Annotated in this window: 213 protein-coding genes, 3 tRNA genes and 6 pseudogenes (1 of these 222 running past the window's edge); 120 read left to right on the forward strand and 102 right to left on the reverse strand. The window is 68.3% G+C overall.

Annotated features, from left to right (window positions below; genetic code table 11):
• The 3 genes in view from VHD82_RS20060 to VHD82_RS20070 are tightly spaced (at most 10 nt apart) and all read left to right on the forward strand, a layout consistent with a single transcriptional unit that may run on beyond the window.
• Nucleotides 1–751, forward strand: the 3' portion of a protein-coding gene (locus VHD82_RS20060) for an NAD-dependent malic enzyme (protein WP_325705828.1). 644 nt of this gene lie to the left of the window's left edge; 751 of the gene's 1,395 nt are visible here — the last part of the coding sequence; the start codon falls outside the window, past its left edge; the stop codon is at nt 749–751.
• A 10-nt stretch (nt 752–761) separates the two neighbouring features.
• A complete protein-coding gene (gene moaC / locus VHD82_RS20065; RefSeq protein WP_325705831.1) occupies nt 762–1,232 on the forward strand; it encodes a cyclic pyranopterin monophosphate synthase MoaC in 471 nt (156 codons plus the stop codon).
• Nucleotides 1,229–2,179, forward strand: a complete 951-nt coding sequence (locus tag VHD82_RS20070; protein WP_325705835.1) for a molybdenum cofactor biosynthesis protein MoaE — start codon at nt 1,229–1,231, stop codon at nt 2,177–2,179. The genes moaC and VHD82_RS20070 overlap by 4 nt, the downstream gene beginning before the upstream one ends.
• Before the next feature lie 226 nt (nt 2,180–2,405).
• Here the strand turns inward: VHD82_RS20070 and VHD82_RS20075 are convergent, their stop codons facing one another.
• The 3 genes from VHD82_RS20075 to moaA all read right to left on the reverse strand — a co-directional run bounded on the left by VHD82_RS20075 (nt 2,406) and on the right by moaA (nt 4,853).
• Nucleotides 2,406–3,050: a transglycosylase family protein gene (locus VHD82_RS20075; protein ID WP_325705837.1), complete on the reverse strand. Its 645-nt coding sequence runs from the start codon at nt 3,048–3,050 to the stop codon at nt 2,406–2,408.
• A 480-nt stretch (nt 3,051–3,530) separates the two neighbouring features.
• Nucleotides 3,531–3,785 (reverse strand): MoaD/ThiS family protein, encoded by a 255-nt coding sequence (locus VHD82_RS20080; RefSeq protein WP_325705840.1) that lies wholly within the window; start codon nt 3,783–3,785, stop codon nt 3,531–3,533.
• Between the two features lie 6 nt (nt 3,786–3,791).
• Complete coding sequence (gene moaA, locus VHD82_RS20085) at nt 3,792–4,853, reverse strand: GTP 3',8-cyclase MoaA (RefSeq protein ID WP_325705843.1); 1,062 nt, start codon at nt 4,851–4,853, stop codon at nt 3,792–3,794.
• 199 nt (nt 4,854–5,052) lie between these two features.
• Here moaA and VHD82_RS20090 point away from each other — a divergent pair, with 199 nt between their 5' ends.
• From VHD82_RS20090 to VHD82_RS20120, 7 genes are read left to right on the forward strand one after another with little or no spacing between them, the layout of a single operon-like run.
• Nucleotides 5,053–5,532 (forward strand): MarR family transcriptional regulator, encoded by a 480-nt coding sequence (locus VHD82_RS20090; protein WP_325705845.1) that lies wholly within the window; start codon nt 5,053–5,055, stop codon nt 5,530–5,532.
• A gap of 33 nt (nt 5,533–5,565) precedes the next feature.
• Complete coding sequence (locus VHD82_RS20095) at nt 5,566–5,970, forward strand: TOBE domain-containing protein (RefSeq protein WP_325705848.1); 405 nt, start codon at nt 5,566–5,568, stop codon at nt 5,968–5,970.
• Nucleotides 5,967–6,755: a molybdate ABC transporter substrate-binding protein gene (gene modA / locus VHD82_RS20100; RefSeq protein WP_325705851.1), complete on the forward strand. Its 789-nt coding sequence runs from the start codon at nt 5,967–5,969 to the stop codon at nt 6,753–6,755. Before VHD82_RS20095 ends, modA begins: the two co-directional genes overlap by 4 nt.
• 31 nt (nt 6,756–6,786) lie before the next feature.
• Nucleotides 6,787–7,554 (forward strand): ABC transporter permease, encoded by a 768-nt coding sequence (locus tag VHD82_RS20105; protein WP_325705854.1) that lies wholly within the window; start codon nt 6,787–6,789, stop codon nt 7,552–7,554.
• Nucleotides 7,551–8,606 carry a sulfate/molybdate ABC transporter ATP-binding protein gene (locus VHD82_RS20110; protein WP_325705857.1) on the forward strand — a complete coding sequence of 352 codons (1,056 nt, stop codon included), beginning with the start codon at nt 7,551–7,553 and terminating at the stop codon, nt 8,604–8,606. Before VHD82_RS20105 ends, VHD82_RS20110 begins: the two co-directional genes overlap by 4 nt.
• Before the next feature lie 9 nt (nt 8,607–8,615).
• The gene (locus VHD82_RS20115) at nt 8,616–9,422 is read left to right on the forward strand and encodes an HAD-IIA family hydrolase (RefSeq protein ID WP_325705860.1); all 807 of its coding nucleotides are present in this window, start codon (nt 8,616–8,618) and stop codon (nt 9,420–9,422) included.
• A 20-nt stretch (nt 9,423–9,442) separates the two neighbouring features.
• Nucleotides 9,443–10,243 carry a metallophosphoesterase family protein gene (locus tag VHD82_RS20120; RefSeq protein WP_325705863.1) on the forward strand — a complete coding sequence of 267 codons (801 nt, stop codon included), beginning with the start codon at nt 9,443–9,445 and terminating at the stop codon, nt 10,241–10,243.
• 386 nt (nt 10,244–10,629) lie between these two features.
• Here the strand turns inward: VHD82_RS20120 and VHD82_RS20125 are convergent, their stop codons facing one another.
• Entirely contained in the window at nt 10,630–11,004 is a 375-nt protein-coding gene (locus tag VHD82_RS20125; RefSeq protein WP_325705866.1) for a YccF domain-containing protein, read from the reverse strand.
• Entirely contained in the window at nt 11,004–11,762 is a 759-nt protein-coding gene (locus tag VHD82_RS20130) for a PhzF family phenazine biosynthesis protein (protein WP_325705869.1), read from the reverse strand. The genes VHD82_RS20125 and VHD82_RS20130 overlap by 1 nt, the downstream gene beginning before the upstream one ends.
• Nucleotides 11,763–11,814: 52 nt before the next feature.
• Between VHD82_RS20130 and VHD82_RS20135 the strand changes: the two are divergent.
• Nucleotides 11,815–12,528, forward strand: a pseudogene (locus VHD82_RS20135) (AMP-binding protein); the annotation flags it as partial.
• Nucleotides 12,529–12,542: 14 nt separating this feature from the next.
• Complete coding sequence (locus tag VHD82_RS20140) at nt 12,543–14,066, forward strand: recombinase family protein (RefSeq protein WP_414637550.1); 1,524 nt, start codon at nt 12,543–12,545, stop codon at nt 14,064–14,066.
• A 65-nt stretch (nt 14,067–14,131) separates the two neighbouring features.
• Here VHD82_RS20140 and VHD82_RS20145 read toward each other — a convergent pair whose 3' ends face one another.
• The 25 genes from VHD82_RS20145 to VHD82_RS20265 form a co-directional block, all read right to left on the reverse strand.
• Nucleotides 14,132–14,419 carry a hypothetical protein gene (locus tag VHD82_RS20145; RefSeq protein WP_325705875.1) on the reverse strand — a complete coding sequence of 96 codons (288 nt, stop codon included), beginning with the start codon at nt 14,417–14,419 and terminating at the stop codon, nt 14,132–14,134.
• 20 nt (nt 14,420–14,439) lie between these two features.
• Nucleotides 14,440–15,372: a glycoside hydrolase family 25 protein gene (locus VHD82_RS20150; protein ID WP_325705878.1), complete on the reverse strand. Its 933-nt coding sequence runs from the start codon at nt 15,370–15,372 to the stop codon at nt 14,440–14,442.
• Between the two features lie 16 nt (nt 15,373–15,388).
• Nucleotides 15,389–15,685, reverse strand: a complete 297-nt coding sequence (locus tag VHD82_RS20155) for a hypothetical protein (protein WP_325705881.1) — start codon at nt 15,683–15,685, stop codon at nt 15,389–15,391.
• 64 nt (nt 15,686–15,749) lie between these two features.
• Nucleotides 15,750–16,391: a hypothetical protein gene (locus VHD82_RS20160; protein ID WP_325705884.1), complete on the reverse strand. Its 642-nt coding sequence runs from the start codon at nt 16,389–16,391 to the stop codon at nt 15,750–15,752.
• Nucleotides 16,392–16,394: 3 nt separating this feature from the next.
• Nucleotides 16,395–18,818 (reverse strand): hypothetical protein, encoded by a 2,424-nt coding sequence (locus VHD82_RS20165; RefSeq protein ID WP_325705887.1) that lies wholly within the window; start codon nt 18,816–18,818, stop codon nt 16,395–16,397.
• On the reverse strand, nt 18,818–19,663 hold the full coding sequence (locus tag VHD82_RS20170; RefSeq protein ID WP_325705890.1) for a hypothetical protein: 846 nt from the start codon (nt 19,661–19,663) through the stop codon (nt 18,818–18,820). Before VHD82_RS20170 ends, VHD82_RS20165 begins: the two co-directional genes overlap by 1 nt.
• Complete coding sequence (locus VHD82_RS20175; RefSeq protein WP_325705892.1) at nt 19,660–22,674, reverse strand: hypothetical protein; 3,015 nt, start codon at nt 22,672–22,674, stop codon at nt 19,660–19,662. Before VHD82_RS20175 ends, VHD82_RS20170 begins: the two co-directional genes overlap by 4 nt.
• A gap of 393 nt (nt 22,675–23,067) precedes the next feature.
• Nucleotides 23,068–23,439 (reverse strand): phage tail assembly protein, encoded by a 372-nt coding sequence (locus VHD82_RS20180; protein WP_325705895.1) that lies wholly within the window; start codon nt 23,437–23,439, stop codon nt 23,068–23,070.
• A 101-nt stretch (nt 23,440–23,540) separates the two neighbouring features.
• Nucleotides 23,541–24,098, reverse strand: coding sequence for a hypothetical protein (locus tag VHD82_RS20185; RefSeq protein ID WP_325705898.1), 558 nt, complete (start codon nt 24,096–24,098; stop codon nt 23,541–23,543).
• A gap of 36 nt (nt 24,099–24,134) precedes the next feature.
• A complete protein-coding gene (locus tag VHD82_RS20190) occupies nt 24,135–24,473 on the reverse strand; it encodes a hypothetical protein (protein WP_325705900.1) in 339 nt (112 codons plus the stop codon).
• 83 nt (nt 24,474–24,556) lie between these two features.
• Nucleotides 24,557–24,883, reverse strand: a complete 327-nt coding sequence (locus VHD82_RS20195; protein WP_325705903.1) for a DUF5403 family protein — start codon at nt 24,881–24,883, stop codon at nt 24,557–24,559.
• Nucleotides 24,883–25,239: a hypothetical protein gene (locus VHD82_RS20200; protein WP_325705906.1), complete on the reverse strand. Its 357-nt coding sequence runs from the start codon at nt 25,237–25,239 to the stop codon at nt 24,883–24,885. The genes VHD82_RS20195 and VHD82_RS20200 overlap by 1 nt, the downstream gene beginning before the upstream one ends.
• The gene (locus VHD82_RS20205; protein WP_325705908.1) at nt 25,236–25,646 is read right to left on the reverse strand and encodes a Gp19/Gp15/Gp42 family protein; all 411 of its coding nucleotides are present in this window, start codon (nt 25,644–25,646) and stop codon (nt 25,236–25,238) included. The genes VHD82_RS20200 and VHD82_RS20205 overlap by 4 nt, the downstream gene beginning before the upstream one ends.
• A gap of 201 nt (nt 25,647–25,847) precedes the next feature.
• Nucleotides 25,848–26,813: a phage major capsid protein gene (locus tag VHD82_RS20210; protein WP_325705911.1), complete on the reverse strand. Its 966-nt coding sequence runs from the start codon at nt 26,811–26,813 to the stop codon at nt 25,848–25,850.
• Nucleotides 26,814–26,828: 15 nt separating this feature from the next.
• The gene (locus tag VHD82_RS20215) at nt 26,829–27,359 is read right to left on the reverse strand and encodes a hypothetical protein (protein ID WP_325705914.1); all 531 of its coding nucleotides are present in this window, start codon (nt 27,357–27,359) and stop codon (nt 26,829–26,831) included.
• Between the two features lie 60 nt (nt 27,360–27,419).
• Nucleotides 27,420–28,232: a hypothetical protein gene (locus VHD82_RS20220; protein WP_325705917.1), complete on the reverse strand. Its 813-nt coding sequence runs from the start codon at nt 28,230–28,232 to the stop codon at nt 27,420–27,422.
• On the reverse strand, nt 28,229–29,662 hold the full coding sequence (locus VHD82_RS20225; protein WP_325705920.1) for a phage portal protein: 1,434 nt from the start codon (nt 29,660–29,662) through the stop codon (nt 28,229–28,231). Before VHD82_RS20225 ends, VHD82_RS20220 begins: the two co-directional genes overlap by 4 nt.
• Nucleotides 29,662–31,353: a hypothetical protein gene (locus VHD82_RS20230; RefSeq protein WP_325705923.1), complete on the reverse strand. Its 1,692-nt coding sequence runs from the start codon at nt 31,351–31,353 to the stop codon at nt 29,662–29,664. Before VHD82_RS20230 ends, VHD82_RS20225 begins: the two co-directional genes overlap by 1 nt.
• 13 nt (nt 31,354–31,366) lie before the next feature.
• The gene (locus VHD82_RS20235; protein WP_325705926.1) at nt 31,367–31,522 is read right to left on the reverse strand and encodes a hypothetical protein; all 156 of its coding nucleotides are present in this window, start codon (nt 31,520–31,522) and stop codon (nt 31,367–31,369) included.
• A 76-nt stretch (nt 31,523–31,598) separates the two neighbouring features.
• A tRNA-Trp gene (locus tag VHD82_RS20240) sits at nt 31,599–31,670 on the reverse strand.
• A gap of 25 nt (nt 31,671–31,695) precedes the next feature.
• Nucleotides 31,696–31,767: transfer RNA gene (locus VHD82_RS20245), tRNA-Asn, on the reverse strand.
• Nucleotides 31,768–31,880: 113 nt separating this feature from the next.
• Nucleotides 31,881–31,953: transfer RNA gene (locus VHD82_RS20250), tRNA-Pro, on the reverse strand.
• A gap of 178 nt (nt 31,954–32,131) precedes the next feature.
• The gene (locus VHD82_RS20255) at nt 32,132–32,386 is read right to left on the reverse strand and encodes a hypothetical protein (protein ID WP_325705928.1); all 255 of its coding nucleotides are present in this window, start codon (nt 32,384–32,386) and stop codon (nt 32,132–32,134) included.
• Nucleotides 32,386–32,769 carry a hypothetical protein gene (locus tag VHD82_RS20260; protein ID WP_325705931.1) on the reverse strand — a complete coding sequence of 128 codons (384 nt, stop codon included), beginning with the start codon at nt 32,767–32,769 and terminating at the stop codon, nt 32,386–32,388. The genes VHD82_RS20255 and VHD82_RS20260 overlap by 1 nt, the downstream gene beginning before the upstream one ends.
• Nucleotides 32,770–33,058: 289 nt before the next feature.
• The gene (locus VHD82_RS20265) at nt 33,059–33,352 is read right to left on the reverse strand and encodes an HNH endonuclease signature motif containing protein (protein ID WP_325705933.1); all 294 of its coding nucleotides are present in this window, start codon (nt 33,350–33,352) and stop codon (nt 33,059–33,061) included.
• A gap of 712 nt (nt 33,353–34,064) precedes the next feature.
• Here VHD82_RS20265 and VHD82_RS20270 point away from each other — a divergent pair.
• From VHD82_RS20270 to VHD82_RS20340, 17 genes are all read left to right on the forward strand, one after another.
• Nucleotides 34,065–34,295 (forward strand): hypothetical protein, encoded by a 231-nt coding sequence (locus tag VHD82_RS20270; protein WP_325705936.1) that lies wholly within the window; start codon nt 34,065–34,067, stop codon nt 34,293–34,295.
• Between the two features lie 2 nt (nt 34,296–34,297).
• Nucleotides 34,298–34,462, forward strand: coding sequence for a hypothetical protein (locus VHD82_RS20275; protein WP_325705939.1), 165 nt, complete (start codon nt 34,298–34,300; stop codon nt 34,460–34,462).
• A gap of 140 nt (nt 34,463–34,602) precedes the next feature.
• On the forward strand, nt 34,603–34,986 hold the full coding sequence (locus tag VHD82_RS20280) for a hypothetical protein (protein WP_325705942.1): 384 nt from the start codon (nt 34,603–34,605) through the stop codon (nt 34,984–34,986).
• 272 nt (nt 34,987–35,258) lie between these two features.
• Nucleotides 35,259–36,014, forward strand: coding sequence for a hypothetical protein (locus VHD82_RS20285; RefSeq protein WP_325705946.1), 756 nt, complete (start codon nt 35,259–35,261; stop codon nt 36,012–36,014).
• A 72-nt stretch (nt 36,015–36,086) separates the two neighbouring features.
• Nucleotides 36,087–36,692: a hypothetical protein gene (locus tag VHD82_RS20290; RefSeq protein WP_325705949.1), complete on the forward strand. Its 606-nt coding sequence runs from the start codon at nt 36,087–36,089 to the stop codon at nt 36,690–36,692.
• A 148-nt stretch (nt 36,693–36,840) separates the two neighbouring features.
• Entirely contained in the window at nt 36,841–37,197 is a 357-nt protein-coding gene (locus VHD82_RS20295) for a hypothetical protein (RefSeq protein WP_325705952.1), read from the forward strand.
• Between the two features lie 14 nt (nt 37,198–37,211).
• The gene (locus tag VHD82_RS20300) at nt 37,212–37,520 is read left to right on the forward strand and encodes a hypothetical protein (protein ID WP_325705955.1); all 309 of its coding nucleotides are present in this window, start codon (nt 37,212–37,214) and stop codon (nt 37,518–37,520) included.
• On the forward strand, nt 37,463–37,804 hold the full coding sequence (locus tag VHD82_RS36850; RefSeq protein ID WP_414637551.1) for an HNH endonuclease: 342 nt from the start codon (nt 37,463–37,465) through the stop codon (nt 37,802–37,804). The genes VHD82_RS20300 and VHD82_RS36850 overlap by 58 nt, the downstream gene beginning before the upstream one ends.
• Nucleotides 37,805–37,822: 18 nt before the next feature.
• Nucleotides 37,823–38,203, forward strand: coding sequence for a hypothetical protein (locus VHD82_RS20305; protein ID WP_325705957.1), 381 nt, complete (start codon nt 37,823–37,825; stop codon nt 38,201–38,203).
• A gap of 13 nt (nt 38,204–38,216) precedes the next feature.
• On the forward strand, nt 38,217–38,447 hold the full coding sequence (locus VHD82_RS20310; RefSeq protein ID WP_325705960.1) for a hypothetical protein: 231 nt from the start codon (nt 38,217–38,219) through the stop codon (nt 38,445–38,447).
• Between the two features lie 113 nt (nt 38,448–38,560).
• Nucleotides 38,561–38,725: a hypothetical protein gene (locus VHD82_RS20315; protein WP_325705962.1), complete on the forward strand. Its 165-nt coding sequence runs from the start codon at nt 38,561–38,563 to the stop codon at nt 38,723–38,725.
• Nucleotides 38,726–39,106: 381 nt separating this feature from the next.
• The gene (locus tag VHD82_RS20320) at nt 39,107–39,625 is read left to right on the forward strand and encodes a hypothetical protein (RefSeq protein WP_325705965.1); all 519 of its coding nucleotides are present in this window, start codon (nt 39,107–39,109) and stop codon (nt 39,623–39,625) included.
• Nucleotides 39,626–39,717: 92 nt separating this feature from the next.
• Nucleotides 39,718–39,987 carry a hypothetical protein gene (locus tag VHD82_RS36855; RefSeq protein ID WP_414637553.1) on the forward strand — a complete coding sequence of 90 codons (270 nt, stop codon included), beginning with the start codon at nt 39,718–39,720 and terminating at the stop codon, nt 39,985–39,987.
• Nucleotides 39,959–40,855, forward strand: a complete 897-nt coding sequence (locus VHD82_RS20325; RefSeq protein WP_325705968.1) for a RecB family exonuclease — start codon at nt 39,959–39,961, stop codon at nt 40,853–40,855. Before VHD82_RS36855 ends, VHD82_RS20325 begins: the two co-directional genes overlap by 29 nt.
• Before the next feature lie 84 nt (nt 40,856–40,939).
• The gene (locus VHD82_RS20330) at nt 40,940–41,311 is read left to right on the forward strand and encodes a hypothetical protein (RefSeq protein ID WP_325705971.1); all 372 of its coding nucleotides are present in this window, start codon (nt 40,940–40,942) and stop codon (nt 41,309–41,311) included.
• Nucleotides 41,308–41,724, forward strand: a complete 417-nt coding sequence (locus VHD82_RS20335) for a hypothetical protein (RefSeq protein WP_325705973.1) — start codon at nt 41,308–41,310, stop codon at nt 41,722–41,724. Before VHD82_RS20330 ends, VHD82_RS20335 begins: the two co-directional genes overlap by 4 nt.
• The gene (locus VHD82_RS20340) at nt 41,714–42,022 is read left to right on the forward strand and encodes a hypothetical protein (protein ID WP_325705976.1); all 309 of its coding nucleotides are present in this window, start codon (nt 41,714–41,716) and stop codon (nt 42,020–42,022) included. Before VHD82_RS20335 ends, VHD82_RS20340 begins: the two co-directional genes overlap by 11 nt.
• Here VHD82_RS20340 and VHD82_RS20345 read toward each other — a convergent pair.
• A complete protein-coding gene (locus VHD82_RS20345; protein WP_325705978.1) occupies nt 42,006–42,206 on the reverse strand; it encodes a hypothetical protein in 201 nt (66 codons plus the stop codon). The two genes, VHD82_RS20340 and VHD82_RS20345, sit on opposite strands and share 17 nt — an antisense overlap.
• A 160-nt stretch (nt 42,207–42,366) precedes the next feature.
• Between VHD82_RS20345 and VHD82_RS20350 the strand changes: the two genes are divergently transcribed.
• From VHD82_RS20350 to VHD82_RS20470, 26 genes and pseudogenes are all read left to right on the forward strand, one after another.
• Complete coding sequence (locus VHD82_RS20350) at nt 42,367–43,197, forward strand: AAA family ATPase (RefSeq protein WP_325705980.1); 831 nt, start codon at nt 42,367–42,369, stop codon at nt 43,195–43,197.
• Nucleotides 43,198–43,207: 10 nt separating this feature from the next.
• Nucleotides 43,208–43,342 carry a hypothetical protein gene (locus VHD82_RS20355; protein WP_325705988.1) on the forward strand — a complete coding sequence of 45 codons (135 nt, stop codon included), beginning with the start codon at nt 43,208–43,210 and terminating at the stop codon, nt 43,340–43,342.
• A gap of 43 nt (nt 43,343–43,385) precedes the next feature.
• Nucleotides 43,386–43,730 carry a hypothetical protein gene (locus VHD82_RS20360; RefSeq protein ID WP_325705991.1) on the forward strand — a complete coding sequence of 115 codons (345 nt, stop codon included), beginning with the start codon at nt 43,386–43,388 and terminating at the stop codon, nt 43,728–43,730.
• Nucleotides 43,727–44,230, forward strand: coding sequence for an endonuclease VII domain-containing protein (locus VHD82_RS20365; protein WP_325705993.1), 504 nt, complete (start codon nt 43,727–43,729; stop codon nt 44,228–44,230). The genes VHD82_RS20360 and VHD82_RS20365 overlap by 4 nt, the downstream gene beginning before the upstream one ends.
• A gap of 32 nt (nt 44,231–44,262) precedes the next feature.
• Nucleotides 44,263–44,454: pseudogene (locus tag VHD82_RS36860) on the forward strand (CHC2 zinc finger domain-containing protein); the annotation flags it as partial.
• 34 nt (nt 44,455–44,488) lie between these two features.
• A complete protein-coding gene (locus VHD82_RS20370; RefSeq protein ID WP_325705995.1) occupies nt 44,489–45,154 on the forward strand; it encodes a toprim domain-containing protein in 666 nt (221 codons plus the stop codon).
• Nucleotides 45,155–45,164: 10 nt separating this feature from the next.
• Nucleotides 45,165–45,941 carry a metallophosphoesterase gene (locus VHD82_RS20375; protein ID WP_325705998.1) on the forward strand — a complete coding sequence of 259 codons (777 nt, stop codon included), beginning with the start codon at nt 45,165–45,167 and terminating at the stop codon, nt 45,939–45,941.
• 31 nt (nt 45,942–45,972) lie between these two features.
• Nucleotides 45,973–46,614, forward strand: coding sequence for a hypothetical protein (locus tag VHD82_RS20380; protein ID WP_325706001.1), 642 nt, complete (start codon nt 45,973–45,975; stop codon nt 46,612–46,614).
• Nucleotides 46,615–46,718: 104 nt separating this feature from the next.
• Nucleotides 46,719–47,351 carry a hypothetical protein gene (locus tag VHD82_RS20385; protein WP_325706004.1) on the forward strand — a complete coding sequence of 211 codons (633 nt, stop codon included), beginning with the start codon at nt 46,719–46,721 and terminating at the stop codon, nt 47,349–47,351.
• A gap of 84 nt (nt 47,352–47,435) precedes the next feature.
• The gene (locus VHD82_RS20390) at nt 47,436–47,654 is read left to right on the forward strand and encodes a hypothetical protein (RefSeq protein WP_325706007.1); all 219 of its coding nucleotides are present in this window, start codon (nt 47,436–47,438) and stop codon (nt 47,652–47,654) included.
• The gene (locus tag VHD82_RS20395) at nt 47,642–47,809 is read left to right on the forward strand and encodes a hypothetical protein (protein WP_325706010.1); all 168 of its coding nucleotides are present in this window, start codon (nt 47,642–47,644) and stop codon (nt 47,807–47,809) included. The genes VHD82_RS20390 and VHD82_RS20395 overlap by 13 nt, the downstream gene beginning before the upstream one ends.
• Nucleotides 47,806–48,072, forward strand: a complete 267-nt coding sequence (locus VHD82_RS20400) for a hypothetical protein (RefSeq protein ID WP_325706013.1) — start codon at nt 47,806–47,808, stop codon at nt 48,070–48,072. Before VHD82_RS20395 ends, VHD82_RS20400 begins: the two co-directional genes overlap by 4 nt.
• An 11-nt stretch (nt 48,073–48,083) precedes the next feature.
• Entirely contained in the window at nt 48,084–50,117 is a 2,034-nt protein-coding gene (locus VHD82_RS20405; RefSeq protein ID WP_325706015.1) for a DNA polymerase, read from the forward strand.
• A 13-nt stretch (nt 50,118–50,130) separates the two neighbouring features.
• Entirely contained in the window at nt 50,131–50,367 is a 237-nt protein-coding gene (locus VHD82_RS20410; RefSeq protein ID WP_325706017.1) for a hypothetical protein, read from the forward strand.
• A complete protein-coding gene (locus tag VHD82_RS20415) occupies nt 50,368–50,775 on the forward strand; it encodes a dATP/dGTP diphosphohydrolase domain-containing protein (RefSeq protein ID WP_325706019.1) in 408 nt (135 codons plus the stop codon).
• Entirely contained in the window at nt 50,772–51,182 is a 411-nt protein-coding gene (locus VHD82_RS20420) for a hypothetical protein (protein WP_325706022.1), read from the forward strand. Before VHD82_RS20415 ends, VHD82_RS20420 begins: the two co-directional genes overlap by 4 nt.
• A complete protein-coding gene (locus VHD82_RS20425; protein WP_325706025.1) occupies nt 51,179–51,316 on the forward strand; it encodes a hypothetical protein in 138 nt (45 codons plus the stop codon). Before VHD82_RS20420 ends, VHD82_RS20425 begins: the two co-directional genes overlap by 4 nt.
• Nucleotides 51,316–51,450 carry a hypothetical protein gene (locus VHD82_RS20430; RefSeq protein ID WP_325706028.1) on the forward strand — a complete coding sequence of 45 codons (135 nt, stop codon included), beginning with the start codon at nt 51,316–51,318 and terminating at the stop codon, nt 51,448–51,450. Before VHD82_RS20425 ends, VHD82_RS20430 begins: the two co-directional genes overlap by 1 nt.
• 78 nt (nt 51,451–51,528) lie before the next feature.
• On the forward strand, nt 51,529–52,614 hold the full coding sequence (locus VHD82_RS20435; protein ID WP_325706031.1) for an RNA ligase: 1,086 nt from the start codon (nt 51,529–51,531) through the stop codon (nt 52,612–52,614).
• Nucleotides 52,611–52,922 (forward strand): hypothetical protein, encoded by a 312-nt coding sequence (locus tag VHD82_RS20440; protein WP_325706034.1) that lies wholly within the window; start codon nt 52,611–52,613, stop codon nt 52,920–52,922. Before VHD82_RS20435 ends, VHD82_RS20440 begins: the two co-directional genes overlap by 4 nt.
• Nucleotides 52,919–53,623, forward strand: coding sequence for a nucleotidyltransferase domain-containing protein (locus tag VHD82_RS20445; RefSeq protein ID WP_325706037.1), 705 nt, complete (start codon nt 52,919–52,921; stop codon nt 53,621–53,623). Before VHD82_RS20440 ends, VHD82_RS20445 begins: the two co-directional genes overlap by 4 nt.
• Nucleotides 53,623–53,766: a hypothetical protein gene (locus VHD82_RS20450; RefSeq protein WP_325706040.1), complete on the forward strand. Its 144-nt coding sequence runs from the start codon at nt 53,623–53,625 to the stop codon at nt 53,764–53,766. The genes VHD82_RS20445 and VHD82_RS20450 overlap by 1 nt, the downstream gene beginning before the upstream one ends.
• Nucleotides 53,766–53,987: a hypothetical protein gene (locus tag VHD82_RS20455; RefSeq protein ID WP_325706043.1), complete on the forward strand. Its 222-nt coding sequence runs from the start codon at nt 53,766–53,768 to the stop codon at nt 53,985–53,987. Before VHD82_RS20450 ends, VHD82_RS20455 begins: the two co-directional genes overlap by 1 nt.
• On the forward strand, nt 53,987–54,193 hold the full coding sequence (locus tag VHD82_RS20460; protein ID WP_325706046.1) for a hypothetical protein: 207 nt from the start codon (nt 53,987–53,989) through the stop codon (nt 54,191–54,193). Before VHD82_RS20455 ends, VHD82_RS20460 begins: the two co-directional genes overlap by 1 nt.
• Nucleotides 54,193–55,104, forward strand: coding sequence for an AAA family ATPase (locus VHD82_RS20465; protein ID WP_325706049.1), 912 nt, complete (start codon nt 54,193–54,195; stop codon nt 55,102–55,104). Before VHD82_RS20460 ends, VHD82_RS20465 begins: the two co-directional genes overlap by 1 nt.
• 36 nt (nt 55,105–55,140) lie before the next feature.
• Nucleotides 55,141–55,368 (forward strand): hypothetical protein, encoded by a 228-nt coding sequence (locus VHD82_RS20470; RefSeq protein ID WP_325706052.1) that lies wholly within the window; start codon nt 55,141–55,143, stop codon nt 55,366–55,368.
• Nucleotides 55,369–56,006: 638 nt separating this feature from the next.
• On the opposite strand, the gene VHD82_RS20475 is transcribed toward VHD82_RS20470, so the two are convergent.
• The gene (locus tag VHD82_RS20475; protein ID WP_325706444.1) at nt 56,007–56,225 is read right to left on the reverse strand and encodes a hypothetical protein; all 219 of its coding nucleotides are present in this window, start codon (nt 56,223–56,225) and stop codon (nt 56,007–56,009) included.
• 30 nt (nt 56,226–56,255) lie between these two features.
• On the opposite strand from VHD82_RS20475, the pseudogene VHD82_RS20480 reads away from it, so the two are divergent.
• A pseudogene (locus VHD82_RS20480) lies at nt 56,256–57,212 on the forward strand (AMP-binding protein); the annotation flags it as partial.
• Nucleotides 57,213–57,248: 36 nt separating this feature from the next.
• Here VHD82_RS20480 and VHD82_RS20485 read toward each other — a convergent pair.
• Together VHD82_RS20485 and VHD82_RS20490 are read right to left on the reverse strand one after the other, a co-directional pair.
• On the reverse strand, nt 57,249–58,217 hold the full coding sequence (locus tag VHD82_RS20485; RefSeq protein WP_325706055.1) for a R2-like ligand-binding oxidase: 969 nt from the start codon (nt 58,215–58,217) through the stop codon (nt 57,249–57,251).
• Nucleotides 58,214–58,828 (reverse strand): TetR/AcrR family transcriptional regulator, encoded by a 615-nt coding sequence (locus VHD82_RS20490; RefSeq protein WP_325706057.1) that lies wholly within the window; start codon nt 58,826–58,828, stop codon nt 58,214–58,216. Before VHD82_RS20490 ends, VHD82_RS20485 begins: the two co-directional genes overlap by 4 nt.
• 83 nt (nt 58,829–58,911) lie before the next feature.
• On the opposite strand from VHD82_RS20490, the gene VHD82_RS20495 reads away from it, so the two are divergent.
• Nucleotides 58,912–59,535, forward strand: coding sequence for an HAD family hydrolase (locus VHD82_RS20495; RefSeq protein WP_325706061.1), 624 nt, complete (start codon nt 58,912–58,914; stop codon nt 59,533–59,535).
• Here VHD82_RS20495 and VHD82_RS20500 read toward each other — a convergent pair.
• A complete protein-coding gene (locus VHD82_RS20500) occupies nt 59,501–59,722 on the reverse strand; it encodes a hypothetical protein (protein WP_325706063.1) in 222 nt (73 codons plus the stop codon). The genes VHD82_RS20495 and VHD82_RS20500 overlap by 35 nt on opposite strands.
• A gap of 147 nt (nt 59,723–59,869) precedes the next feature.
• Between VHD82_RS20500 and VHD82_RS20505 the strand changes: the two genes are divergently transcribed.
• Nucleotides 59,870–60,256, forward strand: a complete 387-nt coding sequence (locus VHD82_RS20505; protein WP_144747009.1) for a cold-shock protein — start codon at nt 59,870–59,872, stop codon at nt 60,254–60,256.
• 20 nt (nt 60,257–60,276) lie between these two features.
• On the opposite strand, the gene VHD82_RS20510 is transcribed toward VHD82_RS20505, so the two are convergent.
• From VHD82_RS20510 to VHD82_RS20520, 3 genes are read right to left on the reverse strand one after another with little or no spacing between them, the layout of a single operon-like run.
• On the reverse strand, nt 60,277–60,774 hold the full coding sequence (locus VHD82_RS20510; RefSeq protein ID WP_325706066.1) for a DUF2771 family protein: 498 nt from the start codon (nt 60,772–60,774) through the stop codon (nt 60,277–60,279).
• 13 nt (nt 60,775–60,787) lie between these two features.
• Nucleotides 60,788–62,482 carry an MFS transporter gene (locus VHD82_RS20515; RefSeq protein ID WP_325706068.1) on the reverse strand — a complete coding sequence of 565 codons (1,695 nt, stop codon included), beginning with the start codon at nt 62,480–62,482 and terminating at the stop codon, nt 60,788–60,790.
• 41 nt (nt 62,483–62,523) lie between these two features.
• A complete protein-coding gene (locus tag VHD82_RS20520) occupies nt 62,524–63,300 on the reverse strand; it encodes a glutaminyl-peptide cyclotransferase (RefSeq protein ID WP_325706071.1) in 777 nt (258 codons plus the stop codon).
• A gap of 51 nt (nt 63,301–63,351) precedes the next feature.
• Between VHD82_RS20520 and VHD82_RS20525 the strand changes: the two genes are divergently transcribed.
• Nucleotides 63,352–64,128, forward strand: coding sequence for a DUF3027 domain-containing protein (locus tag VHD82_RS20525; protein WP_325706074.1), 777 nt, complete (start codon nt 63,352–63,354; stop codon nt 64,126–64,128).
• Nucleotides 64,109–66,817 (forward strand): sacsin N-terminal ATP-binding-like domain-containing protein, encoded by a 2,709-nt coding sequence (locus VHD82_RS20530; RefSeq protein WP_325706077.1) that lies wholly within the window; start codon nt 64,109–64,111, stop codon nt 66,815–66,817. The genes VHD82_RS20525 and VHD82_RS20530 overlap by 20 nt, the downstream gene beginning before the upstream one ends.
• On the opposite strand, the gene VHD82_RS20535 is transcribed toward VHD82_RS20530, so the two are convergent.
• Nucleotides 66,814–67,101 (reverse strand): DUF2530 domain-containing protein, encoded by a 288-nt coding sequence (locus VHD82_RS20535; RefSeq protein WP_325706079.1) that lies wholly within the window; start codon nt 67,099–67,101, stop codon nt 66,814–66,816. The two genes, VHD82_RS20530 and VHD82_RS20535, sit on opposite strands and share 4 nt — an antisense overlap.
• 51 nt (nt 67,102–67,152) lie before the next feature.
• Here VHD82_RS20535 and VHD82_RS20540 point away from each other — a divergent pair, with 51 nt between their 5' ends.
• The 3 genes from VHD82_RS20540 (at nt 67,153) to VHD82_RS20550 (ending at nt 70,486) form a co-directional block, all read left to right on the forward strand.
• Nucleotides 67,153–68,625 (forward strand): NCS2 family permease, encoded by a 1,473-nt coding sequence (locus VHD82_RS20540; RefSeq protein WP_325706081.1) that lies wholly within the window; start codon nt 67,153–67,155, stop codon nt 68,623–68,625.
• Nucleotides 68,626–68,654: 29 nt separating this feature from the next.
• Nucleotides 68,655–69,077 (forward strand): MarR family transcriptional regulator, encoded by a 423-nt coding sequence (locus VHD82_RS20545; RefSeq protein ID WP_325706432.1) that lies wholly within the window; start codon nt 68,655–68,657, stop codon nt 69,075–69,077.
• Nucleotides 69,078–69,199: 122 nt separating this feature from the next.
• Nucleotides 69,200–70,486, forward strand: a complete 1,287-nt coding sequence (locus VHD82_RS20550; RefSeq protein WP_325706084.1) for an MFS transporter — start codon at nt 69,200–69,202, stop codon at nt 70,484–70,486.
• Here the strand turns inward: VHD82_RS20550 and VHD82_RS20555 are convergent.
• The 5 genes from VHD82_RS20555 to VHD82_RS20575 form a co-directional block, all read right to left on the reverse strand.
• Entirely contained in the window at nt 70,440–71,435 is a 996-nt protein-coding gene (locus VHD82_RS20555) for a hypothetical protein (protein ID WP_325706087.1), read from the reverse strand. The two genes, VHD82_RS20550 and VHD82_RS20555, sit on opposite strands and share 47 nt — an antisense overlap.
• A gap of 683 nt (nt 71,436–72,118) precedes the next feature.
• Nucleotides 72,119–72,898: an arylamine N-acetyltransferase family protein gene (locus tag VHD82_RS20560; protein ID WP_325706090.1), complete on the reverse strand. Its 780-nt coding sequence runs from the start codon at nt 72,896–72,898 to the stop codon at nt 72,119–72,121.
• A gap of 97 nt (nt 72,899–72,995) precedes the next feature.
• Entirely contained in the window at nt 72,996–73,616 is a 621-nt protein-coding gene (locus VHD82_RS20565; RefSeq protein ID WP_325706093.1) for a superoxide dismutase, read from the reverse strand.
• 163 nt (nt 73,617–73,779) lie between these two features.
• On the reverse strand, nt 73,780–74,436 hold the full coding sequence (locus tag VHD82_RS20570; protein WP_325706096.1) for a biliverdin-producing heme oxygenase: 657 nt from the start codon (nt 74,434–74,436) through the stop codon (nt 73,780–73,782).
• Nucleotides 74,437–74,496: 60 nt separating this feature from the next.
• Nucleotides 74,497–75,996: a glutamate--cysteine ligase gene (locus tag VHD82_RS20575; protein ID WP_325706099.1), complete on the reverse strand. Its 1,500-nt coding sequence runs from the start codon at nt 75,994–75,996 to the stop codon at nt 74,497–74,499.
• A 207-nt stretch (nt 75,997–76,203) separates the two neighbouring features.
• Between VHD82_RS20575 and VHD82_RS20580 the strand changes: the two genes are divergently transcribed.
• Genes VHD82_RS20580 through VHD82_RS20590 form a run of 3 tightly spaced genes read left to right on the forward strand, consistent with a single transcriptional unit; the run spans nt 76,204 to nt 78,032 of the window.
• The gene (locus tag VHD82_RS20580) at nt 76,204–77,001 is read left to right on the forward strand and encodes an RNA methyltransferase (protein WP_325706101.1); all 798 of its coding nucleotides are present in this window, start codon (nt 76,204–76,206) and stop codon (nt 76,999–77,001) included.
• Between the two features lie 34 nt (nt 77,002–77,035).
• Nucleotides 77,036–77,656 (forward strand): DUF2537 domain-containing protein, encoded by a 621-nt coding sequence (locus VHD82_RS20585; protein WP_325706105.1) that lies wholly within the window; start codon nt 77,036–77,038, stop codon nt 77,654–77,656.
• Nucleotides 77,657–77,675: 19 nt separating this feature from the next.
• Nucleotides 77,676–78,032 (forward strand): MmcQ/YjbR family DNA-binding protein, encoded by a 357-nt coding sequence (locus VHD82_RS20590; RefSeq protein ID WP_325706108.1) that lies wholly within the window; start codon nt 77,676–77,678, stop codon nt 78,030–78,032.
• Here VHD82_RS20590 and sepH read toward each other — a convergent pair.
• Nucleotides 78,029–78,883: a septation protein SepH gene (gene sepH, locus VHD82_RS20595; protein WP_325706111.1), complete on the reverse strand. Its 855-nt coding sequence runs from the start codon at nt 78,881–78,883 to the stop codon at nt 78,029–78,031. The genes VHD82_RS20590 and sepH overlap by 4 nt on opposite strands.
• A gap of 186 nt (nt 78,884–79,069) precedes the next feature.
• Here sepH and VHD82_RS20600 point away from each other — a divergent pair, with 186 nt between their 5' ends.
• A complete protein-coding gene (locus tag VHD82_RS20600; protein ID WP_325706114.1) occupies nt 79,070–80,257 on the forward strand; it encodes a glycosyltransferase 87 family protein in 1,188 nt (395 codons plus the stop codon).
• Here the strand turns inward: VHD82_RS20600 and serC are convergent.
• The 7 genes from serC to VHD82_RS20635 form a co-directional block, all read right to left on the reverse strand.
• Nucleotides 80,162–81,286 (reverse strand): phosphoserine transaminase, encoded by a 1,125-nt coding sequence (gene serC / locus VHD82_RS20605; RefSeq protein WP_325706117.1) that lies wholly within the window; start codon nt 81,284–81,286, stop codon nt 80,162–80,164. The genes VHD82_RS20600 and serC overlap by 96 nt on opposite strands.
• Nucleotides 81,287–81,298: 12 nt before the next feature.
• Nucleotides 81,299–82,648, reverse strand: a complete 1,350-nt coding sequence (locus VHD82_RS20610) for a serine hydrolase domain-containing protein (protein WP_325706120.1) — start codon at nt 82,646–82,648, stop codon at nt 81,299–81,301.
• 38 nt (nt 82,649–82,686) lie between these two features.
• Complete coding sequence (locus tag VHD82_RS20615; RefSeq protein WP_325706123.1) at nt 82,687–83,304, reverse strand: response regulator transcription factor; 618 nt, start codon at nt 83,302–83,304, stop codon at nt 82,687–82,689.
• Nucleotides 83,301–84,470 carry a sensor histidine kinase gene (locus VHD82_RS20620; protein ID WP_325706126.1) on the reverse strand — a complete coding sequence of 390 codons (1,170 nt, stop codon included), beginning with the start codon at nt 84,468–84,470 and terminating at the stop codon, nt 83,301–83,303. The genes VHD82_RS20615 and VHD82_RS20620 overlap by 4 nt, the downstream gene beginning before the upstream one ends.
• On the reverse strand, nt 84,434–85,243 hold the full coding sequence (locus VHD82_RS20625; RefSeq protein WP_325706129.1) for an ABC transporter permease: 810 nt from the start codon (nt 85,241–85,243) through the stop codon (nt 84,434–84,436). Before VHD82_RS20625 ends, VHD82_RS20620 begins: the two co-directional genes overlap by 37 nt.
• Before the next feature lie 72 nt (nt 85,244–85,315).
• Complete coding sequence (locus tag VHD82_RS20630; protein WP_325706132.1) at nt 85,316–86,155, reverse strand: ABC transporter ATP-binding protein; 840 nt, start codon at nt 86,153–86,155, stop codon at nt 85,316–85,318.
• 85 nt (nt 86,156–86,240) lie between these two features.
• Nucleotides 86,241–87,386: a citrate synthase 2 gene (locus VHD82_RS20635; RefSeq protein WP_325706135.1), complete on the reverse strand. Its 1,146-nt coding sequence runs from the start codon at nt 87,384–87,386 to the stop codon at nt 86,241–86,243.
• Nucleotides 87,387–87,640: 254 nt separating this feature from the next.
• Here VHD82_RS20635 and VHD82_RS20640 point away from each other — a divergent pair, with 254 nt between their 5' ends.
• The 13 genes from VHD82_RS20640 (at nt 87,641) to VHD82_RS20700 (ending at nt 97,959) form a co-directional block, all read left to right on the forward strand.
• Nucleotides 87,641–87,943 (forward strand): urease subunit gamma, encoded by a 303-nt coding sequence (locus VHD82_RS20640; protein ID WP_325706138.1) that lies wholly within the window; start codon nt 87,641–87,643, stop codon nt 87,941–87,943.
• A 79-nt stretch (nt 87,944–88,022) separates the two neighbouring features.
• Complete coding sequence (locus VHD82_RS20645; RefSeq protein ID WP_325706141.1) at nt 88,023–88,319, forward strand: urease subunit beta; 297 nt, start codon at nt 88,023–88,025, stop codon at nt 88,317–88,319.
• Nucleotides 88,316–90,034 (forward strand): urease subunit alpha, encoded by a 1,719-nt coding sequence (locus VHD82_RS20650; RefSeq protein WP_325706144.1) that lies wholly within the window; start codon nt 88,316–88,318, stop codon nt 90,032–90,034. Before VHD82_RS20645 ends, VHD82_RS20650 begins: the two co-directional genes overlap by 4 nt.
• Nucleotides 90,034–90,714 (forward strand): urease accessory protein UreF, encoded by a 681-nt coding sequence (locus VHD82_RS20655; protein ID WP_325706147.1) that lies wholly within the window; start codon nt 90,034–90,036, stop codon nt 90,712–90,714. The genes VHD82_RS20650 and VHD82_RS20655 overlap by 1 nt, the downstream gene beginning before the upstream one ends.
• Nucleotides 90,704–91,399 carry an urease accessory protein UreG gene (ureG, locus tag VHD82_RS20660; RefSeq protein ID WP_325706149.1) on the forward strand — a complete coding sequence of 232 codons (696 nt, stop codon included), beginning with the start codon at nt 90,704–90,706 and terminating at the stop codon, nt 91,397–91,399. Before VHD82_RS20655 ends, ureG begins: the two co-directional genes overlap by 11 nt.
• Nucleotides 91,396–92,115 carry an urease accessory protein UreD gene (locus tag VHD82_RS20665; protein ID WP_325706152.1) on the forward strand — a complete coding sequence of 240 codons (720 nt, stop codon included), beginning with the start codon at nt 91,396–91,398 and terminating at the stop codon, nt 92,113–92,115. The genes ureG and VHD82_RS20665 overlap by 4 nt, the downstream gene beginning before the upstream one ends.
• 97 nt (nt 92,116–92,212) lie before the next feature.
• A complete protein-coding gene (pdxH, locus tag VHD82_RS20670; protein ID WP_325706155.1) occupies nt 92,213–92,884 on the forward strand; it encodes a pyridoxamine 5'-phosphate oxidase in 672 nt (223 codons plus the stop codon).
• Between the two features lie 213 nt (nt 92,885–93,097).
• On the forward strand, nt 93,098–94,378 hold the full coding sequence (locus VHD82_RS20675; protein ID WP_325706157.1) for an MFS transporter: 1,281 nt from the start codon (nt 93,098–93,100) through the stop codon (nt 94,376–94,378).
• Between the two features lie 46 nt (nt 94,379–94,424).
• Nucleotides 94,425–94,745 carry a hypothetical protein gene (locus tag VHD82_RS20680; protein ID WP_325706159.1) on the forward strand — a complete coding sequence of 107 codons (321 nt, stop codon included), beginning with the start codon at nt 94,425–94,427 and terminating at the stop codon, nt 94,743–94,745.
• Nucleotides 94,746–94,755: 10 nt separating this feature from the next.
• Nucleotides 94,756–95,823, forward strand: coding sequence for a C40 family peptidase (locus tag VHD82_RS20685; protein WP_325706162.1), 1,068 nt, complete (start codon nt 94,756–94,758; stop codon nt 95,821–95,823).
• Nucleotides 95,820–96,125, forward strand: a complete 306-nt coding sequence (locus VHD82_RS20690) for a hypothetical protein (protein WP_325706165.1) — start codon at nt 95,820–95,822, stop codon at nt 96,123–96,125. The genes VHD82_RS20685 and VHD82_RS20690 overlap by 4 nt, the downstream gene beginning before the upstream one ends.
• Nucleotides 96,122–96,532: a YbaB/EbfC family nucleoid-associated protein gene (locus VHD82_RS20695; protein ID WP_325706168.1), complete on the forward strand. Its 411-nt coding sequence runs from the start codon at nt 96,122–96,124 to the stop codon at nt 96,530–96,532. The genes VHD82_RS20690 and VHD82_RS20695 overlap by 4 nt, the downstream gene beginning before the upstream one ends.
• A 41-nt stretch (nt 96,533–96,573) precedes the next feature.
• Nucleotides 96,574–97,959 carry an MFS transporter gene (locus VHD82_RS20700; protein ID WP_325706171.1) on the forward strand — a complete coding sequence of 462 codons (1,386 nt, stop codon included), beginning with the start codon at nt 96,574–96,576 and terminating at the stop codon, nt 97,957–97,959.
• On the opposite strand, the gene VHD82_RS20705 is transcribed toward VHD82_RS20700, so the two are convergent.
• Both VHD82_RS20705 and VHD82_RS20710 read right to left on the reverse strand, forming a co-directional pair.
• Complete coding sequence (locus VHD82_RS20705; RefSeq protein ID WP_325706174.1) at nt 97,940–98,560, reverse strand: TetR/AcrR family transcriptional regulator; 621 nt, start codon at nt 98,558–98,560, stop codon at nt 97,940–97,942. The genes VHD82_RS20700 and VHD82_RS20705 overlap by 20 nt on opposite strands.
• A gap of 386 nt (nt 98,561–98,946) precedes the next feature.
• Entirely contained in the window at nt 98,947–100,293 is a 1,347-nt protein-coding gene (locus VHD82_RS20710) for a DHA2 family efflux MFS transporter permease subunit (RefSeq protein ID WP_325706176.1), read from the reverse strand.
• Nucleotides 100,294–100,371: 78 nt separating this feature from the next.
• On the opposite strand from VHD82_RS20710, the gene VHD82_RS20715 reads away from it, so the two are divergent.
• Entirely contained in the window at nt 100,372–100,983 is a 612-nt protein-coding gene (locus VHD82_RS20715; RefSeq protein WP_325706178.1) for a TetR/AcrR family transcriptional regulator, read from the forward strand.
• Here the strand turns inward: VHD82_RS20715 and VHD82_RS20720 are convergent.
• The 3 genes from VHD82_RS20720 to VHD82_RS20730 are packed head-to-tail and all read right to left on the reverse strand — an operon-like array spanning nt 100,980 to nt 102,940.
• On the reverse strand, nt 100,980–101,537 hold the full coding sequence (locus VHD82_RS20720; protein WP_325706181.1) for a dienelactone hydrolase family protein: 558 nt from the start codon (nt 101,535–101,537) through the stop codon (nt 100,980–100,982). The genes VHD82_RS20715 and VHD82_RS20720 overlap by 4 nt on opposite strands.
• Nucleotides 101,538–101,546: 9 nt before the next feature.
• Nucleotides 101,547–102,365 carry an MBL fold metallo-hydrolase gene (locus tag VHD82_RS20725; RefSeq protein WP_325706184.1) on the reverse strand — a complete coding sequence of 273 codons (819 nt, stop codon included), beginning with the start codon at nt 102,363–102,365 and terminating at the stop codon, nt 101,547–101,549.
• On the reverse strand, nt 102,365–102,940 hold the full coding sequence (locus VHD82_RS20730) for a TetR/AcrR family transcriptional regulator (RefSeq protein WP_325706187.1): 576 nt from the start codon (nt 102,938–102,940) through the stop codon (nt 102,365–102,367). Before VHD82_RS20730 ends, VHD82_RS20725 begins: the two co-directional genes overlap by 1 nt.
• Before the next feature lie 129 nt (nt 102,941–103,069).
• Here VHD82_RS20730 and VHD82_RS20735 point away from each other — a divergent pair, with 129 nt between their 5' ends.
• The 4 genes from VHD82_RS20735 to VHD82_RS20750 all read left to right on the forward strand — a co-directional run bounded on the left by VHD82_RS20735 (nt 103,070) and on the right by VHD82_RS20750 (nt 107,253).
• The gene (locus tag VHD82_RS20735; RefSeq protein WP_325706190.1) at nt 103,070–104,515 is read left to right on the forward strand and encodes a S53 family peptidase; all 1,446 of its coding nucleotides are present in this window, start codon (nt 103,070–103,072) and stop codon (nt 104,513–104,515) included.
• Nucleotides 104,516–104,621: 106 nt separating this feature from the next.
• Nucleotides 104,622–105,530 carry an aldose 1-epimerase family protein gene (locus VHD82_RS20740; protein ID WP_325706193.1) on the forward strand — a complete coding sequence of 303 codons (909 nt, stop codon included), beginning with the start codon at nt 104,622–104,624 and terminating at the stop codon, nt 105,528–105,530.
• Nucleotides 105,523–105,990 carry a GNAT family N-acetyltransferase gene (locus VHD82_RS20745; protein WP_325706196.1) on the forward strand — a complete coding sequence of 156 codons (468 nt, stop codon included), beginning with the start codon at nt 105,523–105,525 and terminating at the stop codon, nt 105,988–105,990. The genes VHD82_RS20740 and VHD82_RS20745 overlap by 8 nt, the downstream gene beginning before the upstream one ends.
• Nucleotides 105,991–106,041: 51 nt before the next feature.
• Nucleotides 106,042–107,253, forward strand: a complete 1,212-nt coding sequence (locus tag VHD82_RS20750; RefSeq protein ID WP_325706199.1) for an amidohydrolase — start codon at nt 106,042–106,044, stop codon at nt 107,251–107,253.
• 354 nt (nt 107,254–107,607) lie between these two features.
• Here the strand turns inward: VHD82_RS20750 and VHD82_RS20755 are convergent, their stop codons facing one another.
• Entirely contained in the window at nt 107,608–108,744 is a 1,137-nt protein-coding gene (locus VHD82_RS20755) for an acyl-CoA dehydrogenase family protein (RefSeq protein WP_325706202.1), read from the reverse strand.
• Between the two features lie 70 nt (nt 108,745–108,814).
• On the opposite strand from VHD82_RS20755, the gene VHD82_RS20760 reads away from it, so the two are divergent.
• From VHD82_RS20760 to VHD82_RS20770, 3 genes are all read left to right on the forward strand, one after another.
• Nucleotides 108,815–109,414, forward strand: coding sequence for a TetR/AcrR family transcriptional regulator (locus VHD82_RS20760; RefSeq protein WP_325706205.1), 600 nt, complete (start codon nt 108,815–108,817; stop codon nt 109,412–109,414).
• Between the two features lie 10 nt (nt 109,415–109,424).
• A complete protein-coding gene (locus VHD82_RS20765) occupies nt 109,425–110,345 on the forward strand; it encodes a carbohydrate kinase (protein WP_325706208.1) in 921 nt (306 codons plus the stop codon).
• A gap of 195 nt (nt 110,346–110,540) precedes the next feature.
• Entirely contained in the window at nt 110,541–111,851 is a 1,311-nt protein-coding gene (locus tag VHD82_RS20770; protein ID WP_325706211.1) for a citrate synthase, read from the forward strand.
• Nucleotides 111,852–112,136: 285 nt separating this feature from the next.
• Here the strand turns inward: VHD82_RS20770 and VHD82_RS20775 are convergent, their stop codons facing one another.
• Nucleotides 112,137–112,682, reverse strand: coding sequence for a TetR/AcrR family transcriptional regulator (locus VHD82_RS20775; protein ID WP_325706214.1), 546 nt, complete (start codon nt 112,680–112,682; stop codon nt 112,137–112,139).
• Between the two features lie 270 nt (nt 112,683–112,952).
• The gene (locus VHD82_RS20780; RefSeq protein ID WP_325706217.1) at nt 112,953–114,053 is read right to left on the reverse strand and encodes an S-(hydroxymethyl)mycothiol dehydrogenase; all 1,101 of its coding nucleotides are present in this window, start codon (nt 114,051–114,053) and stop codon (nt 112,953–112,955) included.
• A gap of 164 nt (nt 114,054–114,217) precedes the next feature.
• Here VHD82_RS20780 and VHD82_RS20785 point away from each other — a divergent pair, with 164 nt between their 5' ends.
• Nucleotides 114,218–116,173 (forward strand): phosphocholine-specific phospholipase C, encoded by a 1,956-nt coding sequence (locus VHD82_RS20785; RefSeq protein WP_325706220.1) that lies wholly within the window; start codon nt 114,218–114,220, stop codon nt 116,171–116,173.
• On the opposite strand, the gene VHD82_RS20790 is transcribed toward VHD82_RS20785, so the two are convergent.
• The 3 genes from VHD82_RS20790 to VHD82_RS20800 form a co-directional block, all read right to left on the reverse strand.
• Nucleotides 116,163–117,398, reverse strand: coding sequence for a peptidase C39 family protein (locus VHD82_RS20790; protein WP_325706223.1), 1,236 nt, complete (start codon nt 117,396–117,398; stop codon nt 116,163–116,165). The two genes, VHD82_RS20785 and VHD82_RS20790, sit on opposite strands and share 11 nt — an antisense overlap.
• A 55-nt stretch (nt 117,399–117,453) precedes the next feature.
• The gene (locus tag VHD82_RS20795; RefSeq protein ID WP_325706226.1) at nt 117,454–117,861 is read right to left on the reverse strand and encodes a PaaI family thioesterase; all 408 of its coding nucleotides are present in this window, start codon (nt 117,859–117,861) and stop codon (nt 117,454–117,456) included.
• Between the two features lie 107 nt (nt 117,862–117,968).
• The gene (locus VHD82_RS20800; protein ID WP_325706229.1) at nt 117,969–119,597 is read right to left on the reverse strand and encodes a long-chain fatty acid--CoA ligase; all 1,629 of its coding nucleotides are present in this window, start codon (nt 119,595–119,597) and stop codon (nt 117,969–117,971) included.
• A 261-nt stretch (nt 119,598–119,858) separates the two neighbouring features.
• On the opposite strand from VHD82_RS20800, the gene mihF reads away from it, so the two are divergent.
• Entirely contained in the window at nt 119,859–120,170 is a 312-nt protein-coding gene (gene mihF / locus VHD82_RS20805) for an integration host factor, actinobacterial type (RefSeq protein ID WP_325706232.1), read from the forward strand.
• A 226-nt stretch (nt 120,171–120,396) separates the two neighbouring features.
• Nucleotides 120,397–121,521, forward strand: coding sequence for an isochorismate synthase (locus VHD82_RS20810; RefSeq protein ID WP_325706235.1), 1,125 nt, complete (start codon nt 120,397–120,399; stop codon nt 121,519–121,521).
• Between the two features lie 51 nt (nt 121,522–121,572).
• Here VHD82_RS20810 and VHD82_RS20815 read toward each other — a convergent pair whose 3' ends face one another.
• The gene (locus VHD82_RS20815; RefSeq protein WP_325706238.1) at nt 121,573–122,241 is read right to left on the reverse strand and encodes a 4'-phosphopantetheinyl transferase family protein; all 669 of its coding nucleotides are present in this window, start codon (nt 122,239–122,241) and stop codon (nt 121,573–121,575) included.
• Nucleotides 122,242–122,371: 130 nt separating this feature from the next.
• Here VHD82_RS20815 and VHD82_RS20820 point away from each other — a divergent pair, with 130 nt between their 5' ends.
• Entirely contained in the window at nt 122,372–123,541 is a 1,170-nt protein-coding gene (locus tag VHD82_RS20820) for an acyl-CoA dehydrogenase family protein (RefSeq protein ID WP_325706241.1), read from the forward strand.
• On the opposite strand, the gene VHD82_RS20825 is transcribed toward VHD82_RS20820, so the two are convergent.
• The 5 genes from VHD82_RS20825 to VHD82_RS20845 form a co-directional block, all read right to left on the reverse strand.
• Nucleotides 123,538–125,748 carry a hypothetical protein gene (locus VHD82_RS20825; protein ID WP_325706244.1) on the reverse strand — a complete coding sequence of 737 codons (2,211 nt, stop codon included), beginning with the start codon at nt 125,746–125,748 and terminating at the stop codon, nt 123,538–123,540. The two genes, VHD82_RS20820 and VHD82_RS20825, sit on opposite strands and share 4 nt — an antisense overlap.
• Before the next feature lie 141 nt (nt 125,749–125,889).
• Nucleotides 125,890–126,213 (reverse strand): hypothetical protein, encoded by a 324-nt coding sequence (locus tag VHD82_RS20830; protein ID WP_325706247.1) that lies wholly within the window; start codon nt 126,211–126,213, stop codon nt 125,890–125,892.
• Between the two features lie 57 nt (nt 126,214–126,270).
• Nucleotides 126,271–126,912, reverse strand: coding sequence for a TetR/AcrR family transcriptional regulator (locus VHD82_RS20835; protein WP_325706250.1), 642 nt, complete (start codon nt 126,910–126,912; stop codon nt 126,271–126,273).
• The gene (locus tag VHD82_RS20840; protein ID WP_325706253.1) at nt 126,903–128,429 is read right to left on the reverse strand and encodes an AMP-binding protein; all 1,527 of its coding nucleotides are present in this window, start codon (nt 128,427–128,429) and stop codon (nt 126,903–126,905) included. The genes VHD82_RS20835 and VHD82_RS20840 overlap by 10 nt, the downstream gene beginning before the upstream one ends.
• Nucleotides 128,426–129,148, reverse strand: a complete 723-nt coding sequence (locus VHD82_RS20845; protein WP_325706256.1) for an enoyl-CoA hydratase/isomerase family protein — start codon at nt 129,146–129,148, stop codon at nt 128,426–128,428. The genes VHD82_RS20840 and VHD82_RS20845 overlap by 4 nt, the downstream gene beginning before the upstream one ends.
• A 48-nt stretch (nt 129,149–129,196) precedes the next feature.
• Here VHD82_RS20845 and VHD82_RS20850 point away from each other — a divergent pair, with 48 nt between their 5' ends.
• The 6 genes from VHD82_RS20850 to VHD82_RS20875 all read left to right on the forward strand — a co-directional run bounded on the left by VHD82_RS20850 (nt 129,197) and on the right by VHD82_RS20875 (nt 134,805).
• Nucleotides 129,197–130,780 (forward strand): amidohydrolase, encoded by a 1,584-nt coding sequence (locus VHD82_RS20850; RefSeq protein WP_325706259.1) that lies wholly within the window; start codon nt 129,197–129,199, stop codon nt 130,778–130,780.
• Nucleotides 130,781–130,784: 4 nt separating this feature from the next.
• Nucleotides 130,785–131,234, forward strand: a complete 450-nt coding sequence (locus tag VHD82_RS20855) for a GNAT family N-acetyltransferase (RefSeq protein ID WP_325706263.1) — start codon at nt 130,785–130,787, stop codon at nt 131,232–131,234.
• A gap of 28 nt (nt 131,235–131,262) precedes the next feature.
• On the forward strand, nt 131,263–131,949 hold the full coding sequence (locus VHD82_RS20860) for a metal-dependent transcriptional regulator (protein WP_325706267.1): 687 nt from the start codon (nt 131,263–131,265) through the stop codon (nt 131,947–131,949).
• Nucleotides 131,950–132,016: 67 nt separating this feature from the next.
• On the forward strand, nt 132,017–132,823 hold the full coding sequence (locus VHD82_RS20865) for an LLM class flavin-dependent oxidoreductase (protein WP_325706270.1): 807 nt from the start codon (nt 132,017–132,019) through the stop codon (nt 132,821–132,823).
• 24 nt (nt 132,824–132,847) lie between these two features.
• Entirely contained in the window at nt 132,848–133,987 is a 1,140-nt protein-coding gene (locus tag VHD82_RS20870) for a zinc-binding dehydrogenase (RefSeq protein WP_325706272.1), read from the forward strand.
• Nucleotides 133,984–134,805 (forward strand): MurR/RpiR family transcriptional regulator, encoded by an 822-nt coding sequence (locus VHD82_RS20875; protein ID WP_325706275.1) that lies wholly within the window; start codon nt 133,984–133,986, stop codon nt 134,803–134,805. Before VHD82_RS20870 ends, VHD82_RS20875 begins: the two co-directional genes overlap by 4 nt.
• Before the next feature lies 1 nt (nt 134,806).
• On the opposite strand, the gene VHD82_RS20880 is transcribed toward VHD82_RS20875, so the two are convergent.
• From VHD82_RS20880 to VHD82_RS20895, 4 genes are all read right to left on the reverse strand, one after another.
• Nucleotides 134,807–137,626: a PQQ-dependent sugar dehydrogenase gene (locus VHD82_RS20880; RefSeq protein ID WP_325706278.1), complete on the reverse strand. Its 2,820-nt coding sequence runs from the start codon at nt 137,624–137,626 to the stop codon at nt 134,807–134,809.
• Between the two features lie 132 nt (nt 137,627–137,758).
• Nucleotides 137,759–138,274: a hypothetical protein gene (locus VHD82_RS20885; RefSeq protein ID WP_325706281.1), complete on the reverse strand. Its 516-nt coding sequence runs from the start codon at nt 138,272–138,274 to the stop codon at nt 137,759–137,761.
• Nucleotides 138,275–138,468: 194 nt separating this feature from the next.
• The gene (locus tag VHD82_RS20890) at nt 138,469–139,032 is read right to left on the reverse strand and encodes a TetR/AcrR family transcriptional regulator (protein ID WP_325706284.1); all 564 of its coding nucleotides are present in this window, start codon (nt 139,030–139,032) and stop codon (nt 138,469–138,471) included.
• Between the two features lie 13 nt (nt 139,033–139,045).
• A complete protein-coding gene (locus tag VHD82_RS20895) occupies nt 139,046–139,333 on the reverse strand; it encodes a glutaredoxin domain-containing protein (protein ID WP_325706288.1) in 288 nt (95 codons plus the stop codon).
• A 168-nt stretch (nt 139,334–139,501) separates the two neighbouring features.
• Here VHD82_RS20895 and VHD82_RS20900 point away from each other — a divergent pair, with 168 nt between their 5' ends.
• A complete protein-coding gene (locus VHD82_RS20900) occupies nt 139,502–142,777 on the forward strand; it encodes a choice-of-anchor D domain-containing protein (protein WP_325706291.1) in 3,276 nt (1,091 codons plus the stop codon).
• Nucleotides 142,778–142,866: 89 nt separating this feature from the next.
• Nucleotides 142,867–144,000 carry a hypothetical protein gene (locus VHD82_RS20905; RefSeq protein WP_325706294.1) on the forward strand — a complete coding sequence of 378 codons (1,134 nt, stop codon included), beginning with the start codon at nt 142,867–142,869 and terminating at the stop codon, nt 143,998–144,000.
• 9 nt (nt 144,001–144,009) lie between these two features.
• On the opposite strand, the gene VHD82_RS20910 is transcribed toward VHD82_RS20905, so the two are convergent.
• Together VHD82_RS20910 and VHD82_RS20915 are read right to left on the reverse strand one after the other, a co-directional pair.
• Nucleotides 144,010–144,273, reverse strand: coding sequence for an ester cyclase (locus tag VHD82_RS20910; protein ID WP_325706297.1), 264 nt, complete (start codon nt 144,271–144,273; stop codon nt 144,010–144,012).
• A gap of 383 nt (nt 144,274–144,656) precedes the next feature.
• Nucleotides 144,657–145,496 carry a phosphoribosylaminoimidazolesuccinocarboxamide synthase gene (locus tag VHD82_RS20915; protein WP_325706300.1) on the reverse strand — a complete coding sequence of 280 codons (840 nt, stop codon included), beginning with the start codon at nt 145,494–145,496 and terminating at the stop codon, nt 144,657–144,659.
• A gap of 92 nt (nt 145,497–145,588) precedes the next feature.
• On the opposite strand from VHD82_RS20915, the gene VHD82_RS20920 reads away from it, so the two are divergent.
• The 4 genes from VHD82_RS20920 (at nt 145,589) to VHD82_RS20935 (ending at nt 148,491) form a co-directional block, all read left to right on the forward strand.
• Nucleotides 145,589–146,143, forward strand: a complete 555-nt coding sequence (locus VHD82_RS20920) for an alcohol dehydrogenase catalytic domain-containing protein (RefSeq protein ID WP_325706303.1) — start codon at nt 145,589–145,591, stop codon at nt 146,141–146,143.
• Nucleotides 146,067–146,549 (forward strand): zinc-binding dehydrogenase, encoded by a 483-nt coding sequence (locus VHD82_RS20925; RefSeq protein ID WP_325706306.1) that lies wholly within the window; start codon nt 146,067–146,069, stop codon nt 146,547–146,549. The genes VHD82_RS20920 and VHD82_RS20925 overlap by 77 nt, the downstream gene beginning before the upstream one ends.
• Complete coding sequence (locus tag VHD82_RS20930; protein WP_325706309.1) at nt 146,546–147,940, forward strand: MDR family MFS transporter; 1,395 nt, start codon at nt 146,546–146,548, stop codon at nt 147,938–147,940. Before VHD82_RS20925 ends, VHD82_RS20930 begins: the two co-directional genes overlap by 4 nt.
• Nucleotides 147,941–148,044: 104 nt before the next feature.
• The gene (locus tag VHD82_RS20935; protein ID WP_325706312.1) at nt 148,045–148,491 is read left to right on the forward strand and encodes a MarR family winged helix-turn-helix transcriptional regulator; all 447 of its coding nucleotides are present in this window, start codon (nt 148,045–148,047) and stop codon (nt 148,489–148,491) included.
• Between the two features lie 4 nt (nt 148,492–148,495).
• On the opposite strand, the gene VHD82_RS20940 is transcribed toward VHD82_RS20935, so the two are convergent.
• The 6 genes from VHD82_RS20940 to VHD82_RS20965 form a co-directional block, all read right to left on the reverse strand.
• Nucleotides 148,496–148,933 (reverse strand): DoxX family protein, encoded by a 438-nt coding sequence (locus VHD82_RS20940; protein ID WP_325706315.1) that lies wholly within the window; start codon nt 148,931–148,933, stop codon nt 148,496–148,498.
• A 30-nt stretch (nt 148,934–148,963) separates the two neighbouring features.
• Nucleotides 148,964–150,322, reverse strand: coding sequence for a carotenoid oxygenase family protein (locus VHD82_RS20945; RefSeq protein WP_325706317.1), 1,359 nt, complete (start codon nt 150,320–150,322; stop codon nt 148,964–148,966).
• 348 nt (nt 150,323–150,670) lie between these two features.
• Nucleotides 150,671–152,347: an SDR family oxidoreductase gene (locus VHD82_RS20950; protein ID WP_325706320.1), complete on the reverse strand. Its 1,677-nt coding sequence runs from the start codon at nt 152,345–152,347 to the stop codon at nt 150,671–150,673.
• Between the two features lie 14 nt (nt 152,348–152,361).
• Nucleotides 152,362–153,345, reverse strand: coding sequence for a PDR/VanB family oxidoreductase (locus VHD82_RS20955; protein WP_325706322.1), 984 nt, complete (start codon nt 153,343–153,345; stop codon nt 152,362–152,364).
• Nucleotides 153,342–154,205: a metal-dependent hydrolase gene (locus VHD82_RS20960; RefSeq protein WP_325706325.1), complete on the reverse strand. Its 864-nt coding sequence runs from the start codon at nt 154,203–154,205 to the stop codon at nt 153,342–153,344. The genes VHD82_RS20955 and VHD82_RS20960 overlap by 4 nt, the downstream gene beginning before the upstream one ends.
• Nucleotides 154,206–154,272: 67 nt before the next feature.
• Entirely contained in the window at nt 154,273–155,193 is a 921-nt protein-coding gene (locus VHD82_RS20965) for an NADP-dependent oxidoreductase (RefSeq protein WP_325706328.1), read from the reverse strand.
• A 118-nt stretch (nt 155,194–155,311) separates the two neighbouring features.
• On the opposite strand from VHD82_RS20965, the gene VHD82_RS20970 reads away from it, so the two are divergent.
• Together VHD82_RS20970 and VHD82_RS20975 are read left to right on the forward strand one after the other, a co-directional pair.
• Nucleotides 155,312–155,713 (forward strand): helix-turn-helix domain-containing protein, encoded by a 402-nt coding sequence (locus VHD82_RS20970; protein ID WP_325706331.1) that lies wholly within the window; start codon nt 155,312–155,314, stop codon nt 155,711–155,713.
• A 61-nt stretch (nt 155,714–155,774) separates the two neighbouring features.
• Nucleotides 155,775–156,626, forward strand: a complete 852-nt coding sequence (locus VHD82_RS20975) for an SAM-dependent methyltransferase (RefSeq protein ID WP_325706334.1) — start codon at nt 155,775–155,777, stop codon at nt 156,624–156,626.
• Here VHD82_RS20975 and VHD82_RS20980 read toward each other — a convergent pair.
• A complete protein-coding gene (locus VHD82_RS20980; protein WP_325706337.1) occupies nt 156,616–157,392 on the reverse strand; it encodes an alpha/beta fold hydrolase in 777 nt (258 codons plus the stop codon). The two genes, VHD82_RS20975 and VHD82_RS20980, sit on opposite strands and share 11 nt — an antisense overlap.
• A gap of 70 nt (nt 157,393–157,462) precedes the next feature.
• Between VHD82_RS20980 and VHD82_RS20985 the strand changes: the two genes are divergently transcribed.
• From VHD82_RS20985 to VHD82_RS20995, 3 genes are read left to right on the forward strand one after another with little or no spacing between them, the layout of a single operon-like run.
• The gene (locus VHD82_RS20985) at nt 157,463–158,764 is read left to right on the forward strand and encodes a PLP-dependent aminotransferase family protein (RefSeq protein ID WP_325706435.1); all 1,302 of its coding nucleotides are present in this window, start codon (nt 157,463–157,465) and stop codon (nt 158,762–158,764) included.
• A 42-nt stretch (nt 158,765–158,806) separates the two neighbouring features.
• A complete protein-coding gene (locus VHD82_RS20990) occupies nt 158,807–159,835 on the forward strand; it encodes a DUF3533 domain-containing protein (protein WP_325706341.1) in 1,029 nt (342 codons plus the stop codon).
• A gap of 57 nt (nt 159,836–159,892) precedes the next feature.
• The gene (locus VHD82_RS20995) at nt 159,893–160,549 is read left to right on the forward strand and encodes a rhomboid family intramembrane serine protease (RefSeq protein WP_325706344.1); all 657 of its coding nucleotides are present in this window, start codon (nt 159,893–159,895) and stop codon (nt 160,547–160,549) included.
• A 185-nt stretch (nt 160,550–160,734) separates the two neighbouring features.
• Here VHD82_RS20995 and VHD82_RS21000 read toward each other — a convergent pair whose 3' ends face one another.
• The 3 genes and pseudogenes from VHD82_RS21000 to VHD82_RS36865 all read right to left on the reverse strand — a co-directional run.
• Entirely contained in the window at nt 160,735–160,998 is a 264-nt protein-coding gene (locus tag VHD82_RS21000; protein WP_325706448.1) for a hypothetical protein, read from the reverse strand.
• Nucleotides 160,995–161,120, reverse strand: coding sequence for a hypothetical protein (locus VHD82_RS21005; protein WP_325706451.1), 126 nt, complete (start codon nt 161,118–161,120; stop codon nt 160,995–160,997). Before VHD82_RS21005 ends, VHD82_RS21000 begins: the two co-directional genes overlap by 4 nt.
• A 109-nt stretch (nt 161,121–161,229) precedes the next feature.
• Nucleotides 161,230–161,331 (reverse strand): annotated as a pseudogene (locus VHD82_RS36865) (hypothetical protein); the annotation flags it as partial.
• A 55-nt stretch (nt 161,332–161,386) separates the two neighbouring features.
• On the opposite strand from VHD82_RS36865, the gene VHD82_RS21015 reads away from it, so the two are divergent.
• Complete coding sequence (locus VHD82_RS21015) at nt 161,387–162,301, forward strand: ribonuclease Z (RefSeq protein ID WP_325706347.1); 915 nt, start codon at nt 161,387–161,389, stop codon at nt 162,299–162,301.
• 275 nt (nt 162,302–162,576) lie between these two features.
• Here VHD82_RS21015 and VHD82_RS21020 read toward each other — a convergent pair whose 3' ends face one another.
• Complete coding sequence (locus VHD82_RS21020) at nt 162,577–163,587, reverse strand: hypothetical protein (RefSeq protein WP_325706350.1); 1,011 nt, start codon at nt 163,585–163,587, stop codon at nt 162,577–162,579.
• A gap of 140 nt (nt 163,588–163,727) precedes the next feature.
• Here VHD82_RS21020 and VHD82_RS21025 point away from each other — a divergent pair, with 140 nt between their 5' ends.
• The 3 genes from VHD82_RS21025 to VHD82_RS21035 all read left to right on the forward strand — a co-directional run bounded on the left by VHD82_RS21025 (nt 163,728) and on the right by VHD82_RS21035 (nt 166,163).
• Nucleotides 163,728–165,023 (forward strand): MFS transporter, encoded by a 1,296-nt coding sequence (locus VHD82_RS21025; RefSeq protein ID WP_325706354.1) that lies wholly within the window; start codon nt 163,728–163,730, stop codon nt 165,021–165,023.
• Between the two features lie 14 nt (nt 165,024–165,037).
• Nucleotides 165,038–165,664, forward strand: a complete 627-nt coding sequence (locus tag VHD82_RS21030; RefSeq protein WP_325706438.1) for an HNH endonuclease family protein — start codon at nt 165,038–165,040, stop codon at nt 165,662–165,664.
• Between the two features lie 97 nt (nt 165,665–165,761).
• Nucleotides 165,762–166,163, forward strand: coding sequence for a VOC family protein (locus VHD82_RS21035; RefSeq protein ID WP_325706357.1), 402 nt, complete (start codon nt 165,762–165,764; stop codon nt 166,161–166,163).
• A gap of 88 nt (nt 166,164–166,251) precedes the next feature.
• Here VHD82_RS21035 and VHD82_RS21040 read toward each other — a convergent pair whose 3' ends face one another.
• The 4 genes from VHD82_RS21040 to VHD82_RS21055 all read right to left on the reverse strand — a co-directional run bounded on the left by VHD82_RS21040 (nt 166,252) and on the right by VHD82_RS21055 (nt 169,739).
• A complete protein-coding gene (locus tag VHD82_RS21040; RefSeq protein WP_325706360.1) occupies nt 166,252–167,793 on the reverse strand; it encodes an alpha/beta hydrolase in 1,542 nt (513 codons plus the stop codon).
• A 39-nt stretch (nt 167,794–167,832) separates the two neighbouring features.
• A complete protein-coding gene (locus VHD82_RS21045) occupies nt 167,833–168,768 on the reverse strand; it encodes an alpha/beta hydrolase (protein WP_325706363.1) in 936 nt (311 codons plus the stop codon).
• Nucleotides 168,769–168,833: 65 nt separating this feature from the next.
• Nucleotides 168,834–169,340 (reverse strand): OsmC family protein, encoded by a 507-nt coding sequence (locus tag VHD82_RS21050; RefSeq protein ID WP_325706366.1) that lies wholly within the window; start codon nt 169,338–169,340, stop codon nt 168,834–168,836.
• Between the two features lie 39 nt (nt 169,341–169,379).
• Complete coding sequence (locus VHD82_RS21055; protein WP_325706368.1) at nt 169,380–169,739, reverse strand: nuclear transport factor 2 family protein; 360 nt, start codon at nt 169,737–169,739, stop codon at nt 169,380–169,382.
• A gap of 93 nt (nt 169,740–169,832) precedes the next feature.
• Here VHD82_RS21055 and VHD82_RS21060 point away from each other — a divergent pair.
• Nucleotides 169,833–171,230, forward strand: a pseudogene (locus VHD82_RS21060) (diaminopimelate decarboxylase family protein).
• On the opposite strand, the gene hisC reads toward VHD82_RS21060, so the two are convergent.
• From hisC to VHD82_RS21085, 5 genes are read right to left on the reverse strand one after another with little or no spacing between them, the layout of a single operon-like run.
• Nucleotides 171,210–172,277 (reverse strand): histidinol-phosphate transaminase, encoded by a 1,068-nt coding sequence (gene hisC, locus VHD82_RS21065; protein ID WP_325706371.1) that lies wholly within the window; start codon nt 172,275–172,277, stop codon nt 171,210–171,212. The pseudogene VHD82_RS21060 and the gene hisC overlap by 21 nt on opposite strands.
• A gap of 3 nt (nt 172,278–172,280) precedes the next feature.
• Nucleotides 172,281–172,910, reverse strand: coding sequence for an alpha/beta hydrolase (locus VHD82_RS21070; protein ID WP_325706373.1), 630 nt, complete (start codon nt 172,908–172,910; stop codon nt 172,281–172,283).
• A gap of 2 nt (nt 172,911–172,912) precedes the next feature.
• Nucleotides 172,913–173,236, reverse strand: a complete 324-nt coding sequence (locus VHD82_RS21075; RefSeq protein WP_325706375.1) for a biotin/lipoyl-containing protein — start codon at nt 173,234–173,236, stop codon at nt 172,913–172,915.
• Entirely contained in the window at nt 173,229–174,218 is a 990-nt protein-coding gene (locus VHD82_RS21080; RefSeq protein ID WP_325706377.1) for an alpha-ketoacid dehydrogenase subunit beta, read from the reverse strand. The genes VHD82_RS21075 and VHD82_RS21080 overlap by 8 nt, the downstream gene beginning before the upstream one ends.
• Entirely contained in the window at nt 174,211–175,173 is a 963-nt protein-coding gene (locus VHD82_RS21085) for a thiamine pyrophosphate-dependent enzyme (protein ID WP_325706380.1), read from the reverse strand. Before VHD82_RS21085 ends, VHD82_RS21080 begins: the two co-directional genes overlap by 8 nt.
• 231 nt (nt 175,174–175,404) lie before the next feature.
• On the opposite strand from VHD82_RS21085, the gene valS reads away from it, so the two are divergent.
• On the forward strand, nt 175,405–177,945 hold the full coding sequence (gene valS / locus VHD82_RS21090; RefSeq protein WP_325706383.1) for a valine--tRNA ligase: 2,541 nt from the start codon (nt 175,405–175,407) through the stop codon (nt 177,943–177,945).
• A gap of 45 nt (nt 177,946–177,990) precedes the next feature.
• On the opposite strand, the pseudogene VHD82_RS21095 reads toward valS, so the two are convergent.
• The 6 genes and pseudogenes from VHD82_RS21095 to VHD82_RS21120 form a co-directional block, all read right to left on the reverse strand.
• Nucleotides 177,991–178,800 (reverse strand): annotated as a pseudogene (locus VHD82_RS21095) (SAM-dependent methyltransferase).
• A gap of 39 nt (nt 178,801–178,839) precedes the next feature.
• Nucleotides 178,840–179,268, reverse strand: coding sequence for a hypothetical protein (locus VHD82_RS21100; protein ID WP_325706386.1), 429 nt, complete (start codon nt 179,266–179,268; stop codon nt 178,840–178,842).
• A gap of 108 nt (nt 179,269–179,376) precedes the next feature.
• Nucleotides 179,377–179,886, reverse strand: coding sequence for a nitroreductase family protein (locus VHD82_RS21105; protein ID WP_325706389.1), 510 nt, complete (start codon nt 179,884–179,886; stop codon nt 179,377–179,379).
• A gap of 51 nt (nt 179,887–179,937) precedes the next feature.
• On the reverse strand, nt 179,938–181,377 hold the full coding sequence (locus VHD82_RS21110) for a glycosyltransferase family 39 protein (protein WP_325706392.1): 1,440 nt from the start codon (nt 181,375–181,377) through the stop codon (nt 179,938–179,940).
• Between the two features lie 148 nt (nt 181,378–181,525).
• Nucleotides 181,526–183,661, reverse strand: coding sequence for a hypothetical protein (locus VHD82_RS21115; protein WP_325706394.1), 2,136 nt, complete (start codon nt 183,659–183,661; stop codon nt 181,526–181,528).
• 6 nt (nt 183,662–183,667) lie between these two features.
• Complete coding sequence (locus VHD82_RS21120) at nt 183,668–184,741, reverse strand: hypothetical protein (RefSeq protein ID WP_325706397.1); 1,074 nt, start codon at nt 184,739–184,741, stop codon at nt 183,668–183,670.
• 267 nt (nt 184,742–185,008) lie between these two features.
• Between VHD82_RS21120 and VHD82_RS21125 the strand changes: the two genes are divergently transcribed.
• Nucleotides 185,009–185,359 (forward strand): hypothetical protein, encoded by a 351-nt coding sequence (locus tag VHD82_RS21125; RefSeq protein WP_325706401.1) that lies wholly within the window; start codon nt 185,009–185,011, stop codon nt 185,357–185,359.
• A 33-nt stretch (nt 185,360–185,392) separates the two neighbouring features.
• Nucleotides 185,393–185,689, forward strand: a complete 297-nt coding sequence (locus VHD82_RS21130; RefSeq protein WP_325706404.1) for a WXG100 family type VII secretion target — start codon at nt 185,393–185,395, stop codon at nt 185,687–185,689.
• A gap of 114 nt (nt 185,690–185,803) precedes the next feature.
• Here VHD82_RS21130 and VHD82_RS21135 read toward each other — a convergent pair whose 3' ends face one another.
• On the reverse strand, nt 185,804–187,072 hold the full coding sequence (locus VHD82_RS21135; protein WP_325706407.1) for a S8 family serine peptidase: 1,269 nt from the start codon (nt 187,070–187,072) through the stop codon (nt 185,804–185,806).
• A gap of 80 nt (nt 187,073–187,152) precedes the next feature.
• Between VHD82_RS21135 and VHD82_RS21140 the strand changes: the two genes are divergently transcribed.
• The 3 genes from VHD82_RS21140 to VHD82_RS21150 form a co-directional block, all read left to right on the forward strand.
• Nucleotides 187,153–187,575, forward strand: coding sequence for a YbaB/EbfC family nucleoid-associated protein (locus VHD82_RS21140; protein ID WP_325706410.1), 423 nt, complete (start codon nt 187,153–187,155; stop codon nt 187,573–187,575).
• Nucleotides 187,572–187,922 (forward strand): hypothetical protein, encoded by a 351-nt coding sequence (locus tag VHD82_RS21145; RefSeq protein WP_325706413.1) that lies wholly within the window; start codon nt 187,572–187,574, stop codon nt 187,920–187,922. Before VHD82_RS21140 ends, VHD82_RS21145 begins: the two co-directional genes overlap by 4 nt.
• A gap of 53 nt (nt 187,923–187,975) precedes the next feature.
• Nucleotides 187,976–204,705: hypothetical protein (locus VHD82_RS21150; RefSeq protein ID WP_325706416.1), on the forward strand; the 16,730-nt coding region annotated here is incomplete at its 3' end.

The following is a 204,705-nucleotide window of genomic DNA, read 5'->3' on the forward strand; positions in this document are numbered from 1 at the left end:
GCGCTGCTTCGAGATCGAGGCGCGGCTGCGTGAGCAGCTGGACATCCCGGTGTTCCACGACGACCAGCACGGCACCGCGATCGTGGTGGTCGCCGCGCTGCGCAACGCCCTGCGCGTGGTCGGCAAGAACATCGAGGACTGCAAAATCGTGGTCAGCGGCGCCGGCGCGGCCGGTTCGGCCATCGTCCGCCTGCTGCTGCACAAGAAGCCCGGCGACGTGATCGCCGCCGACATCAACGGCATCGTGCATGCCGGGCGCGGCGACACCGACGAGAACCTGCGCTGGCTCGCGGAGAAGACCAACAAGGACAACGTGTCGGGCAGCCTGCACGACGCGCTCGTCGGGGCCGACGTGTTCATCGGGGTGTCGGCGCCGAACCTGTTCGGCGCCGAGCAGGTCGCCACCATGGCCGACAAGGCGGTGGTGTTCGCGCTGGCCAATCCGGACCCGGAAATCGATCCGCTGGAGGCGCAGAAGCACGCCGCGGTCGTGGCCACCGGGCGCAGCGACTACCCGAACCAGATCAACAACGTGCTCGCCTTCCCCGGGGTCTTCCGCGGGCTGCTCGACGCGCAGGCGCACGACATCGACGACGAGATGCTGCTCGCCGCCGCGAACGCGATCGCGGACGTGGTCGACGACCGGCTCAACGCCTCGTTCATCGTGCCCAGCGTGTTCGACTCCGCCGTCGCGCCGGCCGTCGCCGACGCTGTGAAGGCAGCCGCGAAACGAACGGGAGCCAGAAGCTAGTGTCGCGGATGTGAGTGAACTCAGCCACGTCGACCGGACCGGGGCGGCCCGGATGGTCGATGTCTCCGGCAAGGAGGCCACGGCCCGCACGGCGGTCGCGACCGGCGTCGTGCGGACCACGGCCGAGGTGGTCGGGCTGCTCTCGTCCAACGGTCTGCCCAAGGGCGACGCGCTGGCGACCGCGCGGATAGCCGGGATCATGGGCGCGAAGAAGGTGCCCGACCTGATCCCGCTCTGTCACCAGATCGCGCTGTCCGGGGTCAAGGTCGAGTTCGAACTCGGCGCGGCCGAAGTCCGGATCACGGCCACCGCCAAGACGAAGGACGTCACCGGCGTGGAGATGGAGGCGCTCACCGCCGTCGCCGTCGCCGGGCTCACGGTGCACGACATGATCAAAGCCGTCGATCCGGCCGCCACGCTGGACGAAGTCCGGCTGGAGCGCAAGGACGGCGGCAAAACCGGAGTCTGGGAGCGGCCATGAAGCGCACCGCACGGGTGATCGTCGCGTCGAACCGCGCGTCCGCCGGGGTCTATGCCGACCACACCGGGCCGGTGATCGCGCAGTGGTTGACCGAGCACGCCTACGAAGTGCCCGAGCCGCTGGTGGTGCCGGACGGCGAAGAGGTGGGCAAGGCGTTGCGTGAGTGCCTGCGTGACGACGTGGAAGTCATCATCACCACCGGCGGCACCGGCATCTCGCCGACCGACCGCACCCCGGACGAGACGGCGGCGGTGCTGGACCACCAGCTGCCGGGGCTCGCCGAGGCGATTCGTGGCGCCGGCCTGCCCAAGGTGCCGACAGCCGTGCTGTCGCGCGGGCTGGCCGGGGTCGCGGGCAAGACGCTCGTGGTGAACCTGCCCGGCTCGCGAGGTGGGGTGAAGGACGGCCTCGGCGTACTGGAGGGCGTGCTGGACCACGCCGTCGACCAGCTCGCCGGCGTCGACCACCCGCGCCCGGCCGCGGCTGCGGGCCCACAGCCGGTGCCGACCACTCCGGTGACCCCGCCGCGGATCGCGCTCGCGCAGGTGACCGAGCAGCCGTTGTCCGTCGAGGCGCATGCCGCGCTGGTCGAGGACCAGGGCGCCGGCGCCGTGGTCAGTTTCGGTGGCGTGGTCCGAAACCACGACGGCGGCAAATCCGTTTCGACGCTGTACTACGAAGGGCACCCGAGCGCGGGCGACGTGCTGGCCCGCGTGGTGGCCGAGGTGGTCGCCCGCCGGGAAGGCGTGCGGGTGGTGGCCATCAGTCACCGGCTGGGCGCGCTCGCTATCGGGGATGTGGCGCTGGCCTGTGCCGTCGCCGCCGACCACCGCGCCGAAGCTTTCGCCGTCTGTGCGGAGCTCGTGGACGAGGTCAAGTCCCGGCTGCCGGTCTGGAAGCACCAGCGCTTCGCGGACGGCACGGACGAATGGGTCAACTCGCCCTGACGGGACTCATTGCGGCTTCTGGGAAGCTCTCCGCTGCCCTCGCTCGACCGAGAGTCACCCTGACGCGCCGAAAGGCCCCACCGCCCGGGGGATCGGCGGTGGGGCCTTCGGTCTGTCACAGGGTTTCGTGGAGCTCCTGAACCCGCGGGACTCAGGGCGTCACGTTTCCCGCGATCGCACGACGGGTGGCCTTCGACAGGTCACCTCGCCAGTGGCCTTCAACAGGTCACTTGGTGGCGATCTTCTGGCCGACCAGGATCAGGTTGGCGTTGGGGATGTACTGGGCGTTCAGCGACTGCAGCTTCTGGTACCCGCCCTGAACGCCGGCCTTCTGGGCGATCTTGGACAGCGTGTCGCCGGCCACGACGGTGTAGTCACCGTTGGGGTTGGAGCTCGGCACGCTGGTCGCCGCGGGCGCGGTGACCTTCTTCGGAGTCGAAGACGTGGACTTCTTCGGGGTGGTGGCCTTCGGAGCGGCGGTCTTCTTCGAGCTGGTGCTCTTGCTCGAGCTCGAAGCCGAGCCACCCTTCTTGCCACACACCGGCCAGGCACCCAGGCCCTGGCCCTGCAGAACCCGCTCGGCGACCGCGATCTGCTGCTCGCGCGAAGCGCCCTGCGGGCTGCCGGTGCCGCCGTAGGCCTTCCAGGTGCTCTGCGTGAACTGCAGACCACCGTAGTAGCCGTTGCCGGTGTTCGTGTTCCAGTTGCCACCGCTCTCGCACTGCGCGATCGCGTCCCAGTTCACGCTGGCTGCCTGCGCGGGGGTCGCAGCGATGGCCAGCGGGGTGCCGACTGCGATACCGGCCACGGCGACGCGGGCGATGTTGCGGGCGGCGGGGGACAGCTTGCGGTGCTTGCCTCGGTAGGACATTCGAAATATCTCGGGCTTCCACGCCGTCGAGCCGGACCACAGGCCCAGGCTTGCAGGCGCGCCCTTTCGGGGCGCGGGGTCACCCGGCGGGATCCGGGCTTACCGACTGGTCCGCGCTTCGGGGGCGAGGACCGGTCCCTTCCGTCCCTGTCCGGAAGCTACTTTCGCTCGGGGTTTGGTTCCGGGATTCCGCCGGACAGGGTTTGGCGCTTTCGGAATCCCGGTCTTGCTCGGCCGGTCGGGGCCAGCCGAAAAGCGACGGTACGTAACTGCGAGCGTGATCGGAAATTATCCGGTACGTGACCTACATCACAGTAACGGCACGCAACCTACAACGATTTGGGTGTTTCTCCTGGTCAGCTCGCCGTTACCGGGCCGTTTCCTTCTCGAGATATTTCACTGATCGTGAGGTCTGGGTCACGTCGTTTCGGCGCGACTGGTCCGTTGGTGCCAGGCTCTGAACGGACCGGGAACCGTCGATCAACCACCGGCAAACGGCGGGAGAACGTCGAGTTCCGAACCATCCGGAAGGAGCCGGGAATGATCGCGGACCGCGATTCCGTCGATCAGAAAACTCGCCGCTTCGAGCACGCGGGGCAGGTCGCTGGGATGGCGCTCACGCAACACGCCGAGGGCCTCGTGCACCGACACGCCGGCGGGGAGCTGGACGGTCTCCTGCTCGACACCCGCGGCGGCCCGTGCGGAGGCGAAATAACGCACCAGCACCGTCGTCACGCGGCCTCAGCCCCCGATCGCGCTCATCGGCCGGATCGGCTGCGCGAACCCGGCGTCGTTGATCTCGTGCCCGGCAAGTTTGCCCCACATGGTCAGCCGCCACGCGCGCGCCACCTCTTCGTCGTCCGCTCCGCCGCGGAGTAGGGCGCGCAGGTCCGTCTCGTCGTTGCTGAACAGGCAGGACCGCACCGCGCCGTCGGCGGTGAGCCGGGTGCGCTCACAGGCCGCGCAGAACGGCCGGGTGACCGACGCGATGATGCCCACGTCGGCGGGCCCGCCGTTCACCAGCCAGCGTTCGGCCGGCGCGCCGCCGCGCTCGGCGGGGCTGGGCGACAAGGAAAACTCCGCCTGCAGCCGCGACATGATCTCGGCCGCGGTGATCATGTTCGACCTGTCCCAGCCGTGCTGGGCGTCCAGCGGCATCTGCTCGATGAACCGAAGGTGATAGCCGTGTTCGAGGCAGAAGCGCAGCAGATCCGGCGCCTCGTTCTCGTTCACACCGCGCAGCAGCACCGCGTTCACCTTCACCGGGCCAAGGCCGGCGTCGCGCGCGGCAGCCAGCCCGTCCAAGACGTGCGAGAGCCTGTCGCGGCGGGCGATCTCGCGGAAGGTCTCCGGGTTGACGGTGTCGAGCGAGACGTTGATCCGGTTCAGCCCGGCCTCGGCCAGCGCCGGTGCCCGCTTCGCGAGCCCGATGCCGTTGGTGGTCATGGAAAGTCGTGGCCGCGGGCGCAGCGCGGAGATCTGTGCGATCAGCTCTTCCAGCCCTGCCCGCAGCATCGGCTCGCCGCCGGTGAGCCGGATGTCGGTGACCCCGAGCCGCTCCACCGCCACCCGCATCAGGCGCAGCAGTTCCGCGTCGGTCAGTACCTCTTCTTTGGGTAGCCACGGCAGGCCCTCGGCGGGCATGCAGTAGGTACAGCGCAGGTTGCACCGATCGGTCAGCGACACCCGCAGATCGGTGGCGACCCGGCCGAACGTATCGACGAGCACGGGCGTGTCCGGTCGGGGCGCGGACACGTCATGGGTACCCGGGACACGGGGAAGACCGAGATTTACCGCACTCATTGGCACCAGCCTAACCCGCGTGACCGCCCCGCGACGATCACTAGACTATTTACCGATCCGATCCAAAGTAGGCCGACTCGGCCACCGGCGGCCGACCTACGTTTCGCTGGTAGCCGTGGCTGCCGATCGGATCGGTAACGATCGGCGCAGTAGGACGGTGAGTGTTTCGAATGCAGAGAGGTCCGGGGGAGGAAGCGGGATGACGGAGCGGCCGAAGTACCCGGTGCCGCCCGAGGTACTCGAGCGCTTTTCCGAACTCGGGCGGGAAACCAGCACTCTCGCGGTGCTCCGGCACGCACGGATCGCCGAGCGGATGGGGCTCTCCGGCACCGACCACAAGGCGCTCGATCTCGCCTCACGCGAGGAAGGACCGTTGACAGCGGGCCGGATCGCGCAGCTCACGGGCCTGTCCACCGGTGCGGTCACCGGAGTGATCGACCGGTTGGAGCGCGCGGGTTTCGTCCGCCGGGTGCGCGACACGCAGGACCGGCGCAAGGTGCTGGTCGAGATCCTGCCGCTGGACGAAGAGAAATACCTCCCGTTGTTCGCATCGGCGATGGTCGCGATGGAACAGGTACTCGAGCGTTTCAGTCCGGAGGAACGTGACGTGGTGGAACGGTACGAGCGCGAGATCATCGCCGCGGTTCGCGCGGACATCTTCGACGGCCAGGACTCATAGCTTTTCCGCAGGCACGGAGATAATCTCGCCCGCATGCCGCAATTTCGGTTTTCGGAAGCAGCCGGGTTGCTCGGGGTCAGCGACGACACGGTTCGTCGCTGGGTTCGCGCGGGCCAGCTGACCGCCGGCGTGGATTCGGCCGGCCGCAAAGTGGTCGACGGAGCCGAGCTGGCCGCCTTCGCACGTGACCAGGCAGCCCAGCCCGACGATCCATCGGACGTCGGGCGTTCGGCGCGCAACCGGTTCGTCGGGCTGGTCACCGAGGTGACCGCGGACAAGGTGATGGCGCAGGTGGAGATCCAGTCCGGTCCGCACCGGGTGGTCTCGCTGATGAGCACCGAAGCGGTCCGCGAGCTCGGACTGCGGCCCGGGGTACTCGCGGTGGCTGTGGTGAAGGCGACGACGGTCGTCGTCGAGACTCCTGGAGGAGAGCGTTGAAGAAAGTACTGGCGGGACTCGCCGGCCTGGCACTGGTGCTCACCGGCTGCGGTTCCTCGAACGACAACGCCGGCAGCAGCAGCGGCACCAGCAGTGCCCCGGAAGCTCGGACGCTGACCGTGTACGCGGCCGCGTCGCTCACCGAATCGTTCAACGTGCTCAAGACCGAGTTCGAGGCGGCGCACCCCGGCGTCACCGTGACCTACAACTTCGGCGGCTCCTCGACGTTGGTCCAGCAGCTGACCAACGGCGCGAAGGCCGACGTGTTCGCCTCCGCGGACGAAGCCAACATGACCAAGGCCGTGCAGGGCGGGGTGGTGAACGGTGCGCCGACGATCTTCGCGACGAACAAGCTGACCATCGCGACGGCGCCGGGCAACCCGAAGAGCATCAAGACCTTCGGCGACCTGTCGAACGGAAGCCTCAAGGTCGTGGTCTGCGCGTCCCAGGTGCCGTGCGGTTCGGCGACCGCGAAGGTGGAGAAGAACACCGGGGTCACGCTGAAACCGGTCAGTGAGGAACAGGACGTCAAGCAGGTGCTGACGAAGGTCGAGTCCGGGGACGCCGACGCCGGGCTGGTCTACGTCACCGACGCCAACACCGCGCAGGGCAAGGTCGCGCAGGTGGACTTCCCCGAGTCGGCGCAGGCGATCAACAACTACCCGATCGCGGTGCTCAAGGACGCCCCGCAGGCCGATCTTGCCCAGCAGTTCGAGCAGTTCGTGCTCGGCGCACAGGGCAAGGCGGAGCTGACCAAGGTGGGCTTTGGCTCGCCGGCCCAGTAGCCGGTCCGTTCCCAGGGCGAAGGTCCCGTGGGTGCTGTGGGTGCCGGCGGGACTCGCACTGTTGCTGGTCGTGCTGCCGGTGGTCGGGCTGCTCGTGCGGTCCGACCTGCGGCGGCTGCCGTCGCTGATCGTCTCGCAGTCGGCGCTGGAGTCCCTGCGGCTCTCGCTGGAGACGGCCGCGTTTTCGACCATCGGCTGCGTGGTGCTCGGGGTGCCGTTGGCTGTCGTACTCGCGCGGTCGCCGCTGCCCGGGATCCGGGTGCTGCGGGCGATCGTGCTGCTGCCACTCGTGCTGCCGCCTGTCGTTGGTGGGCTGGCGTTGCTGTATCTGTTGGGGCGCAAGGGTTTCCTCGGCTACCTGCTGGACGTGACGCTGGGCGTGACGGTGCCGTTCACCACCACCGCCGTGGTGATCGCGCAGATCTTCGTCGCGATGCCGTTCCTGGTGGTGAGCCTCGAAGGGGCGCTGCGCAACGCCGGCGACTCCTACGAACAGGTGGGTGCGACGCTCGGCGCGAAGCCGTGGACGGTGTTCCGGCGGGTCACCCTGCCACTGCTGCTGCCCGCGCTCGGGTCCGGTGCGGTGCTCAGTTTCGCGCGGGCGCTGGGCGAGTTCGGGGCGACGATCACGTTCGCCGGTAGCCTCGAAGGCGTGACGCGGACGCTCCCGCTGGAGGTCTACACGCAGGCCGAGTCCGATATAGACAGTGCGGTCGCGGTGGCGTTGCTGATGATCGTGGTCGCCATCGTGGTGATCGCCGTGGCCAGGCCGCGGGCGCTGGAGGGCAACGCGTCGTGATGCTGCGAGCCGAGATAGCGCTGACGCGGGGCACGTTCGACCTCGCGGTGGAGTTCGAGGTACCCGCCGGAACGGTGCTGGCGATACTCGGGCCCAATGGTTCGGGCAAGTCCAGCCTGCTCGGCAGCCTCTCCGGGCTGTTCCGGCCGCAGCGAGCGACGATCCGGCTCGGCGACCGGGACCTGCACGGGCTGCCGCCGCATGACCGTTCGGTCGGTCTGCTCTCGCAGGATCCGTTGCTGTTCCCGCATCTGTCCGTTGTGGACAATGTCGCGTTCTCGCCGCGGTCGAAGGGGGCGTCGCGTGGCAAATCGCGGCGGATCGCGCGGCGCTGGCTGACCGAGGTCGACGCGGCCGAGTTCGCCGACCGCAAGCCCCGGCAGCTTTCCGGCGGGCAGGCGCAGCGGGTTGCGGTGGCTCGCGCGCTGGCAGGCGAGCCCGACCTGCTGCTGCTCGACGAGCCGCTCGCGGCGCTCGACGTGGATTCGGCGCCCGCGATCCGCGGCCTGCTGCGCCGGGTGCTGAGCAACAACGACAACCGCGCGACCGTGCTGGTCACCCACGATCCGCTCGACGCACTCGCGCTGGCCGATCGCGTGCTCGTTCTCGCCGAGGGCCGGGCTGTCGAACGCGGGCCGACGCGGGAGGTGCTCGCCGCGCCGAGAACGGCGTTCACCGCGCGGATCGCGGGCCTCAACCTGATCCCGGGAATCGCCGTGGCGGAAGGATTGCAGACCGAAGAACGTCTGGTCGCCGGCCTGCTCGCCGACGACACGGCGCTCGGCGAGCCCGCGGTGGCCGTGTTCGCGCCGAGCGCGGTGGCCGTGTACCCGGCCGAGGACGGTCACCCGGGCAGCCCGCGGAACACCATCGCCACCGTGGTGACGACGATCGAGCCACACGGTCCGGTGATCCGGCTGCGCACGGAGGCCGGCTTGTCCGCCGATCTGACCCCCGCCGCCGTCGCCGACCTGCGGCTGGAGCCGGGCACGCCGGTCCGGCTGTCGATCAAAGCCACGACAGTGACGGTGCATCCGGCTTCGGGCCAATAGGGTGTGGGTATGACGGACTGGACGTACCTGACCGACATGGACGGGGTGCTGGTGCACGAGGAGCACCTCGTCCCTGGCGCCGACGAGTTCCTTGCCGAGCTGCGTGCCAACGACACGTCCTTCCTGGTGTTGACCAACAACTCGATCTACACCCCGCGTGACCTGCGGGCGCGGTTGCAGCGCAGTGGTCTGGACGTGCCCGAGGAGCGCATCTGGACCTCCGCGCTGGCCACCGCGAAGTTCCTCGACAGCCAGCGCCCGAACGGTTCGGCGTTCGTCATCGGCGAGGCCGGGCTGACCACGGCGCTGCACGAGGCCGGGTATGTGCTCACCGATCGCGACCCGGACTACGTCGTGCTGGGCGAGACCCGGACGTACAGCTTCACCGCGATCACGCGGGCGATCCGGCTGATCGAGGCCGGCGCGAAGTTCATCGCCACCAACCCGGACGCGACCGGGCCGAGCCTGGAAGGGCTGCTGCCGGCGACGGGTTCCATCGCGGCGCTGATCGAGCGCGCCACCGGACGTTCCCCGTACTACGTCGGCAAACCGAACCCGCTGATGATGCGCTCCGCGCTGCGTTCACTCGGCGCGCATTCGGAGAGCACCATCATGATCGGGGACAGAATGGACACCGACGTGCATTCCGGGATCGAGGCCGGCCTGCAGACCGTGCTCGTGCTGACCGGGATCTCGACGAGGGAATCGGCGGAACGCTATCCGTACCGGCCGACACTGGTGATCGATTCGATCGCCGACCTGGTCGGTCACACCCAGGACCCGTTCCGCGCCGGGCTGGTCTCCGAGAAGTACTGAGCAGGGCTTATGGTCAAACCGTGGATGTCCCGACTTACGCCGTAGGTGACGTGCACGGGCATCGGGAAGAGCTCACCGACGCCCTGCGCGCGAAGAAGCTGGTCGACGACGACGATGACTGGTGCGGTGGTGACGCGCGCCTGTGGTTTCTCGGCGACTTCGTGGACCGCGGCCCGGACGGCGTCGGCGTCATCGAGCTGGTGATGCGGCTGCAGGAACAGGCCGAGGACGCCGGTGGCGCCGTGGAGATGTTGCTGGGCAACCACGAAATCCTGCTGCTGGGGATGTACCACTTCGGGGACGGCGAGGTGCCGTCCGATTTCGGGCCGCGGAGTTTCGCGCGCAGCTGGGAGATCAACGGCGGGCAGCTCTCGGACCAGGACGCGCTGACCGACGACCATATCGAATGGCTGAGCACGAGGTCGCTCATCGCGCACGCCGACGAGCACCTGCTGATGCACTCGGACACCCTGGAGTATCTGGACTGGGGCGACACCGCGGAAGAGATCAACGAGACGGTGCAGGAAATACTGGCCGGGAACGATCTCGCCGCGTGGTGGGATGTCTGGCGCCGGATGACCACCCGCTACGCCTTCCGCGGCCCGGACGGCCCCGAGGTCGCCGACCGTGTGCTGCAGCAGCTCGGCGGGGAGCGGATCGTGCACGGGCACAGCGTGATCGCCGACCAGCTGGGCATCCACCCGACGCAGATCGAGGCGCCGTTCCTCTACGCGAGCGGCAAGGTCCTGGGCATCGACGGCGGTTTGTTCGCGGGTGGCCCGTGCTTGATCGTGCCGCTGCCGTGGGAACCAGAGGACTAGGCAGGACCCCGGCACCCGGCAACGCAAGGCGAGCCACCCCACGACCGCACCCCGCCATCGCCCCGATCCCTGCCGCACTTGCGGTTCCGGGTTCGGGTCAAGGCATCTTTCCCGCTCCGAGGCGGGCCCGGAACCGCGAACACTCACGGATCGGGGCGGTGGTGGGGTGCACAAAGCGCGCTCTGCGCGCGTCCGTTGCTGCCGCAACGCAGCGAGACGCACGCTTCAAGGGTGGGGGTCATCCCGTCGCATACTCCCAAGGGAATCATTTCGAGCCAGGCCCGCGATCTTGCGTGGTCGGGGCCGGAACCCGCGCGGGTGCGGACCTGATTCAAAGTGATCCCGGGGATCGCAGGCGACGGGATGACCCACCCGTGAGGCGCAAGCTACGGCGCCGGAACGATCTCCCGCCCCAACGGCAGCAGGCTCACCGGAACCATCTTGAAGTTCCCCAGCGCCAAGGGAATCCCGATAATCGTCACGCACAGCGCGATGCCGGTGAGGATGTGCCCCAGCGCCAGCCACCACCCGGCGAACACGATCCAGATGACGTTGCCCAGCACCGAGGCCGCGCCCGCGTCACGCCGGTCGACGAGGGTGCGGCCGAACGGCCAGAGTGCGTAGTTCGCGATCCGGAACGAAGCGATGCCGAACGGGATCGTGACGATCAGGATGCAGCAGACGATCCCCGCCACCAGGTAGCCCACCGCCATCCAGAACCCGCACAACACCAGCCAGACGACGTTCAACACCAAGCGCATCAGACCATCAGCTCCCCACTCGACACGGTGACGGCCTGGCCGGCGAGCCCGACCCGTTCGCCCCGCAGCTGTGTCCGGACGACCCCGCCGCGCTCCGACGCCTGTTCGCCGACGAGTTCGTCCCGGCCCAGCAGTTGCGACCAGTACGGCGAAAGAGTGCAGTGCGCGGAGCCCGTCACCGGATCCTCGGGCACGCCGACCGCGGGACCGAAGACGCGGCTGACGAAGTCGATGCCCGGCTTGTCCCCTGGGGCCGTGACGATGACGCAACGGGCGGGCCAGCCGGCGACGACGTCCAGATTTGGCTTCACCGCACGGACTTCCGCGGCTGTCGCGGCGCGGACCAGGATGTCGGTCTTGCCACGGAACACGCCCGCCACGGTCACGCCGGGCAGCGCACTGGTCACGTCCTCGCTCGCTTCCGCCGGCGGGTCCACCGGGAAGTCCATGTGAACCCAACCATTCTCGGCGTGGGTGCGAAGCTCACCGCTTCGGGTGAGGAACACCTGATCACCGCCGAGGATGTGCCCGGTGGCCAGCGTCGCGTGCCCACACAGGTCGACCTCGACCGCCGGGGTGAACCACCGCAGCGGCCGCGGACCCTCGCCGAGCTCGACGAACGCCGTCTCCGCGTGCTTGAGCTCAGCAGCGACGGACTGCATCCATGACGCGTCGGCGGGCTCGTCGAGCAGCACGACTCCGGCCGGGTTGCCGGTGAACGGGGTGTCGGTGAAGGCGTCCACGATGTACAGGCGCATATCGCCACCATAGACTCGAACCCGTCAATGTTGACGATCTCCAGGAGGCATCATGCCTGGCGTACCCGCGGTGCCGAGTTACTCCTCCGGCACGTCCGACGTCCCGCTGCTCGGTGACACGATCGGTGACAATTTCGACCGTACTGTGCAGGCTTTCGGTGATCGTGAGGCGTTGGTCGACTGCGCGGCCGGGCGGCGCTGGACCTACGCCGAGCTGGCGGCCGAGGTGGACGCGCTCGCGCTGGGCCTGCTGGAGCTGGGAATCGGCAAGGGCGACCGGGTGGGCGTCTGGGCGCCGAACTGTGCAGAGTGGACATTCACCCAGTACGCGACGGCGAAGATCGGCGCGATCCTGGTCAACATCAACCCGTCGTACCGTTCGCACGAGCTGGAGTTCGTGCTCAACCAGGCCGGGATCCGCCTGCTGGTGGCGGCGGAGCGGTTCAAGACCTCGGACTACGCCGGCATGATCGAAGAGGTGCGGCCGCGGTGCGCGCGCCTGGAGCAGGTCGCGCTGATCGGCGGCCCGGTGTGGAATTCGTTGCTGGAGAACGGAAAAGCCGCCGAACGCAGCACGCTGAGCGGGATCGGGCTTTCCGCCGACGACGCGATCAACATCCAGTACACCTCCGGCACGACCGGGTTCCCGAAGGGCGCGACCCTGTCGCACCACAACATCCTCAACAACGGGTTCTTCGTCGGGGAGCTGTGTAATTACACCGAGGCGGACCGGATCTGCATCCCGGTGCCGTTCTATCACTACTTTGATACACTCCGTACATGGAGAACATCGAGGTCAGAGCCATCGGGGGCGCCCGCGTCTCCCATGTGCAGGGTGCAGAGAAGACGAGCCACCTCGACCAGCACAGCGTGGTCGGGAAGTACATCGCCAGCCGGGGCTGGACGGTAGCCGGATCGTTCGAGGATCTCGACGTCTCCGCTATCAGCACGTCGCCGTGGGACCGGCCGGACCTCGGTCCGTGGCTCAAGGATAAGGCGCACGAGTGGGACGCGCTGGTGGTCGCCAAGACGGACCGACTGTTCCGGTCGGCCAAGGATTCTGTCGACCTGGCCGACTGGGCAGAGAAGAACCGGAAGATCCTCGTACTCGCGGAGGACGGGATCGTACTGGACTTCTTCCACCCGCAGGACGAACAGGACCCGTGGTCTCAGATGATGGCCAAGATCTTCCTACTCCTGTCGTCGATCTTCGCGGAGATGGAGGGGCGCCGGTTCATACAGCGCGCCAAGGGGCGCGTCCGGGCTCTCCGAGGGACCGATCGGTGGGGCTGGGGCATCGCCCCGTACACGCACCGCGTGGTCAGCCACCCCAGCGGCAAGGGCAAGGCCCTGGAGTTGAATCCGGATACACAGCCGGTGATCCATGACATCGTGGAACGACGTCTGTTCGCCGAGGACCAGTCCCTGACGAACATCGCGACGTCCCTCAACGCCGAGGGGGTTCTGCCCCCGCGCGACCAGCGCCGTGTAGAGCGCGGCGAGGAGCCGGAGGGCGATAGGTGGACCGTGAACCAGATCCGGCGGGTTCTGACGTCCCCGGCCACTCAGGGAATCAAGCTGTCGAAAGGCAAGCCCGTGCTCGACGAGCAAGGGCGACCGATCCGGGTCGGCCCGCCGACGTTCGAGCCGGAGGTCTGGGACCGGCTACAGCGGCTGCTCCAGGAACGGGCCGGTGAGCCCCGTAAGCGACGCCACAGCATCAACCCCCTTCTGGGCGTGGGGAAATGCGGCCGGTGCGGGAAGAACCTCCGGCAGCACTCGAATACCACCCCGGCGAAGGTCACGCACCGGTACTACGTCTGCGGGGCGAGCCCCAAGTCTTGCCCGGGGATCTCGTTCCGCGCCGACGACGCGGACGAGCTGATCGAGGAGCGCTTCCTCCGGGAGTGCGGACATCTGCCGGTTCTCCGGCGTGTGTTCCAGCCGGGAGAAGACCACTCCTACGAGCTGGCCGACGTCGAGCGCACGATCGAAGCGCTCCGGACGGACCGCGCGCTGGGGTTGTTCTCGGGCGAGGAGGACGAGGCCCGGTTCCGAGACCAGATGAAGGCGCTCATCGCCCGGCGTGGTGAGCTTCAGGCCCTGCCCTCCCGGGCCGCTGGTTGGGTCTACGAGGCGACGGAGAGCACCTACGCGGAGGTCTGGGCCGAGGCTGACGCCGAAGGGCGTAGGAAGCTCCTGACGGACGCCGGAGTCACGATCACGGTGGAATCCCTGTCCGAGGCAGAGATCTTCATCCCCGAGGACATCGTCGACCGCATGAAGGCAGCCGCCGCGCGGTAGCCCAGAAACGAAAAAAGGCCCCCTCTTCCCGGCCGTGTGGCTAGGAGGAGGGGGCTTTTCGTGTATCAGGCTGCGATCGGGGCAGTCGGCAGGTCGACCCGACCGGGGCGTTCGGTCTCGGCGACAGTCGGCTCCGGGTGGACGTAGACCGGCACAGTCTGGATCGTGTCGGTGCCTGCGTTCTTGGGCGCCACGTAGACGCCCGCCGCGCCGCAGATCCACGTGGCCACAACCAGGACGGCCGCAGCGACGTTCTCCGGCAGGGACACGCCGAACATGGTCAGGAATCCGATCAGCGACGCGGGCGTCGCCCCGCCGACCAGACCACCGATTAGCTTGCTGATCTTGTTCATGGGGGTGGGGTCCTTTCGGGTCAGGAGACGAACGCTTCGATGGAGTCGGACGTGGTCGAGTACCGGAGGGAGACGTAGACCGTCCCCGGTGGCACAGGGATGTAGCCCGGCCGGTCCGCCTGCCAGCGCCACGGCTGCCCGTTGCCCTGGTTCCAGCCCTGGCCCAGGTAGTTGCCGCCATCGCGGCCTGCGGGCGTCTGCCCGATGAAGTCGATCTGGTGTACGTCGACAAAGTCGCCGTAGCCACCGCAGATGTACAGGTACGGCGGACGCCCGGCCGCCGGGATGGGGGCGTGCCGATTCTGGCCCGGCTTCAGGTTCACGATTCCGTCCTCCAGGACTTCGATGGTGGATGTTGCGGGGGCCGCCGAGTGGGCGGGGGGAGGTGCGGCGAGGTTGTACGGGATCAAGCCCTGGTTCAGGTCCACAGAGGACGCTGAGACGCCGGGCACGGAGCCCTTGTCGTTCCACTGCCAGACGTCGTACCCGTTCACCGGATTCCGGCCGTACCGCGCGACCCAGACGATGACGTTGGGGACCGCCGCCCGGACCGCCGGGAGAACCGCCGACATCATGGAGTCGTTGGCGTACAAGGCAGGACGGAAGCCGCGAGCGGCTACCTGTCGGCAGAACGCGACGGCGAATGCCGCCGCAGCGGGGCCGGGAACGAACGGGGACTCGATGTCGAGCGCTGGCGCCAGGTCGGCCAGACCTTCGCCAAGGGCGCGGTCACACAGCATGTTCGCCTGTTGCACCGCGTTCCCGGGCTGGGCGTACCAGTAGGCACCCATCGCCACGCCAGCGGATCGGCCCAGCGGCCCGTAGCCGTTGGTGGCGCGGGTACTCGTGCCGTCGCCCGCTTTGACGTAGCAGAAGTCGTAACCGGCACGCTTCACGGCCCCCCAGTCGCGGACGTTCTGATACGCCACGTACACGTCGATGCCGTTGGCCATCGAGTGTCCTTTCTGGTCAGGGGATGAGGATTTGCGCGATGACGCCGACGATCGCGATGAGAGTGGTGATCGCGAACGTGACGTTGGCTCGGCGGACTGCCCGGCCCGACCTGTCGTCGGCCTGGCGCGCGGCCTTCTCGGCGTGGTCGTCCGCCTTGATCTCGTCGACCTCCTTGCGGAGCTGCGCGTGCCCGCCTTCAAGGGCAACGAGCTTCTCGGCGTGGCCGTCGATCTTTTTGTCGATGCCGTCTACGGCCTCGAACAACCGACGAAGCCAGTAGTTCGGCTCGTCGGGAAACTGCGGGGTGGTCATTTCACGGACTTCCTTGGGGCATAGAAAAAGCCGCCTCTCGGGCGGCATCGGGGCGAGGTCCGACCTACTGGCCGTTGAAAATCGAGAGGGTGAATCCGGTGTGCGTTCCGTAGACGCGGTACGACGGGTTCGAGGATGGATTCGTAGCGAGCGCGGCCCGCATCTCGATCGTGTGGTTACCGGCTGCCAGGTTGGACCAGTCCCAGGACTGACCGGCCGTCAGTCGCAGGACCGTCGTGGTTCCGAAGACGATCTGGGCTGTCTGGACGGTTCCGTCCAGATAACACTTCACGATCATGCAGCCCTCGCCGGTCGGTTGAACCCCGGACAGACCGGTGTTCCCCGACACGTCGAAGTTGGCGATGCAGCTCACCTTGTTCGTCCCACTCGCGACCGAGAAGGTGTACGAGAAGAGCGAAACCTCGGTGGTGGAGTCGACCGTGGTCGAGTTCGTGGACAGTGCCTGCTTGGTGACCGAGACCGTTTTGGACTCCAGCGCAGAAACCCTCGACCCGAGCTGAGTATTGCCGGTGCTCGCGTCGGTGGTCCGACTCTCCAATGTGTTCAGTCGCGCGTGCGCGGTGTTGCTCGACACGACGGCGCCGAGGCGCGCGTCCAGGTCGTTGATGTTGTCGATCAACTTGTTGTACTCAGCCGACGACGCCGTACCGCCTGCGGCGGCGTCTGTCATCGAGACGATTGCCATGCGTTAGCTCCAAATGAATGTCTCGTCCCACCGTCCGTACTGCTGGCTGTCCCAGATGCCGACTCGCGGCGGGCGCAGCATTTCGACGGTGAGCGTGTCGGTCAGGCCGGAGTCGAGGCTCCATTCACGACGGATGCCGTAGATCTGGAGCTTGGTCTGCTCCCCGACCCCATCGGGGTCGCGGACCTCGATGCAGTCCCCGAGCTGAAGCCGGGGGTCACCTGCGATCGTCACGGCGTCTGTGGTGGGGATCGGTACGGTGGTGCGTGGCCCGAGAACCCCGAGCATGTTGTTGCTCTGGAACTGGTCCTGGTACCAATCGCCTTCGAGCTTCAGGTTCCGAGTGCCGTACTTCTGGACCGATGTCTGATCGGACCACGTGTAGCTGCCCGATCCACGGTCCACAATGGTCGTTCCCGGAATCCGCAACGCGGCCTGGCCGTTGGTAGAGAACCGGATCGGAAGAGTCGTGCCATTGCTTACCTGGATGGTGAGCTGCCCGGAGAAGTTCAGGTACGCCACCACGGAGACGTTGACCCCGTACCAGACCTCGTACCAGCGAGTGCCCTGGCCGTCGCCCAGGTCGCCGTACTGGGCGACGATGAAGCCCCCGGTCACGTCCTGGTTCCAGATGGGTACGCCGTTGCCGTTGGACTGCGTCGTGTACTGCGTGAGGAACCAGGGCTCGACGCTGACGGCGTCCACGTTGACGACGAAGCTCTTGCTGGTGTTGGCCGGGAGGTAGAACTCTTCGACCGACTGCGACGAGTAGATCGTTCCGGCGACGGCCTTCCGCGTCTTCGTCGCAACGGTCCAAGTGTTCCGTACGGAGTCCAGGGTGTTCGTGATCTGGAGCCCGGAAACCTCGTCCAGGGTCAGCGACCGAACTAGGTTGGACTGCTTCCCCTTCATGGTGTTGTAGTTCCAGAAGTGGAACTTGCCCTGCTCGTCCCAGAACACCGAGCCGTACTCGGCCGCCGCTACCCCTGTCACGATCTCCCACGCGTCGTCGCCGTGGACGACAGGCGTGTACGTGAACCGGTTGAGCCCGCTGTCCAGCGACGCCGGTAGCCACGCGTTCGCGCGGTCCCACGTCGTCAGCGTCGGGTCCGGCCGGTATCCGCTCGATCCGTCGTAGAAGAAGACGCCGTACGAGTAGTCGTTGATCGAGCAGCCGTGGCGGGTCTCGATGAGCCCCTCAAGCTGGTCGTCGGCGCGCCCGCTGTTGTCCAGCGCATTGGCCGCTGTAGTGGCCCAGGCGCCCGTGGACAGGGTCCCGCAGGACACTGACACCCGGGGCTTGGAATTCCACGGCGTGTTGTCCCACAGGGCCCAGATCCGCTGGCTCGTGCCGTTGGTCGGGATCGTCAGCTTCGCCGACGCGCCGAGCACGTTGCCGTTGGTGAGGTCGACCAGTTCGGTCCAGACCTGTCCGGTGCCGATGACGAGCTGGACGGCCCAGTTGTAGCCGATCCAGACCTTGAGTGCGGCGTGGGCGGCGATGGTCTGGTATCCGGTGCTCCGGGTGTTCAGCGTGAGCCCGAGGACGTGCACCGAGTCGTAGGAGCCCTGCGCTCGGTTTGCCTTCCAGTACCGGTTAACCCGGCCGTCTTCTCCGCCCATCGCGGAGAAGGCGAGAGGCCGCTTCGTCGGCTCGGGCGCCGCCGGGTGCGGGTCGCCGTCGAAGGAGTACATCTCCGTGCCCGTGGATTCCGTGTACGGGAACTGCTGGGCCGGGGAGTTGTCCAGGATGCCGAGCGTGGGCATGTGGCCGCCCGTCGCCGGGAGCCAAAACGCCGTGTACGGGCCCGGCATGTACGGCGTAGCCGAAGCGCCCGCGTCCAGTAGGCAGGCCTGGAGCATCCACTGTGTGTCGCAGAGCTGGCCGCGCCAGCGGCCCCGGGTCGCCCAGTACTCCGAGATAGCCCAGGGGGTGAAGGTGATGGGCTGGCGCATCTTCTCGACGAAGTCCAGCGCGGTTAGCTGCACCGTGTTTTCGCCACGGTCCGGGGTGATGGTCCGGACGTTCCCGATGAATTGCTGGTACCAGACGGTTCCGAGCACCGTCTCCACGCCGAGGGCGTAGGTGATCTCGGCGCCCATCGGGTCGTTGTTGTAGAGCGGGCTGTTTCCGTTGTACGGGCTGAAGACCCCCGTCAGCGGGAGCCCGGCGAACTCGCCGGACATCGTGAGGTCCAGCTCGGCCGCGCTAGCGCCCTCGATCAGCATGATCTCCTCGGGAGCTGAGCCCTTGAGGGAGCGGTCCGTGGCGACGCTTTCCACATAGGGGGTCAGGTCCGAGAGCACGTGACCGTAGCTCCCGTCCTGGTCCCAGTCGACCCACACCGACGCCACGAAGTGGCGCTCCTGGCTCTTGATGACCTTGTCGGCAGCGGACTCCAGGGTCGAGTCGCTGTTCGTCTGCATCAGGCCTCCAGAAGCGTCATCGAGCAGTCAGTGAGTGGGAAGAGCGGGGAGCTGGTCTCGAGCTGGTCGATGTGGACGGTCGGCGCGGAGCCGCCCTGCTCCCAATCCGTTGGGGCAGAGCCAGATTCGAGCTGCGCCGCAGCGATCCGCACCGGCCCGACGAAGTCTCCGGTGATGAGCGCGAACACCACGGACGCGGTCCCCTCCGGGACCGTCGTGGTCACGTTGAACCGCTGCCAGTCCGTCGTCGGCGTGCACGAAACCCAAGGGGCGGAAGACGTCTGCGCCCCGGTGCGGTCGTAGTAGTCGACCGTCAGGGAGAACGTCTGCCCAGCCGTCTCGGTCTTGGCGTACAGCGACGCCGTGATCGTTTCTCCGGGGAACACCGGGGTCTGTCCGGAGAAGTCCCACCGGAGGATCTGGGACGCCGCGAAGCTCGACAGCCGGAGGCTGCGGTAGCCGGGATCCGCGTCAGCGGGCCAGTCCAGCGCCCACTCGACGTTGCTCACGGTGTTGTAGACACCGAGCCCATTCGTCGTCGGCAGCGGGTAGCAGCTCGAAGCCTGGAGGCTCAGGCGGTTCACGCCGGTCGGCTTGATCAGCCGGAAGGGGCCGGGGATGTGACGCGTGTGTAGCGCCTTGAGCCACTTCCACTCGGCCTTCTCCATGTACTTCCAGTCGAACGAAAGCTCGGACCGGTGGCCTGTAACGTCCACCGTCCGGGCCCCGCTCAACCCCTGGTGGACACCGCCGAAGCGAACGACGGTGTCCTTGATGCCCGGCTCCGGGCAGGTGAGCGCACGGAGATCCCCCAGGGGTCCGAGATACCACGTTGCTTTACTCACCCTCGACGCGCCTTTCGTACGTTTGCCTTGTTGACCAATTTCGCGAGACCGTTGGCGTCGATCTGGACGCCCCAGCCCGCAAGGGCTTCCGCCACACGGTCCTCAATGGACCCGAAGTCGTCGGCCTCGACGGAGCCACGGAATTCGAGTGCTGCCGAGCGGCTCACCGCGCCGACGAGATCCTGGACGGACTTCACCGCGTCGGGCGTGCCGTCCTTGATGGAGTCCGCCCACGCCGTGCCGACAGAGCTGCCGTCGAACGTGCTCGCGATCTGCCCGGCCATGCCGGACACGAGCTTCGTGACAGTGGCGAAGTTCGTCTCAAGACCCTCGTGGAGACCGGCCATGATGGCCTTGCCTTCCGGGATCAGCAGCTTCCGGTCGTACGGAAGCGGACCCTTCAGGTTCTTGATCCAACCGGCCACATTGGACACCCAGCCCGCGACCGCGTTCCAGGCTGACTTGAGACCGTTCAGCAAGCCGTCGAGGATCGCCCGACCGGCGCCCCACAGGAGGTTGCCGACGTTGCCCAGAGCGCTGAGGATCGCGCCCGGGAGGCCCCGGACGAACGCCACGACGCCGTTGATACCGCCCTGGACCGCGCTCTTGATCGCATTCCAGGCACCGGAGAGGATCTGCTTCATCCCGTCCCAGGCCCGGCTCCAGTCGCCGGTCAGGATGCCCAGGACGGTGTTGATGATCCCGAGGATCACGTTCAGGACGCCCTGGATGATGCCCTGGATCGCAGGCCAGACGGCCTGGACCACGGACATGATCAGGTTCATCGCCGGGATGGCAACTCCGAGGATGATCTGTGCGATCCCCGCGAGCATCGGGACGAACGGTAGGAACGCCTGGATGATCTGGGTGACGATCGGAACCGCCATCTGAATTGCCTGCACCAGCAACGGAAAGATCTGCTGCGCCACGTTCAGGAGCGGCGGCACGAGAGCCGCGAGCACCGTAATGAACAGGGTCAGACCGGCCTGCACGAGCTGGAGGATCGCGGGCAGCAACGGCAGCAGTGCCGTCAGCACTTGCGTCAGGAACTGTCCAATTTGGAGCAGCAGCGGAGACACGATGGTGAGCGCCTGAGTCAGCGCACCCCCGATCGCGGTTCCGAGCTGGACCATGAAGTCCACCAGCGGCGGGATGATCGGCTGGATGGCCTGGAGCGCGACGAGCAGAACCGAATTCAGGATCTTCGCCAGCGGCTCGATCACCGGGGCAAGCGCCTTGACGGCGCCCACGAGAAGGTCACCGAGCAGACTGCCGAGGAGTTGAATCGACGGCGTCAGCGCAGTAATCGCCGGAGCGAGCGCGGACAGCGCCGCGCCCAGGACGTTAGCCAACAGAGAGGACAGCGTCGTCAGTGTCGGCATCAGCGCGACCAGGACGTCCGCGATTCCGTTGATCAGCGTCGTCAGCGGGCCGCCGAGCTGGGCCATCGCCGTTACGCCCGCCTCGAAGAGACGGGTGAACAGGTCGAGCAGCGAGCCGACGACCTGGCCAAGCGACTGGAAGACCTGCGGCAGAACGCCACTCGCGGCCAGCCCAGAGACGACCTGGTCGAACTTGATCGCGAAGTCGTTGAGGACCCCGGCGAGGACACCGAAGCTCTGCGAGCCGATCTGGCCCAGCGTAAGGAAAGTCTGCGTGAACGCCGAGATCATCGGCTGGAGCGACGCGAAGAACTTCCCTGTGTTGCTCAGGATGTCCTGGATCTGCTTCATCCCCGACGCCGACGTGACGACGTTGGTGAACCCCTGAGCCAACGGGATGAGCCCCTGGGCCACCTGGTTCAGACCAGTCTGTAGCGTCGGGAAGATCTTGTTGAGCTGCTTGAAGACCGGCGTCAGGCCCTTCTCGAACGTTGCCGAGAGGGTGGCCTTCAGCTTGTCGACAGACGGACCGAAGACCGAGGCGGCCTTCTTGATCCCGTCCATGCCGAGGGCGATCGCGGCGAAGCCAGCGCCCGCAGCAGCCAGGAGCGACGGAAGCCCGGCGATCAGACCGGCGACAAGGCCGATCAGGGGGGCTGCGACCGCGAAGACGGCCACGGCGAGCCAGCCGGTCCGGCCCAGCTCTCCGAGCTGCCCTACGGCCCCGCCCACGGCGGAGCCCAGCTTGTCGAAGATCCCGGCGGCGCCGGAGAACGCGGTAGAGATGCCCTTGCCGATGCCCAGGATCGTCTTGTCGATCCCCTTGCCCAGGTTCGAGGTAATCCCCCGGCCGAACGTGCCGATGGCGCGAGTGGCGCGCTTGGCCCCGTTCGTCACGTCCTTCCACGTGATGGCTCGGACGTAGGTCCCGAGGCTTTTCACGGAGTCGGCGGCCTTGAGGCCGTAGACCCCCACGCCAGTCATCGCGGTCTTGAGCGCGCTCGTGTACGTCTTGGCGCTGACGAGCGCCTTGCCGAACGCCTGGACCTTGTCGACGGCCAGCATTCCGGCGATTCGCCCCGTCAGGGCGAGATCCTTCGCCAGGCTGGCGAGGTTGGGGATCTTCGAGACAGCGTCCCCGATCCCGAGCATGGCCAACCGGATGGACGTCCACGCGGTCCGCATGTTCTCCGCAGAGAGCGCTGCCCGAGCCATCCACCCGACCCACTGAACGGTCTGGGCGACGGACGCGGCCATGTTCTGGCGCATCTGCACGACGCTCCTCGCCGCGCGCTCTGCCGACGAGCCGATGTTGCGGAGGTTGTTGGCGATCCCGGCGAATACGTTGGTGTTCTTGCTGATCGAGCCGAGTGACTTGGTCACCCGGCCGATCGCGCTCTGGTCGATGTTGACCCGGGCGTTGATGCTCTGGGCTTCGAGCTTTTCCTTCAGGGCCTTGAACTCGGCCGAGGCCTTCTCGGTGTCGAGGTCGACCGGGATCTCGACCTTCATCCGCTGCTCGATCTTTTCGAGCTGCGCCTTGAGTTCCTCGGGGAACTTGCTGGTGTCGGGGACGACTCGGACGCCGACCTTGCCGACCGTGTTCTTAGTCCCGGGACCCTTCGCCATCTGCACCCTTCTTTCGATTCCGGACGGCTGCAATGCGCCGTGCCGCCGTTGCGCGGAAGCTGTTGCGACCCCTCCGCTTCTCGGCGTTAAAGTCCGGGCGATCCACCCGGTCTGGCGCCTTTGGCTTCTTCTTCGAGTTGGCCGAGACGAACGCGTGGAACAAACCCTCTGTCGCCTCGATCAGCCGTGCCGTCAAGTACCGGTCGGGACCCCATCCTCGGAACTCCGGGCCGCCGCGCAGAGACGCGACCGTGGCCGATTCAGGTGGGAGCTGGCGGATCAGGGCCAGCGCCCGGCGGGCCGTCAGGCCACTGCCGGGCACCAGCACGTCCCCGATGTCGAGCCCGTAGTACTGAAGGAAATCAGCGAGTATGCACTCGCCGCACCTGTCGATCAGGCGGGCGAGTTCTGAGCTTCCCCCGGCTGAGTCGCCTCCACCCACAGCTCGATAAGCTTGGTGGACAAGGCGATGTCGCCGCCGATCGAAGTGACCAGCTTCTCGCCCTTGCCGTCCGCGACGACGGTTTTCAGGATCAGCTCGATCTGCTCGCCCAGTTCGCCAAGGTCTTCGATCTTGGCGTCCTCTTCGGACAGGTTGGACTCCTCCACCACCTTCAGGGCGGTCAGGACCGCTTCGCGATCGGTCTTGCCGACGCGCATCAGGTTCCGCAGGACGATCTGCTCGCCGCCGAGGTCGAGCTTCAGCGGGGCGAACTCCCGGTCGAGATCAGCCTTCAGGGCGTCGAGAGTGTACACATTGGACATTGGTTGGCGAACCTTTCTCGCTCTCAGGGCGGCGGACCAGGGTGGAGAAGGGGGAGGGGCCCTGGCAGGTCCGCCAAGAAAAACCAGGGCCCCTCGGGGCGTCAGCCCGCAGCGGGGTTGATCACGTCCTCGTCGATCCAGGAGAACGGCGAAGCGCCGCCCCCGGGCGAGAGAATGGTCGCCCGCAGCGGCAGGGCGCCGAAGTCGTCCACGGCCAGCGAAATGCTGTCCTCGCGCCGGATGCTCGTCTTCGCGGCGTAGAACCCGACCTTGTGCGCCCCGTCCACGATCACGATCAGAAGGGCGCGCTGGTTGTCGACGGTGTTCGCGTCCGCCGCGTACACACCGTTGCCCGACGCGGTGTTCGCCCGGCCGTAGTACAGCTCAAGGCCCTCCTCGTCGAACTGGAGGAGGTTGAACGTCACGTACTCGACCGCCGGGTCGGTGACGACGACCTTCAGCGCCTCGTTCTGCCAGGTGCCCCGGTTCTCGGTGTCGCCGCCGTCGAATCCGAACTCCGGCAGGTCGTCCCGGCTGGTGTGGCCCAGGATCGTGAAGCCGGTCGGCAGGGTGGTCTCGGTGAACGCCGAGATCTCGGCGGCGGTGGGCACGGCCGCGCCGACCGTGCCGGTGAGGATGTACCCCTTAGCGGCGGTCAAAACCGCAGCATCGTTGAGTGCCATGTGGCCCTACTCCTAATTTCTCGGGGGCCGTATTCCGAGCTGAATGAGACCCTGAACTCTCCAGGTGTCGTCGAATTCGCTGTCGAATTGGGTTGGCCCCAGCGTTTCGGTGAAAGAATGGAGATAACCGGCGGGTGTTACCGTCTGGTTCTCCACCATGTCCCAGATGACCTGCCGGGCATCGAGGTACAGATCCTCGGTGGCCACGAGCCCGTCGCGCGTATAGGCCGTCATCTCGATTACCGCGCGGTCAAGCCGTTTGGGGTCTTTCGCAAGACCCCCGAGGCGACGCACCTTGAGGAACGGGTACGTCCGGTGCTTGACGTTCTTCTCCCAAGAGACGATGTCCACACCGGGAAGTTCTGCACGGAGCACAGGAAATAGGACCTCCTGAATCCGTGGCATTTTGCGATCCACCACGGTTCGCTCAGCTCCTAAAGGAGGCCCGCAGCCTCCGAGACGATGTAGAGGCCGTCGACCCACTTAATCTCGCCTAGGTCGACCGGCCCTTTGGAATTCGGCGGGACGTGCCAGTGGCCGAACTCGATTGCCATCGCGTCATCGGGGTCGACGAGCCACACGTACGAGTCCACGCGCCCGGACTCGACTTCGATCCGGGACGCGCCGGACTGCCGGTGCCGGTTCAGCTTCGCTTCGGCCTTCACGCCGATCTCCAGGGCCGCTGCATCCACGGCCCCCTTCACGTTCGGAAGGCCCTTCAGGATGTTGTTGATGGCCCGGTCACCCCGGACGGTCGCCATTACGACCGCCGGATGGTGTAGATGGAGTGGCGGGTTCGCCGACTTCCGTTCTGGCTCAACGGGTATCCGATGACGGCCCAGTATTCGCCGTTCCAGTCGATGCGCCCCTGGGCGCCGATTGGGTCACCGGCATAGGAGCGCGGCAACCGCATCTTGTAGACGTCCTCGGTCTCGAACCCCTCGTTGTCTTGCTCGGCCCGGCGGGACGAGGTCCCGCTCTGTGCGGCCGGGTAGATCCAGACGGGTTGCTCGAACCCCGTGTCGGACGGCTTCGTGATCGTGTTTCCGTCCGCGTCGATCGTGACGACCTCGGGGTAGATGGTGACTGTCTCGTTTGTACGGTCGAGGAGACTCATGGCCACAGCTCCGTGGTGACGGCGCCCGTCGACGGTGCCCAAGGCAGCTCAAACTGGGGCGCGATCACGAACGCCCCACCGCTCACCCCGAGCAGTGCCCACTCGTCCGCGAGCACCTGGAGTCGCCCAGAGGCGACCTCGGCGCTGATGGTGTACGAGTAGTTCCCGTCCGTTTCGGTCTTGTAGCCGTCAGGGTTGCGGATGAGCCGTAGCACCATGTCCGCTTCGATCATCACGACGTCGCCCTGGTCGATGGTGCCAGCGGCGATCTGGTCTGCGAGATCGGGAACGCGGCGCCGGAGCATCCGCTCCGCGTCGTCGAGCCGGGTCGTCACGACCCGCTGTTCGTCCGTGTCCAGGGGGCGGATGAACCTGTTGGCCACGTCCTGTGCAGTGGCGTAGGCCATGCGAACCTCCTATTCGGACTTGGTGGTCTTGCGGGGAGTGCGGCGCCTCGCGGGCGCCTTGGGGGCGGGCTCCTCGGTGGGCTCAGGAGCTGGCCGGTAACCGCATCTGCGAGCTTGCTCAACAGACACGGTCCCGACCGCTCCACCCGGGAGGACCACCCGCACGGTCTCCCGGGGCTCGCCCTTACGGGCGCTCATCTATCAGGCGGGGGTCGTCTCGGTGTACCGGACGAACGCCTCGGCGTCGTTGACCAGGAAGCCGTACTCGGCCTCGGCGCGGATCGCAACGAGGTTGTGCTCCCACAGGGAGACCAGGGTCGGGGTGCCGCCCTGGTTGATCGTCACGGTGGCCTGAGTCGACACGTCGTAGCTGATGCCGCCGACCGCGCCCCACACGGCCTGCGACCAGTCGCCGCCGAAGCCGAGGGTGTAGACGGTGCTCGCGGTGCCCGGGGTCTCCTCGCCCACGCCCTCCGACATGAAGGACGGGCGGCCGATCAAGCGGCCCGGCCGCGCAGCAGCCGTGGTCTCGTCCAGCGGGGTGTCCACGTAGATCGGACGCCCGGTGGAGTCCACAGCGGACAGCAGGGTCGGCTCGACCCGGTCGTCGAGCGCGAAGCCGGTCAGCTTCTTCTTGTCGTCGACCAGCAGCCGGAGGCCCGACACGATGTCGGTGTGAACGCCACCGTTCGCCTGGGTCGCGGTGCCCAGCTCAACGGCCTTCGTGGTCGAGTTGATGTAGGTGTCGAACGGGCCAGCCGCAGCGGTGCCGTCAGGACCCTTGTCGTACAGGGCCGCAAGGTCGAACGCGAGGGCGAATGCCTCCGCGATCTGCGGGCGCAGCAGGCCCATGTAGTTGGCCGGGTTGGCACGCACGACCTCGGCCGAGACGACGGCGATAGCCGCGATCTTCTCCGGCTTGATGGTCTTCAGGCCGACCTGCGCGTTGCTGGAGGGCTTCTGGCCACCTTCCGAGACCCAGCCAGCACTCATCTTCCCCGTGACGACGGGGATGTTCTGGCCGTTGATGCCCAGGGGCACGCGCCGAGTCAGGCGCTGCACGACGGACGCCTTCGCGGCCTGCTCGAAGATGGGGGCCGACTGGTCGGGGCTCAGGAACCCGTTGAACTGTGCGTCACTGGTCTGAGTGGCAGCAGTGATTGCCATGTTGGTCTATGCCTTTCAGTTGATACCGAGCGCGGACTTCAGGCTCTGGAGCAACGGGTCGCCGTTGAGCGCCAGAGCCGGGTCGCCGCCTTCAGGCGAGCGATCGACCGCAGGAGTACGGGTGGTGCCAGTGCCGAACAGACCGGCGAGCTTGGAAGCGTGAGTGGCGATCTCATCCGCGTTGGACCCCTGAATGAGTCCGGCGAACTCGTCCGCGCGGGACAGCGTCTCCTCGGCCTTGTCGCCAGAGAGAGCGCCGAATGCGGCGCGCAGCTTGACGACATCGAGCTTGGCGACGTCGCGCTCTGCCTCAACGTCCTTTTTGGACTTCTCGGCCTCTGCGAGCTTCGCCTCGAACTCGGCTGTGACAGCGGCCTTCGCTTCATCGACCGCCGAGTTCTTCGAGGTGCGGTACTTCGCCGCCTCGTCGCGGAGTTCGGAGATCGTGGTACGTGCCCACTCCGGGAGCTGGTCGACGGTCTGCGGCGCCTGGCCGCTGGGCGTCTGGGTGCCCTCGGTACTTTCGGTGCTGGCCTGTTCGGTCATGGGGGATTGCCTCCTGGGCATGAAAAAAGCGCCCGCCCGGGGCGCTCGGGATTGGTGGTGCTACGCCGCGATCGCGAAATCGCGGACGTCGAGTTCGCCGCTCTCGACGGCGCGGCGGAAGGCGTTCAGCGCGTCCTTGCCGCTGTAGCCCTTGGTGGTGTCGGCCCACGCCCGCTCCGCTCGGAGGTAGGCATCTCGGCCGGGCCAGTCGCGACGGTCGAAGACCGGGACTACCTTGCAATCGCATCCCGGGTGCCAGCGGGTCATCATCTCGTCGATGGCCTGCTGTGCATCGATATCGCCGTGTTCGGCCTTGAGCCACAGGTCGGTGGCGCTGGTGTCGTTGAGGTCCAGTCCCGCGTCCTCGGCGGACGAGTAGACCGGGCCTCGGGAGACGAGCATCATGCAGAAGCCGCACGTCTCTCGGCCCGTCGCGACGCGTGCCCATCCCTTCGCTACCCGGTCCGTGTCAACGGCCCGGAGAAGCGTTCTCCGGCCGCCGTTTTCTACTTCCTTGGCGGCGCGGAGGGCGACCTGCGCGGCGGCTTCCTGAGAGGCGCCTGGCCTGCTCATCGCTGCGCGTGCTGGTTCCATCGCTTCTGCGAACCACTCCGGGCGGTACGAGGCGAGGAACGAATCGTGTCGCGGTAGATCGGGATTGTGCTGCGAGCGCTGGGAGTCGTAGAACTCCCGGCCCAGCTCTGCCGCCTGCGTCCGAGCGTCTGTGACGTACGGGTACAGGACGGCGAGCAGGTTGCCCCAGTCCCGGCCATTGAGCCGGGGAGCGCGGAACACGTTGACGAGCTGGAGAATCAGTGCGATCAGTGCGTTGGAGATGCCCTCCTGCTGGCTGGCGTACTCCTCGGCGTTCACGCGGCTTCAGCCTCCGGGGTCGGCCCCTCGTCCGGTGTGGAGGACCGTCCAGGCTCCTGGAACCTCGGTCGCACGAGCGTGGCGAGCTGACTCGTGGCGCTCTGCCGGTCCCATTGCTCCATCTCCTGTCGTTCCTCGACGGAATAGCCGAGATCGACTCGGGCGCGCTCGATCGGGATGACCGGGCGGCCGTCTGGGGTGGCGGCCGTGGCGAGCTTGACGACGGCGTCCGCCTTCGCGGCGAACGTCGGCGTGGCGGGGTTCCGCCAGAGCGTCTCCATGCGGTGTGCGGAGCGGTCCAGCTTGCCGTCCATGAGCAGCAGCGCGATTCGCATCGCCTGCTCCCAGGCACCGCCAAAGATTCGCTGTTTCCGCTCTGCCACCTTCACCAGGCGGGTCTCGCTGGCGCGGATGGCGTCTGCCGACGCCGGGTTGTCCGACGTGAAACTCAGGTACTGCGGCGGGAGGCCGGTGTACGAGGCGGCCTGCTTCGTGAGGTAGTCGAGAACCTCGGTGAAGTTCCGCAGCTCCGCTGCACTGAACTGCTGGGCCTTGCCGTCCGAGTCCTCGAACGCGAGGATGCGGGCGATGTACGCCTGGAACACCTTGTACGAGTTAGACGGATCGTCGGTCAGGTCCTCGGGCTTGACGCCGAAGAGAAGCCTCTGCGGGACGGCCATTAGCTCAGCAGTGGTCTGCATGTTCATCAGCGCGCGGGCCATCGCGTCCGTTGTGGACCGGATCTCCGTGGTGATCTGCGAGGCGCCGTAGATGTCGGTCAGTAGCGACCGATTCAGCAGCGGCACGACCGGCACGACACCGAGGTCGTGCTCAACCCGGAAGTCGACTGTCCAGCCCCGGGCCGACTTGACGTATCCCGTTGTGGAGACCGGCGTGTAGAGCGTGACGTAGTCGGGGTCGGGGTTGTCGGCGGCGTACGTGACGTCGTCGCGGAGCACGCGGACCGCGTTGCGGACACGACCGGTGCGGCTGTTGACGTCCGCCCAGACGCGCTCGGGACCCTCGACGGTCAGCTTGGGGACCTCGGGGTCGTCCAGCGGGTCCTCCGGGTCCGGCGCGGAGCCGAGGATGTACGCGCGGCCGTGGATCAGGGCCTCGGTGTGGCCGAAGCTCGACGTCTCGTCGAGGTTGTTGGCCTGCCACCACTCCCAGATTCGCTTGTCCGCTCGGGTCTCACCGGCGAGCCGGAAGCCCTCGATATCGAGCCGCTCCTCCAGGGCGCTGATATATGTCCGGGACAGCCCAACGCCCGCGAGCAACTTCCGCATCTCCGGCGGCGTCGCCAGGCCGATCTGCGTGGGCTGGGCCGTGCCGTCGTAGTACGCCCGGTTGGCGCTGAGGCCGTTCTGATGCCCGTCGAAGTCGTTGACGAGCTTCGTCAGGAGGGCGAGATCGTTTGCGTCGGCCATTACCGCATCACCGTCACCTTTCCTGTGCGGGCCTTCTTGGACATGAGGAACTCCTGCCTTGCGCCGAATGCGAGAACGGCACACACGGCAACGTCGATCTTTCGAGACGAGTCCTTGCTCGCCTTGCCAATGGAAATGGCGTCGTAGTTGGTTGGGCGCCGGTGGGCGTTGAGCACATGGGACTTCAGGACCGCGTCGCCGTTGTGCTTCAGCTCGCCTTCCAGGACCGCATCCAGGAACCGCTCACAGTCGAACGCGAAGCGTTTCTTCTGGCCTCGCATGTCGAACGCCACGGGGTTACCCGGGCTCGCGTTGACCTTGAGCTTGCGCTTAAAGTCCCGGCCCCACTGGTCCACGTACGCCTCGAACTCACGGACGTCGGCACGCATGGCCACAACGTCGTAGCGCTCGAAAGCCGACCGGACCGTGGCGTCCACCTGCTCGCGCGGCACTTCTCCGCCGGGGCAGTTCTCCGGGTTCCAGACCTTGAGCACGAACAGCGCACCGTCGTCGACTCGGCAGGCCACCAGGGCTGTCCAGTCGTTCGATTTCGAGCCGTCGAAGCCGAGCGTGATCCGGTCCTTGGGCTGCAAGACGAGCGTCGGGTCCCAGATCTTCTCGGAGCCCCACTCGTTAGGGGCGATCCAGGAGTCTTCGGCCGCGTTGATCTGGTTCAGGAACTTCCGGCGCGACTCAGAGATCGCGTTGTTGACGTCCAAAATGGACGCAATGATGACCTCAAGGTTAAGCCAGACCGCGTCACCCCTGGCGACAGCGAGTCCGGCACGGAGGCGGGCTATGCCCTCCTCGTAACCTTGCGGATCATCGTCCGGAGACGGAATCTCGGAGACCGGCGTGTCCGCCGGGGATTCGAGGGCGTCGTAGAGGATGCCGGTGTCGATGGCCTGTCCACTTTGGACAGCCTGGTAGCTGTCCCACAGGCGCTCACCGACCGAGTCCTGGCCGGGGATGTGGGCGTTACAGATCGCGAGGTACCGGGCGACACCGCCAGCGGACTTCGTGACGTTGCCTTCGATGACGTCGAACATCGCGTGGCCGTCGTTGGACTCGATCCACCACTGGACTTCGTTGAGCACCACGAACGTCGGGCGCTTGCCTTCCAGGGCGAGCGGGCTCGACGTGACGCCTTCGATCATCCCGCCTGCGCGGGTGTAGATGATGGTCTTGTTGATGTCCAGGCCGTAGTCCGCCTTCAGGCGCCCCGAGATCATCGCGGGGAACAGCGTGAACGTGTTCCGGGTCTGGTCCTGGCTGACCGCAGCGATCTGAATCCAGGCGCTGGCGCGCGGCTTTCCGATCAGAGATCCCGCCGCGTCGAAGTGCGAAAAAGCGACGGGGCCGCACAGCTCGGCGAGACTCATCGCGGCGACGAGCGGGTCCTTACCCCAGCCCTTCAGGCGTCGCAGGATGCCCGCGCGGTAGGCGAAAACGCCGTTCTCATCGACGGCGTACCACCACAGCAGGAACCGGGCCTGTTCCAGCGTGGGCAGGAACGGTCGGTCGGGGTCGCCGGGCATGGATACGTAAGCGGCCAGCCAGTTGATGACGCCCCACCCCAGCGTGCGCTCGGGGAGCCAGTAGCCGCCGGTCCGCAACCGGCGCCAGGTCGGGCCGATGACGTGGCTCGGTGCGGGGAGGAGATCCGGGAGCCGGACTTTGGTGTTCCGCACTCCCGATCACCTCCTATATCTCGATGGGCGTGGCGAAGCCGTAAGGCAGTTCGTCCTCGTCCGGCTCGTCGACCTCGGACTCGTCGACTGCCGCGCCGAGCAACTCGTCGGCGCCCAGGAGGTCGATCGCGAAGATCTCGAAGCCGAAGAGGCTGAAGCGGATGACCATGCGTGGTCCTCTCGGCTGGTCTGGACAAGAAAGAGCCCCGGCCGCGTGCCGTGCAGAGGCGGGTCCGGGGCATACGCATGGGCGCGAGGAATCGAACCTCGTACGGCGGTTTTGGAGACCGCAGCCTCGACCAGTCGGCCTCGCCCATCAGGCCCCAGCGCACCGGGGCGAAGCTCCCTGGGATGGACTCGAACCACCAACCGCGCGGTTAACAGCCGCGTGCTCTGCCATTGAGCTACCGGGGAACGGGGGCCGCGCGCGGACCTTCCTTCTAAATCCGCACCGCCCTGTCTACTGGTTCGGGGCCAGCAGGGGCCGGTATTCGCCCCCCGGCCGGGGGTCGCGCTCTCGCGCGGTCGTCGCCCTGCCGGGAATCGAACCCGGCGGTGCCCATCTCCGCGATGGGTGCCTTGCCACTTGGCCAAGGGCGGTGTCCGGCCGACCGACCCTCGCGCGGGACGGCTCGTTTACGGCCGAGAAGCCAGTGCCAACGGCCGGACACCCACGGACAGCGGGCTCTCCAGGACGTGACTCCGTCACGGCCGTTGGCTAGGTGGACCGGGGAGCCAGCGCGGAGAGGAGGAGACGCGCGGCTCTACCCGGCCCGGTTCAGGAGGAGCAGGCCCGCCGGTACCACTCGGCGGGGTCTGCCCCGATGTGTTCCATCACGTCGACTACGACGTGGTTGGCGTCGGCCACAGCGACGCCTTGCTCGATCACCCACTGGCGTAGGCCGAAGGTGTAGTCCCGGAGCGCCCCGGTGGGGTCGCTCCCGAGAGCTGGCGCCAGGAAGGTATCCGGCAGGGCCTCGACGAGCGCGGGAACGGACGATCCCCGCCGCCGGGCCCGCTTGGACCGGGCCATCAGGTGCCCCACCGGGCTTGAGCGGCCTTCCGGGCGCTGTCCGTCCGGCTCATGGGCTTGACCGTCCCGCCGCCAGCGGCGCCCGATTCCTCGTCGGGCTCCGTGAGCTTGAGCTGGCGCATCAGGGCCGCCAGAGTGGCCCTGTGCTGTCGGATCTCGGCGAAGAGAGGGTGGATAACCTCCTGGCCTTGGCTCCCGTAGGCGGTCAACGGGGCCGTTTCGAGGCCCTTTTGCAGCCGTTCGATGATGTCCGCCTCCCGGGCGGCATCCTCCAGGATACGAAGCTCGTCGGGGCGAAGATCCCACTCTTCGGAGATGCCCTTCCACAGGTTCCGGCCTGCGGTTTTCAGCCCGCGAGGGGCCTTCGGCTTGGTCTCGGTCATGGCCCTCCTCGGGTTGTCTCGGTGCGCCGGGATACCCCCGGCGAAGTGGGAAAATACAGGCTCGTGCGACGCATCGGACCGGGCGAACGCTATACGCACCGATCCCACATGCGCGGGGGCGGGGTATACCCCCTGGGGGTACAGGGTATGTCTGTCCTGAGTGGACAGAGACAGCAACGCGAAGGCGTTGCTGCACAAGGAAAGTCCTGCGAAAGCCAGCGCGGCGGCACCCCAGCGGGTACCCCCTGCACAACCCCCTGCCTGCTGTAACTCAGCGCAGGGGCAGCGCCTAGCGCCTGCCCGGGTGCCTCTCTGCGGGGCGTGCCCGCTGTGCCCGTAGCCGTGCCCGTGCCGCTACCCCCTCTGCACTGGACTTGCCCGAGTGGCACGCGCTGCACACAGCGCGGAGGTTCCCTAGCGAGTGGTTGTCCCCCGGTGTCACGTGGTCTACGTCGGTGGCATTGCCCGTACAGGTAGGCCCCTGTATCTGGCACCGGTACCGGTCGCGTTTCAGAACGCGAACCCTTCGGGCGTTCCAATCATTGGGGAGTCGGTCCCTACGGGCCGATCCCTGCCAGACCATCGGACAGCCTCTCTCGCGCGCTCACGCGCCTAGTGGGAACGCTTGGGGCGTTCCCCTTGGGGGCCGCTCTCCGGCGGCCCTACAGAGCTACTAGGGGAGCGCTTGATGCGCTCCCTACTGGGTTGGACTAGGCGGCCCTTTCGGGGGCCGCTACTGCACTGGACGGGCCCCAACCCCCTTGTTCCCCCTTCCCCAAGTCGGAACACCGTTACCCGCTCCGATCGGTCACGCGGCAGGCCCCGACCGCTTAGGGCCAACCCCTTGACCAGCGGAAACACGGAGAGCCCTTGAGAGGCTCTCCCCCGAACGGGTGACGTTCTCAATTCGTCCTTGACCCGTGCCAGTGGCACCCGTAAAGTCTCTCTTGTCAGGCCGAACGGGACACAGAGAGGCCAGACAGGGGAACGGCAGACCGAAGGTCCTCCCGGACACGCGGAGCCGGTAAACCCACGGGAACCTTGACAGGACACCCTCGGATCGCTGGGAAGCGACGCGAGAGGCACATAGATAGTGACCAGGCACAGACACACGTGCGACGGTCGGGGCCGGGCGGCCCACGGATTACCGCCCGGTTTGCTGGAAAACACGGCGCTAGCTCGCCGCAGTCTTAGCCCGACCGCCGCCACCTGGATAACGGAGCTTGTCACCCGCGCTAGGAAGCCGGTGCGTCGCGGTAACGACGCGCAAGGGGTTCGATTCCCCCGGGTGACGCATGGTAGAAACGAAGATCCTCATCGACGTGGTGGCGGCCGGGACGGCCATCATCATCGCCCGTGGTCTGGATCGACAAGCACGCGTAGGACGGGACGGAAATCGGTTCTACGTGGAAGATGCGGACACGGAGCAGCACCTAGGCTACGCACGCAGCTACCGGGATGCCGGGCGGGTTGCGGCAAGGGCATGGGGCATCACGGATTACACGATCGAACTCGACAAGGAGTAACCATGTTCCGATCCACCTACGTATTCGACCCGCGCGAGGCCTCTGGGTACGTGTTCGTCGGCCCGGCGTTCATCGCTCGCATCGTTGCCCGGGTCCGCAAGCTGGACACCCTTCCCGCAGAGGACTACTGGCGCCAGACCATCCGCGCGGAGTCCGAAGAGGTTTGAGGCCCGACAGGTGCAGGGGCGGTTCGATTCCGCCCCCGGGCACGTGCTCCCGGTTGTCACGGTGTGGCGGCCGGTGAGCGTCCATTTGCCAGGATCGATTTTGTACCCGTGCCAGTGGCACGAAGACAGGAGATATGGTCATGACTGCCACCCTCGACACACCCTCCGCTCTCGCCCGTGACCTCGAATTCGAGGGTGGGTTCAGCGTGAACCCACGCACCGGACAGGCGCCCGTGAGTGGCTACGCGGTGAGCACCAACCCGGAGTGCAACCGACAGTTCACCGGCCGAGTTACGGCCGAGGACATCAGGTCCTACGCGTTCGATCACGCGCCCATCCTGGTCACGGGTTCCAAGATCCTCGGAGCGTGGCTGGACACGGAGACCGGCATTACCCACCTAGACGTTTCGACCGTGGTCTACGACAGGTCAGAGGCCTTGGCACTCGCCCGCAAGCACGGGGAGCTTGCCGTGTGGGACGTTGCCCGGGGGATCGAGCTGCGGACGGCGGAGGTGGCCGCGTGAGCTTCCTAGCGGAAACGGTCGAAGCGGTACTAGAGACGTTCACGGTCGCGTGGTCAGGCGATCTCGCGAAGCGTGATCCCGAACTAGTGCACGGCACCTGCGATGAGGCTGTGTGTGACGTGGAACAGGGGGACACGCTCGCCGTGCTGGTGCGGACGGCGCTGCACCATGCGGCTGATTGTGGGTCATAGCCGGACGCCCTAGGTGCTTCCGGTGCGATCGCACCGGGGGTGCCTTGTGCGCCCGCCACCAACGCCTGAGAGGACAAGACCATGGCTGCCAAGGTGCAACACCCATACTCGCCGGAGCAGTACACACGCGTTGTGGAACTCTGGCGCCGCTTGCTGGACTGCCACATCGTAGAAGCGTACGAAGTTCAGGCGTACGGGCGCCTCTCGCACGTCGGCCGGATCGACGACGTGACCCTGTACGAACTGGTCCTGTCGGACGGCGAGGAAACCGGCGACCTGTACCCGGTGACGCTCAACCTTGTGTCCTATTCGGACTATGGCGGTAGCGACATCGATGCGGCAAACGTCCGTGCGTTGAAAGACGTTCCGGGTGTCATCGTGTCCGACATCGATTTCGGGGGCAAAGCGGCAACCGCCACGCTCGGAGAGCTTCCGGACACGGAAGACACGGAGGATGGCATAAACCGTCTTGAGTCCCTTGTGTACTCGATCGAACACATAGCCGAGTACGTGCTACTGGACGAGGAGACCCACTCCGAGTACGTGACCGAACTCGCCGAGGAGGCATGGGACCAGTACCTAGGCTCTGACGTTCTGTCCGAAGTGGAGACCGCGCTAGGACTGGATGACACGCTGGACACGCTGGACGTGTTCGGGTTCTCAGAAGACGACATCCGAGAGCTCTACTACGGATTCGAGGGCACGGAGTTCTACGCGGAGACAGCCACGTCCGTGGTGAATGCAAACCATGTGGACGCTATCGCCTACGTCGTCGGGGAAATTGTAGAGGCGTGGCGTAAGCCGTACGTCGACCCCGCACAGCTTTCCCTGATCTAGCCGCTTGAGTGACCCCCGGACCGTGTGCCCGGGGGCCGCTTTGGTTGCTAGTCAACAGAAAGGGGTAAGGGCATGGCCGAATATGACGCGCTGGCAGTCGCGCGTGGTGTTGCTATGGACCTAGGAGACGGGTGGGAGGCCCAACCCGGGTACTGGTCCAACGGCGAGGATGCTCGGATTACCGGCCCCAACGGGGCGGGGCTGCATCTCCGGCTTGTGGACGCGTGGAAAGCGTCCGGCGAACGTCTGGAGATCTCCGGAAGCCTCGACCGTGAACTCTCGGATCGTTTGCCGTACAACGAAAAATCCTCGTTCAAGATCACGGTTACACCCGACAAGGCGCCTGCGCGAATCGCGGGCGATATCCGGCGGCGCCTACTGCCGGACTACCTCCCGACCCTGGCCTTTGCCCGGGCACGCAAGGCAGAGCACGACAGGGCCGAACAGGAGAAAGGCGAACGGTTGGACGGCTTGGCCGCCAACCTGCCCGACGCCAAGCGCGGGGGGCTTGAACGTGGCTCTGTGCTATTCGGTGGCGGCCTGTACGGCAACGGCACCGTACGCGGAGAGGTCAAAGAGTCGTACGACGGCGGTACCGAATGGATGGTTCGCGTCCAGAACCGCGAAGACGCTCTCGCGCTCGCAGCGTTCCTGTCCAAGCTCGCACGGAAGGCATGAGCCCCGGCGGTAGCTGACCACGGTCGCACGGTGTTTCGGCCCCGTGCGGCCACGTGAGCCACCGAAACGGAGAGGTTTAGAAGACATGACTGCCATTCTTACGCGTCCGTCCACTGTGTCCGTTCGGACGGTGTGGGGGTATGCCGACGTGACCCCCGGCGTGATCGACGACGAAGCCCGCCGCGCGTTCACCAACGGGCAGTGCCACGCCTTGGCGCTCGCGTTGAACGAAGAAACCGGGTGGCCGATGGTGCAGGTGGGTGTGCACGGGTACGGCGGCATCCCTAGACATTGGATGGTCGAGACACCCAACGGTGACTTGCTCGACATCAAAGGCCTGTCTACCTACGAAGACGTTGCCGATCGTTGGGCCGGGGACATCGTGTCCGGCGAGCCGGAGGATGCCTGGGCCCTATACGAGAACGGCAACTACCGACGTCCCGAAGTCGAGACTGCGCGCACATTCGTTCCCGCCGTACTCGAATACGTGTTCGTTTCCGACTGAAAGAGGTTTGGACCATGACCCGCTTTGCACGAGCCGCTATTGCAGTCGTCATCATCGGGGCCCTCGCGTTCGTCGGAATCACGCTCGCTCACGGCGGCCCGGGAGTCGACTACCCGACCGGCACGAACGCCGACCAGCGCGCCTACCGGAATTGCATGGCGTACTACCACGACAGCCCGCACTGTCGCGCGGACGTCTATGGCTACCTCGCGGTTCGGTACGGCACCGTGTCCGATAGCAAGTGGGAGGCCCTGATCGCGTCCGGATGGTCCGGCGTGCCGGGCGACGGGCAAGAGGCCCTGTACCCGCCCGTGGGTCAGTGACCGCCAAACGCGGTACGTCGAATCGCAACGCCCGGGGTAGCTCGACCGACCGACGACGGCGGCGAGCGTGGCTCTTGGTTCGGTTCGGCGACGGCCGGAAGGCTCCGTGCTACCGGTGCGGCCGGTTGCTCACGGAGCGGACCATCACGGTGGACCGTGTAACGCCCGGCGCCGAAGGTGGGACGTACCGGCGAGACAACATCCGACCCGCGTGCGGCCGGTGCAACTCCGAGACCGGCGGACAGCTCGGGGCTGCCCGGCGTACCCTCGCCCTGACGTGCTGAAAGAGAGGTTTGAAAGGCATGGCCACGATCACCCCGCAGGACACCTGCGACCACTTCATTGGCTCGGGCGCGCTGAGTTACTCCTGGTGGCGCGTATCGCGGTCGCACGGGACTGACACGGTGGACGCTCCCGACGACTGGTCCGTGACCGTCCGGGAGTACGACCCCGACATGGACACGGTCGGGGACAAGGCCATCGTGTTCGATCACAAAGCCTTGAGCCGGGCCGTCAACACGCTCGCGCGGACGGCCAAGGACAAGCGGCCGGAGTATCTCGGTGAACACGTGCTCCGCGAGTGCCGGACGTTCGTCGCGGACCCGGAGAACGCCGACTTCGACGCGGCGATGGCGGACGAGGTGCTCCAGTACATCGCGTTCGGCAAAGTGATCTACGGATAGGAAGGCTTGACTCGTGGCGGTTGGCGGATCTATCCGGCTGGACGAGGTCAGGGGTTTCAACGTCGTGACGACCCCCGACGGGTTTACCACGGTGACGGTGCGGGACGGGGGCGAGGGGCGCTTGACGGCCGAGCTGGTGTTGCCTACCGAGCTTGCCGCGCATCTGGCGCGGGCGATCACGATGTCCCAAAGCGAGCCCGGCGAACGGGTGACCTTGAAACACATGCGCCAATGGAGGGTCTGAGAGAGGTGTGACCGGCTGACGTAGCCGCTGACGCAAGTTGAGGGGTCGACCCGATGGTCGGCCCCTTTTCTTGTGCCCGCGTCTTGTACGGGCGAATGAGAGGCATGGGAGTCATGGCCGAGCGTGATCGTCTTCAGCACGGCGACCTGAAAATCGAGACCGTCCGTAACACGGACGGGTGCATCACGATCCGCATCGATCCCGGTACCGAGCGGGTCCGGATCATCACCTACGAGTACGGCGCCCCGGTGCTCGCCCGGGCACCGAAGGAGGTTTGACGTGCGGGAACTCGGAACGATCTTCCTCCTGCGCTTGACCAAGTGGAGTTGGGCGGTAACGCTTAGCTTCCTGGGCTGCCAGGTAATGACCCACACGGTGGGCTGATCCAAAACGGGTGGGACGTGTCGACCGGGGGGTCATGACGCGATTCCCACCGTGATCCAAGCCACGATGATGGCACCTGTAAAGGCTCGGTAATCTCCCCCTAGGTGGTGTTGCCCAAAATGGGGGAGAGATTTGCACGATGCGTGACGTTAAGCACAACGCTTGCCGCTGGGGGACAAGGGCTGTGATGGGACACGGAGCCTCGCTCCGCACACCCTCTTTGACACGTGCCAGTGTTAGCGGTAAAGTTTCGGTAACGCTACCAAGGAGTAGGAATGCCACCGAAGCCGCAGATAACTCACTCGATGGTCAAAGAGTTGGTAGACATTCACGGGCTGTCGCTCACCGAGGCCGCCGAGGCCCTCGGTGTTTCGAAGCAGCTCGCTAACTACCACCTGCACAACACGGGGCCGGGCTACATCAGCCCGGCGCGAGCGGCACGCGAGTCCATGCCGTGGAAGGACATTCGGCCGGAGCACATCCACGGGGCCACGCCGTATGCCCGTGCCGCTTGGCACGCGGAGTACATCGCTACCGGGGGCGAGGGCATGTCCAAGAGCAAGCTGCGATACCTGCGCCAGTGGTATCAGCGGCTGAAGAAGTACAACGAAGTGCTGGTCTACGACCCGGCTATTCCGCCGCATCGCGGAGTGGCTACCGGCGGGTGGGACTACGTTCCGCGCGAGGAAAGTGATGACGAACTCCTCTTTCGCGCTAACGAGTACACCACGGTCACCGATGAGACCAAAGTGGACTGGCGGCTGCCCGATGAAGAGGATTGGCCGCGCGAATAGCTCAGAGGAGAGACATGTCCGAAACCCCGAGAGTCATCGCTTTCAGCGAGACCCGCCTGTCAGCGATCATGACTCGGGTAGAAGACGGGCGAATGCTTAGCGTGTACAGGAGTGTTCTCGTCAAGAACCACAGCGACCTGTACGCGCCCGTCCGGTCGTTCCTGGACGAGTACTGCACCAAGGAGGTTTCATCAGTCACTGTGTCGGATCGGAACATGATGTTCGGGAGAGCTGTCCGATCACGGGTCATGATTTACGACCAGTGCCCCGGCGGCCCGCACGAGTGCGCGGCCCTCCTGGTCCCGAGCGCCCGCATGGGCAGGGAGGTGAGGAGTGGAGAAGACCGAGTCACAGCCGGTTAAATACCGATCTGTCTCTCAGTACAACCAGTTCAAGAAGTGCCCCTATTCCTATTACCTGCAACGAAGGGTTCGCGCGTGGCAGAAGCCAGCCGCGTGGCTTCCGCAGGGCACGGCCGTTCACAAGGCGGCCGAGGAGTGGGAGAAGTCCGGCCGAGAGATGAGTCTCGCGGAGGCCCAGGCCATCTACACCCGTTCGTACGCCGAGGAAATCACGCGGTACTGCCAGGACACCCCCAACTGGGATTACTGGTTCCGCAGTGGTCCGTACAAGTGCCCGGAGGACGTCGACCGCCGGTACGAAAAAGGCTTCGAACAGGTCGAGGCATACGTCCGGTACTACACCGAGACGGCGCCGCGCGAAGTCATCTGGATCACGCCGGACGGCGAGCCTGCGATCGAGCTGGAGTTCGACATCGACCTCGACGGGGTCAAGGTCCGGGGATTCATCGACCAGATCACGATGGTCCAGCCCGTGGTTCCGAAGCCGCTCACCAAGAGCGGCAAACCGTCCACGTCCAAGAAAGCATTGGCCGAGTACGAGGAGCTGGTGGCGAACACACCGCTCGTCCCGACGCCGCGCGACATCAAGACCGGCAACAAGCCCGGCGACGCGTTCCAGCTCGCGACCTACGACGTTGCCGTCGAGGAGCAGTACGGGATCAAGGCCGACCAGGCGGACTACTGGATGGGGAGGCTTGGCAAGCCGACCAAGCTGTTCGACCTCACCGAGTGGACGCGCGAGCGCGTCACCGAGGAGTTCCGCTGGCTCGACGAGAGCATCAAGGCCGAAGAGTTCGAGCCCTTGCCCGACCCGGACAAGTGCAATTTCTGTTCGGTGAAGAACGCCTGCGAATTTTCCCAGGGCTGATTCTTTACCCGTGCCACCCCGCTTACGAGCGGGGTCCTTTTTATGGTCGGAATTTTGACTCGTGCCATTCGGAAAGGAGGAGACATGAACAGGGAAGACGCCGCCGAATCCGCACCGTGGTTGCTCCCGGCCGACGACCCCCGGCACGAGTGCAACTTCCGTGGTAACGGGGTCTGCGACGGGCCGGACTGCAACGAGGTCTGCAAGGAATGGGAGAACCCGGACCGAGGTTGGTGGAACGAGCACGGTCACCTGTCGTCCTGTCCGGTCTGGGGCGACGAGGAAATGATCGGGGTGTGCCTCTGCGGTCCGCCCCTGCGGGACGTCTGGATGCAGGTCCCCGGCAGCAAGCAAGGCGGCTGGTCCAAGGTGGCCGCCGCTGTCCACAAAGGAGAGGCCGACGTCTGGGAGCGGACGAGCCTCCACAAGATCCACACAGAGGAGAGCAAGCCATGAGCCAGGATCTCGTACGAGAGCGCCGAATCGCCCAGCACGACGCGGACAAGGTCGCGCGTGCCTTCACGGCCGCATTCCCGGCGCCCCGGGAGCGCGAGCCCGAGGTCGGTGACGTCGTTGTCCACTGGTGGGGTCGACGTACCGGGGAGATCGTCGAGGTGACCCACGACCGCCAGTTCAAGGTCCGGGAGATCGCGACCGGCGAGTTGGAGACTTGGCCGCGCAACCTGGTCCACTTCCCGAAGCCCGGCTCGCGGGTCGTGGCGCGCGGCACGATCGCGATGAGGGAGCTGACCGGCGAGTACATCGGACGTAGCCGCTGGCGCGGTGAATCCCTGATCCTGGCCGGATACCGCGTGGTTCCGGTCCTGTCCGTGACCCTGCAAGTGATCGAGGAGCCGCATGTTATTTAACCGAGCCAATCCGGAGCGTGAGTACCGCATCGAGGTCAAGTACGACTCCCGCACACCGAAGTGGTGGAAGATCTACGAGGGTCCCTGGACTCCGCACGCGGCGTATACGTACGAGAACACCACGGCCCAACTCCGGCGCGTCGTGGCCGTCCTGACGGATGCCGAAGTCGCCGAGGTGCTCAACGAGAACGAAAGCTTACGCCGGTTCGATGAGTACCTCGACGAGTATTACGTGATCGAGGGAAACGCGGGCGACCCGCCGAACCGGACCGCCGCCAACGTCAAAAGGCTTCGATAGCCGCGCGCTCGCGCAGGTTCAAGCCCACCAACCACATGAACGAGAGCGCCCCGCCGACCGCGCGGAGCGAGAAATCGAACACCCACGAAGGGAGAACACCCATGCCTTCTACCTCCACCGTTCCGACCCAGGGCGGCTGTCTCAAGACCCTGAGCATACCGGCCACCGTCGTGGCGCTGCTCATGATGGCTCTGCGGGGCCGGGGCGGGCGGACGAAGTGATCTTCGTCCTGATGGCCGCGTTCGTCGTCGCGTTCGCGGTCTGGTGGGAACTCAAGGGAAGGGAGGAGTGACCTGTACTCGCTGCTTCAGTCCAGGCGTGTGAGGGGCGAGGCCGGAGAGGCCTTGCCGATCGTCTGGAAATCCTTCGAGGAGAAGGAGATCATCTTTCGCCGTGGTCAGCTCGCGCTCATCAGCGCGGGCGCCGGTACCGGCAAGTCGGCGCTGACCCTGGCGTACGCATTGAAGGCCGCTGTGCCGACGCTGTACCTGTCGGCGGACTCTGACGCGTACACCCAGCTCTCGCGGGCCGTCGCGATGGTCACCGGCTGGAACTTCAGGGCGGCACAGGACGCCGTGCTGAAAGACCAGCTTGGTCCGGCCGAGGAGGCCCTGGCCGGTCTGCCGGTGAGGTTCAACTACCTGGCGTCCCCGACGCTGGGCGATGTGGAGACCTCGGTCGAGGCGTACGACGAGGTGTACGGCAGCTATCCGGATCTGGTGATCGTCGACAACATCACGAACATCCGGAGCGGTATGTCCGAAGAGGACGGAGACCCGTTCGCCGGTCTCGAAGGGTTGCTCGACTACCTACACACGATGGGCCGTGAAACCCAGTCGTGCGTGGCGGGTCTCCACCACGTGACCGGGCCGTACAACGACGGTGACAAGCCGATCCCGATGTCGGGCGTCAAGGGCCAGATCACCCGCGTGCCGGAGATGGTCCTGACCATGTTCCGGCCGGGGCCGGGGCTGATCGGTGTCTCGCCGGTCAAGAACCGTGGTGGCAAGAACGATCCTTCGGGCAACACCTACGCGGAGCTGGAGTTCGACGGCGACAAGATGTCGCTGTCCGATCCCGCCCACGGCGCCGCGTGGCGCCCGCCAGTGGTTGAGCACGACGAGCCGGGGTCGGACTTCGACCCGGACGAGGACGACCCATTCCTGGGCGATTGAGGAGATAGCAATGCTGGTTGGGATCATGTTCCTGATCGGGGGATTCCTGTGGCTGCGCGCAGCGGCCAGGGACAGCCATCCGTTTCCGACGATCATGTGCGCGGTGAATTTCGCCCTCGCTATCGTGTTCTTCGTGACGCTCTAAGCGCGTCCGTATTTTTACCCGTGCCACAACGAGAGGAGATAGCGTGGCCACCGCACGAGAGAAGGCACAGGAGAAAATCCGCAAGGCTCAGGAGGCCATCCTGGAGGCCCGGCAGGAACTTCGAGAACTGGACCGCCGTGATGAGCGATTCGGGCCCGAGCCCGGAGTCGACCACGTGATTCGGTTCAACCGCCGGTTCGCGCACTGCCGCACGAGCTACACGTACGCCGCGATTCACGCCCCAAACGGGTTTTGGTACCTGACCGGCACGGAGAAGCCCGAGCGGCTGTCCTGGGAGCATCTGAAGGGCTTCATCGGGGACAGCGGGTTCGAGATCGCAGCGGCCTGGAATCCCCGACCGTCGCAGCGGGAGGTGACCTGGGGGTGACTCGACCAGCCGGGCCGGTCTGCATCGACTGTATCGCCGATGGGGTAACGAACTACCGGCCGGTGGTCAACCGGAGCGGTAAGCCCTACGGCGGGCCGAGAAGCCCACGGTGCTACACGCACTCGAAGGCCCGGCGACGGTCCTCAAAGGACCGTCAGCACGCCGCGTACGTGATGAAGACGTACGGCATCACCGGCGAGCAGTACTGGGCGCTGTACGACCACCAGGGCGGGCGCTGCGCCATCTGCCAGCGGGCGACCGGTCGAGCCAAGCGGCTGGCCGTCGACCACGATCACGCGTGCTGCCCAGAGCTTCCGGGCTGTGGCCGGTGCGTCCGGGGGCTGTGCTGCAAGTCGTGCAACCGGGACGTGCTCGGGCATCTGCGAGACGACATCGAGGCGTTCCTGCGCGGGGCCGCGTACCTGCGGCATCCACCCGCGTGGGACGTCATCTACCCGGACGGGGGTCACTTCGTCCACCCGGACCGAATCGCGGCCTGATTTTTTTACTCGTGCCAGATTGAGGCGATCACATGGCGAATCCATTCGATGCGCCGATCACGAAAGTTCTGCTCGAATACTTCCCCGGCTGGGACCCGCCCGAGGACGTTCGGGAGTGGAATAAGTGCCTGTGTCCGAGCCACAGCGAAGACCGGCCTTCGGCCTCGGTTTCGTTCGAGCACAACGCAATCAAGTGTCAGGCGTGCGGATTCAAGGGAAACGTAGTCAGCATCATCATGAGAAAGGAGGGATGCGAGTATGGCGAGGCTATCAGCCGCGCAGAAGCAATTTCTGGTGGAAGCTACAAGCCGGTACCACGAAAGCCTGCCAGAAAGCCCGGCCGCCGAGTATTTGGCCAAGCGCGGTCTGATGGGAGCGAGCGTGGCCAAGGAGGTAAACCGGTTCCGCCTTGGCTACGTCGATGAGCCGCTGACCGGGCACGAGATGTACCGGGGGATGCTGGCCATCCCCTATCTGCGCCGCGACAACGACGGCCAGTGGAGCGTCGTGTCGATCCGGTTCCGCTGCATTCGGGAGGGGTGCGAGCACCAAAATCATGGCAAATACATGAGCCTCCCGGCCGACCGGCCGAGGCTCTACAACACCCTCGCGCTGATTACCGAGGACGACGAAATAGGCATGTCCGAAGGCGAGCTAGACGCGCTAACCGCGTCCGCGTGCGGCATTCCCACGGTAGGAGTTCCCGGAGTCGAGTCGTGGAAGGACCATTTCACCGAGCCTTTCCGGGGCTACGAAACGGTGTACATCTTCGCAGACGGGGACGACCCCGGAATGCGATTCGCCACCAGCGTGGCGAAGAAACTTCCGAACGCCAAAATCGTCCCCATGCCAAAGGGAGAGGACGTCAACAGCACCGTGCTTAAACACGGGAAGAAAGCCTTCCTCGGGAGGCTCGGAAAGTGAAAGGCCCTGAATGAGTAAGCGAATCGTCATCATCTCGGATACACAGATCCCGTACCACCACCGGAAAGCGCTGAAGGCGGTGCTCCGTTTCGTCGGCGACTACCAGCCGGACGAGGTGGTACAGATCGGTGACCTCGTCGACTACCCCCAGCCGTCCCGCTGGAACAAGGACTCGCGCGGCGAGTTCGAGGGGTCTGTCTTCGAGGACTCAGACGACGCCAAGCGGCTGTTCTTGGAGCCCTTGAGGTCCGTGTACGACGGCCCGGTCAAGGTCTTCGAGGGCAACCACGACGAGCGACCTCGTGTCTATGCGGAGAAGTACGCACCGGCACTGGCTCGGGACCCGCGCCGGTCGTACCACTTCGATGTGCTGTGCGACTTCGACGGCTTCGGCGTCGAGCGCCTGCCGACGTTCTACCGGTTCGCGCCTGGCTGGATCATGACTCACGGCCACAAGGGCGGGATCTCGCTCAACCGGATCGCGGGCAACACCGCGCTCCGGGCGGCGGTCAAGTTCGACAAGTCGGTCATCATGGGCCACACGCACCGGCAGGGGATCTTGCACGAGACCCGGGGCTTCGACGGCGACGGCAGGACCCTGACCGGGGTCGAGGTGGGTCACCTCATGGACCCGAAGCTCGCCAGCAAACAGTACCTCAAGGAGGGTACGGCCAACTGGCAAATGGGTTTCGCCGTGGCCACTGTGGACGGTCGCGGGGTGCACGTGAAGAACGTTCCGATTCTGAGTCGCAAGTTCGAAGTCGACGGCGAGATCTACGAGGTCTGATCCTTTACTCGTGCCACTTTGGGAGGGCGCATTGAACACCGAACAGGACGAGGCGCTCGCCGAGATTCTCCATGACATTCAGCGCGCGGCGACGCGTGTCGGACGGGAATGGGGAGCGGTGACCACTGTCGAGGACATCGAGCAGGAGATCACGCTGCACCTGCTGGATAAGCGAACGGTGAAGCGGCTGGCAGAGTTCGACCCGGCGGCGCGTCGGGAGACGCTCTACCGGATCGGTACACAGCTCGCGGTCCAGGAGAGGGTCGATTACGACCACTTCACGGGCAACTTCCTCTACAGCACAAGGGATGTCCGGGAGATCCTGGGGCGCGGCACGCTCCACGAGCAGCGCGAGCGGACCTACACCGAACGGCTCGACCTCGACGAGGCCACGGCCCTGCTCCGGGACAAGAACCCTCGGTACGCCGAGCTGATCTGGAAGCGGTACGTCCTGGAAGAGACCGTGACCGAGAAGATGGCGCTCTCCCGCGCGGTCGACTCACTGACGGACTGCATGAACCAGATCAACGCGGCTCGTCGTCGCGGCTACGACCAGGGGCCGGGCTCCCGCGCAGTCATCAGCAACGACCAGGCCCGGCAGATCTCCCGGGACGACTACGCCGGTAACGGCAGCGCCAAGCGGGCGCTGAACCCCGAGTACATGGAGGGATAGCGATGTACGACCCCGAGGACCTCGACGACTACGAGTATCAGCAGGCCCTGTACGAGGGCTGACCACTGGTCAGTCCACATTGCACACAACAGAGAGGTAACTAAGTGAGCAACGACAACTACGACCCGTTCGCTGACGACGCCCCGGACGAGGCGCAGCAGGGCCGCGCTCCGAGCGAGCGCCAGCGCGGTAGCAGCCGTGGTCCGTGGGACGACGAGGCGTCTGCCCCGGCACCGGCTCAGGGGGCCGGTCAGCCGATCACGATCAACGCGGGCGGCGAGGGCAAGCTCGTGGCCACCTTCAAGGGTGGCTCCGGCTTTGAAGCTCCGTGGCTGGTGGTCCACGCCAAGGATCTCACCGACCTGGAGGAGACGCTCTCGGACGGCAAGCGCCTGGCGGCTCTGCTGACCAGGATCAAGCGCATCGGCGCCACGTTCGCGGGCAAGGACGACGCGTCCGGCGGACAGCGCTCCGGCGGCCAGCAGTCGCGCGGCGGACAGCAGCAGCGGGGCGGCGGTTCCAGTCAGCAGCGCAACGAGCGTCCGGCCGGGAAGCCGGAGGCTGCGGACGGCCCGCCCAGGGGCGTGGAGCAGGAGTACTGCGACCACGGCGACATGATCTGGCGCACCGGCTACAACGAGCAGAAGAAGAAGTCCTGGGGCGGGTTCTTCTGCCCGCTGCCTCGGGACCGTAAGGACGAGCAGTGCGACCCGGTGTTCCCGCGTCGCGGCCGGTAGTCCATTCACAGGCACGTCTTTTTACCGGTGCCACCGGGGCGGGGCTTCGGCTCCGCCCCTTGGCGCCGCACTGAGAGGAGACACATGACACGCCGCACCGAGCGCTCCGTGATCCACACGGACGTCGAAGCCGAGGCCACCCGGTCATCGGACGGGGCCGACACGGTCACGCTCCGGCTGGGCTACGCGAATAGCGCGAAGCACCCCACGACACAGACCGTCCACCTGACCGACACGGCGGCGCGGAACCTCTACGCCGCTCTGTTCCTGGCGCTGACAAAGGAGCCCGGATGGTCACGCTGACGATCTACTTCAAGAACGGGACCGTCCTGTCCCAGGAAAACGTGACGCTGGAAGAGGGTCTGGCGAGCTTCACTGTCCACACAGGACCCGGCGAGTGGTCCGTAGTCACCCGAGCCAACGTTCTCTACTACGACGTCGAGGAGATCACCGAATGAGCGCACAGCAGAAGATCCTCAACGCGGGCCTGGTCATTCAGGCTGCGCTCAAGGACATCGCGGACGGGCTGCTGGCCCTGGACGAGTCGGCACCCGTGGTGAACGCGGGGCGCACCAACCAGAAGCGACTCACCCAGCGCGAGGCGGGTCGCATCCGGGAGTTGCACGCGACCGGCGAGTGGACACAGAAGGCGCTCGCTGAGGCCTTCGACATCAACCCGGCCACGGTCTCGCGGATCGTCCGGGGCATCTACTGGAAGTAGGGGGTTGCCCGGTGGGTCGGACGCTGATCTTCGACATCGAGACACACGAGCGGGGCCTCCTCGAAACAATGGCCCCGGAGAAGTTCGTCCGCCTCATCGGTTACCGCTGGGCGGACTGGACCAAGGGTCGGACGGAGATCACCACAGATCTCGAAGAGATCCGCGAGTACATCCGTGAGGCTCGTTGGATCATCGGCCACAACATCCACGACTTCGACCTCCGCGCGGTGTTCGGGATCGACTCGAACGAGCCGGTCGAGCTAGCCATGCAGAAGCGGGTCTACGACACGTGGACCCATGCGGCGCTGGTGAACCCGGCGCCGTACACCTACATCAACCGATTCGGCAAGCCCGCGCTGGCCGACAAGCCGGACAAGGCGAAGAAGTGGTTCTCGCTCGACGAGCAGGCGTACCAGCTCGGGGTGCAGGGCAAGTCGATGGACCTCGCGGAGTTGGCCCGCGAGTTCGGTGACCCGGAGCTGAAGGGTAAGGCCCGGGAAGTCGACGGCTACGGCAGGATTCCGGTCGACGATGAGCGGTACGTCCACTATCTCCGGCACGACGTCCTGGCGTCCGAGGCGGTCGCGAAGGCGTTGCTGAAGAAAGGCCCGCTCAACGAGTATGCGTTGCGGGAGCAGGAGATTGAGGCCCGTAAGGCGGTCATCTCCTCGAACGGCTGGGTGCTGAACCGGGAGAAAGCACAGGCCCGCGTCGACTCGCTGGCCGAGCGGCGCGAGGCGATCCTGAAGGATCTCCAGGAGCACTACGGCCTTCCGTCCGAAGGCCCATCGCCCTGGGACACCAACGAGGGCAAGGTCGCCATCCTGGCGGCCCTTGCGGACCACGGGATCACGCCGGACACCGTTGACTGGCCGAGCACGCCGGTAGCCGACAAGGAGAAGGAATACCTCAAAGCAACCCGAGCGAAGATCGAGCGACTCAAGGCCGACGCACGGGATTGGTGGGAGGAGGCGCACAGCGGGGACCTGCCGAAGCGCTCCGTCGACGCTCGACTCCGTTGGGTCGAGAAGGCCCGCCTCGAAGTCGAGGAGCTGGAAGCTAACCCACTCCCGCCCGCGTTCGGGCTCAGCCTGAGCGGGGACACGCTGAAGGCCTTGACCAAGGGCACCACAGCGGAAGACCTCGGTTCGGCCTTGGCAGAGCTGAAGGGTCAGCGCTCGCTGGCACAGCTCGCGCTCGACTCGTGCCACTCGGACGGCCGGGTGCACCCGGAGATCACCATGCTCCAGCGGTCCGGCCGGTGGTCCACCACCAAGCCGGGCCTGACGGTCTGGACCAATAACGGCCCAGGGGCCGTGGAGAAGGACTACTTCCTGCCGGACTCCGAGGACGACGTCCTGATGGAGTTCGACCTGTCCAATGCGGACGCTCGCGCGGTCGCGGCCGAGTCCGGAGACCGGCGGTACACCGAGCGGTTCAAGCCCGGGGCCGATGGCCACCTCATCAACGCCTGGGCCGCGTGGGGAAAGGACGTGGTTGGCACAGACAAGCACGATCCGGTGACGCACGAGTATCGGCAGAAGGCCAAGCCGATGGGGCATGGGTGGTCGTACGGTGGCCAGCCCAAAGCCCTGGCTGCACAGGCGGGACTCCCGCTGGAGGTCGCCGAAGAGTTCTGCGCCGGTATGAACAAGGAATACCGGGTGCTTGTCCAGTGGCAGAACGAGATCCGGAAGTTCGCCCGGCGGCACGGCTACGTGGTCAACGACTGGGGCCGCGTGATGCCGATCGAGAAGGGCCGCGAGTTCACCCAGGCACCGGCCCTAATCGGCCAGTCCACTACCCGAGAGATCGTCTGCGACGTCCTGCTCCGGATGCCGCTGCACATCCTCCGACGCGTCAAGGCCCAGATCCATGACGCGCTGGTTCTGTCGATCCCCCGGAAGAACTGGGAGGCCTGTCGGGACTACGTCCTGAAGCTGATGTGGTCGGCCTACGAGCCGAAGCACGGGCGCGGGCAGCGCATGGAGTTCCCGGCGGACGCCGGGCCGCCGGGTGAGTCCTGGTTTGAGGCAATCCACTGAGAGAGGAGAACACATGTCCAAGCTGAGCAACGAGGTCGCGGAGCTGGAGTCCACTGTGGCCGAACTGGAGACCACTGTGGACGGTCTGGACGACGCGGTACGGGACCGGGAGAGGGAGCTGAAGGACCTCCGGTACGACGTTAGCGAGATCTCGAAGGAGGTCGACCTCCTTCAGGAGGTCCCGCTCTCCGATCTGGAGTCGGCGATCCACGACATTGCCCTGAAGCTGTCGGACCTCGGGATCAACTGAGTGACCGAGATCCTGAACCCACTCGACATCTTCAAGGAGGACGGGGAAACCGTGGCCGAATGGACCACAAAGGACAGTGGACAGCGCACCTACTTCGAGGGTGGGGGACAGAGGGACAGCGAAGCGGGCAAGCCTCGCTTCGACCTCATGCTCCCGAAGGGCATTCCGTACCGGGAGCAGATGCTGACCCGACTAGCGGCACTGATGGGCCGGGGCGCCGAGAAGTACGAGGATCGGAACTGGGAGAAGTTCGCCGACGAAGCGGCCTACGACCGCGCGAAGTCGAGCGCCTTCCGGCACTTCATGCAGTGGTTCAACGACGAGGCGGACGAGGACCACGCCGCCGCCGTCCTGTTCAACATCATCGCCGCTGAGTTCGTGGACGGCAGGCTGGGGGGTCGCTGGTGACCAAGCAGAAGACGTACCGGGTGGAGCCGACCAAGCCGTACGACGGTCCGCATGAGGTGTACCGGGACCACCACGAGCGCTACCCGTTCCAGATCCTCGACGAGGTTGACCACTCGTGGGGCACGTTCGCCTCCCGCGAGATGGCCGAGAAGAAGATCGCGTACATGGAGTGGGAGGACGCGCTGCCCGTGGGCAAGCGCGGCTCGCGGTGGCTCACCGAGGTCCGCACCGTGCACTCCCGGGCGCTCAATGCCCTGAAGTACGTGAAGGACCCCGACGCGCTGGACGCGGAAGACCGCGAGATCCACGACGCGCTCCTGGCGGTAGGCGAAGCGCTCGACAGGTGGAAGAAGACCGGCAGAGCCCCGAAGTATCCGGGTGACAACGACATCAGGTGGTGGGCATGACGTTGATCGGTGACGAGGAAGACGTGCCGGGCCTGACCGGCTACGACCGGCCGTACCGGCTGGAGAACTGGCCGCCGGAGGACCTGGAGTCCTACGTCGGCGGCCCATTCGTGAAACGAGAGGAAAACAACTGATGGCAGAAGCCACATTCGTCGTGTTCCTGATCCTGAAACTGGTCGGCGTCATCGACTGGTCGTGGTGGCTGGTCACCATCCCGGCGTGGTTCATCGGGCTCGCCGTGCTGGCGAAGCTCAACGAGGACGACTGACACACCCGCTCGACCAACGGCCCTGCCCCTTCGGGGGCGGGGCCTTTTTCATGCCCGCACAACGGAAGAGGAGACCCGTTGAAGATCGATAGCCTAATCCCGCCGCACGAACTGCGAGACGCGCTCGACGGGAAGCTGGTCCGTCAGCAGTTCCACCCGGAGCGCCCCGAGCTGACGATCCTGAACTACACCGACAAGGCTCAGGTGAACAACGTCTGGAACCGGGCCACGAAGACATGTCGGGGCTTGATCTTCGACTCGGAGACTGGGGACATCGTCGCCCGGCCGTTCCCGAAGTTCTTCAACTACGGCCAGGAGCCGAAGGCATTTAGACGTTGGTCCGAAGACGAAATGGTCGTCGTGACGGACCAACTCGACGGCTCCCTCGGGATCTCGTACATGGCGCCGGACGGACAGCTCGCCATCGCCACGCGCGGATCGTTCACGAGCGAGCAGGCTCTACATGCGACGGACGTCCTCCGGACGCGGTACTCGGGCTTCGAACCGTTGCCCGGCAAGACGTACCTCTTCGAGATCATCTACCCGGAGAACCGGATCGTGGTCAACTACGGCGACACGAACGACTTGGTTCTGATCGGAGTCGTGGACATCGAGTCCGGGCTGAGCTTCACCCCGGTCCGCGATTCGGCGTACGGCAACCACTTCCGTTGGCCGGGACCCATCGTCCAGATCGCACCGTACAAGCGCTTCCGGGACGCCCTGGTGGCGCCCCCGCGTCCGAACGCGGAGGGCCTGGTCGTCCACTTCCTCGACACCGATGAGCGGGTCAAGATCAAGCAGGACGACTACGTGGCGCTGCACAAGATCGTGACCGGTCTCAACGAGGTCGTGGTCTGGGAAGCGCTCAAGCTCGGAGGCGCGTACGAGGACTTGCTGCATCGGCTCCCGGACGAGTTCCACGCGTGGGTGCAGAAGACCTCCACGCGTCTGGTCGAGGAGTTCATTCGGCTGAACACAGAGGTCGAGGCCACCTTCGCCGCGCTGGAGGTGGCGGACGTGGTCGACGACCGGAAGGCATTCGCATTGTCCATTAAGGACAAGCCTGCGTGGCTCAAGGCGTGTCTGTTCGCCTGGCTCGACGGCAATCACCATCGCGCCAACGAAGTCATCTGGAAGTTCATCAAGCCGAAGGGGGACAAGTGAGCAACTGGGCCAGCATGAAGGTAGTCCGGGAAGTCTTGCTGGAACGCCTCCGGCAGGACGAGAAGTTCGGGGAGCAGAACCACCGGGACGGCACGGGGCTCTGGGGCGACGAGGATGCGGCTGACGCCGCCCGCGCGGCCTGCGATGAGAACTTCCGGTACGGCAACGGAACGTGGCGGGACGTCCTCGCTGAGGAGTTCAACGAGGCCCTGGCAGAGTCCGATCCGGACAAGCTCCGGGCGGAACTGATCCAGGTGGCAGCCGTAGCCGTCGCGTGGGCAGAGGCCATCGATCGGAGACGCCCGTGAGCGACTGGACGACGCTCCTGAGCGGGGTCGTGGGCTCTCAAGCCTACGGCCTCGCCGGGCCGGACTCGGATGTGGATGTGCTCGCCGTGGCGGCGGCGCCGACCGAGGAGTTCCACGGCCTCAACCCGCCGACCGGGAAGCGCGCCACGCGCTCCCGCACGGACCCGGACGTCACGGTCCACGAGGCCGGGAAGTTCGTGGGCCTCGCCCTGTCGTGCAACCCGACCGTTAGCGAGCTGCTGTGGCTGCCCTCCGACTGCTATCGGGAGATCCACCCGTTGGGCCTCAAGCTGATCGGCATCCGGAAAAGTCTGCTGAGCGCCCGCCGTGTGCGGGACGCATACCTCGGTTATGCCACCCAGCAGTTCAAGCGCCTACGTGATCGAGGGACTTCGTTCTCCTCGGACACCGCTGGGCGTACGGAGAAACACGCGCGGCACCTGGCCCGATTGGTCTACTGCGGACGGATGCTCTACTTCACGGGCGAGCTGGAGGTTCGCCTGTACGACCCCGAGCATTTCCGGCGGTTCGGCCGGACTGTGGCTGAGAACAAGGAACGCGGGCTGGAACTCGCGGAGTCGATGATTGCGATTTCCGCCGCAGCAATGGATTCCCAGGAGTCGGCGTTACCCGACGAGCCCGACTACGGCGCAGCGGAGTCCTGGCTAAGGGACGTCCGTCGAGAACTTTTGGAGAGCTGATGGACGAACCCGAGTTCGAGTCCGAAGAGGACTACGACGAGTACAAGGACTGGTACGACTGCGGCTGCTGTGAGTGCTGTGGCTGCATGTGCGACATCAACGAGGTTCTGTTCACGAACGAGGGCGAGGAGGGCGAGAGCTGATGCCATACCCCATCGAGCACGAACCGACCTACGTATCCATCGCCGCCCGTACGGGCGGTCGGGAGCAGATGGTCTCGCTCAAAACCGACCTAGGCGTGTACTTCGAGCTGGAGTGGCCGGACGTCGCCGAGTCCGTCTACCCCAGCCAGCCGGAAAAGCTGGTGATCCGCATCCCCTTCCCGCAGGACCTCGTCCACAAACACTTCACCGAGGAGGGCTGATGGCTCGGAGCACGTACATCTACATCGCCTGGAACTGGCTGAAGGGGGAGATGAGCGCCGCCTTCACTGTCAAGCACGAACTGGCCACCTGGCTCCGCAGGCAGGACGACCCGCACCACTTCGACGTCATACGGGTCCGCGACGGTGGATGGACGGGCTGGGAGCCCGTCGTGCTGTCGCTCGGCGAGATTCTCAGGGAGGGCTGATGCCCGGAACTTTGCACATCTACCGGGGCCTGCCGGGCTCCGGCAAGACCACGGCGGCCAAGGCCATGCAGGAGCAGTACGGCGGCGTGCTCGCCGGGCGCGACCACTTCCGCGCTCTGTACGGCACGGAGAACAACCCCGGGGAGCGGGTGATCGAGGAGCAGATCACGACGCTTCAGACGAACCTGATTCTGCACGCGCTTTCGGTGGGTGACCACGTCTTCGTGGACGACATGAACCTCCGGCGCCGGTACGTGAAGCGGCTGATCCAGCTCGCCCAGCGGGCGGGCGCGGAGTGGCACGTCTACGACCTCACGGACGTGCCGCTGTCGAAGTGCATCGGGCGCGACGTCACGCGGATCCGGAGCGTAGGCGAAGACAAGATCCGGGACCTACACAAGCGGTTCATCGCTGGACAGAAGTACCCGCTCTCGCTGCCCGAGCTGCCCGCTGAGGAGCCCGTGGAGGTCGACCGGTACGAAGGCAACCCGAAGCTCCCGTGGGCCGTCGTCGTGGACATCGACGGCACGGTGGCCGACCACGAGGGGCGGCGCTCGCCGTACGACATGACCCGGGTAAGCGGGGACGCCCCGAAGCAGGAGGTGATCATGATCGTTCGGGCGCTCCGCAACGCGGGGCTCCGGATCGTATTCGTCTCCGCCCGGAACGAGGTGGCCCGCCGAGCCACCGAGCGGTGGATTCAGAAGAACATCTCGGGCGGGCGATTCGAGCTGTTCATGCGAGAGGACGGCGATGGCCGTCCGGACCCGGTGGTGAAGAAGGAGATCTTCGACCGCGAGATCCGGGACCGGTACTTCGTCCGGGCCGTCTTCGACGATCGGGACCGCGTCGTCGCGATGTGGCGGTCGTTGGGTCTTACCTGTCTCCAGGTAGCGCCTGGGGATTTCTGAGCGATACACAGACGAGAGGAGGAGTCTGCATTGCCCATGAACTTCCACGTGCCCCTGCCGGGGCCGTTCACCTACACACACCGGCTCGGTCCTTCGAGGACTGCCGGTGCGCTGACGAAACTGGCGTTCTGGCTCATCGCCGGGCCGTTCGTCGTCGCGTTCATCGCGATCTGGGCCACGGTGTGGATGGCGGTCGCAGCCGTCATGATCGGCGTAGCCGTGTGGCAAGGAATCTTCACCGCCATCGGCTTTCTACGTAACTGACACGAGACAAACTCGCCCCCTGTCGCTGGCCTTCGGGCTGGTGGCAGGGGGCCTTTTTTGCGTTTCGGGGCAAGAGAAAGCCCCGGCCACGACTGTCCGGCGACCGGGGCTGTGCCAACGGGGCTCAGTCTCCTACGTGATCTCTCGATTCCTCATCCGGCATCTCCTCGTCATAGTCCGTGTCTGTCGCCAACCACCACGGCACCCTTGGTCCGTCGTCGAGCGGCGTGATGTCGCCGTTGTGGTCGATGTTCCAGCTCACCGCAGCGCCGGGCTAGGACCCGGCGACCGCATCAAGCACTCCTCACACGGCATCCCGCTTGCACCGTCGAGGACCTCCAGGTCGGCCCAGTAGAACCGAGCTGCACACAGCGCGGTGAGATTCCCCGTGGCCTGGTCCACTTCCGGGAACAGGTGAGCTACTCGCCGGGTTTCACCGACGACGCCCGGGAGAGGCCGGGCGATTACGAGCACTGGCGCGCTCATGACTCAGCCCGCCGGGTCCGGGGGTGTTCTTGCTCGCTTGCCCCCGAAGCCACAACGGGCTGAGAGTCAAGCGACATTCTCAACGCTCGCGCGTTGTCCGCTTGGGTCATGATCTTTTCCAATTGTTCAGGCCCGGCCCGTTGCCGGGCGGATCAGGGCAGCTTACCGGTGATCTTGGGCTCTGTCACGACGTACTCTTGGAATCCCACCCAGGCGCGTGGCTCGCCGTTTCCGATCTCTTGGGCGCCGAGGCGTGCCTCGTCCGCGAGCACCGGCTTGCCGTAGTGCGCCCAGCCTTCGGCGGCGGCTGTAAGCTCCCGGACCAGTTCCTCACTGGTCCCGTAGACGTACGGCGGTTCATAGTCGACCATGACCCGATCGTACCGCGTGTACGGAGTAGCCCGAAGTACCACTGCTTCGGGATGGTGATGGGGAACCTGGCCGCCACCAGCCACGGGGCCTGCATGGTGATCCCCGCGCCGGGATTCGACGCAGAGGCAACGCTTTCCGCGGTGGCGAGCGAGCGGTGCACGTCGCTGTACGGCGTGCCGACGATGTTCATCGCGGAGCTGTCACACCCGGAGTTCGAGACGTTCGACCTCTCCTCGCTGCGGACCGGGATCATGGCCGGGTCGCCCTGCCCGGTCGAGGTGATGAAGCAGGTCATCGAGCGGATGGGAATGGCGGAGGTGTCGATCTGCTATGGCATGACCGAAACCTCGCCGGTATCCACGCAGACCAGGGCGGACGACTCGATCGAGCGGCGGGTGTCCACGGTGGGCCGGGTCGGCCCGCATCTGGAGGTCAAGGTCGTCGACCCGGAAACGGGGCTGACCGTGCCGCGCGGCGAGCCGGGCGAGCTGTGCACGCGTGGGTATTCGGTGATGCTCGGCTACTGGGAGCAGCCGGACAAGACCGCCGAAGCGATCGACCGGGCCCGCTGGATGCACACCGGTGACCTGGCCGTGATGGACGACGACGGGTACGTGAACATCACCGGCCGGATCAAGGACATGGTGATCCGCGGCGGGGAGAACGTCTATCCACGGGAGATCGAGGAGTTCCTCTACACCCACCCCGACATTCTCGACGCACAGGTGATCGGAGTTCCCGACGAGCGCTACGGCGAGGAGCTGATGGCGTGGGTGCGGATGCGCGAAGGCACCAGCCCGCTGACGGTGGAGAGCCTGCGCGAGTTCTGCGCCGGGAAGCTCGCCCACTACAAGATTCCCCGTTACGTGCACATCGTCGAGGAATTCCCGATGACCGTCACCGGCAAGGTCCGCAAGGTGGAGATGCGCCAGCAGGCCGTTTCCTTGCTGGGCTTGGAAAAGGCGGCCGCGGCCAAGCACGCGTGACGCCGCCCTGGCCCACGAGTGGGCCAGGGCGAGCGCTCAGCCGTTGGCGATGACCTCCGCGAAGGCTTTCGCGTCTTCTTCGCCGAACGTGTCTTCCAGGCGCTCGGGCGAGTAGTCGAGGTCGATCTGCTGCACCGGCACCCCGCGCGCGGACTCGATCGCGCCGAGGCGCCGCTGCGCGCGATCGGCCGCGTACTCGATGAACTCCTGCGGGTCGTTGTCGAACGGCCGGGGTTCCTCGAACTGCTCGTTGACCCACTGGATCATGCCCAGCGCGTGCGGCAGCAGTTCGTTCATCCGCTGCTGCACCGCCTCCCACAGCGAATCATCGGCGGCGATGTGGCGGCGGCAGGTGAACGTGCCCCACGCCATGTGCCGGCGCTCGTCGTCACCGATGTGTTTCACCAGCTGCTGCATCCCGGGCAGGATGCCGCGTTTGGTGCACACCTTCTGCCACGCGTAGTACCCGGTGAGCGCGAGGCTGCCCTCGATCACGTGGTTGTAGGTGACGCTCGCGCGGATCTGGTTCAGCGGGCTCGGATCGGTGGTCAGCACGCCGAGCGACTCGGGCAGCTCCTCGTAGAAAAGCTTGCGGTAGCTGGGATTCTCCGACACGTAGGACGTGAGGTCCTCGGTCAGCCCGACCGCGTCCATCCAGCGGCGGAAGACCTCGGTGTGCTTGGCCTCCTCGAAGGCGAACTGCGTCAGGTACATCTCGTCCCCGAAGCGGCCCTCGGCGGCCATCGCCTTCATGAACGGCTGGATGTCCTGCGTCACCGCCTCTTCACCGGCGATGAACTGGGCGCACAGGTAGGTGGCCGAGCGGCGTTCGTCGTCGGTCAGGGTGGCCCAGTCGGCCCCGTCCTGGCTGAAGTCGATGTCGGCCGGGTTCCAGAACTTGCGGTTCCCCTTGGTGAACAGCCGCAGCGGGAAGGAATCCCAGTTCAGGCCGCCCTGGCGCAAGGAGGTGAAGCCGGTGCGGTGCGGCGCGAGCATATCGGTCATTTCTCACACTCCATTGTGGACAAATGGTGGGCGATGGCTGGGGCGACCGCGGCGCAGACCATGTCGGCCGCTTCCGCCGCGGAATGGGTCGGCAGCACCAGATGGCTCAGTGACAGCCGGGTGACGGTCTCGGCGAGTAGTACCGCGGTCGGCTCGTCGAGCTCGGGCAGGAACTCCCGGTAGTGCGCGACGGCCAGCTCCATGGCTGCCGAGAGCACCGGTTCGCCGCGCGTGGTGAGCAACGGCAGCAGGTCTTCGCCGGCCTGGGTGCCCAGCGCCGAGGCGACCAGCTTGTTCTCCCGCCCGTGTTCGATGGTGAAGACGACCGCGCGGTGGATCCCGGCGAGCAGATCCGGCGCGGAATCGAACCGGGTCCGGATGCCCTCCAGGAACTCCGCCGTCGTCCGTAGCGCGACGGCCTGGACCAATGCGGTCTTGTTCCCGAACTCGTTGTAGACAGTCTGCCTGCTCACGCCTGCCGCGGACGCCACGTCGGCCATCCGCAGACCGGCGTGACCGTGTACCGCGAGCAGCCCCGTCGCGGCGTCGAGCAGTGCTTCCCGCAGCGACGCCTTGGTGCGCTCCGCGAAGGAGGAAGTGATCTCAGCCACAGGACTCAGCTTGACACACTGAATTCAGATGTCAAGAAGATTGACCCGACCAGTGGAGTTGTAAAGGAGCTACCGTGGTCGGCGTGGGGATGACCGTTGGCTTCGACCTGGACATGACGCTGATCGACCCGAGACCCGGGATGATCGCGGTGATGAACGCGCTCGGCGAAGAGGCCAGGCTGCCGTTGGACGGCGAACATTTCGCGAGCAACCTCGGCCCGCCGCTGGACATGGTGCTACGCGACTTCGGCGCCCCGGACGAGCGCATCCCCGAACTCGTGGCGCGGTTCCGTGCGCTGTACCCGGAAATCGTGGTGCCGAAGACGGTCGCGCTGCCCGGCGCGCACGCCGCGCTCGAAGCGGTGCGCCGCGCCGGGGGCAGAACCGTTGTGGTGACAGGAAAGTACCGGCCGAACGCGGCGCTGCACGTGAAGGCGCTGGAGTTCGAGGTCGATGTGCTCGTCGGCGAACTGTGGGCCGCGGGCAAGGCTGTCGCGCTTCGCGAGCACGGAGCCGTGGCGTATGCCGGAGATCACCTCGGGGATGTGCGCGGGGCGCTCGCCGCGGGCGCGTTGCCGATCGGCGTGGCCACCGGGCCGTGCAGCCGCGAAGAACTCGCGGCTGCCGGCGCCGAGGTGGTTTTTGACAGCCTGGAAGAGTTTCCGGGCTGGCTCAGCTCCTACGATGCTCCCGCACCAGTGCGATGAGCCCGAGCGCGATCCCGAGCGGGGTTGCCACGCCGGCCGCCGCGCTGAGCCACACCGGCAGGTCACGCAGTCCGGCGGCGAACATGACGAACACGACCAGTACGGCGAGTACGCCGAGCGCGAACACTCCGATGCCCACGCGCATCAGCCAGGACTTGCGCGGAAGGTGTTTGGTCGCAGTTTCCATGCCTCAAGGTTAGAACGTGTAGCTACTTCTCCCCACGGTGCATAGCGGGATAAGCTGAGTGGTACGCGTCCTGGGTACGCCCCGGGGCGCGTTCGTCGTGCAGGGCACGCGGATGGACCAAGCAGAAGCGAAGGAACGGTGAGGGCAGTGCCGACCGGCAAGGTCAAGTGGTACGACGCGGAGAAGGGATTCGGCTTCGTCACCCAGGACGGCGGCGAGGACGTCTACATCCGCAAGACCGCGCTACCCCAAGGGGTGGAGGCACTCAAGGCCGGGCAGCGGCTGGAGTTCGGCGTGGCCGACGGGCGCCGCGGGCCGCAGGCGCTTTCGGTCCGGCTGATCGATTCGCTGCCCTCGGTGGCCGAGGCCCGGCGGCGGCCCGCCGAGGAGCTGCACGGCCTGATCGAGGACATGATCAAGCTGCTGGAAATGAAGGTCCAGCCCGATCTGCGCCGCGGCCGTTACCCCGATCGCAAGAACATCAAGCGCATCGCCGAGGTCATGCGCGCGGTGGCGCGCGACCTGGACCCGTAAACCGGCGCGCGCCCCAGGTTTCACGGCCGGATCTGCAGTGACCAGTAGGCGCGCGCGACCAGCTGCGGGTTGCCGTTCTCGTCGAGGATGGGGTTGCCCGACTGGTCCGCCGCGTATGCCGCGCCCAGTTGCTGCACTTCCACGACCACGAGCTGGTCGGCCGGGTTGTCCGTGGCCGCGGTGTAGGCCAGGTGGCTGCTCGGCGAGAAGTACTGCTGCTTGATCTGCAGGTTCCCCTTCGCGTCGGCGTACTGGACGTTCACCAGCCAGGGGGTGTCGCCGACCTCGGACGGCACCGAGATCTGCACCGGCTTCCCCGGGCGCACGTTCAGCGTCGCCGTGGCATCCGGGTACTTGTCGCACTTCTGGACGAGCGCGTCGCAGTGGATCACGGGCTTGGCGTTCACCGTGTGCCCGTCACCGTAGAACGTGACCTCGGGCGGGCCGACAGTGGTTGAACAGCCGGTCAGGACGAGTGCCCCGGCAGCAAGAAGACCCATGATCCGCGAACGCCGCATACCCCGAACAGTATTAGGCGACCGTGCGGGCCGGACGGTCGGGCCGCTTCCGGCCGAGCCACGGCAGCAGCGACCCACCCCGGTGCACCAGCAGCGTCTGCGTTCCGCCGAGTGCGATCAGCAGCGAGACGATCATGAACCCGAGCCAGTACGTCGGCGGCAGCAGCAAACCCACCGCACCGCCGAAACACCAGGCCAGCTGCAGCACCGTCTCCGACCGGCCGAACGCCGACGCGCGGGACTCCTCGGGCAGGTCGGCCTGGATCGCCGCGTCGAGACTGATCTTCGCCAGCGCGCTCGCCGTGGACCCGACCAGACCGACGATCGTGGCCGTGGCGATCCCCGCGAACAGCGCGGCCAGCACCGTCGACGCCAGCGTTGCCGCGACGCAGCTCAGTACCACCTGTACCGGATGCCCGAACGACAACCGCGAACCGAGCGCGTTGCCGACGAACCCGCCGATCCCGGCCGCGGCACCGATCAACCCCAGCAGCAACAGCTGGGTGAACGGACTCTGCCCGTTGTCCTCCGCGTGCGCCTTCACCGCGAAGGCCGCGAACATCATCAGGAACCCGGTCAGCACGCGGACAGAACCGTTGCCCCACAAGGAAACCACGACTTCACGGCCGAGCGGCTGCCGCTTGCGCCTGCCCGGCTGCGCCTTGAGCGACGCCGGCACCTCGCCGGTGGTCACCTCGACCCAGGCCGGGATTCGCATCGACTGCACCGCGGCCGCGATACAGATCATCGCCGTGAAGAACAGCGCACCCGGCGAGCCGAGCAGCGAGTTCACCCCGCTCGCGACCGCGCCGAACACGCCGCCGGCGGCCAGCCCGAACACGGTGAGCCGCGCGTTGGTCTTGGACAGGGTGATGTCCTTCGGCACCACGCGCGGCGTCATCGCCGACTTGAGCACGGTGAACGACTTGGACAGCACCATCATCCCGAGCGCCGCCGGGTACAGCCCCCAGTCGTCGAAGTGCAGCGCCATCAGCACGGCCATCAGACCCTGGCCGATCGACGACACACACATCGCCAGCCGCCTGCCGCGCTGGATCTTGTCCAGCGCAGGGCCGATCACCGGGGCGACGAGCGCGAACGGGGCGATGGTGATCAACAGGTACAGCGCGACCCGGCCGCGGCTCTCACCACTGGTAGCCGCGAAGAAGAGCGTGTTCGCCAGCGCCACGGCCATTGCCGCGTCGCTCGCGTAGTTCAGCATCACCGCGTACGTCAGCGATGTGAGCCCGGACTTGTCCGCGCCGTCCGCTTTCGTCGCGCGCTGGAACGCACCGACCGCCTTGCCACCGAGCTCCCGGCTGCGCATCGCGGCCACCCGGGTGACGGTGATCTTCTTCGGCATCCGCGGCATCGCACCCGCGGTGGCCTCCGTGCGGTTCGCCTGCGTCTCCTCCGCTCGCGGCCGCTGCTCGTTCGGATAGCCGTCGGTGTTGTAGTGCTCGTACAACGGTTCCGTGCGGCGGGGCGGCGGCTCCGGCGGACGCGGCGGCGGATACGGGCGCGCGCCGCGCGGCGGCGGCGGGGTGGCGGAGCGCGGCGGGACCGTGGACCGGAAGGCGCCGGTGGGCGCCTCGTCCGCGGTCGGCGCGTGCTCGCGCCGGGTCTCGGTGTGGATGCGTTCGGACAGGGGCGGTCCCCATGGCCTTCCGGCCCCCGGTTCCGGTGTCCACTTCCGTTTGCGACCCACGAGTCAATCTTGCCTCATCAGGCCGTCGACGTGCTCATTGATCAGGCGGCCACGACGAATTTCACTCGGAACAAGCTCGGCCAGTACTTGCCGGTCAACAGGAACTCGTCCGTGCCGGGTATCGCGGCGATGCCGTTGAGCACGTCCGTCTGCGCGCGCTCGGCCGCGGTCAGCAGCCCGGACGCGTCGATTTCGGCCGTCACCGCGCCCGTGCCGGGATCGATGCGCAGGATCTGGTCGGTCTGCCAGACGTTGGCGTACACCGCGCCGTGCACGCACTCCAGCTCGTTGAGCTGCGAGAACGTCTGGCCGCCGGCATGGACCGTGACAGTGCCCAGCGCCGCGAAGGTCTTGGGGTCGCGGAAGGTCAGCCGGTCCGAGCCGTCGCTCATCACCAGCCGGTCCTGCTCGTGGCACAGGCCCCAGCCCTCGCCGGAGTACGTGACCTGCCGCAGCTGCGCCAGCGTGTGCGCGTCACGTTCGATGGCGATGCCGTTCTGCCAGGTCAGCTGCCACAGCGTCGGCCCGAGCACGGTCAGCCCTTCGCCGAACAGCGGCGACGGCAGCGACACGGTCTTCGTCGGCGTTTGCCCAGGTGGGCCATACCGGGCGGTGGACGCACCGACGATCCCGGTGCTCTCGTATAACGATCCGTCTGCGATTTCCAGGCCCTCGGTGAAGGCCGACGTGTCGTGCGGCAGGGTGCCGACGACCTCGGCACGCAGCCGGGGCACCGGATCAGCGGCCTGAGGTGCGGATGCTCCGCAGCCCGCGAGTGCCGCTACCAGGGCGAGTGAGATCGGGAGGAGGGCGCGCACGGCTACACCCTGACATGACCGCCGTGAATACGCCGCTGCACAATGAGGACCATGACCCTGCTGCTCACCCTGGACGACGGTTCCGTACAGCGGGCCCTCGCCGATGCCGTCGAGTTCGCTCGCGAGGCCGCGGTCGCCGAGGCCGGGGCCGAGCAGGTCGGCGCGCACACCGGTGTCCACAGCGAGGACGCCGTGTCCGCCACCCATCTCTTCGAGGCCGCCGTGCCCGGTTACCGGGGCTGGTGCTGGTCGGTGACGGTGGCGCTGGCCGGGCCGGGGCTGCCCATCACGGTCAGCGAGGTCGTGCTGACCCCCGGCCGCGAAGCGCTGGTGGCACCGAAGTGGGTGCCGTGGGAGCGGCGGGTCCGCCCCGGTGATCTCGGTGTCGGTGACATCTTCCCGACCGATGACGACGACCCGCGGCTGGTGCCGGGGTACCTGTTGTCCGATGATCCGGCGGTCGAAGAGGTCGCGCACGAAGTCGGCCTCGGCCGGGTGCACGTGCTTTCCCGCTACGGCAGGCAGGAGGCGGCCACGCGCTGGCGCGGCGGCGAGTTCGGGCCGCGCTCGGACATGGCCCGCAGCGCCCCGTTCGCGTGTGGCACCTGCGGGTTCTACCTGCCGCTGGCTGGTTCGATGCGTGCCGCGTTCGGCGTGTGCGGCAACGAGATCGCGCCCGCCGACGGGCGGGTCGTGAACGTCGAGTACGGCTGTGGCGCGCATTCCGAGATCGAGGTGGAGACCACCTCCTCGGTGCCGGTCGCCGAGCTGGTCTACGACGATTCCCAGCTGGACATGGAACCGGTGAGTGAGCCTGCCGACTCCTGACCCCTTCGGCACCGAGGACCTGCGGGCCTCGGTGCGGCGCGCGTGGGCCGATTCGCCGACGCGGTTCACCGAGGACACCAACGCCGAGCGCGATCTGCGGGTCGGCGCCTACCGGGACAGGCTGTTCGTCGAGCTGGCCCAGAACGCCGCCGACGCGGCCGCGGAGGCCGGGGTGCCCGGCGTGCTCCGAGTGTCCGTTGTGGACGGTGAGTTGCGGGTCGCGAACACCGGGGCGCCGCTGAACGCCCGTGGGGTCGCGTCGTTGTCCTCGCTGCGGGCCTCGGCCAAGGAGGGCCTGGTCGGGCAGTTCGGTGTCGGGTTCGCCGCCGTGCTCGCGATCAGCAGCGAACCCAGCGTGCTTTCCCGTACGGGCGGGGTGGCGTTCTCCGAGGCGCGCACGCGTGCGGCGGTCGGCCGAGAGGGCGACGTGCCGGTGCTGCGGCTGCCGTGGCCGGTGGACGAACAGCCGCCGGAGGGGTTCGACACCGAGGTTCGGCTGCCGCTGCGCGAGGGCGTCGACCCGGCAGAGTTGCTGGCGCGGCTGGGTCGTGAGGCCGAGGACCTGTTGCTGGTGCTGCCCTCGCTCGCCCGGATCGAGGCGGACGGCGTCTGGCAACGGTCCGAAGTGGACGGTTGCGTGGAGATCGCCACGCCGGACGGCGCCGTGCAACGCTGGCTCACGCAGGAGGCGCCCGGCGGGTTGTGGGCGGTGCCGATGGACGACGGCCCGGCCCCGCTCAGCGAGGACGTGCTGCACGCCCCGACGCCGACCGACGAGCGGCTTTCGCTGCCCGCGCGGCTGATCGCGGCCATCCCGCTGGAGCCGTCGCGCCGGCGTGTCCTGCCTGGGGCCGACGTGGTCGCCCCGGCGCGGGCGTATCCGGATCTGGTGCGCAGGTTCGCCGCCGAAGAGCGGCCGGCTTTGGTGCCCAGCGCCGGATTCCCACTGTCCGAAGTGGATGGACAGCTGCGCGAGGCGGTGCGGCGCATGCTGTCCGAGCAGCCGTGGCTGCCCGCGCGTGGCGGCGACATCCCGGCGCTGGGCGCGCGGGTACTCGGCGTGGAGTCGCCGGAGCTGGTCGAGCTGCTCGGTGATCTCGTGCCCAGACTGGCGAAGGTGTCCGGGTATGAAGCGGCTCAGACGCTGGCCACCGTGGATGCCGACCGGCTGGACCTGCCCGAGCTGGTCGAGCTGCTGACCGGTGTCGAGCGCGCGCCGTCGTGGTGGCATTCGCTCTACGACATTTTGTCGCCCCTGCTGGAATCGCACGAGATCGCGAAGGACGAGCTGGGCGCGCTGCCGGTGCCGCTCGCCGACGGCCGGACGCTGCCCGGTCCGCGCGGCACCCTGCTGTTCGGCTCGGGCGAGTTGCTGGATTTGCTGGCCGACGCCGGGGTGCTCGGGCTGCGCCTGGTGCATCCGGACGCCGCGCATCCGCTGCTGGAGCAGCTCGGTGCGAAGCAGGCGGATGCACTGGAGCTGCTGGAGGCCCCGGGCCTGCGGGAGGCTGTCGAGCGCAGCGTCGAGGACGCGGAGTCCGGTTTGGACATCCGGCCGCTCGTGGAAGCCGTGCTGCGCCTGGTTTCCGAGCTGGCCGTCGAAGGGCTCGGTGGGCTGGCGCTGCCGTGCGAGGACGGCTGGCGACGGGCGGACGAGCTGATCCTGCCGACGTCCCCGTTGCTCGCGGTGTTCGACCCGGAGGTGCTCGGCGAGGAGCTTTCCTTGCTGGACAAGGATTTCGCCGAGGAATGGCCGGCCAGGGTGCTGACCGCGATCGGGGTGACCGACGGGTTCCGGGTCACCGAGGACGGGATCCGCGACCTCGACCTGGTCGCCGACGACAAGTGGCCGGAGGCGCTGCGGCTGCTCGCGTCGGAACGGGAAACGTGGCAGGCGCTGCAGGGCCCGGCCGGGGAATGGTTGTCGCGCAACGCACTTCTCGACGGCAACACGCCCGACGAGTGGCGGCTGCCGGACGCGGACTCGTTGGCGGGGCTGTACGACCCGGTGCCCGAGCTGGGTGTGCGGCCCGAAGTCCTTGTGGCCGTGGGCGTGCGCACGGAGCTGGTCGTCGAGGATCTCGAAGACGCGACCGACCTGCTGAACCGGCTCGGCGATCCCGACCGCACGGTCGCGCCGGGCGCCATCTCACGCGCGTACGCCGCGCTGGCCGCCGCGGACCTGGACTGGTCGGCGTTGGATGCGCCGGAGCGCGTGCGCGCGGTCGATGGCACGGTCGTCGCCGCGGAAGAGGCCGCGGTACTCGACAAGCCATGGCTCGCCGCGCTGTGGCCGACGAGCCGGCTCGTCGCGGCGGCGGAGGCCGAGAAGGTCGCCGAGCTGTTGGACGTGCCGTTGTTGAGCGAGCTGATCTCGGCACGGCCCGGCGAGGGCGACTTCGTGCCCTGGGTGGAGATGACGGCGATTGGCCTGGTCGCGGAGCTGCTGGACATCCCGTTGCCCGAGGGCGGCGTCGTGGTGCACGAGGAGCTGACCGTCGAGGTCGACGGGGTCAAGCGCGCCACGCCGTGGTGGGTCGAAAGTAGCGGGTTTCACGGGGAACATCACGCGGAAGACTCGTCCGAGGGACTGGCCCGCGCCTTCTGCTGGGCCGCCGACCGCTGGTCTTCGCGGCACCTCGTGACCGCCCTGCTCGACGACCCCGATCCGCTGACGCCCTGGTCTTAGGCCCCCGTCTGCGCGGACCGTGAGCCGCGGCTGCGGGCGGCACGCTGCCAGGTCATGATGCCCATCCCGATCAGGCTGATGACCACGCCGGACAGGCAGGTCCACATCCACACGCCCGGGGTGCGGCCGCCGCCGAAGTCCCGGATCGCGAGCACGACGAAACCCACCAGCCAGGCCGCCGTCCCCACGATGACGATCGGGAACAGGGCGATCAGCCCGCTGGGCAGTTCCGGCACGGGACGCAACGAGCCTTTAACATCCCCACCGTTGATCGGGTCGCTCACGTCCGGAAGGCTACCGGCGAGTCACCCACGAGCACCACAAAGGCGGCAGTCATGGCCCAGCAGCAGGACACCGAGCAGGACCGCAGGTCGGGGCTCGACCGGTTTTTCAAGATCACCGAGCGCGGTTCGAGCACCGGGCGGGAGATCCGCGGTGGGCTGGTCACGTTCGTCACGATGGCCTACATCGTCGTGCTGAACCCGTTGATCCTCGGCAGTTTCTCGCCGGACGACGCGGGCGCGCACAAGGACGTGCTCGGCAACATCCTGCCGGTGTCGCAGGTCGCCGCGGTGACCGCGCTGGTGGCCGGGGTGATGACCATCCTGATGGGCGTGATCGCGCACTACCCGTTCGCCATCGCCACCGGGCTCGGCATCAACAGCCTGGTCGCGGTCACGATCGCCCCGCAGGTCAGCTGGCCGGAGGCGATGGGGCTGGTGGTGATCGAGGGCCTGATCATCGTGGTGCTGGTGCTCACCGGGTTCCGCACCGCCGTGTTCAACGCCGTGCCCGCCGCGCTGAAGTCGTCCATCGCGGTCGGCATCGGCCTGTTCATCTGTTTCATCGGCCTGGTCGACGCCGGGTTCGTGCGCCGGCTGCCGGACGCCGCGAACACCACCGTCCCGGTCGGGCTCGGCATCGGCGGCTCGATCGCGTCCTGGCCGACCGCGGTGTTCGTGGTGGGGCTGTTGCTTACCGGCATCCTGGTGGCCAAGAAGGTGCGCGGCGGGATCCTGATCGGCGTGCTCGGCACGACGGTGCTGTCGATCATCGTGGAGTCGATCGTGCACGCCGGCCCGTCCAACGGCACCAACGCCAAGGGCTGGAACCTCGGCTACCCGGCGCTGCCGGACAAGGTCGTCGGCCTGCCGGACCTGTCGCTGGTCGGCGACGTGTCGTTCGGCGCGTGGACCAGGCTGCCGATCATCACCGTGATCCTGTTCGTGTTCACCCTGGTGCTGGCCGACTTCTTCGATGCGATGGGCACCATGACCGGGCTGGCCAAGGAAGCCGGGCAGCTCGGGCCGGACGGCCAGTTGCCGCGGGTGGGCCGCGCGCTGTTCGTCGAGGGCCTCGCGGGCGCGGCCGGCGGGTTCGGCTCGGCCAGTTCCAACACGGTGTTCGTGGAGTCCGCGTCCGGTATCGCGGAGGGCGCGCGAACGGGGCTGGCGAACATCGTCACAGGTGTGCTGTTCATCGCAGCGATGTTCCTCACGCCGCTGTACGAGTCGGTGCCCGTCGAGGCTGCCGCGCCGGCGCTGGTGATCGTCGGGGCGCTGATGATCCGGCAGGTCCGCGACATCGACTTCACCGACTTTTCCATTGCACTGCCTGCGTTCCTGACCATCGTGGTAATGCCGTTCACCTACTCGATCGCGAACGGGATCGGCGCCGGTTTCATCAGTTACGTGGTCATCCAGGCGGTCACCGGGAAGGCCAGGAAGGTGCACTGGCTGATGTGGATCATCGCCGTGGCGTTCGTGGCGTACTTCGCTGTCGGGCCCATTCAGGACGCGCTTCGCTGATCGTGAGGTATGCTAACTATGTGTCCGATATGCGGGAGGGTGCGCTGGCAGGCCGGTTGCGGCTTGCCGTGGTGCGGCTCAACCGCAGGCTACGGGCACAGCGGATCGACCAGACCGTCTCGCTGACGCAGATCGCGGCGTTGTCCACGCTGCACAAGTGCGGGGCGCTGACGCCGGGGAAGCTCGCCGCCAAAGAGGGTGTGCAACCGCCGTCGATGACCAGGGTGATCACCGCGCTCGAAGAACTCGGGTTCGTCGCGCGCAGTCCGCACCCCACCGACGGCAGGCAGGCGATCGTGTCCCTGACCGACATGGGACGCAAATTCGTCGAGGAGACGATTTCCGTCCGGGAGGCCTGGCTGGACCGCAAGCTGGCAGGACTGAGTGAAGCCGAGCGAGAAACCCTCGCTCAGGCCGCCGAGATCATCGACAGGATGGCGGGGAACGAATAGCGGTGCGGGCCGACACGGGTAGCGAGCAGAAGTCATATCCGACAACGGAAGCTACCCCGGGGCAGGCACCGCCAACAGCCGATCCCGCGCCGGACCCGGCGCCCGTCAAGTCCAAAATGGACATGTTCGGCTCACTGCGGGTCCGTAACTACCGGCTGTTCTTCTCGGGCCAGGTGATCTCGAACATCGGCACCTGGATGCAGCGCATCGCCCAGGACTGGCTGGTCTTCCAGCTGTCCGGCAACAACCCCATCGCGCTCGGCATCGCGGTCGCCCTGCAGTTCATCCCGACGGTGCTGCTCTCGCTCTACGCCGGCGTGCTGGCCGACCGGGTCGACAAGCGCAAGCTGTGCATCGCCATCCAGACCGGCATCGGTCTGCAGGCGCTCGTGCTCGGCCTGCTCGACGTCGGTGGGCTGGTCGCGCTCTGGCAGGTCTACATCCTCTGCTTCGTACTCGGCATCTTCAGCGCGCTCGACGTGCCCTCGCGGCAGTCGTTCGTCGCGGAGATGGTGGGGCGTAAGCAGATCACCAATGCCGTCGCGCTGAACTCGTCGGTGTTCAACATGGCCCGCATCGTCGGCCCCGCCATCGCCGGGTTCGCGATCACCTGGGTCGGCACCGGCTGGATGTTCCTGGCCAACGCCGCCAGCACGCTCGCCGTGATCACCGGGCTGCTGCTGATGAACCCCGACAAGCTGTTCCGCGGCCCCGCCGTGGTGCGGGCGAAGGGGCAGCTGCGCGAAGGCGTGGAGTATGTGCGCGGGCGGTCGGACCTGGTCACCGTCATGGTCCTGGTGTTCTTCGTCAGCACCTTCGGTATCACGTTCTTCACTTCGCTGGCGATCGTCGCGGGCAACGTGTTCGGCACCCAGGCCGATGGCTACGGCCTGTTGTCCACCTTGTTGGCTGTGGGCACGTTCACCGGTTCGCTGATGGCGGCCCGGCGTGGCGTGCGGGGCAATCCGCGGGTGCGGCTGCTGCTGATCGCGGCGTTCAGCCTCGGTGCGATCGAGTTCGTCGCCGCGTTCATGCCGACGTATCTGGCTTTCGGCATCGCGCTCATTCCGCTCGGCTTCGCCACGATCACGTTCCTCAACACCGCGAACTCGCTGGTGCAGACCTCGGTGAGCCCGGAGATGCGCGGCCGCGTGATGGGGATCTACGTGTTGGTGCTGATCGGCGGCAACCCGATCGGCGGCCCGATGGTCGGCTGGATGGCCGATGCCTTCGGTGGCCGGTCGCCATTCATCATCGGCGGCGTCGTCTCGGCGCTCGCCGCGGTGGCCTGCGCGATCGTGCTGGTGCGGCGCGGTGGAATGTCCCCGAGGTACCGGATTTCCGGGCTGCGCCTGCTGTTCGCTAACGGCCGAGCAACGACGGCAACATCGACTCGGCGAGCTCTTTGAGCGAAGACCCGCCGGTGAACGTCACCGTCTGGGCCGAATCGTCGGTGAGCTTGACGGCCACGGCGTCGTCGGAAATCGAGGCCGGCCTGCCGGCAAGCGTTTGCGGGAACACGCGGGGCGACGCGTCGTCGGTGTAGGCGACGGTCACTCCGCGAGCCGTGCACGTCCCGTCGAACCGGGGGCGCGCGGTGGCGTGCAACTGCTTGGTGAGTGCCGTGCACAGCTGCCACGAGATCATCGGCCACGGCGCGTCCACGATCCCGTGGTCCGGCGCCGGTGCCATCGTCTGGGCCGGGATCGCCTGTCCGCTGGTCCGCTTCGGCAGGTCCGGCCCAGGCGTCATCGTCGCCTGTACGACGGCCTTCGCGACCGAGCCGGCGAGGTCGTCGACACCCGGCCCGGGCCGCTCGACACTGCGACTGATGTCCAGGCGCAGGAACGGTTTGATCTGTTCCGTCGCGGCGTCGTCGACGAGTCGGACGTTCATCCGCGCGTTCACCTCGGGCGCCAGCGCCTCCAGCTCACCACTGTGCCCGGCGACGTCGACCTGCTCGGGATCCTGCAGGTTCGCCGGGGTGCCGTCGAGGTAGAGGCGGACGTCGAGGGTGTCGGTGACCACGTGGCAGCCGCCGTTCTCCACCTCGCGCAGGGTCTCGCCACCGAGGAGCGCTTCCCACTGCTCGCGGCTCAACGACTGGCAGAGCACATGGCCGGCGGTGTCCGGCGGGAGCGCCGCCACCATCTCGCCGGTCGGGATCGGCACCGAGCGCACGGCCTGCCCGTTCTTGGTCGGCCACACCGAGGGCAGCGTCGGCGTCACCGCAGGCTGGTCACGAGCGTCGCGTGCCCACCAGTACCCGGCAGCGGTGGCCACCGAGCCGAACGACAGGAGCACGACCACCAGGACGACCAGCACGGTCGCGGTTTCGCTCAGGTGATACTTGCGCACTCCGCCTCCCACAGCGTTCCGTCCAGGTGGCCACCGCAACATACCGGCCACGGTTTCCGGCCCGTGTGCAGGTGTTTGCTCACGGTCGGGGGAGGCGGGTGTGCTACCGCCGCCACCACCCATCCGCCGCCCGGCAACGCGGCCGCCATAACCACCACGCCCACACCCCGCCACCGAGCCGATCCCCAGCGCCCACAGCGACCGTTGAACACTGCGCGATCGGGGCGGGGGTGGGGTGCCTTAGCGCGCTCTGCGCGCGGCCGTTGCTATCCCAACGCAACCGTTGCTACGCAAGGGAAAAAGATCTCCTCGCCGGAGGGGCTGGCTCAAGGATGCCCAGGGGTCCGTAGCTCGGCCGCCGGTTTTCGAGGTGGGCGAGTTGTGTGGTCATCCCGTCGCCCGCGGAAGCGGTATCACTTCACCCCGGGCCCGCAAGCTTTGTGCGCTCGGCTGCGCGCCGGGTAGGAGAGTTGCGGGCCCGGGCTGAAGTGATAAAAGCCAGGGCAGGCGACGGGATGACCACCCAACTCTGTGGGTTCCGGAACCGCGCCGCAGCTCGGGAGTTGCCAGCGAAGTGAGGTTAGGCTAACCTTCAGGATGTCCGCTTCGTGGTGGGAGCGGCAGTCAGTTCGGGAACGGACGAGGCCTCGGCGCCGGGTGAGAACCCAGCGCTGGGGCCTCGTTCACTTCGCGGGCCCGGGAGCCGGAAACGTCCCCGCGGCCGGCGCCTCGCTCAGCTCGATCCCGAAATGCGTGTGATACGCCGCCACGATCTCCTCGCCCACAAGTACCCGTTCCACCCGCTTCCCGTCCACACTTTCCACCAGGCGGTCGCCGGCAAGAGTGATCCGTCCGGCGGCCGTCGGCAGCGTGCACAACAGGCCCTGGGTGAAGTGCGAGTCCGGCGAAGTGGCCTGCCACCAGCAGTACGGCACGAAATCCGCCAGCTCCCGCGGCCGCCGCTCCAGCCGGTACGCGAGGGTCCCGTCGTGTACTACGTCGACATCGCCGCCGGGCGCGTCCAGCAACAGGAACTCGCCCTCGGGGTCGAACTGCGACTCGCACGCGTTCATCCGCAGCGGAAAGCGCGCGAAGCGGCCGAAGCCGACATCCGCGAGCCAAGGTTCGTCCAGGTCCACCTGCAGGGTCAGGTGGTCGAACGGCGCCCCCAGCCGTTCGCCGCCCTGGACACGCGCCGCGAGTAGTGAGACCTCGAACCCCAGCGCCCGCAGCAGCGCCGCGAACGCGCCGTTCAGCTCGTAACAGAAGCCACCCCTGCGCCGGCGCGCGATCTTGTCCACCAGCGCGTCCTCGGTCAGTTCGATCCGCTCCGGCAGGTGCACGCTGAGGTTCTCGAACGGCACCGTCGTCGTATGCCGCTCGTGCAGGTCCCGCAGCGCTTCGGCGCTCGGCTCGGCGGGCCGCTTCGCGCCGATCCGGGCGAGATAGGCGTCAACGTCCATGAGTCAACAGTGGCACCTCGACTGTGCTGGAGGTCAAGCGGAAAACAAAACGGGGCCCTTCCGGTGGAAGGACCCCGATGACGGAACTGGCTCTTGTTCAGAGCAGCAGACCGTTGCCGCCGGAGACGGCGTTGTCGAACCGCTTGCTGATCTCGGCCCAGTTGTAGATGTTCCACAGAGCCTTGACGTAGTCGGCCTTGACGTTCTTGTAGTCGAGGTAGAAGGCGTGCTCCCACACATCGACCAGCAGGATCGGCACGGTCGGCAGGATCAGGTTGTTGTGGTGGTCGCGCAGCTGCTGGGTGATCAGCGTCTTGCCAACCGGGTCCCACGACAGCGCGGCCCAGCCGTTGCCCTGGATGGTGGTGGCCACCGCGTTGAACTGGGCCTGGAACTTGTCGAACGAGCCGAAGGCCTCGTCGATGGCCGACGCCAGCTCACCGGTCGGCTTGTCGCCGCCCTCGGGCGAGAGGATCTTCCACCACACCACGTGATTGGCGTGCCCGGCCAGGTTGAAGGCCAGCGTGGTCTCCAGGCCCACGATGCCACCGAAGTCGCCCTTGTCGCGGGCTTCGGCGATCTTGTCCAGGGTGTCGTTCGCGCCCTTGACGTAGGTGGCGTGGTGCTTGCTGTGATGCAGCTCGTTGATCTGGCCGGAAATGTGCGGAGCCAGCGCGCCGTAGTCGTAGTCGAGTTCAGGAAGAACGTACCGGGCCATCAGCCCTCCTTCTTTTCTGACGCAAAATCCCTGCGCTACCAACCTAGTAGCTACCGTGACAAGGGGCTAACCGGGGAGCACGCGGACCAAACTCCGGGAAGCCGCCCCACACCCAAGCCTGCAATCTCCAGATAGCTGGAGGTCAAGGTGGTTGTAAGGGTGATCACCCGAGTTCTTCGGCGAGGTCGCCCAGCACCGCGATGTTGAACTCGAACGCCACCAGCGTCTCGGTGACGATGCGGGTGCGCTCGGCCTCGTCCCATGGCGCCGCGTCCAGCGACGCGCGGTAGCGCTTGCGGAACGCGGGCACGCTGCCGATCGCGTCGAAGTCGTAGAACAGCGAGCCGGCGCCTTCGACGTCGTAGGCCTTTTTCAGCAGCGCGCGCACCACCTGGCCGCCGGCCAGATCGCCGAGGTAGCGGGTGTAGTGGTGCGCGACATAACCGCCGGGCCAGTCGAACGCCACCTTCCGGATGCGGCGGACGTAGTCCTCGGTCGCCGGGACCGGTTCGAGTCTGTTCTCCCAGCCGGGGCCGAGCAGGAACTCCAGATCGGCGCGCAACGCGGGCACCCGGCGCAGCTCGTCGAAGACGAACGGGCCCGCCGCCGGGTCGTCGCGCAGCGTGTCGGACGCCGCTTCGATGGCCTGGTAGATCAGGAAGTACTGGACGGCGAGCCGGGCATAGCCGTCAAGTGGCAGTTCGCCGTCGAGCAGTGCCTGCATGTACCGGGAGTGGTGAGCGCGCTCGTGCACGTTCCTGGTGGACTCACGCAGCGTGGTCGAGAACGGGGTCTGTTCAGCCGTAATGGGAGCCGCCATGCCATTGACACTAAGGCAGCAGATCGACTTAGGCTACCCTAATGTCGACGGAACACCCGATCAGAGCTCTACCGGCCAGCGGTGCACAGGCTCCTCGGAGGCGGCCAGCTCCAGGTAGCGCTCGAGCATCGTCGCCAGCGCGCTCTCGCGGTCCGCGCCGTGCCGCTGGGCCAGCGCCACCGTCTCCCGCTGCCACCGCGAGCCGTTGCGGCGGGTCAGGCAGCGCTGCTCGATGATCCCGAGGTACCGGTCGATCGCCTGCTCGGACACGTCGGCGGTGCGCAGCCCCTCGTGGGCCAGCGGCAGCAGCACCCGCAGGGTCAGCTCGGCCGGCGGGATCCAGCCGATCCCCGGCCAGTACAGCTGCGCGTCGAACCCGCCGCGCGCGCCGGCGTAGAGGTTCTCCTCCGCGGCCTGGAACGACATTTGTGTCCACAGTGGACGTTCGGCCTCGGCGAGTGCCCGCTGCGCGCCGTAGAAGAGCGCGGCGTTGCCCATCATGTCCAGCACCGTCGGACCGGCGGGCAGTACCCGGTTTTCCACGCGCAGATGGGGTTTCCCGTCCACCACGTCGTAAACCGGGCGGTTCCAGCGCCACACCGTCCCGTTCTGCAGCCGCAGCTCCGTCAGCTTCGGCACCTGCCCGGACTCCAGTGCCTCCACCGGATCCTCGGCGTCGGTCTCGGGCAGCAGGCCGGGGAAGTAGCGGACGTTCTCCTCGAACAGGTCGAAGATCGAAGTGACCCAGCGTTCCCCGAACCACACCCGCGGCCGCACGCCCTGGTTCTTCAGCTCCTCGGGGCGGGTGTCGGTCGCCTGCAGGAACAACGGGATCCTGGTCTCCTGCCACAAGGCCTTGCCCAGCAGGAACGGCGAGTTCGACGCGACGGCGACCTGCACGCCGGCCAGGCACTGCGCGGCGTTCCAGTGCGCGGCGAACTCCTCGGGCGCCACCTGCAGGTGCAGCTGCACCGAGGTGCACGCGGCCTCGGGCAGGATCGACTCGGCGTAGGTGCGCAGCCGTTCCGGCTTCTGCCCGGGCAGCGCGGAACCGTCCAGTGACAACGTGGTGTGCTCCCCGCGCGCCGCGAAGATCTGGTCGTTGAGCATTGTGTAGCGGGCACTGTTGGTGATCCACTTCTGATCGAAGTGGTCGTGGGTCAGCGTGGGCAGGATGCCGATCATCGCCAGCCGGGCGCCGGACTCGCCCGCCTTGGCCGCGGCCGCGCCGAGGTAGCCGCGCAGGTCCTGTTCGAGCTGCAGCGCCGACTGGCCCGCCAGCGGCCGCGGCGGCACGTTCAGCTCGATGTTGTGCTGGGAGAGCTCGGTGGTGAAGGACGGGCTGTCGAGGGCCTCCAGCACTTCCTGGTTGGTCATCGAGGGGCCCATCGCGGCGTCCACCAGGTTCAGCTCGACTTCGAGGCCGATGTGTCTTCGCGGGAAGGAGAAGCCTCCGTCGGTCAACATCCGGCCGAGCGTGTCGAGGCAGCGCTGGACCTTTCTGCGATATCTTGCCCGGTCGCGTGGATTGAAGCCGTCCGCCGATAGATCCTGGCCCATGCCTTCCCTGCTTCGCTCGTCCGGGACATCGCGAGGTCTGGGCGGTGTTGCCCGGCGGACAACAGTTTCACAAGCAGACCGAACGGGGCTATCGGCCAAACTGGTGCAGTACTCACCACGAGTCCTGACTGTGTGCGAAGCTAGGCCGTTCGTCCGAACGGGACCCGGTGCATTCGGAGCAACGAGACCGACGAGAGACTCATCCCCGTGGCGCAACTGATTCCTGCCAATGACGTGCACGACCCCAGACTCGACGACTTCCGCGCGTTGTCGACGGCCGACCGGCGGCCCGACCGGCCCGGCGGGCGTGGGCTCGTCATCGCGGAGGGGACCGTGGTCGTCCGTCGCTTGCTCGCGTCGGAGTACCCGGTGCGCGCGCTTTTAGGCGTATCGCGCCGAATCGAGGAATTGGCTCCTGATCTGGCAAATGTGCATGTTCCGGCGTACGTCGCTTCGGCGGAGTTGATGGCGGAAGTGGTGGGTTTCCACCTGAACCGTGGGGTGCTCGCGGTCGCCGACCGCGCGCCGCGGCCGCCGGTGGCGCGGATCGTGGCCGGCTCGCGGGTCGTCGCGGTGCTGGAAGGCGTTGGGGACCACGAAAATCTCGGCGCGTTGTTCCGGAACGCGGCGGCGTTGGGCGTCGGCGGCGTGTTGCTCGGGCCCGGTTGCTCGGATCCGTTGTACCGACGCAGTGTGCGAGTTTCGATGGGCAATGTGCTGCGGGTGCCCTTCGCCGCGGTCGACTCCTGGCCGGAGGGGTTGAAAGTGTTGCGGGACAACGGTTTCAAGATCGCCGCGCTGACTCCGCGGCCGGACTCGGTGCCACTGCGCGAGCTTGCCGGTGAGAAGGTCGCGCTGCTGCTGGGCGCGGAGGGGCCGGGTTTGACCGATGTCGCGCTCGCCGCGGCCGATGTCGCGATCCGGATCCCGATGGCGCCCGGGGTCGATTCGCTCAACGTCGCGACGGCGGCTGCCGTCGCGTTCTACGAGCTGACCGGGCGGTAAGTTACCCCCATCGAGGCGGAGTGGGGAGGAATGTGTGGAGCTGCGGGTCCGCGGGGAGCGCGCCGTACTCAAGGGGCACGGGGACGCTTATACGCGCGAGATCGATCCGCACAGCCTGGCGCTCGGCGTCGAGCTGGCCGACGCGTTGCACGAGTGGGCAAGAGTGGCGGCCGCGGTGCGCCGCAGTGCCGAAACCGGGGAGCCGAGCGAGGCCGCCGCAGTAGTCTCCCGGCGCGGGCACCAGCTCGCCGCCCGCGTGGCGACCGTCATGGGCACGCCGGTGCACTACGTCGACCCAGTGACGGAGGTCGTGTCGGTGGTTGCCCCGATGCCGCCCGAAGCGGCGGCGCCCAGTCTCGCGAACCGGGTGTTCGGCCCGGTGGAAACCGGGAACGAGCCGACGCCATGGGGGACCGGACTGGTCGTGGCCGGATTCGTGGCGGTCGTGGTGATCACCGCGATGCTCGCGCTGGCGGTCACCCTGGCGGCGGAGACCGCGGGGTGGCTCGTGCTGCTGGCTTCCGTCATTGTCACCGCCGGGCTCGCGCCCTCGCTGTGGCTGGCGCGGCGGTTGCCGATCGTTCGCTGGATCGCGCTCGGCGCGGCCGCGGGCTGTGTGCTGGCCTGGTTCGGGATTCTGCCGATCGCCTTGTGACGGTGGCAGAATCCGGGCCATGACCGACCCACTCGACGAACTGCGGAAGCTCTGCCTCGCGCTGCCCGAGACGACGGAACGGCTCAGCCACGGCGAGCCGACGTGGTTCGTGCGGGGCAGGAAGACCTTCGTGATGTTCACCGACCACCACCACGACGACCGGGTCGCCTTCTGGTGCGCCGCACCGGCCGGCGCGCAGGAGGAGCTGGTGGCGCAGGAGCCGGAGCGGTTCTTCCGGCCGCCCTATGTCGGGCATCGCGGCTGGCTCGGGGTGTATCTGGACGTGCCCGTCGACTGGGCCGAGATCGGGCAGATCGTGGCCGAGGCTTACCGCGTGGTGGCCCCGAAAAAGCTTGTCGCCCAGCTGGACCGTTAGCCGCGCTGCGAGCGCACGCCGAGCAGCACGTCCTCCCAGGCCGGCACCGACGCGCGGGCGCGCTTCGACCTGGATTTCTGGGGCTGTTCCTGGGGCTTCGGCCGTTCCACCGGGTGCGACAGAGGCGGCAGGAGCGGCTTCGCGCGCTGGGCGGGCGCGGGAGCGGGCTCCGGTTCGGGCTCGGGTTCCGGCTCCGGTTCGGGCTCGCTCAGCATCGGCTGTTCGGGCTCGGCGACGGCGATCTCCTCGGCGACCGCACGCAGCGTGCGCGGTGCGCGGTTCGGCTCCAGCAGGTCCTCGGCCTGCTCGTCCAGCGCTGTGGCCGTGCCGCCGTGCGCGCCGGGCGCGAACGACCAGTGCGCGCTCATGTCCGAGCGCCCGGCCTGCCAGCGCAGCGCGACGATCCACTTGCCGTCGCCCTTCCACGCGTCCCACTCGGCCTTCGTGTAGTCCTGGCCGCGCACCCCGAAGGCATACGAGACGACCTCGCCGAGCGTGCGCACATCGGGCCCGTCCTCGCGGATCGGGTGGGCGGACTGGGCCAGGTCGGCGGTGCGGGAGCGCTCCAGCAGCACGGGGTACGCGAAGCGCTCGACCCTCGCCTCCGGCACACCTGCGGAAGAAGCGACCTGTTGGACGGATTCACCAGCTCGGATGCGGGCCTGGATCTCGCGTGGTCGCATCTGACTCTCCAACTCGATTTCGATCTGACCGAGCCGGGTGATGTCCCCCCTCGCGGCCGCCCGCAGTCTCTCATCGGCCGGCAGGAGGAAACGCTCGCGGCGCGCCGGGTCTTCGCACACGATGGACTTACCGTCCTCGTGCAGCCCGACAACCCTCAGCGCTCGCATCAGTCGCCTCCTCCACTTCACCTTTCCGGGTGTTCACGGTAGAACGGCGCGTCGGCTTGACGGTGCAGGCGCGCCGACATCCGCGTTGCGCAATTGTTGATCTTCCGTCATGGCCGCGGGGGAAAACGAGGTGACACGCCCTGCCCCGCCGTCACGAACAGGGGAATCTTCGGCCAAGATTGTCCGGTGCTGGGGCGAAAGATCTTCGTGACATTGCTCTTCGGTGAACTCGTGCTGCTCGCCGTCGTGCTGCTGTGGAAACGACTCGACGGGCTCGACCTCGAGGTCTACCGCCTTGGCGCACAGGCGTTTTTCGCCCACGGCAACCCGTATGGCGTATTGCCACCGACACGCGACGGCACGGTGCTGCCGTTCACGTATCCGCCGTTCGCCGCCATCGCATTCGCCCCGTTGCTGTCCATTTCGCTCGACACCGCATTGTGGGCGCTCACCGTGATTTCGGTGCTGGCGCTGGGCGCCGTGCTCGCGTTGTGTTTTTCGTACTACGACCGGCGGCCGCAGATCGCCGGGGTGGCGGTGCTCGCCGTGCAGGCGGTGGCGTTGTTCAGCGAACCCGTGCGCGCCACGTTGGGGTTCGGGCAGATCAACGTGCTGCTCATGCTGCTGGTCGTGGTGGACACACTGGGTCCGGTGAAACAGCGGGGTTATCTCGTCGGGCTGGCGGCCGCGGTGAAGCTGACCCCGCTCGCTTTCGTGCTGTTCTTCTTGGTACGCAAGGACTTCCGCTCGGCCGCGCGGACACTGGGCACGTTCGTGGTGTGCGGGTTCATGGCCTGGGTCGTCGCGCCGGACGCCTCGGTCCGGTACTGGACGAAACTCGTGTTCCAGGGGGAGCGGATCGGTGACCCGGGTTACCTCGGCAACCAGTCGCTGCGCGGGCTGTTCGCCCGGCTCGACCTGGGGCAGGGCTGGTGGGCGATGGCCGCCGTGCTGGTACTCGCGGTCACGGCACTGGCGATCCACCGGGCGAAACACCCGGTACCGGCCTTGCTCGCCTGCGCTGTCGGGGCGTTGCTGGTCTCACCGGTTTCGTGGACCCACCACTGGGTGTGGATCGGACCGGTGATCGGCGCGCTGTGCCGGCAAAGACGATGGTGGGCGGCTGCGCCGGCCACCATCGTCTTCGTCGTCAGCCCGCTGTGGGACTATTCGTTCTGGCCGCTCCGCGAGTGCTACGTGCTCGCGGGGCTGGTGCTGCTCGCCTTACTTGCCCACCCGCCAGCCCACCGCCGCCCTCAACGGACACGCTTCGCGTGGCTAACCCCGATCCAGGTTTTCCACCACGTATTCAATGCTGCTGATCAGCGCCGAGATGTCGTCCGGCTCGATGGCGGGGAACATCCCGACGCGTAGCTGGTTGCGCCCCAGCTTCCGGTACGGCTCCACGTCCACGATGCCGTTCGCGCGCAGGGTCTTGGCCACCTCGGCCGCGTCCACCTCGTCGACGAAGTCGACGGTGCCCACGACCTGCGAGCGCAGCGCCGGGTCCTTCACGAACGGCACGGTGTAGCTGGTCTTCTCGGCCCACTCGTAGAGCCGGTCCGAGGAGTCCTTCGTGCGCGCTGTCGTCCACTCCAGGCCACCGTTGCCGAGCATCCACTCGATCTGGTCGGCGAGCAGGAACAGCGTGGCCACCGCCGGGGTGTTGTACGTCTGGTCCTTGCGGGAGTTGTCCAGTGCCGTGGTCAGCGACAGGAACTCCGGCACCCAGCGCTCACTCGCGCCGATCTCGCCGACGCGCGCGATCGCGGCGGGCGACATCAGGGCCAGCCACAGGCCACCGTCGGAGGCGAAGGACTTCTGCGGCGCGAAGTAGTACACGTCGAAATCCTCGGCCTTGACCGGCAGGCCGCCGGCACCCGAGGTGGCGTCGATCGCGACCAGGGCGCCCTCGCTGCCGGCCGGGCGGCGCACTGGCACCGCGACACCGGTCGAGGTCTCGTTGTGGGCCCAGCCGACGAGGTCCGCGCCCTGCTCGTAGGCGATTTCGGGGGCGCTGCCCGGCTCGGACTTGACCACGATCGGGTCGGCAAGGAATGGCGCGCCCTTGGTCACGCTGGCGAACTTCGACGAGAACTCGCCGTAGGTGAAGTGCTGCGAGCGCTCCCGGACGAGGCCGAAGGCGGCGGCGTCCCAGAAGGCGGTGGTGCCGCCGTTGCCCAGCACGACCTCGTAGCCCTCGGGCAGCGAGAACAGCTCGGACAATCCCGCGCGCACCCGCCCGACCAGAGACTTCACCGGCTTCTGCCGGTGGGACGTGCCCAGGTACGTCACCCCGGAGGAGGCGAGGTTCGCGAGCTGCTCCGCACGGACCTTCGAAGGCCCGCAGCCGAAGCGCCCGTCGGAGGGCTTGAGTTCAGCGGGGATCGTCAACTCGGTCATGCGCCCAGTCTGTCACGAGCGCCAACCGAGTTCGTCGACCCCGCCGGGGATCGGGGCGGCCTGGTCGTACGGGGTGCGGGTGAAGATGAACGTGGCCAGGTCCAGGTGGGAGGGGTTGCCGTCGGCCGCGCGGGCCACGCGCAGCGTCTCGCCCGCGTAGTAGCCGTCGAGGCCGAGCCACTCGTCCGTGGCCACCGGCCGGAACCGCGAGGCCCGGCCGGCGCCGTTCACCGGGGTGAGCTCGAACATGCCGCCCGGGATGAGCTTGAGCAGGAACGGGGTGGGGCCCCAGTGCCAGAGCCCGGTCAGTGCCAGCAACGATGAGTCCACTTCGGACGGTCGCCATTCGGCGGGCACCCGCGGCTCTGCCTCGTCGGCGATGGTGATCAGGTCGATCGCCACGGTGAGGATCGCGGGCCCGGACGTGGTGTTTGCCATGACCAGCGCGCCGGTGCCGGACGCGGGGTCGGTGATCGTGCAGGCCAGGAAGCCGGGCATGGAACCGGTGTGCCCGGCGAGCCTGCGGCCCTGGTGCCGGATCAGCTGCAGGCCGAGCCCGTAGCCGGAGGTCCAGGCGTCGCCGTCGTCCACCGTCGCCACGTTCCGCATCTCGGCGACGGTCTCCGGGCGCAGCACGTCGCCGGTGTCTCCGCCGACGAACGCTGTCCAGCGGGCCAGGTCGTTGACCGTCGACCACAGCTGGCCTGCCGGCGCCATCGCACCGGCGTCCGGGCTGGGTTCGGGCAGCAGCAGATCCGCGAACGGGTGCACGGCGAAGCCCTGGGCGTGCCTGCCTTCGGGGTGCGGGGTGGTGCGGGACATGCCGAGCGGCACGAGGATCTCGTCGCGCACCGCGCTGAACCAGTCGGTGCCGCGATGCCGGGCGACCAGCTCACCGAGCACGCCGTAGCCGACGTTGGAGTAGTGGAACCGGCTGCCCGGCCGGTTCTTGATCGCGTCCGCGGTGAGGCTGGCGTCCAGCGCCTGCCAGTCGCCACCCTGGCTGCGTTCCCACCACGAGCCCGGGGATTCCGAGGTGAGGCCGCCGGTGTGCGAGAGCAGCTGGCCGACGGTCGAGGAGCCGAAGGTGGTGCCGGGGACATGCTTGTCCAGCGGGTCGTTGAGGTCCACCTTGCCCTCGTCGCGCAGCCGCATGACCACCGCGGCGACGAGCGATTTGGTGATCGAGCCGAGCCGGTACTGGGTGTCGGAGTCCGGTGTGGTGTCGCCGACCCGGCCGCGCGCGCCCGACCAGACGAGACGGCCGTCCCGCACCACCCCGGCGACGATCGACGGGACGCGGGCGGCGGACTGCTCGGTGGCGAGTCGGCGGAACAGGGCGAGATCGGTGCCGGTCAGCATGCCCGGCATTCTGGCAGGGCGGGTGCGGTCCGCGCAGCTCAGAGCAGCCCGCGCGACATCGCGGTGGTGACGGCCGCGGTCCGGTCGGAGACGTCGAGCTTCCCGAACACCCGCAGCAGGTGGGTTTTCACGGTGGCCTCGCCGATGTGCAGCTGCCGCCCGATCTCGGCGTTCGTCAGGCCCCTGCCGACCAGCCGCAGCACCTCGATCTCGCGCGCCGACAGCAGTTGCGGCGCCGGGTTGCGGACCCGGTTGACCAGTTTCCCGGCGACCGAGGGCGCCAGCACCGTCTCACCGCGCGCGGCCGCGCGGATGGCTCCGGCGAGTTCGGCCCGGGTGGCGTCCTTGAGCAGGTAGCCGGCCGCGCCCGCTTCGACCGCGCGCAGGATGTCGGCGTCCGTTTCGTACGTGGTCAGCACGATCACGCGCCGCTGCGGGGTGTCGGCGAGGATCTTGCGGGTGGCGCCCACGCCGTCCAGACCGGGCATCCGCAGGTCCATCAGGATCACGTCGGGGGTACGCGCGAGGTTCACCGCCACCGCTTCGTCGCCAGAGCCCGCTTCGCCGACGACCGTCAGGTCCGGCTCCGCCTCCAGCATCCCGCGCAGGCCCTCGCGCACCACCGGGTGGTCGTCGACCAGTACCACCGAGATCATGCCGGCACCTCCACCGTGACGGTCGTTCCTTGTCCACTGTGGACTTTCAGGGTGCCGCCCACCTGTTCGGCGCGTGCGCGCATTCCCTTGAGCCCGAATCCCTCCGCGGGCGCCGACGGATCGAAGCCCCGCCCGTCGTCGGTCACCGTCAGCCGGACGCAACCGTCCACAGCGGACAGTTCGACGCTGACCCGGGTGGCGCCGGAATGCCTGCGGGCGTTGGTCAGCGCTTCCTGCGTGGCCCGCAACAACACCACCTCGGTCGCCGTGCGCAGCGCGGGCAGGTCGCCGGGCGTGAAGCTCACGTCGATCGCCCACTCTTCTTGCAGCCGCTCGGTTTGCCGCCGCACGGCGTCCTCCAGCGTCCCGGCCGCCAGCGCCGACGGGGTCAGCGCGGCGACCATCGCACGCGCTTCGGCCAGGTTGTCCCGCGCCGTGCGGGCGGCCAGATCCACATGCCTGCGCATCGCGGGTTCCTCGCCCCATTCCGACTCGACCGCCTGCAGGAGCGTGAGGATGCTGGTGAACCCCTGCGCCAGCGTGTCGTGGATTTCCCTGGCCAGCCGTTCCCGCTCGGCCGCGGTGCCGGCCTCGTGGGAAAGCCGGGCCACCTCCGCCCTGGTCGCCTCCAGCTGTTCGATCAGCGCCGCCCGTTCCTGGCTCTGGCGCAGCACCCGTTCGAACCAGAACCCGATGCAGATGCTGAACACGATCAGCAATGCGCTGATCGGCAGCAGCACCGTCATCGACGGATCATGGAAACCGTTCTGCAGCAAGGCGGACAGTGGCGGAAGCAGGATCGCCAGTGACACCACGACCATGGCGATCGGCAGCGGGATCGCCATGAACATCAACGGGCACACCGAGAACAAGGCGAACCCGGCGGAGCTCTCCGCCAGGATCGCGACCGCGGCCAGCGCCAGCACGACCACCGCGAACGCCACCGCGCTCCGGTCGTTCAGCTCGCGCCGGATGAAGAACGGGTAGATCAATGCGATGGCGGTGAGCGCGCCGATGCTGACGGCTCTCGACGTCGCGCTCCCGCCCGACACCAGCACGAGGCCGACCGTGACCACGTAGTCGATCGCGAAGAAGACGTGCCACAGCCAGAACCACCGCAGCCAGGCGTTCACCGGCCGTTCGACCACCGGAACGTCAGCCTGCACAGCGCCAGCCCGGCGATGACCCAGACGCCCAGTACCAAGGCCACTTTCCCGAGTTCCCATTGTCCCGCCATCTCGTACGCGGCCATCGAATCCGGCAGGAACACCGAGCGGAAGCCCTGGCAGATCCACTTGACCGGGAAGAACGACGCCACTGTGACCATAACGCGCGGCAGGTTCGTGATCGGGGTGACGAACACGCCGGAGATGAACTGCAGCGTCAGGTAGACCAGCTGCATGATCGCGGTCGCACCGGCGACCGAGCGGGCCAGCGCGCTGACCGCGATGCCCAGCAGCGCGCAGCTGGTGATCGCCAGCACGAACACCCAGACGAAGGTGAGCCAGTGGCCCGCGTCCGACGGCAGCTTCAGCCCGAACATGAGGGTGGCCACGAGCAGCAGGAGCACGGCCTCGGCGATGCTGGTCACCGCGACCAGGATGATCTTGCCGACGAAGTACGCGGTGGCCGGGATCGGCGTGCCGTGCAGGCGTTTGAGGGTGCCGTCCTCGCGGTCGAGCGCGATCCGGTTGCCGAGGTTGACGAACGACGTGGACACGATGCCGGAGCCGATCATGCCCGCGGCGAACACCTGGCCCGCGGTGACGCCCGTGTTGTCGTAGCTGCCGCCGAAGATCGAGCCGAGCAGGATCATCAGGACGGCCGGCAGCGCGAAGGTGAAGACGACAGCTTCCTTGGTGCGGAAGAACTCCCGGAGTTCGGCGTGCCCGCGCGCGAGGCCGATCGTGAAGGTGCCGGGCAGAGTGGCGGTGGTCATTCGGTCTCTCCTGTTTCTCGCGGGACATCCCGCACCCGGTCGGTCCTCGGACGACGTGCTCCGTTGTCGCACTTACTCATGCGGCGCCTCGATCAGGCGCAGGTAGACGTCCTCCAGGCTCAACCGGGAGACGGTGAGGTCGGCGAGCTCACGGCCGTTGGACAGCTCCGTGACGAGCTTGGTCGGAAACTGCGTGCGCTCCTCGTGGAAGCCGTTCTCGTCGCGCCAGCGCACGACGGCGTCGTCGCGGGAACGCCCGCCCAGCGAGGACGGCGTGCCTTCGGCCACGATCCGGCCTGCCGCCAGCACCGCCACCCGGTCGGCGAGCGCCTCGGCCTCGTCGAGGTAGTGCGTGGTGAGCAGGATCGTGGTGCCCTCGGCGGCGAGGCTTTTGATCAGCGTCCAGAACTGGCGCCGGGCCTCGGGGTCGAAACCGGTGGTCGGCTCGTCGAGGAACAGCAGCTCGGGGTTGCCGATGATGCCGAGCGCGACGTCGAGCCGCCGCCGCTGCCCGCCGGAGAGCGCACGCACCCGCGTGCGCGCCTTCTCGGTCAGGCCGACCTTCGCCAGCACGTCCTCGGGATCGCGGGGATCGGGGTAGTAGCGGGCGAAATGCCGCACCGTCTCGCCGACGGTCAGCTGCGCCGCGTCGTTCGCGGTCTGCAGCACGATGCCGATCCGGGCCCGCCAGGCGCGGCCCGTGGTGCCCGGATCCTCGCCGAGCACGCGGGCCTCGCCCGCCGTGCGTTTCCGGTGTCCCTCCAGGATTTCCACCGTGGTGGTCTTGCCTGCCCCGTTCGGGCCGAGCAGCGAGAACACCTCGCCCTGTTCGATCTCCAGTGCCACGTCCTCGACCGCGACGTGCCCCGGATACTCCTTGCGCAGTCCGCGCACACTCACCGCTGGGGTCATACCTGGAATTAGAACGGCCCGGACACCCCGTGCGGGACGTCCGAGCCGTGGAATCCGGTGTCCACCGAACGGTGGACGGCGGGTGTCAGCCGATCTTGTTCCAGCCTTCGACCTCGCGCGGGCTGCGCGGCCCGGGGCCGACGTACGCGGCCGAGGGGCGGACGAGCCGCCCGGTGCGCTTCTGCTCCAGGATGTGCGCGGCCCAGCCCGCCGTCCTGGCGGAGGTGAACATCGCGGGCATCATGTGCGGCGGCACCTTCGCGAAGTCCAGGATCACCGCGGCCCAGAACTCCACGTTCGTCTCGATAGGACGGTCCGGGCGGCGCTCGCGCAGCTCCGCCAGCGCGGCCTGCTCCAGCGCCTCGGCGACCTCGTAGCGCTCGGCGCCGAGTTCCTTGCAGGTGCGGCGAAGTACGCGGGCGCGCGGGTCCTCGGCCCGGTACACCCGGTGCCCGAAGCCCATCAGCCGCTCCTTGCGGTCGAGGATGCCCTTGACCAGCTTGCGGGCGTCGCCGGTGCGCTCCACGTCCTCGATCATCGGCAGCACGCGTGCGGGCGCGCCGCCGTGCAGCGGGCCGGACATCGCGCCGATCGCGCCGGACATCGCGGCCGCCACGTCGGCGCCGGTGGAGGCGATCACGCGGGCGGTGAAGGTGGAGGCGTTCAACCCGTGCTCGGCGGCGGAAACCCAGTACGCGTCAACAGCTTTGACGTGTGCCGGGTCGGGCTCGCCGCGCCAGCGGATCATGAACCGCTCGGTGATGGTCTTCGCCTCGTCGACCCGCGACTGCGGCACGGCGGGAATGCCGATCCCGCGCGCGGACTGCGCGACGTAGGACAGCGCCATCACCGAAGCGCGAGCCAGGTTGTCCCGGGCTTCCTCGTCGCTGATGTCCAGCAGCGGGCGGTAGCCCCAGATCGGCGCGACCATCGCCAGCGCCGCCTGTACGTCCACCCGGACGTCGCCGGTGTGCACCGGCAGCGGGAACGGCTCGGCCGGCGGCAGGCCGCGGCCGAACTCGCCGTCGACCAGCAGGCCCCAGACGTCACCGAAGCTGACCTTGCCTGCCAGGTCCTCGATGTCGACCCCGCGATATCGCAGCGCGCCGCCGTCCCGATCCGGTTCGGCGATCTCGGTGCGGAAGGCGACGACCCCTTCAAGACCAGGCTTGAATCCGTCGTCCGGTTCGCTGGCGGACTGGTTGTTCGCAACAGGCGCTGACGTAGTCACGGTAGAGACCTTTCGATGCGCGTTCCCCGGCGGTTACCTCTTTGTGAACGTGTCTCGCACGAGCGACACGCCTGGCCGCGCTCCGTCGCACGAAGATGACCCAAACCATGCACCCGATACGCGCGGGTAGCAATCGAAAGATGTGGTGGTTTCGGTCACGATTACGAGAACGATTCAGTGATTGCGCCTCGTCTTCTGTAAATCCTGTGTTTCCAGCAGGCGCGCGGTCGTCCGCGCGGTGATAGACCTAGGCCATGCACCTGAGCCCTCAGGAACGGGACAAACTGCTCGTTCACGTGGCCGCCGACGTCGCCCGGCGGCGGCTGGAGCGCGGCGTGAAACTGAACTATCCCGAGGCGGTCGCCTTGATCACCGACCATGTGCTGGAGGGCGCCCGCGACGGCCTCGCGGTGACCGAGCTGGTGGCCGGCGGGCGGACCGTGCTCAGCCGCGAGCAGGTCCTCGACGGGGTGCCGGAGATGATCGATTCGGTGCAGGTCGAGGCCACCTTCCCGGACGGCACGAAGCTCGTCACCGTGCACGACCCGATCATCTGAGGAGGGGTCGACGCGTCGTGGTACAAGAGCGATCATCCCGGCCGGTGAGTGGCGCGGCCCGATCAGTTGAGGAGGTGCCATGCGTCCAGGCGAAATCATTCCGGCCGCTGAGCCCGTCGAGCTGAACCCGGGCCGGCCGCGGATCACGCTGCGGGTCGTGAACACCGGGGACCGGCCGGTGCAGGTCGGTTCGCACTACCACTTCGCGCAGACCAACCCCGCGCTCGAGTTCGACCGGGCGGCGGCGCAGGGGCACCGGCTGGACGTCCCGGCGGGCACGTCGGTGCGGTTCGAGCCGGGCGTCGACCGTGAGGTGACGCTGGTTCCCTTGGCGGGCAACAAGATCGTGCCGGGACTGCGGAAGGCGGAGTCGTGACCGAGATCGACCGCGAGCGTTACGTCGAGTTGTTCGGCCCGACGACCGGCGACCGCATCCGGCTCGCCGACACGGATCTGCTGATCGAGGTCACCGAGGACCGCAGCATGGGCCCCGCCGCCGGTGACGAGGTGATCTTCGGCGGCGGCAAGGTGATCCGTGAGTCGATGGGCCAGGGCATGGCCACGCGCGCCGAGGGCGCCCCGGACCTGGTCATCACCGGCGCGGTGATCCTCGACCACTGGGGTGTGATCAAGGCCGACGTCGGCGTGCGTGACGGCCGGATCGTCGGCATCGGCAAGGCCGGGAACCCGGACACCATGGACGGGGTGGACCCGGCGCTGGTGATCGGCCCGTCCACGGAAGTGCTGGCGGGCAACGGAAAGGTCCTCACCGCGGGCGGCATCGACTGCCACGTCCATTTCATTTGTCCACAGCTCGTGGATACCGCGCTCGCCGCCGGGCTGACCACGCTCGTCGGCGGCGGCACCGGCCCGGTCGAGGGCAGCAAGGCCACCACCGTCACGCCCGGCGCGTGGAACCTCGGCCGGATGCTGCGCTCGATGGACGCCATGCCGATCAACGTTCTGTTGCTGGGCAAGGGAAACACCGTCCGGCACGAGGCGCTGCGCGAGCAGTTCGAGGCCGGCGCCGGCGGGCTGAAACTGCACGAGGACTGGGGTTCCACCCCGGCCGCCATCGATGCCGCGCTGACCGTGGCCGGTGAGTACGGCGGCCAGATCGCCATCCACACCGACACCCTCAACGAGGCCGGGTTCGTCGAGTCCACTGTGGACGCGATCGCCGGCCGGTCGATCAACGCCTACCACACCGAGGGCGCCGGCGGCGGGCACGCGCCGGACATCATCAAGGTCGTCTCGCTGCCCAACGTCCTGCCGTCGTCGACCAACCCGACCCGGCCGCACACCGTGAACACCCTGGAAGAACACCTCGACATGCTCGTGGTGTGCCACCACCTGAACCCGTCGGTGCCCGAGGACCTCGCGTTCGCCGAAAGCCGGATCCGGCCGACCACGATCGCCGCCGAGGACGTGCTGCACGATCTGGGCGCCATCTCGATGATCAGCTCGGACTCACAGGCGATGGGCCGGATCGGCGAGGTGATCATCCGGACCTGGCAGACCGCGCACGTGATGAAGCGCCGCCGCGGTTCGCTGCCCGGCGATGGCGGGGCGGACAACCTGCGTGCCCGGCGTTACGTCGCCAAGTACACGATCAACCCGGCCATCGCGCACGGGATGGCCGGCGAGATCGGTTCGGTCGAGGTCGGCAAGCTCGCGGACCTCGTACTGTGGGAGCCCAAGTTCTTCGGCGTGCGGCCGCACGTGGTGCTCAAGGGCGGGTTCCCGGCCTGGGCGGCGATGGGTGACGCGAACGCCTCCATCCCCACTCCGCAGCCGGTGCTGGCGCGGCCGATGTTCGGCGCACAGCCCGCGGTGGCCGCGGAAACGAGCCTGCACTTCGTGACCGAGGCCGCGCTGAAAGCCGACATCGCGGGCACGTTCGGCCTGCGGCGGAGGCTGGCGACGGTGGCCGACACCCGGTCGGTCGGCAAGGCGGACATGCTGCTCAACGACGCGATGCCGGACGTCCAGGTGGACCCGGACAGCTTCGCGGTGCACGTCGACGGCGAGCTGATCGAGCCGCAGCCGGTGGCCGAACTGCCGATGGCACAACGGTATTTCCTGTTCTGATGGACGCCGTTTCGCTGCTGCTGGCCGACTCCCGCTTCCCCGGCGGTGGCCACGTCCACTCGGGCGGCCTGGAGGAGGTCGTCGCCAGGAAGCTCGTGACGGCTGAGCGTGACCTGCCGGCTTTCCTGCACGGGAGGCTGTGGACCGCGGGGCTGCTCGCCGCCTCGTTCGCCGCCGCCTCGGCTCATGCCGTGCGTCGCGGTGTCCATAGTGGACACTGGCTGCGGCTGGACATGGAACTCGACGCCCGCACGCCCTCTCCCGCGCAACGCGAAGCGTCCCGTGCGCAGGGGCGTGGCACGGCGAGGGCGGGCCGGATCGCCTGGCCGGAGGTCAACGCGCTACTGGCTGTCACTCCGCGGCCGCACCATCCGATCATCACCGGGGCACTGGCCGGTGCGGGCGGCGCCGGGCCGCGCGATGCCGCGCTCACGCTGGCGTACCTGGCGATCAGCGGCCCCGCGAGCGCGGCCGTGCGCCTGCTCGGGTTCGACCCGCTCACCGTGAACGCCATGGTCGCGCGGTTCGCCGGGGAGCTGGAGGCCGTCGCCGACGAGGCGGCCGCGTGCGCCGGCGCCGATCCGGCCGAACTGCCCGCGCCGAACGCGCCGGGCCTTGACCTGCTCGCCGAAGCGCATCTGCGCCAGCACAAGGAAGAGGTGCGTCTCTTTGCCAGCTGAACACGGACACGGTCACGGGCACTTCCACCCCGTGAACTTCGATCCCACAGCGTCCGAGCCCGACCGCTACGCAGCCGAGCCCGCGCACGGCCGCGCGTACCGGATCGGCATCGGCGGCCCCGTCGGCAGCGGGAAGACCGCGCTGGTCGCGGCGTTGTGCCGGGCGCTCGGCGACGAGATCGACCTCGCCGTGGTGACCAACGACATCTACACCACCGAGGACGCCGACTTCCTGCGCCGGGCCGGGGTGCTCGACGTCGAACGGATCGAGGCGGTGCAGACCGGCGCCTGCCCGCACACCGCGATCCGCGACGACATCACCGCCAACCTCGACGCCGTGGAGCGGCTGGAGGAGCGGTTCCCCGGGCTCGAACTGGTGATCATCGAAAGCGGCGGCGACAACCTGACCGCCGTGTTCAGCCGCGGGCTGGCCGACAGCCAGGTGTTCGTGGTCGACGTGGCGGGCGGGGACAAGGTGCCGCGCAAGGGCGGGCCCGGGGTGACGACCGCGGACCTGCTGGTGATCAACAAGATCGACATCGCGCATCTGGTCGGCGCCGACATGCAGGTGATGACGTCCGACGCGCACCGGATGCGCGGGGAACTGCCGGTGATCACCCAGTCCCTTGTGGACACTCCGGACGCGCCCGACGTCGCCGACTGGGTCCGCAAGCTCGTCCGGTGAAGGCGCACGCCCGGCTGGTGGCCGAGTACCGCGACGGCCGCACCGTCCTGCGTGAGTTGCGGCCGATGTCCCCGCTGGGCCTGTTCCCGAGGCGGCGCGGCGCGGACGCCGTGGTGCACCTGGTCAACTCGGCGACCACGCCGCTGGGCGGGGACGAGCTGCGGTTGTCCGTGCGGGTCGGGGCGGGGGCGCGGCTGCGGCTCTCCGGTGTCGCCGCGACGCTCGCGCTGCCAGGCCAGGGCACGGACGGGAGCCGGTTCGTCGTCGATGCCGAGGTCGAGCGTGGCGGGTCGCTGGAATACCTGCCGGAGCCGACGGTGCTCACCGCGCGCGCCCGGCACACGGCCGAGTTCCTCGCGGCGCTGGACGAGGACGCGAAGCTGCGGGCCAGGGAGGTGCTGGTGCTCGGGCGGGCCGGTGAGCCTCCCGGGCGGTTGCGCAGCACCCAGCGGATCACCCGGTGTGGGGATTCGCTGCTGCACCAGACCCTCGAGGTCGGCGAGCTGGACAGCGTCGCGCACCTGGCAGGCCGCCGGGTGCTCGCGACCGAACTGTCGGTCGGCGGCAAGGAAGCCGAAGCAGCGAGCGGGGACTGGTGGTCGCTCACGCCGCTCGCCCGGGGTGGTGCGCTGGTCACCGCGCTGGCACCCGATGCGGTGACCGCGATGAGGGATCTTGATCGAGCCAGCAGCCTGTTTCCTGAGGTCTGGTGGTAGGCGTCACCGTTCGGCGGGTTCCGCCGGGGCGACACAGGCCCTAACGTCAACCTTCATCCACTGTTCACTGATGCGTGCGCGGGCGCGGAGGTAACTCATGCCGGAAGTCGACAACATCGACGACGTGGCGGTACGGCTGCCCGGAATGCGGGTCGCCTACGACGGAGAGTCCCTCGACGAGGACGATCTGGCGCCGACCTGGACCGAACAGCTGCAGGGCTGGCTGAACCAGGCGATCGCGGCCGGGGTCCCGGAGGCGAACGCGATGGTGCTGGCCACCGCCGACGCCGAGGGCAGGCCTTCGTCCCGGACGGTGCTGTGCAAGGGGCTCGACGAGCGGGGCGTGGTCTTCTACACGAACTACACGTCCGCCAAGAGCCACGACCTGACAGTCACGCGGTACGCATCGGTGACGTTCCCGTGGTACGGCTTGCACCGCCAGGTGACCGTGCGCGGTGAAGTGGAAAAGGTGGACATTTCGGAGACGGCCGAATACTGGGCGCAGCGGCCGCGCGGTTCGCAGTTGGGTGCCTGGGCGTCGCCGCAGTCGCAGGTGGTGCGCAGCCGGCGCGAGCTGGACAACGCGCTGAACTCGATCGAGCGCCGCTTCGCCGACGCCGAGCAGATCCCGTTCCCACCGCACTGGGGTGGCTGGCGCATCAAGCCGGACACCGTCGAGTTCTGGCAAGGGCAGCAGAATCGTCTGCACGACCGCCTGCGCTTCGTCCGCACCCACGACGGCTGGCGAGTGGACCGCGTCGCGCCGTGATCAGTGCTTCGAACCGCCGCCGCGCCTGGCGTGGCGGCGGTTTGTTTTTGCGCACCCAACGTAACCACGTCCTGCACTGGCGCCAAGCTGCGAGGCCCGGTCAGCCTGGAGCCGGCCCGTCCGGCGAGGACATCTTTTCTCTGTGTGGCGCCCCTTCCGCTGCGCGGAAAATCACTCCTGGGCAACTAGTTAGCTCGGCTAAACTGGTTGGTCGTGACTGTCGAGGCTGGGCCAAAGGGCGGCAAACGTAAACGGTTCGGGTCCGTCGTCATCGATATCCAGCCGCTGAAGGTGCCGGCCTTCCGCAGGTTGTGGATCGGCACGGCGGTCACCGCGATCGGTAGTCAGTTGACCACCGTCGCCGTGCCCAAGCAGGTTTTCGACCTCACTGGCTCGTCGGGCTGGGTGGGCCTCACCGGCGCGGTGGCGCTCGTCCCGCTGCTGGTCTTCGGGCTCTGGGGCGGCGCGATCGCCGACACGGTGGACAGGCGCAAGCTGCTGATCGTCGGCAACACGGGCATCGCCGTCGTCTCCGCGCTGCTGTGGCTGCAGGCCTGGCTCAACATCGGCTCGGTCTGGCTGGTGTTGCTCCTGCTCGCGTTCAACCAGGCGTTCTTCGCGATCAACATGCCCACCCGCAGTGCGATCGTGGCCCGGCTCGTCGCGCCCGAACTGCTCCCGGCGGCCACCGCGCTCAGCGGCACGATGAACATGTTCGGCACGATTTTCGGCCCGATGGCGGCCGGGGCGCTGATGCCGGTGCTGGGCCTGCCGACGTTGTACCTCCTCGACACGATCGCCCTGCTGCTCACGCTCTACACCGTGTGGCGGCTGCCTTCGCTGCCCCCGCTTTCCGGCCAGGTGCGGCGCGCCGGGCTGCGCGACGTGTTCGACGGTTTCCGTTACATGGCAACACAAAAGGTGCTGCTGGCGTCGTTCGTCGTGGACATCGTCGCGATGGTCGCCGGGATGCCGCGCGCGTTGTTCCCGGAGATGGCCGAGCGGACCTTCGGCGACCCGCCGGGCGGTGGCCTCGCGCTGGGCTGGCTGTTCGCCGCGATCCCGATCGGCTCGGTGGTGATCGGCCTGTTCTCCGGCTGGCTCGGCCGGGTCCGCAGGCAGGGCGTTGCCGTGGTGATCGCGATCTCGTGCTGGGGTGCGGCGATCGTCGGGTTCGGGCTGGCGCACGCGCTGTGGCTGGCGGTCACGTTCCTGGTCATCGGTGGCGCGGCCGACATGGTGAGCGCGATCTACCGCCAGTCCATTCTGCAAGCCGCCGCGACCGACGAGATGCGCGGCCGGATGCAGGGTGCGTTCACGGTCGTCGTCGCGGGCGGGCCGCGGATCGCGGACGTCACGCACGGCTGGACGGGCGCCGCGGTGGGCACGGCGGCGGCGTCGGCCGGCGGCGGTGTGCTGGTCATAGTGCTGATCGTGGTGGCGGTCGTGCTGCTGCCCGCGTTCTGGCGCTACCGGGCCGCCGTGGTCAAATAACCCGTTTTCACCCACGCGGGCAAGCGCGATGCGGCACGATATCCGCATGGCTGATGGGATCTCCGTCGACACCGCCGACCTGGCGCGATACCGGTCGCGGGCGAGCACGCTCTCCGGTGACATCGTCGGCGCCGCCAAGAGTCACCTGGCCGGCAACCTTTCCCTGCCCGGGAACCTGTTCGGCGACCTCGGCGAAGAGAGCGGGCTGCACGCCGGGCTGGCCGACCAGCTCGACCGGATGCACACGCACGTGCACTCGGTCGCCGGCAGCGTGCACGACCTCGGCCAGTCGGTCCACACCGCGAAGGGCGACTACGAGGAAGACGAGCAGCTCTTCGGCGACCAGTTCCGCAGAATCCTGGGCTGAGGGGAGCCAAGTGGCGATCGACCTGGCGCCGTACGAAGCGCCGATCAAGGAGGCGAGCCAGAAGCTCGACGGGGACACGGGGGCGGCGGACAAGGCGCAGTCCGACCTGAATTCCTTGTCGCAGAAGCTTTCCGAGTACGGCACTCAGCACGGCGCGGAGGCGACGAGCCTGCAGGGTAACTGGGTCGGCGACCGCGGGGACATGTTCGGCGTCAAGGCCAAGGAACACACCCAGGCCCTAGACGACGCGGCAGGCTGGGCCTCGAAAACCGCGCAGACGATCGGCGACGCGACGAGCCTGGTGAAGGATGCGAAGCAGCAGGTCGACGCGTTGTTACAGGAGTTCGACGCGGACGCCCGCACCCTCGCCGACGCCGCCGCGTCGAGCACGGACCCCGGCGCCGAGCTGCAGGCGCGTGCCGTGATAGCCGGGATGTCCGCGAAGTACGCGAAGGAAGCGGCGGACATCGTCAACGCGGCGAAGAGCAGGCTCACCGAGCTGATGTCCGGAATGGACTCCACGGCGCCCGCCTCGGCGCCGGCCGCCGGGCCGCTCGGCACCCGCGCGAGCGGTAGCGGCGGCGGCGGAGGAGTTGGCGGCGGCGTTGGTGGAGTTGGTGGCGCGTCGTCGAGCGGGCCCGCGATGACGTTCCCGCCGTCCGACCAGTACGGCAGTGGCACGCAGATCAAGCTGCCCGGCGGCCAGACCGTGAGCGCGCCCAGCGAGCGGGCCGCGATCGCCGTGCGGGCGGCGCTTTCCCGGCTCGGCCTGCCGTATGTGTGGGGCGGCACGGATCCGAACAAGGGCATGGACTGCAGCGGGCTGACGCAGTGGGCGTATGGCCAGGCGGGCATCAAACTGCCGCGCACTGCCGCCACCCAGACCATCGGGCAGAAGGTCGACATCAACGACATCCAGCCCGGCGACCTGGTCGTCTGGAGCGGGCATGTGGCGATGTACATCGGCAACGGGCAGATGGTGGAGGAGCCGCACACCGGCGACGTCTGCCACGTGGTTCCGCTGCGCACGAGCAACGCCGGCGAGCCGCTGCTCGGCGTGTTCAGGCCGAGCGCATGAACCTGGGCGACATCACGGGCAAGGCCACGGTCGACGGAGTCACCGTGGAGGCGGGTATCGGCGGCCGGCTGCGCTCGGTCCAGGTCACGCCGCAGGCCATGCGTTACGGCGCGGCGCAGCTTTCGAAGGCTGTGCTGGACGCCGCCGCTCGCGCAACGGCGAAGGCAAATCAGCGCGCGGAACAGGTGTACGCGCGCGAGCTCGGGCGCGGCGCCGAGAAGGTCACCGCGGGCCTTGGCCTGACGTACGACGCGGCGCTGGCGGCCGACGAGGACTTCGACCGGGATTGGACGCGCGGATGAACGAGCGCCGGACAGCCGAGCGTCTCCTCGCCGACGCCGAAGCGCGCGTGCATGTCATGGAGGGCCTGCCGGAGCGGCTCGCCGAGGTCCGCGGCTGGGCGTACAACGGCGACGAGTCCGTGCACGTCACCGTTGATGTGCATGGTGGATTGAAGGATCTGAAGCTCGCGGAGTCGGCGTTGCGGCTGAGCCCGGAGGAGATCGGCGCGCAGATCGTGGAGCTGTCCCACCGCGCGCAGCGGGCGGCGCTGGCGGAGGGCGTCAACGTGCTCGGCGACGCACTGGGTGACGCGGCGGCGCTCGAGATGATGCGTTCCGCGGGCCTGGAAGCCGATCCCGAGCCCGAGGTCATCCCGTATACGCCGGGCGTCGATCCGAACGCACACCGCTGGCACGTCATCAACTGATCATTGCAATTTACATACGACCGACCGTAAACTTTTCGCTCGTGGACGATGTGGCAACTGAGACGAGTACGGTTCGCGATCACTCGACCGCCATCGTGTGGATCCTGTGCTCGGCGGCATTCATGGCCATGCTCGACGTATTCGTCGTGAACGTTGCGTTCACCAGCATCGGCGCGACCTACCGCGGTTCGTCGCTGGCGGACCTCAGCTGGGTGCTCAACGGATACGCGATCGTCTATGCGGCCCTGTTGATCCCGGCGGGCCGCTTCTCCGACCGCATCGGGCGCAAGACCGGATTTCTGGTCGGGCTGGCCATCTTCACGGTGGCCAGTCTTGCGAACGCGGTCGCGCCATCGCTGTGGGCGCTGGTCGCATTCCGTGTCCTGCAAGCGATCGGCGCCGCGATCCTGACCCCCGCGAGCCTGGGATTGCTGCTCACCGTGTTGCCGCCGGGCCGGGTTCCGGGCGCGGTGAAGATCTGGGCGACGACGAGTTCCTTCGCCGCGGCGTTCGGCCCGGTGGTCGGCGGTGCGCTGGTCGAACTCTCGTGGCGCTGGGTGTTCCTGATCAACCTGCCGGTCGGCATCGTGGCCGCCGTCGCGGCCACGCTCCTGGTGCCGGATCTGCGGCAGCAGGTGCGGGCCCGCGTGCCCGACCTGCTCGGCGTCGCGCTGCTGATCGTCGCGATCGGGGCGTTGTCGCTGGGACTGGTGAAGTCCGCCGATTGGTCGTGGGCCGGCTTGGCGACACTCGGCACGCTCGTCGTCGCTGCGGTGGGCCTGATTCTGTTCATCGTGCGGATGGTGCGGCATCCGGATCCGGTCGTGACGCCCGCGTTGTTCCGGGTGCGGACCTTCGTCTGGGCCAACATCACGGTGCTGGCGTTCTGCACGGCGTTTGGGGCGTGGTTCCTGAGCATCGCGCTCTGGCTGGAAAACGCGGCCCGGTTCAACACCGTCGAGACCGGTCTCGCCATCGTTCCGGGGCCGCTGATGGTGCCGGTCTTCGCGGCCGTCAGCCAGAAGTTGATCAAGCGAATGCCGGTGGGTGTCGTTGTCGCGCTGGGGAATCTGCTGTTCGCTGCCGGCACGGTGCTGGTGATCGCCAGTGCCGGCACGCCGGTGCAGTACGCGGCCCAGATCCTGCCCGGGTGGCTGATCACCGGAATCGGGATCGGCCTCGCCCTGCCGAGCATGATCGCCTCGGCTGCGGTGGATCTGCCGCCGGACCAGTCCGCCACCGGCAGCGCCGTGGTGAATACGGCCCGCCAGCTCGGTTATGTGCTGGGCGTGGCGATGCTGATCGCTCTCCTTGGTGCCGCGCCTGAGCAGCTGCTGACGGCCTTTCGGCACGGCTGGTGGTTCGTCGCCGTGGCGGCCGCCCTCAGCGCGGCGACGGCGTTCGGCATCACGCCTCGGGGGAAGTAAGCAGTTTGTCGATGATCCGCCAGGCCCGTTTCACGCCGCCGGTGTCGCCGAGCCGCAGGGCGAGATTGGTCGAGTCGAGCACGGCCTGGATCTCGAAGGCGGCCAGTTCGGTGTCCAGCGGGGCGATTTCGCCGTTGTCGACGGCCTGGTCGAGCTCGGCGGCGATGACGGCGAGCCACTCACGGCGCTGCTGCGTCAGCGCGTCCCGCACTTCTCCCGGGTGGCTGTCGAATTCGGGCAGGGTGGCGCTCCAGAAGCAGCCGCCGGGAAACAGCGGCTGCTCGGCGTAGGCGAACCAGTTCCCGAGCAGCGCCCGTACCCGCGCCAGCCCGGCCTGGGCCTGCTGGGCTGGCCGGGCGACCGCGTCGATGAACGCCGCCCTTGCCGTCTCCACGGTGGCGATCTGCAGTTCCTTCTTGGTGCGGAACAGGGTTTGGATGCCCGCCTTGCTGATGGAGAGATCGTCCGCCAGCCGCCCGAAGCTCAGACCGTCGAGCCCGTCCACCGACGCGATGTCGACCGCGCGGCGGGTGATGGCCTGACGGGACCGGGCACCGCGCAGCCGCCGCCGGTCGGAGATCTCGGGCTCACCGGAAACCATACGTCCGATCGTAAATCATTCGGGGAGATCGGCTGAACTCATCGGCGATGACTACCGGGACGGCATTGCGCCACACACGGATCGGCGACCCAGTGCTGTTCTGAGCGCTGCGTGGGCGCCACCTCCAGCTCGTTGATCACAGGTTCGACCAATCAACGACGACCGGAGGGTTCATGCCTGTCAAGTCCCGGCAAATTCCCACCGCGTGCTGCGGGCGATGGCCGAGGAACTGGCCGGGCACGGGCTACTACGTGCTCGTCCCGAACGCCTTCTACCGGCACGGCCTCTCGCCGGTGATTGCACTTCCCGGTCGCCGTGACCGGTAACCGCATCGGCGGCCTCTTCGCGGTGCGCACCGCTGCGGCTCACCCCGAACAAGAACTGACTCAGGCGGTGGATTCCTTGCTGGGCAAGGCGAAGCTCAGCACCAGCACGACGCCGAGCATGGCGATGGCGAACCAGTACACGCCGTGGATGCCGGAGATGGCGTCGTTCGCCGACTGCACGATCAGCGTGACTACGGCGATGCCGACCGAAGCGCCCAGCTGGTTGAGCATGTACAGCACGGAACTTCCTTGCGGGACAAGGGAAGGCGGCAGGGTCCGGTAAAGCGAGCCCATCGTCGGCGCACCGACGGCGCCCAGCGCCAGGCCCATCAGCAACGCGTTCAGCAGCGGCCACGCCTGTGGGGTTCCGGCGTCGAAGCCGAGGGACAGCAACGCGCTCAACGCACCGGCCGCGGCGCCGCCGCGCACCAGATTCCGTGCGCCGATGCGGTCCGAAACGCGCCCGGCCACCGGCATGGACAGCGCACCGCCCAGCCCGAACGGCGCGACGAGCAATCCGGCGGCCAGGACGCTGTAGCCGTGCGCTTGGTAGTAGAGCGGCAGCACGAAGAGGCTCGCGAAGGTGCCGAGGCCGACGAAGGCCATGACGGCGACGCTCGCGTTGAAGCTCGTGTTGCGGAACAGGCCCAGGTCGATGAGCGGCGCGCGCGTCCGGCTCGCGTGCACGCCATAGCCGATCAGCAGGACAACGCCGATGGCCAGCGGAATCAGCGTCGACTGCGACAGCGCGAGCACCAGGGCCATGAACCCCGGGCCGACGAGGGCGAGGCCGAGCACGTCGAGGCGGTCGTTCGCGGCCGTTGGCGGATCGGCCGGGACCACGCGCACGGCGAGCGCCAGCGCGACGAGCCCGATGGCGATCGAGATCAGGAACATCCAACGCCAGCCGAGCCCCTGCAGGATCGCGCCGCCGGCAACGGGTCCGAGCACCGGGCCCAGCGACAGGACCACGCCCATCAGGCCCATCACGTGGCCGGCGCGGTCGGGTCCGGCGGCGCGCGCCAGCAGCACGAGCACGAGCGGGTCGAGGATCCCCGCGGCAAGTCCCTGCACGACGCGGAAGGCGATGAGGCTGCCGACGTTCCACGCGAGCGCCGACGCCAGCGACGCGACGAGGAACAGGCAGAGCCCGGCGAGCCACAGTTTCCGCCCGCCGATCCGGTCGACGGCCCAGGTGGTGAACGGGATCGCGGCTGTCACCGCCAGCAGGAAGCCGGTCGAAACCCAGCCGATGGTGCTCAGCGACGTGTCGAACTCACCAGCCAGTGAGGTGAGGCCGACGGCGACCATCGTGCTGTTCATGATGCCCAGCAGTCCGCCGAGCAGGATCACGCCGATCAGCCGGCGCAGCGCGGGTGACAGTGGAGTTTGTTGGATTGAACTCATGGGTTCAAGTTAGCGAGCGTGCGGGTAAGGCACAACCAGCGGGTCCGCAAAATTGAACCCGCGGGTAAAGTGGCTGGGGTGAGCGTCAAGACCGCGTCGCATGGGCGCATCGACAAACGGCAGGCGATCCTGGCTGCCGCATTCACCGTGTTCGCGCGCCAGGGCTACAGCCAGGCGTGCGTGCAGGAGATCGCCCAGGAAGCTGGGGTCGCGAAGCCGACCGTCTACAACCATCTCAACGACAAGGAGAACTTGTTCCGCGAGGCGATGACCGAGGCTTCGGCCGAGCTCACCGGCGCGCTACTCGCGGCCGTCGAACCGCTGCGCGATCCCGGTGACGACCTCCGCGCCGCGCTGGTCGCCGTCGGCGACAGGCTGCTGGAGCTGTACTGCGAAGAACGTTCGTGGGCGCTGCGGCGGTTGCTGTACGCGGAGGTCGCACGCTTCCCGGAACTCGGCTGCGGCGTGGACAAACTCACCGAGGCGCTCGCCGACCGGTTCGCCAGGTTTTCCTTGCAGGGCAAGCTCGATGTGCAGGAGCCGGAGGTGGCGGCCGAGCAGTTCCTGGCACTGCTCACCGGGCCGATGGACAATCGCACCGCCTTCGGCACTCGGCCCGCTCCGGCGGCGGAACTGCACTCCGTGGCCGAATCCGCCGTCCGGACGTTCCTTTCCGCCTTCGCTTCCTAACCGAGGAAGTCCAGCGCGCGGGCGAGCACGGAGGCGGCTTCTCGCGGGGCGTAGGCCGGGAGGCTGCGATCGGTGAAGAGGTGCGCGGAACCCGGGTACAGGAACAGCTCCGCGTCATCGACCGCTGCCGCGAGGCCCTTCGCCTCGTCGACGTCGCCGAGTTCGTCGGATTCCATGGTGTGGATCTGTAGTCCGACACCCGAAGGCCACGCTCCGCCGAACTCCGCGAGCGGGATGGCGCTGTGCATCAGCAACGCTCCCAGCGCGCCGGGCCGCGTCTGGGCCAGCATCTGCGCGGGCAGCACGCCGAGGGAGAACCCGCCGTAGAAAACGTCCGCGGGCAGCTCGTCGGCGGCGGCGCGGCCGCGGTCCAGGATCGTGCCGAACCGGGCCTCCCGCGCGTAGGCCATACCGGAGTCCAGGTCCGGAAAGACCTGGCCCTCGTACAGATCCGGCGTGTGCACGACGTGCCTGCCCGCTCGAAGATCCTCCGCGAACGCCAGGCAGCCCGGGGTCAAGCCCTGCGCGTGATGGAACAACACCAACTCGGCCACGCCGGAACCCTAGCCGGTGAAGCGTCGCAGATCCATCGGGTCATGCGCGCAGAACACATCGACTTCGTTGTCCCGCACCAGTTCTCGCAGCCGCTGCTGGTTGTCCAGGCGCTGCTGCGACACGGTCTGCACGACACGTTCGAAGATGCCGAGCCCCGGCGGGATGTGCGGCCGGACCGGGTCCAGCTGGCCGTGGAAGAAGTACGAGTCGCCGGCGTTGAGCAGCCAGCCGTCCGGCGTCTCGACCGCCACCCCGGCGTGCCCGCGGGTGTGCCCGGCCAGCGGTATCAGCAGGATCTCCGGCGGTAGTCCTTTCAGCTCGCGGACCGCGTCGAAACCGAACCAAGGCTCGCCGAGATCCGAGTATTCACTCCACAATGGACCGTGCTGGAACTGGATCTGCCGGTAGCGCCAGCGTTCCACCCTGTTCCGCTGTGAATCCAGCGAACGCAGCTCTTCGGCGTACACGTGCACCGTCGCGTGCGGGAAGTCCGCGAGCCCGCCCGCGTGGTCGAGATCCAGGTGGGTGAGCACGACGTGCCGCACGTCCGCCGGCGCGAAACCGAGCCGTTTCACCTGCGCCACAGCGGATTCCTCGAGCCGGGGCCGGACACCGGTCATCAACCGGAACTGCCCGCCGAGCCATTCGCCGGCCCGCTCGACGCTCGGCGTGCCGATCCCGGTCTCGATCAGGACCAGCTCGTTGCCTGCCTCCACGAGCAGGCAGTGGCACACCAGCTCGGAACGGCGCAGGTAGCCGGGCTTGCCGTCGACGAGCTTGCCACCGATCGGACGCATCGTGCCGGCGTTGAAGTGGTGTACGCGCATCAGATCTCCTTCGCGTAGGTTTCGCGCAGATGGGCGCCGACCGCGTACATCGGCGCGAGGTCCTGGTTGAGCTTCGCCAGCATCAGCGCGCCTTCGATCGAGCTGATCGCGACGAGCCCGAGCGCTTCCGCCCGTTCGGCCTCGATTCCTTGGCGCACCAGGTAATCCGTGATCATCCGGTGCCAGCCGGCGTACGAGCCGGCGCAGGCCGAGCGGATCGGCTCGCTTTCGGTCGCGGCGTCCAGCGCCACGGTCGCGAGCGGGCAGCCGCGCTGGAAGTCCGACTCCGCCAGGATGTTCGCCAGCATGTCGACCACGCTGGTGATCGCCTCGGCCGGATCGTCCGCCGCTTCCAGGAGCTGGCGTAACAAGGCCCCCAGTCGTGCCCCGGAGAGCTCCAGCGCCTCGGCCGCCAGCTGCTCCTTCCCGCCGGGGAAGTGGAAATACAGCGAGCCCTTTGGCGCCCCACCGGCGCTGACCAGCTGGTTCAGCCCGGTCGCGTGGTAGCCCTGGGTATGGAAGAGGTCGGCGGCGCTGTCGAGCATGCGCTGCCGGGTGTCGGTTCTGCGGGCCATGCGCCGACCGTACCGCAAACTATGACGACCGGTCTAGTTAGCAATTTATGGCATAGTTGCTCCATGACGCGAACTGGATACTCTGTGTTACCAGGAAGTTCCCGACCGGAGTTGGCCGGCGGCCGGCTCGTGGGCCCGGTCGAAGCCAGTGCACGGATCACCGCCACCGCGGTGCTGCGGCGCCGGGCCGCCCTGCCTGCCGAGCTCGTCTTCGGTCCGGAAACCCTTACAGCGCAAGCCTTTGCGGAGAGGCACGGCGCCGATCCCGCCGACGTGGACCTGGTCCGGGAGACGCTGACCGGCGCCGGGCTCGAGGTGCTGGACGCGCATCCCCGTTCGCGGCGGGTCACCTTCGCCGGGCCCGCGTCGACCATGGCGGAGGTCTTCGGCGTCGAGCTGAACGTCGTCCGCACCGAGCGCGAAAACCGGGTCCGGGTCGGTGAACTGCAGCTGCCGAACGCGTTGGACGGCGTGGTGCTCGCCGTGCTCGGGCTCGACGACAGGCCGCAGGCGTACGCGCACTTCCAGGCCGCGGCCGCGGCGCAGAAGTCATACAAGCCAACAGATCTCGCGCAGGTGTACAAGTTCCCGGCGGAGGCCGACGGCACCGGTCAGACCATCGCGATCCTCGAACTCGGCGGCGGTTTCCGGCCGGCGGAACTGGACACCTACTTCAAGAGCCTCGGCCTGGACACCCCCGAGGTGACCGCGGTCGGCGTCGACGGCGGGGCCAACTCGCCGTCGAACGACCCGAACTCCGCCGACGGCGAGGTGTTGCTGGACATCGAGGTCGCCGGTGCGCTCGCACCGAAAGCCAAGCAGGTGGTCTATTTCGCGCCCAACACCGACCAGGGTTTCCTCGACGCGCTGAGCACCGCCGTGCACGCCGACCCGGCTCCGGCCGCGGTGAGCATCAGCTGGGGTTCGCCCGAGGACCAGTGGACCGAGCAGGCGCGCACCGCCTTCGACGCGGCGCTCGCCGACGCCGCCGCGCTCGGCGTCACGGTCACCGTCGCCGCCGGGGACAACGGCAGCAGCGACTCGGAGAACGACGGAAAACCCCATGCCGACTTCCCGGCCAGCAGCCCGCACGCGCTCGGTTGCGGAGGCACGACGCTCAACGGAGACACCGAAGTGGTGTGGAACAACGGCAGCAGCGGCGGCGCCACCGGCGGCGGGGTCAGCGCTGTCTTCGACCTGCCGGACTTTCAGGCGGACGCCGGGGTGCCGCAGCGCGCCGACGGCAAGACCGGGCGCGGGGTCCCGGACGTGGCGGGTAACGCCGACCCGGCCACGGGCTACCAGGTCCTGGTCGACGGGCAGTCCCTGGTGTTCGGTGGGACGAGCGCCGTCGCGCCGCTGTGGGCCGCGCTCGTCGCGCGACTCACGCAGGCACTCGGGAAGCCGCTCGGCCTGGTCCAGACCACCCTGTACGCGCAGGGGAAGTCCGCGTTCAAGGACATCACGTCCGGCGACAACGGTGCGTATCAGGCGAAGGCAGGCTGGGACCCGTGCACCGGGCTCGGCACGCCGGACGGGGAGGCTCTGTTGGCGGCGTGGAGGGCGCAGGACTGATCTGGCCGAAAGTAGGCGGATACGGTCCGCAGCCGGCCAGCTCGCAGAACCCTTTCCGCCGTGGCTGCCGGCGGAGCAGTCCTGAATGACACAGTAAGTTTGGGGCATGGCCAACCCCACTGGAGAGCAGTTCGAGATCGTCCGCGGCAACGCCCGCGCCGTGGTCACCGAGATCGGCGCGGGCCTGCGAGCCTTCGAGATCAACGGCGTCCCGTACGTCGAAACCTTCGCCGCGGACGCGAAACCGCCGAAGGGCGCCGGGCAGGTGCTGCTCCCGTGGCCGAACCGGACGAAGGCCGCACAGTGGACCTACCACGGTGAGCCGCAGCAGCTGGCGGTCACCGAGGAGGCGCGGGGGAACGCGATCCACGGCCTGACCCGGCACCGCGAATGGACCCTGGTCGAGCACGCCGAATCCTCGATCACCTTCGAGATCGACATCGAGGCGCAGCCGGGCTGGCCGGTGCCGCTGCAGGCCCGCATCAGCTACGAGGTCGCGCCGCGCGAGCTGACCGTCACGCACGAGATCCGCAACGAGGGCGAGTCCGAGATCGGGGTCGGCGTCGGCACGCACCCGTACTTCCGCCTCGGTGACATCCCGACCGACGACCTGACGCTGACCCTGTCGGCCACCCGGGTCCGCCCGTACCTGGGCGACGAGCAGTTGCCCTACGGCGAGGAGCAGGACACCGAGGGAACCGAGTACGACTTCCGGGCGGGCACGGTGCTCGCGAAGGTCGATCTCGACACGGCGTTCGGTGGGCTCTCGCTCGGCGACGACGGGCAGCACCACCACGTGCTTTCCCACGGCGACAAGCAGCTCGACGTGTGGGCGGGCCCGGACTTCCGCTGGGTGCAGGTGTTCACCCCAGCCGATCTCGTCGGCCGTGGCCGGGCGGTCGCCATCGAGCCGATGACCTGCCCCGCGGACGCGCTCAACTCGGGCACGGACCTGATCAACCTGGAGCCGGGCACTTCGTGGACGGGTTCGTGGGGGATCAGGCTGCATGGCTGAGGTGCTTCGCCTCGGCGACCCCGACGCCGGCGAGCTGCTGACCCTGCAACGCGCGGCCTACGTCACCGAAGCGCAGGCACACCACGATCTCGACCTGCCACCGCTGAGCGAGTCGCTCGAACAGCTGGCCGCCGTACTGCGTGATCCGGGCTGTTTTGCCTGGGGCATCAGGGAATCCGGCCGGCTGGTGGCCGCGGTGCGGATACTGGTGCGCGGCAGTGAGGCCCAGGTCGGGCGGCTCGTGGTGGCGCCCGACCAGCAGCGTCGCGGCCTCGGCCGGGCACTGTTGCTCGCCGCCGAGGCCCGGTTGCCGGAGACGATCACCAGGCTGTCCCTGTTCACCGGCGAACACAGCACTGGGCCGCTGCGCCTGTACCCGGCGCTGGGCTACCGCGAGACCCACCGCACGCCCGAGCACGACTACCAGCTGGTGCATTTCGAGAAACGAATCGCGCGCTGAGGGGGTCCCTCACTACGCACTTCTGGTGGATGTTCGTTAGCGTGTCGAACCATGGTGAGCGCGATTGTGGGTGGATACGTCGTCCCGGTCGACGGGGAACCGATCGACGGGGGCACGGTACTGATCGAAGACGGGAAAATCGTCGAGGTCGGCACCGATGCCGACGTCGACATCCCCGAGGACGCGGAGCTGGTCGACGCGGCGGGGTCCTGGGTACTGCCCGGCTTCATCGACGCGCACGCGCACCTTGGCGTGCACGAAGAGGGCGAGGGCTGGTCCGGTAACGACACGAATGAGATGACCGACCCGAACGGCGCCAGGTTCCGCGCCATCGACGGCATCGACCCGTTCGACCTCGGTTTCGACGACGCGCTCTCCGGCGGGGTCACCAGCGTGGTGATCAAACCCGGCTCGGGCAACCCGATCGGCGGGCAGACCGTCGGGGTGAAAACCTGGGGACGCACCGCACTCGACATGATCTTCGCCGAGCAGGTCAGCGTGAAGAGCGCGCTGGGCGAAAACCCCAAGCGCGTGTACGGCGACCGGAAGCAGACCCCCTCGACGAGGCTGGGCACGGCCGCGATCATCCGGGAAGCCTTCACCAAGGCCCGGAACTATGTCGCCCAGCGCGAGCACGCCCGCGGTGAAGGCAAGCCGTTCGACGTTGACCTGACGCAGGAAACGCTCGCGAAGGTGCTCGACGGGACTCTTTACTGGGACCAGCACACCCACCGCGCCGACGACATCGTCACGGCCATCCGGCTTGCCGACGAGTTCGGCTACAAACTGGTCGTCAACCATGGGACCGAAGGCCACCTCATCGCCGACGTGCTCGCCGAGCACGACGTGCCGGTGATCCTCGGCCCGCTGTTCACCACCCGCTCGAAGGTCGAACTCCGCCACCGCACGCTCCGCTCCGCCGGTATCCTGACGCGCGCCGGGGTGAAGATCTCGATCACCACGGACCACCCCGTCGTGCCGATCAACTTCCTGGTGTACCAAGCAGCTCTGGCCGTGAAGGATGGTCTGGAACCCGACGCGGCACTGAAGGCGCTGACCGTGAACCCGGCGAGCATGCTGGGTTTGGACGACCGGATCGGCTCGTTGAAACCAGGCCTGGACGCGGACGTGGTCATCTGGTCCGGCGATCCTTTGGACGTGATGAACCGGGCCCTGCGGGTTTTCGTGCGGGGCAAGGAGGTCTACACCTTCAACGAGTCCAAGGGCGAAGGCGTGATCGCCGAGCGCCGATACCAGGAATAGAAAACCGCCGCCCGGCAACGCAAGCAGAGCCGTCCCCACGCCCACACCCCCCACCGAACCGATCCCCAGCGCCCTCAGCGGCCGCTGTGCCGTGTCAAGGCATCTTTCCCGCCTTGACGCGGTGCGGCGGCCGTTGAACACTGCGCGGATTGGGGCGGGGGTGGGGTCACAGAGCGCGCTCTGCGCGCGTCCGTTGCTGTCGCAGCGCAAGGGAAAAGGCGCAAGTTCAAAGATTCTCCTCGCCGGAGGGGCTGGCTCCAGGATGATCAGGGCCCGTAGCTCGGCTGCCGGTTCCAGCGTGGCTGGGTTGGGGGAGCGGGCCGCTGGCGCGGACCGCTCCCATGGCGGCGTGCTCTACGCCTGCTGCAGGGTCCGGGCGATGACCATCCGCTGGATCTGGTTCGTGCCCTCGAAGATCTGGGGCACCTTCGCCTCGCGCATGTAGCGCTCGACCGGGAAGTCCCGTGTGTACCCGGCCCCGCCGAGCACCTGGACGGCGTCGGTGGTCACCTTCATCGCGGCATCCGTCGCGACGAGCTTCGCGATGGACGCTTGGCGGCGGAAGGGCATGCCGCGGTCGCGTCGGCGGGCGGCGTCGAGGTAGGTGGCGCGGGCCGAGTCGACCGAGGCTGCCATGTCCGCGAGAAGGAACTCCAGGCCCTGGAACTCGATGATCGGCTTGCCGAACTGGGTGCGGCCCTTCGCGTACTGAACCGCCTCGTCGAGCGCTGCCTGCGCCAAACCCACGGCGCAGGCGGCAATCCCGAGTCGACCGGAGTCCAAAGAGGACAAAGCGATCCGCAGCCCGGCCCCCTCCGCCCCGATCAACCGGTCCGCGTCCACACGTGCGTCGGCGAAGATCATCTGGGCGGTGGTGGAACCGGTAAGGCCCATTTTCCGTTCCGGCGGAGCCGCCGAAAGGCCCGGTGTGGCGCCGTCGACAAGCAGACACGAGATCGACTCGGGGCCGGTGCGGACCATCGTGGTGTAGAAGTTCGCCTCGCCGCCGTGCGTGATCCACGCCTTCGTGCCGTTCACGACGTACTGGTCGCCGTCGCGTCGCGCGCGGGTGGACAAGGCCGCCGCGTCCGAGCCGGCGTGGGACTCCGAAAGCGCGTACGCGCCCAGCAGCTCGCCTTCCAGCATCGCGGGCAACCACCGCTCGCGCTGCTCGTCGGTGCCGTGGTGCGCGAGCGCGAAGCAGGACATGGTGTGCACCGACAGGCCGACGCCGACCGACATCCACGCGGCCGCGATTTCCTCCAGCACCTGCAGGTACACCTCGTACGGCAGGTCGCCGCCGCCCCACCGCTCCGGGTAAGGCAGCCCCAGCAGACCCGACCTGCCGAGGATGCGGAACTGCTCGCGGGGGAAGCGCTCGGCCTCCTCGTACTCGGCGGCGAGCGGCTTGAGCTCGTCGTGCGCGAGTTCGATCGTCAGTTTCAGCAGGTCTTCGGCTTCACGGCTCGGCAACAGGCGTTCGACCGGCATCGCAGGCTCCGTATCCGTACTCAAAACAGTACTGTAGATTCGTCTAGAGTACAGCACATACGGTGTGAAGATGACAGAGCGCGTTGCGTTGCGGCCTCCTCGTGGCCGGCTGACTTCCCGGCAACGGGCGCTCCTCGCCGAGCTGGAGGAGCTTTTCCTCGCCGAGGGCTTCATCCACTTCACGCTCGACGACCTCGCCGCGAAGATGCACTGCTCGAAGTCGACTCTGTATGCACTGGCCCCGAGCAAGGAGCAGCTCGCCGTCAGGGTGGTGGCGCACTTCTTCAAGGGTGCGGCCGAGCTGATGGAGGAACGCATCGCGGGGCTCACCGACGCCCGCGAGATCATCGGCACCTACCTGGCCGGGATCGCCGAGTACCTGAACCGCGCGTCGGCCGAGTTCATGCGCGACATCAACGACTTCGCCCCGGCCCGCTCGGCCTACGAGCTGAACAGCCGGGCCGCCGCGGGCCGCATCCGGACCTTCATCGCCAAGGGCGTCGATGACGGAGTGTTCCGGAACGTGCACGCGAAGCTCATCGCCGAGATGGCCGGGGTGCTGATCGAAGGCATCCAGACCGGGGTGGTCGGCTCGCGCACCGGCGTGTCCGACGCCGAGGCGTTCACGGCGCTCTCGGAGCTGCTCTTGGACGGGCTGACGTCCCGGTAGCATCGCCTCCGTGATCGTGGTGGGTGGTGAGGCACTGGTCGACCTGGTGCCCGGAGAATCCAAAGTGGACAACGACCTGACCTCGCTGCTGCCGAGGCTCGGTGGCGGGCCGTACAACGTGGCGCTGGCGGCCGGGCGGCTCGGCGCGCCGACGGCCTTCCTGTCCCGGATTTCCCGGGACCGCTTCGGGCGGGCGCTGCGCGAGCGGTTGACCGACTCGGAAGTCGACATATCGATGGTGCAGTCGGGCGGCGAGCCCACCACCCTCGCCGTGGTCGCCCTCGATGAGCGGGGCGCCGCGAGCTACGCCTTCTACACCGAGGGCACCGCGGACAGGCTGGTCGCCGACCCGGGTCCGCTGCCGGAGAACGTGTCCGTGCTCTGCCTCGGCACCCTGGGCATGGTGCTCGAGCCCGGCGCCACCACGTACGAAACCATGCTGCGCCGAGAATCCGCGCGTGGCGTGCTGACGGCGCTCGACCCCAACATCCGGGCCGACCTGATCGCCGACGCGGACGCCTACCGCGAGCGTTTCCTGTCCTGGCTCCCCGACGTGCGCCTGCTGAAGTTGTCCGACGATGACGCCGCGTGGCTGGCCGGGGGAGCCGACCCGGTGACGGCGGCCAAGGGATGGCTGGACGCCGGTGTCGACGCGGTCGTCCTCACCCGCGGTGCCGACGGGCTTGCCGTCCACACCGGATCGGCCGAGATCACTGTGCCGTCCGAGCGGGTCGAGGTCGTCGACACGATCGGCGCCGGGGACACCGTGCAGGGAGCACTTCTCGCCTGGCTGCACCAGCACAATGTGCGCGCCATCACCGAACTCGGTGAGCCGGAATGGCGTGCGGCGCTCGCGTTCGCGGCGAAGGCGGCGGCGATCACGGTGTCGCGCAGTGGTGCCGAGCCGCCGAAGACTGAGGAAATGGTGTGAATCTGATCCCAACGGTTTGCTCTGGGTAACACAATGGCTGCGCGAAGCCCGGTCATTCGACTAGCGTTAAGGCTGGAATTCATACCCCAGCGGGGCGGTGTGCGCCGAGACTGAATTTCCGGTCACGCGCGAACAAATGGCTGCCTGTGCGACCTGCAGGCGCCGCCGACCCGTGTGACCGTGAGAGGGACTTGCATGTCCGACGCGACTGCGGCGTCCGGCGGCAGCACGGTATCGCTGCGCCTGCCGACCGGCGAACACGAACTGAAGGTGGTCAACGCCGTCGAGGGTGCTCCCGGTATCGAACTGGGGAAGCTGCTCGCACAGACGGGGTACATCACCTACGACCCGGGGTTCGTCAACACCGGTTCCACGTCTTCGGCGATCACCTACATCGACGGTGACGCCGGCATCCTGCGCTACCGCGGCTACCCCATCGAGCAGCTCGCGGCGAACTCGACGTTCATCGAGGTCTCCTACCTGCTCGTCTACGGTGAGCTGCCGACGCAGGCCCAGCTGGACGACTTCACTTCGAAGATCAGCAGGCACACCCTGCTGCACGAGGACCTGAAGCGCTTCTTCGACGGCTTCCCGCGCGACGCGCACCCGATGCCGGTGCTCTCCAGCGCCGTCTCCGCGCTGTCGACCTTCTACCAGGACTCGCTCAACCCGTTCGACGAGCCGAACGTGGAGCTGTCCACCGTGCGCCTGCTGGCCAAGGTGCCCACCCTGGCCGCGTACGCGTACAAGAAGTCCATCGGCCAGCCGTTCCTCTACCCGGACAACTCGCTCGGCCTGGTGGAGAACTTCCTGCGGATGACCTTCGGGCTGCCCGCCGAGCCCTACGAGGTGGACCCCGAGATCGCCAAGGCCCTCGACCTGCTGTTCATCCTGCACGCCGACCACGAGCAGAACTGCTCCACCTCAACGGTGCGGCTCGTCGGCTCGTCCGAGGCGAACCTGTTCGCCAGCATCTCGGCCGGGATCAACGCCCTGTTCGGCCCGCTGCACGGCGGCGCGAACAGCGCGGTGCTGGAGATGCTGGAGGGCATCCGGGCCGACGGCGGCGACGTCGCGGACTTCGTGAACCGGGTGAAGAACAAGGAAAAGGGCGTCCGGCTGATGGGCTTCGGGCACCGGGTCTACAAGAACTACGACCCGCGCGCGAAGATCATCAAAGCGACCGCCGACCAGATTCTCAACAAGCTCGGCGTGCACGACGAACTGCTCGAGATTGCCAAGACCCTGGAAGAAACCGCGCTTTCCGACGATTACTTCGTAGAGCGCAAGCTGTACCCGAACGTCGATTTCTACACCGGCCTGATCTACCGGGCGCTCGGATTCCCGACCAAGTTCTTCACCGTGCTGTTCGCGCTGGGCCGGCTGCCCGGCTGGATCGCGCACTGGCGGGAGATGATCCAGGACCCGCAGACCAAGATCGGCCGCCCGCGCCAGATCTACACCGGCGAGAAGGAACGCGAGTACACCAAGATCACCGAACGCTGATCTTTCGCCACGGCGGAACTGCCCTCTCTCAACGGTATGAGAGAGGGCATTTTTGCGTTCGCAGGCGAAGCGGGCGCTCGCGCTGTTACGTGGTGGACGACAGACTGCTCAAGTCGAGGTCCACAGTGGACCGGATGTCGCCCACACCCCGCCGCCTAACCGATCCCTAACGCGCTCTGCACACGTCCGTTGCAGCACAAGGAAAAGGTTCTCCGCACCTTCCGCTGACACGACAAAACCCGGGAAAGTCAAGTGGATCGGCTTTCCCGGGTTTTGTCCTGGCGTTCAGGGTCGTAGTGCGGCGTCGAGGTGGCGCGACATCTCGCCGAGCAGCGCCTTGCTGTCGACGTCCAGCGTCGCCGCGCGCAGCGACAGGACGAAGGATTGGACCACCAGCAGTATGGCTCTCGCCTGCACGACGGGATCGCCGCCGCGGATCGAGCCGTCCTGCTTGCCGGCTTCCAGATGCGCCTTGATCACCTGTTCGCCGACCCGTTGTGTCCCGCCGAGGCGATCGACTATGTACGGCAACAAAAGCTCGGTGTCCACATCGATCACCGTGCGCATCAGCTCGTCGTCGTTGAGCAGCCGGACCGCCGCGACGGCGCTGTGCACCAATCGTTGCCGGGCCGTCTGCGCCCCCGCGGCCGCCGCGCTCGCTTCGTGCAGCAGCGCGCCGAACTCCCTGGTCATCAGCGCCGAAAGCACGCTGCGAACATCGGGAAAACGCCGGTACAGCGTCATCCTGCTGACCTTCGCGGTTCGCGCGATTTCGGCCAGCGTCGCCCGCCGGAGCCCTACCGAGAGCACACACCGCCGCGCCGCGTCCAACAGTAGATCGTCGGCGACGCGAGCGGTGGTTCGTCGGGCCCGGGTGTTCGCCAGACTGGATGCCCGTGCAGATGAACGTGCATCTGCATCGGGATCCGAAGACTGGGACCGGTACTGCCTGAACGCAGTGTGACTGTCATCGTCCATGAACGTTGCCACCGTGCCCTATTCGGTTTCAGGCGGGCGATATTAGACGATCACGCTCCCGTGTTCCTTGCAGGGCGGCGAAACCATTCGCCACGTGCCGTTTTCCCTTGTGGAGAGGCGAGATCAGCCGAACTCGACCACGCTGCGCAGCACCTCGCCGCGGTGCATCCGGTCGAACGCGCCTTCCACGCCGTCCAGACCAATCCGCTCAGTGACGAACTTGTCCAGCGGCAGCCTGCCCTGCAGATACAGATCGACGAGCATCGGGAAGTCCCGCGAAGGCAGGCAGTCGCCGTACCACGAGGACTTCAGCGAGCCGCCGCGCGAGAAGAAGTCGATCAATGGAACGTCGTTCAAGCGCAGGTCCGGAGTAGGCACGCCGACGAGCACCACGGTGCCCGCGAGATCCCGGCCGTAGAAGGCCTGCCGCCACGTCTCGGGGCGGCCGACGGCGTCGATCACCACGTCCGCGCCGAAGGTTTCGGTCAGGTCCTGGATCGCCTCGACCACCTCGTCCTCGCTCTTGCCGCGCGAGTTGAACGTGTGGGTGGCACCGAAACCCTTGGCCCACTCCAGTTTCCGGTCGTCCGTGTCGAGCGCGATGATGGTGCGCGCGCCGGCCAGCCGGGCGCCCGCGATGGCCGCGTCGCCGACGCCGCCGCAGCCGATCACCGCGACGGTGTCCCCGCGGGTCACCGCGCCGGTGTTGATCGCCGCGCCGATCCCGGCCATCACCCCGCAGCCGAGCAGGCCCGCGACGGCCGGTTCGGCCTCCGGGCTGACCTTCGTGCACTGTCCGGCGTGTACCAGGGTCTTGTCCAGAAACGCCCCGATTCCCAAGGCAGGGCTGAGCTTCGTGCCGTCCGCCAGCGTCATCGGCCGGCTCGCGTTGAACGTGGAGAAGCAGTACCAGGGCTTACCGCGCTTGCAGGCCCGGCAGGTGCCGCACACCGCGCGCCAGTTGAGGATCACGAAGTCGCCGGGCGCCACGTCCGTGACGCCCTCGCCCACCTGCTCCACGAACCCGGCCGCCTCGTGGCCGAGCAGGAAGGGGAACTCGTCGTTGATGCCGCCCTCGCGGTAGTGCAGGTCGGTGTGGCAGACGCCGCAGGCCTTGACCGAGACCACCGCCTCGCCAGGGCCGGGATCGGGCACCAGCACCGTCTCCAGCGAGACCGGCTCACCCTTCGCCCGGGACACGACTCCCTGTACCTCGTGCGGCATCTTCGCCCACCTTTCTCGACGATCGTCCTTCGCAGCTTGCCACGACACCCACACCCATCGCGAGTGAGAGATATGTCGGAATCAGCCAGTGAAAGTGCCCTTGCGCCGCCTCGCGGTCACGCGAAATTCATGCGTGATACGGCTCGGAGTGCTTGGCTGACGCGGTGACTCCACCCGCGGACATCAACCGTCGTCGTTTCCTCACCGGTGTCGCCGGCGGCGCGACACTCGCCGGGCTCCCGGCCGGAATGGCCGAGGCCGCCGCCGAGCCGCGCAAACGCGGCAGCCTGGACGACGTCGAACACGTCGTCGTGCTGATGCAGGAAAACCGGTCGTTCGACCACTACTACGGAACCCTGCGCGGGGTGCGCGGCTTCTCCGACAAGTCCGCGCTGACCGGCGTGTTCCGGCAGCCCGACCCGAAACGCACCGACGGCGGGTACCTGCTGCCGTTCCACGTGGACACCTGGCAGGTCGACGGTCAGCAGCTGGCCGACCTCGACCACAGCTGGGACGGCACGCACGCGGCGTGGGCCGGCGGGAACTACAACGGCTGGGTCGCCGCGAAAACCGAGCTGACCATGTCGTACTTCACCGACAGCGACATCCGCTACCACCACGCGCTCGCGGACGCGTTCACGATCTGCGACAACTACTTCTGCTCCATTCAGGGGCCGACCACGCCCAACCGGCTGTTCCTGTTCACCGGCACCATCGACCCGGAGGGCCGCGCAGGCGGGCCCGCGATCAACAACCCGGCCGACTACAACCCGGTCTACAACTGGACGACCTATCCCGAACGGCTGCAGGCCGCCGGAATCCCGTGGAAGGTCTACGCCAACAAGGAGGTCGGTGACGGCGGCGGCGAGGACGGCTGGGTCGGCGACTACGGCGACAACCCGCTCTGGCTGTTCCAGGCCTACCACGACGCCCTCGCCTCGCCCGACCCGGCGAAGCGCCAGCTGGCGGAGCGCGCGAGCGTGCACGACGGGTGGCTGCCGAACTCGGGCCAGGGCCACGACCCGAACCACGTGCTGGCGGAGTTCATCGCGGACTGCCGCGCCGGGACGCTGCCGCGGGTCTCGTTCGTCGTGGCGCCGTATGCGTACTGCGAGCACCCGCGGGCCCGGCCGGTGGACGGCGCGCGTTATGTCGACACGATGCTGCAGGCACTGTTCGCGAACGAGAAACTGTGGAACTCGACGGCCGTCTTCCTGAACTACGACGAAAACGACGGGTTCTTCGACCACGTCCTGCCGCCGGTACCCGCGCCGGGCACCCCGCTGGAGTTCGTCGGTGGGCGGCCGATCGGCTTCGGGCCGCGCGTGCCGATGACCGTGATTTCCCCGTGGAGCCGAGGTGGCTGGGTGAACTCGCAGGTCACCGACCACACCTCGGTGATCCGGTTCCTGGAGCGGTGGACGGGCGTGCGGGAGCCGAACATCTCGCCGTGGCGCCGCGCGATCGCCGGCGACCTGACCGGCGCGTTCGACTTCCGGGAGCACGACACGAAGATCCCGATGCTGCCGGACACCGCCGCGATGCAGCGTGAGGTGGACAAGGTCGAGCCGTCGCTGCCGACGCCCGCGCCGCCTTCCGTTGGTGCACAAGAAATGCCGGTACAGGAGCCGGGCACCCGGCCGGCGCGGGCGCTGCCGTACCAGGTGCTGGCGAACGCTTCGACGGCGGCCGGGTCGTTCAAGGTGGAGATGTCGAACTCGGGCGCGGGTGCGGTGCAGCTTTCCTTGCACCCCAAGGGGTTGCTTCCTTCCACATACTTCGTGGACGCCGACGGAAAGGCGACGGCTTCGGTGCTGTCGGACGACATCGCCCTGTACGGGCCGAACGGCTTCCTGCGTTCGTTCACCGGGCATGGTCCGGTGGAGGTTTCGCTTGTGCTGCAAGGTACTTCACCACGCCTGACGATCGCGAACAGCGGCGCACGCGCTGCCGAGGTCACCATTGCCACGCGGAAGATCACGGTGCCTGCCGGGTCTTCCCACGTCGAAGACGTGCGCACCGCACAAGGCTGGTACGACGTGACTGTCACCGCCTCCGGCGGTTTCTCCCGCCGCTTTGCCGGCCGCGTGGAGGATGGTTCGCCGGGGGTTACGGGGTGATGAGGTAGGCGATGCCACCGGCGCCGGAGGCGATCGAGCCCGTGTCGGTGTAGCGCTGCGTGCGGAGCCAGATCGTCTCGAACTGCGCCCGCTTGTACACGGTGCGGACGTTGCCGTCGCTGTTCGAGGCGGGGTCGTTCACGATCACGTCCCCGTCCTTGGTGAACCCGATGATCACCATGATGTGCCCCGCAGTCCCGTACCCGGCGCCGTCCAGTTCATCCGCGCGGAACGACTGCGAGGTGATCACCGGGACGCCACGCGCGATGTAGTCCTCCACGTCGTTCAGCGACTTCAACCGCGTGATGTGCCCGCGCAGCCCGAACTCCGCCGCGTAGGCCGTGTTGAACGGCCAGTTCCCGGTGCCTTCGTACGCGTAGTCGTAGGTGTAGCGCGCCGCGTAGTCCACCGTCGGATCCGGGTAGTCCGCCGGGATCCACGACAGCTGCTCGGCGCTCGGCTTCCGGCCCCAGTACTCGGTCACCATCTCCGTCGACGTGGGGCTGCACCAGTTCTCCCCGCCGCCGCCGTACTCCGGGAACTGTCCTTTGTGGATGTTCTGTGCGTAGGCCGGCACCGGCAGTTCGATCCCGGAAGCCTTGCCGGGCTGGGAAGCCGGCACCTCGAACCGGTCGGGCACGTTGGACGTCATCGCGCCGATCGACGTCAGCACCGGGCTCGCCGTGCTGCCCGGCTCCCGGTACAGGCTGACGCGCAGCCGGTACGAGCGCAGTGTGACCCCGGGCTTCATCTTCAGCGTGTCCACGTCCACCGTCGCGTTCGCGTCGTCCTGGCCGTCGACGCTGGTGCGCTGGATGCCTTCGTCGCCGCTGGCCCACCGGCCCATCACGTACCACGCCGTCTCCGCGCCCGTGCTCGCCCGGCCCTGTGCCTCCACCTGCAGCCACGTCTGCCGCGGGGTGCGCGCGTTCCACGAGGCGATCAGCTGCGTCGCGTCGAAGCCCTGGCGGAACACCGGCGAAGTCCACTGCGCGTACTCATACGTGCGGCCCGCGTACGTCGTTGTGCCGGCGGGGCGGGCGATGGACAGCCCGTCGCCGATCGCCACCCCCGCCGACTCGCCCGAGTGGAACTGCCGTCCGGACCACTCGTGGTAGTCGACGGCCTCGCCCGACGTCCGCGCGGAATCCGCTTGCGCGGGCACGGCCGTGACCGTCGCCAGGATCGCGATGGTCAACACGGTGAGCAAACGGCTGGCACGCATCCGGGTCATCGTAAAATTTTCCCGCTACGAGCCATTGGTGTAAACCACCAACCTGTTACAGGACCGCCTGGCTTTGTGTCACTTTGGCAACGAGCTTGCCCGCGTCGTCGTGCAGCTCGGTTTCCACCACGATCACTTTGCGCCCGGCGTGCAACGGTTTCGCGGTGGCCGTCACGTGGCCGTCGCGCACCGAACGCAGGAAGTTCGTCTTCGACTCGATCGTCGTGGTGCCCTTCGCGCCGTCGGGCAGATTGAGGAAAGCGGCCACCGCGGCGGTGGCGTCGGCGAGCGACATCAGCGTGCCGCCGTGCAGGACCCCGCCGATCGTGCACAGCGACTCTTCCCAGGCCAGGCGCGCCTGCACGCTGTCCTTGCCGTGCGCCAGCACCTCGACCCCGAGCCGCTTAGTGAACGGCATGGTCTGGTGGAACAGCGCGGTGCCCTCTTCGTCGAGTTCGGCCATGCCGATCACGATAGCGGGTTGACGATCACCGTTTCGGTGTTTGCGCTCCGCGCGTCCGTTGCTGTTGCAGCGCAAGGAAAGGACCAATCGCAGGACGACCGCCCGTCTCAGAAATGCGTGATGTCCAGCTTTCCGTCGTGGTTCAGGGCCCGCAGCCGCTTCTTGTCGAACTTGCCGACGCTGGTCTTGGGCACCTCCTCGATGAAGGTCCAGTGCTCGGGCAGCTGCCATTTGGCCACCTTGTCGCCGAGGAACTCGCGCAGTTCGGCGGCGGTGACCTGCTGGCCTTCCCGCACCACGACGGCGACCAGCGGGCGCTCGTCCCACTTCTCGTCCGGCACGCCGATCACCGCGGCCTCGGCCACCGCCGGGTGCCCCATGACGGCGTTCTCCAGATCGACCGACGAGATCCACTCGCCACCGGACTTGATCACGTCCTTGGACCGGTCGGTCAGCGTGAGGAAGCCGTCCGAGCTGATTTTGCCGACGTCACCGGTGCGCAGCCAGCCGTCGTGGAACTTCTCCGGGTCGATGTCCGAACCGCCGACGTACGAAGCCGCGATCCACGGGCCCTGCACTTCGAGTTCACCGACCGCTTCGTTGTCCCACGGCAGTTCCTCGCCGGAATCGCCGATCAGCCGCGCGCTCACCGAAGCGGGGAAGCGGCCCTGCGTGTACCGGTACGCCCAGCGCGCGTCACCCGTGGCCGACGCCGGCGGGCGGGCGACGCTGCCCAGCGGAGACGTCTCGGTCATGCCCCAGGCGTGCAGAATCGGCACGCCGTAGTTCTCCTCGAAGGCGTGCATCATCGACGGCGGCGCGGCCGAACCGCCGACCACGACCTCGCGCAGGTGCGAGATGTCCTGCGGGTTCGCGTCGAGGTACTGCAGCAGGCCCTGCCAGATCGTTGGCACGGCGGCGGCGAAGGTGGGCTTTTCGGTGGCCAGGATCTTCGCGATCGGCTCGGGCTGGAGGAACCTGTCGGGCATGATCAGCGAAGCGCCGATCATCAGCGCCGCGTAGGGCAGGCCCCACGACATCGCGTGGAACATCGGGACGATCGCCAGCGCGGTGTCGTCCTCGGCCAGGCGCATCGAGTCCGTCATGCACACCTGCATCGAGTGCAGCCAGATAGAGCGGTGCGAGTACGCGACACCTTTCGGGTCACCCGTTGTGCCAGAGGTGTAACACATCGCAGCCGCCGAGCGCTCGTCCACCTCGGGCCAGTCGAAGGTGTCCGGCTGCGCGGCCAGCAGCTCGTCGTAGGAATGCACCTCCACGCCCGCCGGCGCCTCCAGCGCCTTGGCGTCCCCGTTGGCGACGATGACGTGCCGGACCGTCTTCATCGCCGGCAGCTGCTTGGCCAGGAGCGGGACGAGGGTGCCGTCGACGATGACGACCTGGTCCTCGGCGTGGTTGGCGACGAAGACCAGTTGCTCCGGGAACAGCCGGATGTTCAGCGTGTGCAGCACGGCACCCATCGCGGGGATGGCGCAGTAGGCCGCCATGTGCTCGGCGTTGTTCCACATGAACGTGCCGACACGCTGGTCGCCGGTGATCCCGAGGCTACGCAGCGCGTTGGCGAGCCGGGCCGAATTCGCACCGAGCTCGGCGAACGTCTCGCGCCGCGCACCGGTGCCGGTCCAGGTCGTGATTTCGCTGGTCGAGTGCACTTTGCTGCCGTGGCGCAGCAGCGTGGCGATGGAGAGTTGTCCGTCCTGCATCGTGCTCAACATGGGCCACTCCCGCGGGCTGTGTTCGGCGGTGAACGTGCGTTGACGGTGACTCTAAGTCGTAGGTGCCGCTTCCCGCCAGAAGCGTTCGACCCCGCCCCGACCGGGCGAGGTCGCGCGTGTCGATTTCGCGGCATCGGCCCAGGTGGCGTTTACTGGGGCCGTGGACAGGACGGCCTGGCCAGCGCTTGCAGGTGCAAGCACCCGCTGGGTGCCCGGTCGTCACCGCGAGAGCGGATATCCGATACAGGAAGGACAAGTACGTTGGCTCTGCCTACGTTGACTCCGGAGCAGCGTGCGGAAGCGCTGGCCAAGGCCGCTGAGGCCCGCAAGGCTCGTTCCGAGCTGCTCGCGTCGATCAAGTCCGGCCAGCAGAGCATCGACAAGGTGCTGCTCAAGGCCAAGGAAAACAAGACGATCGGCAAGACCAAGGTCACGCAGCTGCTCAAGGCGGTGCCCGGCCTCGGTGCCGTGAAGGTCGCCGCCCTGCTCGAGCAGGCCGGCATCGACCCGGACCGGCGCGCCGCCGGTCTTGGCGAGCGCCAGCGCGAAGCGCTGATCGACGCGCTCAAGTAGCCCCTCGCACCGGTGGGCACGGCGTGCGTTTGCACCCGTGCCCGCCGGTTTGCGTGTGCGCGCCGCTGGTTGACCGCTGGGGCGGGGTGTTCATCGACGTGCTCGGGTAGCTTCCTCGTACCGGCGGGCATGGCGTGCGTTTGCGCCCGTGTCCGCCGGTTTGCGTGTGCGCCGGGCGGTGCACGTGACGTAGTTCGCGACGCGTGTCTGCCGGAATGCGCTCACAATGGATGTTGTGGACGCGCGAGAGCTACTCGAAGAATTCACACCTGGGGATTATTTTTTCGGAACCCCCCGCCGCACGATCCACGGCTCGGGTTCCGCCGACACCTTCACCGGCACTGACGTCGTCGCCTTGAGCGAAGCGGTCTCGGCCGCGTTGCCCGCTTCTCCGGCTTCGCTCGCCGTAGGGGTCCTGCCGTTCGACACGGCTGCCGCGCCGGGGCACATCGTTCTGCCGCAGTCGGTGCGGATCGCCGGCCCCGTGCAGCCTTCGCCCCGCAAGGCTGTCGGCGCCCCTTCGTCCGTGCGCGCCGTGCCTGAACCTGTACGTCACGTTGAGGCTGTGGCGCGCGCCGTGAAAATCCTGAGCGAGCGCGGGTTGCGCAAGGTGGTGCTGGCGCGTGCGCTGGACCTCGAATTCGACGAGACCGTGCCCGTACAGGCGATTTTGCACAATCTGGTGGCGGACAAGGCGGGCGCGTACACGTTCGCCGCGAGCCTCCCCGGCGAGCGGATGCTTCTCGGCGCCACGCCCGAGCTGCTGCTGTCGCGGTCCGGTGGACAGGTTGTTTCGCATCCGCACGCCGGTTCGGCCCCACGCTCGGCCGACCCGGTGACGGACCGCGAGAACGGTGAAACCCTTGCGGCGTCGAAGAAAGACCACATCGAACATGCCGTGCTCACCGAAGCGATCGTCGAGACGCTGCGCCCGTTCTGCCGCCGCCTCGAGGTGCCGCGGGAGCCGTCGCTCGTGTCCACGCCGACGATGTGGCACCTAGGCACGCGGGTGAGCGGCGAGCTGGTCGACCGGGACGTGACGGCCCTGCGGCTGGCCGCGGCCCTGCACCCGACGCCCGCGATCTGCGGCACCCCCACCGACGCGGCACGGGAACTGGTCGGCGAACTGGAGCCGTTCGACCGGGGTTACTACGCCGGCGCCGTCGGCTGGATGGACGCGAACGGCGACGGCGAGTGGGCGGTGTCGATCCGCTGCGCCGAGGTGGCCGAGCACTCGATGCGGTTGTATGCGGGCGGTGGCATCGTCCCGGCCTCGGACCCGAAAGCCGAACTGGACGAGACTTCGGCGAAGTTCCAGACATTGCTGCGGGCGATGGGTTTGGACCTTTAGGACGCTCGGCAACGCGAGCCAAGACCCCGCCACGCCCACGCCCCGCCCGCCCTAACCAGGCCAAAGCTGTTCCCGCACCTCGATCTCCTGCGTCGTGAGGACCGCGACCGCCGCGCGATAGCCCTCGCCGGGGGTGAGGTCCGCGAGACGGGTCGTCGCCGGGTCCAATGCCGCGTCGGAGGACGCGGCGAGGCGGCCGTCGATCAGGGTGATGCTGTGCAGTGGGATTTTGAGGCCCTGCCCTGTCGCCTTCATCAAGGCTTCCTTACGCGTCCAGTACTGGAAGAACGCCGTGACCTTTTCCTCGGCGCTCAACCCGGTCAGCGCCTCGCGCTCGGTCTCGTTCAGGGCGTATTCGATCAACGGATCATCAGCGCGGCGGGTGTCGGTTTCCACGTCCAAACCGACAGGTGCGCTGGTCACGGCCAGGCCGATCCGGTCGCCGGAGTGCGAGATCGAGAACTCGGTGCCCGCCAGCCGGGGTTTGCCGTGGGGTTTTCCACAGTCGGCGCAGGTGGCGTCGAACCGGATCGTCTCCGGGGACCGGCCGAGCCGGTCGCCGAGCACCGTTTTCGCCAGCACCCGGCCGGTCAGGAAACGGCGCTGGTCGATCTCCCGCCGGTAGGCCTGATGCCGGCCGCGCTCCGGTTCGTCGAGGAAAGTCAGGTAACGGGACTCGTTGGGCAAGGGCTCGGCCCACCACACCGCGCACTCGATCACGCGCCCAACCTACGCCCTGCGCGAACGCCACCGGGCGACCCTGCCGGGGCGCTCGGGTTTCGGGGTGGCCGGGGTTTGCGTTAGCCTTGAGGTAAGCAAGCGCTTAGTAACTCGCCTTGGAGGGCTCGCGATGGACTTCACTCTGAGCACGGAAGAGCGTGAGGTGCGGGATTGGGTCCGCACCTTCGTGCAGAAGGAGCTCACCCCACTGGAACCCGAAGTGCTGCGCCGCGAGCGCGCCGGGCAGCCGGGGCTGACCGCGGAAGAGCACCGGAGCCTGCAGCTCAAGGCGAAGGAATCGGGCTTCTGGGGCGTGCAGACCCCGGAGGAGTACGGCGGCATGGGCCTCTCGGCCGTGATGACCGCGCTGCTCGAGGCCGAGTTGGGCAAGACGTTCGTGCCGTTCCGGTTCGGCGGGTCGGCGGACAACATCCTGTTCTACGCCAACGAAGAGCAGAAGCAGCGTTACCTGCTGCCGACCATCGCGGGTGACCGCAAATCCTGCTTCGCCATTACCGAGCCGGGCGCCGGCTCCGACGCGAAGGCCATCCGCACCACGGCCCGCAAGGACGGCGCCGACTGGGTCATCAACGGTGAGAAGACCTTCATCACCGGCGGGAACGAGGCCGACTTCGTGATGGTCTTCGCGGTCACCGACCCGGAGAAGGGCGCCAACGGCGGGGTGACCTGTTTCCTGGTCGACCGCGAGGCGGGCTGGAAGTCCGAGTACATCGACACCATGGGCGAATGGGGCCCGGCCTCGCTGATCTTCCAGGACGTGCGGGTGCCGGAGAGCCAGATCCTCGGCGAGGTCGGGAAGGGCTTCAACCTGGCGATGCAGTGGATTGGCCGCGGCCGCTACCTGCTGCCCGCCCGCGCGATCGGTTCGTGCGAGCGGTTGCTGTCGATGGCGATCGAGCACGCGAACACGCGTGAGACGTTCGGGCAGAAGATCGCGGAGCGGCAGGCGATCCAGTGGATGATCGCGGACTCCGGCGTGGAGCTGGAGGCGCTGCGCTGGCTGGTGCTGCACGCCGCCTGGCAGGTGGACCAGGGCATCGACTCGCGCCACGCGCAGTCGATCGCGAAGCTGTACGGCGGCCAGAAGGCCAACGAGATCGTGGACCGGGTGCTGCAGATCCACGGCGGCATGGGCTACACCCGTGAGCTGCCGGTGGAGCGCTGGTACCGCGAGCTGCGGCTGCTGCGCATCTACGAGGGCACGGACGAAATCCAGCGCCGCACCATCGCGCGCAACCTGCTCAAGGGCCACGTGAAGGTGGGCGGCGTGCTCGGCTAGAGCCGCCAGATCACCATCGTCGGCAGCGTGAGGGCCCTGGGCGCGAGTGCGTCCAGGGCCTTTTCGTGCACCGGCGCCCGGGTGTCCGCGACCAGCCAGCGCACGCCGCGAGCCCGCAGCGCGTCGAGTACCGAGGGGGTCGGCGCGGTGAACGCGGTCAGTTGCTCAGCCAAGCGCGGCTGGTCCCAGAACGGCTGATTGGCGTACCAAACCGTGCTCTGCCAGGCGGAATCCAGATTGCGCGGCGCATAGGCCCAGCCTTCGACATCCACCCGCCGCTGCGCGAAGGCCCCCATGTCGTACAGCTTCCCCGTGCACGGATCCGGAGTGCGCTGGGTGCACACGCGGTTCACGGCCAACACGTCGTCGCGTCCCGCATGCGCGTCCAGCCAGCGGCCCGCGGCGAGTTCGTCGCGCGTCACCGGCAGGTCCGTGTCGGCGACGGCGGTGACCGCGTGGTTGTAGCTCGGCGCGGTGGATGCCTGCGTCAGGTAGAGCCCGGTGGACAGCAGCCCGGTGCCGAGCACCGCGAAGGCCACCAACGCCCGGCGCCGAAGCACGAAGCCGAAGATGCCGATCACCAGTACCGCCGCCGCCAGCGCGGTGAGCGGGCCGAGCTTGCCGGTGATCGACGAAGGTGGGTGACCGCCCGCGAACCAGGCGATGACCAGCGTGCACACCGCACCGAGCCCCAGCCCGGCCCAAGCCGTCCGGCCCCAGCGCAGCTCGCTGATGCCCCAGGCCGAACCGACCAGGCCCACGGGATACGCGGCGACCAGGAAGTAGATGTTCGAGTTTCCCGGATGGCGGAAGACGAGCATCGCGCCGAGGCCGGCGAGCACGGTACCCAGGAAGATCCACATCGCCGGGTCAAGGGGCCGCCTGCGCAGCAGCGGCAGAAAACCGACGAACCTGGGCAGCAGTGGCACCAGGTAAAGCACGGCCGCGGCCAGCAACGGGGCGAACGGAACATGAGGCGGCGCAAGGAACAGCTCGCTGCCTCTCGGCGGCACGGCATTCGGGAACAGGTTCGCGGCCGTCTGCCGGATCGACCCGCCGAGCCCGATCTGCAGACCGTAATCCCCGCCGTTGTACATGGTGCACCCTGCGATCAGCAGCACCCCGCCGACGAGCAGGTTGATCGCCACCGCCCGCCACACCACCATCCACTTGCGACGGACGAGCAGCGCGCCCAGCGCCGGCACCGTGCCGCCCAGCAGCACCGCGAGATCGGCCGATTTCGCCCCCGCGGCAAGGAGAACGAGCGGCACCAGCAACCACACCGGCACCGCGCGATCGTCCGGCGACCGTCGCAGCACCGCGACCACCACACCCGCGACCGCGACCGTGGGCAGCCAGCCGAACGCCGACGTGAGCGACGAGGCCCAGTAGCCCTGGACCATCAGGGGCGCGTCGCCGTCGGTGGACCAGACGGTGGCGACGGTTGCGCCGGTCACGGTCAGCAGCGCCGCGCAGACCGCCCCGGCCCGCGCGGTGCCGGCGACCCGCCGGGCCACCACGGCGGACAACAGCACGACCGCCGGAAACAGGGTTACCGGCACGAGCCGGAGCATCGAGTCGAACGGATCCACCCCGGTGCCGGTGGTCAGGTGTGCGGTGATCGCGTGCAGGAACCAGTGGTATGCGAACGGATCTCCACTCACCAGCGGATATCCGGGCCACAGGGTGCGCCGCAGCTCCCCGAGGACGGCGACCTGGAACGTGGTGTCGTAGTAGTACCCGTGCCCGGCCGCGCCCGGGTCCAGCGGGTTGTAGCGCAGGTAGTCGGTGGTCATCCAGGCGACGGCGACCAGCAGCGCGCCGACGACACCGAGGTTCGCGCCGAGGCCCCAGCCTGGCGCCGGTCTGGCGAGAATTCGCTTACGTGCGACCGGAAGCGTCAGCAGTACGACGGTGACGACCGGCCCGAACACCCACGGCGGCGGCGCCCAGGGCAGCACCACGTCCAGCGCCCAGCCGCCCATCGCGACGACGCAGCCGGCGACGGCGGCCCAGGCGAGATCTTCGATCAGTGGGGCGGAGGCCGCGCGCACCGCGCGGACGAGGGCGAAACCCGGGAGCAGGATGCCGGTGCCGATGGCGAGCGCCCATTGGCCGAGCTCGGCCAATGGGGTGCCGGTGGCGAGTTGCGTCCAGGCCCAGGCGAGCAGAACGACGCACCAGGCGGCTGGTATCGCACGACGCATTCCACGTGCCCCTCTGGTCCGGCGGCACGTCGCGCCATTCGATGATCTCCGGGAAGCCCGCACAGCTTACGGAGGCCCGGATCGGCCGGGGAAGGGGCACCGGTGTGGCGGGGTGCCCCTTCCGCTCGGCCGGAGAGGAGGTTAGCTGGACTGGGCGCGCAGGGCGATCGGCACGCCCGCTAGGTCCTCCTCGTTGCACAGAACTTTGACGTCGTAGTAGGGCGAACCCTCACGTTCGTCGTAGTCGAGGTGAATGGCGAGTACGTCGAGCGGCTCGCCGAGCCACTCCTGTGCGTTACGCAACCAGGTGGCGCAACGCTGGAGTGCGGTGGGTAGGTCGTCGTCGCGGAATTCCACGGGACGGTAAGGCACGTCCTGTACCTGATCGCGAGGGTTTGTCGGGACCGGCAGCCCTGGTGCGAGACCCGAGTCGTCCAGTTCCAGTTGGATCGTTTGCTCACTCACCCTTCGAGGGTCCCTCAGTTACGCCCTCCGGGCAAGGTATTGCCCGAGAATCCCCAGCTAGAGGGGCGTGCGCCACACCGTCGATACCACCTCGGACGCGGCTCGTACGGCGGCCGCGCAATCACTTTCCGCACTGGCGACCATGCGCAGCGCGAGCATCGCGTAATGAATGGCGAGGTGATCGAGTTCCAGTGGCCCGCGCGGCGAATACCAGCGGGCCACGCCGTTGCACATTTCCAGCAGTGCGAGCCTGGTCACGGCCGGTTGTGAGTCGTGGAACACGCCCTCGGCCAGGCCGTCTTGAATCGTTTCGGCCCACAGTTGTTCGTAGGCGTCGCGCAGCCGCACGATCTCGCGCCGCGTGGCCGCGGAAAGCGCGTGCACCTCGTTGTCGACCACCCGGGTTTCGGCTGGCCGGCGGGCATGGGTCAGCACGTGCAGGGCGACCAGCGCGGCCAGCCGCGCCGGGGGATCGGCCTGCCCCGCGGCGACCTCGCGGGCACCGGTGAGCAGTCGCGTGAGGCATTCGCGCATGATCCCGGCGAGGAGTTCCTCCTTGGTGCCCATGTAGTGGTACAGGCTTGCCGAGGAGAGTTTGGCCGCCTGTGCCAGATCGCGGATGCCGGTGCCGTGGAAACCTTTGTCCGCGAACAGTTTCACCGCCGCACGGCGGACTCGTTGCTCGCTGGTCAGAGCCATGTGTGCCGGACCCGGTCGTAGGTGGGCAGGCTCGACTCCCGCAGCTGCGCCTTGGCGACGCGTTCCGACGGGGTCAGCGGCAGGGAGTCGGCGAGTGTCCAGTAGCGCGGCACCTTGAAATACGCGAGCTTCCCCGCGCAGAACTCCGCCAGTTCCTCCGGCTCCGCACCGGCTGCCAGCACCACGAACGCCTTCACCTCTTCGCCGCGCAGTTCGTCCGGCACCGCGACGACTCCGGCCAGCCGGACCGCGGGATGCAGCAGCAGCGCGCGCTCGACCTCGTCGGCGGAGATGTTCTCGCCGCTGCGGCGGATCATGTCCTTCGTCCGCCCGACGTAGAAAATCCGGCCGTGGACGTCCATTGTGGCCAGGTCGCCGGTGTGGAACCAGCCGTTGCGGAACGCCCGCGCGGTCGCCTCCGGATCCTGGTAGTAGCCGTGCATCAGGCCGACCCCGCGCAGCACGAGCTCACCGGTTTGCCCTCGGGGCAAGGGTTTCCCGTTCTCGCCGACGATCATCGCCTCACGATCGCGGGTGGGGGTGCCGATGCAGCCGGTGCCGACGAGCTCGTCGTGGTCCAGCTCGGACATCCGGATGTCGGCACCGGTTTCGGTCATCCCGAACGCCTCGAACCACGGCGCGCCCCAGCGGCGTTCCAGCGCCGCATGGAGATCGGGCGGGATGGCCGAAGCGCTGATCGCGCGCACGTCGTGCTCCCGATCGACCGCGCTTTCCGGGGTGCGCAGCAGCAGTGTCGGCATCAGGCCGAGGCAGTAGAACCAGGTGACCCGGTACTCGCGGATCCGCTCCCAGAACGTGGCGGGATGGAACCTGTCGAGCACGACGAGGGTGGCGCCGGAGGCGAGGCCGAGCACGACGTTCCACTGTGGATCGATGTAGTGGAACGGTTGCGCGGTGAGGATCGTGTCCTCCGCCGAGATCGCCGGGAACTCGCTGACCAGGCCGCGGGCGAGGGTCAGCCAGTAGCGGTGCGGCAGCACGCACCCTTTGGGGGCGCCGGTGGTGCCGGAGGTGTACTGGATGTTCACCGCCTGTTCCCCCGCCGCCTCGAATTCCGCCGCGGCAAGGGATTCCGCGTGCAGCTCGTCGACGGTGAGTACGCGTTCCAGCGCTGTCTCGGCGGCGATCCGCTTGAGCAGCCCGGCGAACTCCGGCCCGGTGACCGCGAACCGGGCGCCGGAATGCCGCAGCACGTGTGCCCCGTCGAGCTCGCGGTAGTTGACGTTGACCGGGACCAGTATCGCGCCGATCTTGGCCAAAGCCAGCCACAGCAACGGGAATTCCGGCTCGTTGCGCAGCATCACGGCCACCCGGTCGCCCGGCTCGGCGCCGAGTTCGAGCAGCGCGAACGCCAGCCGGGTGCTGCGCCGCTCCACCTCGGCGAACGTGCAGCGCAGACCGGTCTCGTCGAAGATCCAAGCGACGCGATCCGGCCACTGGGCGGCCGCTCGCCGGACGAGGGTGACGAGATCGTCGACCTGATCGAGCGGGATCAACCCCGGCTCCGGAAGTCTTCGGCGGCGCGGGCGACTTCAGGCGTGTTTTCGGTGATCAGCGCGTGGCTGATCTCCAGCTCCAGCGCAGCGTCCAGGCCCGTGTCCGTGTCGAGCGCGCGCTTGGCCAGCGTGACCGACGGGCGGGCGGCGATGCGGTGGGCCCAGTCGCTCGCCGCCGCCAGCACGTCCGCGAACACCGCGTTGACCAGCCCCAGTTCCGCTGCCTTCCGCGCGTCGATCCGTTCGCCGAGCAGGACGAGCTCCTTCGCCTTCAACGGGCCCACGAGCTGGGGCAGCAGCCGGGACGCGCCGCCGGTCACGCTGAGCCCGAGCCCGGTTTCCGGGAACGAGAACACGGCGTCCTCGGCCGCCAGGATCAGGTCACAGCCCAGCGCGAACTCCGCGCCCGCGCCGATCGCGTAGCCGTGCACGGCGGCGATGACCGGCGGCAACGTGCGCAACCGTCGGGTGACTTCCTGCAGTCGCTCCAGCCGGGCCCGGGAATCGCCGCCGGGCGTGGGCTCCTTGAGGTCGTGCCCGGCGCAGAACGCGCGGCCGCGCCCGGCGAGCACCACGGCGCCGATGTCGGCCTTCGCCACCTCGTCCAGCGCCGTGAGCAGGTCGTCGACCAGGACGGCGTTGACGGCGTTCAGGCTTTCCGGCCGGTTGAACCAGACGTGCGCGACGCTGTCGGTGCGGGAGACCTCCACGGTACTCATGCCGCCGAGTCTAGACGGCCCGATCGATCGATCGATAGGGTCGGCGCTATGCGAGTCGATGCCGTGTACGAGAACGCGCGGGTGCTTTCCGGTGATCGCTGGGTTTCCGCGGTGGCCGTGCTGAACGGCCGGGTGGTCGCGCTGGACCAGGACGCGGAGTCGTTGTCCACGGCGAACCGGGTCGACCTCGGCGGCGCCGTCGTGGTGCCAGGGTTCCACGACGCGCACAACCACATGGCCTGGTTCGGGATGAGCCTCGACGAGGTGTCGCTCGGCGAGTGCGAGCACGTGGACGAGGTGTACGCGGCGATCGCCGAGCGGGCAGCCGAACTGCCCGAAGGCAGCTGGGTGATCGGCAGCGGGTACGACCAGAATCGCTTGGTCGGCGGGCATCCCACCCGGCACGGGCTGGACCGCGTGGCGCCGGGACACCTGGTGCGGCTGCGGCACACGTCGGGGCACATGTGCGTGGTGAACACACTGGTGCTCGACCGGCTCGACCTGGCGAACGTGCCTGTCGGTGGCGATGTGGCGCGCGACGAACAGGGCTCGCCGACGGGGTTGCTGCGCGAGCAGGCACAGTTGTTGTTGCAGCCGCTGACCTTCCCGACCCCGGTGGAGACCGTGATCCGCGCGATCGACCGGGCCGGCGAGCGGTACCTGGCCGAGGGCATCACGAGTGTGCAGGAGGCCGGAGTCGGCGGTGGGCTGGTCGGCGAGACGCCGATCGAGGTCGCGGCGTACCAGCAGGCGCGGGATCGCGGGCTGTTGCGTGTGCGCACCACGCTGATGGTTTCCTCGGCGATGCTGCACGAGCTGCCCGCCGGCACCGGGTTCGGGCTCGATCTGGGGCTGCGCAGCGGGCTGGGTGACGAATGGGTGCGGATCGGGCCGATGAAACTGTTCGCCGACGGTTCGCTGATCGGGCGCACGGCGGCGATGCACGAAGATTTCGCCGGCGAGCCGGGCAATCGCGGCTACTTCCAGCTGCCCGAAGAAGAGCTGGCGGACACGATCTTCAGGGCGCACGCGGCGGGCTGGCAGATCGCGACACACGCGATCGGGGACAGGGCGATTTCCGTTGTGCTGGACGCCTATGCGGCCGCGCTGCGGGCGAATCCGCGCCACGATCACCGCCACCGCATCGAACACTGCGCCGTGCTCTCGCCCGCGGAGCTGGCGCGCGTCGCCGAGCTGCGGCTGATTCCGGTGCCACAAGGGCGATTCATCACCGAAATCGGCGACGGGATGGCCGCCGCGCTCGGCCCGGATCGCGAGGACTGGTGCTACCGGCAGAAGTCCTTCCTCGACGCGGGTCTCGTGCTGCCGGGCAGCTCGGATCGGCCCGTGGTCAACGGCGCCCCGCTGCTCGGCATGATCGATCTGGTGCGGCGGCGCACGTCGAGTGGCCATCTGCTCGGCCCTGACGAGCGGCTCACGCCGAAGCAGGCCCTGCGCGCGTACACGTATGGCTCGGCGTACGCGGCGTTCCGGGAGCGGGAGGTGGGCGTAATCGAGCCGGGGAAGCTCGCCGATTTCGCCGTGCTGAGCGCCGATCCGCTTGAGAACATCGAGCAAGCGAGCGTGCTGGCGACCGTGGTCGGCGGGGCGCTGGTGTACGAGAGGGGATGAGCGGATGCCGGTCCGGGACGCCGAGGTCGCCGACGCGGCGGAAATCTGCGCGCTGATCGAGGAACACGCGCGGTACGAAGGCAACGAGACGCTGGTGCTCGATCGCGCGGAGATGACCAAACACCTGTTCGGGCCAGAGCCGAAGGCATGGGTGCTGATCGCGACGCCGCCGCGGCGGCCGGACGTGGTGGCCGGATTCGCCTTGTGCTCGTGGAACTTCTCCACCTGGGACGCGCGGCCGGGGATCTGGCTGGACGACCTGTTCATTCGTCCGGACCACCGCAGGCACGGGCTGGGCAGGGAGCTGCTGAACGCGCTGCGGGCGCGGACCTCGGGCCGGGTGGAGTGGGAGATGAAGGACGGCAACGAGCGCGCGGCCGCCTTCTACGCCCGGCTCGGGGCCGAGCCGGTGGGCGGGTGGATCAAGTACCGGTGGTCGCCGCCGCAGCAATGAGTGACCTGTACCCCGTAGAGTTGTTCGCATGCCTGACAGCCCAAGCCGCCGGTCGTCGTCCTCGATCGAGGACTACATCCGGGTGATCTATGGCCTGGTCGAGCGCGGTGAGGCGGTCACGAACACCTCGCTGGCCGGACGGCTGGAGGTGAGCCCGTCGTCGGCGTCGGGCATGGTCACGAAGCTCTCCCAGCAGGGGCTGGTCGAACACGTCCCGTATCGCGGGATCGAGCTGACCCCGGCCGGGCGGCTGCTCGCCCGCGGGGTGCTGCGGCGGCACCGGCTCATCGAGAGTTACCTGGTCCAGGAGCTGGGCTACACCTGGGACGAGGTGCACGCCGAGGCCGACGCGCTGGAGCACGCCGTCTCCGACCGGCTGGTCGAGCGCATCGCGGCGAAGCTGGGCAATCCGGTGCGTGATCCGCACGGCGACCCGATCCCGGCAGCGGACGGCAGCGTCGAGGAGCTGCCGACGCGGCTGCTCGACCAGCTCGAGCCGGGCGCGGTCGGCAAGATCGTGCGGGTCTGGGACACCGACCCGAACCTGCTGCGGTACCTGTCCGACAACGAGATCGGGCTCGGCGAGCGCATCGAGGTGGTGGAGCGGCAGCCGTTCGGCGGCCCGCTGGTGGTGAAGGTGGGTTCGCCACCGGATGCGACAACGCACGCGCTGGGCAAGGAAATCGCGCAGGCGCTGAGCGTCGCCGTACTCTGACGCGCGTACGCCCGGTTGACGTCCGTCGGCGGATGTGATCGTCGCCCGACGGGGCCACGATCGGAGCATGACTGATCGACCGTTTCGCTTCGGCATCGTCGGTAGCGCGCCCGACCTGCCGTCCTGGACAGCACTCGCGCGCCGCGCCGAAGACCTCGGCTACGACACTCTCGTCTCGCCCGATCCGCAGCTGGAGCTCGACCCGTTCACCATCCTGTCCGCCGCCTCGGCGGTGACCACCCGGTTGAAGGTGGGCACGTGGGTGGCGGTCGACAAGTTCCGCGACCGGCGGCTGCTGGACTGGCAGGCGCGTTCGCTGCACCGGTTCACCGGCGAACGGTTCGAACTGGGGCTCGGCACGGGCCGTCCGGACGCGGCCGAAAGGGTGGCGTCCTTCGGCGGTTCGTTCGGCACCGGCGCGGAACGGCTCGCGCACCTGGAGGAGACCATCGCGTTCCTCAAGCGCGAGCCCGGTCCACCGTTGCTGCTCGCCGCGGGCGGGCCGAAGATGCGGGCGCTGGCCGCGCGGGAGGCGGACATCGTGACGTTCGCGTGGCAGCCGCGGACAACCGAGGCCGAGGCGAAGTCCATTGTGGACGATTTCCGTCGATCGGGTGATCGGTTCGACGACGTGGAGCTGGCGATGTCGTTGTTCGCCGTCGGCGACAAGCCCGCACCGTGGCTGGAGAAGTTCATGAAAGTGAGCGTGGCGACGCTGGCTGCCGAAGGCGCGATGACGGTGCTACCAGGCAGTCCGCGGCAGAACGCGGACCGGCTGCTGCGCTGGCGCGACGAGCTGGGATTCTCCTACCTCACCATCAACGCGGCCTTCGTGGACGAGTTCGCCGAGGTCATCGCGCTGCTTCGCGACTGACGCGCGGCACGTATCGTAGGCCGGGTGCGCGCAGTGGTGTTCTCCGAGTTCGGGGCGATGCCCGAGGTGCGGGACGTCCCCGAACCCGGGCCCGCGCCGGACGGCGTCGTGGTCGCCGTCGAGGCCACCGGGATATGCCGCAGCGACTGGCACGCCTGGCGCGGGCACGACCCCGATGTGGCGCTCCCGCACGTCCCCGGCCACGAATTGGCGGGCCGGATCGTCGAGGCCGGGCCGCTGGTGCGCAGATGGCGCCCCGGCCGGCGGGTGACGGTGCCGTTCGTCTGTGCGTGTGGCGCTTGCCCGCAGTGCGCGAGCGGGAACCAGCAGATCTGCGACGACCAGTTCCAGCCCGGGTTCACCGGCTGGGGTTCCTTCGCCGAACTCGTCACGCTCGACCACGCCGACGCGCTGCGCCGTTCATTACCAATCCGACGGCGGCCACGGCGGAAACGGGTGTCTACGAGCAGATCGGCTGCGGACCGTGTCCGCCTACTTTCGGTCGGATTGGTAATCGTCGTGCCGTTGCCGGACGGGTTCGAGCCGGTGACAGCCGCCGCGCCCGGCTGCCGCTTCGGCACCGCGTACCGCGCGGTCCTCCGTCAGGGTGAACTCCGCACCGGTGAGTGGGTGGCCGTGCACGGTTGCGGCGGTGCCGGGATGTCCGCGGTGCTGCTCGCCGTCGCCGCCGGTGCCAGAGTGATCGCCGTGGATCTTTCACCGGAGGTGCAGGCGCTGGCGAAACGCCTCGGCGCCGAGGTGACCGTGAGCGGCGATGGCCCGGCCGCCGAGATCCGCGAACTGACCGGCGGCGGCGCGCACTTGTCTCTCGACTGCGTCGGCCTGCCGCAAACCTGCGCGAATTCCGTGGCTAGCCTGCGCAAGCACGGGCGGCACGTGCAGGTCGGGTTGATGCCGCCGGAACAGGGCGTGCCGCCGATCCCGATGCACCGGGTGATCGCCGACGAGCTGCGCATCTTCGGCAGCCACGGGCTGCGGGCGCACGAGTACCCGGGCATGCTGGACTTCGTGACGAGAACGGGGCTGGACCTCGGCGGGCTGGTGGGCAACCGGATCGGCCTGGACAGGGTGCCGGCGGCACTGTCCGAAATGGACCAACCGGTGCCGGCGCGGGCCGGGGTCACGGTCGTGGAACTCTCGTGACCCCGCCGGGCAGTTACCAGGAGCTGACAGAGCTGCTGCGCGGTCGGCTGCCGAAAATGGCCTCGGGCCAGCTGCGTATCGCGCACCTGGTGCTGGCCGACCCCGAAGGAACGGCGTACCGGGGTATTTCCGAAGCGGCGCGGATCGCCGAAGTGCACGAGTCCTCGATCAGCCGCTTCGCGAGTTCTCTTGGCCTGCAAGGATATCCGGCCATCATGGAGCTGTGCCGGGTGTGGCTGGCCGAGCAGGCGCAGCGCGCCCGCCGCACCGAGGACACCGGGCACGAGTCGCCGGGCGGGGTGCTTTCCGCGGCGCTGGAACAGGAACAGGAAAACCTGGCGCGCACGTTCGGCCGGCTCGATCGGACGGCGTGGCTGCAGGCCGTTTCCCTGCTCGCGGAGGCGAAGCGGGTGCATGTCCTCGGGTTGCGGGAAAGCGCCCCGGTGGCGGAGTTGCTCGCCCGGCGCCTTCGGGCCCGGCGGATCGGTGACGAGCTGATCGACGAACTGCGCGGGCTCGCGGACGGCGACGTGCTTGTGGCTGTCTCCGTACGCCGATATGCGGCCGACACCGTGCGCGCCGCGGAGCACGCCCGCGAGCGTGGGGTGCCGGTGGTGGCGTTGACGGACAACGCCGCCTCCCCGCTCGTCGAGAGCGCGGAGGCGGCGTTGTTCGCGGAAACCGTTGGTGTGGGCGGGTTTCACTCCCTCACCGCGATCGCCGCGCTGGCGCAGGCCCTGGGCCAGGAAGTCGTCCTCCGCCGTGGCGAGCACGACGACGAGGACGACCTCCCCAAGACCTTCGACTTCTATTACTGAATCACCACCGGTGGTCGATCACCGTTCCGTTCGGGTACCACTGGACGTAGCCGTACTGGAAATCGTTGCGGCGGCCGCCGTCGAAGCTGAACTCGCCCGAACGCGGATAGCCGAGATACGACCGTTCCCAGCCCAGCGCCGACCACCGCGCCCGGATCGCGCCGTACACCTCGTGCGCGCCGGTGGCGGGCGAGAAGTAGATCGACGCGGCCTTGCTGAAGTGGTTGTACTTGCCGATTCCGTCCGGCGCCGTCAGCTCGTCCGTGATCGGGTAGCCCATCGGGCCGGTCTCCCAGCCCGTCGCCTGCCACGTCGACCGGATCGCGCCCCACACGGCGTGCGCCGCGTTCGCCGGGGTCCAGTAGATCGAGCCCGCCTTGCTGAAGTGGTTGTACCGCCCGATGCCGTCCGGGGTGGTCAGCTCGTCGGTCGCGGGATAGCCGAGCGGGCCCCGTTCCCGGCCCTGGTCGGTCCATTTCTGCCAGATCGCGCCCTGGATCGCGTGCGCACCGGTGGCCGGCGAGAAGTACACCGACGCCGTCATCGTGCCCGGGGTCCCGATGAAGTGGTTGTACTTGCCGACCCCGTCGGGCGCGGTCGTCTCATCGGTCGTCGGCGTACTGAACTTCGTGTGCCCGCCCAGCGCCAGGTACTTGGCCAGGATCTGGCCCTGCAACTCGTGCACCCCGGTCTGCTGCGACCAGTACAGGCGCCCGTTCGCGTACACGCGATACCGCACGCCACCGTCGACGACCTCCGGCGCGGTGGGTGGGCCGAGTAGCGTCCGCAGCGCGGGTTCGTTGTTGTAGCGGGTGTCGATCGCGGTCGTGTAGAGCGCGGTCAGCGTCAGGTCCGACGAGCCCATCACGAGGCTGCGGCTCCGGGCGACCGGGCCGTCGGCCCAGGCGGAGAAGGTGGACCCGCCGTCGCTGGCGGTCGCCGAGACGACCACATCGAGCGTCACGCCCTCGGTCACCAGCGCGGTGTTCACGCCGCTTTCGGACGGAATCTGCAGTGACGCGGGCAGATTCGATTGCAGCGTAAGGCGATGCTGCCGCGGCCAGGCCGTGTACGTCTTGGTGGTGGCGACGCCCTGGCTGTCCGTCGCCGTCGCGGTGATCAGCATCCGGGAGTCCGGGTGTTCGGTGAACGGCACGCCGAACGTGGTCCCGGTGGCGCCGACCCCGGGATGGGAATGGCAGGTCGCCTCCTCCGGGCAGTGCAGCACCGTGCTGGTCCAGGTGACGTTCAGCGGGCCGTCTTCGGCGTCGGTCGCCGTGGCGCCCAGCTGGACCTGTTCGTTGACCGCGAAGTTCGCCGCGGCCGGCGGAGTCAGGGTCAGCTCCGGGGAGTGGTTCGACGGGGCCACCACGAGCTGCGCCGTGCCTGTCGCGCCCAATGGGTCGCGCACGGTGAGCGTGGCGGTGAACCGGTCGGTGCCCGCGGCGTAGGTGTGGGTCGCGGTGAGGCCGGAACCTGTTGCGCCGTCACCGAAATTCCAGCTGTAGGTGATCGGGTCGCCGTCGTAGTCCAGCGAACCGGTGGCGTCGAAGGTGACCGTGCGCGTGTCCGGGTCGGTGGTGCTGGTGGCCTTCGCGACGGGAGCGTTGTTGTTCTGCGAGTAGCTCAGCCGCCGGACGTTGCCGGTCTGGATGTCGGCGAAGGAGATGTCGCCGTTGGGCGCGGCGGCGAACTTGACCGGGCCGCCGATATCCGTTGCCCACGCCGGACTTTGCGGCGCCTGGGTCAGCTTGCCGGTGCTGTCGTAGCGGGCGGTCCAGATCTTGTTGGTGACGTAGTCGCCGAAGAAGTATTGACCCTTGTACTCGGCCGGGTAGCTGGCGCCGGTGTAGACGATGCCGCCGGTGACGCTGTTGCCCTGATCGGTTCCGTTGCCGTGGTGGTACTCCCACAGCGGCGGCTGGTTCGCGACGCCCGCGCATTCGGGCAGGTCGATGTAGCCGGGGGTCTGGTGGTTGCCCTCCCAGCATGGCCAGGCGTAGTTGCGGCCGGGCTGCACGACGTCGAGCTCTTCCCAGGTGTTCCAGCCGACGTCACCGACGACGGGCAGGCCGCTGCTCGGGTCGAGGGAAAGCCGGAACGGGCTGCGGAAGCCCTTCGCGAACACCTTGCTGCGGTTGGCCGTCGGGTTCGCCGCGTCGTAGAACGGGTTGCCCGGTACGCCGGAGCCGTCCGCCTTGATGTGCAGGATCTTGCCCTGCGGGACAGTCAGGTCCTGGGTGCGCAGCGCGAGCCGGTCCAGCTGGACGAAGTCGGCGTCGTCGCCGATGGACACCCAGATGGTGCCGTCGTCGGCCGCGACGATGCCCGTCATGCCGTGCACCCCGGAGTTGCCGGTGAACTGCAGCAACGTGGTCTCTTCGCTCAGCGCGCCCGGTTCGGGCGAGCCGGTGACCGTCCAGCGCGCGAGCCGGAAGATGAAGCCACCGCCGCTGGGAATCGCGCGGGCGAGGTAGATGTGGTGCGTGGTGGCGTAGTCGGGGGCGACGGCCAGGCCGACCAGGCCGAGGTCACCGGTCGTCTGGACGGTCAGATTGGCCAGCGTGCGGGTGGTGCCGGTGGGCGAGACCCAGGTGACCTTGCCGCTCTTGCCGGTGCTGATCAGACCGGCATCTCCTGGCAGGTAAGCGAAATCGGTGAGATCCCAGGTCGCCTGTCCGGTCGGCTGGTCACGCAGCACGAAACCGGCGGGCAGGGTGGCGGCGGCTGTCGCGGGCTGCGGAACGGCGACGAGGCCGACCGCCGGCAACAGGGCCGCGACGATCGTGGCCAAGAGACGTCTTGAGTACCGTGTGGGCACTTGTCCCCCTTTCAGGTGTACATGTCGTACTCGTCCGAAAGGGTGGATTTGTTGCTGTGGGTTACCTTTTTGTGATCTTGGATTTTCCGATCCGGCGGGCGGCCGGATGTGTTCGATAGCTAGTTCGAAAACCTACCAGCATAAGATGAAGAGTCGGCATGACGGCGGTGTGCTCGTATCGCCCGGAGTGGAGGTCGTCGAATCCGCCGAACTGTTTCCGGGGTTGCTGCTGTTCGTGGTCGGCGCGGTGGAGTCGCCTTCCGATGGCTCGCCGGTGACCGTGATGGTCTGGGTTTGGGTGTGGTGGGACGAGCTGCGCGACGTCGTACTGGAGTCGGTGCTCCGGTCTGGCGGCGCCTCGTTGGTGACCACGACGCTCGATTCGGTCCCGGTGACCTCGGACGGGGTCTCCCACGGGATGCCGCCGCCGGCGAGCCCACCGGTCGGCAGGTGCGGAACGTTGAGCAGTGCCGGGGAATCCGCCTGCGGGTCGCGCGATCCGAAGTGGACCAGCACGGCCGCCAGCCCGCAGCCGACGATCACGGCGAGCATCACCGCGAGCATCGGCAACCTTCGCTTCTTGGCCGGCCCGGCCTGGCGCCAGCCCTCTCGTTCCAGCAGCTCGGCCACCGACACTTCGTCGTTCACCGGAGATACCTTTCGAAACGAAGGGATACAGCGCGCGGGATCTTTCTAGCGCAACCTGGCCCTTCGCCAATAGGCGGGGGGCGAAAAAGTCCGGGAAATCACGGAAAGTGGTGGGAATCGGCGCCGGCAACGCGTTTTCGGCACAATGCGCGACGGTACGGGTACTGCGGGCTGTGGGCGGCTGCAGGTGTGGTTCAGAGTTGCTTACTCAACAGTAGCTTTTCCACGCCCTCAACCGCCTGGGTGAACGGCGCCTCGGAGCCGGCCGCGCGGGCGAGCACGTAGCCGCCCTGCACCACGGCGGAGATCGTGGTGGCCGTCGTGGCGGGATCGAGATCGGCCGGGAATTCGCCGTGTGTCACGCCTTCCGCGAGCACCGCGGTCAGTCGTGCGTGCAGCCAGTCCAGCGTCTCGGTGACCGGTTGGCGGAGTTCCGCGCTGGCGAGGATGTCCGGATCCTGCGCCAGTCCGCCGATCCGGCAGCCGCGCAGGATCGCCCGTTCACGGTGCAGGTAGGCGGAAATCTTTTCGTGCGCCGTGCCAGGGCGGGAAAGCGCGCTCTCGGCTTCGGCGCGCAGTTCCTCGGCATTGCGCCGGATCGCGGCGAGCGCCAGCTCGGACTTGCCGGCGAAGTGGTGGTACATGCTGCCCTGGCCCGCCTGCGCGTGCTGCTGGATGGCCTTTGGGCTGGTGCCGACGTAACCGCGCTCCCACAGCAGCTCTTGGGTGCTGCGGATCAGACGTTCCGCTGTGTCCACGACCCGATTGTACCTACTGGTTGGTACGGGATTCGAGCAGTTCCGGAGCATGCGTGCGGACCGCGGCGAGCACTTCGCCGATTCCCGGGTTGACCATCGCGGCCGGGCCGACGAACACGGTGGGCACCGTCTCGTTGCCGCCCGCGACCGAACGGACACGGGCCGCCGCTTCGGCCTCTTCCCAGATGTTCACCTCGCGCAGCGGCAGGCCGGTCTCGACCAGTTCGGCGCGCAGCATCATGCAGAAGGGGCAGCCCGGACGCCAGTAGAACTCGACAGCCGGTTCGTGGGCTTGCGTCATGCTTTCAGGTTACCTACGCACCGGGCACCGTTGCGGCTTCGTGATTTTCTTGAGTAACACGATAGGGGGAAATTACGAAGGTCATTCCGTGGGTGACGCGACTGTATGCGTCGCGTTGACACTATGGAGGCACCGTTGTTCGGCCGGTCTCGTTACGCTGCCCGAATTTTGCTACTGGGGGTAATTGCTTCTCTCGTCGCCTGGCTGGCCGCTCCGGCCGCCGCCGACGACACCACGGCGGGTAACAACTCACTGCGCACCGGCTGGGACGACAACGAGCCGGGGCTGGTGCCCTCGCAGGTGAGCGCCACCGACTTCGGCCAGCTCTTCTCCTCCTCGGTCGACGGTCAGGTCTACGCCCAGCCCGTGGTGGCCAGTGGCGTGGTCGTCGTCGCGACCGAGAACAACCAGGTCTACGGGCTCGACGCGGTGACCGGCGCGCAGAAATGGCACACGAACTTCGGCCCGGCGTGGCCGGTGTCGACCGTCAACTGCGGTGACCTCGTGCCCAACATCGGCGTCACCTCCACCCCCGTCTACGACCCGGCGACCGGGACCGTCTACCTGACCTCGAAGGTCAACGACGGCCCCGACGTCCAGCACCCGCATTGGTACCTGCATGCGCTGGACGCCAAGACCGGCGCCGAGCGGACCGGGTTCCCCACGACCATCAAGGGCTCGCCGACGAACAACCCGAACGTCCCGTTCAACCCGATGACCGCGATGCAGCGGCCGGGCCTGCTGCTGATGAACGGCGTGGTCTACGCCGGGTTCGCGAGCCACTGCGACTACACCCCGTACGTCGGCTACATCGTCGGCGTCAACGCGACCAGTGGCGCCCAGACCACCATGTGGTCCACCGAGGCCGGGGTCTCCGACGAGGGTGGCATCTGGCAGGGCGGCTCGGGGCTCGTCTCCGACGGCGACGGCCGGATCATCGTCGCCACCGGCAACGGCATCGCCCCGGCGCCCGGTGCGGGAGAAGACCCGCCGGCGACGCTCGGTGAGTCCGTCGTCCGGCTGGCCGTGAACCCCGACGGTTCCCTTACCGCGCAAAGCTTTTTCAGCCCGCACGACAACACCAAGCTCAACCAGGACGACGCCGACCTCGGCTCCGGTGGCCCGATGGCGCTGCCCGCGAGCTTCGGCACCAGCGCGCATCCGCACCTCGTCGTCCAGGTCGGCAAGGACGGCCGGATCTACCTGCTCGACGCCGATCACCTCGGCGGTTCCGGGCAGGGCGCGAACGGCGGCGACGCCGTGCTCGGCACCACCGGACCGTTCCAGGGGGTCTGGGGCAGGCCCGGCTTCTGGGGCGGCGACGGTGGTTACGTCTACGTCGTCGGCAACAGCGGCCCGTTGCGGGCGTTGAAGTACTCCGCGGCCGGGCCGTCGCTGACGTCCGTCGGCACCACGAGCGACAACTTCGGTTACACCTCGGGCTCGCCGGTGATCACCTCCACCGGCAGCACCTCGGGTTCCGCGCTGGTCTGGGTGGTCTACAGCACCGGCCCGACCGGCGCGAACGCGCAACTGCGGGCATACGACCCGGTGCCGGTCAACGGTGTGCTGAAGTTGCGCTACTCCGCGCCGATCGGGACGGCGGTCAAGTTCTCGGTGCCCGCCACCGACAACGGCCGCGTGTACGTCGGCACCCGTGACGGCAAGGTGTTCGGCTTCGGCAGGCCGACCACGGCGGTGCTGGCGACGAAACCGTTCGACTTCGGTTCGGCCGCGGTCGGCAGTACGGCGAACGCGACGGTGACCGTGACCGCGAACCAGAACCTGACGGTCAACGGGGTTGCCGCGGACGCACCGTTCTCCGCTTCGCTGAGCGCGCCGGTGACCTTGACCAAGGGGCAGACGCTGTCCGTTCCGGTCAGCTACCGGCCCACGACCTGGGGCGCGTCGACGGGGAGCCTGACCTTCAGCACGAGTGCCGGTAGTACGGCGCTCGACCTGCACGGCCAGGGCACCCAGCCCGGACTCGGCGCGACACCGTCTACTTTGGACTTCGGGCAGGTGCGCACCGGCGCGGCCAAGGAGCTCGGCGTCAACATCCTCAACACCGGCACCACATCGGAGACGATCACCGGGGTGAGCACGCCCGGCGGTCCGTTCAGCGCGGACAACCTGCCCGCCACCGGCACGGTGGTCGCGGCCGGTGCTTCGGTCACCATCCCGGTGACCTACACGCCGACCTCGGGCACGGAGGCAGGCACGCCCGACTCCTCGCAGCTGGTGGTGGACTCCGACCAGGGTTCGGTGACGGTCCCGGTGACCGGCGTCGCGCTGGCGGGCAAGGCCGAACTCACGCTGGAACCGGAGCTGCTGGACTTCGGGATCGTGCCGGTCGGGCAGTCGGTGACCAAGACGTTCACCGTGTCCAACACCGGAACCGTGCCGCTGACCATCACCAAGGCGAAGGCGCCGGCCGGGGTGTTCCACACGGACAACCCGCTCGCCGAGGGACAGGTGCTCTCACCGGGCGACGAATGGCAGCAGACGATCACCTACACGCCCGCCGACGCGTACCCGGCGACCTCGTCGTACCAGATCACCGGCGACGACGGCGACGCGGCGAAAACGGTGACGCTCAACGGGAACATGGACCCGATCACCGACTACTACAACAAGCTCGGCGGTGCCAGGGGTTCGTACCTGAGCGACCCGGTTTCGGCGCAGTACGCCACCGCGAACGGCGGCAAGGCGCAGGACTTCCGCGGTGGCACCATCTACTGGTCCGCCGCGACCGGTCCGCACGCGGTGCGCGGTGACATCCTGGCGCACTACAAGGCGATGGGCGGACCGTCCAGCGCCCTGGGCTACCCGATCACCGACGAGCAGACCACGCCGGACGGAATCGGCCGGTACAACCACTTCTCGCGTGCCGATGGCGCTTCGATCTACTGGACGCCGAACACCGGCGCGCAGGCGATCCAGGGCGCGATCCGCGCGAAGTGGGCGTCGATGGGCTGGGAGCTGGGCCCGCAGGGCTACCCGATCACGGACGAGTTGACCACTCCGGACGGAGTCGGCCGGTACAACCACTTCTCGCGCTCGGACGGCGCTTCGATCTACTGGACGCCGAACACCGGCGCGCATGCGATCCAGGGCCAGATCCGGGCCCGGTGGGCCGCGCTCAACTGGGAGCAGGGCCCGCTCGGCTACCCGGCGACGGATGAGCTGACCACGCCGGACGGGGTGGGGCGGTACAACCACTTCAGCAAGGCCGCTTCGATCTACTGGACCCCGTCCACCGGACCGGCCGCGATCTACGGCCTGATCCGGGAACGCTGGGCGGCACTGGGCTGGGAACGCAGCGCGCTGGGCTACCCGACGTCGGACGAGTACGGCATCAACGGCGGACGCCGCAACGACTTCGTGCACGGGTGGATCACGTTCTGGTTCGCCAACGGGGCGGTGGACGTCACCTACCGGTAGTGAGCGGGGCGCGGAGCCGTTTCCGGACAAGCGGGCGGGAGAACGTCGATCCGGGCAACCGAATCGGTGATCTCGGCTAGGCTGCGCCAGTGGGTCGGTTGGTGCTCGGTGCGGTGATCGTCGGAGCCGTGGCGTTCGCGGTGTCGTTTCCTCGCAGACTGTCCGCCGTGCCCGCGCGCGGCAGGGGGAATCCGGCCAACTGGTTGCTGGTCGTCGTGGCGCTGATCTACCTGAACCAGGTGCTGTTCACGGTGTACGTGGACCGGGTGCACCACGGGGACGCCGGTTTCATCAGCCGCTACGTGCCGCCGGGATGGTTCGCTATGGCCGACCTCGGTCCGGTATCCGGCTGGTTTCCCGATCCGGGCCTGTTGTCGGTCTGCCTGTTCCGGGTCTCGTCGTTTCTTGAACTCCCGTTCGGCGTGTTCGCCTATCTGACGGTGTGCCGCTGGTTGGACACCAATGTGTACCGACGGGCGCTCCGCCTGGTTTGGCCCGCGTCGATCGCCTACACGATCACGTTCTGTTTCATCGAAGGGGAGTTGCGCAATCCGTGGACCACCGGGCAGGATCTGGCGATCCGGATCGTGTCGGGAATCGTCGTCCCGTTGCTGGTGTCACGATTCGCCGGTGAGACCGGCCGACAGTCGCGCTCACTGCCGGATTTGTTGCTGTTTCTGGTATCCGTCGGCGCGCTGGGCTACCTCGTGCTGGCCGTCTACGACACTGCACTGCTGTACAACCTCGGCCATCTGCCCGCCGCCTTGCCAGGCGCGGCGATCGCCGCAGGCGTACTCGTATTCGCACGGATACTCGCCCGCCGGGTCCAGGCCCGCTCCGCCGGCCAGGGAATGACAGCGCTGATCCACTCGCTCGGCTGGTTCCTGGTGGTGTTCTTCGTGCCGGCACTGGCTATCCGGTATGGGCTGATCTTCGGCCTCGCGCCGCTGGCGGCATTGGCCGGCATGGTGATGGTTGTGGTTCCGCTCGTCCTCGGCATCGGCCGCGCACCCAGCCGGGCTTTGCTCGGCGAGTTGGCTCTTGCCATGTGCTGCGGGCTTGTGCTGACCGTGCCTGCGTATTTCCTGACCGGCGGCTACCCTGAGACGCGGGTACTCGCCGCGGCGGGCGCCTTCCTTGCCGGGGTGATCGCCGTGTGCGCCTTTGTGGACCGCCGGGCCGGCGCAGTCGCCGACCACCCCGAGCCTGCCCGCAGCCCTTGACAAGTCGCGTTACCTACCGGTGGTGAGCTGGGCGCGGAGCCCGGCGAGGTCGATGACCGGCCGGATGCCGGCGACCCGGTCTTGGCGGAACCCGAAGAACACGTTGCCCCGCAAGGAAACCCGGCGTCCGGTTGGTGCCGCGCCGAGGAAGTCGCCGGTTTGGGTGCCGTGCATGGTCCACCGCGGCCTGCTCGCCCTGTGCCTGAACAGGATGTCCTTGGCGCGGGCGCGGCGGGTGCAGCCCGAGGAGGAGCTGCCGGAGCCCGTGCTCACCGCGGAAGACCCGGCCGAGACGGTGGCATTGCGCGAGACCGTTTCGTTTGCCCTGCGCGGCAAGTACCGGCCTACGGGTGATGGGCTTGTTGACACTCGCGGTCGGTGCCGTGGTGGTGCTTTCCACGAGCCCCGGCAAAGCAGCCGCCACGACCACACCCCGCCATCGAACCGATCCTGAGCGACCTCAGCGGTCGTCTTGCCGTGTCAGTCGCAACGCAACCGTTGCGGCGCAAGGGAAAAGGCGCAAGTTCAGGGATTGAAGGATTCTCCTCGCCGGAGGGGCTGGCTCCAGGATGATCAGGGGCCCGTAGCTCGGCTCACCTCGGGCATGTTGCTGAGAGGGGGAGCGGCCCGCCGGCGCGGACCGCTCCCTTGGGCCGCTACGCCTTCGCGCCCCAGGTTTCGCCGGTGATGCGCTCGTAGGCCTCCGCGTAGCGCTGCCGTGTGGCGGCGACGATCTCCGCGGGCACCTCCGGGCCGGGTGGGGTCTTGTCCCAGCCGGTGCTCCCGGCCCATTCCCGCACGAACTGCTTGTCGAAGGCGTGCTGCGGGCGGCCGGGCTCCCATTCGTCGGCGGGCCAGAAGCGTGAGGAGTCCGAGGTCAGCACCTCGTCGCCGAGGGTCAGCACACCCGCCTCGTCCCAGCCGAACTCGAGTTTGGTGTCCGCGACGATGATGCCCCGGCTCGCGGCGTGTTCGGCCCCGCGGTGGTAGATGTCGAGGGTCAGTTCGCGCAGCCGCTCCGCAGTCTCGCGGCCTTCCTGGCGCACCACGTCGTCGAAGGTGATGAACTCGTCGTGCCCCACGTCGGCCTTCGTGGTGGGGGTGAAGATGGGCTCGGGCAGTTTGCTGCCCTCCACCAGGCCCGGGGGCAGCGGCACGCCGGAGACGGTGCCCTGCTTTTGGTACTCCCTCAGGCCCATCCCGACCAGGTAACCGCGCGCGATGCACTCGACCTGCACCATTTTCAGCGGTTTGCAGCGCACCGCTCGCCCGGCGAACTCGGCAGGCACGTCGGTGAAGGACAGCACGTGGTTGGGCACCACGTCGGCCAGTTTCCGGAACCACCAGGCCGACAGCTGGGTCAGCAGCGCGCCCTTGTCCGGGATCGGTGTGGGCAAGACCACGTCGTAGACCGAGATCCGGTCCGAGGCCACGAGCAGGATGTCGGTTCCGTCGCGGTACAGGTCACGGACCTTGCCGGTGTAGATGTGCTCCATCGTCCCATCGTAAACAACCACCTCGGAACATCTTGACCTCTAGTTAACTAGAGGTTCCATCCTGGTCGGACAAATGATTAGGAGGACGAACGATGAGGGCGATACAGGCAACCGAGTTCGGCGGCCCGGAGGTGCTGGCCGAAGTCGAGCTTCCGGCCCCGGCTGCCGGGCCGGGGCAGGTGGTGGTCGCGGTCGAGGTGGCGGCGATCGACTTCGTGCAGACGCAGCTGCGTCGAGGGTTCACGCCCGGCCCGCCGCTGCCGGAACTGCCCTACGTGCCGGGGGCGACGGTCTCAGGCGAGGCGCGTTCGGTCGGTGAGGGGGTCGATGAACAGTGGGTCGGGCGTCGCGTGGTCACGCGCACGGTGAACGCGCTCGGCGCCTATGCCGAACTGGCTGTGTCCGATGTGGACAGTCTGGTCGTCGTGCCGGACGGGCTCGGGCTCGCCGAAGCCGCGGCGCTGCACGACGACGGGAGTACGGCGATCGGCCTGATGAACCGCGCCGCGGTGCGGCCGGGGGAATGGGTGCTGGTCGAGGCGGCGGGCGGGGGGCGTGGGCAGCTTGCTGGTGCAGCTCGCCGTCGCGGCCGGGGCGCAGGTGATCGGCGCGGCGAGGGGGAGCCGGAAGCTGGAACTGGTCCGTGAGCTGGGTGCGAAGGGCGCGGTGGACTACAGCGAACCGGACTGGACCGAGCAGGTGCGAGCGCTCACCGGGAAGGGGCCGGACGTGGTGTTCGACGGGGTCGGCGGGCAGATCGGGCGGGCCGCGCTGGAGATCACGGGGCCGGGCGGGCGGTTTTCGGCGCACGGCGCGACGAGTGGCGCACCGACCGTGACCGAACCGGCCGGCGACGTGACCGTGATCGGCATCGAGCAGCTGTTCGACTTCGCCGCGACGGCGCGACCCAGGGTGGAACAGGCGCTGGCCGAGGCCGTGGCCGGGCGGCTGCGCCCGGTGATCGGCCAGACCTTCCCGCTCGCGCGCGCGGCCGACGCGCACGCGGCGATCGAAGCGCGCGCGGTGACCGGGAAGACGCTCCTGCTGACATGAACAGAATCCCCTGGCCCATCTGGCGGATCTCGCTGGTGATCGTGTTCGGCGCATTTGTCAGCATGCTCGACACGTCGCTGGTCAACGTCGGTCTCGGCACGATCGGCGCGGACCTGCGCGCGTCGCTCGACGACGTGCAGTGGGTCTCCAGCGCCTATCTGATCGCGCTGGCGGTTTCGCTGCCGTTGTGCGGCTGGCTCGGCCGGAAGGTCGGGGTCGGACGCCTCTGGCTGGCGGCTTTCGCGGCGTTCACCGTGGCCTCCGGGCTGTGCGCGCTCGCCGGGTCGGTCGGCTGGCTGGTCGTATTGCGCGTACTGCAAGGGGCGGCGGCCGGGTTGCTGGTGCCCGCCGGGCAGACGATCCTCGGCCAGGCCGTCGGCCCGCCACGGCTGGGCCGGGTGATGAGCATCCTCGGCATCGCGGTGAGCAGCGGGCCGGCGATCGGCCCCTCGATCGGCGGGCTGCTGCTGGACTCGCTGTCGTGGCAGTGGCTGTTCCTGATCAACCTGCCGGTCGGGGTGACCGGGATCGCGCTCGGGCTGCGGTACGTCCCGCGCGGCGAGCCGGCCGACGTGCCGCGGCTGGACTGGGCAGGGTTCGCGCTGATCGGCATTGGGCTGCCGATGTTCGTCTACGCCGTCACCAGGTGGGGCGAGCTCGCGACGCTCGCCGACGTCTCGGTGTGGCTGCCGTTGGTGCTGGGTGTCGCCGGGCTGCTCGCCTTCGGCCTGCGGCGGCGCGAACACCCACTGCTGGATCTGCGGCTGTTCCGGGATCCGGTGTATGCGGCGGCCAGCACGTCGTCAGCATTCATCGGTGCGGCGATGTTCGGCGCGATGCTGCTGTTCCCGTTGTACTTCCAGATCCTGCGCGGCGCGGACGTCATCACCACCGGGCTTTCGCTCGTTTCGCTCGGCGTCGGGACGATGCTCGTGCTGCCGGTTTCCGGTTGGCTGACCGACAAATACGGTGGCGGGATCGTTGCGTTGTGCGGAAATGTGCTGAGCGTCGCGACGACCTTGCCGTTCGCGTTTCTCGGTGCGGGCACGAGTGCGTTGACCTTGCAGATTCTGCTCTTTCTGCGTGGTCTGGCGCTCGCGCTTTCCGCGGTGCCGGCGGGCACGACAGCGTTCGCCGCTGTGCTGCGCGAGCAGCTGCCGGACGCCACGACGCAGGTCAACATCCTGCAGCGGGTGGGCGGCGCGGTCGGCGGGGCATTGTTCGCGGTGGTGCTGGCGCAGGCCCTGCCGTCCGGGGCCGAACACGCGTTCCAGCTCGCCTTCTGGTGGGTGACCGGGGCTTCGGTCGTCGCGGTGGGCTGGACGGCTTGGCTGTTCCTCGCCCAGCGTGCCGCTCGAGTCGATCGTCCTCTTGCGACAGTGGCGCGCTGAATACGGACACGGTGGAATTCGCCCCCGGCACAAGGTGGCGCCGGGGCGCTCCGCTGCCCGGAAAGGTCTTCCGCGACCGTGGAATCCGGATATTCTCAACCGCAATGTCCCTGTCCGAAGATCAGTTTCGCGGGTGGCTCGGGTTTCTCGGCGCCCACACCCTCGTGGAACGCACCATGGAGCGGTACCTGCACGAGTCCGCCGGTGTTTCCCACGCCGAATACGAGATCCTGGCCAGACTGGGGCGCGTCGCCGACGGGCGGATGCGGATGGGTGCGCTGGCGTCGGCGCTGTTCTCGCCGGGCAGCAGGCTGAACTACCGAGTCACAAGGCTCGCCGGGCTCGGCCTCGTCCGCCGCGAACAGCACCCGACGGACCGCCGCGGGCTGTATGCCGTGCTCACCGACGAAGGCCGCGCATTCCTCGACCGCATTTCGCCCGGTTATCTGGAAAAGGTGCGCTACACCGTGCTTGGCGTCCTCACCGAGGCCGAATTCGCCCAACTCTGCGCACTCAGCGACAAACTCCTCCGCGGCCTGGGCGAAGCCTGAAAACTCAGATCACGGCGACCGCGGCGGCGACGAAAACCACCTGCAGCCCGACGCGTGGCCACACACCCATCACGGGTTTGCCGTTCAAGGTGAGGTTGCGCCGCGCGGCCGAGATGTTGGCCGGCAGCATGACGAGCATCAACAGCGTGAGGCAGCTGGCCGCCGCGCTCGTGGTCGCCGGCACGAGCAGCCCGACAGCGCCCGCGAGTTCGAGCACGCCAGTCAAGGCGACCAGGACGCCCGGCGCGGGGACGCGGGGCGGCACCATCTCGATGAGGTCGGTCTTGCGTTGCCCGAGGAAATGCGCCGACGCGGTGAGCAGGAACATCAAGGCGAGTGCGACCCGGAGCGCGGGCTGCCAGCCGTCGAGTGGGGTGACCCCGACGAGGCCGAGCAGCCGCAGGATGACGAACCCGGGAACCAGCACGAACAGCGGCGCCATGCCGCCTCCCTTCAATTGTCCACAATGGAGTCAAGCTGCGTCGTCGGGGATCCAGGAGCCGTGGAAGCCCGCCGGCACGCGACGCGGTAGTTCGACCGTCGCGACCGGCCCTGCCGCGACATCACTCGCATCGAGCACGAGCAGCCGGGCCGCGTCGGCGGTTTCGTGGGTGATCACCGAGAGCAGCCACCCGTCGTCTTCGGCGGTCGCGTCCTGCCCCGGCACGAAGACCGCTTCGCCGACCACCCAGTGCGGGTCCAGGGCGTGGACCTGGCGTGACCCGTGCGCGGTGTCGTACTTGATGACGGACGGCCCGGTGTCCTTGCGGACGAGGAACGGCGCCCCGACGGTGTAGAGGTAGCGGTTGCCCCGGCCGACGTGTTCGTCGTTGAGGGTGGGGAATTCCACGGCGGCGTCGTCCAGCGCGTGCTCGCTGACAGTGCGGCGGCCGGGGTCGACGACCCAGCGGTAGAGGACTCCGCCGGTGTCCGAGGACGCGAGGCTTTCCACCGGGGTCGTGACTCCGCCCAGCACCTGCCACAGTTCGTCGAAGTCGCCGTGGTCGTACCGCACAGCGTCGAGCACGATGTGGCCCCGGTCGTCTTCGTGCGCGTTTCCGACGTGAAAGGCGTAGCCAGGCGCGATGTCGATCCATCGCACATCGGCGTCGCCGCCGTCGCGGGGCATGACCCCCAGGCGCGCGGGATAGCCGTCGCTCCAGCGGTACGGGATTCCGTTTTTGCCGAGCAGCCCGGCGTCGAATACCACTGGAAGGTCGAGCCAGACGACGTAGTGCTCGGTGACCGCGAAGTCGTGCATCATCGTCGGCCCCGGCACCGTGATTTCGGTGCTGCGGACGAGCTTGCCGCCGGAAAGCACATGGTAGGTAAGGAAAGGCGGCCGTGCCGAGTAACCGAAGAAGTGCAGGTCGCCGGTGACTGGGTCTTCCTTGGGGTGCGCTGTCATCGCGGTGGTCAGCTTCCCGGCGAAGTCGACCGGGCCGAGCGTGTCCAGCTCCGAGCTGATCTCGTAGGGGAGCCCGTTCTCGACCAGCGCGTAGATGTGGCCGCCGTGCTCGATCACGTGGGTGTTCGCGACCACGTCGGCGAGCGAGCCGGTCCGCTTGCCCTCGAACAGTGGCGTGCGCACCCAGCGATTGCGATACCACTCGGCCCGCCCGCCGGCGAGACGCACGCCGTGGATCATGCCCTGACCGGCGAAGTTGTGGCCAGGATCGGTGCCGGGCAACGGATTGGGCCCGTTGCGGAAGTACCGGCCGGTCAGCTCGGCGGGCAGTGTGCCGGTGACCGCGAGCCCGATCGCGTCGATCTCGTCAGGCACGGGCGCCATGAAGCCGGAGAGGTAGGTCTTGGAGCGCAAGGTGTCCATGGAGCAAAAAATAACGGTGTTACGAAACGCTGTCAAGGAGGGGTGGATGCGAGCAGGACACGGAGTAGCGGCCGGTAGCCAGGCGCCAAGCGGCCACCGGCTACCCCAAGCGCCGCCCGGCAACGCGACAGCGAACCCGCCGCCCACACCCAGCCACCGAACCGATCCTTAGCGCCCTCAGCGGTCGACGTGCCGTGTCAAGGCATCTTTCCCTTGACACGGTGCGGCGCCCGTTGAACGATGCGCGGATTGGGGCGGGGGTGGGGTGCGCAGAGCGCGCTCTGCGCGCGGCCGTTGCCATCCCAAAGCCGCGCAACCTTTACAGTGCAACCGTTACAGCGCAACAAACTACGTAAAACGCACCGCAGCCCGAAGCGCCGCAGGCGACAGCCGCGACAACACCAAAGCCGCCTTCGCCTCCGCCGTGACCGGGACCGTCGCCTTCCCCTCGGCAACCGCGCGGACGATCTCCGCGGCCACCTTCTCCGGGCCGAAATTCCGCCGCTGGTAAGCCTTCGTGGCGCTCGCCTGCTTGCGGGCCTGCTCGGCCGCGGACACTCCGGAGAACGTGGTCGTGCGGGTGATGTTGGTGTTGACCAGCCCGGGACAGATCGTGGACACCCCGATGCCGCGGCCGGAAACCTCCGCGCGCAGGCAGTCCGAAAGCATGAGCACCGCGGCCTTGCTCGTGGCGTAGGCGGCCAGCGACTTCGCGGGCAAGTACGCGGCGGCGGAGGCGACGTTCACGATGTGCCCGCCCTCGCCGCGTTCGGCCAGCAGTTTGCCGAAGACCTGGCAGCCGTGGATCACGCCCCAGAGGTTCACGTCGAGCACCCGCTGCCATTCATCGTTCGTCGTCGACAGGAACGAGCCGGCGTGCCCGACGCCCGCGTTGTTGACCACGATGTCCGGCACCCCGTGCTCGGTCACCACGTCGTCGGCGAACTTGCGCATCGCGGCCTCGTCGGAGACGTCGACCTGGTACGCGTGGCCGCCGGTCTCGCGCGCCGCGGCCTCGTCGAGGTCGCACACCACCACCTCGGCCCCTTGCGCGGCGAAGGCACGGGCCGTCGCGCGGCCGATGCCGCTGCCCGCCCCGGTCACGACGATGAGCTTCTTGCCCGTCACCTGGCGCGGCGCGGGTTTCCCGGCGCTGACGTGGTCGATCAGTTCGGTCACCATCCGCGCGACCGAACCACCGTTCCGCAGCAGCGCCGACCAGTGCCCGGCGTGGAACTTGCGGCGCCACAGGTTCGGCACCCAGCGCTCCAGTCCCTCGAACAGCCCTGGGGTCACGTAGTGATCGTCGGCGAGCATCAGCACCTGCACCGGAACCTGGGTGCTGCGCTTGCGCGGCTTGCTCAGCCGCTCCCGAAAATTGGCGCGGTACAAGGAAACCCCGCGTGCGGCGTCGCCGGCGAGAGTGTCTGCCGGGTGGTCGTCCCGCGGCGGCACGCCCTCGACCTTGCTCAGCAGCGCCGGCCAGCGTTTCGCGATCGCGAGGCGCCACAACAGTTGTGGCAGCACGGGGACGTGGAACGCCAGGATGTACCAGGAGTGCAGTTGCTGGGTGAGTATCTGCCTGAGCGCGCGCGGGGTCGGGCGGCGCCAGCGGTCGCGCATCCAGTACGCCACGTGGTCGAGGCAGGGCCCGGACATCGAGGTGTACGAGGCGATCCGGTTTTCCGCACCCGGCTCGGTCACGGCCTCCCATGCCTGGATGGAACCCCAGTCGTGCGCGACCAGGTGCACCGGCTTGTCCGGACTCACCGCGTCCGCGACGGCGAAGAGGTCTTCGCGCAGGTGCTCCAGCCGGTACGCCGACGTTTCCCTTGGTGCGCTGGACTTTCCGGCCCCTCGCACGTCGTAGCGCACGACGTGGAACCGCTCGGCCAGCACGGCGGCGACATCGTCCCAGACCGTGTGCGTGTCGGGGTAGCCGTGCACCAGCAGCACGGTCGGCGCGTCGGCCGGGCCCTCTTCGTACACGGCCAGCCGGACGTCACCCGATTGCACAGTCCTCATCCAAAGCCTCCTAGCTAGAGGTCGAGCCTAATCCGGCCGCACCCGCGGGACACGCAGATCAACATCGAATCCTCGGTGTGGCCGAACGTCGCGCCGCCGCGGTGTTCGACCTCGCCGCCGAGCACCCGCACCCGGCAGGTCCCGCAGAACCCCTGCCGGCACGAGTACGAGACCCCGGGCAGCCGGGCTTGGATCACCGACAGCGCGGAGGCGTCGGCCGGCACCGGCAGTACGTCGCCACTGCGCGAGAGCTCGACCTCGAACGGCCTGCCGTCGACCACCGGCGGTGGGGCGAACCGCTCGAAATGCAGTGGGCCCTGGTGCGTCCGGCGGATCCCGTCGAGCATCGGCGCCGGGCCGCACAGGTACACCGAACCGTCGAAGCCGCCGAGCAGATCCGTCACGTCGGGCACGCCGTCCACGTCGTCGGTCCGGATCCGGACACGAGCCGGGTCCAGGCGGGCGATCTCGTCCAGGAACGGCAGCGACTCCCTGGACCGTCCACAGTAGATCAGTCGCCAGTTGCCGGTGGCCGCGCGCACCATGGGCAGAATCGGGGTGATCCCGATACCGCCCGCGATGAATAGCGAGCGATTTGCTGGTGCATAAGGGAAAGCGTTACGCGGACCGCGGACGATCACCTCGTCGCCTTCGGCCAGGCTGTGCACTTCCGCCGAACCGGCGCCGATGCGGCGGACCGCGATCCGGTAGGAAAACCGATCCGCCGGATCGCCACACAGCGAGTACTGCCTGCGCAGGCCCGAAGACAGGTGCAGGTCGAGATGCGCGCCCGGCCGCCAGGCAGGCAGCGGCGAACCGTTCGTGAGCCGCAGACTTACCACGTCTTCGGCCTCGCGGCGCACCTTCGCGACGCGCAGGCGAAGGTCGCGGTTGACCGGTTTCGCCCGCACATCGCCTGACCTGCGGATGATCCAGCGGTGGTAGCGCTCGGCCAGCCGGGCCAGCCCGCGCAGCGCCGGATCGGACGGGGTGATCATCCAGCCGCCCGTGCGGCCGGCGACGAGGCCAGGTATGTCACGGCCTGATCGGTCGAGCCGTACTGCGATGGGTGGTATGAGGGCCGGAAGTAGGTGAAGAACGCCTTGCCCACGCTCAGCGGGCTGGGCATCAAACCCTTGCGGGACCGGCGAAACCAGTCACGCCACCGGGGTTTGACCTGCTCGCCCGTCTCGGGGTCGATCGCGAGCAGGAACCGCAGCCCGCGCACCCACCAGAAGAACAGCGCGGGGTAGGCGATCAGATGCGTGCGCACCCGTCGTGCGTAACCGCCGTCGAGATGCGTGAACAGGTCGAACGCGACGCTGCGGTGCTCGACCTCCTCGGCGCCATGCCAGCGGAACAGGTCGAGCATTGTCGGGTGAATGCCGTAGTCGTCGAGCGCGCGGGCGTTGAGCAGCCAGTCCCCGAGGAACGAGGTCACGTGCTCGATCGCCGCGACGATCGCGACCCGCTCGAGCAGCCAGCGCCGGGACGCCGTGCCGGTCAGCGCGCGGTCGCCGAGCAGGCCCTCGAAGAACCAGGACAGCTGGCGGGTGAACGGGCCGGTGTCGAAGCCATCGCGGCCGAAGTGGTCGAGCACGCTCTGGTGCGAGGTCGAGTGCATCGCCTCCTGCCCGATGAACCCGGTGACCGCCTCGTGCAGCCGGTCGTCCCGGATCAGCGGCAGCGCCTGGCGGAACACCTTGACGAACCAGATCTCGCCCTCGGGCAGCAGCATGTTCATGACGTTGGCCCAGTGGGTCAGGAACGGGTCGCCGCCGAACCAGTGCGGCGGCAGCCCGTCCCAGTCCCAGTGCACGTCGCGTGCCTTGAGCACGAGGTCCTCGTCGACGCTCATAGGTCCTCATCGGTCCGGAAGTATCTGCTACCTGAAGGTAACTGTGACCCGAAGTAACAGTCAACCCTCAGGGCACGAGAACCAGCCGTCCGCGCAGCCCGCCCTCCTGTAACCGCTGGTGCGCCTTGGCGGCTTCGGCGAGCGGAAGCGTGTCGGCAACCCGCAGGCTGAGCCGGCCCAGCTCGGCGAGCCTCTGCACGCCGCCGAGTTCGACGCCGTTCGCGCGGATCTTCACCCCGATCACCCGGATACCCCGGTAGCTGGTCGGCCCCTCGCCGATCACGGCCGCGAACGCGCCGCCGCCCCGCACCGCGTCCATCGCCGGTACACCGAGCACCGCCGCGTCGACCACGCCGTCGACGCCGCCTGGCACGAAAGCACGCACCGAAGCGGCGAGATTTTCGTTACGCGGCACGAAGAACTCTGCCCCGAACCCGCGCACCAGTTCCTCGTCGGCCGCGCCCGCCGACGCGATCACCCGCAGCCCGCGCAGAGCGGCCAGCTCGACCGCGTAGCCGCCCAGTCCGCCCGCGGCGCCGGTGACCAGGAGCGTTCCACCGGTCGGGAGCGCCAAGGCGTCCAAAGCCTGCGCGGCGGTGAGGGCGTTGAGCGGCAGGGTCGATGCGCGAACCGGGTCGATCGTCGCCTTCGTGATCGCACTGACGTCCAGCACGACCTGTTCGGCATGTGTCCCGAGCGGTTCGGCGAGCCGGTCCCGCAGCCCGATCACGGTGTCGCCGGTGGCTAACCCGGCCACCCCGGCGCCGACGCCGTCGATCGTGCCTGCGGCGTCCCAGCCGATTCCGACCTGCGAAAGGCCGCCGTGCAGCCCGTCGAACTCGCCGGCCCGGGTCGCCAGGTCCACGGGGTTCACGGCGGCGGCCGCGACCCGGATCCGCACCTGACCGGGCCCGGGTTCCGGCGACGGCAAGTCCACGATCCGCAGCGCGTCCGGGCCACCGAACCTTTCGACCACGACAGCAAGCATTTCGTCCTCCTCGATCGATGTTTCACGATGCGTACAATCGCTACGAACCGATGGAGAGCAACTCTCCATCCCGCCGTGAGGCACGCACTTTCAAGTGCGTTGACCACCGGGAGGTGCGATGCCCACTCTCACCGCCGCGCAACGGAAACGGCAGGAGCGCGAGGCCTACGACGCGTTCCTCGCCGACTGCCCGGCGCGCAAGGTGCTGGACCGGATCGCCGACAAATGGGTCACGCTCGTGCTCGAAGCGCTCGACGGCGGCCCGAAGCGGTACAGCGACCTGTCGCGGAAGATCGCCGGGGTGAGCCAGAAAATGCTCACCCAGACCTTGCGTTCGCTGGAGCGCGACGGGCTCGTCACCCGCCAGGTGACAGCATCGGTGCCGGTCAGGGTCGACTACGAGCTGACGCCGCTGGGCGTGGGACTGCGCGATGTCATGCGCCGGCTCAAGGCCTGGTCCGAGACGCATATCGCGGAGATCGAAGCCGCGCGGGCAGCTTATGATGACAAGGTCTCGTGACCTGTCACGGAGGTTGCTAACCTGATCAACGTTGAACGTTGGCGGACAAGGGGGCCATGGAGTGAACTGGACACAGCACTCCGCGTCGGCCCCCGAGGGCGTGGATCTCGATCATCCCAACGCGGCTCGTGTTTACGACTATTTTCTGGGCGGCACGGCGAACTGGGCCATCGACCGGGTACTCGGGGACAAGCTGGCCGAAATGGTCCCGATCATCCGCGCCGGCGCGAGAGTGAACCGCGAGTTCCTCGGCCGCGCGGTGCGCGACTGTCTCCGCAACGGGATCACCCAGTTCCTCGACCTCGGTTCCGGGGTGCCCACCGTCGGCAACGTGCACGAGGTCGCCGACGAGATGGACCCGGACAGCCGCTGTGTCTACGTCGACTGCGAAGCGGTCGCCGTCGCGCACGCCCGTGTTCTGCTGGAGCAGCACGGGGATGAGGAGCGGCATGCCGTGCTGCACGCCGACCTGCGCGACGTGCGCCAGGTGTGGAAGGCCGCGATGAAGATCGGCGTGCTCGACCCTGCCAAGCCGATCGGCCTGCTCATGGTGTCCGTGCTGCATTTTCTCGACCCGCAGGAGCAGGTCGCGGAGGTGGTGCGGAAGTACCGTGACCTGCTGCCTTCGGGGTCCCGGCTGATCCTTTCGCACTGCACGTTCGACTCCGTGCCGCAGGAGGATCTGGCCCAGTTCCAGGCGGCGGTGGACCTGTACCACCAGTCGGGCAATCCGGCGTATCCGCAGGACAGGGAGATCATCCAGGGGTACTTCGGGGATTTCGACCTGGTGGAGCCGGGGCTGGTGTGGCTGCCGGAATGGCATCTCGACGAGGGCCCGTCCAAGCAGACTTCGCTGATGGCGGCGAACCCGTCCAGCTGCTGTTTCCTCGGCGGGATCGGCGTCAAGCCCTGAGCCAGTCCGCCATCGCGACGTTGAACTCGGCGGGGCGTTCGAGGTTGGGCAGGTGTGCGGCGCCGTCGATCACCACCAGCTTCGAATCGGGAATCGTCGCGTGCAGCAGTTCGGCGTCGGACACCGGGGTGTACTCGTCCTCGCTGCCCACCACGATCAGCGTCGGCACGCGCACGGTAGCAAGGGTTTCGCGGTAGTCCGGCCGTTCGGCGCGCCCGCGCAGCGCCGCCGCCGCGCCCTCCGGGACGGTCGCGCGCATCATGCCGAGCACGTGTTCGTCCACCTCCGGGGCGCCAGGTGCGACCATTTTGCGGAGCACCTCCTCGGCGTAGGGCGCCAGTCCTTCTCGGAGCAATCTTTCGGCCATCTCGGTGCGCTGGCGACGGCCTTCGGCTGTCTCCGCGACCGGTGAGGTGTCGGCCAGCAGCAAGCCGCGGATCCGTTCCGGGAAGAGTCGGTGGAACTCCATGACGATCTGCCCGCCCATGGACAGCCCGGCGAGGTGGCATTGCGGCACGGCCAGCTTGTCCAACAGCGCGGCGAGATCGCGGGCAAACGTTTCCAGCAGCGTTTTCCCGGGGACGACGGTGGTTTCGCCGTAGCCGCGGAGGTCGGCTGCGATGACCCGGTGGGTGGCGCCGAACCGTTCGATCTGAGGCTGCCACATGGTCCGGTCGAAGGGGTGCCCGTGCACGAGCACCAGCGGCTCGCCGCTGCCCTGGTCGGCGTAGCCGACGGTGATTTCGCCAAGCGGGACTCTGCTCATGTCCACAAGCTATGCTGAGGGCAATCGAAGTGCAATAGAAACAATGCTCTCGGTGCAATTGGAGAAGGCGATGGAGGACTACCGCGCGATCGCGGACGCGCTGGCCGACGAGGTCCGAAGTGGACAGTTGCGGGCCGGTGACCGGCTGCCGCCGCAACGCCGGTTCGCCAAGCAGCACGGCATCGCCAACTCCACGGCGGCTCGCGTTTACGGCGAACTGATCCGCCGCGGCCTCGCGGTCGGCGAGACCGGTCGCGGCACGTTCGTCCGGGCCGCTGCGCCGCGACCCGAGCCGGCGCCGGCCGAGCCCGGCCACGGGATCGATCTGGAGCTGAATTTCCCAGTCCTGCCGGAGAAAACGCAGCTCGTCGCGGACACGCTCGCCCCGCTGCTCCGGCCCGACGCGCTGACGTCCGTGCTGCGTCCGGCCACGGACCAGGCCCTCACGCGTGAGGTCGCGTCGAAACACCTCGCGCGCGGCGGGTGGAGCCCGGACCCGAGGGATCTGGTGTTCACCGGGAACGGCCGGCAGGCGATCGCCGCGGCCATCGCCGCGCTCGTGCCTGCCGGGGAACGGCTGGGTGTGGAAGAGCTGACTTATCCCGTGGTGAAAGGGATCGCGGCACGGCTGGGGGTGACGCTGGTGCCGCTGGAGATGGATGCCGACGGGGTGCTCCCGGCCGCGATAACGGCCGCCGCCCGGCTGCGCGCGGTGTATCTGCAGCCGTCGTTGCACAATCCGCTGGGCGTGACGATGTCCGCGCGCCGGCGGGTGGAGATCGTGGAAGCCGTTGCACTGCAAGGAATCTATCTCATCGACGACGGGATCAACGGCTTCCTCGCGGACGACCTCGCGCCGCTGGCGTCCGAGCTGACACTCGTCCTGGACAGTCTCTCCAAGCGGCTGGGGCCGGGGCTGACGCTCGGCTTCGTGGCGACACCGCCCGCGTTGACAGCGCAGCTCGCTACCGCCGCGCGGTCCGGTGGCTGGGCGCCCGCGCACTTCGCGGTCGAAGCAGCGACGCGGCTGATGGCCAGTGGTGTGCTCAGCGAGATCGAGGCCGCGAAACGGGCGGATGCCAAGGCACGCCAGCAAATCGTGCGCGAGCGTCTGGCGGTGCGCGCCGATCCGCGGGCGTACCACTGCTGGTGGGAGTTGCCTGAGCCCTGGCGGGCGGAGACCTTCGTCGCGGCCGCCGCCCGGCGCGGCATCGCCGTCACGCCCGCCGCCGCGTTCGCCGTCGGCTCGGGCCGGGCGCCCAACGCCGTGCGGCTGGCTCTCGCCTCGCCGCCGGTGGAGACGTTGGCGCGGGCGCTGGACGTGCTCGCCGAACTCGCCCTTTCGTCCCCGGAGGATGCCGGCGTGGAGTGATTTCGGCGCGCGCACCCGCCGTGGCCGACCTACTGTCGGGGAATGAGGACCGAGGAACGTCTCCGTGACGCGATCTCGCCGCGCACGGTGCTGCTGGTGGCCGGGGTTCTGCTCCTGCAGCTGGGATTCATCCTGTCGTATGTCGGCGCGTTCCACAGTCCCGCGCCGCACGGGATCAAACTCGCGGTCGTCGGTCCACAAGCGACAGTGCAGCAGCTGAACGAGATCTCTGGCTCCCCGCTCGAGGCCTCGGTGTCCGCCGGCGAGGACGACGCGCGCCGGCGGATCATGGACCGGGAGGTCCGCGCCGGGTTCGTGGTCGACACGAGCGGCACCACCGACACCCTGCTCGTCGCCTCCGCCGGTGGCCCCGCGCTCGCGGAAGCGGTGCAGCAGCTGATGACGCGCGTCGACGCCACGCAGGGCCGGAGCGTGCACGAGGTCGACATCGCCGCGCCGCAGGCCGGGGACGGGCGGGCGCTCACCGGGTTCTACGCGGTGATCGGCTGGCTGGTCGGCGGGTACCTGGCCGCGGCCGCGCTCGGCATCGCGAAAGGCGCGCGGCCGGCCACCCTGCAGCGCACCGTCGTGCGGCTCGCCTCGATGGTGCCTTACGCGATCTTGTCCGGCCTCGGTGGCGCGCTGGTCCTGGACCAGTGGCTGGGTGCGCTGGACGGGCTTTTCCTGCAACTGTGGTGGGTCGGCGCGCTGGTCACGTTCGCCGCCGCCACCGTCACGATGGCGCTGCAGGTGCTGTTCGGGGTGCTCGGCGTCGGCGTGACGGTGCTGATCTTCGTGATCCTCGGGAACCCGAGCGCCGGCGGGGCCTACCAAGCCGAGCTGCTGCCCGCGTTCTGGCGTGCCATCGGTGGCGCGCTGCCGAACGGCGCTGGGGTGGAGGCGCTGCGGAACTTCGCGTACTTCGGTGGCAGCGCGACGGCGTGGCCGGTGCTCGTGATCGCGATCTGGGCGGTGGCCGGACTGGTCGTCACGGTGGTCGCCTCCGCCCTGCGGCTGCGGTACCGCCTCGACGAGCACCTCTTCCGGGATGAGCGGACCGCCACGGCCTGAGGCCGCTCGAAAGCGGGAATTTCCGTTACCCTGACCGGAAACGGGAAGGGGAACCGGATGAACGAGGCCCAGCCGTTGCCCGGTGGGGATGCCGAAGCTCTGCTCGCCGAAGCGCGCAAGGCGTTCTGGGTGATGGTCGGTTTCCTGGCCGTGCTGTGGATCGTGCAGATCGTCAACTGGGCCACCGGGTACCGGCTGGCGGTGGACTACGGCATCCGGCCGCGGCAGCTGGGCTCGCTGCCGGAGATCTTCAGCGCCCCGTTCCTGCATTTCAGCTGGTCCCACATCGAGGGCAACTCGGGCCCGTTCTTCATCTTCGGGTTCCTCGCCGCCTATCGCGGGGTGCGGAAGTTCGTCTGGGTGACGCTGCTGATCTTCGTGGCCAGCGGCCTCGGCGCGTGGTTCACCGCCGGCGCCGGCACGGTCGGGGCGGGCGCCAGCGGGGTGGTCTTCGGCTATTTCGGGTACATCATCGTGCGCGGCCTGTTCGACCGGCGGCCGATCGATCTCGTGATCGGCCTGGTGATGGCGTTGTGTTTCGCCTACCAGTTCTCGCTGCTGATCCCGGCGGGCGAGGGCATCGGCTGGCAGGCGCACCTGTTCGGTTTCGTGGCCGGCGTCGTCGGCGGCTGGCTCTTCCGCGAACGCCGCCCGAAACCACAGCTCGAAACCGGAGCGACGACGCTGCTGCCGAAGCCGACGGATTCGGCTTAGCCGCGATGGGACGCGGTCAGGCGGGCGAAGGCGACGATGTTGTCCTCGTAGTCACGGGTGGACCGGTCGAACGCACCGCCGCAGATGATCATCCGTAGCTCCGGGCCGGCGGTGTCGCCGTAGACCTCGTGCCGTGACCCCGTCCTCGCGGTACACGATCGCCTGGTCGCCGGCCTTCAGGTCCTTCAAGCGATAGCACGTGCCGGGGGCGTGGTTGTGAGCCCGAGCTCGACGACCCGGCCGCTGCGGACGCCGATCGCCGGGACTTCCAGCGTGCTCGGCCGCGCCTGTTGCAACGGATCATCGCTTCTCGCCGGAGAACTGGGCGCGCTTGTCGTGTCCGGAGTGGTGATCACCGCCGTGGCCGTGCGCGCCGGGTTTTCGCAGGCGGTGAGGGTGGCGCCGATGGCCGCGATCGCGAACCACCGGCGCCATCGAACGCTGGTCATCGGTTCGTGCGCCGCCGCAGCACGATCGTGGTCAGTGCAGCACCGCCGCCGAGCACGAGCGAACCGAGCGTGATCGCGGGCCCCGCACCGGTGTCCATCCCGCCGGACGGCTTGACCTGCACCTGCGCCCCGGTGGACTTCTTGGTGGTGGTGGACTTCGCGGTGAGTGGTCGTCACCTCACCGGTCGAAGTGGACGGTGCTCCGCTGGAGCGACGCGGCAGAGTTTCGCAGGCAATGCCGTCGTGGTCGGCGTCCAGGTGGTTCGGATCCGAAGAATCCTGATCGTAGACCGCCTCCCGTCTCGCGACCCCCGGTGAAAACTCGTAGGACACGTGACCTGCTTGTTGGGTCAGTTGTCCTGGGTCGACGTTCGCTAGGGTCGGTCGGGTGTCCGTGCGTGAACTGGTCGTGCTCGGGACCGCGAGCCAGGTGCCCGGTCGCGAGCGCAACGACAACGGCTACCTGCTGCTCTGGGACGGTCAGGGCTTCCTGTTCGACCCCGGCGAGGGCACCCAGCGGCAGATGCTGCTGGCCGGGGTTTCGGCCTCCGCGATCGACCGGATCTGCATCACGCATTTCCACGGCGACCACTGTCTCGGCCTGCCCGGGGTGATCCAGCGGCTGTCGCTGGACGGCGTGAGCCACCCGGTGTACGCGCACTTTCCCGAGTCCGGGCAGGAGTTCTTCGAGCGCCTTCGGCACGCGAGCGTCTTCCACGAGACCGCCGAAATGGTGCCCGAGCCCATCGCGGCGGACGGCACCATCGCGGAGGGCGAGTTCGGCCAGCTGCGCGCCCGCCGCTTGGACCATCCGGTGGAATCCTTTGGCTACCAGCTGATCGAACCCGGCGGGCGCCGGATGCTCCCGGAGTTGCTCGCCCGGTTCGGCATCACCGGGCCGGAAGTCGGTCAGTTGCAGCGCACCGGCTCGCTCCGGTTCGGCAGCCGAACGGTGACCGTGGAACAGGTCAGCGTGGTGCGCAAGGGGCAGCGGGTGGCGTTCGTGATGGACACCCGCCTCTGCGACGGCGTGTACGACCTCGCGGACAAGGCCGACCTGTTGGTGATCGAATCGACGTTCCTCTCCAGCGAGGCTGCGCTGGCCGAGGAGTACGGCCACCTCACCGCCCGGCAAGCGGCCCAGGTCGCGGCGGAAAGCAAGGTCTCGAAGCTGGTGCTGACGCATTTTTCCCAGCGCTACGACAATCCGACCGATTTCTACGAGGAAGCCGCGGAGGTTTTCGGCGGGGAGATCGTGGTCGCCACGGATTTGAGCCGCGTATCCGTACCGAAGCGCAGGTAAGGTTTCGGGGCCTCCGCGGTTCGCGTTGGACACTGCGCGGATCGAGGCGGGGGCGGGGTGGCCTGGCGCGCGTCCGTTGGTTGTCGCAACGCAATCGTTGCGGCGCAAGGGAAACGATTCTCCTCGCCGGTTCCGTGGCTCGGCTGCCGGTTTTGGAGGTGGTTGGGGGAGCGCCGCGTCGATCCCACGGCTCGCGAAACCCGGGGATGGGGCAGGCGCGGCCCGTCGGGTGGCGGCGGATCAGAGGAAATCCCGGCGGGCCGCGCCAAGCAGTGTCAGGACGCGTTGAGCTGCTCCTCCTGGCGTCCGGCGACATGCAGGCGAGGCCGGGTCCGCAACGCCTCACGCAGCCGGTCGTTCTCCGCCTGGAGTTCCAGTAGCAGCCGGTGTTGCTCACGCCCCGGCACCGCGGGCATGGGAGTCGGCTCGTAGGCCCGCACCAGTTCCCGCGCCTCGACCGGGATCGCGACCCTGGCGGCGCGGTCGCGTTCCGCCCGGCCGAGCATCCTCGCCAGGCGCCTGGTGTCGGTGGCCAGGATCCGGCTACGGCCAAGAATCTTGTGTCGCAACGGATCCTCCAGGCTGTCCAGGTTCACGTCGGGCAGGTATGTGCGCATGGTGCCCGGCGGCACCGCGTGCGGCCTGCCGACCATCTCGTTGAAGCCGGCCTCCACGGTCTCGTCCAGCAGGAAAGCACTGCCGAGACCGACCAGATGCCAGGTGATCTCCCTGGCCCAGCGGTCGAACTCATCCTGGGGACGCAACCCTTGGCTGATCATGTAGACCGGCCCGCGGCGCGTCTCGTCGGCCAGATAGTCCATCAGATCCGGCAGGTGGTTCGTGGTGACCCACTGCGGGCCGGGCGCCATCTCGGTGCGCCCGTCGGTCGCGGTCAGCTCGCCGAGCAGGCCGCGCAGCACGCTCGGCACCGACATGCACCGGTTGTACGGCGCCTCACCGATCGCGGTCACGTCGTCGCGCGTCTCGATCTCGGTCCAGAGCCAACCCGGCCCGGTCGGATGCTCCAGCACGGTGAACGTCGTGCGCCAAACGTCGCGCGGCTGTGCGTCCGGATGCTGGCGGCGCCACTGGTAGAACTCGCCCGCGCCGGAGGAGTCCCGCAGGATGGTGACCAGATCGTCGTGGTCGAGCAGATAGTTCCCGGGGCGGCCGGCGTCGAGGTGGATCTCCTTGGTGGCCAGCCATCTCCCGAGGTGCTCGACGACCGTGCCGAGGAGGTCCTGGCCCGGGGCGAGCCGGAGGAAAGACCGGAAACCGACAGCCATCGCCGTCTCCTACCGCTAGGGGACTATTTGAAACTGCTGTGCCGTACAGTGAATCAGTTTGCAGACGGGTCCCGGACGAGTCAAGGGCCCTGACCCACCCCGCCTCGATCAACGGCGGCCCGGCTTGGTCTCATTCAGCGGTGACCGACATCGCGGCCGTGCCGGGAAAAACCCTGGCGAGACGGCGTGAGGTGCTCAGCTGGGCGCTGTGGGACTGGGGCAGCTCGGCCTTCACCGCCATCATCCTGACGTTCGTTTTCTCGGTATATCTGACAAAATCCGTGGCCGCGGACGAGGATGGCGGCTCGGCCACGCTCGGCTTCGGGATGACGATCGCCGGCGTGTGCATCGCGTTGCTGGCGCCGGTGATCGGCCAGCGCAGTGACGCGGGCGGGCGCCGGAAGCTGTGGCTGGCCATCCACACCGCGGTCGTCGTGCTGTGCATGGCGGCGATGTTCTTCGTCCGCGACACCCCGTCGTACCTGGGTCTGGGCGTCACCCTGCTCGCGGTGGCCAGCGTTTTCTTCGAGATCGGCCAGGTCAACTACAACGCGCTGCTCGTGCAGGTGTCCACCCGCGCGAACATCGGCCGGATCTCCGGTTTCGGCTGGGGGATGGGCTACTTCGGCGGGCTGATCGCGCTGACGATCGTGCTGTTCGCGTTCGTCCTGCCCGACATCGGGCTGTTCGGGGTCACCTCGGAGAACGGGCTGAACATCCGCGTCGTGGCGCTCTTCGCCGCGGTGTGGTTCGCCGTGTTCGCGGTGCCGGTGTTGTTGTTCGTACCGGAATCGCCCGCGTCCGGCGAACCGCTGCGGCGCAACTTCTTCGGCAGTTACGTCGTGCTCGGCAGGCGGCTGGCGCAGATGTGGCGGACCGAGCGCCGGACCTTGTGGTTCCTGATCGCGAGTGCCATCTACTGCGACGGGCTCGCGGCGGTGTTCACCTTCGGCGGGGTCGTCGCCGCGGGCACCTTCGGGTTCAGCCAGAGCGAAGTGGTGATCTTCGCGATCGCGGCGAACCTCACGGCCGGGCTGGGCGCGGTGTTCGGCGGCAGGCTGGACGACCGGATCGGGCCGAAGACGGTGATCGTCGGTTCGCTGGCCGGGTTGTCCGTGCTCGGTCTGGCGCTGGTGGTGTTGCCGGGCAAGGCGGCGTTCTGGGTGTGCGGGCTGGCGCTGGCCAAGTTCGTCGGCCCGGCGCAGGCCGCGAGCCGGACGTTCCTCGCCAGGCTGGTCACTCCCGAGCGCGAAGCCGAGGCGTTCGGCCTGTACGCGACGACCGGTCGCGCGGTGACTTTCCTCGGACTGTTGATGTTCAGCGGTTTCATCGCGATTTTCGGGACGCAACGTGCTGGAATGGCCGGGATCGTTGTCGTGCTGGTGGCCGGGTTGCTCGCGTTGCTCCCGGTCCGTGCTCCGGAGGTGCGTGGGTGAGGTTCAACCAGAAGATGCTGCTGTCACTGGTGTTCGTGGTGATAGGGGCGTTCGTGGTGGCGTGGCAGAGCGGGGCGTTGAAGGGTGCCCCGGGCAGTAACCCGCCCGCGTCGGCGAGTTCCGCCGGCGCCGAACTCGCCCAGCTCGTGATCAAGGCGCGCAGTGGTATGGGCGGGTACTCGCGCGAGAAGTTCCCGCACTGGGCAACGGTTTCCGGCACGTGTGACACCCGCGAGACGGTGCTCAAGCGAGACGGCCAGAACGTGGTGACCGACTCCGAATGCCGTCCGACGTCGGGCAGCTGGCACAGCCCGTACGACGGCGGCAACTGGACGAAGGCGTCCGATGTGGACATCGACCACACCGTGCCGCTGGGCCAGGCGTGGGAGAGTGGCGCCGCGTCGTGGACCACGGACCAGCGCAAGAGCTTCGCCAACGACCTGACCCGCCCCCAGCTCAGGGCCGTGACCGACAACGTCAACCAGGCCAAGGGCGACAAGGCACCGGACGAGTGGAAGCCGCCGCTGCAGACCGACTGGTGTGCGTACGCCACGGACTGGATCACGGTGAAGGCCTACTACCAGCTGACGGTCACCGATGGGGAGAAGTCCGCGCTGACCGACATGCTCAACTACTGCTGATCGGATGGCGGAAAATCCCCTCGCCCCGGCCGATGAGTTTCGCGCCGGGGCCGGGTCTCTACCGGTAACAGACCCACGACCAGCACAGGGAGTCCCGATGCCCACGAACATCTTCGTCAACCTCGCCGTCGCCGACCTGCCCAAGTCGATCGAGTTCTTCACCCGGCTCGGGTACTCGTTCAACCCGCAGTTCACCGACGACAACGCGGGCTGTCTGGTCATCAGCGACACGATCTACGCGATGCTGCTGACCAAACCCTTCTTCAGGAACTTCACGAAGAAGGAGATCGCCGACTCCAGCACGACCGCCGAGGCGATCATCGCGCTGAGCACGGACAGCCGCGAGGACGTCGACGCGCTGGTGGAAAAGGCACTCGCCGCGGGCGGGACCGAGCCGCGCGAGGCGAGCGACATGGGCTTCATGTACAGCCGCGCGTTCGAGGACCTCGACGGCCACATCTTCGAGGTCATCTACATGGACCCGGCGCACGTCCAGTAGCACGGCCACTCACCCAACCGCCGCCCGGCAACGGAACCCCGACAAGACGTCCGGCGGCCTCCCCGGGGGTGAGGCCGCCGGACGCACATCAAGCGTCGAACGGCCCCGCGTCAATCCCGCAGGTCGCACCCACAGCGGGCAGCGTCCCCGAGATCAGATACTCCCGTTTGGCCTTCTCGGCGCAGGTGCTGTGCACGTACATCGTGTTGTGCCCGGCGCCTTCGACCACCAGGAGATGCGCGTCGGCCAGTTCGTGCACGCCGTCGATCGCGCCGGCGAGCGGGGTGGACGGGTCGTACCGGCTGTTGATCACGAGGATCGGCGCGGAGGTCGGCCGGTTCCACGGGCCCGGGTAAGGCTGCACGGCCTGCTGCGGCCAGTAGGCGCACGACATCATGTCGAACACCCCGAGCCGCCCGAAGTACGGCACCCGCTGGTCCTCGCTGACGGCCAGCTCGCTGTAGGTGGATTCGTTGCGGGGCACCGTGCTGTCGGCGCACTGGATGGCGTTGAACGCTTCGGTGCTGTTGTCGGGGTACGGCTCCGAACGGGCAGCCAACGCCGCCGTGGCAGGCGCGTCGTAGAGCTGCTGCAAGGTCGCCGCCAGCGCAGGCCAGCCGTCCGGTTTGGACAGATCACCGGCCGCCGAGATCAGGGCCGAGTAGTCGTAGGTGACCTGCGCACCGTCCTGGGTGATCGTGATCGGCTGCCGCCGGACGCGTTCGGCCAGTGCGGCCCATTTCGCGTGCACATCCCCGGAGGAGAACGCACATCGGGAACCCGCGGCCGCGCACTGGTCGAGGAACTGCCCGAAGGTCTGCGCGATCCCGGTGGCCACGTCCTGCCGTGTGTCGACCGGCAGCGTGTTCCCGGCGTTGCCGTGGCCGGTGGCGCTGCCCTGGAAGTCCATCGTGCCGTCCATCGCCAGCGCCCTGATCCGGCCGGGGAACAGGTTGGCATAGATGGCGCCGAGGTGAGTGCCGTAGGAAATACCGTGGTAGGTCAGTTTCGCGTCGCCCACCGCGCGGCGTAACAGATCCAGGTCGCGCGCGGTGTTCACAGTGGACATGAACGGCAGCAGGTCGGCGGCCCGCTGACCGCACCGCTGCGCCAGGTCGCGGGAAGCGGCGTAGAAGGCCGGTTCGCCCGCGGTGTCGCCCGGCATCTCGGGGAAGTTCGCGAAATAGTCCTGCTGCTCCTGCTCGGTGCCGAAGCAGCGCACGGCGGTGCTGTTCGAGACCGAGCGCGGGTCCCACGAGACGAGGTCGAACCGGGTGCGCAGCTCGTCGGAGAACAGCCACGGCCATTTCGCGCGGGCCCGCAACCGGTCGATCCCGGACGGGCCGGGGCCGCCGAAGTTCACGAACAGGGTGCCGATGCGGTGCGCCTGGTCGGTGGCGGGCAGTTTGATCAGCGCCAGGTCGATGGTCCGCCCGTGCGGCCGGAAGTAGTCCAGCGGCACGGCCGCGGTGGAGCACTGGAAACCGTCCGCGCAGTCCGACCAGGTCAGCGCCGGGGTGGGCGCGGCGTCGGCCAGCGGGTCGGCGTAAGGGGCCGCACCGGCCGCGGGCGTGGCGATCAGCCCGCAAGCCAATGCGACGGCCGCCAGCAGGCGACGAGTTCTTCGCACGAAAGTCCTCCTGGGTAATCGATCGATCACCCAGGAAGTTCAACAACCCTCTGTCAAGCTTGGGTAAAGGACGTCCGCCGAGTCGAGCAGATGTCGCCGCAGAAAGGACAGTTCGGCTTCGACGGCCTGCTCGTGCCCGTCGAAGAACGGCGCGTAATGGCCGCCCTGCAGCCGGACGACCTCGCCGCGAGGGGCGCGTCGGGCCGCGCGCACGGCAGGCTCGGGGGGAGCGGTCTGATCCTGGTCGGCGACCACCGCGAGCAGTGGTGACCGGACGCGGCCGGCGGCGCGGCCGGGCCGGTACAGCACAATGGAAATCACCGAGCGGGCGGCGATTTCCTGTTGCCACTCCGGGTATTTGTTACCGGGGTTCAACGCCCGGTCGCCGTCCCGGCCGTCCGGCGTGGTGAGCATCGAGACCGTGCCCGGCGCGCCGGCCAGCGGGACCAGCATCGGCGGGCGGCCGAGCAGTCCGCCGACCGTGTCGAGGATCGACCGACCGGTGAGCCGCATCATCGCGAGCGGCTTCTGGTGCCGGGAGGCGCTGCGCGACGCGACCAGGCCGTCGGCGTTCGGCGTCTGCGCGATCGCACCGGCGAGCCGGGGATTGGCCGCCGCGACACGGAAGATATGCCCGCCGGACAAGGAAAAACCCCAGATCGCGAGCCGGGCCGGGTCGACATTCGGCAGGCCGGCCGCGAACTCGATCGCGGCCTGCCAGTCGGCGAGCCCCTCGTCGATGCGGACCACCTGGCGCGGTTCGCCACCGCTTTCGCCGAGATGTCGGTAGTCGAAGGCGAGTACGGCGAACCCCGCCTCGTTGAACCTTTTCGCGAACCGGTCCGTGGCCGGTTCCTTGGTCACCGCGCCGCCACCGGCCATGACCACGCAGCCGCCGTTCGTGCCCGGGTAGTACCAGGCGGCGCATTCGACGCCGCCACTGGTGAATCGCACTTTCTTCCGCTTGGTCGACATTTCGCACACCGGCTCTCTTCAGGGTTCTCCTGAAGTGAACCACGTGGTTCGCATGCTGTCCACGGTCAGGCGGTGAGCGAAGTACTCACGTCGATCGCGTTGCGCAGGGTCTGGTAGACGACGCAGTACCGCTCGGTCAGCTTCTCCAGCGTGGCCAGCTGCTCGGCATCGGCGTCGGTGTCCAGCGCGAAGGCGAGCCGGATGGCCCGGAAGCCCACCGGCGCGGCCTTGTCGACGCCGAGCGTGCCGCGGAAATCCAGATCGCCTTCGGCGGTGACGGTCCCGCCGCGGATCTCCAGCCCCAGCGAGGTCGCGACCGCGCGCAGCGTGACCCCCGCGCAGGCCGCGAGCGCGTCGAGCAGCATGTCGCCGGAGCACGCGAGGCTGCCGTCGCCGCCCGCCGCCGGATGCAACCCGGCCTCCACCAGTGCCTGCCCGGTCTGGACCCGGCAGGAGATGCCGAGCCCGGACAGTTCCGCCGTCGAGCGCATGGTGACGACGGCGCTGTCCGGGGTCTCGCGGTACTGGTCTTTCAACGGTGCCTGCAGTGCGCGCAGCTCGGTGGTGTCCATTGCCCGAGCATGACCCTCGGCGCCGACGCACGTCAAAGCTCAGGTCGTGAACTGGTAATCCCGTTTGATCTTCCCGTTGCTGTCGAGTTCGATGAACACGATGCCGCGCCAGGCCGCGTCGCCGCCGCCCTTCGGCACCATGTCGATGGTCAGCGCGATCGTGTCGTGGTGGTGCGCCACCGCACTGCTGCGCACGAACGAAAAGCCGCCCTCGGCAACGAACTTGCGATATGCCCCGGCCACCCGCTTCCGCAGCTCCGCGTGGCCTCGGTACACCGAGTCGGACAGGTATTCCGTCCCGTCCGGTGCCCACAGCTTCTCGACCTCGGTGGCTTGGCGCCGAGGGTCGGTCTCGTTCCACACACCGACGTAGTCCTCGGCGAGCTGTTCGACACTCATTTTTCCTCCATTGTGGACAATGTGCTGACGTGGTATCTCCGCATGGCGTGCACAGTGCCCGGCGGGAGTGCTGTCGGCAATTCCCGTCGGGGAATGACGGTTGTCACTCGGCGTGTCAAGATCCCGGCAAGAACGATCCGGCGGGTGTCAGGGCCGCGTGTACGGCCCGCGCCACCACGGGCACTCTGGCCGGCGGACACCGGGTTCGCCGCCGGGGGTGACCTGTTGTTCGCCGGAGTCGCGATGACCCAGCTGGCCGCCCGGTTCGGGACCCCGTGCCAACTGCTCGACGAGAACGAGGTGCGGCGCCGCGCACGTGAGTTCCGCGCCGCGCTGCCCGAGGCCGAGATCGCCTTCGCGAGTGTCGCGCGGTGTTCCGGTGGCTGAACGGCGAGGGTCTGTCGTTCGACGTCTGCTCGGCCGGGGAGCTGGCTTGCGCGCTCTCGGCGGGAGTGTCGGCCGAGCGGATTCTGTTCCACGGCAACGTGAAAACCACCGAGGACCGGAAGGCCGCGAGCTCCACCGGAGTCGGCCGGATCGTGCTGGACTCGTTCGACGAGATCGAGCAGCCGGGCGCGCCGGCCATCGCGCAACGGGGTTTGAGCCGCGTTACTGACCCGACCAAAAGTAGGCCGCACCCCGCGTGGCAGGGTAACTGTTGCCGCGCAAGCCATGTGGCCGTGGCTGTGGTCGGATTGGTAACGGCCGGCACAGTTTCCCGGACGTCGACGCGCACACATCCGGCGATCACCACCCGCACCACCGGGCAGAAATTCGGGTCCCCGCTCGTGCGGTCGAGCGGGTGCTGGCTCAGCCCGGGCTGCGGCTGGCCGGCTTGCACTGCCACCTCGGTTCGCAGGTCCGGTCCGTGCCGGCGTACGAGGAGGCTGCGCGGCGGATGGCGCGGTTGCTTCGCGCGCTGCCGGTGCGGGTCGAAGAACTCGACCTCGGCGGCGGGTTCGCCGTCCCGTATCTGCCAGGGGGAACGGCATTTCGACCTCGCCGGGTTCGCACAGCGGATCCACGCCGCGCTGAACCTGGAATGCGTACGGATGCCGAAACTGATCCTCGAACCGGGCCGCTCGATCGTCGCCAACGCGGGCGTGACGCTGTATCGCGTGATCACGGTCAAGCCCGGTTTCGTCGCGTTGGACGGCGGGATGAGCGACAACCCGCGCCCCGCGCTGTACGGCGCCCGCTACACCCGCGCGGCTCGTCGGGCGGCACACCCGCGCCCGGCGGCGCACGATGACGGTGGTGGGCAGGCATTGCGAGGCGGGCGACATCGTCGCGGCCGACGTCCAGCTCCCCGAGGACATCCACGCGGGCGACCTGCTCGCAATCCCCGTGACCGGCGCGTACCACCACGCGCTCGCGTCGAACTACAACCTCGTCGGTCGCCCGCCGCTGATCGGCGTCCGCGTTGGCGAAGCGCGCACGCTGGTGCGGCGGGAGACCGAGGAGGATCTGCTACGCCGCGACCTCGGTTGAGCGCCACTGCGCGGCGACACGCAGGAACAGGTCGTTCTCCGGGCTGTCGCCGATGGTGATGCGGCAGCCGTCCGGCGCGTAGGGCCGGACGAGCAGACCCGAGCGCTGGCAGGCCGCGGCGAACTCGCCGGTGCGCTCGGCGAGCGGCAGCCACACGAAGTTGGCCTCGGTTTCCGGTACCCGCCAACCCTGCTCGATCAGTCCACTTCGGACTCTCGTGCGTTCGTCGATCACCGCGTTCACTCTGGCGTGCATGGCGTCCTGGCTGTGCAGGGATTCGATCGCGGCGAGCTGGGCGATCGTGGAAACCCCGAACGGCACCGCGCATTTGCGGATCGCGGCGGCCACCGGCGGATGCGCGACCGCATAGCCGACGCGGAGCCCGGCCAGCCCGTACGCCTTGGAGAACGTGCGTAGCAGGCAGAGGTTGGGGTGTGCGGCGAACAGATCGAGACCGTTCACCACGCCGGGGTCGCGAACGAACTCGACGTAGGCCTCGTCGAGGACCACGAGAACGTCCTGCGGGACGCGGCCGAGGAATTCGAGGAACTCGGCGCGTCGGACGGCCGGGCCGGTCGGGTTGTTCGGCGAGCACACCACCACCAGCTTGGTGCGCTCGGTGACCGCGTCGGCCATCGCCGGCAAGTCCAAAGCGGACTCGGCCGTGAGCGGAACTTCGAGCTGGGTCGCACCGGCGATCCGCGTGACGATCGGGTAGGCCTCGAACGACCGCCACGGGTACACGACCTCGTCGCCGAGCTGCGCGACCGACTGCACGATCTGTTGCAGCACACCGACACTCCCGGTGCCTACGGCGATGGTTTCGGCGGGCACGGACAGGTGTCGTGCCAGTTCGGCGGTCAGCTCCGTGGCGGCGAGATCGGGGTAACGGTGCAGGTTCGCGGCCGCCGTGGTCGCGCGTTCGAGCACGCCTGGCAGCGGCGGGAACGGGTTTTCGTTGCTGGACAGCTTGACCAGTCCGGAAAGCGCTTTCCCCGGTGTGTAGGCGGGGATGTCGTCGAGCGCAGGTCTGATTCTCGGGTACATCTTTCAGCTCCCGAAAAAGTCGAGTGCAGCCTGTTTGAACAGGCGGCTGGAGATGGCGTTGAAGTGGTTGCGCTTGCCGAGGGAGACGAACTGCGCGCCCAGTTTCGCGGCGAAGGCAGCCGCGTCCGGGGCGAGGTCGTCGGCGTCACCGGCCGCGAACAACACCGGCACCGGCGGCTCGCCGTCGAGCCGGTGCCCGGCCATTCCCTCGATGCAGGGTCGGAGATCCTCGTTGCCCGGCAAGGTTTCCAGCACTCGTTCGAAGTCCTCGCGGGCTGCCGTGCCGCCGCCGAGCCCACCGATCCCCATCCGCCGGACCCGGCCCATCCTCGCCAGTTCCCAGCCGACGAGCCCGCCCATCGAGTAGGTCACGACGTCCACTGTGGCCAGGCCGACGGTATCGAGCACGGTGCAGATGTCGGCGGCCAGCCGCTGCGGCGAAAAGCCCGTGCGCGGCTTGCCGCTCTGGCCGTGCCCGCGCAGATCCACCAGCAACGCGCCGTCGAACACGCGCAGCCAGCCCGCGTCCGTCCAATTGCGACGGCTGTCCGACGCGAACCCGTGGATCAGCAGCACCGGCCGCGCACCACCCTCGTACCAGATCTTGCAGCCGTCCCCGGCGATCGCGTACACGCTCAGTCCTCCGGTGGCGTCAGCCGGACGCGCCGGGCCGGCTTCTTTTCCTCGGGCACCGTGCCGACGATACCGGCCTTGTCGTCCGCCACGGCGAACGTGACCAGTGGCTCGCCGACGGCCAGCTCCTCGTCCTCGCCGACGTGCAGGCGCAGGATCTTCCCGGACTGCGGTGAGGGGATCTCGACCGCCGCCTTCGTCGTCTCCACCTCCACCAGCGGCGCGTTGCGCTCGACGAACTCCCCTTCCGCGACAAGCCATTCCAGCACTTTCGCGCTGATCAGGCCCTCGCCGAGATCGGGCAGCGGGAATGTCACTTCAGCCACGGCGGTACCCCAGCACGGTCTGCACGGCGGTCAGGACGCGGTCGATACTCGGCAGGTACTCGTCCTCCAGCGCACCGGACGGATACGGAACGTCATAGCCGGTGACGCGCTGCACGGGCGCACGCAGGGTGTCGAAGCAGCGCTCGCTCACCAGCGTGGAGACCTCCGCGCCGAGCCCGGCCGTCAGCGGTGCCTCGTGCACGACGACAGCCCGCCGCGTGCGGCCCACCGAATCCGCGAGCCCGTCGGCGTCGATCGGCTTGAGCCAGCGCAGGTCCAGCACCTCCAGCTCCACGCCGTCCTCGGCGGCCAGTTCGGCCACCTGCAGACAGCGGGAAACCATTGCGCCCCAGGCGATCAACGTGGCGTGCTTGCCCGCGCGCAGCACCCGGCTCGTGCCGACCGGCGGGATGTCCACCGGTTCGTCCGGGTCGAAGCATTCGCGGTTCCAGTAGCGCGCCTTGGGTTCCATGAAGATCACCGGGTCCGGGTCGGCGATCGACTGGCACAGCAGGTGATAGCCCTCGGCCGGGCCGGACGGGGCGGCCACCTTGAGCCCCGGCACGTGCGCGAACAGCGACTCCAGGCTCTCGCCGTGGTGCTCTGGGGCCTTGATACCGCCGAAACTGGGCAGCCGCAACGTGATCGGCATCGAGACGACGCCACGGCTGCGGTAGTGCATCCGGGCGACCTGGTTCACGATCTGGTCGATCGCCGGGTAGCTGAACCCGTCGAACTGGATCTCCGGCACCGGCCGCCAGCCCGCGAGCGCGAGCCCGACCGCCATGCCCATGATCCCGGATTCCGCCAGTGGCGTGTCGAACACGCGCTGCTCGCCGAACTTGGCCTGCAGGCCGTCGGTCACCCGGAACACCCCGCCGAGCACGCCGACATCCTCGCCGAAGACCAGGACCCGCTCGTCGTCCTCCAGCGCGTGCTGCAGCGCGAGATTCAGCGCCTGCTGCAAGGAGAACTCAGGCATCGGACCATTCCTTCCACTCGCGCCGCTGCTCCAGCAACGCCTTGGTCGGCTCGCGGTAGACGAAGTCGAACAGCTCCTCGCCAGGCCGGTCGCCCATTTCGGTGAGTGCCTTCCGAACCTGCCCGGTGACCTTCGCTGCGTGTTCTTCTGCTTCTGTCACGACGCTTTCCGGCAGCTGCGCCGCGGCGCGAGCGAGCGGATCGCGGCGGGCCCAGGCCTGTTCCTCGGCCAGCGTCCGGTACCGGCCGGGATCGTCCGAAGTGGAGTGTGGGCCCATCCGGTAGGTCATGGCCTCGATGACCGTGGGGCCTTCACCCGCACGGCCACGTTCGAGTGCCGCCAGGGTGGCTTCGTGCACGGCCAGCACGTCGTTGCCGTCCACCCGCAGGCCCTCGATGCCGTAGCCCTGCGCGCGTGCGGCGACCGAGCCGCCTGCCACCTGCCGTTCGGCCGGCACGGAGATCGCCCAGCCGTTGTTCTGGCAGAAGAAGATCACCGGCAGCCGGTAGACCGCGGCGAAGTTCATCGCCTCGTGCACGTCACCCTGCGAACTCGCGCCGTCGCCGAAGTACGTGATCGCCGCGCCCGCCGTGCCGTCCAGCCGTGCGCCCATCGCCCAGCCCACCGCGTGCGTCACGGGGCCGCCGACAACCGCGTTGAACGGCGCGAACCGCGAGGCCAGCGGGTCGTACATGCCGCCGTGCCAGACCCCGAGGTGGGTGGCGAGGTACCCCGGCAGGTCCACGCCCAGCGCCACCGCCGCGCCCAGCTCGCGGTACGTCGGGAAGGCGAAGTCACGAGCCGGGTCGAGCGCCGCGGCGCTGCCCACTTGCGCCGCCTCCTGACCTTTCATCGGCGCGTATCCGGGAAGCACGCCCTGGCGCTGCAGCGCGATCGCCTCCTCGTCGACACGACGGGCCACCAGCATCAGGCGGTGGAGCTGCACAAGGTCCATGCTCACGAGCCTGAACGGTGGGCGCCCGGCTGAGCAAGAGTGCCCGGTTTCGCTGCTCAGTTTGCGCGATCTGGCGACTGGATCGGCCGATTCGCTGCACAATTTGCTCGTCTGATCGCCGATTCGCTGACAGTAGCTCCGGGCGGTGGTGCCCGCGCTGGAAACCTGGTATGACCCCCCGGCTAAGCTGTATGTACTTCCCGAACGCGATAGATCGAGGTGGCAACAAGCGTGTCCGAGACCACGCCGAACGTCCCCGACCGGCCGGCGCTGGACGGTCTGGACGCCAAGTGGGCGCAAGCCTGGGAGCAGGCCGGGGTCTACCGGTTCGACGCTCCCGGTGACCGCAGCGCGGTGTTCTCCATCGACACCCCGCCGCCGACGGTCAGCGGCTCGCTGCACGTAGGCCACGTCTTCTCCTACACGCACACCGACGTCATCGCCCGGTTCCAGCGGATGCGCGGCAAGCACGTCTTCTACCCGATGGGCTGGGACGACAACGGCCTGCCCACCGAGCGCCGCGTGCAGAACTACTACGGCGTGCGCTGTGACCCGTCGCTGCCGTACGACCCGGACTACCAGGCGCCCGAGCCGATGGTGAAGAAGGGCGAGCGGCCGGTCCAGGACATTTCGCGCCGGAACTTCATCGAGCTGTGCGAGCTGCTCACGGCCGAGGACGAGAAGGCATTCGAGGAGACCTGGCGCCACCTGGGCCTGTCGGTGGACTGGTCGCTGACGTACACCACCATCGGCACGTACGCCCAGCGCGTCTCGCAGCGCGCGTTCCTGCGGCTGCTCGGTCGCGGCGAGGCGTACCAGGCCGAGGCGCCGACGCTGTGGGATGTCGGGTTCCGCACCGCCGTCGCGCAGGCCGAGCTGGAGGACCGCGAGCACGCCGGCGCGTGGCACCGGGTGGCCTTCCACGGCCCCGACGGCAACCCGGTGTACATCGAGACCACCCGGCCCGAGCTGCTGCCCGCCTGTGTCGCGCTGATCGCGCACCCGGACGACGAGCGCTACCAGGGCCTGTTCGGCAAGACGGTCACCTCGCCGGTGTTCGGGGTCGAGGTGCCGGTCGTGGCGCACCGCGCCGCGGAAATGGACCGCGGCGCCGGCATCGCGATGTGCTGCACCTTCGGTGACCTCACCGACGTGCAGTGGTGGCGGGAGCTGAAGCTGCCCACCCGCACGATCATCGGCCGGGACGGCCGGATCCTCGCCGACGCACCGTCCGGTTTGGACAGTGAGGCCGGCCGCAAGGCATACGCCGAACTGGTCGGCGCCACCGTGCACACGGCGAAGGAACGCGTCGTGGCCATGTTGCGCGAGAGCGGCGACCTCGACGGCGAGCCGAAGAAGACGGTCCGCCCGGTCAAGTTCTACGAAAAGGGCGACAAGCCGCTGGAGATCGTGTCCAGCAGGCAGTGGTTCATCAAGTCCATCGAGAAGCAGGACGTGATGCTCCAGCGCGGTGCCGAGCTGCAGTGGCACCCGGCGTACATGAAGGCCCGCTACGACGACTGGGTCCGCGGTCTCAATGGTGACTGGCTGGTCAGCCGTCAGCGGTTCTTCGGCGTGCCGTTCCCGGTCTGGTACCCGCTCGACGCGTCGGGCGAGCCCGACTACTCGGCGCCGATCCTGGCCGACGAGAGCCAGCTGCCGATCGACCCGTCCTCGGACGCCCCGGCCGGGTACACCGAGGACCAGCGCGGAGTCCCCGGCGGCTTCATCGGCGACCCGGACGTGATGGACACCTGGGCGACGTCTTCGCTCACGCCGCAGATCGTGTGCGGGTGGGAGGAAAACCCCGAGCTGTTCGCGCAGACCTTCCCGATGGACCTGCGTCCGCAGGCGCACGACATCATCCGCACCTGGCTGTTCGCCACCGTGCTGCGCGCGCAGCTGGAGAACGGCTCGCTGCCCTGGTACCACGCGGCGCTGTCCGGCTGGATCCTCGACCCGGACCGCAAGAAGATGTCCAAGTCCAAGGGCAACGTCGTCACGCCGCTGGGCCTGCTGGAACAGTTCAGCCCGGACGCGGTGCGGTACTGGGCGGCCAACGGGCGCCCTGGCACCGACACGGCGTTCGATCAGGGCCAGATGAAGATCGGCCGTCGGCTCGCGACGAAACTGTTGAATGCCAGCAAGTTCGCGCTGAGCTTCCCCGAGCCCGCCGCGGACGCGACGGTGTCGGAGCCGCTCGACAAGGCGATGCTCGCTTCGCTGGACGACGTGATCCGCCAGGCCACCTCGGCGCTGGAGACCTTCGAGTACACCACCGCGCTGGAGCGGATCGAGCGGTTCTTCTGGTTCTTCTGCGACGACTACCTGGAGCTGATCAAGCAGCGCGCGTACGCCGAAGAGGGCGGCGCGGCAACGCAGTCGGCACGGCTCGCGCTGCGCAAGGCGCTGTCCTCGCTGCAGCGGTTGTTCGCGCCGTTCCTGCCGTACTGCACGGAGGAGGCGTGGTCGTGGTGGCACTCCGGTTCGGTGCACACCGCCGAGTGGCCGGTCGCTTCCTCGGACGCGTCCGCGGACGGTGAGGTCATCAATCTCGCCAGCACCGCGATCAGCGCCATCCGCAAGGCGAAGAGCGACGCGAAGCGTTCGATGCGCTCGCCGGTCGAGGCCGTGCGCATCGCGGGCCCGGCGGCGCAGGTGGAGACGCTGACGTCGATCGGCGGAGACCTGCGGGCGGCGGGGAACGTCGAGGACCTGCAGTTCACCCCCGCCGACGAGCTGCGCATCGAGGTTCAGCTCGCCGAGGTGTGAGTTTCTCGGGGAAGCGCCCCGCCACTGCCGCGCCGGGGCGCTTTCTCATGCAGGGGTTTGGTCGAGGGTGCCGCTGACGTAGCGCACGTCGCCCATACGCAGATCGTCGTCAGCACCCAGCCACGGCCGGCCAGGTAGGGCCCCGCTTCGTTGCGCGCACCGAAATAGCGGAGCTTCGTCATGTCGGTGCTGAAACTGTGCTCGCGCCGGCTTTCGGAGATGCTGTTCAGTCGTTCCTTCGTTTCTCCTCGTCGCCCGGTCGCGGGTTGAGCCTGCTTTCGGTGGCCACCCGGCTGCCCGGCGCGCTGAGTTCGGTGATGGTGTCCAACAGACTGTCCGGCGCCTCGGGCGGTAGGTAGCCCAGGAGGCCTTCGGCACTCCACGCGGTCGGCAATCCCGGGTCGAATCCGGCTGCGCGCAGTGCGGTGGGCCAATCCTCACGGAGATCGATCGCGACCACTCGCCGGTCCGCGGTCGGCTCGGCGCCGAGATCGGCGAGCGTGCGGGCCTTGAATTCCACACTGTGCCGGTCGTTACTAATCCGACCCACAGCCACGACCGCATGGCTTGCGCGGCGACGGTTACCTGCCGCCCGGTAACCTGCGGCTGGTCGAGTTCGCAGGCCACGTCGATGAACGTCTGCCCGACCAGTTCACCGGGCGGCATTTCGCCGCTCGCCAGGCCGGTGAGGAGATCGATGCCGCCCACCCGGACGAGCGGTTCGGCGAACGGATCGTCGATGAGCGACCGATCGGCGCGGGTCGCGAGCGCCCGCGCTGCCGCGGCCATGGTGGCCCTCGCGCCGACGCTGGACGTCAGGTCCCAGGTGTCTCCGTCATGCCTGGTGGAAGTCATGGCGCGACTCTATTCGCTGTCTGCCGGGGTCGGCGTTGTTCAGAGGGACGCGCTGCAATGCGTTGCGGCGCCCGAGAAGTCGAGGTGGAAGCACACTCGCGCGTAATAGCCCTGATCCGAATAATTGCCGGTCGAGGAAATCTGCTCCCCGGTCGGTTTGGACAGCACGTCGTGCAGGCCGGAAATGCGTTTCCAGGTCAGCCCCAGGTCGCTCGACCGCTCGAGCCAGCCGGTGCAGTCGTAGTTCGCGTGGTCGTTGGCGAACACGCCCTTGGCCATCAGGCCGTTGTCGGTCTTCCAGACCTCCAGCGTCGCGCGGCACCATCCGCTGGAGGTGTTTTGCTGCACCCATTGGGTGTCGCCGTCGCCGCCATGGGTTTCCGCCTGCGCCACTGTCTGCGCGCCGAGTACCAGCGCCGCGACACCGGTGGCCGTGACCAGGGTGCGCAGCGGTTTTCTTTTCATCACGAGGGAATTATGCGGATCATGCCGGGAATTCCGACGTTGCCGGATCACTCGTGTTCGCCCAGGTGAACAAGTTCCGGTGCGGTTTCGCTGTGGGCGGTACGGGGCGGGTTACCAGCGTTCCCGGTGCACGACGTCGTCGAACGCCCGGCGGTTCGGGTTACGGATCGGGCGCAGCGGGCGATCCGCCGGATATCCGAGCGCGATCAGGTAGGCACACACGCGGTCCTCCGGGAGGCCCAGCAGTTCACGCGCCAGCGCCTGGTCGCCTACCGCCGAATGCCCGGAGCCGATGCCGAGGTCGGTGGCGGTGAGCATGATGTGGGCGGTGACCTGGCCGAGGTCGTACTGCACCCGTTCACCCTCGGACTCCCGCGCCGGGGCGACGAGCGCGATCGTCGCGGCGGAGTGCGCAACGTGGCCCGCGCCCTGCCAGACCTCGGCCAGGCGCCTCAGGCCCTCGCGCTCGGTCACCACGACGAAGTCCCACGGCTGGGTGTTGCGCGACGACGGCGCGCGGCGCGCGGCTTCCAGGATCCGGTCCAGGTGCTCGGCCGGGATCGGCTCGTCGGTGTAGGCGCGGACGTTGCGGCGGGCGGTGAGGGCATCCCAGGTTTCCATCCGGCCATTGTCACGAGGCCGCCGCGTTCTCGCTAGCGGAGCGGCTCACGCTCAGCTGAGGTGTTTCAGTCCGGGCCAGAGCTGTGCCCAGGTGCCACGTGGTTGCTGGCACAGGTAGATCGCGGCGCCCTGCTGCGTCTCCTCGTTCGACAGGCCGTCGGGCATGGTGAGTGGGGCGATTTCCGTTACCCGCGACCAGAATCGATGCAGGTAGCCGGGTGTGAACTCGCCGACGCACAACACCGTGGCGTCGCTGCCCGGGGGCGGCGCCCAGTATCCGTAGGCGTTGTGGCCGCTGCCGACCGGATTGTGCAGGCCCTCGGAGGGGCCGAGGATGGTCAACGCGCCGGCCTCGCCGTAGTTGCTGGTGAAGATCACCGTGTCGGCCGGGTACTCGTCGGCGACCGAGACGATCTGCTGCACGTAGCCGCTCCAGCCGTAGGTTTCGAGCACCGGACTGCCGGCGCCGATGGCGACGCTGTTCGCGATTTTCGGCGGGAGGACGGGCAGTCCGACCACCATCGCGAACACGCCGGTGGCGGCGATCGCGATGGGCCACCGGCGTCTGCCGTCCGATGTGTCGGCGGCCTCCACTCGCGCCGCTCCCGCCGCGAAGAGGCCAGGCAGGGCCGGCGCGGCGTAGTAGGACTTGCCCGAAGTGACGGCGATGAAGGCGACGGCGGTGATCGCGACGACCAGCAGCCACCTGTGCGACCTTCCGGCCCTGCCGCACAACTGGCGCACCCCGACGATCCACAGGCAGACCAGCGGCGGGCCGGTCAGCAGGAGCAGCAATTCGGGCACCTGGGTCAACGCGCTGCCCTGCCGCCCGGACAGCACCTCGGCCATCCGGACGTCCGGCCATCCGGAGGAAGCGTTCCACAGGATGTTGGGCAGCGCGATCAGCGCCGCGAGTGCACCGGCCAGCCATGGCCCAGGAGTGCGCAGCGCCGCGCGCCGGGTGACGAGTAGGCCGAGCGCGATGCCGATGAGCAGTGCGGCGATGGTGTCCTTGTTCTCCAAGCCCAGTCCGGCGAGCAGGCCGGCGAGCAGCCAGGCCGGGATCGTGCCCAGCCGCAGCGCTCGCGCGGTCGCGACCGTCACCGCGAGCCAGCACAACTGATCGGTGCCGGTGGTGCCGAACAGCGCCGAGGCGCCGACGTAGGCCGGGCAAGCCGCGACCGCGGCGGCCGAGATGAGCTGCGCCCGCGGCCGCCCGCCGAGCTCGGCGGCGAGCCGCGCGGCCAGCAGCACACAGCCGGCGTTCGCGGCGATGGCCAGGATGCGGAGCGGCAGCACGCCGCCGGGCAGTGCGGCGGCCAGCCGCGCCAGCGCCGGGGTCAGCGGCGGTTGGTCGACGTAGCCCCAGGCCAGGTGGCGGCCGGTGATCACGTAGTAGAACTCGTCGCGATGCCAGCCGTAACGGGCTGCCACGGCCAGGTGGATCACCGCGGCCACGCCGGCGATCAGGAGGACCGGCCGCCACGACATGCGTGGCGACGTTTCGCCGGACCTGGCTTCCTCGGATCTGTCAGCTGTCTGCGCCACGGTTTCGTATTCTTGCTTGACTGACTCAGTCAGTCAAGGAGCGGACCACAGGTTACCTCGCCCCGCCGAGGCGGGACGAGGTGACCTGTGGTCACGTGGTGGAGCGGTTGTTGAGGTCGGTCGACGGCTCTGCCTGGTGGTGCTTGGTCGGCGTGTGGCCCGCAACCATGGGGCCGCCCGGGTTTTCGACCTCCCACGCGTTCTGCGCGGCCGCCGGGGCGTCGGCCGGTTGCGGCTGCGCGACGCGCGTGGTGCGGTCGGCGTGCTCCACCGGGCGGGCGTGCTTGTCCGGCTCCGGCAAGGCGTGCTTCGGCGCGAGGAGCGACGACGGGACCTCGCCGACGGAACCGACCGGCTCCGGGGCGACCCGGCCTTCCAGGATCGGCGCGGTGGCCGCGGGCAACCCGCTCAGGAAGTCCGGGATCTCCTGCGGCTCAACCTTCTTGCGGCGGAACGACTTGCGCATCGAGCGAGGCTTGCTCGCGCCCTTGCCCGCACCTTCCCGGCGCGGATTGCCGAGCACCGGCGGCGTCGCCCCGCCCAGGCCCTGGTATGCGTTCTGCACGCTCTCGGCCGGGCTGCCTGGCCTCGTGCGTTTCTGCTTGTCGTTGCCCAGCACCGAAGGCGTGGTCGAGGGCGGCGGCTGGAAGGCCGCGGCCGTCTCCGGCGAGACCGCGCCCGGCAGACCCGCGCCACCCGCCTGCTGCCCCTGGCGGGACGGCATCTGCGAGCTTCCCGGTGGCGGCGAACCGAACTGCGACCCCGGCTGCTGTCCATTCGCGGACGACGGGCCCCGGCCGCCCACCGCACCGGGCCGCTGCTTGTCCCGCGGGGACTGCGGACTTTGTCCCATCCCCGGCGGCGGGCTCAGCTGCGAGCCCGGCATACCGCCCTGCTGCAACTGCCTCAGCTGCTCCTCCGACAGGGTGCCGCCAGGCGGTGGCGAGATCGTGCCCGGCGGATACATCCCGTTCTGCGCCGTCATGGCGTTCGGCATGTTCTCCAGGTCGGCGGAGCCCAGCGGAGGCGCACCGCCCGGCGTACCGCCGCCGAGCGCGTCGGGCGTCGGCGGGGGCTGCACATTCGGCCCGTTTTTGGAGAGATTCTGCAGGAGGTTCGGCGTCACAAGGCTCTGCGCCAAGAACGGGGCCAATGTGGACAGACTGGGCACCGGGGGCGGTTGCACCACCGGCGGCGACATCGTCGGCCCGCCGCCCGCGCCGACCGGGGGGACGTTCGGCACATCGGTGGGCGCGATCGACTGTGGCGCGGTGTTCGGCGCCACCGGCGGCCCATCCGCCGGTGCGTTGGGCGCCCCGTGCGGCGGCAGGTTCGGCGCGTTGCCGGGTGGGTTGACCGGCGGGGCGGAGCCCGGCCCGCTGCCCGGCGCGGACACGACGGTGGTCGGCACCGAGTTCGGCGACGGCATGTCGGGGACCGGATCGCCGAAGGCGCCGGGATGGATGTGCGCGTTGAACGCATCCATGATCATCGCGTGCCCGTTGCGGAGCTCCGAGATGACCGGGGCGTACTCGGTCGCGAGATCGCTGGCCAGCACCCGGGCGCGGCGGCTGTAGTCCGCCCGGACCTCGTCGTCCGTGCGGTTGCGGTCGCCCAGTTTGCCTGCCTTCCGGTCCTGTTCCTCCTCGTAGCTGTTTATGCCGCCTCTGACCTCCGCGTTTTTCAGCGGGCCCTTGGCGGACTGTTCATACGCGGTCTGGAACTCCGCGTACAGAGCCTTCATTTTGGACTGACCTTCACGCATGATGCCGGCCAGCGTCGCCAGGTTCACCGAGTTCACCGAGGACGCGTACTGCCAGACATCAAGGTATGCCAGCATTTCGCCGACCTTGGAGAGGTAGACCTCCTTGGCGGCAGGCGAATCCCAGCCCTCGGCCATGGTCTGGGTCTGGGTGCGCAGCTGCAGCTGGAGGCCGGCCAGCATCAGCCCGACCTGGCCCCAGTGCAGCGACAGGTCGTCGGCCGTGCCCGGCTGCTCTCCCTTGATCTCGAGATTGATCATCTCGATGTCGGTGTCGCTGTCGTCGGGGCCCGGTGTCTCCTCGGCCCCGATCGTCGGGTCGCTCGGCTGGTCTTTGCCCCAGGTCTGGGAGTAGTACGTTGGCTCGTCGTACCGGCCGCCCACCTCGAAGGCGCGCTTGCCTTCGGAGATGGCGCTGAGCCAGCTGTAGTCGTAACCGAAGTACGGATCGTCGTTTCCGGCCATCGCCGATCAGTGTCCCTTGACCTGTTTCGTGGTGCGATCGATCGTGTCCTGCGTGACCTTCTGGATCTCGTCCTGCGTCACCGGCTGCGGCTGCCTGGTGATCTCCCGGACGTCCGAGGTCGTCGTCTTCCCGTCGGCCTCGGTCACCGTGTAGTACTTCCGCGTGTACGTGCCGTCGCTGTTGTAGACGCTGTCGACGTGCTCGGTGGTCGTGGACTCGACCTTGCCCTTGGCGTTGTAGTTCACCGTCTGGGTGGAGTTGTAGACGTCATCCTTGGAGGTCGACTCGGGCGCTGACTGGCTGGCCACGCGTTGCGATGTCAGGGTCTTGGCGTGGGTCTTGAGGTCGACGGTGTAGGTCGAGGTGACACCACCCATGGTGCCGCCCTCGGTGATTTTGAGACTCTGCCCGGTCCTTTTGCCGGTCTTGGTGTCGAAGGTCGTCGTCGTCGTGTGATTGCCGACGGTGACCGCCTCGCTGATCTTGTTGCCGTTCTTGTCGTAGAACGTTTCCGTCTTGCCGTCCGGCCCTTGCACGACGGAACGGGTGCCGCCGCCCGCCAGCGAGTACGTGGTGAACCAGGACCCGCCGATCTGGTACGTGGCAAGCACCTTCTCGCCCGCGGTGTCGGTCGGGCCGGGCTTCATTTCACCGGCCAGCGTCTTGTTCTCGACGTACGACGGGAGGCCCTTCGGCTTGTCCGCGCCGGGAATGGCGAAGGCCCATTCGATCGCGTTGAAGGCGTTCTTGCCGGACAGATCGGTGTTCCGCATCAGGTCCGCGTAGATGAGCGCGACCGACGAAAGCGCCACCACGCTCTGGTACGCCGCCTGCAGGAACTGGGTCATCTCCGACGCGTTGCGCGAGATCAGGCTCTGCACCTGCGCGCCTTCGGGGAAGTGGCCGGTGCTCACCTGGGTGTCGTCGCCGCCGCCGCGGATCATCTGGACCGGGCCGTTGATATCGCTCTGGAAGTTCTTGCCCATGGTCGCGATGTTGTTGCCGTAGCCCTCCATCTCGTGCGGGTCGTGCGTCAACTTCGCCTTGGTCAGAGCCCAGTCTTCCCCCGCGTCGGCCATCGCCCCTCCATCCAGTGGTCGAGCAGCTCTTCCTTAGACAACCAGACTCGGTCAAGGGTTCCCTCGCGAGCCGAAACGTCTCGGCTTCTCCGCAAAGGATGCCTCAGTGCGTTGATCGCCGGCGCGGGCTTCCCGTAGCCGCCCCGCACCGCGGTACCCCCGCAGGGTCGCTGAGCTGCGGTTTGCCGGAGATTTTCGATGTCCGCCCGCTGTCAGTGTGCTGGCTTACCGTCGCTGTTACGTGGCTAGTGACACGAGGGGTGATCTATGTCCGACGAAAAGAAGCTCGACCCGGCGCAGCTTGCCGAGATCCAGAAGATCATCGACAAGTACGGCGTGGAAGCACATATGGTCGTCACCGGTATCACCACCGGCGTGGTCGACGCGGTCAGCAGTTCGACGTTCTCCGGCGCGGCCGCCAACGCGGCGCTGAGCAAGCAGCAGGACGAGCTCGAGCCCTACTGGCAGAACAACCTCAAGCCGATCCTCGACAACCTGCACGCCGCGGTCGGCAAGACCAGCAACTCGATGCAGAACCACGACGACGAGGGCCGCAGCCACCTGGCCGCGATCTCCGCCGACGGTGGGATGGCAGGCAACTTCGGCAGCAGGCTCTGACACCACAGGCAACCAGGAAGGGGTGTGGCAGACATGACCGGTCCGATGATCAAGGTCAGTGGCGCCGTCAGCGACATGGGCTCCAGCACGACCACCAAGGCTGGGCAGCTGATCCAGCTTTTCGAAGACCTCAAGAAGGACGCCATGGCGATCGCCGGCGACGCCTGGGCAGGCCAGGCACAGCAGGCGTTCGAGCAGGCGCAGGCCCAGTGGACCGCCAAGGCTTCCGGCCTCGGTAACGCCCACTCCGAGGTCGGTACGGCCGTCGTCAATCACGTCGAGAACCTGATCAACGCGGACATCCAGGCGGCGGGTTTCTTCAGCGCCTGATTTCGCGCAGCACGGCCCGAACCGGCCCCGGGACTGAAAACCCCGGGACCGGTTCTTTGTCTCGAAAAGGGGGGAGGGGAAGCAATGCAGCACGCCGGTTGCCCGGCCGCGCCGTCACTGCCGGTCGGCGAACAGCTGGACCGGGGGCTCGGGCAGTTCGTCCTCGGGCAGATCGACCGGGACCGTGGCCAGTCCGCCGCGCCAGCGGCGTTTGCGGCCACGCGCACCGAACGCGATCGCGCCGACGAGCAGCACCGCGAGCGCGGCACCGGCCGCGGCGAGGAGGTAGGCCAGCCGCGCCGAGCTGTTTTCCGCGTCCTCCCTTGCCTTTTCGGCCGGATTGGCGACGGGTGGGGTGTACGCGGGAAGGGCCGCGGGCGCGGCGCCGGTCATGCTGTCCAGCACCGCGGCGTACGGGTTCAGCACCCCGTAGCCGTAGTTCGCGCTGCCGACGCCCTCGGGTGCGGGTGCCGCCGCGGCCAGGATGCGGTGCTCGATGTCCTGATTGGACAGTTGCGGCCGGTAGGCACGGACCAGCGCGACGGTGCCCGCCACGTAGGCGGTGGCGAAGCCGGTGCCCACCGCGGGGCCGAGGCCGCCGTCCGGGTACGTGGTCAGCACGTTTTCCCCCGGGGCAACGATATCCACCGCGCTGGGGCGGGAAGTCTGTGCCACCACGCCGGTCTGGTCGATGGAGCCGACACCGATGACATCGTCATAGGAAGCGGGGAACGGGACGAGCGGGACCTGTTCGTTGCTGCCGCGGTCGCCCGTCGCGGCCACCACCACGATGTTCGCGCCGAGCGCACGCTGCACGGCGGCGTGGAGCGCGGCGCTGTCGAGGTAACTGATGGTGGGCACCGCGATCACGGTCGCGCCGTGGTCGACGGCCCAGTTGATACCGGCGGCGAGCGTGTCCGGCAGGACGGTGTTCGTCGGCAGGCCATGGGGGAACTCGTCCCCGGCGACCTTCACCGAAAGCAGCTGCGCGTCGGGCGCCACGCCGTGGAAACCGATGCCGGTGACGCGCTGGCCCGCGATGAGCCCGGCCGCACCGGTGCCGAGGCCGAGGCAGTCGGGTTTGCCGCTGGGTTCGGTGCCGGTGTCCGCGGGCGCCACACTGGTCTGTGCCGCTATCCGGCCCTGCAGCAAGGGATTCGCGCCGGTGCCGGTGCTGAGCACCGCGACCTTCTGGCCCGCGCCGGTGGTCATCGGCCAGGCGCGTTCCGGGGCGAGCAGCTGCTGCGCCCACGGCGCCGCGGTGACCGTGGCGCCCGGTTGCACGCATTGGCTCTGCTGTGCGGCGGCGCTCGGTGCGGCCACCACGGTGGCGATGCCTGCCGCGGCGGCGAGCAGTGCACGCGGAAGTTTTCTCGGTGCCATGCAAAGGATGCTAGCCCACGGCGGAACCTCGCAAGAGGACTCGACGTCGAATTCTCAAGCGGATCCGCGAGGAGGACACCATGAGTTTTCCGGTCAGTGACGGGCCGAACCCGGTTTTCCGGGAAATACTCGCCCAGCTGAGCAAGGCGGCCGAGAACATCCCCAAAACGCAGGCGAAAATGCAGGCGCTCACCGGAGTCGCGTGGTCGGACGACCGGCTGGTCAAGGTCGTCGTCGGGTCTCGCGGCCAGCTGGTGGACCTGGAAATCGACCCGCGCGTGTTCCGCAATCCCGACGCCGGTGAGCTGAGCGCGAAAATCGTGCACACCGCCACCGCCGCGGCACGGGACGTGAGTGCGCAGGCCAAGGAAATCATGGAAGAGGGAATGCCCTCCGACATGGCCGAACTGCGCCAGCAATACGCCCCTGACCGGGAAGACATCCTGCCCAATCTGTTCCGCACCGACGCCGAGCTCTACGCCGAACGGGAGGAAGAAAAATGAGCACCTACATCGACATGAACGGCGACCCCGCCGAAATCATGGCCAAGGGCGCGCAATGGGCGACCACGGGTATGGAATACGCCGATTCGGCGCGGCAGCAGGTCCAGGAACTCGGGCAGACGCTCGACGAGCCCAAGACGTTCGGCAAGGACGAAATCGGCGAAGCGGCGCGGAAAGGCCTGTTCAACGGCGAGGTGCCCAGCGCGGCGCTGGACGGCATGTTCAAACAGGACCACACGATGGGCGAAAGCTTCGGCGAAATCGGTGACCGGGTGGTCACCGCCATCGGCAACTTCATGGGTATCGATCAGGACGGCAAGCACACGGTGGACAAGATCGAGCCGTAACCGGCTCTCGTCGGTCGATTTTCCGTGCCATCACAGCGAAAGGAGGTAAGTAGTTGTCCGGCGGTCCGATCGACGACACAGCTGCTTTCCTCTATCGCGAGATGATGGCCTTCGCCGGGGAGGTCGACCACTGCATCAAGGAGTGGAGCGACTTCCTCGGTATGTCGTTCGTGCCCGACCACGCCGTGGAAACGGTGATGGTGGCGCTGTTCGACCGGTATCCGGACGCGGAACCGAAACTGTCCGCCGACGCGATGAAGAAGGCGCTGGAAAAGGCGCAGCACGCGGCCGACTTCAGCAAGCAGGCCGGCACCCTGACCAAAGACCTGCAGATGGACTGGGACGGCGACGGCGCGCCGGTGTCCCTGCGCCAGTTGATGACCGACTTCTCGAAGACGATGTACGACCTCGTGGAGTCGAACCTCTCGCTAGCGGTGGGGCTTTCCCAGTTCAACCAGTCGACCGTGCTGCACATCAACACGTTCGAAGCCAACCTCGCGATGATGGCCTTCGAACTCGTGCGCGCCATCATCATGGCCTGGGGCACCCTGGGCGGTTCACTGCTGGCGCTGGCGGGGATCCTCGCGATGATCCGCACCGCGATCAGGGAAGCGTGGGAGCGGGCCCTGATCGCGGCCGGCCGGACGACCATGGACCACTCGGTCGCCAAGTTCGCGTTGCCCGCCATGGGAAAGATGCTTTCGGCGGGCGGCAGGAAAGCGATCGAGGCCGCCGGGGACGCCGGGAAGCGGGCGGCTGCGCGTGTGCCCACCGACACGCAGGCGTTCAAGAACCTCGGCAAAGTCGCTTGGGAGGGAACCAAAGGCGCGGGCCGCGCGGGTTTGGAGCGTGGCAAGGACTTCGGCCGCGATCTGACGCCGAGCCGGGTCGCCGGCCGCGGGGTGGCGCGCGAGGCGCAGCAGCAGGCGATCCGCGATGCCGCCAGGCAGGCCACCCGGGAGGGCGCTACCAGGGGGGTCAGCCGGGAAACGCTGCAGCAGATCAAAAGCCGTGCCTTCAAGAAGGCCATCGGTGAACAGGCCGGCATCCGGCTCGGCGGCAAGTCGGCGTCGAGGGCGATGGAGCGGCTCACCCCCGAACTTCGCGAGGCCGCCAGGGTCGCGGTGGACAAGGCACTTCCCGCGACCGTCACCAAGATGACCAAATACGGTCTGATGTTCAAGAAGACCGTCATCGGCTACGGCCTGCAGAGCGCGATGAAGTTCGGCATGCTTTCCGATGTCGGGGCGCAGTTCATGACGGTGCTCGAGACGGGTGGCGCTTACGGGTACCGCGTTTCGAGCACGCTCGCGGCGTTCACCGGTGCGTTCCTGGGTGGCGCGCCGCTCGGTTTGGCCAGTCGCAGCATGGGTTTCTTCATGCTGGGCGGCGTCGGTGGTGTCAGCGGCGCGCTGGGCGCGACGTTCGCCACGCAGTGGGGCCAGGGCCTGGATGCCATGCTGCACAACGCGGCTCCGGGCGCGTTCGGCGCGCCGAGCGACGACTACGCGTTCACCTCGAAGGCCGATCGTGCGGGTGACCAGCAGGTCACCTGGGGCTCGATCAAGCACGCGATGGGGAACCTGTTCTCCGGCCACTTCAGTGACTTCAAGAGCAGCGCCGTCGGGATGGCGTTCACCCAGGGGGCCGTCGGTGGCCACTGGGAACAGTTCATCGGTGAACGGGAGTGGGGTTTCCGCCACTCGCAGCTGGCCGAGTTCCAGAACTCGTGGATGAACTTCCGGGCCGACACGGGCGTCGGTGATGCCCCGAACTTCACCAGCCTGTTCACCGGGGCTTCGCCGACGCCGACGACGGTGGGCGGCGGGGGCACCGTCATCAGTGGTGGCTCCTCGGCAGGTTCCTCCGGCGGGTCGTCGGGTGGTTCTTCGGCTGGTTCTTCCGGTGCTTCCGGTGGCTCGGGTTCGTCGGGCGGCTCCGGTGCTTCCGGTGGCTCGGGTTCGTCGGGCGGCTCGGGCTCGTCGAGTTCTTCGCGCAGTACGCCGGCCGGTGCCGGTTCCGCGCAGGGGTCGGGTGCGCCCGCGTCGGACGCCGGCACCTCGAACGACGATCAGCAGCAGACGAGCGCCGCGACGCCGGAGCGGCAGCCCGCGGTCGCGGGTGGCACGCACTCGCAGAGCCAGACCGCCCAGGCGCCGGATCAGTCCGCGCCGCAACAGGCCGCTTCCGCACCGGGTGACTCCTCGACGCAGAGCCAGGCACCGGCCCAACAGCCCGCTCCGGACCAGGGCGCAACGGCCACGTCGGATCAGGCGGCCCCACACTCACCGGCCCATGCGGCGCAGCAGCAGAGCAGCGCGCCCGACGCCAGTGCGGCGCCCGATGCACAGACTCGGGACCACCCGGCCGCAACCTCGACCACGCAGGCCCCCGACAATGCGGCCACTCCGGATGTACAGTCCACTCCGGACGGTGCACATTCCGGTGACGGCAACGCAAACCAGGGATCTTCGGATCAGTCCGCTTCGGACGGAGAACAGATCCGCAAGCTGGGCGACACCGTCGGCGGCGGGCAGCAGACCCTCACCCTCGGGGAGAACCAGCAGCACACCGTCCAGTGGGACAGTGCCTTCAACTCGCTGCACGCGCGGAACCTGGAAGGCTTCCACGCCACGAACGTCGTCCAGGTCAGCGAGGTCGACCCGCAGACGCAGACGTTCACCGCCACTTCGCCGGACGGGCACCAGGTCCGCATCCACGTCGTGATGAGCGACGACGTGCCCGCCCATCAGGCGCAGTTCACCGAGGGCACGTTCCAGCTGACCGAGAACGGCTGGGTGCAGACCGCGGACGCGGTGATGACGCTGTCCACCCACGGCTCGCCCGATTTCACGATCGCCGGTGAAACGATCGAAGCGGCCCAGCGGGCGGTGCTGGAGCATGCGCTGGGCTCCACACCGATCGTGGCGCCCGGGCACGTCGCCGCGTCGCACGGCACGACCACCGTGCGCGCCGGTGAGCCCAGTACCAATCGCGGGGACGTCTACCGCTCCGCGGCGCGACAGGTGCAGGTCCTCCAGTCGAACGCGCCCGTCCCGGTTCCCGCGCATCTTCGCGCCGCCATCGCCGCGGTGCAGGCCGATGCAGCGACGGCGCTGGCAGCGGACCAGTCGAGGACGCCGACCCTCGGCCCCGACCTGAACGGGCCGAACCCGTGGCACGTCGTGAACGTCAACGCCGATCCGAACGCGGACGGCACCGTGTCCCTGGTCGAATACCGCGACGCCGGTACCAGGGTCGCGGTGCGGATCGTGCAGGACGGGCGGCTGGCGCCCGGCACGATCAACGTCCAGCACGGCGCCTGGCAGACCAACGACGACGGCACCCGCACCCAGACCGAGGTCACCGTCGTTTCGCTTGGCCCCACCTCGAACGCGGACGAGGCGAAACAACTGATCGACGCCGCGCTGCGCGAGGTCTATCACGGCATACCCGGACGCGCGCTGCCCGGCACCACGACGCCCGCCACCACGTTCAACCAGTCCGATGTGGAGCGTTTCGGGCGCCAGTCCGAGCCGGTGGTCGACCGGATGGATGCGGGCGAGGGCACCACCGACCGCAGCCCGGAAGTGGCCGACGCGTATGTGAACCGGCTGCAGCAGCTGGCGGGCCGGCCGCAGGCCGACGGGCCGGTCACGCCGGTGTCACTGGTCGGGAACACCGCGAACGGCACGGTTCCCGGGATGTCGCGGCAGCCGGACAGTGCCGAGCACCTCGGCGGGTCGCTGTGGCGGCTGTCCTTCGGCCCCGACACCGTCGACGTGCACGCGAGTGTCCAATCCGGACTCCCCGCGGGCGAGATCCGGATCGTGCCGCCGCGGATCGAGATCATCGACGGGCGCCCGGTGCAGATCACGCCGATGCAGCTCATTCTTTCCGGGCAGGGCCCGGACAACGCGATGCAGGTCCGGCTGGTCACCGGGCTGCGGTTGTCGCGGGCGTTCGGCCTGGCCGGAGAGATGATCAACGGCCTCGGCGACATCAGTGACGGCAGGCTCGCCGCCACCTACAACGACGAACTCGGTCCGGTCAGCGACGCGTTGCGGGCACAGCGTCCGGACGCCGCGATCGTGCCGGATGCGCTGCCGGTGGCCGGTGCGCAGGCCCCGTCGTATTCGGTGGTGCTCGGCTCGGAGCAGACCTTCGCCGCCGACGCCCAAGCGGTGATCAACGAGCTCACCGATCGCGGTTTCCTGTTCCAGAGCGCGGAAAACGGCTGGGCGAACGGCGATCCCGGCCTGGTCACGCAGTGGGTGCATCCCGAGACCGGCAACCCGCTGACGCTCCGCCTGGAGACCACCGACGCGGCCGGCGCACGACGGGTCGCCGCGGAAATGGGCCGGGACCCGGGGGCGGCCACGCCCGAACTTCGGCAGCAGCAACAACAACTGCGTGACTCGGTACTGAACGGTTCGCTCGAACCCGCGGGCACGGGGCAGATCGAACTTCCCGCCGTGCGTGGCAATGCGTGGGACACCGTTGCCGGTCATCCGGAGCTCCACGCGATCACGGTGTCCGAGGACGTGGTGACCGCCATTGTCGCCGCGCAGGGGCCGGAGGTCTCCGCTCCCGGTGCGTCGAGGCTGGCCGCGACCTGGTTCGTCGGCCAGGCGCACGCGCAGGGAACCGACCCGGCGCTGGCCGTCACCGAACCGCGAGTCCGGATCGCGATCCGCGACCTCGTGCGGTCCGTCGCGCGCACCCCGGACACCCTGCACGGGCAGGACGCGGACGGGAACTGGGTCGTCCAGGGCACCCGGCTCGGGGTGACGGCGCGGGTGACGGTCGACACGAACGGAAATGTCCTCCGCGCGGAGCTGGTGCCCGGGCCCAACGTCGTTACCGCACCCACGCTCGCCGAGGCGTACCACGCGCAGGCGGGGCAGGATCTCGCGGACGCCGTCGCGCAGGTGACAACCGCGACCGTGGTGGCCAACCCGGACGCAGCGGTGACGGTGACCGGCGCTTCGGACACGTCCGACTACCTCGTGCGCTTCTCCGACGACAGCACGTTCAGCGACGATCTGCAGCAGGTCACCGATGCGCTGACGGCCAACGGCTACGCCCAGAACGGGGAAAGCGTCCTCGACGGCACCGATGTCGTCGTCACGTTCGTGCAGACGGCCACCGGGCACACGCTGCAGCTGCGCGCGACGGTCGACGAGGGCGCGGAGTTCCGGGTCCCGGTGCTCGCCGATGGCGAGACGATCGTGCGCGGGGTGCGGCTGTTCCGGAATCCCGGCAACGGGTTCAGCGTGGTCATCGACCCGACGGTGCGGCTCTCACCCGCCGAGGTGGCCGACGTCGTGGCCGCCGCGGCGCGCAACCAGGTGCAGATCCGCCGTACCGAACTGGTGCAGCTGGTCAACCGGCTGATGCCGGGTGCGAGCCCGGAGCACGTCGATCAGCTCGTCCGGATGATGCGGCAGACGTCGCCGGAAACGTTCGCGGTGTTCGCGAGCATGGTGCCCGGGCAGCCTGTCGGTGAGCGGCTCGCGCGGGTGCTCGCGGCGAACGAGGGGCTGCCCCGGTTCCGGCTCACCAGCCTCGTTTCCCGGCTGCTGCCCGGCGCGGCGCGGCGGTTGGTCGGCCAGGTGGCCGACGTGCTCACCAGGACCCCGCCGGAACTGCTCGGCCACCTCACCGACCAGCAGACCGGTGGCAGGCTTTCGGAAATCGTCCACAGCCGCGCCGAGAAGGCGGAAGCGGATCTCGCCAAGGAACTCGGGCGCCTGCTGCCGAGCGCGTCGGACGGGGACCGGGCCCGGCTCGCCGCCTTGATCAACGGCGACACGGTGCCCGACGTCGCGCGGCGGATCTCGGAGCTGGCGCCCGGCGCGTCGGCGGAGACCAGGGCAGATCTGGCCGATCTCGTCACCGGCAGGCCCGAGCTGCGTGCGGGCCAGGTCGTCGACGAGATCAACTCGCTGGTTCCCGGCGCCTCGGACGACCTGATCGACTTGGTGCTGGACGCGCGTTCCGTGCACAGCGAGCTGTCGCTGCGGATCACCCGTGTGCTGCCGGATATCAGCGACAGCGCCCGCGAACAGCTCGCGGAACGGATCCTGGCCGCCCGCACCGCGGCCCGGATGAGCGACGCCGAACTCAACCGGCTCGCCGGTCTGCTGATGCCGAACGTGAGCACGGAACTGCAAGAGCAGCTCGTGGCACTGGTGCAGGCCACGCCCGTCGAGGTGATCGCGGCCCTGCGGCAGGCAACCCCCGGCCTGGATCCGCGCACGGCCGGCGAAATCGCCCAGGTACTCGAAGGCGAGCGGAGCCTGCGTTCGCCGGGCAGCCACCTTCGGCGAGCCGGCAGGCAAGCGCGGGACATCTGGCAGCGGAGGGCCTTCCACCGCACCAAGCGGGTCGTCGGCTGGGTCCGCCGGAATCGTGCCCCCGCGCCCGAGGCGGAAACACCGGACGCGTGGTCGGGCGAGCACGTGTTCGTGTCGGTGCGCCGTGGGGTGGACCCGTTCGGCATGAGTTTCGATATGCAGGAGTTCGGTCAGGCGCTGGCGGACGAACTTGGCATCATGCTCGACAGCCCGGACGTGTCGGGTGTCGGGGCGCGTGTGCTGGGCATGAGCCCGGATGGCTGGGTGCCCGAATACCGGAATAACTCGGCCACTCTCGGCGAAGAGGTGCTTGACCGGATCTTCGGCACCGTCGATTACACCGGTGCCGAGCCGGGCGCGAAGGTGCTTAAGCGCAGCTGGTTCGGCGAGGACCGCGGGCACGAGGCCCGGCGGGAGCGGGTCCAGGGGCTTATCGAGGCGGTCATCGCCAACCCGACCGAGGTGATGCGGGTCGGGCGTGGCCTGTTCAGCGATTTCCACGTGCGTGGCAGCTACGACGGGGTCACTGTGACCGTGGTGGTCGGCGCCGACGGTGAGGCGAAGTCGGTCACCCTGGAGGTGGGCGAGCACGTCCGGTCGGTTCCGGTCCTGCGGAACAGCAGCGCGGTGAACTACGTACCGGAAGAGGAAGACGGCGAGGCTGTCCGCACGGTGCTGTCGGACGGGCGTGGCCTCACGGTCGGCATCGACCACAGCGGCCCCGAGGGCACGCAGTGGGACGGCCGGTTCACGATCGTCGTCGGTGGCAACCCGGGCTCGCCGGAGTCTGTGGGACACCAGGTGGCCGACGAGATGCGCCGCGGCGGGTTCGGTCCGGCGGACGGGCAGCCGGTCACGGTGGTGACGGCCGAGGGGTTGCACTGGAGCCCGGTGCAGCTGAGCGAGTTCACCAGCACGCTGGGCACCGAGCTGGGGCAGCTGGTCACCACTTCGGCCGAGGTGCTGCCGGTGAGCACGATCCCGGCCGTAGTGTCCACTGTGGACGGTGTGAGGATGGCGCCGGAGGTGGGGCCGGAGCCGGTCGTGCTGTCCGAGGGCCGCGGGGTGCTGCTCGGTGCGCCGGAGGCGCCGACCGGTGACGTGTGGCAGGACCGGTTCGTGCTTGTGCTCGGTGGCCGGCAGGGTGACCCGGCCGAGCTCGCCGCCAGGCTCGCCGGGCAGCTGGAGGCCTTCGGGCACGATGGCCGTCCGGTGTGGATCGCCCCGGCCGCGGACCTGTCGTGGTCGGATACGCAGCTGGCGGCGTTCGACACCGCGTTGAACGTGCTCGGCGTGAACACCGAAATCGACCGCAATGCCTTCGTGGCATTGGAAACCCGGGCGAGCAGCCTGCGCGACGCGGTGGCCGCGGTGGAGGGCGCGCAGGCGTTCGTGGTGCCGTCGCTCTCGTTCGACGCGCCGATGCATTACCTGGTGCAGGTCGCCGGTGACACGTACGCCCGCAGCGCGCGCGACGTGCTCGACGAACTGACCAATCGTGGCCTGCGGTTGAGGGAGATCCGCAACGACTGGGCCACCGGTGACGGGTTGGGGGTCACCGCGACCTTCGTCGATCCGGCGACCGGGCGGCTGCTCACCGTCGAACTGCTGACGCCGGAGGCGATCGTGGCCCGGCCGCAGCTGCTCATCGACCGGCAGAACGGCGACGCCGAGGCGCAGGCGCAGACCGTGGCTGCCGTCCCGGTTCCCGACGGTGCCGTGCGGGTCTGGGTGCAGCCCGACACGGTGCCGGTGGACACGGGCGAGCCGCGGCAGTACCGGGTCGAGGTGGCGGCGGACGACTTCGTCCGGGGCGCGCAGGCGGTCCTCGCGGAGTTGCGGGCGCGCGGCTTCGAGCTGGAAGGCGTGGACAACCTGTGGTCGAAGGGCGGGCTTGGCGCCACGGCCACTCTGGTCGAACCGAACACCGAAAACACCGTTGTCGTCCGGTTCCTGACCCCGGAAGCGAGCGCTGCGGAACGGGCGCTGGGGCGCCTCGACCGCGCGGATGTCTTCGGCAGGCGGGCGGCCCGCGCGACGGCACCGGAGCCCGAAGGCATCGATGAGGTCTTCGGGGCGAGCAATGACCGCGCGCCTTCGGTGGCAGTGGTCGTCTCGGGGGTGGACAACGCAGCCTTCACCCGTGAGGCCGACGGCGCCGACGGCAGGGTCCGTTACCTGGTCACCGTGCCCGCCGAGAGCTACGACGCGTCGGCGGACAGCGTCATGGATGCCTTGTCCGCCAACGGTTATCGGCTCGAAGGGACGGACAATCGCTGGTGGCGCGACGGTAGCGGGCTGGTCACCACCTGGACCGAACCGGTCAACGGCCGCACGGTCGAGGTCCGGTTCTCCACGCCCGAAGCGGTCAAAGCGTTGCAGGACATCGCGAACCTCGACCGGCGGCTTGCCGAGCTGGACGTTTGGGACAGCGGGAACGATGCGCGGCGTACCCAGCTCGCCGACGAGCGTGCGGCGCTCGTGGGGCTGTTGGCGCCGCCGGCGGACGGCTACGGCCGGCCGCTCACGGTCGCCGAGCTCGCGGCTCATGCCGACGACATCACGGTCACCGACACGGCACCGGGTGAACTGCTCGTCACGGTGAACTCGGACAGCTACGCCGAAGGCACGAAGTGGCTGCTCGACGAACTCCAGTGGCAGCGGTTCGAAGTCGTCTCGGTGGACAACCAGTGGGCCGATGGCACTGGCTTGGTGATCACGGTCGTCGAACCGGTCGACGGCCGCACGCTGGTGTTGCGGGTGACCACGCCCGAGGTCGTGGAAGCACAAGGCAAGATCGCGATCATCGACCAGCAGTTGGGCGAGCTGGAGGCGTGGGACAGCGACAATGAGGCGCTCCGGCAGCAGCTCACGACCGATCGCGCGGAAGCCGTTGCCACGACACGGGTGGCGCCGGAGGGGACCGATACGGTCACCATCCCCGGGGTCGATGAGCCGGTCACGGTCGACGAACCTGTTCCGCCTGCGGCGCCTGGGCCGTTCAATGTGGACGTGGACCGGGTTGTTTCGGCGCTGCGGGAGGAAAATCTGCGGCCTTACGTGACGGTGCTGCGGTCGAGCTGGTTCGAGGGGCGTGATCCGCGCGCGGCGGTGCGGGATCTCGTCGGGCACATCCTCGAAAGCGGCACGGACGTGCGGACCGACCCGGCCGGTGAGACCACGGTGCGCGGCGAGCACGAAGGGTTGCGGGCGGCGGTCACGCTGGCGGCCGATGGCACGGTCGCGCGTGTTTCGGTGGAGGGTGGGGCCCACACCCGGACGAACCCTGGGCCCGGGGTCCGGTCGTTCAGCCGGGTGGAGCGGGCGCTGGTGCGCGCTGACGAGCCCTCGCGTGCGCGGCTGGAAGCCGCCCGGAACAGGGTGCGTGACGCGGACATGCGGGTCGCGCTCGCGGAAGAGGATGTCCGTAACGGCGTGCGCGGTGCGGAGGTCGCGCTCGCGGATGCCCGTACCAGCCAAGCGGATGCGCTCGCCGCGATCGGGCCGGCGGTGGACGCGGTGGTGGATGGGCCCGAGGTGGTCGGGTTCGACGGTGGTGTGGCTATCGGCGCGTCGGGGCCCCGGCTTTCGACATTGGCCCGTGACGGCGCGTTCACCGTTGTGATAGCGGGAAACCCTGGCACGCCAACGGATATGGCGCGGCGCGCGGCCCGTGAGTTGCTGACCGGAGGGGTCTGGGGCGGGACCGATGTGCGGGTGGTGCCGGTCGGGGGAACCGGCTGGGCGAGGCCGCGGCTGGACGAGTTCCGGGCGGCGCTCGCTCGGGAGCTCGGCGTGGATGTGGAGCTGGAGCTGCGGACCCCGGTGCGGGCGGGTGTTTCGGTGGACTTCCCGGCGAATCCCGCGTTGTCCGGCGACGACCTGAGGCGCTTGACGGAGCGGATCGGGCCGGGTGCGCTGACCCCGGGTACCGCGGTGCTGCGGCCGGGCTGGGCTGGTGATCTGCGCACGATGCTGGAAACCGTTGCCCGGACGGGACAACGTTCCTGGGACGAGGTCCGGGTGGTCTGGTCGGTGCGCGCCGAGTACGAGGGCGTGGACGTGACCGTCGTCGTCGGGCTCGACGGCGCCATCCGGGGTGCGACGCTGGGCACGGGCGAGCACGTCGGGCTCAACCCCGGCGAACCCCGGCGGATCGTGCGGGGCCTTGCTGTCACGCTCGGCGCGGCCGACAACGCGGGCCGCGAGGTCGTCAACGCCGCCCGCGGGCGGCTGCGGGCGGCCGACCTGCGGGTCGCCCGTGCGGAACAGGACCTGCGCGAGGCCGGCGTGGACACCGCCGCCGCGCAGCGAGTCCTCGACGCGGCGAGGGCCGAACAGGCGGCGGCACTGCGGAACCTGCGGGTGGTGATCGTCCACACCCAGGCCGGTGAACCGGTGCCCTCGGGCGAGCCGACCCCTGCCGCGATGGCGAACGTCGTGACGCAGCGGGGCGAGCCCGACTCGTTCCCGGGCCGGGTGCTGGGCGCGGTCGACGCCGCGCTGCAAGGGGACGGCGCGGACACCGACGCGCTGCGCACGATCCGCGACGACGCCGTCGAACTGTCCTATTTGGACCTGATCACCGCCGACGCGCCGGACGGAACCGGTGATCTGCTCAGGCAGGCGGGCGAAATCCGGGCCGCGCTGGACACCGCCATCGCGGCGGCGGGGCTGAGGATCGCCCCGGCGGCCGCCGCCCACGACCTGCTCTCCGGCCGGGTCGGCGCCGAGGTCATCGCCCCGTTCGAGGGCGGCCTCGCGATCGGTGCGCCCGCGGCCACGCGGGAGGGCGTGTTCACGGTTGCGATCGGCGGGCATCCCGGCGAGCGCAACGCCGTTCTCGCGCAGGTCGTGCAGACCATGCTCGAGGGGGCCGACGCCTGGACCGGGCCGCGGGTCCGGATCGTGTGGGGCGAGGACTCCGGCTGGACCAGGGGTGAGCAGAACGCGTTCGAGGCGGACCTGGCGCGGGGCCTGCACGCGACCGTGTCCCGCGAAGCCGCGCCCGGCGCGGCCTTCGACACGACCGCCGCCAGCTACGAGCGCTACGGCGCACCGAGCTGGGTGACCGATGCCGACGGCTGGGTGGTCGCCGAGGAAGGCGGCCTGCTCGACCGGGGGGTGGACCAGGCCGACGACGAGAGGTTCGTGCGGCTGCCCGCCGGGACGAGGGCGGTCTTCGACGGCGCGAGCGAGCTTCGGCATGTCGTGCTGCCCGACGGAATCAGCTACGAGCGTGGTCCGGACGGCCGGTGGTCGCGGGCCCGCCACAACGCCGGCGAGCTGATCGTCGTCAAGATGAGCGACCCGATCACGCTCACCCTGGCCGATCAGTCCATTGTGGAGCTTCCGGCGGAAAGCGAGCGGGTGCTCGACACCGTCACCGGTGAACCGGTGGCCTACCGCCAGATCAAGGACGAGAACGGGAACTGGCTCAGCGACCCTCGTGCTTTCCTGCCCGATGGCAACGGGAACTGGGCCGAGCTGGCCGAGCCGCCGCATCCCGCGGCCTACGAGGGCTGGCTGGCGAGTGCGAACAAGGAGCACGACACGGCGCGGACGCTGTATGACATCGCCGCCCGCTCGGCGCCCGACATTCCGGAGAACCGGCGGCTGACCACGATCAGCGACACGGCCGTGGCGGAGTTGCTGCACGGTACGCCGGCTGATGCGACGGCCGCGATCTACGAGTGGATCCGCCGGGGCGGCGCGGAGCGTCAGAACGGAATCTCCTTGCGGTGGACGCAGATGCTGGGGTCCGACGCGTTCTACGAGGGCGACATGGTGAACATGCCCGCCGGGGAGGGCAAGTCGTGGCTGCACCTGGTGGACGCGGTCCGGCGGGCGGTGCTCGATGGTGTCACCGCGGTGCACGTGATCACCACCCGGGCGAACCTGGCCGACCGCGAGTTCGAGCGCTATCACGAGCTGCTGACGGCGCTCGGTATCGACGTGCACCGGATGAACTCGGACGAACCGCCGCCCGCACCGGTCGAGGGCAGGCCCACGATCTACCTCGGTACCAGCCAGGACGTCGGGTTCACCTACCTCAAGACCGGCCGGCTGCCCGGCCAGCCCGATTCCGGGATGGTGGTGATCGATGCCGGCGTGGACGAGGTCGACGAGGCCACCGTCTACTCCAACCCGCACTACATCATCAGCAATGGCGCCGGTGCCGGGGCGTCTGGACCGGTGGACACGGTCGTGCGGTGGGCGCAGGGCATCCTGGACAACCATCTGGTCGAGGGCGAGGCGACGCCTTCGCGAGGGCTCACGCCGGAGCACTTCGGCCGGGAAGCGGGCCGGCGTGGTGGCCGCGCGGGCCTGACCGAGGAAGGCCGGGCGAAGGTCGAGGAGATCGTGGGCCGGGAGCTGTTCGACTTCGAGGTCGACCGGTTGACCATGGCGGCCACGGCGCACTGGGAGTACCACGACGACATCCACTACGTCGCCGCCCGCGGCAAGATCACGATCATCGACCAGACCACCCACGATGTCATGGAGGACCCGGAAACCTCCTCGGAGAGCCGGTGGAACGGTGGCCTCGCGCAGGCGCTCGAAGCCAAGCACGGGTACCGGATCCGGGCCGATCCGGCGAGCAGCACGGCAACCAGTAACGAGGAGCTGTACAACCGGCCCGAGTACGGGCGGGTCGTCGGCGGGTCGGGGACCGCGACCGGCAAGGGTGAGCAGTTCGCCAGGCAGGGCATGGCCAGCCGGCCGGGGGAGTCCGGGCAGCCCGCGTCGAGCACCATCAGGGACATTGCCCGCTACTACGCGTCCCGGCTGCTGACCAACGAGGCCGGTGACTACGTCACCGCCGGCGAGGAGTCGAAGCTCGACCTGATGGCCGAGCACATCGCCGAAATGCAGGCGGCCAACGGGCAACCGCAGCTGAACCTGATGCACCGTAACGATCTCGTGGCCAAACTCGCCGAGCGGCTGGAGCGCCTTGGCGTGCCGCACGTGGCGATCGACGCGAGGTGGTTCATCGAGCAGGGCACCAACCGCGACGCCGCGTTCAAGGCGGTGCTCGCCGAGGCGGGCAAGACCGGCGCGGTCCTGGTGATCAACATGCAGGGTGCCCGCGGTGTCGACATCTCGATCAGCGACGAGGCGAAGCGGGCCGGTGGCCTGCACGTGCGCGTCAGCGCGCGGTCCGGGGTGTCCCGCGACATCGACATCCAGGCCGAGAACCGGGCGGCGCGAAGCGGTGACCCCGGCAGTGTCGACTACTACGTCTCGCCCGACGACGACGTGTTCCAGCTGTCGGACAACCCCGCCGTGCAGCTCGCGATCGTCAGGTACACCGACGCGAGCACCGCGGAACTGGCCAACTCCACCGAAACCACCCGGGCCGAACTCGCGCGGGCCCAGCAGGGCCTGCGTGATCTGATCGCGGACCTGCAGGACGCCGCGGCGCGGCGGCTCGGCATCCGGATACCCACAACCAACCAGGCCAACGCCCCGCCGGGCCGATGGATTCCGCACGGCGCCGCCGCGGCGGCGCTCAATCCCAAGCGGGACGAACCAGAGGAACCACCCAGCGTCGATGCCGGGCCCGCCGTGGCGGGCACCATGTCCATTCCGGACACAGGGCGTCGCGCACCAGGCGTAGTGCACGGGGAAGGGTCATCCCCGGCGCACCATGGAGATGGTTCGAACTCGGCTCCCCGGAAGGAGGTGTTGAACGGAGCCGACTCGAATACGTCCACATCGGACGATCAACCCACCGCGCCTGTCGTGGCGGGCCGCGTGCTGGAGCTGCCCGTCTCGCTCGTCGTCGACGACGGCGAGACGACGCACAGCCTGACTTTCGCCGAGCAAGCGCTGGCAGCCGCGTTGGTGGAAGCGCGCGACATACCGAGCGCGGGACACATCGCGGATGTCGCCGGTGGTGTCGGTGGCTGGGAAATGGGTCTGCCGGGCGCGCTGCGCTGGCAGTTCGGGCTGGAGATCGATGCGGCGGCGAGCACGCCGCGCGTCGTCCTGCCGCAGCTGCGGCTGGTCGACGGCCGCTGGGTGCAGATGCGCCCGGTGATGCTCGTGCTGCCGCCGCTGCCCGCGGTTTCGGCGTACGACACAAGGCTCACCGCGCTGCTGGGCGACGTCGTGGCCCGGCTCGCCGAGGACGTACCGGCCGCACTGCGCGACATGGCCGCGGTTTTGCCGGGCGCACCCGCGCTCGGTGACCTGGTCCCGGAACTCCCGGCAACCCCGCACGTCCAGCTGGCCGCGGTCGATGAACTCCGGCGCGGGGTGGCGCAGGCTCGTGCCACGGTCCCGCAGAACGCGGACGGGGTGGCGCTCGCCTGGATCGCCGATCGCACGCACCAGGCCCTGGACGAGCTGGAGGCCGCGGCGCTGGAGTTCGCCGCCGACCCGTTGCCGGCGCTGGCCTGGCGCGGCACCGAACTCGTCACGTTGATCGGCGACCTGCTCGACGCGTACGAACAGATCGCGGTCCAGTACCCCTCGACCGATCCCGCGCCGTTGTCGATGCTGACCGCGCAGGCGCTGGGTGACCTGCTGCCCGAGGTCGGCATGGGCAGGACGGACGCGGTCGGGTTCTTCGTCTACCGCTATTTCCAGCCGGACGCCGGTTACCGGGCCTACCGCGAGGCCATGGCCGACACGGGTGGTGCCGCGTCGTTGTGGGCGATGATCGGTGAAGAGGCCCACCGGTCGGCCGGTGTCGCGCACGCGTACGAGCGGGCGTCCTCGGTTTCGATGATCGTCGGGCACGCCAGGGGTGCCGCGGCCCTGCGGGAGCCCGCGACCGGCGAGGTCGACGAGTACGGATTCGCTCCACTGCCGGAGAACGCACTCGACAACGCGGCCATCGCACCGGTGATCCGCGCGTGGTGGGAAGACCTGCCGCAGTCCGGCAAGGATCTCCTCGCGGAGTACGTCGCGCAGTCCCGGAACCTCAACGAGTTCCTCACCTACCTGGCCACCGGCGCCGGTCTGCCGGACACGCTGGTGGCGCAAGGCCGTCGCCTGCAAGAGCTTTCCGAGGAACTGCAACGGATCGCGCGGGAGTTCCCCGCGCCCGAACAGCCGATCACCTTCTACCGCGGCACGCGGGTGCGAGAGATGCACCAGTTGCGCGGACTCGGGGCGAACGCGGCAGGGGAGGAATTCGATCCGTCGGCGGCGCTGGCGGCCGGACAGCTGCGTCCCGGCTCCGTGCTGAACTCCGCCGCCCTGGCCTACGCCTCGAACGACCCCACGATGGCGGAAACCGACGCGCGGGATCTGAACAACCCACCGGAAACCGAAATCCTCCTGCGGGTGACCACACGGGCCTGGGGACCGGTCGGCCCGGCCAACGCGTTGCACCAGGTGATGCTGCAGCCGGAACGGATGCTGGTCCGGAACAGCCGCGTGATCGACGGACCGAACGGCAGACCGCGGATCGTCGCGGACCTGGTCGGCGAGAGCGCCTGGACCGAAGCCGACCGAGCACTCGCCGACTGGCCGGTCGCGCCGCCGGTGGCCGCTGCCGAGTCGCCGCGACTGTCCACAACGGACTTGAACGGCTACCTGGACCGGCTCGGGCCCGGCGCGGAAACGCCCGACGTCAGGGTGCTCCGGCCGGACTGGCCCGGAGATTTCCGCGCGATGGTGGAAACCGTGGCGCGCACCGGAGAGCAACGGCCCGGTGGCGCGGACGGCACCCGGATCATGCGCGGGGAGTACCAGGGGGTCGAGCTCTCGGTGGAGCTGGCCGCCGACGGTGCCGTGCGGAACGTGGTGATCGAGGGCGGCGCCGCGACCCGGCGCAACCCCGCGCTGCCGGCGCGGACGGTGCCGGGCCTGGCCCGAGCGCTCGGGCTGGCCGGCGACGCGGACAACCGGACGTTGCGGCTGGCGCGGGAGCGCGTGCGGCACGCCGACCTGCGGGTCGCGATCGCCCGTGAGGGGCTCCAGCTGAGCGGCGCCGGGCGGGAGGCGCGAGAGGAACTCCGGGCGGCGCTCGCCGAGCAGGCCGAACTGCTGCGGCGGCTGCGCACCGCGATCCTGCACGTCCAGGCACGACAGCCGATCCCGGCGGGCGAGCCGACGGTCGCGGCGATGACGGAGATCGTGGCCCGCCTGGGTGATCGCGATTCGTTCCCCGGACGGGTGCTCGAAGCCGTGCGGGCCCGGCAGGCCGCCGCCCTCGGCGACCAGGCGCGGGCACTGGCGGCGCTGGAGCAGAACGCGATCGATCTGTCCTATTTGGACCTGCTGACCGCGGACGCGCCGGACCGGGCCGGTGCGCTGTTCGGCGAAGCCACCGGGCTGAGGGGTTCGCTGGTCGCGGCGATCGACGCGGCGGGGCTGGACGTGCCTGCCCCGGCCGGGCCTTCGGCACTGCTCTCCGGCCGGGTCTCGGCCGTCACGATGACCGCGTTCGAGGGTGGCCTCGCCATCGG

Origin of the sequence: Amycolatopsis sp., from assembly GCF_035546795.1 — a bacterium.
In the GTDB taxonomy this organism is placed as follows: Bacteria; Actinomycetota; Actinomycetes; order Mycobacteriales; family Pseudonocardiaceae; genus Amycolatopsis_E.

Excerpts from the sequence above, each read along its gene's own strand:
- VHD82_RS20115 (WP_325705860.1), top strand. The coding sequence starts at position 8,616 with ATGACGGACTGGACGTACCTGACCGACATGGACGGGGTGCTGGTGCAC.
- VHD82_RS21050 (WP_325706366.1), bottom strand. The coding sequence starts at position 169,340 with ATGGACACCACCGAGCTGCGCGCACTGCAGGCACCGTTGAAAGACCAG.
- VHD82_RS21135 (WP_325706407.1), bottom strand. The coding sequence starts at position 187,072 with ATGGCACCGAGAAAACTTCCGCGTGCACTGCTCGCCGCCGCGGCAGGC.
- VHD82_RS20355 (WP_325705988.1), top strand. The coding sequence starts at position 43,208 with ATGCTGGTTGGGATCATGTTCCTGATCGGGGGATTCCTGTGGCTGCGC.
- VHD82_RS20955 (WP_325706322.1), bottom strand. The coding sequence starts at position 153,345 with ATGATCACCCCGTCCGATCCGGCGCTGCGCGGGCTGGCCCGGCTGGCC.
- VHD82_RS21045 (WP_325706363.1), bottom strand. The coding sequence starts at position 168,768 with ATGTCGACCAAGCGGAAGAAAGTGCGATTCACCAGTGGCGGCGTCGAA.
- VHD82_RS20795 (WP_325706226.1), bottom strand. The coding sequence starts at position 117,861 with ATGGCCGAACTCGACGAAGAGGGCACCGCGCTGTTCCACCAGACCATG.
- VHD82_RS20680 (WP_325706159.1), top strand. The coding sequence starts at position 94,425 with ATGGCTGATGGGATCTCCGTCGACACCGCCGACCTGGCGCGATACCGG.
- VHD82_RS20725 (WP_325706184.1), bottom strand. The coding sequence starts at position 102,365 with ATGCGCGTACACCACTTCAACGCCGGCACGATGCGTCCGATCGGTGGC.
- VHD82_RS21130 (WP_325706404.1), top strand. The coding sequence starts at position 185,393 with ATGACCGGTCCGATGATCAAGGTCAGTGGCGCCGTCAGCGACATGGGC.
- VHD82_RS20940 (WP_325706315.1), bottom strand. The coding sequence starts at position 148,933 with ATGGCGCCGCTGTTCGTGCTGGTTCCCGGGTTCGTCATCCTGCGGCTG.
- VHD82_RS20545 (WP_325706432.1), top strand. The coding sequence starts at position 68,655 with ATGCGGGAGGGTGCGCTGGCAGGCCGGTTGCGGCTTGCCGTGGTGCGG.
- VHD82_RS20690 (WP_325706165.1), top strand. The coding sequence starts at position 95,820 with ATGAACCTGGGCGACATCACGGGCAAGGCCACGGTCGACGGAGTCACC.
- VHD82_RS20335 (WP_325705973.1), top strand. The coding sequence starts at position 41,308 with ATGAGCCAGGATCTCGTACGAGAGCGCCGAATCGCCCAGCACGACGCG.
- VHD82_RS20280 (WP_325705942.1), top strand. The coding sequence starts at position 34,603 with ATGACTGCCACCCTCGACACACCCTCCGCTCTCGCCCGTGACCTCGAA.
- VHD82_RS21145 (WP_325706413.1), top strand. The coding sequence starts at position 187,572 with ATGAGCACCTACATCGACATGAACGGCGACCCCGCCGAAATCATGGCC.
- VHD82_RS20340 (WP_325705976.1), top strand. The coding sequence starts at position 41,714 with ATGTTATTTAACCGAGCCAATCCGGAGCGTGAGTACCGCATCGAGGTC.
- VHD82_RS20330 (WP_325705971.1), top strand. The coding sequence starts at position 40,940 with ATGAACAGGGAAGACGCCGCCGAATCCGCACCGTGGTTGCTCCCGGCC.
- VHD82_RS20075 (WP_325705837.1), bottom strand. The coding sequence starts at position 3,050 with ATGTCCTACCGAGGCAAGCACCGCAAGCTGTCCCCCGCCGCCCGCAAC.
- VHD82_RS20260 (WP_325705931.1), bottom strand. The coding sequence starts at position 32,769 with ATGACCGAGACCAAGCCGAAGGCCCCTCGCGGGCTGAAAACCGCAGGC.
- VHD82_RS20540 (WP_325706081.1), top strand. The coding sequence starts at position 67,153 with ATGGCCCAGCAGCAGGACACCGAGCAGGACCGCAGGTCGGGGCTCGAC.
- VHD82_RS20425 (WP_325706025.1), top strand. The coding sequence starts at position 51,179 with ATGACGTTGATCGGTGACGAGGAAGACGTGCCGGGCCTGACCGGCTAC.
- VHD82_RS20760 (WP_325706205.1), top strand. The coding sequence starts at position 108,815 with ATGACAGAGCGCGTTGCGTTGCGGCCTCCTCGTGGCCGGCTGACTTCC.
- VHD82_RS20315 (WP_325705962.1), top strand. The coding sequence starts at position 38,561 with ATGGCCGAGCGTGATCGTCTTCAGCACGGCGACCTGAAAATCGAGACC.
- VHD82_RS20695 (WP_325706168.1), top strand. The coding sequence starts at position 96,122 with ATGAACGAGCGCCGGACAGCCGAGCGTCTCCTCGCCGACGCCGAAGCG.
- VHD82_RS20860 (WP_325706267.1), top strand. The coding sequence starts at position 131,263 with ATGCCTGACAGCCCAAGCCGCCGGTCGTCGTCCTCGATCGAGGACTAC.
- VHD82_RS20200 (WP_325705906.1), bottom strand. The coding sequence starts at position 25,239 with ATGAGTCTCCTCGACCGTACAAACGAGACAGTCACCATCTACCCCGAG.
- serC (WP_325706117.1), bottom strand. The coding sequence starts at position 81,286 with ATGACCGAGTTGACGATCCCCGCTGAACTCAAGCCCTCCGACGGGCGC.
- VHD82_RS20155 (WP_325705881.1), bottom strand. The coding sequence starts at position 15,685 with ATGACCACCCCGCAGTTTCCCGACGAGCCGAACTACTGGCTTCGTCGG.
- VHD82_RS20500 (WP_325706063.1), bottom strand. The coding sequence starts at position 59,722 with ATGGAAACTGCGACCAAACACCTTCCGCGCAAGTCCTGGCTGATGCGC.
- VHD82_RS20210 (WP_325705911.1), bottom strand. The coding sequence starts at position 26,813 with ATGGCAATCACTGCTGCCACTCAGACCAGTGACGCACAGTTCAACGGG.
- VHD82_RS21140 (WP_325706410.1), top strand. The coding sequence starts at position 187,153 with ATGAGTTTTCCGGTCAGTGACGGGCCGAACCCGGTTTTCCGGGAAATA.
- VHD82_RS20845 (WP_325706256.1), bottom strand. The coding sequence starts at position 129,148 with ATGAGTACCGTGGAGGTCTCCCGCACCGACAGCGTCGCGCACGTCTGG.
- VHD82_RS20990 (WP_325706341.1), top strand. The coding sequence starts at position 158,807 with ATGAGGACCGAGGAACGTCTCCGTGACGCGATCTCGCCGCGCACGGTG.
- VHD82_RS20095 (WP_325705848.1), top strand. The coding sequence starts at position 5,566 with ATGCCGCAATTTCGGTTTTCGGAAGCAGCCGGGTTGCTCGGGGTCAGC.
- VHD82_RS20645 (WP_325706141.1), top strand. The coding sequence starts at position 88,023 with ATGCGTCCAGGCGAAATCATTCCGGCCGCTGAGCCCGTCGAGCTGAAC.
- VHD82_RS20140 (WP_414637550.1), top strand. The coding sequence starts at position 12,543 with ATGGAGAACATCGAGGTCAGAGCCATCGGGGGCGCCCGCGTCTCCCAT.
- VHD82_RS20895 (WP_325706288.1), bottom strand. The coding sequence starts at position 139,333 with ATGACGCAAGCCCACGAACCGGCTGTCGAGTTCTACTGGCGTCCGGGC.
- VHD82_RS21080 (WP_325706377.1), bottom strand. The coding sequence starts at position 174,218 with ATGCCTGAGTTCTCCTTGCAGCAGGCGCTGAATCTCGCGCTGCAGCAC.
- VHD82_RS20400 (WP_325706013.1), top strand. The coding sequence starts at position 47,806 with ATGAGCGCACAGCAGAAGATCCTCAACGCGGGCCTGGTCATTCAGGCT.
- VHD82_RS20290 (WP_325705949.1), top strand. The coding sequence starts at position 36,087 with ATGGCCGAATATGACGCGCTGGCAGTCGCGCGTGGTGTTGCTATGGAC.
- VHD82_RS20820 (WP_325706241.1), top strand. The coding sequence starts at position 122,372 with ATGGACTTCACTCTGAGCACGGAAGAGCGTGAGGTGCGGGATTGGGTC.
- VHD82_RS20945 (WP_325706317.1), bottom strand. The coding sequence starts at position 150,322 with ATGGACACCTTGCGCTCCAAGACCTACCTCTCCGGCTTCATGGCGCCC.
- VHD82_RS20780 (WP_325706217.1), bottom strand. The coding sequence starts at position 114,053 with ATGCCGCACGAGGTACAGGGAGTCGTGTCCCGGGCGAAGGGTGAGCCG.
- VHD82_RS20525 (WP_325706074.1), top strand. The coding sequence starts at position 63,352 with ATGACCCTGCTGCTCACCCTGGACGACGGTTCCGTACAGCGGGCCCTC.
- VHD82_RS20225 (WP_325705920.1), bottom strand. The coding sequence starts at position 29,662 with ATGGCCGACGCAAACGATCTCGCCCTCCTGACGAAGCTCGTCAACGAC.
- VHD82_RS20285 (WP_325705946.1), top strand. The coding sequence starts at position 35,259 with ATGGCTGCCAAGGTGCAACACCCATACTCGCCGGAGCAGTACACACGC.
- VHD82_RS20570 (WP_325706096.1), bottom strand. The coding sequence starts at position 74,436 with ATGGCGGCTCCCATTACGGCTGAACAGACCCCGTTCTCGACCACGCTG.
- VHD82_RS36855 (WP_414637553.1), top strand. The coding sequence starts at position 39,718 with ATGCTTAGCGTGTACAGGAGTGTTCTCGTCAAGAACCACAGCGACCTG.
- VHD82_RS20915 (WP_325706300.1), bottom strand. The coding sequence starts at position 145,496 with ATGGAGCACATCTACACCGGCAAGGTCCGTGACCTGTACCGCGACGGA.
- VHD82_RS20985 (WP_325706435.1), top strand. The coding sequence starts at position 157,463 with ATGGAGGACTACCGCGCGATCGCGGACGCGCTGGCCGACGAGGTCCGA.
- VHD82_RS20770 (WP_325706211.1), top strand. The coding sequence starts at position 110,541 with ATGTCCGACGCGACTGCGGCGTCCGGCGGCAGCACGGTATCGCTGCGC.
- VHD82_RS20270 (WP_325705936.1), top strand. The coding sequence starts at position 34,065 with ATGGTAGAAACGAAGATCCTCATCGACGTGGTGGCGGCCGGGACGGCC.
- VHD82_RS21120 (WP_325706397.1), bottom strand. The coding sequence starts at position 184,741 with ATGGCCGACGCGGGGGAAGACTGGGCTCTGACCAAGGCGAAGTTGACG.
- VHD82_RS20255 (WP_325705928.1), bottom strand. The coding sequence starts at position 32,386 with ATGGCCCGGTCCAAGCGGGCCCGGCGGCGGGGATCGTCCGTTCCCGCG.
- VHD82_RS20150 (WP_325705878.1), bottom strand. The coding sequence starts at position 15,372 with ATGGCCAACGGCATCGACGTGTACGTGGCGTATCAGAACGTCCGCGAC.
- VHD82_RS20755 (WP_325706202.1), bottom strand. The coding sequence starts at position 108,744 with ATGCCGGTCGAACGCCTGTTGCCGAGCCGTGAAGCCGAAGACCTGCTG.
- VHD82_RS20470 (WP_325706052.1), top strand. The coding sequence starts at position 55,141 with ATGAACTTCCACGTGCCCCTGCCGGGGCCGTTCACCTACACACACCGG.
- pdxH (WP_325706155.1), top strand. The coding sequence starts at position 92,213 with ATGCCGGAAGTCGACAACATCGACGACGTGGCGGTACGGCTGCCCGGA.
- VHD82_RS20235 (WP_325705926.1), bottom strand. The coding sequence starts at position 31,522 with ATGGTCATCCGCTTCAGCCTCTTCGGCTTCGAGATCTTCGCGATCGAC.
- VHD82_RS20130 (WP_325705869.1), bottom strand. The coding sequence starts at position 11,762 with ATGCGCCTGTACATCGTGGACGCCTTCACCGACACCCCGTTCACCGGC.
- VHD82_RS21030 (WP_325706438.1), top strand. The coding sequence starts at position 165,038 with ATGCTGCTGTCACTGGTGTTCGTGGTGATAGGGGCGTTCGTGGTGGCG.
- VHD82_RS20850 (WP_325706259.1), top strand. The coding sequence starts at position 129,197 with ATGCGAGTCGATGCCGTGTACGAGAACGCGCGGGTGCTTTCCGGTGAT.
- VHD82_RS20510 (WP_325706066.1), bottom strand. The coding sequence starts at position 60,774 with ATGCGGCGTTCGCGGATCATGGGTCTTCTTGCTGCCGGGGCACTCGTC.
- VHD82_RS21000 (WP_325706448.1), bottom strand. The coding sequence starts at position 160,998 with ATGACCAGCGTTCGATGGCGCCGGTGGTTCGCGATCGCGGCCATCGGC.
- VHD82_RS21110 (WP_325706392.1), bottom strand. The coding sequence starts at position 181,377 with ATGTCGTGGCGGCCGGTCCTCCTGATCGCCGGCGTGGCCGCGGTGATC.
- VHD82_RS20125 (WP_325705866.1), bottom strand. The coding sequence starts at position 11,004 with ATGCGCTTGGTGTTGAACGTCGTCTGGCTGGTGTTGTGCGGGTTCTGG.
- VHD82_RS20865 (WP_325706270.1), top strand. The coding sequence starts at position 132,017 with ATGACTGATCGACCGTTTCGCTTCGGCATCGTCGGTAGCGCGCCCGAC.
- VHD82_RS20710 (WP_325706176.1), bottom strand. The coding sequence starts at position 100,293 with ATGAGTTCAATCCAACAAACTCCACTGTCACCCGCGCTGCGCCGGCTG.
- VHD82_RS20180 (WP_325705895.1), bottom strand. The coding sequence starts at position 23,439 with ATGTCCAATGTGTACACTCTCGACGCCCTGAAGGCTGATCTCGACCGG.
- VHD82_RS20970 (WP_325706331.1), top strand. The coding sequence starts at position 155,312 with ATGCCCACTCTCACCGCCGCGCAACGGAAACGGCAGGAGCGCGAGGCC.
- VHD82_RS20265 (WP_325705933.1), bottom strand. The coding sequence starts at position 33,352 with ATGGTCTGGCAGGGATCGGCCCGTAGGGACCGACTCCCCAATGATTGG.
- VHD82_RS20615 (WP_325706123.1), bottom strand. The coding sequence starts at position 83,304 with ATGATCTCGGTGGTACTGGTCGACGACCACCCGGTGGTGCGCGAGGGC.
- VHD82_RS20965 (WP_325706328.1), bottom strand. The coding sequence starts at position 155,193 with ATGCTTGCTGTCGTGGTCGAAAGGTTCGGTGGCCCGGACGCGCTGCGG.
- VHD82_RS20730 (WP_325706187.1), bottom strand. The coding sequence starts at position 102,940 with ATGGCCCGCAGAACCGACACCCGGCAGCGCATGCTCGACAGCGCCGCC.
- VHD82_RS20275 (WP_325705939.1), top strand. The coding sequence starts at position 34,298 with ATGTTCCGATCCACCTACGTATTCGACCCGCGCGAGGCCTCTGGGTAC.
- VHD82_RS20705 (WP_325706174.1), bottom strand. The coding sequence starts at position 98,560 with ATGGTTTCCGGTGAGCCCGAGATCTCCGACCGGCGGCGGCTGCGCGGT.
- VHD82_RS20625 (WP_325706129.1), bottom strand. The coding sequence starts at position 85,243 with ATGACCACCGCCACTCTGCCCGGCACCTTCACGATCGGCCTCGCGCGC.
- VHD82_RS20455 (WP_325706043.1), top strand. The coding sequence starts at position 53,766 with ATGCCATACCCCATCGAGCACGAACCGACCTACGTATCCATCGCCGCC.
- VHD82_RS20740 (WP_325706193.1), top strand. The coding sequence starts at position 104,622 with ATGGCCAACCCCACTGGAGAGCAGTTCGAGATCGTCCGCGGCAACGCC.
- VHD82_RS20465 (WP_325706049.1), top strand. The coding sequence starts at position 54,193 with ATGCCCGGAACTTTGCACATCTACCGGGGCCTGCCGGGCTCCGGCAAG.
- VHD82_RS20575 (WP_325706099.1), bottom strand. The coding sequence starts at position 75,996 with ATGGGCCAGGATCTATCGGCGGACGGCTTCAATCCACGCGACCGGGCA.
- VHD82_RS20630 (WP_325706132.1), bottom strand. The coding sequence starts at position 86,155 with ATGACCCCAGCGGTGAGTGTGCGCGGACTGCGCAAGGAGTATCCGGGG.
- VHD82_RS21020 (WP_325706350.1), bottom strand. The coding sequence starts at position 163,587 with ATGGCTGTCGGTTTCCGGTCTTTCCTCCGGCTCGCCCCGGGCCAGGAC.
- VHD82_RS20610 (WP_325706120.1), bottom strand. The coding sequence starts at position 82,648 with ATGCTGACCGGCACCGATCTCGCCCTGTTCCGCCGACTCGCCACCGAG.
- VHD82_RS21085 (WP_325706380.1), bottom strand. The coding sequence starts at position 175,173 with ATGGACCTTGTGCAGCTCCACCGCCTGATGCTGGTGGCCCGTCGTGTC.
- moaA (WP_325705843.1), bottom strand. The coding sequence starts at position 4,853 with ATGAGTGCGGTAAATCTCGGTCTTCCCCGTGTCCCGGGTACCCATGAC.
- VHD82_RS20430 (WP_325706028.1), top strand. The coding sequence starts at position 51,316 with ATGGCAGAAGCCACATTCGTCGTGTTCCTGATCCTGAAACTGGTCGGC.
- VHD82_RS20175 (WP_325705892.1), bottom strand. The coding sequence starts at position 22,674 with ATGGCGAAGGGTCCCGGGACTAAGAACACGGTCGGCAAGGTCGGCGTC.
- VHD82_RS20460 (WP_325706046.1), top strand. The coding sequence starts at position 53,987 with ATGGCTCGGAGCACGTACATCTACATCGCCTGGAACTGGCTGAAGGGG.
- VHD82_RS20475 (WP_325706444.1), bottom strand. The coding sequence starts at position 56,225 with ATGGTCGACTATGAACCGCCGTACGTCTACGGGACCAGTGAGGAACTG.
- VHD82_RS20640 (WP_325706138.1), top strand. The coding sequence starts at position 87,641 with ATGCACCTGAGCCCTCAGGAACGGGACAAACTGCTCGTTCACGTGGCC.
- VHD82_RS20745 (WP_325706196.1), top strand. The coding sequence starts at position 105,523 with ATGGCTGAGGTGCTTCGCCTCGGCGACCCCGACGCCGGCGAGCTGCTG.
- VHD82_RS20205 (WP_325705908.1), bottom strand. The coding sequence starts at position 25,646 with ATGGCCTACGCCACTGCACAGGACGTGGCCAACAGGTTCATCCGCCCC.
- VHD82_RS20160 (WP_325705884.1), bottom strand. The coding sequence starts at position 16,391 with ATGGCAATCGTCTCGATGACAGACGCCGCCGCAGGCGGTACGGCGTCG.
- VHD82_RS20410 (WP_325706017.1), top strand. The coding sequence starts at position 50,131 with ATGTCCAAGCTGAGCAACGAGGTCGCGGAGCTGGAGTCCACTGTGGCC.
- VHD82_RS20560 (WP_325706090.1), bottom strand. The coding sequence starts at position 72,898 with ATGGACGTTGACGCCTATCTCGCCCGGATCGGCGCGAAGCGGCCCGCC.
- VHD82_RS20300 (WP_325705955.1), top strand. The coding sequence starts at position 37,212 with ATGACCCGCTTTGCACGAGCCGCTATTGCAGTCGTCATCATCGGGGCC.
- VHD82_RS21105 (WP_325706389.1), bottom strand. The coding sequence starts at position 179,886 with ATGGAAACCTGGGATGCCCTCACCGCCCGCCGCAACGTCCGCGCCTAC.
- VHD82_RS20935 (WP_325706312.1), top strand. The coding sequence starts at position 148,045 with ATGTCCCTGTCCGAAGATCAGTTTCGCGGGTGGCTCGGGTTTCTCGGC.
- VHD82_RS20825 (WP_325706244.1), bottom strand. The coding sequence starts at position 125,748 with ATGCGTCGTGCGATACCAGCCGCCTGGTGCGTCGTTCTGCTCGCCTGG.
- VHD82_RS20800 (WP_325706229.1), bottom strand. The coding sequence starts at position 119,597 with ATGTTGAGCACGATGCAGGACGGACAACTCTCCATCGCCACGCTGCTG.
- VHD82_RS21125 (WP_325706401.1), top strand. The coding sequence starts at position 185,009 with ATGTCCGACGAAAAGAAGCTCGACCCGGCGCAGCTTGCCGAGATCCAG.
- VHD82_RS20165 (WP_325705887.1), bottom strand. The coding sequence starts at position 18,818 with ATGCAGACGAACAGCGACTCGACCCTGGAGTCCGCTGCCGACAAGGTC.
- VHD82_RS20090 (WP_325705845.1), top strand. The coding sequence starts at position 5,053 with ATGACGGAGCGGCCGAAGTACCCGGTGCCGCCCGAGGTACTCGAGCGC.
- VHD82_RS21115 (WP_325706394.1), bottom strand. The coding sequence starts at position 183,661 with ATGGCCGGAAACGACGATCCGTACTTCGGTTACGACTACAGCTGGCTC.
- VHD82_RS20485 (WP_325706055.1), bottom strand. The coding sequence starts at position 58,217 with ATGACCGATATGCTCGCGCCGCACCGCACCGGCTTCACCTCCTTGCGC.
- VHD82_RS20960 (WP_325706325.1), bottom strand. The coding sequence starts at position 154,205 with ATGAGCGTCGACGAGGACCTCGTGCTCAAGGCACGCGACGTGCACTGG.
- VHD82_RS20450 (WP_325706040.1), top strand. The coding sequence starts at position 53,623 with ATGGACGAACCCGAGTTCGAGTCCGAAGAGGACTACGACGAGTACAAG.
- VHD82_RS20930 (WP_325706309.1), top strand. The coding sequence starts at position 146,546 with ATGAACAGAATCCCCTGGCCCATCTGGCGGATCTCGCTGGTGATCGTG.
- VHD82_RS20195 (WP_325705903.1), bottom strand. The coding sequence starts at position 24,883 with ATGGCGACCGTCCGGGGTGACCGGGCCATCAACAACATCCTGAAGGGC.
- VHD82_RS20590 (WP_325706108.1), top strand. The coding sequence starts at position 77,676 with ATGACCGACCCACTCGACGAACTGCGGAAGCTCTGCCTCGCGCTGCCC.
- VHD82_RS20565 (WP_325706093.1), bottom strand. The coding sequence starts at position 73,616 with ATGGCCCGGTACGTTCTTCCTGAACTCGACTACGACTACGGCGCGCTG.
- VHD82_RS20375 (WP_325705998.1), top strand. The coding sequence starts at position 45,165 with ATGAGTAAGCGAATCGTCATCATCTCGGATACACAGATCCCGTACCAC.
- VHD82_RS20320 (WP_325705965.1), top strand. The coding sequence starts at position 39,107 with ATGCCACCGAAGCCGCAGATAACTCACTCGATGGTCAAAGAGTTGGTA.
- VHD82_RS20995 (WP_325706344.1), top strand. The coding sequence starts at position 159,893 with ATGAACGAGGCCCAGCCGTTGCCCGGTGGGGATGCCGAAGCTCTGCTC.
- VHD82_RS20215 (WP_325705914.1), bottom strand. The coding sequence starts at position 27,359 with ATGACCGAACAGGCCAGCACCGAAAGTACCGAGGGCACCCAGACGCCC.
- VHD82_RS20920 (WP_325706303.1), top strand. The coding sequence starts at position 145,589 with ATGAGGGCGATACAGGCAACCGAGTTCGGCGGCCCGGAGGTGCTGGCC.
- VHD82_RS20305 (WP_325705957.1), top strand. The coding sequence starts at position 37,823 with ATGGCCACGATCACCCCGCAGGACACCTGCGACCACTTCATTGGCTCG.
- VHD82_RS20750 (WP_325706199.1), top strand. The coding sequence starts at position 106,042 with ATGGTGAGCGCGATTGTGGGTGGATACGTCGTCCCGGTCGACGGGGAA.
- sepH (WP_325706111.1), bottom strand. The coding sequence starts at position 78,883 with ATGCGAGCGCTGAGGGTTGTCGGGCTGCACGAGGACGGTAAGTCCATC.
- VHD82_RS20070 (WP_325705835.1), top strand. The coding sequence starts at position 1,229 with ATGAAGCGCACCGCACGGGTGATCGTCGCGTCGAACCGCGCGTCCGCC.
- VHD82_RS20395 (WP_325706010.1), top strand. The coding sequence starts at position 47,642 with ATGGTCACGCTGACGATCTACTTCAAGAACGGGACCGTCCTGTCCCAG.
- VHD82_RS20790 (WP_325706223.1), bottom strand. The coding sequence starts at position 117,398 with ATGCGTGCCAGCCGTTTGCTCACCGTGTTGACCATCGCGATCCTGGCG.
- VHD82_RS20835 (WP_325706250.1), bottom strand. The coding sequence starts at position 126,912 with ATGGCTCTGACCAGCGAGCAACGAGTCCGCCGTGCGGCGGTGAAACTG.
- VHD82_RS20655 (WP_325706147.1), top strand. The coding sequence starts at position 90,034 with ATGGACGCCGTTTCGCTGCTGCTGGCCGACTCCCGCTTCCCCGGCGGT.
- VHD82_RS20810 (WP_325706235.1), top strand. The coding sequence starts at position 120,397 with ATGGATGTTGTGGACGCGCGAGAGCTACTCGAAGAATTCACACCTGGG.
- VHD82_RS20145 (WP_325705875.1), bottom strand. The coding sequence starts at position 14,419 with ATGAACAAGATCAGCAAGCTAATCGGTGGTCTGGTCGGCGGGGCGACG.
- VHD82_RS20980 (WP_325706337.1), bottom strand. The coding sequence starts at position 157,392 with ATGAGCAGAGTCCCGCTTGGCGAAATCACCGTCGGCTACGCCGACCAG.
- VHD82_RS21055 (WP_325706368.1), bottom strand. The coding sequence starts at position 169,739 with ATGAGTGTCGAACAGCTCGCCGAGGACTACGTCGGTGTGTGGAACGAG.
- VHD82_RS20950 (WP_325706320.1), bottom strand. The coding sequence starts at position 152,347 with ATGAGGACTGTGCAATCGGGTGACGTCCGGCTGGCCGTGTACGAAGAG.
- VHD82_RS20370 (WP_325705995.1), top strand. The coding sequence starts at position 44,489 with ATGGCGAGGCTATCAGCCGCGCAGAAGCAATTTCTGGTGGAAGCTACA.
- VHD82_RS20390 (WP_325706007.1), top strand. The coding sequence starts at position 47,436 with ATGACACGCCGCACCGAGCGCTCCGTGATCCACACGGACGTCGAAGCC.
- hisC (WP_325706371.1), bottom strand. The coding sequence starts at position 172,277 with ATGTACCCGAGAATCAGACCTGCGCTCGACGACATCCCCGCCTACACA.
- VHD82_RS20345 (WP_325705978.1), bottom strand. The coding sequence starts at position 42,206 with ATGAGCAGCGCCACGACGGTGGCCGGTATGCTCAGGGTCTTGAGACAG.
- VHD82_RS20550 (WP_325706084.1), top strand. The coding sequence starts at position 69,200 with ATGTTCGGCTCACTGCGGGTCCGTAACTACCGGCTGTTCTTCTCGGGC.
- VHD82_RS36850 (WP_414637551.1), top strand. The coding sequence starts at position 37,463 with ATGGTCCGGCGTGCCGGGCGACGGGCAAGAGGCCCTGTACCCGCCCGT.
- VHD82_RS20855 (WP_325706263.1), top strand. The coding sequence starts at position 130,785 with ATGCCGGTCCGGGACGCCGAGGTCGCCGACGCGGCGGAAATCTGCGCG.
- VHD82_RS21035 (WP_325706357.1), top strand. The coding sequence starts at position 165,762 with ATGCCCACGAACATCTTCGTCAACCTCGCCGTCGCCGACCTGCCCAAG.